Annotated in this window: 248 protein-coding genes, 3 tRNA genes and 1 riboswitch (2 of these 252 cut by a window edge); of the genes, 92 read left to right on the forward strand and 159 right to left on the reverse strand. The window is 33.3% G+C overall.

All coding sequences use genetic code 11. The features are described from left to right. Positions 1-797, forward strand: partial view of a UbiA family prenyltransferase gene (locus AAGU07_RS03630; RefSeq protein ID WP_342457849.1) — the 3' portion only. Its footprint begins 1 nt before the window's first position; only the last 797 of its 798 coding nucleotides appear in the window; the start codon is cut by the window's left edge — 2 of its three bases fall inside, at positions 1-2; it ends in the stop codon at positions 795-797. A gap of 75 nt (positions 798-872) precedes the next feature. Here the strand turns inward: AAGU07_RS03630 and AAGU07_RS03635 are convergent, their stop codons facing one another. The 3 genes from AAGU07_RS03635 to AAGU07_RS03645 form a co-directional block, all read right to left on the reverse strand. Further along, positions 873-2,057, reverse strand: coding sequence for an NAD(P)/FAD-dependent oxidoreductase (locus tag AAGU07_RS03635; RefSeq protein ID WP_342457850.1), 1,185 nt, complete (start codon positions 2,055-2,057; stop codon positions 873-875). 9 nt (positions 2,058-2,066) lie between these two features. Then, a complete protein-coding gene (locus tag AAGU07_RS03640; protein WP_048081289.1) occupies positions 2,067-2,237 on the reverse strand; it encodes a 4Fe-4S binding protein in 171 nt (56 codons plus the stop codon). Positions 2,238-2,778: 541 nt separating this feature from the next. Beyond that, positions 2,779-2,946: a TIGR04165 family Cys-rich peptide gene (locus tag AAGU07_RS03645; protein ID WP_048081290.1), complete on the reverse strand. Its 168-nt coding sequence runs from the start codon at positions 2,944-2,946 to the stop codon at positions 2,779-2,781. Between the two features lie 370 nt (positions 2,947-3,316). Between AAGU07_RS03645 and AAGU07_RS03650 the strand changes: the two genes are divergently transcribed. After that, on the forward strand, positions 3,317-3,490 hold the full coding sequence (locus AAGU07_RS03650; protein ID WP_095651970.1) for a TIGR04165 family Cys-rich peptide: 174 nt from the start codon (positions 3,317-3,319) through the stop codon (positions 3,488-3,490). A 143-nt stretch (positions 3,491-3,633) separates the two neighbouring features. Here the strand turns inward: AAGU07_RS03650 and AAGU07_RS03655 are convergent, their stop codons facing one another. Beyond that, positions 3,634-4,791 (reverse strand): TIGR04083 family peptide-modifying radical SAM enzyme, encoded by a 1,158-nt coding sequence (locus AAGU07_RS03655; protein ID WP_342457851.1) that lies wholly within the window; start codon positions 4,789-4,791, stop codon positions 3,634-3,636. 370 nt (positions 4,792-5,161) lie between these two features. Between AAGU07_RS03655 and AAGU07_RS03660 the strand changes: the two genes are divergently transcribed. The 5 genes from AAGU07_RS03660 to AAGU07_RS03680 all read left to right on the forward strand — a co-directional run bounded on the left by AAGU07_RS03660 (position 5,162) and on the right by AAGU07_RS03680 (position 7,613). Further along, complete coding sequence (locus AAGU07_RS03660; RefSeq protein WP_342457852.1) at positions 5,162-5,755, forward strand: LemA family protein; 594 nt, start codon at positions 5,162-5,164, stop codon at positions 5,753-5,755. Positions 5,756-6,007: 252 nt separating this feature from the next. Continuing rightward, positions 6,008-6,136: an LEA domain-containing protein gene (locus AAGU07_RS03665; RefSeq protein WP_095651969.1), complete on the forward strand. Its 129-nt coding sequence runs from the start codon at positions 6,008-6,010 to the stop codon at positions 6,134-6,136. A 150-nt stretch (positions 6,137-6,286) separates the two neighbouring features. Continuing rightward, the gene (locus AAGU07_RS03670; RefSeq protein ID WP_342457853.1) at positions 6,287-6,610 is read left to right on the forward strand and encodes a hypothetical protein; all 324 of its coding nucleotides are present in this window, start codon (positions 6,287-6,289) and stop codon (positions 6,608-6,610) included. Positions 6,611-6,954: 344 nt separating this feature from the next. Then, on the forward strand, positions 6,955-7,296 hold the full coding sequence (locus AAGU07_RS03675; RefSeq protein ID WP_342457854.1) for a hypothetical protein: 342 nt from the start codon (positions 6,955-6,957) through the stop codon (positions 7,294-7,296). A gap of 245 nt (positions 7,297-7,541) precedes the next feature. Then, positions 7,542-7,613: transfer RNA gene (locus AAGU07_RS03680), tRNA-Thr, on the forward strand. Between the two features lie 163 nt (positions 7,614-7,776). Here AAGU07_RS03680 and AAGU07_RS03685 read toward each other — a convergent pair. Further along, positions 7,777-7,995: a hypothetical protein gene (locus AAGU07_RS03685; protein ID WP_342457855.1), complete on the reverse strand. Its 219-nt coding sequence runs from the start codon at positions 7,993-7,995 to the stop codon at positions 7,777-7,779. Positions 7,996-8,831: 836 nt separating this feature from the next. Between AAGU07_RS03685 and AAGU07_RS03690 the strand changes: the two genes are divergently transcribed. Together AAGU07_RS03690 and AAGU07_RS03695 are read left to right on the forward strand one after the other, a co-directional pair. Further along, positions 8,832-9,185, forward strand: a complete 354-nt coding sequence (locus AAGU07_RS03690; RefSeq protein WP_342457856.1) for a hypothetical protein — start codon at positions 8,832-8,834, stop codon at positions 9,183-9,185. A gap of 450 nt (positions 9,186-9,635) precedes the next feature. Next, positions 9,636-9,881, forward strand: coding sequence for a hypothetical protein (locus AAGU07_RS03695; RefSeq protein ID WP_342457857.1), 246 nt, complete (start codon positions 9,636-9,638; stop codon positions 9,879-9,881). A gap of 201 nt (positions 9,882-10,082) precedes the next feature. Here AAGU07_RS03695 and AAGU07_RS03700 read toward each other — a convergent pair whose 3' ends face one another. Next, positions 10,083-10,364: a hypothetical protein gene (locus AAGU07_RS03700; RefSeq protein ID WP_342457858.1), complete on the reverse strand. Its 282-nt coding sequence runs from the start codon at positions 10,362-10,364 to the stop codon at positions 10,083-10,085. Positions 10,365-10,885: 521 nt separating this feature from the next. Further along, positions 10,886-12,400, reverse strand: coding sequence for an ATP-binding protein (locus tag AAGU07_RS03705; RefSeq protein WP_342457859.1), 1,515 nt, complete (start codon positions 12,398-12,400; stop codon positions 10,886-10,888). A 375-nt stretch (positions 12,401-12,775) separates the two neighbouring features. Between AAGU07_RS03705 and AAGU07_RS03710 the strand changes: the two genes are divergently transcribed. From AAGU07_RS03710 to AAGU07_RS03725, 4 genes are all read left to right on the forward strand, one after another. After that, positions 12,776-13,081: a hypothetical protein gene (locus tag AAGU07_RS03710; RefSeq protein WP_342457860.1), complete on the forward strand. Its 306-nt coding sequence runs from the start codon at positions 12,776-12,778 to the stop codon at positions 13,079-13,081. Between the two features lie 559 nt (positions 13,082-13,640). After that, positions 13,641-13,835, forward strand: a complete 195-nt coding sequence (locus tag AAGU07_RS03715; RefSeq protein ID WP_342457861.1) for a hypothetical protein — start codon at positions 13,641-13,643, stop codon at positions 13,833-13,835. A 709-nt stretch (positions 13,836-14,544) separates the two neighbouring features. Beyond that, a complete protein-coding gene (albA, locus tag AAGU07_RS03720) occupies positions 14,545-14,817 on the forward strand; it encodes a DNA-binding protein Alba (protein WP_342457862.1) in 273 nt (90 codons plus the stop codon). Positions 14,818-15,421: 604 nt separating this feature from the next. After that, positions 15,422-15,637, forward strand: a complete 216-nt coding sequence (locus AAGU07_RS03725; RefSeq protein WP_069584056.1) for a hypothetical protein — start codon at positions 15,422-15,424, stop codon at positions 15,635-15,637. Positions 15,638-15,955: 318 nt separating this feature from the next. Here AAGU07_RS03725 and AAGU07_RS03730 read toward each other — a convergent pair whose 3' ends face one another. Next, on the reverse strand, positions 15,956-16,231 hold the full coding sequence (locus AAGU07_RS03730) for a hypothetical protein (RefSeq protein WP_069584057.1): 276 nt from the start codon (positions 16,229-16,231) through the stop codon (positions 15,956-15,958). A gap of 373 nt (positions 16,232-16,604) precedes the next feature. On the opposite strand from AAGU07_RS03730, the gene nudC reads away from it, so the two are divergent. The 4 genes from nudC (at position 16,605) to AAGU07_RS03750 (ending at position 21,220) form a co-directional block, all read left to right on the forward strand. Beyond that, on the forward strand, positions 16,605-17,441 hold the full coding sequence (gene nudC, locus AAGU07_RS03735; protein ID WP_342457863.1) for an NAD(+) diphosphatase: 837 nt from the start codon (positions 16,605-16,607) through the stop codon (positions 17,439-17,441). Between the two features lie 152 nt (positions 17,442-17,593). Further along, on the forward strand, positions 17,594-18,397 hold the full coding sequence (locus AAGU07_RS03740; protein ID WP_342457864.1) for a helix-turn-helix domain-containing protein: 804 nt from the start codon (positions 17,594-17,596) through the stop codon (positions 18,395-18,397). Between the two features lie 292 nt (positions 18,398-18,689). Next, on the forward strand, positions 18,690-20,594 hold the full coding sequence (locus AAGU07_RS03745; protein ID WP_342457865.1) for a YhgE/Pip domain-containing protein: 1,905 nt from the start codon (positions 18,690-18,692) through the stop codon (positions 20,592-20,594). A gap of 413 nt (positions 20,595-21,007) precedes the next feature. After that, positions 21,008-21,220: a hypothetical protein gene (locus AAGU07_RS03750; RefSeq protein WP_342457866.1), complete on the forward strand. Its 213-nt coding sequence runs from the start codon at positions 21,008-21,010 to the stop codon at positions 21,218-21,220. A gap of 218 nt (positions 21,221-21,438) precedes the next feature. Here the strand turns inward: AAGU07_RS03750 and AAGU07_RS03755 are convergent, their stop codons facing one another. Further along, the gene (locus AAGU07_RS03755) at positions 21,439-21,600 is read right to left on the reverse strand and encodes a hypothetical protein (protein WP_342457867.1); all 162 of its coding nucleotides are present in this window, start codon (positions 21,598-21,600) and stop codon (positions 21,439-21,441) included. A 324-nt stretch (positions 21,601-21,924) separates the two neighbouring features. On the opposite strand from AAGU07_RS03755, the gene AAGU07_RS03760 reads away from it, so the two are divergent. Continuing rightward, positions 21,925-22,833 (forward strand): cation diffusion facilitator family transporter, encoded by a 909-nt coding sequence (locus AAGU07_RS03760; RefSeq protein WP_342457868.1) that lies wholly within the window; start codon positions 21,925-21,927, stop codon positions 22,831-22,833. A 27-nt stretch (positions 22,834-22,860) separates the two neighbouring features. On the opposite strand, the gene AAGU07_RS03765 is transcribed toward AAGU07_RS03760, so the two are convergent. Next, positions 22,861-23,622 (reverse strand): alpha/beta hydrolase, encoded by a 762-nt coding sequence (locus AAGU07_RS03765; RefSeq protein ID WP_342457869.1) that lies wholly within the window; start codon positions 23,620-23,622, stop codon positions 22,861-22,863. 467 nt (positions 23,623-24,089) lie between these two features. Here AAGU07_RS03765 and AAGU07_RS03770 point away from each other — a divergent pair, with 467 nt between their 5' ends. Both AAGU07_RS03770 and AAGU07_RS03775 read left to right on the forward strand, forming a co-directional pair. Next, on the forward strand, positions 24,090-24,860 hold the full coding sequence (locus tag AAGU07_RS03770) for a ParA family protein (RefSeq protein WP_342457870.1): 771 nt from the start codon (positions 24,090-24,092) through the stop codon (positions 24,858-24,860). Further along, complete coding sequence (locus AAGU07_RS03775; RefSeq protein WP_342457871.1) at positions 24,853-25,161, forward strand: hypothetical protein; 309 nt, start codon at positions 24,853-24,855, stop codon at positions 25,159-25,161. The genes AAGU07_RS03770 and AAGU07_RS03775 overlap by 8 nt, the downstream gene beginning before the upstream one ends. A 329-nt stretch (positions 25,162-25,490) precedes the next feature. Here AAGU07_RS03775 and AAGU07_RS03780 read toward each other — a convergent pair whose 3' ends face one another. From AAGU07_RS03780 to AAGU07_RS03820, 9 genes are all read right to left on the reverse strand, one after another. After that, positions 25,491-27,200 carry an MFS transporter gene (locus AAGU07_RS03780; protein WP_342457872.1) on the reverse strand — a complete coding sequence of 570 codons (1,710 nt, stop codon included), beginning with the start codon at positions 27,198-27,200 and terminating at the stop codon, positions 25,491-25,493. Positions 27,201-27,257: 57 nt separating this feature from the next. Next, complete coding sequence (locus AAGU07_RS03785) at positions 27,258-27,767, reverse strand: PadR family transcriptional regulator (RefSeq protein WP_342457873.1); 510 nt, start codon at positions 27,765-27,767, stop codon at positions 27,258-27,260. A 609-nt stretch (positions 27,768-28,376) separates the two neighbouring features. Then, entirely contained in the window at positions 28,377-29,678 is a 1,302-nt protein-coding gene (locus tag AAGU07_RS03790) for an ATP-binding protein (protein ID WP_342457874.1), read from the reverse strand. 592 nt (positions 29,679-30,270) lie between these two features. After that, the gene (locus tag AAGU07_RS03795) at positions 30,271-31,017 is read right to left on the reverse strand and encodes a hypothetical protein (RefSeq protein ID WP_342457875.1); all 747 of its coding nucleotides are present in this window, start codon (positions 31,015-31,017) and stop codon (positions 30,271-30,273) included. A gap of 507 nt (positions 31,018-31,524) precedes the next feature. After that, positions 31,525-32,001, reverse strand: coding sequence for a MarR family transcriptional regulator (locus tag AAGU07_RS03800; protein WP_342457876.1), 477 nt, complete (start codon positions 31,999-32,001; stop codon positions 31,525-31,527). A gap of 83 nt (positions 32,002-32,084) precedes the next feature. Beyond that, positions 32,085-33,506, reverse strand: coding sequence for an MATE family efflux transporter (locus AAGU07_RS03805; protein WP_342457877.1), 1,422 nt, complete (start codon positions 33,504-33,506; stop codon positions 32,085-32,087). Positions 33,507-33,847: 341 nt separating this feature from the next. After that, positions 33,848-34,006, reverse strand: coding sequence for a hypothetical protein (locus AAGU07_RS03810; protein ID WP_342457878.1), 159 nt, complete (start codon positions 34,004-34,006; stop codon positions 33,848-33,850). A gap of 23 nt (positions 34,007-34,029) precedes the next feature. Further along, positions 34,030-34,956: a prenyltransferase gene (locus AAGU07_RS03815; RefSeq protein WP_342457879.1), complete on the reverse strand. Its 927-nt coding sequence runs from the start codon at positions 34,954-34,956 to the stop codon at positions 34,030-34,032. A gap of 148 nt (positions 34,957-35,104) precedes the next feature. After that, a complete protein-coding gene (locus AAGU07_RS03820) occupies positions 35,105-35,278 on the reverse strand; it encodes a hypothetical protein (RefSeq protein WP_176720264.1) in 174 nt (57 codons plus the stop codon). Positions 35,279-35,946: 668 nt separating this feature from the next. Here AAGU07_RS03820 and AAGU07_RS03825 point away from each other — a divergent pair. After that, positions 35,947-36,126 (forward strand): MarR family transcriptional regulator, encoded by a 180-nt coding sequence (locus AAGU07_RS03825; protein ID WP_342457880.1) that lies wholly within the window; start codon positions 35,947-35,949, stop codon positions 36,124-36,126. Positions 36,127-36,345: 219 nt separating this feature from the next. Here the strand turns inward: AAGU07_RS03825 and AAGU07_RS03830 are convergent, their stop codons facing one another. The 3 genes from AAGU07_RS03830 to AAGU07_RS03840 form a co-directional block, all read right to left on the reverse strand. After that, positions 36,346-37,080, reverse strand: a complete 735-nt coding sequence (locus tag AAGU07_RS03830) for a ZIP family metal transporter (protein ID WP_342457881.1) — start codon at positions 37,078-37,080, stop codon at positions 36,346-36,348. A gap of 34 nt (positions 37,081-37,114) precedes the next feature. Further along, positions 37,115-37,354, reverse strand: coding sequence for a hypothetical protein (locus AAGU07_RS03835; protein WP_342457882.1), 240 nt, complete (start codon positions 37,352-37,354; stop codon positions 37,115-37,117). Positions 37,355-37,563: 209 nt separating this feature from the next. Continuing rightward, the gene (locus tag AAGU07_RS03840; RefSeq protein ID WP_342457883.1) at positions 37,564-37,740 is read right to left on the reverse strand and encodes a hypothetical protein; all 177 of its coding nucleotides are present in this window, start codon (positions 37,738-37,740) and stop codon (positions 37,564-37,566) included. A gap of 1,371 nt (positions 37,741-39,111) precedes the next feature. Here AAGU07_RS03840 and AAGU07_RS03845 point away from each other — a divergent pair. The 6 genes from AAGU07_RS03845 to AAGU07_RS03870 all read left to right on the forward strand — a co-directional run bounded on the left by AAGU07_RS03845 (position 39,112) and on the right by AAGU07_RS03870 (position 45,449). Continuing rightward, positions 39,112-40,170, forward strand: a complete 1,059-nt coding sequence (locus AAGU07_RS03845; protein ID WP_342457884.1) for a type II CAAX endopeptidase family protein — start codon at positions 39,112-39,114, stop codon at positions 40,168-40,170. Between the two features lie 849 nt (positions 40,171-41,019). Then, a complete protein-coding gene (locus tag AAGU07_RS03850) occupies positions 41,020-42,189 on the forward strand; it encodes a C45 family peptidase (protein WP_342457885.1) in 1,170 nt (389 codons plus the stop codon). Between the two features lie 244 nt (positions 42,190-42,433). Further along, complete coding sequence (locus AAGU07_RS03855; RefSeq protein WP_342457886.1) at positions 42,434-42,658, forward strand: TRAM domain-containing protein; 225 nt, start codon at positions 42,434-42,436, stop codon at positions 42,656-42,658. A gap of 220 nt (positions 42,659-42,878) precedes the next feature. Then, on the forward strand, positions 42,879-43,175 hold the full coding sequence (locus AAGU07_RS03860; protein ID WP_342457887.1) for a DUF3892 domain-containing protein: 297 nt from the start codon (positions 42,879-42,881) through the stop codon (positions 43,173-43,175). Positions 43,176-43,503: 328 nt separating this feature from the next. Beyond that, entirely contained in the window at positions 43,504-44,385 is an 882-nt protein-coding gene (locus AAGU07_RS03865) for a CBS domain-containing protein (RefSeq protein WP_342457888.1), read from the forward strand. A gap of 158 nt (positions 44,386-44,543) precedes the next feature. Then, the gene (locus tag AAGU07_RS03870) at positions 44,544-45,449 is read left to right on the forward strand and encodes a deoxyhypusine synthase (protein WP_342459336.1); all 906 of its coding nucleotides are present in this window, start codon (positions 44,544-44,546) and stop codon (positions 45,447-45,449) included. Between the two features lie 166 nt (positions 45,450-45,615). On the opposite strand, the gene AAGU07_RS03875 is transcribed toward AAGU07_RS03870, so the two are convergent. Then, positions 45,616-45,810: a YHS domain-containing protein gene (locus tag AAGU07_RS03875; protein ID WP_342457889.1), complete on the reverse strand. Its 195-nt coding sequence runs from the start codon at positions 45,808-45,810 to the stop codon at positions 45,616-45,618. A 738-nt stretch (positions 45,811-46,548) separates the two neighbouring features. On the opposite strand from AAGU07_RS03875, the gene AAGU07_RS03880 reads away from it, so the two are divergent. Next, complete coding sequence (locus AAGU07_RS03880; RefSeq protein ID WP_342457890.1) at positions 46,549-47,154, forward strand: hypothetical protein; 606 nt, start codon at positions 46,549-46,551, stop codon at positions 47,152-47,154. Positions 47,155-47,307: 153 nt separating this feature from the next. Here AAGU07_RS03880 and pyrF read toward each other — a convergent pair whose 3' ends face one another. The 3 genes from pyrF to AAGU07_RS03895 all read right to left on the reverse strand — a co-directional run bounded on the left by pyrF (position 47,308) and on the right by AAGU07_RS03895 (position 50,438). Beyond that, positions 47,308-47,958, reverse strand: coding sequence for an orotidine-5'-phosphate decarboxylase (gene pyrF / locus AAGU07_RS03885; RefSeq protein ID WP_342457891.1), 651 nt, complete (start codon positions 47,956-47,958; stop codon positions 47,308-47,310). A 417-nt stretch (positions 47,959-48,375) separates the two neighbouring features. Beyond that, on the reverse strand, positions 48,376-49,599 hold the full coding sequence (locus AAGU07_RS03890; protein ID WP_342457893.1) for a preprotein translocase subunit SecD: 1,224 nt from the start codon (positions 49,597-49,599) through the stop codon (positions 48,376-48,378). Further along, positions 49,599-50,438, reverse strand: coding sequence for a protein translocase subunit SecF (locus AAGU07_RS03895; RefSeq protein ID WP_342457894.1), 840 nt, complete (start codon positions 50,436-50,438; stop codon positions 49,599-49,601). Before AAGU07_RS03895 ends, AAGU07_RS03890 begins: the two co-directional genes overlap by 1 nt. Positions 50,439-50,951: 513 nt before the next feature. Between AAGU07_RS03895 and AAGU07_RS03900 the strand changes: the two genes are divergently transcribed. After that, entirely contained in the window at positions 50,952-51,410 is a 459-nt protein-coding gene (locus AAGU07_RS03900; RefSeq protein WP_342457895.1) for a hypothetical protein, read from the forward strand. Positions 51,411-51,502: 92 nt separating this feature from the next. On the opposite strand, the gene AAGU07_RS03905 is transcribed toward AAGU07_RS03900, so the two are convergent. The 3 genes from AAGU07_RS03905 to AAGU07_RS03915 form a co-directional block, all read right to left on the reverse strand. After that, positions 51,503-52,156: a stage II sporulation protein M gene (locus AAGU07_RS03905; RefSeq protein WP_342457896.1), complete on the reverse strand. Its 654-nt coding sequence runs from the start codon at positions 52,154-52,156 to the stop codon at positions 51,503-51,505. Positions 52,157-52,415: 259 nt separating this feature from the next. Next, a complete protein-coding gene (locus AAGU07_RS03910; protein ID WP_342457897.1) occupies positions 52,416-52,622 on the reverse strand; it encodes a histone family protein in 207 nt (68 codons plus the stop codon). A gap of 311 nt (positions 52,623-52,933) precedes the next feature. Beyond that, the gene (locus AAGU07_RS03915; RefSeq protein WP_342457898.1) at positions 52,934-53,110 is read right to left on the reverse strand and encodes a hypothetical protein; all 177 of its coding nucleotides are present in this window, start codon (positions 53,108-53,110) and stop codon (positions 52,934-52,936) included. A gap of 596 nt (positions 53,111-53,706) precedes the next feature. Between AAGU07_RS03915 and AAGU07_RS03920 the strand changes: the two genes are divergently transcribed. The 10 genes from AAGU07_RS03920 (at position 53,707) to AAGU07_RS03965 (ending at position 68,023) form a co-directional block, all read left to right on the forward strand. Beyond that, complete coding sequence (locus AAGU07_RS03920) at positions 53,707-54,102, forward strand: HEAT repeat domain-containing protein (RefSeq protein ID WP_048082347.1); 396 nt, start codon at positions 53,707-53,709, stop codon at positions 54,100-54,102. Between the two features lie 328 nt (positions 54,103-54,430). Continuing rightward, complete coding sequence (locus AAGU07_RS03925) at positions 54,431-54,856, forward strand: hypothetical protein (protein WP_069582695.1); 426 nt, start codon at positions 54,431-54,433, stop codon at positions 54,854-54,856. A gap of 355 nt (positions 54,857-55,211) precedes the next feature. Continuing rightward, positions 55,212-55,655: a universal stress protein gene (locus tag AAGU07_RS03930; protein ID WP_048082345.1), complete on the forward strand. Its 444-nt coding sequence runs from the start codon at positions 55,212-55,214 to the stop codon at positions 55,653-55,655. A gap of 792 nt (positions 55,656-56,447) precedes the next feature. Beyond that, on the forward strand, positions 56,448-60,434 hold the full coding sequence (locus tag AAGU07_RS03935) for a hypothetical protein (RefSeq protein WP_342457899.1): 3,987 nt from the start codon (positions 56,448-56,450) through the stop codon (positions 60,432-60,434). 622 nt (positions 60,435-61,056) lie between these two features. Next, positions 61,057-61,755, forward strand: coding sequence for a cobalt ECF transporter S component CbiM (gene cbiM / locus AAGU07_RS03940; protein ID WP_342457900.1), 699 nt, complete (start codon positions 61,057-61,059; stop codon positions 61,753-61,755). Next, positions 61,755-62,108 carry an energy-coupling factor ABC transporter substrate-binding protein gene (locus AAGU07_RS03945; protein WP_342457901.1) on the forward strand — a complete coding sequence of 118 codons (354 nt, stop codon included), beginning with the start codon at positions 61,755-61,757 and terminating at the stop codon, positions 62,106-62,108. The genes cbiM and AAGU07_RS03945 overlap by 1 nt, the downstream gene beginning before the upstream one ends. 18 nt (positions 62,109-62,126) lie before the next feature. Continuing rightward, a complete protein-coding gene (cbiQ, locus tag AAGU07_RS03950) occupies positions 62,127-62,906 on the forward strand; it encodes a cobalt ECF transporter T component CbiQ (RefSeq protein WP_342457902.1) in 780 nt (259 codons plus the stop codon). Positions 62,907-62,957: 51 nt separating this feature from the next. Then, positions 62,958-63,797, forward strand: a complete 840-nt coding sequence (locus tag AAGU07_RS03955; RefSeq protein WP_342457903.1) for an ATP-binding cassette domain-containing protein — start codon at positions 62,958-62,960, stop codon at positions 63,795-63,797. A gap of 16 nt (positions 63,798-63,813) precedes the next feature. Further along, entirely contained in the window at positions 63,814-64,272 is a 459-nt protein-coding gene (ribC, locus tag AAGU07_RS03960; RefSeq protein ID WP_342457904.1) for a riboflavin synthase, read from the forward strand. Positions 64,273-64,591: 319 nt separating this feature from the next. Further along, positions 64,592-68,023: a PAS domain S-box protein gene (locus AAGU07_RS03965; protein ID WP_342457905.1), complete on the forward strand. Its 3,432-nt coding sequence runs from the start codon at positions 64,592-64,594 to the stop codon at positions 68,021-68,023. A 299-nt stretch (positions 68,024-68,322) separates the two neighbouring features. Here the strand turns inward: AAGU07_RS03965 and AAGU07_RS03970 are convergent, their stop codons facing one another. Next, complete coding sequence (locus AAGU07_RS03970) at positions 68,323-68,508, reverse strand: hypothetical protein (protein ID WP_342457906.1); 186 nt, start codon at positions 68,506-68,508, stop codon at positions 68,323-68,325. Positions 68,509-68,972: 464 nt separating this feature from the next. Between AAGU07_RS03970 and AAGU07_RS03975 the strand changes: the two genes are divergently transcribed. The 22 genes from AAGU07_RS03975 (at position 68,973) to AAGU07_RS04080 (ending at position 86,372) form a co-directional block, all read left to right on the forward strand. After that, positions 68,973-69,320 (forward strand): carboxymuconolactone decarboxylase family protein, encoded by a 348-nt coding sequence (locus AAGU07_RS03975; RefSeq protein WP_069583258.1) that lies wholly within the window; start codon positions 68,973-68,975, stop codon positions 69,318-69,320. 143 nt (positions 69,321-69,463) lie between these two features. Continuing rightward, positions 69,464-71,086: a histidine kinase N-terminal 7TM domain-containing protein gene (locus tag AAGU07_RS03980; RefSeq protein ID WP_342457907.1), complete on the forward strand. Its 1,623-nt coding sequence runs from the start codon at positions 69,464-69,466 to the stop codon at positions 71,084-71,086. A gap of 447 nt (positions 71,087-71,533) precedes the next feature. Then, entirely contained in the window at positions 71,534-71,743 is a 210-nt protein-coding gene (locus AAGU07_RS03985; protein WP_342457908.1) for a hypothetical protein, read from the forward strand. A 498-nt stretch (positions 71,744-72,241) separates the two neighbouring features. Then, positions 72,242-72,475, forward strand: a complete 234-nt coding sequence (locus tag AAGU07_RS03990) for a hypothetical protein (protein WP_342457909.1) — start codon at positions 72,242-72,244, stop codon at positions 72,473-72,475. Positions 72,476-72,829: 354 nt separating this feature from the next. Then, positions 72,830-73,375: a 50S ribosomal protein L15e gene (locus tag AAGU07_RS03995; RefSeq protein ID WP_342459337.1), complete on the forward strand. Its 546-nt coding sequence runs from the start codon at positions 72,830-72,832 to the stop codon at positions 73,373-73,375. A gap of 42 nt (positions 73,376-73,417) precedes the next feature. Then, the gene (locus AAGU07_RS04000) at positions 73,418-73,840 is read left to right on the forward strand and encodes an RNA-binding protein (protein ID WP_342457910.1); all 423 of its coding nucleotides are present in this window, start codon (positions 73,418-73,420) and stop codon (positions 73,838-73,840) included. A 2-nt stretch (positions 73,841-73,842) separates the two neighbouring features. Further along, a complete protein-coding gene (locus AAGU07_RS04005) occupies positions 73,843-74,520 on the forward strand; it encodes an RNase P subunit p30 family protein (RefSeq protein ID WP_342457911.1) in 678 nt (225 codons plus the stop codon). Between the two features lies 1 nt (position 74,521). Continuing rightward, positions 74,522-74,893, forward strand: coding sequence for an Rpp14/Pop5 family protein (locus AAGU07_RS04010; protein WP_069583265.1), 372 nt, complete (start codon positions 74,522-74,524; stop codon positions 74,891-74,893). Positions 74,894-75,101: 208 nt separating this feature from the next. Then, positions 75,102-75,875 carry an archaeal proteasome endopeptidase complex subunit alpha gene (gene psmA / locus AAGU07_RS04015; protein ID WP_342457912.1) on the forward strand — a complete coding sequence of 258 codons (774 nt, stop codon included), beginning with the start codon at positions 75,102-75,104 and terminating at the stop codon, positions 75,873-75,875. Positions 75,876-75,877: 2 nt separating this feature from the next. Continuing rightward, positions 75,878-76,573, forward strand: a complete 696-nt coding sequence (locus AAGU07_RS04020; RefSeq protein WP_342457913.1) for a ribosome assembly factor SBDS — start codon at positions 75,878-75,880, stop codon at positions 76,571-76,573. 150 nt (positions 76,574-76,723) lie between these two features. Next, a complete protein-coding gene (rrp4, locus tag AAGU07_RS04025) occupies positions 76,724-77,440 on the forward strand; it encodes an exosome complex RNA-binding protein Rrp4 (RefSeq protein WP_342457914.1) in 717 nt (238 codons plus the stop codon). 6 nt (positions 77,441-77,446) lie between these two features. Then, complete coding sequence (gene rrp41 / locus AAGU07_RS04030; protein ID WP_342457915.1) at positions 77,447-78,166, forward strand: exosome complex exonuclease Rrp41; 720 nt, start codon at positions 77,447-77,449, stop codon at positions 78,164-78,166. After that, entirely contained in the window at positions 78,159-78,950 is a 792-nt protein-coding gene (gene rrp42, locus AAGU07_RS04035) for an exosome complex protein Rrp42 (protein WP_342457916.1), read from the forward strand. Before rrp41 ends, rrp42 begins: the two co-directional genes overlap by 8 nt. A gap of 29 nt (positions 78,951-78,979) precedes the next feature. Next, positions 78,980-79,252 carry a 50S ribosomal protein L37Ae gene (rpl37A, locus tag AAGU07_RS04040; protein WP_342457917.1) on the forward strand — a complete coding sequence of 91 codons (273 nt, stop codon included), beginning with the start codon at positions 78,980-78,982 and terminating at the stop codon, positions 79,250-79,252. Between the two features lie 263 nt (positions 79,253-79,515). Next, complete coding sequence (locus AAGU07_RS04045) at positions 79,516-79,647, forward strand: DNA-directed RNA polymerase subunit P (RefSeq protein ID WP_048079940.1); 132 nt, start codon at positions 79,516-79,518, stop codon at positions 79,645-79,647. A gap of 116 nt (positions 79,648-79,763) precedes the next feature. Further along, positions 79,764-80,144, forward strand: coding sequence for a ribosomal biogenesis protein (locus tag AAGU07_RS04050; RefSeq protein ID WP_342457918.1), 381 nt, complete (start codon positions 79,764-79,766; stop codon positions 80,142-80,144). Then, positions 80,141-80,404, forward strand: a complete 264-nt coding sequence (locus tag AAGU07_RS04055; protein WP_342457919.1) for a KEOPS complex subunit Pcc1 — start codon at positions 80,141-80,143, stop codon at positions 80,402-80,404. Before AAGU07_RS04050 ends, AAGU07_RS04055 begins: the two co-directional genes overlap by 4 nt. A 33-nt stretch (positions 80,405-80,437) precedes the next feature. Beyond that, entirely contained in the window at positions 80,438-80,788 is a 351-nt protein-coding gene (locus tag AAGU07_RS04060) for a prefoldin subunit beta (RefSeq protein ID WP_069583274.1), read from the forward strand. A gap of 310 nt (positions 80,789-81,098) precedes the next feature. After that, positions 81,099-83,144: an Ig-like domain-containing protein gene (locus AAGU07_RS04065; RefSeq protein ID WP_342457920.1), complete on the forward strand. Its 2,046-nt coding sequence runs from the start codon at positions 81,099-81,101 to the stop codon at positions 83,142-83,144. Between the two features lie 576 nt (positions 83,145-83,720). Beyond that, positions 83,721-83,993, forward strand: coding sequence for a DUF3194 domain-containing protein (locus AAGU07_RS04070; RefSeq protein WP_245837587.1), 273 nt, complete (start codon positions 83,721-83,723; stop codon positions 83,991-83,993). Positions 83,994-84,769: 776 nt separating this feature from the next. Further along, a complete protein-coding gene (locus AAGU07_RS04075) occupies positions 84,770-85,447 on the forward strand; it encodes a HisA/HisF family protein (RefSeq protein WP_342457921.1) in 678 nt (225 codons plus the stop codon). Positions 85,448-85,466: 19 nt separating this feature from the next. Continuing rightward, positions 85,467-86,372: a PfkB family carbohydrate kinase gene (locus AAGU07_RS04080; RefSeq protein ID WP_342457922.1), complete on the forward strand. Its 906-nt coding sequence runs from the start codon at positions 85,467-85,469 to the stop codon at positions 86,370-86,372. 53 nt (positions 86,373-86,425) lie between these two features. On the opposite strand, the gene AAGU07_RS04085 is transcribed toward AAGU07_RS04080, so the two are convergent. Next, positions 86,426-86,620 (reverse strand): hypothetical protein, encoded by a 195-nt coding sequence (locus tag AAGU07_RS04085; protein WP_342457923.1) that lies wholly within the window; start codon positions 86,618-86,620, stop codon positions 86,426-86,428. Between the two features lie 165 nt (positions 86,621-86,785). Next, the gene (locus tag AAGU07_RS04090) at positions 86,786-87,751 is read right to left on the reverse strand and encodes a sortase (RefSeq protein ID WP_342457924.1); all 966 of its coding nucleotides are present in this window, start codon (positions 87,749-87,751) and stop codon (positions 86,786-86,788) included. A gap of 288 nt (positions 87,752-88,039) precedes the next feature. Here AAGU07_RS04090 and AAGU07_RS04095 point away from each other — a divergent pair, with 288 nt between their 5' ends. The 3 genes from AAGU07_RS04095 (at position 88,040) to AAGU07_RS04105 (ending at position 91,737) form a co-directional block, all read left to right on the forward strand. Continuing rightward, positions 88,040-88,813, forward strand: coding sequence for an exodeoxyribonuclease III (locus tag AAGU07_RS04095; protein ID WP_342457925.1), 774 nt, complete (start codon positions 88,040-88,042; stop codon positions 88,811-88,813). Positions 88,814-89,098: 285 nt separating this feature from the next. Continuing rightward, positions 89,099-91,375: a DEAD/DEAH box helicase gene (locus tag AAGU07_RS04100; protein ID WP_342457926.1), complete on the forward strand. Its 2,277-nt coding sequence runs from the start codon at positions 89,099-89,101 to the stop codon at positions 91,373-91,375. Positions 91,376-91,479: 104 nt separating this feature from the next. Next, positions 91,480-91,737 (forward strand): SWIM zinc finger family protein, encoded by a 258-nt coding sequence (locus tag AAGU07_RS04105; protein WP_342457927.1) that lies wholly within the window; start codon positions 91,480-91,482, stop codon positions 91,735-91,737. On the opposite strand, the gene AAGU07_RS04110 is transcribed toward AAGU07_RS04105, so the two are convergent. Genes AAGU07_RS04110 through kaiC form a run of 4 tightly spaced genes read right to left on the reverse strand, consistent with a single transcriptional unit; the run spans position 91,734 to position 95,358 of the window. After that, complete coding sequence (locus AAGU07_RS04110) at positions 91,734-92,960, reverse strand: ATP-binding protein (RefSeq protein ID WP_342457928.1); 1,227 nt, start codon at positions 92,958-92,960, stop codon at positions 91,734-91,736. The two genes, AAGU07_RS04105 and AAGU07_RS04110, sit on opposite strands and share 4 nt — an antisense overlap. 18 nt (positions 92,961-92,978) lie before the next feature. Continuing rightward, on the reverse strand, positions 92,979-93,326 hold the full coding sequence (locus tag AAGU07_RS04115; RefSeq protein ID WP_342457929.1) for a circadian clock KaiB family protein: 348 nt from the start codon (positions 93,324-93,326) through the stop codon (positions 92,979-92,981). Between the two features lie 15 nt (positions 93,327-93,341). Next, positions 93,342-93,650, reverse strand: coding sequence for a circadian clock KaiB family protein (locus AAGU07_RS04120; RefSeq protein ID WP_069585250.1), 309 nt, complete (start codon positions 93,648-93,650; stop codon positions 93,342-93,344). A gap of 1 nt (position 93,651) precedes the next feature. Then, on the reverse strand, positions 93,652-95,358 hold the full coding sequence (kaiC, locus tag AAGU07_RS04125) for a circadian clock protein KaiC (RefSeq protein WP_342457930.1): 1,707 nt from the start codon (positions 95,356-95,358) through the stop codon (positions 93,652-93,654). A gap of 934 nt (positions 95,359-96,292) precedes the next feature. Between kaiC and AAGU07_RS04130 the strand changes: the two genes are divergently transcribed. The 4 genes from AAGU07_RS04130 to AAGU07_RS04145 all read left to right on the forward strand — a co-directional run bounded on the left by AAGU07_RS04130 (position 96,293) and on the right by AAGU07_RS04145 (position 100,944). After that, a complete protein-coding gene (locus AAGU07_RS04130) occupies positions 96,293-96,844 on the forward strand; it encodes a hypothetical protein (protein WP_342457931.1) in 552 nt (183 codons plus the stop codon). 307 nt (positions 96,845-97,151) lie between these two features. Further along, positions 97,152-97,445 (forward strand): metalloregulator ArsR/SmtB family transcription factor, encoded by a 294-nt coding sequence (locus AAGU07_RS04135; protein ID WP_342457932.1) that lies wholly within the window; start codon positions 97,152-97,154, stop codon positions 97,443-97,445. 127 nt (positions 97,446-97,572) lie between these two features. Further along, positions 97,573-99,951, forward strand: a complete 2,379-nt coding sequence (gene lon / locus AAGU07_RS04140; RefSeq protein ID WP_342457933.1) for an endopeptidase La — start codon at positions 97,573-97,575, stop codon at positions 99,949-99,951. 813 nt (positions 99,952-100,764) lie between these two features. Then, positions 100,765-100,944, forward strand: coding sequence for a hypothetical protein (locus tag AAGU07_RS04145; protein ID WP_069585245.1), 180 nt, complete (start codon positions 100,765-100,767; stop codon positions 100,942-100,944). A 298-nt stretch (positions 100,945-101,242) separates the two neighbouring features. Here AAGU07_RS04145 and AAGU07_RS04150 read toward each other — a convergent pair whose 3' ends face one another. Together AAGU07_RS04150 and AAGU07_RS04155 are read right to left on the reverse strand one after the other, a co-directional pair. Beyond that, a complete protein-coding gene (locus tag AAGU07_RS04150) occupies positions 101,243-102,073 on the reverse strand; it encodes a methanogenesis marker 8 protein (protein ID WP_342457934.1) in 831 nt (276 codons plus the stop codon). Between the two features lie 525 nt (positions 102,074-102,598). Then, positions 102,599-103,621: an adenylosuccinate synthetase gene (locus tag AAGU07_RS04155; RefSeq protein ID WP_342457935.1), complete on the reverse strand. Its 1,023-nt coding sequence runs from the start codon at positions 103,619-103,621 to the stop codon at positions 102,599-102,601. Between the two features lie 715 nt (positions 103,622-104,336). Here AAGU07_RS04155 and AAGU07_RS04160 point away from each other — a divergent pair. After that, the gene (locus AAGU07_RS04160) at positions 104,337-104,660 is read left to right on the forward strand and encodes a hypothetical protein (RefSeq protein ID WP_342457936.1); all 324 of its coding nucleotides are present in this window, start codon (positions 104,337-104,339) and stop codon (positions 104,658-104,660) included. Between the two features lie 32 nt (positions 104,661-104,692). On the opposite strand, the gene AAGU07_RS04165 is transcribed toward AAGU07_RS04160, so the two are convergent. Beyond that, a complete protein-coding gene (locus AAGU07_RS04165; protein ID WP_342457937.1) occupies positions 104,693-106,042 on the reverse strand; it encodes a M20/M25/M40 family metallo-hydrolase in 1,350 nt (449 codons plus the stop codon). Between the two features lie 243 nt (positions 106,043-106,285). Between AAGU07_RS04165 and AAGU07_RS04170 the strand changes: the two genes are divergently transcribed. Continuing rightward, the gene (locus tag AAGU07_RS04170; RefSeq protein ID WP_342457938.1) at positions 106,286-107,518 is read left to right on the forward strand and encodes a tetratricopeptide repeat protein; all 1,233 of its coding nucleotides are present in this window, start codon (positions 106,286-106,288) and stop codon (positions 107,516-107,518) included. A 595-nt stretch (positions 107,519-108,113) separates the two neighbouring features. Here AAGU07_RS04170 and AAGU07_RS04175 read toward each other — a convergent pair. The 55 genes from AAGU07_RS04175 to AAGU07_RS04445 form a co-directional block, all read right to left on the reverse strand. Continuing rightward, on the reverse strand, positions 108,114-109,349 hold the full coding sequence (locus AAGU07_RS04175; protein WP_342457939.1) for an LL-diaminopimelate aminotransferase: 1,236 nt from the start codon (positions 109,347-109,349) through the stop codon (positions 108,114-108,116). A 758-nt stretch (positions 109,350-110,107) separates the two neighbouring features. Continuing rightward, positions 110,108-111,922 carry a glutamate--tRNA ligase gene (locus AAGU07_RS04180; protein ID WP_342457940.1) on the reverse strand — a complete coding sequence of 605 codons (1,815 nt, stop codon included), beginning with the start codon at positions 111,920-111,922 and terminating at the stop codon, positions 110,108-110,110. Positions 111,923-112,077: 155 nt separating this feature from the next. Next, on the reverse strand, positions 112,078-113,064 hold the full coding sequence (gene idsA / locus AAGU07_RS04185) for a short chain isoprenyl diphosphate synthase IdsA (protein WP_342457941.1): 987 nt from the start codon (positions 113,062-113,064) through the stop codon (positions 112,078-112,080). After that, a complete protein-coding gene (locus AAGU07_RS04190; protein ID WP_342457942.1) occupies positions 113,064-114,413 on the reverse strand; it encodes an RNase J family beta-CASP ribonuclease in 1,350 nt (449 codons plus the stop codon). The genes idsA and AAGU07_RS04190 overlap by 1 nt, the downstream gene beginning before the upstream one ends. 191 nt (positions 114,414-114,604) lie before the next feature. Beyond that, complete coding sequence (gene fni / locus AAGU07_RS04195; RefSeq protein WP_342457943.1) at positions 114,605-115,657, reverse strand: type 2 isopentenyl-diphosphate Delta-isomerase; 1,053 nt, start codon at positions 115,655-115,657, stop codon at positions 114,605-114,607. Positions 115,658-115,828: 171 nt separating this feature from the next. Next, positions 115,829-116,623, reverse strand: a complete 795-nt coding sequence (locus tag AAGU07_RS04200; protein WP_342457944.1) for an isopentenyl phosphate kinase — start codon at positions 116,621-116,623, stop codon at positions 115,829-115,831. 19 nt (positions 116,624-116,642) lie between these two features. Then, a complete protein-coding gene (gene mvk, locus AAGU07_RS04205; RefSeq protein WP_342457945.1) occupies positions 116,643-117,611 on the reverse strand; it encodes a mevalonate kinase in 969 nt (322 codons plus the stop codon). Between the two features lie 106 nt (positions 117,612-117,717). Beyond that, positions 117,718-118,557, reverse strand: a complete 840-nt coding sequence (gene amrB, locus AAGU07_RS04210) for an AmmeMemoRadiSam system protein B (protein WP_342457946.1) — start codon at positions 118,555-118,557, stop codon at positions 117,718-117,720. A gap of 251 nt (positions 118,558-118,808) precedes the next feature. Next, positions 118,809-119,405 carry a 30S ribosomal protein S2 gene (gene rpsB / locus AAGU07_RS04215; RefSeq protein WP_342457947.1) on the reverse strand — a complete coding sequence of 199 codons (597 nt, stop codon included), beginning with the start codon at positions 119,403-119,405 and terminating at the stop codon, positions 118,809-118,811. Between the two features lie 111 nt (positions 119,406-119,516). Beyond that, positions 119,517-119,711 carry a 4Fe-4S dicluster domain-containing protein gene (locus AAGU07_RS04220; RefSeq protein WP_048079975.1) on the reverse strand — a complete coding sequence of 65 codons (195 nt, stop codon included), beginning with the start codon at positions 119,709-119,711 and terminating at the stop codon, positions 119,517-119,519. A gap of 16 nt (positions 119,712-119,727) precedes the next feature. After that, positions 119,728-120,966: a phosphopyruvate hydratase gene (gene eno, locus AAGU07_RS04225; protein WP_342457948.1), complete on the reverse strand. Its 1,239-nt coding sequence runs from the start codon at positions 120,964-120,966 to the stop codon at positions 119,728-119,730. Positions 120,967-121,190: 224 nt separating this feature from the next. Then, entirely contained in the window at positions 121,191-121,364 is a 174-nt protein-coding gene (locus AAGU07_RS04230) for a DNA-directed RNA polymerase subunit K (RefSeq protein WP_095652103.1), read from the reverse strand. 178 nt (positions 121,365-121,542) lie between these two features. After that, positions 121,543-121,681 (reverse strand) — tRNA-Pro (locus AAGU07_RS04235). Further along, positions 121,682-121,849: a DNA-directed RNA polymerase subunit N gene (locus AAGU07_RS04240; RefSeq protein WP_048079978.1), complete on the reverse strand. Its 168-nt coding sequence runs from the start codon at positions 121,847-121,849 to the stop codon at positions 121,682-121,684. It lies immediately after the preceding tRNA gene. Positions 121,850-122,242: 393 nt separating this feature from the next. Then, positions 122,243-122,644 carry a 30S ribosomal protein S9 gene (locus AAGU07_RS04245; RefSeq protein ID WP_069582867.1) on the reverse strand — a complete coding sequence of 134 codons (402 nt, stop codon included), beginning with the start codon at positions 122,642-122,644 and terminating at the stop codon, positions 122,243-122,245. An 8-nt stretch (positions 122,645-122,652) separates the two neighbouring features. Then, positions 122,653-123,081 (reverse strand): 50S ribosomal protein L13, encoded by a 429-nt coding sequence (locus AAGU07_RS04250; protein ID WP_342457949.1) that lies wholly within the window; start codon positions 123,079-123,081, stop codon positions 122,653-122,655. Between the two features lie 15 nt (positions 123,082-123,096). Then, positions 123,097-123,456 (reverse strand): 50S ribosomal protein L18e, encoded by a 360-nt coding sequence (locus AAGU07_RS04255; protein WP_342457950.1) that lies wholly within the window; start codon positions 123,454-123,456, stop codon positions 123,097-123,099. Beyond that, positions 123,457-124,251: a DNA-directed RNA polymerase subunit D gene (locus tag AAGU07_RS04260; protein ID WP_342459338.1), complete on the reverse strand. Its 795-nt coding sequence runs from the start codon at positions 124,249-124,251 to the stop codon at positions 123,457-123,459. A gap of 1 nt (position 124,252) precedes the next feature. Continuing rightward, entirely contained in the window at positions 124,253-124,645 is a 393-nt protein-coding gene (locus AAGU07_RS04265) for a 30S ribosomal protein S11 (protein WP_069582871.1), read from the reverse strand. A gap of 17 nt (positions 124,646-124,662) precedes the next feature. Then, positions 124,663-125,193: a 30S ribosomal protein S4 gene (locus tag AAGU07_RS04270; RefSeq protein ID WP_342457951.1), complete on the reverse strand. Its 531-nt coding sequence runs from the start codon at positions 125,191-125,193 to the stop codon at positions 124,663-124,665. A 24-nt stretch (positions 125,194-125,217) separates the two neighbouring features. After that, on the reverse strand, positions 125,218-125,673 hold the full coding sequence (locus AAGU07_RS04275; protein ID WP_069582873.1) for a 30S ribosomal protein S13: 456 nt from the start codon (positions 125,671-125,673) through the stop codon (positions 125,218-125,220). 257 nt (positions 125,674-125,930) lie between these two features. After that, positions 125,931-126,015: transfer RNA gene (locus tag AAGU07_RS04280), tRNA-Ser, on the reverse strand. A 195-nt stretch (positions 126,016-126,210) separates the two neighbouring features. After that, positions 126,211-127,173, reverse strand: a complete 963-nt coding sequence (locus tag AAGU07_RS04285; RefSeq protein ID WP_342457952.1) for an RNA-guided pseudouridylation complex pseudouridine synthase subunit Cbf5 — start codon at positions 127,171-127,173, stop codon at positions 126,211-126,213. A 33-nt stretch (positions 127,174-127,206) separates the two neighbouring features. Beyond that, positions 127,207-127,434: a 50S ribosomal protein L14e gene (locus tag AAGU07_RS04290; RefSeq protein ID WP_048079987.1), complete on the reverse strand. Its 228-nt coding sequence runs from the start codon at positions 127,432-127,434 to the stop codon at positions 127,207-127,209. Further along, positions 127,422-127,952: a (d)CMP kinase gene (gene cmk, locus AAGU07_RS04295; protein WP_342457953.1), complete on the reverse strand. Its 531-nt coding sequence runs from the start codon at positions 127,950-127,952 to the stop codon at positions 127,422-127,424. Before cmk ends, AAGU07_RS04290 begins: the two co-directional genes overlap by 13 nt. After that, positions 127,949-128,218: a 50S ribosomal protein L34e gene (locus AAGU07_RS04300; protein WP_048079989.1), complete on the reverse strand. Its 270-nt coding sequence runs from the start codon at positions 128,216-128,218 to the stop codon at positions 127,949-127,951. The genes cmk and AAGU07_RS04300 overlap by 4 nt, the downstream gene beginning before the upstream one ends. Positions 128,219-128,295: 77 nt before the next feature. After that, entirely contained in the window at positions 128,296-128,859 is a 564-nt protein-coding gene (locus AAGU07_RS04305; protein ID WP_342457954.1) for an EMC3/TMCO1 family protein, read from the reverse strand. Positions 128,860-128,894: 35 nt separating this feature from the next. Beyond that, positions 128,895-129,452: an adenylate kinase gene (locus AAGU07_RS04310; RefSeq protein ID WP_342457955.1), complete on the reverse strand. Its 558-nt coding sequence runs from the start codon at positions 129,450-129,452 to the stop codon at positions 128,895-128,897. A gap of 12 nt (positions 129,453-129,464) precedes the next feature. Beyond that, positions 129,465-130,808, reverse strand: coding sequence for a preprotein translocase subunit SecY (gene secY, locus AAGU07_RS04315; RefSeq protein ID WP_342457956.1), 1,344 nt, complete (start codon positions 130,806-130,808; stop codon positions 129,465-129,467). A 28-nt stretch (positions 130,809-130,836) separates the two neighbouring features. Beyond that, on the reverse strand, positions 130,837-131,274 hold the full coding sequence (locus AAGU07_RS04320; RefSeq protein ID WP_342457957.1) for an uL15 family ribosomal protein: 438 nt from the start codon (positions 131,272-131,274) through the stop codon (positions 130,837-130,839). A 21-nt stretch (positions 131,275-131,295) separates the two neighbouring features. Beyond that, entirely contained in the window at positions 131,296-131,754 is a 459-nt protein-coding gene (gene rpmD, locus AAGU07_RS04325) for a 50S ribosomal protein L30 (RefSeq protein ID WP_342457958.1), read from the reverse strand. Positions 131,755-131,765: 11 nt separating this feature from the next. Continuing rightward, entirely contained in the window at positions 131,766-132,407 is a 642-nt protein-coding gene (rpsE, locus tag AAGU07_RS04330) for a 30S ribosomal protein S5 (protein WP_342457959.1), read from the reverse strand. Next, the gene (locus tag AAGU07_RS04335) at positions 132,404-132,988 is read right to left on the reverse strand and encodes a 50S ribosomal protein L18 (RefSeq protein WP_342457960.1); all 585 of its coding nucleotides are present in this window, start codon (positions 132,986-132,988) and stop codon (positions 132,404-132,406) included. Before AAGU07_RS04335 ends, rpsE begins: the two co-directional genes overlap by 4 nt. A gap of 16 nt (positions 132,989-133,004) precedes the next feature. Beyond that, positions 133,005-133,451: a 50S ribosomal protein L19e gene (locus AAGU07_RS04340; protein ID WP_069582882.1), complete on the reverse strand. Its 447-nt coding sequence runs from the start codon at positions 133,449-133,451 to the stop codon at positions 133,005-133,007. 162 nt (positions 133,452-133,613) lie between these two features. Further along, positions 133,614-133,949 (reverse strand): 50S ribosomal protein L32e, encoded by a 336-nt coding sequence (locus tag AAGU07_RS04345; RefSeq protein WP_342457961.1) that lies wholly within the window; start codon positions 133,947-133,949, stop codon positions 133,614-133,616. Between the two features lie 12 nt (positions 133,950-133,961). Then, positions 133,962-134,495 carry a 50S ribosomal protein L6 gene (locus AAGU07_RS04350; protein WP_342457962.1) on the reverse strand — a complete coding sequence of 178 codons (534 nt, stop codon included), beginning with the start codon at positions 134,493-134,495 and terminating at the stop codon, positions 133,962-133,964. Between the two features lie 14 nt (positions 134,496-134,509). Next, a complete protein-coding gene (locus AAGU07_RS04355; RefSeq protein ID WP_083240879.1) occupies positions 134,510-134,902 on the reverse strand; it encodes a 30S ribosomal protein S8 in 393 nt (130 codons plus the stop codon). Between the two features lie 9 nt (positions 134,903-134,911). Then, positions 134,912-135,064, reverse strand: a complete 153-nt coding sequence (locus AAGU07_RS04360) for a 30S ribosomal protein S14 (protein WP_176720184.1) — start codon at positions 135,062-135,064, stop codon at positions 134,912-134,914. Further along, the gene (locus tag AAGU07_RS04365; protein WP_342457963.1) at positions 135,057-135,575 is read right to left on the reverse strand and encodes a 50S ribosomal protein L5; all 519 of its coding nucleotides are present in this window, start codon (positions 135,573-135,575) and stop codon (positions 135,057-135,059) included. The genes AAGU07_RS04360 and AAGU07_RS04365 overlap by 8 nt, the downstream gene beginning before the upstream one ends. Next, positions 135,576-136,304 carry a 30S ribosomal protein S4e gene (locus AAGU07_RS04370; RefSeq protein ID WP_342457964.1) on the reverse strand — a complete coding sequence of 243 codons (729 nt, stop codon included), beginning with the start codon at positions 136,302-136,304 and terminating at the stop codon, positions 135,576-135,578. 1 nt (position 136,305) lies between these two features. Then, entirely contained in the window at positions 136,306-136,659 is a 354-nt protein-coding gene (gene rplX, locus AAGU07_RS04375; protein ID WP_069582888.1) for a 50S ribosomal protein L24, read from the reverse strand. A gap of 18 nt (positions 136,660-136,677) precedes the next feature. Continuing rightward, complete coding sequence (locus AAGU07_RS04380) at positions 136,678-137,076, reverse strand: 50S ribosomal protein L14 (RefSeq protein ID WP_069582889.1); 399 nt, start codon at positions 137,074-137,076, stop codon at positions 136,678-136,680. A 1-nt stretch (position 137,077) separates the two neighbouring features. Further along, positions 137,078-137,398 (reverse strand): 30S ribosomal protein S17, encoded by a 321-nt coding sequence (locus AAGU07_RS04385; protein WP_048080003.1) that lies wholly within the window; start codon positions 137,396-137,398, stop codon positions 137,078-137,080. Between the two features lie 4 nt (positions 137,399-137,402). Continuing rightward, positions 137,403-137,684 carry a ribonuclease P protein component 1 gene (locus tag AAGU07_RS04390; RefSeq protein ID WP_069582891.1) on the reverse strand — a complete coding sequence of 94 codons (282 nt, stop codon included), beginning with the start codon at positions 137,682-137,684 and terminating at the stop codon, positions 137,403-137,405. Between the two features lie 239 nt (positions 137,685-137,923). Beyond that, a complete protein-coding gene (gene yciH, locus AAGU07_RS04395) occupies positions 137,924-138,229 on the reverse strand; it encodes a stress response translation initiation inhibitor YciH (RefSeq protein WP_048080005.1) in 306 nt (101 codons plus the stop codon). A 5-nt stretch (positions 138,230-138,234) separates the two neighbouring features. Beyond that, positions 138,235-138,441 carry a 50S ribosomal protein L29 gene (gene rpmC / locus AAGU07_RS04400; RefSeq protein WP_069582892.1) on the reverse strand — a complete coding sequence of 69 codons (207 nt, stop codon included), beginning with the start codon at positions 138,439-138,441 and terminating at the stop codon, positions 138,235-138,237. Positions 138,442-138,479: 38 nt separating this feature from the next. Further along, positions 138,480-139,340: a 30S ribosomal protein S3 gene (locus AAGU07_RS04405; RefSeq protein ID WP_342457965.1), complete on the reverse strand. Its 861-nt coding sequence runs from the start codon at positions 139,338-139,340 to the stop codon at positions 138,480-138,482. 5 nt (positions 139,341-139,345) lie between these two features. Next, positions 139,346-139,807, reverse strand: a complete 462-nt coding sequence (gene rplV, locus AAGU07_RS04410) for a 50S ribosomal protein L22 (RefSeq protein WP_342457966.1) — start codon at positions 139,805-139,807, stop codon at positions 139,346-139,348. A 12-nt stretch (positions 139,808-139,819) separates the two neighbouring features. After that, complete coding sequence (gene rpsS, locus AAGU07_RS04415) at positions 139,820-140,230, reverse strand: 30S ribosomal protein S19 (protein WP_048080009.1); 411 nt, start codon at positions 140,228-140,230, stop codon at positions 139,820-139,822. Positions 140,231-140,332: 102 nt separating this feature from the next. After that, positions 140,333-141,058, reverse strand: coding sequence for a 50S ribosomal protein L2 (locus tag AAGU07_RS04420; protein ID WP_342457967.1), 726 nt, complete (start codon positions 141,056-141,058; stop codon positions 140,333-140,335). 64 nt (positions 141,059-141,122) lie between these two features. Next, the gene (locus AAGU07_RS04425) at positions 141,123-141,383 is read right to left on the reverse strand and encodes a 50S ribosomal protein L23 (protein WP_069582896.1); all 261 of its coding nucleotides are present in this window, start codon (positions 141,381-141,383) and stop codon (positions 141,123-141,125) included. A gap of 18 nt (positions 141,384-141,401) precedes the next feature. Next, positions 141,402-142,184: a 50S ribosomal protein L4 gene (gene rpl4p / locus AAGU07_RS04430; RefSeq protein WP_069582897.1), complete on the reverse strand. Its 783-nt coding sequence runs from the start codon at positions 142,182-142,184 to the stop codon at positions 141,402-141,404. 42 nt (positions 142,185-142,226) lie between these two features. Beyond that, positions 142,227-143,237, reverse strand: a complete 1,011-nt coding sequence (gene rpl3p, locus AAGU07_RS04435; protein WP_342457968.1) for a 50S ribosomal protein L3 — start codon at positions 143,235-143,237, stop codon at positions 142,227-142,229. A 30-nt stretch (positions 143,238-143,267) separates the two neighbouring features. Beyond that, positions 143,268-144,095 (reverse strand): putative RNA uridine N3 methyltransferase, encoded by an 828-nt coding sequence (locus AAGU07_RS04440; RefSeq protein WP_069582899.1) that lies wholly within the window; start codon positions 144,093-144,095, stop codon positions 143,268-143,270. 222 nt (positions 144,096-144,317) lie between these two features. Then, the gene (locus AAGU07_RS04445) at positions 144,318-144,956 is read right to left on the reverse strand and encodes an METTL5 family protein (RefSeq protein ID WP_342457969.1); all 639 of its coding nucleotides are present in this window, start codon (positions 144,954-144,956) and stop codon (positions 144,318-144,320) included. 230 nt (positions 144,957-145,186) lie between these two features. Here AAGU07_RS04445 and AAGU07_RS04450 point away from each other — a divergent pair, with 230 nt between their 5' ends. The 3 genes from AAGU07_RS04450 (at position 145,187) to AAGU07_RS04460 (ending at position 148,785) form a co-directional block, all read left to right on the forward strand. Continuing rightward, entirely contained in the window at positions 145,187-146,677 is a 1,491-nt protein-coding gene (locus AAGU07_RS04450) for an acetyl-CoA carboxylase biotin carboxylase subunit (RefSeq protein ID WP_342457970.1), read from the forward strand. A 64-nt stretch (positions 146,678-146,741) separates the two neighbouring features. Then, on the forward strand, positions 146,742-147,365 hold the full coding sequence (locus AAGU07_RS04455; protein WP_342457971.1) for a type 1 glutamine amidotransferase family protein: 624 nt from the start codon (positions 146,742-146,744) through the stop codon (positions 147,363-147,365). A 442-nt stretch (positions 147,366-147,807) separates the two neighbouring features. Beyond that, complete coding sequence (locus AAGU07_RS04460) at positions 147,808-148,785, forward strand: biotin--[acetyl-CoA-carboxylase] ligase (protein WP_342457972.1); 978 nt, start codon at positions 147,808-147,810, stop codon at positions 148,783-148,785. Positions 148,786-148,865: 80 nt separating this feature from the next. On the opposite strand, the gene AAGU07_RS04465 is transcribed toward AAGU07_RS04460, so the two are convergent. From AAGU07_RS04465 to AAGU07_RS04485, 5 genes are all read right to left on the reverse strand, one after another. Then, a complete protein-coding gene (locus AAGU07_RS04465) occupies positions 148,866-151,691 on the reverse strand; it encodes a PAS domain S-box protein (protein ID WP_342459339.1) in 2,826 nt (941 codons plus the stop codon). Positions 151,692-151,917: 226 nt separating this feature from the next. Then, positions 151,918-152,934: an RNA 3'-terminal phosphate cyclase gene (gene rtcA, locus AAGU07_RS04470; protein ID WP_342457973.1), complete on the reverse strand. Its 1,017-nt coding sequence runs from the start codon at positions 152,932-152,934 to the stop codon at positions 151,918-151,920. 161 nt (positions 152,935-153,095) lie between these two features. Beyond that, positions 153,096-154,265 carry a TIGR03576 family pyridoxal phosphate-dependent enzyme gene (locus AAGU07_RS04475; protein ID WP_342457974.1) on the reverse strand — a complete coding sequence of 390 codons (1,170 nt, stop codon included), beginning with the start codon at positions 154,263-154,265 and terminating at the stop codon, positions 153,096-153,098. Next, entirely contained in the window at positions 154,255-154,779 is a 525-nt protein-coding gene (locus tag AAGU07_RS04480) for a TIGR00288 family NYN domain-containing protein (RefSeq protein WP_069582905.1), read from the reverse strand. Before AAGU07_RS04480 ends, AAGU07_RS04475 begins: the two co-directional genes overlap by 11 nt. A 1,390-nt stretch (positions 154,780-156,169) precedes the next feature. Then, entirely contained in the window at positions 156,170-156,478 is a 309-nt protein-coding gene (locus AAGU07_RS04485) for a hypothetical protein (RefSeq protein ID WP_342457975.1), read from the reverse strand. Positions 156,479-156,967: 489 nt separating this feature from the next. Here AAGU07_RS04485 and AAGU07_RS04490 point away from each other — a divergent pair, with 489 nt between their 5' ends. After that, positions 156,968-157,768, forward strand: a complete 801-nt coding sequence (locus tag AAGU07_RS04490) for a sulfite exporter TauE/SafE family protein (RefSeq protein WP_342457976.1) — start codon at positions 156,968-156,970, stop codon at positions 157,766-157,768. A 286-nt stretch (positions 157,769-158,054) separates the two neighbouring features. Here the strand turns inward: AAGU07_RS04490 and AAGU07_RS04495 are convergent, their stop codons facing one another. From AAGU07_RS04495 to pgsA, 7 genes are all read right to left on the reverse strand, one after another. Beyond that, positions 158,055-158,180 (reverse strand): hypothetical protein, encoded by a 126-nt coding sequence (locus AAGU07_RS04495; protein WP_342457977.1) that lies wholly within the window; start codon positions 158,178-158,180, stop codon positions 158,055-158,057. 257 nt (positions 158,181-158,437) lie between these two features. After that, positions 158,438-159,637, reverse strand: a complete 1,200-nt coding sequence (locus tag AAGU07_RS04500; RefSeq protein ID WP_342457978.1) for a cation:proton antiporter — start codon at positions 159,635-159,637, stop codon at positions 158,438-158,440. A 151-nt stretch (positions 159,638-159,788) separates the two neighbouring features. After that, positions 159,789-159,852, reverse strand: a riboswitch (Fluoride riboswitch). A 219-nt stretch (positions 159,853-160,071) separates the two neighbouring features. Continuing rightward, the gene (locus AAGU07_RS04505) at positions 160,072-160,416 is read right to left on the reverse strand and encodes a hypothetical protein (protein WP_342457979.1); all 345 of its coding nucleotides are present in this window, start codon (positions 160,414-160,416) and stop codon (positions 160,072-160,074) included. Between the two features lie 551 nt (positions 160,417-160,967). Next, positions 160,968-161,618 (reverse strand): DUF434 domain-containing protein, encoded by a 651-nt coding sequence (locus AAGU07_RS04510; protein ID WP_342457980.1) that lies wholly within the window; start codon positions 161,616-161,618, stop codon positions 160,968-160,970. Positions 161,619-161,657: 39 nt separating this feature from the next. Continuing rightward, the gene (locus AAGU07_RS04515) at positions 161,658-162,314 is read right to left on the reverse strand and encodes a TIGR00153 family protein (RefSeq protein WP_342457981.1); all 657 of its coding nucleotides are present in this window, start codon (positions 162,312-162,314) and stop codon (positions 161,658-161,660) included. A gap of 44 nt (positions 162,315-162,358) precedes the next feature. Beyond that, positions 162,359-162,604: a DUF357 domain-containing protein gene (locus AAGU07_RS04520; RefSeq protein WP_069582912.1), complete on the reverse strand. Its 246-nt coding sequence runs from the start codon at positions 162,602-162,604 to the stop codon at positions 162,359-162,361. 20 nt (positions 162,605-162,624) lie between these two features. Continuing rightward, a complete protein-coding gene (pgsA, locus tag AAGU07_RS04525; protein ID WP_342457982.1) occupies positions 162,625-163,203 on the reverse strand; it encodes an archaetidylinositol phosphate synthase in 579 nt (192 codons plus the stop codon). 248 nt (positions 163,204-163,451) lie between these two features. On the opposite strand from pgsA, the gene AAGU07_RS04530 reads away from it, so the two are divergent. Then, positions 163,452-164,057: an L-threonylcarbamoyladenylate synthase gene (locus tag AAGU07_RS04530; RefSeq protein WP_342457983.1), complete on the forward strand. Its 606-nt coding sequence runs from the start codon at positions 163,452-163,454 to the stop codon at positions 164,055-164,057. Positions 164,058-164,272: 215 nt separating this feature from the next. Here the strand turns inward: AAGU07_RS04530 and AAGU07_RS04535 are convergent, their stop codons facing one another. Together AAGU07_RS04535 and AAGU07_RS04540 are read right to left on the reverse strand one after the other, a co-directional pair. Beyond that, positions 164,273-165,709, reverse strand: a complete 1,437-nt coding sequence (locus tag AAGU07_RS04535; RefSeq protein WP_342457984.1) for a radical SAM protein — start codon at positions 165,707-165,709, stop codon at positions 164,273-164,275. Further along, positions 165,702-167,228 carry a radical SAM protein gene (locus tag AAGU07_RS04540; protein WP_342457985.1) on the reverse strand — a complete coding sequence of 509 codons (1,527 nt, stop codon included), beginning with the start codon at positions 167,226-167,228 and terminating at the stop codon, positions 165,702-165,704. The genes AAGU07_RS04535 and AAGU07_RS04540 overlap by 8 nt, the downstream gene beginning before the upstream one ends. Before the next feature lie 401 nt (positions 167,229-167,629). On the opposite strand from AAGU07_RS04540, the gene radB reads away from it, so the two are divergent. The 4 genes from radB (at position 167,630) to AAGU07_RS04560 (ending at position 171,057) form a co-directional block, all read left to right on the forward strand. After that, positions 167,630-168,325: a DNA repair and recombination protein RadB gene (gene radB / locus AAGU07_RS04545; protein WP_342457986.1), complete on the forward strand. Its 696-nt coding sequence runs from the start codon at positions 167,630-167,632 to the stop codon at positions 168,323-168,325. A gap of 10 nt (positions 168,326-168,335) precedes the next feature. After that, the gene (locus AAGU07_RS04550) at positions 168,336-168,911 is read left to right on the forward strand and encodes a flavin reductase family protein (protein WP_342457987.1); all 576 of its coding nucleotides are present in this window, start codon (positions 168,336-168,338) and stop codon (positions 168,909-168,911) included. Positions 168,912-169,125: 214 nt separating this feature from the next. Next, complete coding sequence (locus AAGU07_RS04555) at positions 169,126-170,283, forward strand: pyridoxal phosphate-dependent aminotransferase (protein WP_342457988.1); 1,158 nt, start codon at positions 169,126-169,128, stop codon at positions 170,281-170,283. Positions 170,284-170,610: 327 nt separating this feature from the next. Further along, complete coding sequence (locus AAGU07_RS04560; protein WP_342457989.1) at positions 170,611-171,057, forward strand: hypothetical protein; 447 nt, start codon at positions 170,611-170,613, stop codon at positions 171,055-171,057. Between the two features lie 83 nt (positions 171,058-171,140). On the opposite strand, the gene AAGU07_RS04565 is transcribed toward AAGU07_RS04560, so the two are convergent. The 3 genes from AAGU07_RS04565 to AAGU07_RS04575 all read right to left on the reverse strand — a co-directional run bounded on the left by AAGU07_RS04565 (position 171,141) and on the right by AAGU07_RS04575 (position 173,869). Continuing rightward, positions 171,141-171,308 carry a hypothetical protein gene (locus AAGU07_RS04565; RefSeq protein ID WP_342457990.1) on the reverse strand — a complete coding sequence of 56 codons (168 nt, stop codon included), beginning with the start codon at positions 171,306-171,308 and terminating at the stop codon, positions 171,141-171,143. A 167-nt stretch (positions 171,309-171,475) separates the two neighbouring features. Next, complete coding sequence (locus AAGU07_RS04570; RefSeq protein ID WP_342457991.1) at positions 171,476-173,251, reverse strand: ribosome biogenesis/translation initiation ATPase RLI; 1,776 nt, start codon at positions 173,249-173,251, stop codon at positions 171,476-171,478. A gap of 402 nt (positions 173,252-173,653) precedes the next feature. Continuing rightward, complete coding sequence (locus tag AAGU07_RS04575) at positions 173,654-173,869, reverse strand: histone family protein (protein ID WP_069582921.1); 216 nt, start codon at positions 173,867-173,869, stop codon at positions 173,654-173,656. 930 nt (positions 173,870-174,799) lie between these two features. Between AAGU07_RS04575 and AAGU07_RS04580 the strand changes: the two genes are divergently transcribed. From AAGU07_RS04580 to AAGU07_RS04590, 3 genes are all read left to right on the forward strand, one after another. Further along, positions 174,800-175,261: a YbhB/YbcL family Raf kinase inhibitor-like protein gene (locus AAGU07_RS04580; RefSeq protein ID WP_342457992.1), complete on the forward strand. Its 462-nt coding sequence runs from the start codon at positions 174,800-174,802 to the stop codon at positions 175,259-175,261. Positions 175,262-175,411: 150 nt separating this feature from the next. Then, positions 175,412-175,837, forward strand: coding sequence for an NfeD family protein (locus AAGU07_RS04585; protein ID WP_342457993.1), 426 nt, complete (start codon positions 175,412-175,414; stop codon positions 175,835-175,837). Between the two features lie 159 nt (positions 175,838-175,996). Further along, complete coding sequence (locus tag AAGU07_RS04590) at positions 175,997-176,950, forward strand: SPFH domain-containing protein (RefSeq protein WP_069582922.1); 954 nt, start codon at positions 175,997-175,999, stop codon at positions 176,948-176,950. 32 nt (positions 176,951-176,982) lie between these two features. Here the strand turns inward: AAGU07_RS04590 and AAGU07_RS04595 are convergent, their stop codons facing one another. Then, positions 176,983-177,609 (reverse strand): DapH/DapD/GlmU-related protein, encoded by a 627-nt coding sequence (locus AAGU07_RS04595; RefSeq protein WP_342457994.1) that lies wholly within the window; start codon positions 177,607-177,609, stop codon positions 176,983-176,985. Positions 177,610-178,230: 621 nt separating this feature from the next. On the opposite strand from AAGU07_RS04595, the gene AAGU07_RS04600 reads away from it, so the two are divergent. Continuing rightward, entirely contained in the window at positions 178,231-179,250 is a 1,020-nt protein-coding gene (locus AAGU07_RS04600; protein WP_342457995.1) for an ATPase, read from the forward strand. A 48-nt stretch (positions 179,251-179,298) separates the two neighbouring features. On the opposite strand, the gene AAGU07_RS04605 is transcribed toward AAGU07_RS04600, so the two are convergent. From AAGU07_RS04605 to AAGU07_RS04755, 31 genes are all read right to left on the reverse strand, one after another. Beyond that, on the reverse strand, positions 179,299-179,439 hold the full coding sequence (locus tag AAGU07_RS04605; RefSeq protein WP_157197516.1) for a DUF3096 domain-containing protein: 141 nt from the start codon (positions 179,437-179,439) through the stop codon (positions 179,299-179,301). 194 nt (positions 179,440-179,633) lie between these two features. Further along, positions 179,634-183,065: a PAS domain S-box protein gene (locus AAGU07_RS04610; RefSeq protein ID WP_342457996.1), complete on the reverse strand. Its 3,432-nt coding sequence runs from the start codon at positions 183,063-183,065 to the stop codon at positions 179,634-179,636. Positions 183,066-183,531: 466 nt separating this feature from the next. Further along, the gene (locus tag AAGU07_RS04615; RefSeq protein ID WP_342457997.1) at positions 183,532-185,394 is read right to left on the reverse strand and encodes a PAS domain S-box protein; all 1,863 of its coding nucleotides are present in this window, start codon (positions 185,392-185,394) and stop codon (positions 183,532-183,534) included. A 23-nt stretch (positions 185,395-185,417) separates the two neighbouring features. Next, entirely contained in the window at positions 185,418-185,891 is a 474-nt protein-coding gene (locus AAGU07_RS04620) for a response regulator (RefSeq protein ID WP_342457998.1), read from the reverse strand. 48 nt (positions 185,892-185,939) lie between these two features. Continuing rightward, the gene (locus AAGU07_RS04625) at positions 185,940-190,649 is read right to left on the reverse strand and encodes a PAS domain S-box protein (RefSeq protein ID WP_342457999.1); all 4,710 of its coding nucleotides are present in this window, start codon (positions 190,647-190,649) and stop codon (positions 185,940-185,942) included. 460 nt (positions 190,650-191,109) lie between these two features. Continuing rightward, complete coding sequence (gene argH / locus AAGU07_RS04630) at positions 191,110-192,513, reverse strand: argininosuccinate lyase (protein WP_342458000.1); 1,404 nt, start codon at positions 192,511-192,513, stop codon at positions 191,110-191,112. Positions 192,514-192,862: 349 nt separating this feature from the next. Further along, positions 192,863-193,018, reverse strand: coding sequence for a 30S ribosomal protein S27ae (locus tag AAGU07_RS04635; protein ID WP_069582929.1), 156 nt, complete (start codon positions 193,016-193,018; stop codon positions 192,863-192,865). Between the two features lie 3 nt (positions 193,019-193,021). Then, entirely contained in the window at positions 193,022-193,330 is a 309-nt protein-coding gene (locus AAGU07_RS04640) for a 30S ribosomal protein S24e (protein ID WP_069582930.1), read from the reverse strand. A 134-nt stretch (positions 193,331-193,464) separates the two neighbouring features. Next, on the reverse strand, positions 193,465-193,992 hold the full coding sequence (locus AAGU07_RS04645) for a DUF359 domain-containing protein (RefSeq protein WP_342458001.1): 528 nt from the start codon (positions 193,990-193,992) through the stop codon (positions 193,465-193,467). Positions 193,993-194,017: 25 nt separating this feature from the next. After that, positions 194,018-194,200: a transcription elongation factor subunit Spt4 gene (spt4, locus tag AAGU07_RS04650; protein ID WP_342458002.1), complete on the reverse strand. Its 183-nt coding sequence runs from the start codon at positions 194,198-194,200 to the stop codon at positions 194,018-194,020. Continuing rightward, positions 194,200-194,745: a DNA-directed RNA polymerase gene (locus AAGU07_RS04655; protein ID WP_176720190.1), complete on the reverse strand. Its 546-nt coding sequence runs from the start codon at positions 194,743-194,745 to the stop codon at positions 194,200-194,202. The genes spt4 and AAGU07_RS04655 overlap by 1 nt, the downstream gene beginning before the upstream one ends. A gap of 36 nt (positions 194,746-194,781) precedes the next feature. Beyond that, the gene (locus AAGU07_RS04660; protein ID WP_048080050.1) at positions 194,782-195,306 is read right to left on the reverse strand and encodes an inorganic diphosphatase; all 525 of its coding nucleotides are present in this window, start codon (positions 195,304-195,306) and stop codon (positions 194,782-194,784) included. A gap of 78 nt (positions 195,307-195,384) precedes the next feature. Beyond that, positions 195,385-195,744: a PIN domain-containing protein gene (locus AAGU07_RS04665; RefSeq protein ID WP_069582934.1), complete on the reverse strand. Its 360-nt coding sequence runs from the start codon at positions 195,742-195,744 to the stop codon at positions 195,385-195,387. Positions 195,745-195,774: 30 nt separating this feature from the next. Further along, complete coding sequence (gene eif2g, locus AAGU07_RS04670) at positions 195,775-197,001, reverse strand: translation initiation factor IF-2 subunit gamma (protein ID WP_342458003.1); 1,227 nt, start codon at positions 196,999-197,001, stop codon at positions 195,775-195,777. Positions 197,002-197,035: 34 nt separating this feature from the next. Next, positions 197,036-197,419 (reverse strand): 30S ribosomal protein S6e, encoded by a 384-nt coding sequence (locus AAGU07_RS04675; protein ID WP_069582936.1) that lies wholly within the window; start codon positions 197,417-197,419, stop codon positions 197,036-197,038. A 53-nt stretch (positions 197,420-197,472) separates the two neighbouring features. Beyond that, positions 197,473-199,248 (reverse strand): translation initiation factor IF-2, encoded by a 1,776-nt coding sequence (gene infB, locus AAGU07_RS04680; RefSeq protein ID WP_342458004.1) that lies wholly within the window; start codon positions 199,246-199,248, stop codon positions 197,473-197,475. Positions 199,249-199,282: 34 nt separating this feature from the next. Next, positions 199,283-199,735, reverse strand: a complete 453-nt coding sequence (gene ndk, locus AAGU07_RS04685; RefSeq protein WP_069582938.1) for a nucleoside-diphosphate kinase — start codon at positions 199,733-199,735, stop codon at positions 199,283-199,285. Continuing rightward, positions 199,732-199,893, reverse strand: coding sequence for a 50S ribosomal protein L24e (locus tag AAGU07_RS04690; protein WP_342458005.1), 162 nt, complete (start codon positions 199,891-199,893; stop codon positions 199,732-199,734). Before AAGU07_RS04690 ends, ndk begins: the two co-directional genes overlap by 4 nt. A 17-nt stretch (positions 199,894-199,910) precedes the next feature. Continuing rightward, positions 199,911-200,117 carry a 30S ribosomal protein S28e gene (locus tag AAGU07_RS04695; protein ID WP_048080057.1) on the reverse strand — a complete coding sequence of 69 codons (207 nt, stop codon included), beginning with the start codon at positions 200,115-200,117 and terminating at the stop codon, positions 199,911-199,913. 177 nt (positions 200,118-200,294) lie between these two features. After that, positions 200,295-200,666: a 50S ribosomal protein L7Ae gene (gene rpl7ae / locus AAGU07_RS04700; RefSeq protein ID WP_342458006.1), complete on the reverse strand. Its 372-nt coding sequence runs from the start codon at positions 200,664-200,666 to the stop codon at positions 200,295-200,297. A gap of 605 nt (positions 200,667-201,271) precedes the next feature. Beyond that, a complete protein-coding gene (locus AAGU07_RS04705; RefSeq protein ID WP_342458007.1) occupies positions 201,272-201,952 on the reverse strand; it encodes a YfcE family phosphodiesterase in 681 nt (226 codons plus the stop codon). A 67-nt stretch (positions 201,953-202,019) separates the two neighbouring features. Further along, a complete protein-coding gene (gene hfoB / locus AAGU07_RS04710; protein WP_048080060.1) occupies positions 202,020-202,226 on the reverse strand; it encodes a histone HfoB in 207 nt (68 codons plus the stop codon). A gap of 293 nt (positions 202,227-202,519) precedes the next feature. Next, positions 202,520-203,716, reverse strand: a complete 1,197-nt coding sequence (gene thrC, locus AAGU07_RS04715) for a threonine synthase (RefSeq protein ID WP_069582939.1) — start codon at positions 203,714-203,716, stop codon at positions 202,520-202,522. A 219-nt stretch (positions 203,717-203,935) separates the two neighbouring features. Continuing rightward, entirely contained in the window at positions 203,936-204,667 is a 732-nt protein-coding gene (locus tag AAGU07_RS04720) for an ABC transporter permease subunit (RefSeq protein ID WP_342458008.1), read from the reverse strand. Then, complete coding sequence (locus tag AAGU07_RS04725; protein ID WP_342458009.1) at positions 204,668-205,585, reverse strand: ABC transporter ATP-binding protein; 918 nt, start codon at positions 205,583-205,585, stop codon at positions 204,668-204,670. 229 nt (positions 205,586-205,814) lie between these two features. After that, positions 205,815-206,465, reverse strand: a complete 651-nt coding sequence (locus AAGU07_RS04730; protein ID WP_342458010.1) for a stage II sporulation protein M — start codon at positions 206,463-206,465, stop codon at positions 205,815-205,817. Further along, a complete protein-coding gene (locus AAGU07_RS04735) occupies positions 206,459-207,565 on the reverse strand; it encodes a tryptophan--tRNA ligase (protein WP_342458011.1) in 1,107 nt (368 codons plus the stop codon). The genes AAGU07_RS04730 and AAGU07_RS04735 overlap by 7 nt, the downstream gene beginning before the upstream one ends. 360 nt (positions 207,566-207,925) lie before the next feature. Continuing rightward, positions 207,926-208,429 (reverse strand): tRNA-intron lyase, encoded by a 504-nt coding sequence (gene endA / locus AAGU07_RS04740; protein ID WP_342458012.1) that lies wholly within the window; start codon positions 208,427-208,429, stop codon positions 207,926-207,928. A gap of 30 nt (positions 208,430-208,459) precedes the next feature. Beyond that, positions 208,460-209,044: a 6-phospho-3-hexuloisomerase gene (gene hxlB / locus AAGU07_RS04745; RefSeq protein ID WP_069582945.1), complete on the reverse strand. Its 585-nt coding sequence runs from the start codon at positions 209,042-209,044 to the stop codon at positions 208,460-208,462. A gap of 242 nt (positions 209,045-209,286) precedes the next feature. Beyond that, positions 209,287-209,958, reverse strand: coding sequence for an NADPH-dependent F420 reductase (npdG, locus tag AAGU07_RS04750; protein WP_342458013.1), 672 nt, complete (start codon positions 209,956-209,958; stop codon positions 209,287-209,289). Between the two features lie 315 nt (positions 209,959-210,273). Next, complete coding sequence (locus AAGU07_RS04755; protein ID WP_342458014.1) at positions 210,274-210,495, reverse strand: hypothetical protein; 222 nt, start codon at positions 210,493-210,495, stop codon at positions 210,274-210,276. Between the two features lie 134 nt (positions 210,496-210,629). Between AAGU07_RS04755 and AAGU07_RS04760 the strand changes: the two genes are divergently transcribed. Continuing rightward, the gene (locus AAGU07_RS04760; protein ID WP_342458015.1) at positions 210,630-211,031 is read left to right on the forward strand and encodes a hypothetical protein; all 402 of its coding nucleotides are present in this window, start codon (positions 210,630-210,632) and stop codon (positions 211,029-211,031) included. A gap of 106 nt (positions 211,032-211,137) precedes the next feature. On the opposite strand, the gene AAGU07_RS04765 is transcribed toward AAGU07_RS04760, so the two are convergent. From AAGU07_RS04765 to AAGU07_RS04785, 5 genes are all read right to left on the reverse strand, one after another. Continuing rightward, positions 211,138-211,890 (reverse strand): sugar phosphate isomerase/epimerase, encoded by a 753-nt coding sequence (locus AAGU07_RS04765; RefSeq protein ID WP_342458016.1) that lies wholly within the window; start codon positions 211,888-211,890, stop codon positions 211,138-211,140. 73 nt (positions 211,891-211,963) lie between these two features. After that, positions 211,964-213,787 (reverse strand): PINc/VapC family ATPase, encoded by a 1,824-nt coding sequence (locus tag AAGU07_RS04770; protein WP_342458017.1) that lies wholly within the window; start codon positions 213,785-213,787, stop codon positions 211,964-211,966. A 42-nt stretch (positions 213,788-213,829) separates the two neighbouring features. Then, positions 213,830-214,228 carry a phosphoribosyl-AMP cyclohydrolase gene (gene hisI / locus AAGU07_RS04775; RefSeq protein ID WP_342458018.1) on the reverse strand — a complete coding sequence of 133 codons (399 nt, stop codon included), beginning with the start codon at positions 214,226-214,228 and terminating at the stop codon, positions 213,830-213,832. Then, positions 214,229-215,524: a histidine--tRNA ligase gene (gene hisS, locus AAGU07_RS04780; RefSeq protein WP_342458019.1), complete on the reverse strand. Its 1,296-nt coding sequence runs from the start codon at positions 215,522-215,524 to the stop codon at positions 214,229-214,231. Between the two features lie 157 nt (positions 215,525-215,681). Beyond that, a complete protein-coding gene (locus AAGU07_RS04785) occupies positions 215,682-216,344 on the reverse strand; it encodes an RNA ligase partner protein (protein ID WP_048080076.1) in 663 nt (220 codons plus the stop codon). A 257-nt stretch (positions 216,345-216,601) separates the two neighbouring features. Here AAGU07_RS04785 and aroE point away from each other — a divergent pair, with 257 nt between their 5' ends. Together aroE and AAGU07_RS04795 are read left to right on the forward strand one after the other, a co-directional pair. Beyond that, positions 216,602-217,450 carry a shikimate dehydrogenase gene (gene aroE / locus AAGU07_RS04790; protein WP_342458020.1) on the forward strand — a complete coding sequence of 283 codons (849 nt, stop codon included), beginning with the start codon at positions 216,602-216,604 and terminating at the stop codon, positions 217,448-217,450. Between the two features lie 74 nt (positions 217,451-217,524). After that, positions 217,525-218,370 carry a TatD family hydrolase gene (locus AAGU07_RS04795; RefSeq protein WP_342458021.1) on the forward strand — a complete coding sequence of 282 codons (846 nt, stop codon included), beginning with the start codon at positions 217,525-217,527 and terminating at the stop codon, positions 218,368-218,370. 108 nt (positions 218,371-218,478) lie between these two features. Here the strand turns inward: AAGU07_RS04795 and AAGU07_RS04800 are convergent, their stop codons facing one another. The 5 genes from AAGU07_RS04800 to AAGU07_RS04820 form a co-directional block, all read right to left on the reverse strand. After that, on the reverse strand, positions 218,479-219,054 hold the full coding sequence (locus AAGU07_RS04800) for a TIGR00267 family protein (protein WP_342458022.1): 576 nt from the start codon (positions 219,052-219,054) through the stop codon (positions 218,479-218,481). Between the two features lie 67 nt (positions 219,055-219,121). Continuing rightward, positions 219,122-219,457, reverse strand: coding sequence for a DUF86 domain-containing protein (locus AAGU07_RS04805; RefSeq protein WP_342458023.1), 336 nt, complete (start codon positions 219,455-219,457; stop codon positions 219,122-219,124). A 185-nt stretch (positions 219,458-219,642) separates the two neighbouring features. Next, the gene (gene hmgA, locus AAGU07_RS04810; protein ID WP_342459340.1) at positions 219,643-220,851 is read right to left on the reverse strand and encodes a hydroxymethylglutaryl-CoA reductase (NADPH); all 1,209 of its coding nucleotides are present in this window, start codon (positions 220,849-220,851) and stop codon (positions 219,643-219,645) included. A 120-nt stretch (positions 220,852-220,971) separates the two neighbouring features. Continuing rightward, complete coding sequence (gene sucD / locus AAGU07_RS04815; protein ID WP_342458024.1) at positions 220,972-221,838, reverse strand: succinate--CoA ligase subunit alpha; 867 nt, start codon at positions 221,836-221,838, stop codon at positions 220,972-220,974. Positions 221,839-221,842: 4 nt separating this feature from the next. Further along, positions 221,843-222,571 (reverse strand): hypothetical protein, encoded by a 729-nt coding sequence (locus AAGU07_RS04820; protein WP_342458025.1) that lies wholly within the window; start codon positions 222,569-222,571, stop codon positions 221,843-221,845. A 454-nt stretch (positions 222,572-223,025) separates the two neighbouring features. On the opposite strand from AAGU07_RS04820, the gene aroD reads away from it, so the two are divergent. From aroD to AAGU07_RS04835, 3 genes are all read left to right on the forward strand, one after another. Further along, positions 223,026-223,697, forward strand: coding sequence for a type I 3-dehydroquinate dehydratase (aroD, locus tag AAGU07_RS04825; protein WP_342458026.1), 672 nt, complete (start codon positions 223,026-223,028; stop codon positions 223,695-223,697). Then, a complete protein-coding gene (locus tag AAGU07_RS04830) occupies positions 223,694-224,317 on the forward strand; it encodes a S24/S26 family peptidase (protein WP_342458027.1) in 624 nt (207 codons plus the stop codon). The genes aroD and AAGU07_RS04830 overlap by 4 nt, the downstream gene beginning before the upstream one ends. Positions 224,318-224,403: 86 nt before the next feature. Then, positions 224,404-224,601 (forward strand): YwbE family protein, encoded by a 198-nt coding sequence (locus tag AAGU07_RS04835; RefSeq protein ID WP_342458028.1) that lies wholly within the window; start codon positions 224,404-224,406, stop codon positions 224,599-224,601. A 327-nt stretch (positions 224,602-224,928) separates the two neighbouring features. Here AAGU07_RS04835 and AAGU07_RS04840 read toward each other — a convergent pair whose 3' ends face one another. Continuing rightward, on the reverse strand, positions 224,929-225,915 hold the full coding sequence (locus tag AAGU07_RS04840) for a tocopherol cyclase family protein (RefSeq protein ID WP_342458029.1): 987 nt from the start codon (positions 225,913-225,915) through the stop codon (positions 224,929-224,931). A gap of 29 nt (positions 225,916-225,944) precedes the next feature. After that, complete coding sequence (locus AAGU07_RS04845; RefSeq protein ID WP_342458030.1) at positions 225,945-226,907, reverse strand: M48 family metalloprotease; 963 nt, start codon at positions 226,905-226,907, stop codon at positions 225,945-225,947. A 151-nt stretch (positions 226,908-227,058) separates the two neighbouring features. On the opposite strand from AAGU07_RS04845, the gene AAGU07_RS04850 reads away from it, so the two are divergent. Then, positions 227,059-227,295 carry a hypothetical protein gene (locus AAGU07_RS04850; RefSeq protein WP_342458031.1) on the forward strand — a complete coding sequence of 79 codons (237 nt, stop codon included), beginning with the start codon at positions 227,059-227,061 and terminating at the stop codon, positions 227,293-227,295. Positions 227,296-227,393: 98 nt separating this feature from the next. Here the strand turns inward: AAGU07_RS04850 and AAGU07_RS04855 are convergent, their stop codons facing one another. Next, positions 227,394-227,546, reverse strand: coding sequence for a hypothetical protein (locus AAGU07_RS04855; protein WP_342458032.1), 153 nt, complete (start codon positions 227,544-227,546; stop codon positions 227,394-227,396). A gap of 112 nt (positions 227,547-227,658) precedes the next feature. Here AAGU07_RS04855 and AAGU07_RS04860 point away from each other — a divergent pair, with 112 nt between their 5' ends. Then, a complete protein-coding gene (locus AAGU07_RS04860; protein ID WP_342458033.1) occupies positions 227,659-227,919 on the forward strand; it encodes a hypothetical protein in 261 nt (86 codons plus the stop codon). Positions 227,920-228,039: 120 nt separating this feature from the next. Here the strand turns inward: AAGU07_RS04860 and AAGU07_RS04865 are convergent, their stop codons facing one another. Both AAGU07_RS04865 and AAGU07_RS04870 read right to left on the reverse strand, forming a co-directional pair. Then, positions 228,040-228,378, reverse strand: coding sequence for a DUF3147 domain-containing protein (locus tag AAGU07_RS04865; RefSeq protein ID WP_342458034.1), 339 nt, complete (start codon positions 228,376-228,378; stop codon positions 228,040-228,042). Between the two features lie 142 nt (positions 228,379-228,520). Next, positions 228,521-229,135: a DedA family protein gene (locus AAGU07_RS04870; protein WP_342458035.1), complete on the reverse strand. Its 615-nt coding sequence runs from the start codon at positions 229,133-229,135 to the stop codon at positions 228,521-228,523. Positions 229,136-229,334: 199 nt separating this feature from the next. Between AAGU07_RS04870 and AAGU07_RS04875 the strand changes: the two genes are divergently transcribed. After that, positions 229,335-230,165, forward strand: a complete 831-nt coding sequence (locus AAGU07_RS04875; protein ID WP_342459341.1) for a DUF368 domain-containing protein — start codon at positions 229,335-229,337, stop codon at positions 230,163-230,165. 62 nt (positions 230,166-230,227) lie between these two features. On the opposite strand, the gene AAGU07_RS04880 is transcribed toward AAGU07_RS04875, so the two are convergent. Next, a protein-coding gene (locus AAGU07_RS04880; RefSeq protein ID WP_342458036.1) for a hypothetical protein crosses the window boundary here: on the reverse strand, positions 230,228-230,686 show its 3' portion. Its footprint extends 465 nt past the window's final position; only the last 459 of its 924 coding nucleotides appear in the window; its start codon lies beyond the right edge, outside the window; its stop codon occupies positions 230,228-230,230.

Raw genomic sequence — 230,686 nt, forward strand, 5'->3', positions numbered from 1 at the left:
TGATAAAGACCCTTATTAAATCTACAAGACTGTCATGGGCATCTAAAAACTTCAATGCATACCTGCTTGCCCTTACATATGCTTATTTTTCAGGAATAATAATTACAAACCCTTTTGAAATACTGGAAGGTCTTTTACTTGTTTCAGTGTTCTGGGGCGCATTGTACAGTTTAAATGACCTGACTGATCTTGAAGTAGATAAAAAAGATTACACTAAAAGAAACAGGGCTTTTATTGAAAATAAGATTGATGAAAAGTGGATACTGATTTTCTCCAGTTTTCTGATAGTTGCAGTATTTATAATCTCACTGACTACTTTAGATCCTCTATTTACCATAATTTTAGGGCTAATGCTCTTAAATCAGTTGATCTATACATTACCTCCTGTAAGACTTAAAGACACCATATTTGCACCTTTTACAAGTACTGCCACAAACAGCGTCTTAAGGATAGCTTCATGCTGTGTGCTGCTGGGCAACGTGCTTTTAGTTCCAGTAAGCGTATATTTTTTCATGTACATGGCAGGAATGGCCACTTATGTTATGTATAAATCAAAGCAAATTTCTGCAAGTATTGTAGGAGCCATAGCTGGAATAAGTTTAATTTATATACTTTATACAGGAGAAATGAACATTATCCAGTTTGTAGTCGCAATTTTACCATCGTTTTTAGCTGCAATACCATTATACCTTTCTGTTTATATAGACAAAGATGAAATGACTCAGATTGCTGACATTTTATATCATCAAGTCGCGATGGTATTCTTTTTAATAGTTATTTTAATTATTCTGTTTTAAAAAATTAAAAAAAAGGCACTTGAATATATTTTCAAGTAAAATAAAAAAGAGGATCAAAAATTTGATCAAAATTATTTAGAATAGTTTTCCGAGCTTTAATAAAGCTTTAGGTGAGACTTTAACAAGTACCTTAAGAAGTTCAGTTGTACTTATCTTCTCAAATTCAGTTTCCCTGAACACTTCGGCTATTGAGTCTAATTCTTCATTTGAAAGGCTTTCAAGATAACTTCTTGCCTTCATGTACTTATTAAATGAATCCCCAATTTCTTCTTTGCATCGTTTTTCATATTCTGCAAGCCTTTTTTCAGAGAAATCATCGTCTTTAACTGCCGCAGCAGCTATTTGACCGGCAATACGTCCGCCCTGCATACCGCTTATTATTCCTCCACCAGTTAAAGGATTTACCATTCCACCTGCATCTCCTACAACCATAACGTTATCAGTGGCTATTTTTTTCAAGATTCCACCTACAGGATCTCCACCTATATTAAGTTCCACTGCTGTAGCATTTTTAGTTGTAGGGCAGTTTTTTACAAAGTCAATGAGGTGTTCGTAGGCACTTTTTTCTGTTAGTGTAGATATAACTGCAAGACCAACGTTTGCAATGTCTTTTCCCTTTGGAAATACCCATGCATATCCTCCAGGGGCAACATCTCCAAAGTAAAATTCTAATGCGGTATCACTTTCCAGTTCTACACCCACCATTTCAAACTGGGCACCAGATTCCATATCTTTAGGCTTGACTGCAGTTTTAAGACCGCCCCATCTTCCAACTCTCGATTCTGGACCGTCTGCACCTATAACTATCTTTGCCTTAATATCGAACTCTTCACCCATGCGTTCTGCTTTTACAATTACATGGCCGTCTTTCCTTTCTAAGCCTTTAGCAAGAGTCTTGATCATTATGTCAGCGCCTGCTCTTGCAGCGTCCATAGCCATATGTTTATCAAATACCTTTCTTTCTACCACATAACCCATTTCTGGAAGTTTTACTGTATCTTCAGTAAGCCAGACATCGGTTCCATTTGGAGATACAAGACGTACACCATTGATTTCTGAAGTTATCCACCTGCTGCTTGGCTCTACGCCTAATTCAATTAAACCATCCTTGGATACACCTTCGGCACATCTTTTAGGAGCGCCTATTTCAGATTTTTTTTCAATCATTAACACATCTGCACCGTTTAAAGCAGCGTGTTTGGCGGCAGATGAACCTGCAGGACCTGCCCCAATTACTAGAACATCAGTTTCAATTAACATTAATTCACCTTATTCTTCTTTTATTAAAGCACGCACTGGGCATGCTTGTACGCATATTTCACAATCTTTACATGAACTTTCATCAAACGTTATGGTTGCCTCGCCTACTTCAATCAGGCATCTTGGGCATACGCCTGCGCATTCACCACAATACATACACCATTCTTTAACTATCTTCATTTTATCCCTTTTCTGATTTTTTTACTCTCGGATTTAACTCTTATTCAGTTTATTATAACTCCTTTATTAATCTTCACATAATAAAAAGTTACATCCACTTTAAAATTAGTATAAAGTGAATTGGAAGATCAAGTATAAAAACTTGATTATAACAATTTTTTATGGTTCAAATTTAGACATGCATTTCAAGTGTAAAATTTCATGTACTTTCTAGAAGATGTAGCAGAATCCTGCAAGCTAAGTGCAAGTATGTTAAATGTGTATAAATGAAATTACACTCAGATAACTTAAGCACATGTTAATGTGTATGTATAACACGTATACACATATCACACACATCACAAATATTGCAAATAAATTAATAGGTATCTAAAAAATATTTAAAGATTAATATAAAAGCTAAAAATTTATTTTTAAGGTTTTTTAAACTACAATATGTATTAAATAATAATATAAATATATTTTGTGCATTTTAAGTTATTTAAAAAAATAATTCAGTTTTTTATCAAAAAATAGAATATTTAGTAAATATATGATTTACTTACTCTTCTTCCTCATCTTTCTTTGATTTAAATACATATCCACATTTAGTACAAATCACTGCCCCTGTTGTTGCATGAGCATGATGTTCAGTTTCTATATTTCTTTTAACTGTTTTATCTACACCGCCGCATTTAGGGCATTTTTTAGCCAAGTCACCTATTTTCATTTTAGCATACCTCTTATAAACATTACAATTACTATTTTAACATTTTTTTTATCAAATAACTATTTCTTCTTCTAATTTAATTAAACTTATGATAAATCTGAAAACAACATAATAAGATTGGTTTATCTTTAAACGACCCACATGCAAATAAGAATTTAAATAAATAAATTAGTAAATAAAACCTCTGGATTAAACTTACAACTTTAAATTGTATTATAATGTTTTTTTTGACTTTTTAACACTTGGTTTAACTTAGAGTTCAGCTTGCAGCAATGTTTATATACTTTGATCTGCATATTATAATACATTCGGAGAAGACCGAACTAATATAAACATCTCTAAAATTTGAATAATTTTAGGAGGCTAAGACATGAAAACAGAAGAATTAAGCAAAAAATGTCCTAAATGCGGTTGTAAAGATAAACATATCATACAAAATGATTCAACAGGGATGCTTGTAGGTGTTGAATACAAACACTCCGGATCCAAAGTCCCAAAGGGATCTAAATTCCGGTGCACTGAATGTGGATACGTATTTGAGTAATTAGCGAGGTTTAGGGTTGATCTTATGACTCCTTAATTGCCCTAAAACTCACATATTTCTTCTTATTTTAAATTACAAAATTATAACCTATTAATATAGACTAATTAAACTAGAAAAACCATATCTCATAATTAAATCATTGGTTAAATACGCTTAAGCATTATGGACATTATCCTCGGCTTTTGTACTTTTTCCTCGGGCTTCCCTGCCCCAAATGCCATCATACCCTGTGATGACAAAAACTCTTTATTTACACGATCTGTAATTTCCTTAAATATTATTTTATATGCCTCACAGTGAGGGTCCACACCATCAATTTCCGCCTTATTAGTTTCTTCATTAATTTTTAAAGCATTATAAGGACATCCTCCTCTACAAAACTTCATATATGAACATCTTTTGCACTCTTTATCTACATATTCCTTAAATTCATCAAGAAGCTTTGCAGGTGCAGATTTAGAGAGATCCTCAACTGTTGGGTGGTCACGGACATTACCCATCACGTACTCAGGCATTCCTACAAATCTATAGCAAGGATATATGCTCCCATCCGGCCCTACTGCAAATGTATCCCCCATACAGTCCACATAAGTACAGACAGTCCCCCTACGAGTAAGTACACATTTACAGAGATGGTCTATGTTCATAATTTCAATTTCACCCATATTTTCTAAATATTTGTCTAAAAGATAGATCAAAAGCTCCCCATACTTTTGCGGATCAATGGCCCACTTAGTAGGGTCTTCACTGCGCAGTGAAGGTAAAGCAGGGTGTAATTTAAGTGTCAAACCTTTTTCAAGGAAAAAATTAAAGATATCCTCTTTATAATCTATAGAATAAGAAGTAAATGTAGAAATAAAACTGACTTTTAAACCATGTGCCTTTGCAATTTCATAGCCCATCATGGTCCTTTCATAATAACCTTTCCCCCTCTGAAAGTCATTAAGTTCCTTAGGCCCGTCTAAACTTGAACCTATTGGAATATTATACTCGCTGAAAAGTTCAGCAAGTTCATCTGTCATATTCCATAGATTAGTCTGAAGGGCAAATGCAGGTTTCAGATCATTCAAACCGTTTCTAAGCATTGGCAACGCTTTTTTATAAAAATCCAGACCCGCAAGTAGAGGTTCTCCCCCATGAAATGTAAATGTAACTGGTTCGTTGCGGAATGTCTTAAGCCAGTTAACGATTTCTTCAACAGTTTCAATGCTCATTACAGGAGATCCCTCCTGCGAACTCCAGCAGTAGTTGCACTCAGAAGGACAGCCCAAAGTAGGAATTATCATTACATGAAAAGCCATTTTAACACCATTTTTAGTTATTAAAAATTCATATGTTAATAACTTAATTTTTCTATTTATATATTATCCTATTTTTCAATTTTTAAATTGAAATAAATATAAATTATTAATTAGGTTATACCCTGTTTAAAATATAACAATATTAAACTGCTAAAAATATAAAATTAGATTTAAATAGATAGTTAATGAAATTAAAACTCGGTTAAAAATTACTTTTAATCCCCTTTACTTCTTAAAATATGCTGTGCGGCTGCCATATTTTTAAGATCAATTTATAGTACCCACGATAATTTGAAAAAGCTTATATATCTAATCATAAGAAAATAGTTTGTAATTAATAAATTATATTATTTTAAAACGGTGGTTTGAGATGTGGAATGAAATAGGCTTCCTGATAGTCGTTTTAATTATTGGAGGATTAGCCGGAGCTGTTATAGTTATGTATAACAGTTTAATTAAGCTTAGAAACGGTGCAGATAATGCATGGTCACAAATTAATGTTCAATTAGAACGAAGAGCAGATTTAGTATCTAACCTGGTTGAAACAGTGAAAGGATATGCTAAACATGAAAAAACTACACTTAAAGGAGTTACTGAAGCACGAGCAGGACTATCAAATGCGGAAACTGTAAAAGAAAATGAAAAAGCAAATACTCATCTAACTAAAACTTTAAAAAGCCTATTTGCAGTTGCAGAAGCTTATCCTGATTTAAAAGCTGACGAAAGTTTCGAAGATCTAATGAAACAGCTGTCTGAAACCGAAAACCAGATTGCATATTACCGCCAGTTGTACAATGATGTGGTATGGCAGTATAACAATAAATGTCAGATGTTTCCAAGCAATATCATCGCTAGCTTCTTTGGATTTGAAGAAGAAAGATATTTTGAAATTAATGAGAACGAAAAAGTAGTCCCACATATTAATTTCTCAAGTGATGACACATTAGAAGCAGAAAACATTTAAAGCAAGTAAAAACCTAATTAAATCCTTTAAATTAACTTTTTTTGTATATATGCAATTATTATCCAAATAGTGATTTATTAAAACTATTTTTTTAATTATTTTCCATTATTTTAGCTAAATTGCAGCTAATATAACTATAAAATTACATTTAGTCTTTTATACTCTAATTGGAGTAATACAGCAACCCAGTAATTATTTAATAAAAAATAAAATATATGTATGATTACGATCAAAAACAGTAGTGGTGGTCTTATGGTTGACACCCATGATATTAAAGGCAAAGGTAAAGAGTTAAAAGGAAAAATAAAGGGTAAAACTGCAGAAGAAAAAGGAAAACTTAAAGGCAAATCCGCTGAATTAAAGGGTAAGCTGAAAAAGTAAAAAAAATAATTCTACTGCATATTCCCTGGTATAATCTGTATCCTACAAATGAACATTCAAACCCAAACTAAATCATCTTCTGAATTAATGTACGGCCCATTTTGGTTAATATTTGTAATCTGATTGAATTAAGGATTAATTGGTGATATTATGATTAAAACATTAAATCAAGAAAAAATAGGGCAGCCTCGAAAAGGTTTCGTTAGTTTTAAACTAGAATTTACAGATGATAAGCTGTCTAAAGAAAATATAGAGGATATAGATAAAAAATTACTGGAATATAAATCACATGTAACTCACTTTAAAGAAGGCAGTGCTTATGAATATGAGATAGATCCAGAAGACAAAATCATTAATGTAATAATACATTATCCCCTTAAAAAATGGCCTGTTGAGGAACAAAGAGATATTAAACTAATTAACGATTTTGCAGACGATTTTCAAGAATTTTATGAAAGTAAAGTTGATCACTAGCTTATTTTTAACAACTTTAGTGTATACTCTTAAAAATTAAATAAACTATAACTACGCTCATGTCTAAATGGTTGCGCCGACATTATTTGAATTTTTATGAGTTACATGGTTAAGTAAATTACACTTTTCCAAATATAATTTCATATAATTAATTGATATTATAATTTAACATAAAGCATGAAGTGCGCGCATGATCATGAGCGAAAAGCTAAATTAATAGAAACCCATTAATTAAATGCTGCAGATAAATAAACTATAAAAACTAAATTTGTAAAATATAAACCATTTCATTAATTAATTTCAATAAACGCTGCTTTAAACCAATCAACTAAAAAAGTGGTATTATGAAGAATAAACATTCTAAAAATAAAGAAGAAAATCCATTAAAAGAGCTTGATAAAATTAAAGTACACTCATTTAAGGAATTGGAACATGAATATTTTAATGATATGAAATTTGAAGATTTTCAAAAGGAAAGGTTAAAAGAATTTGATAAAAAAGAATTAAAAGATTTCAAAGAATTTGTAGAAGATTCAAAGATGGATTCATCTTTAGAAAATCTAAAATTAGAATTGAATTCTGATGACACAATAAAAAATATCCTAAAAGAATTAAAAGACATTGGAATAAATGGGAAACGTCAGCTAAAAATTATAACAATGCTCAAAAAAGAAATTCAGAAATAAAAAAAGATACTATTTTAATTATTCTTTATGCTTATTAATTGAAGATGTATTCCATTATCATTTCTAAACGTTTTTCGTGTTTTATCAATAATAAAAGTTATATACCTGTTATAACAATGTTACATTGAAGATATTTTAAAATGTGTCTTCAAACCCGGGAATTTGCTGCTTTTTAAAGCACTGCCCTGAACTAATTACAATCAACCAAGTTAGTTTATGGCGCTTTTTTATAAAAGATTTCGTTAGCCTGTGTAGCTCAAAGGCCAGAGCAGTTGCCTCGTAAGTAACAGATAGGGGTTCGAGTCCCTTCACAGGCTTAAATACAGTTATTTTTAAAAATGTTATTCAAATATAACAATAATTAATATTTTTATGTTTCAAATCATCCAGTTAATAAGCTAACCCGCTAAAAATATGACGTGAGTTATAAACCCGTGCATTAACTTATAAAATTTTTACCTTAAATTAAATTTTTTAAATTTAAATCCAATCAAACTCCGTGTTTGGATTCACCTTGGTTTTTAATACAGTCCAAGATTTAATAGTGGTTTCTTCCTTGATAAATTTGGATATATCCTCAACTTCATCGTAATTATATAATATAATGTCATATCTATCGTAACTGACAGTTATATCTGCAATACTTTTGAATTTTTCCTGCAGCAGCTTAATATTTTCTTTCACTTCTTCAGAACTCATAATTATGGTATATTTTTAGGGACTAATAAATTTGTGTTTTCTATATATTTAGCTCACAATGAAAATTAATCTAACATTATTAAATAACCAAATAATACTATCCTAAACCCAATTTGTATCATTAACTATTCGTTCTTTAGATCCGGCGTAAATTGAATCAAATTTTACAGTTTTAATTATTAATTCAACATAAAATCAAATTGACCTTCTTAAATTTTAATAAAATAATGCACCATCCCCAAATTTACTTAATCTCGCTTCAACAATATAAATTTATGAACAGCTGCATATCCCCATTTATTTACTTATTTTCTTTTTGCTTTTTATGTTGGATATAAGTTCGCCAAAAAATAATTGGGGCCATATTTTATCTGATAAGAACATAGTTATATCTTAAAAAATGTATGTGGCCCTTTTAAATGCATTTATGAGTAAATGAGCTTACATTTTGATTTAAAATTTTTTTTAATCACTAAAAAATATTTTTATAAGCTAAACTAAATTGAGTACCTGAAAATAGATATTAATTATATATATAAAAAATTAATAAAAGTAAAATGAGTTTTTAAAACACTCATGTCTATGTGCATGAATTTATATTTTAGTTAAATTATAATTGAATATAATAATTAAAAACATGTATTTATCAACGATACACGTGAAATTACATTAATTCACACCTTCAGGACATGAATGTTTAAAAATTTTTTAGTAGGACTACATTGAGATCAAAGATGGAATTCTTAATTTTAAATATAGAATAACACCTCGATTTCAAAATTTAAACTAGTTTAAATAATATTACAAGTTTGTACTTGCTATTTGAGGTAAATAACATGTTGGAGTTTAGAGAATTCAAAATATTAGATAGTGGTAGTAACTTAATTACTCCAATTAAATTCAGCTTTACAGATAACGAATTAAAAGAAGAATCTCTGGAATGTATGTATGAAAAACTAAATGAATATGAAATGTATTTAGAATATGATTGTAAAGGTGAATTTAATATTGAAAATAAAAAAGAAATTATTATTGAAATGATTATAACATTTCCAAGTAGAAAAGTTCCTGAAGATAAAAAGGAACTAGAAGAATTTATCAACAGACATATAATGGATTTCAGTGAGTATTATTATAAAATAAATAAATTAGAGAACTTAATTAATGATAATTTAATAGCACCTACCTAATTTTTGTCAGATAATTATAAATAATGTTCTGTAAATTAATTTGATAGTTATTTATTATTTGGATACTATTTTTAACTGTCCATTTACTGCATATCTCCATTTAGTTGTAAAAGCAATAGAAATGAGAGATATAAAATAACATTTTTAAAGCTTAATATTAACTTTTAGATTCCTCATTTCAATTTAAACTAATTGATCCTCTAAAATTTTTGATGTTATCCCCCGAACTTATAGATTATTTTAACAAAAATTTAATGCTTTTTTAATTCAGGTGACTTTGTATGTACTGGATTAACAGGAAAAAAATATAAGACATTAAAACCAATATTAATAATCATATTCTATAACTTATTATAACTTCGATATATTCAGCTATTATTAACATGATAGTCCCCTCTAACGATGATCTTATTCTTATTATTTTTATCAAAATTAATGGAGGTTGATGATGTGAGTAAAAAATCAGTTAATTGGTGGAATATTATAAACAAAATCAGCCACGATAAATCCACATGGGATTATCTAGAACCTGCAGAAATAGTAGAAATCCTGCAGAGAGTAACTGAAGCAAAAGAAAAGATAGTCGGGCTAGACAGATACATTCGTATCCATTTAGGCCCTGCATTGCAAAAATTACAATTTTTAACGGATCCATGGTATGTCTATAATTTTCAAAGTTATAGGTACAATATATAAAAACATTTCTAATCCACCATTTTTTATTTTATGGCATCAAAATTATTTAAACATAATTAATTCCTTTAATTATCATCCAATTTATTATAATAATCAATATCATTAACCAGAACTTAAAAAACTTGATGATATTAGTTTTTAATAGAATAATGAAGGCCAATAAAAATAGTTACTGACCTTTATCAGTTTATCGAGTTATTTTTATTTTAACATTTCTTTGATCGCTTTCATTATCTCAAGTTTCTTTTCTATCATAGAACTCTTCATATCTAATTTAGCAGCCATAAGTTTCTTTTTATGTTCCATCATCTCACGTTTTTGCCCTATCATATCAATTTTAAGATCCAATTTCATGGCTAAAAGTTTCCTTTTGTCATCATCTGAGAGCATTTCCATTATTTCTTTAGTCATCATCTTTTTTTTCATCATTTGTTCCATCATCATCATTTCTTTCATTTTTCCCATCATCATTTCCTCTTTCACATTATCACCTCATATCTTATATGTAATAATTTTATGCTTATTTGTATTAAAAAGTATCCAATTACAGATATACCTCATTTTAACACAGTTAAGTAAAGCAAAAAATACGGCCAAATTAAAATCAAAATCAGATCAAATACCACATTTACTTTTTAGAACTTAAAATGACCCATAAAAATCGAATCTAAAATGAAAATACATCTCAGCAATATTATTATATAGTTTTACAAGATCATGAGATGCAAGAGTTTGTGGATCACTCACCATCATATATCACTAAAAAAAATGAGATGAAGAACTGTTTCTTATGGTTTTTTTAGTGAGATGTTACTTATGACACCATTAACCATCCCCTTAACTGATTAACTGCACTTCATGTCTTTTTCATGGCTGTTTGCACATCAAATGTGATAGCTATCTTATTTTAGCAGTTATGTAGCAATCATCGTAACTACAATCTATTTTGATTTAGTTATTTTATTAGGTTATGTATGGCTAAGGATGTCCCACTTAACTTGAATTTAGTTAACCCTAAAATCAGAAGGAATAGTAAAATAAAACGTTGATCCGTTCTTAAATTCTGATTCAACCCATATTTGTCCCCCATGACGTTCAACTATTTTTTTACAAACTGCAAGTCCAATTCCAGTCCCAGAATATTCATCTCGAGTATGCAATCTCTGGAATACTTCAAATATACGATCTCTAAACTGCGGTTCTATGCCTATTCCATTATCAGCAACTGAAAATATATAGTTAGTACTTACTTTTTTGCAAGAAATATGGATTTTCATTTCTCCTTGGTTTTTACGAAATTTAATTGCGTTACTTATAAGGTTCTGGAAAAGCTGGATCATTTGTTTATCATCTACTATTACGGTAGGAAGTGGATCTATTGTAATTACTGCATTACTTTCATCAATAGCTATTTTCAAACTATTTAATGTTTGATTTAAAATTTCTTCGAAATCAGAGAGTTTAAATTCGTTATTTCTTGTATTAATCCTCGAATAATCCAATAATGCTTTAATCATTATTTGCATCCGATTTGCACCATCTACGATATAATTTATAAATTCATCTGCATCTTCGTCTAACTTATGATTATACCGCCGCTTTAAAAGTTGTGTAAAACTAGCTATTGTTCTAAGTGGCTCCTGAAGGTCATGGGAAGTGACATAGGCAAACTGTTTCAGTTCGTCATTGGAGCGTTTCAGTTCATTTATAAGAATATTCAATTCAGCTGTTCTTTTCTGAACCGTTAGTTCCAGTTTATCATGTGCTTCCTTTAATGATTCTTCAGCCCTTTTACGCTCTGTAATATCGCTGTTAATTTCCATAAAACCAATTGGGGCATTATTTTCGTCCTTCTGTAATGCCCACCTACTGGAAACTATAATCTTTTCACCACTGCGCTTTGTATGAATTAATTCACCTTCCCAGTAACCTTTAGAAAGAAAACGTTCACATGTTTCATTTAATGAATCTGGAAATTCAGTTTTAAGTAAGTCATGAGTAACTTCCCCCAAAACTTCTTCTTCATGCCAGCCATACCTTTCTTCAGCACCTCTATTCCAAAAAGTAATTTTATCTTCCATATCATGGACAATTATGGCATCATGAGTGAGATTAAGCAAATCAGCCTGTTTTTTTAATTTTTTTTCTAATTTGTATTTATAAAAAGCATTTTCTATGTTACATTTTAGTTCATAAATACCGGCTGGTTTTACAATAAACCCATAGGGTTCAGTTAATTTAGCCCTTTCAAATGTTTTTTTATCAGAATAAGCGGTTAAATATACTACCGGAACATCAAAACGTTTTTTAATTAATTTTGTAGTTTCTATACCATCCAGTTCCCCTTTAAGTACAATGTCCATTAAAATTAGATCTGGTTTTAACTTTTTTATCTTGTTGATAACATCTTTTCCAGTATCTTCAATTGAAAGTACTTCAAATCCTAACTTTTCTAGTGATATCTTAATGTCTAAAGCTGTGATTACTTCATCTTCAACGATTAAAACTTTTATACACATTTAAAGTCCTTCATTTAATTTAATATAATTTCAAAATTATTAAAATATGTAATTATTTGTATTATACTATGATTAGAGTTACATCTATATAAATTAAAGGTTTAATTAGAGCAGATAGTAAAATAGAATTTAAAAATCAAAAAATAGTTATCGTACATTTAATATGCCCCCATTCCTTAAAATTAAATAATTAAAAGCAGATTAGTGTAAAATTTAGTCAATTAAATCAAAAACATTATTTAAATAGGTATTAACAAGATACATCCTTTCTAAGTACTTATCTTTCTTTTAAAATAAATTCAGAAATTAATGAACCAAAAGTACAAAATTTTTAATATTATTATTTATAAAAATAGTATTATGTCGGATCAAAAAATGAATGATAAACAGATAGTTAAAAAATCAGAAAGCATAGAGGAAGGCTATCTAGACATAATAGAAAACACATTGAAAACATTTAAAGAACAAAAGAAAGCAGATATTCATTACTTAGATAATATTGAATATATATTAGAAAATTACAAAAAAGAACTGGAATATATGGACAAGAAGAATAAAGAAATGCACAATAAAATCGTAAAATTAATTGAACATAAAAAAGTTCTGGATGATGAAGTTAAAGAAGACTTAAAAAAAACTGACAAACATATTCAACTAATTAAAATCCAAAAAGAATTGTAACTAAATTCAAAGTTAAATAACTAATTTTATTTCATAAAATTATATTAATATCAGTTTATACTGGTTATTGTATAAAATTAAGCTCAATATCACCTTTATTTATTATAACATTCTTTAAATGATTCTTATTTTGTCAACTTTATATATATCAACTAATTCATCAAAGTTTTCATTCAAATCAACAATTAATATGTTATTAAGGTTTAAAAAATCAGTATTTAGCTGTAATCCATTACGAGATATAATTTTTGAACCCCCTCTTTATCAAAATAAAACAAAAAACCAACTATTTTTCTTTAAATACGTTTTAGATCTTTGTCAGAATTTTGAAATGTAATAAAATTAATTTGAAAGGTCAAATACTTTAATTAAAATAATAACAAATAGCCAGAGAATGTAATACTATTATAAATGTATAGAAAAGCTTATTAATGATTTAGATACAATATGTTAGTATATTACTGATTTATAACTATCTGTACTAATTACGCCGCTTCAAATGTACCGGCATTATATTAATAATTCTGTTTATTTTAATCAAAATTTCGAGGTGATAGATATGAAAAAAACCGTAGTAAATTGGTGGAATATCATAGTTAAATTAAAAAATGACAGCTCTTTATGGGACTATCTAGAGCCTGCAGAGATAATGGAACTTGTACAAAGAATGAAAGAAGCAAAGGACATGATAGCAGGGTTAGAAAAATATATTAATATAGATTTAAGGCCTGCATTGCAGAAATTGAATTTTTAATATTCAATTAGCCTAATTTCTATATAATTTGCTTTTTGTATTAACCCCATTATTTTTCATTATAATTTAAAAGATTATTTTTAAAGTTTATTTATGATTTAGAAGTTGAATAATTATATTTTAAGATAAAAAGACTAATTAACTATTTTCAAGTAAATCTACAAATTAGAAGAACATAAAAACGTGAAAATATAAATTTAATTATTATTTCAAGATATATTCTCCCTACTAAAAAACATTTTAAAAGATTTAGAATTAAAGATTAATCTTAACATTATGTATACCATCATCGATTACTTTTTAACCTGTTATTAATCCCACAATATGAATCTTAAATACATAAATGTATATAATATTAAATCCAAATAAGGTAATACTGGAAGTTTTTTTTCTTGGAGGTTGAAGAAAATCTCTTGAGATTTTAGAAAATACATAGTATTTTCTAACCGGAGGAAACTAAGTTTCCCCGGCCCCGAAAACGGAGTTTTCGAGGGCTCCCAAAAAATTCTATGAATTTTTTGAGGATTTTCTGAACCGGGAAAAACTTGTTTCCTCGGCCGCAAAACTGTCAAAATCAAAGATTTTGACGCCATGAAAATTTTCAATTCTCGCAAATGAAATTTGCGAGTTTGAAAATCAAAGATTTTCAATTTTCACAGGCTTTGTTTTGCAGGCCCCAAAAATATCTTCATTTTTGGAGGTTAAAAAGATGTCAGAAGAAAATATTGTATACATTGGAAATAAACCTGTAATGAACTATGTTCTAGCTGTAGTAACTCAAATGAATGGTGGCGTTCCATCAGTTATGTTAAAGGCCAGAGGAAGAGCCATAAGTAGGGCAGTTGATGTTGCTGAAATTGTAAGGAACAGATTTATAACCGAAGCGGAAGTAGGAGCTATAGATATCAGCACAGAAGAAGTATCAAACATGGAAGGATCAAACAGTAACGTTTCAGCCATTGAAATACAACTCAGCAAATAAAATCTAAAAATTCTTATAAAACCTCTCTTTAAAGAGAAATCTTTTTCTCTTTAAAACTTAATTAATTTTTTAAATTTTTCATTAATAAAAATTCTGACTTTTAAATCTATTTTTTTAAAATAGAAATTAAATTAATAAAAAAAGTTCATTCAACTATTTTAAAATTAAATCTAGAATATATAGTCATTTAATAGTTAAACACTCATGTTCCAAGTTGTGCAGAATATATTTCATGTGGAATACTTCAGTATTCCACATATTTTTAAGATAATTCCACATACAAGTTATAATTTAACATAAAGTATATTCATGCACATGATCACAGATATGAACATAGCTAAAATAACATGATTATGTATTCTAAATACACATGAACTTATTAATTTTTGGAGTCGCAAAGTTTATATTTGATTAGAAACATCTTCATTATATCTTTATATTGCGATTATATCTATTTAGAATCAGATTTTACCATTTAAATCAGGATTCATATTTCTTTTTTAATAAAAGTTAACTAAAATGGAGGTTTTCATCCATTTAGGTTAATTAATCTCCATTTATACTGTTAAATTGTATCTAATATTAAAAATTGGAATGACCACAAATGAAATTCAGGAAAAACACAGAAAACAAAAAAGAATCAGAGGATTTATTAAAAAAAGCGAGCAGATGCAACCCTAAAGGGCTAAAAGAACTACTTAAACAAATTGAAGCGGAAATTGTTGTGTGTAAAGGGAAAAATCATGACCTTTTAATAGCAAAGACCATAATTACCAGCAGGTTAGCTTCAATGAGAGATAGTGGTAAAATACCATTATAATCTCTCCTTATTTTATAATTCTAAAATTAATAGATTATCTAATTAGTTATAAGGCCAGTTGCCAAGTAATTTCAATGCAAGCCTACTTTTTATCAGATATTTAATTAACAAAACTGATATTTAACAAGCTGATATTAATATTCAACAAAATTAAGGATTATTGGACTTGAACATGTTACGCTCATTCATGACATGTGTAAACTGTACTGATTCGTTTAATAAATTAAACAACTATAAAAAAAGATATACAGAATAATATTCAAGTCATGAGCGTAAATAGGTCCTAGCCCGTAAAAAGTTAATTATTCAAGTTAACATTTATTTTGCTGCAGTCAGTGGAATTTTCCAGATATAACCAATTCTTTTTGCGGTTTCAGATCTCTTTCCTTTCTTTTTATTCTCGTTTATGTAGTCTTCACTACCTTCCCATTTTTCCACATTTTCATCAAGATATTTGGCTATTTCTTCACTGTATTTTCTTGTTCCAATGGTATAATAATCAGCTTCATTACGAATATAACTAATTCCGTCGCCTTTTTCTTCCATAAAATTTGATATTTCAATTAATTTTTCATAAAACTCTGCATCTACCATTTAATTTTTCTCTCCTTTTTATAATTTAATTATACAGTCTTACGCCTTGAACTTCATTTCTCCATTTTTATTTAAAATTTTCCAATGGAGATAAGGTAAAATAAGCAATGTTACTTATGTCTTATCTACATATATGTTTCTTTTTATTGCAATTAAATAGAAAAATTTAAATTGTAAATTTGAGATTTGAAGATTATTTATATTATTTTTTCTCCTATTTAAAAATAGGGGGTAAACATTTTGAAATAATGAAAAATTGTTTACCTATATTTTGAGACTTTAAAGTCTGCCAAAATTTACAGTATTATTAATTAAACAAATTGCACATCATATGCGAATAATTATTTATCAAAATGTTAAATTACTATTAATTATGTCAAGAGAAAGCATTTATAATCGATACATTCCTGCAGTTATTCCAGATCCCGAAAATGATAATTGCGCATACTGGTTCGTGTTTAACCAGAATAAAATGTTGATAACCCATAACAAGATTAAGATCCCCTGCACAAAAAATATAGAAGAAGTTGATATTTTTCCAATTAGAACCCATTATCTTGGAACATTGGATGGGCATCCCTGTTACTCTGCAGAAGTCAATTCTGATACAGATGAGCTGAAAAAAATGGATTTTAGAGAGCTTCGTTCATTATACGGCGTTTTAGATGAAGATGTATTCCTTCTAGCTGGAAAAGCTTTTCAGATTGTAAATTGGGATCAGACGCACCAGTACTGCGGTAGATGCGGCTTTCAAACTGAGGCATTGGAAGGTGAAAATGCAAAAATCTGTCCAGAATGCGGATTCATAAGTTACACCCGCATCTCTCCAGCCATAATAACCGCAGTATTGAAGGATGATAAAATTCTCCTGGCTCGTGGCAGTAATTTCCCCAAAAACTGGTACAGTATTATTGCAGGATTTGTAGAACCTGGGGAAACCCTTGAAGAATGTGTAAAAAGAGAAGTTACAGAAGAGGTAGGTATAAAGGTTAAAAACATAAGATATTTTGGAAGTCAACCATGGCCATTTCCCCATTCATTGATGATTGGATTTATATCAGAGTATGAAAGCGGTGAAATATGCGTTGATAACTATGAAATAACAGATGCAAAATGGTTCGGTATTGATAATCTTCCAGAGCTGCCTTCAAAGATGAGCATATCCCGAGAAATTATAGACTGGTACATAGAATCAATGAAAGAAAAATAGCTTTAAATTATTTATAATCAAGTTTGAATTATATTAACAGCTCGAATTTGTAAAATACAGATCTATATTATTTTTTGACAACCGCAATTCTTATCCTTATGACTGATCTATATTAGTTTAGTTAAAAACTACTAACTTTAGGATCTATTAATATGAATGAAATATCAACCAACCTTATCGAATCATTGAAAACCATGGGATTAGCCGAATACGAGGCTAAAGTGTACTCTACTTTGGTATTATTTGAACGTGCAGAAGTTAAACGTATATATGAATATTTAAACGTGCCTAAACCAAGCGTATATCAAAGTTTAAAAGGGTTGATGGACAAGGGCCTGGTAATGATGGTTAGTTCCAAACCTGCAATTTACAGGGCCACCCCACCTAAAATAGCCCTTAAACATCTGATAGAAGTCCATAAAAATGCAGAAAAAAGTGCCCTAGAAGAATTAGAGCATCTTGAAAAAAGTAATTTAGAGGCGGAAGATTCTGAAATCATATGGACTCTCTTCGGCGGAAATAATGTTGAACACAGCATGGAAGAGTTAATAAGTAAAGCCAAAAAGTCAATAAAGGTTCTTCTCCCTACAGAATATATAGATTTCCTTTCTTTTGTAAATAACAAAGACTTAAAAATTGAATTATTAATATTTGGGAAGGACACGTCCATTGCAAGTCGTTACAACTTAAAAAACTTAACTGTGCATGATGGGCAGGAAATAGATGTTTTAGACTTCGGGGATCTTTCTAAATATTTAGATAACCTCCCTTTACCTCCAGAACAGTATGCTAAATCAATATTTATATTCATTGATAATAATGAATTTATGTTTGTACCCCCATATCCTGGAAAGACCAAGTCTGGCGTTACATCAAAAAACCCATATCTTATAGGCCTTGTAAATATAATAGCTGGTGCAGTATGGGAGCACACTCCAGAAGTGCCATTAAAATAAGCCAAAGAAGATACTTTAATTTATTTTATACTGAAAATTATGATAATTTCCAGTATATACATTATAAAACCATTAACTATTCTTTTAAAGATTTTTTTTAGTATATACGATATTTACAGAAATTTGTAAAGATCATCTAATAAGTAGTTTTTAACATAACTACTATCAAAAAGTTTATATACTTAATGGCCATTTATATATTTCTTTACGTAGTTGTCATGTGCATAACTACCACACTTGATTATTCACATAATTATTCAATATAACTATTTAAAAATAAGGACGGAGATTAATGATAAAAGGGATAACAGAAATCTTTAAAAATGATATTAAAGCCATTATACGCAACCCAGTAGTCATATTTGTATTACTCGTAATTATCTGTATACCTGCACTTTATGCATTACTTAATATGCAAGCAACATGGGATCCCTACAGCGAAACTCAGAATATTAAAGTCGCAGTAGTTAATAATGATTCAGGTTATAATACTAATGGTACGCACTATAATGTTGGAAACACATTAGTTGATGAATTAAAAAATAATAAAAATTTCAGCTGGCAGTTTGTTGACAAAGATACTGCCCTAAATGGCGTTAAAAATGGAACATATTATGCTGCATTAATAATTCCAAATAATTTCAGTGAAGATTTACTTTCCATTGAAACAACAACCCCCCAACAGGCTAAAATACAATACCTAGTTAATGATAAATTAAATCCAGTCGCCCCAAGGCTTACAAATGCAGGGGCTGATGAAGTACAAACTAAAATTAACAATGAGATAGTTAAAACTGTGGACGGAATTATTTTTGGTAAGCTCAGTGATGTAGGGGACATAGCTAAGGAAAACAAAGCAGAATTCCTTAAACTAAGATCATTTGTAAATGAACTGAACGGAAAAATAAGTGCTATAAACTCAGATATATCAGAAGCAAATTCAGACATGAGTACTATACAAGAAATATGGCCCAAAGTTAGCGCAGCACTACCAGAGATACAGAACTATTCCAATGCTATAAGGAAAAATTATGATTCATTATATAATCAAATTGAATCCAATCCTCAAGCAGCTTTAAGTAAAGTTCAAAACATGGAAACACAGTTAAACACAACTATAACTGGCCTTAAATACGTTGACGCTATTTTAACCAGCTTATACAATGCAACAGGGGACGCTCAGTTAAAACCAATCATCACACAAATTGAAACTGATATTGGCTATGGAAATCAAGCATTAGCTGTATTACAAAAAGTAGAAACTGCTATAAAAGAAGGTAAAAATCCAAAAGGAGAATTAGCACAATTAAAAACTTTAATCGACGAAATGGACGATGGAGTAAATACATTAGTAGCTAACAAAGCAAGCATAAATCAAAAAATTAACAGCGCAGCGGCCAAGTTAAGTTTAGTCAACTCAAAATGGCCTACAGTTAAAAGTGCCATACCCATAGCTGCAGCCAAACTAAACTCAATAAATGTGGCAGATATAGACCAATTAATAGCATTCTCAGATACCAACCAGGGTGATGTTAAAAATTACTTCGAAAGCCCAGTAGAATTAGATAAAGAAAGCATGTATCCTGTGGATAACTATGGATCTGCTCTAGCCCCATTTTATATACCAATATCACTGTGGATAGGATGTATCATAGCCGTTGCAATGATAAGCATGCGGGTAAAAACAGGCAGAATATATAATGCCGCCAGTGTTTATCTTGGAAGAATGGGAATCTTCATAATAATAGCCATACTGCAGGCATTACTAGTTGCAATTGGGTCATTATACCTGCATGTGCAGATTTCATCAGCGCTGCTGTTTGTTTTGACCACACTGTATATTGGTATATGTGCCATGATAATAGTCTATTCAATGACATCTGCTTTTGGAAACGCTGGAAAAGCACTAGCCATCATAATACTTGTGCTGCAAATTACAGCAACAGCGGGAATTTTCCCACTGGAGATACTGCCTCCATTTTTCCAGATGATACATCCATATTTACCCCTTACATATGGAGTTGGAGCTCTAAGGGAAGTAGTTGCAGGAGTTATATGGAGCACATACTGGTACAATATCATTTACCTGACAGTATTCCCAATTTTAGCCTTTGTTCTAACATTGTTGATCAAAGAAAAAGTAGATAAACGCGCCCAGTGGACAGAAGAAAAATTAAAGGAAAGTGGTTTATTCTAAGCTAAAATATAGCCAAATAAATCCATTTCTTTTTAATAAATAGCCCATTAGGGCTAACATTTTATATTTTTTAATTTTTCTAATTTCATATAATGCCATTTAAAATAGGTTTTTAATAGATACATAAATTAAATAGTCTAAACATGTTCAAAATGCAGTTTTAATAATTTACTTATGATTTTAAATCAGCAGCAGATTATTTTATAAGTAATGAACCTCTAAAATTAACTCTTATTAACAACCACATATGGCATCCCTTTCCACATTTGCAATTCAACATAAATGGCCCTAAAAGTTGATTTCCAATAAATATATATTACATAAAGACAATACTTTATTACTTAGTTTCGTATTTTATAAGAAAATATCATTTGAAATTGAATTATCCAATTAAATTAACGGAGGTTTATTACATGCCACTTCCAGAAACTGAATATCAAAAGTTAATTAATATTTTAAATAAATATAAAACACAATATTCTTTAACCTTCGAGGAAGATCTTAATGATATAATCGAAAGCATAGAACTAGATGCAAAAATAAGCCATAAGGATTTAAATAAGGCTAAAATAAAAGTTTTAAATACATTCAAGGGACCAGAAATTGGCGTTACATTCGAAGATTAAAATCAATGTTTCTTTTGTTTTAATATTGACATTTTAAATTATTCGTTAAATTTTATGATTTGAATTATTTTTCAAGGATTTTAAAAATCATGTTTAAATCTATTTTCCACGTAAATACGAACAGTTACAACAATATGCAAGATGGTTTAAATAAGATACAATAAAACATTTAAAAATCCATTACATCCCCCTGCTATTTCCATAAAAAGTACACGCATTTAAACAGCTTCAAAATTAGAATCGCCACAAAATGGACATTTAGTTTTATCTTCTAATTCCAAATTTTCGCTGGTTAATACCTTTATTCTGCTTGCTTTAGGAATAGCATAATTATTTCCACAGTTTTTACATTTTACAGTCTCACTATTTATATAAATCATGATTTTAACCCCCAAAATATTATTTTGAAACACGTATACAAATGTATTGTTATATATTATATTTTTATTATTACTTACATTTGGCAATCTAAAACAGTTTAGTATTAGGTATTTAGTTTAAAAATTAAAGATTTCATGCAGTTATTTTACTGTATAATCCTTGATTAATATTAATAATGTTAGTAAATTCCATAAAACGCATATCTATGCTTAATTAGTTTATACCATTTGAATTAGTAACATAACTGGTGCATTTAAATTCATTAAATCTAAAATAGCATAAACAATTAAAATAAAAATAAGATCACATTTGGAGGGTGCAAATTGCAGAATGCATCAGAGCGAGAAAAAGTAGGTAAACAAGCAGCTTATGTCGCCATATTTGGAAATATATTCCTTACAATATTTAATATAATCGTTGGGATATTTTCGGGAAGTACCGCGCTTGTAGCTGAAGGTTTTCACACATTATCTGATGTTTTAACTTCAGTTATAGCATTTATAGGTTTTAAAATAGGTATGAAACCAGCGGATGAAGAACACCAGTATGGTCATGGTAGAGCAGAGCCTATTGTAGGACTTATTATTGTCGTGTTTCTATTAATCGTGGCTTATGAGATAATATATGGAGCTTATGCCAAAATTATTCTTGGAGAAATAGTTGCACCTCCAGGTTTGATAGCTGCCCTAATGGCTGCAATTGGAATAGGTATAAACTATACAATGAGTACCTATCTTACACAATCTGGAGAAAGAATTAATAGTCCTGCGCTTATAGCTGATGGGAAACATCAAAGAGTGGATATATTCTCATGCGTAACTGTTCTAATTGGGGTCGTAATATCTCAATTTGGAATACCCATCATAGATACTATTGTTTCAGTATTTATAGCCATAATAATACTTAATACAGCTTTGCATCTAGCACTGGACAATTTTAACACGTTAATGGGTAAAATACCCTCAAAAGAGCTGATTGAAGATATTAAAAGTGCAGCATTAACATCGGAGTGTGTTAAAGGCGTCCATGATGTAAAAGTGAATAATATGGGGCCTTATGCATCTGCTGAACTGCATATTGAATTAAATAAAGATTTAAAACTTGAAAAATCTCATAAAATAGCCCATGAGGTTGAACAAAATATAATTAACAATGTTGAATCTATTAAAATGGTCAGTGTTCACACCTGCCCTACTGAGGTAATATGTAAGCAAAATTTAGAAAAAAAATGAACTATTATTCTTATTTTTTGTAACCCCTTAAAAATCTTTATCATTTAGCCATGCACGTACTGTTTTATTAAAAAGCTCTGGTGATTGTAAATTCCATAAATGATATAAACCTGGAGCTTTGAAGATTTGAGAATTGGCAAGACATTTATTCAAGTCCTCAGCAGATTCATGCACTATTTCCCATTCTGTTTCACCCATAGCTATTAAAACCGAGTTTTCTACTTTACATAATCCTTTAGGAATTCTAAATGCTGCATTTTCATTTAACATACGTTTAGTAAGGCCGTAAGTGTTAAACTCCATTATGTCTTTTCTATAATTTTCCAAATATTCGAGGGGTATCTTTCCATTTTCCAGAAATTTCTTTAATATAAAATCAGATTTCAAAAAAGGACGAAATATGATGCTCAAAGGCATCATTGTTAAAGCAAACCTTCCATAATAAGGTCGTACTACTGTTCCACTTGCCATTGCGTGATCTACAACTTCCGGTGCCATACCTAAAATCTGTATCACTAACTGACCGCCGAGGGATATTCCAATTATATGCGCTTTTCCATTATGCGCCCTATCCTTGATAAGTTCTATAATTTGTTCTGCAGCTGTTTCAATTGTAAAATGAGCTACATGCTTACTTTTTCCATGTTCAGGAAGATCAGGGACTAAACAATGATAATCTGTAAATCCATCCCGTTGTTTATCCCACATCCAGCCAGATAGCCCGCCACCAGTTATAAAAACTATTGACTCTTCATTTTCTTTGCCTGTCTCTTTAACAAATAGATCCATGAAATCCTCCCTAAATATTTGGTGATTATATCCTTCAGTACCTAATTATCACTAGATATCATATATATCATACTAGCCCAATATAATCTTTTTACAATAATAAATAGTATTTTATATCAAAATAAAATCTAAAAAATAGTTTTTTTAATCCCAAAAATTGGATAATAAACTTACTAAGTATATTAAAATACAAAATAAAATCTTTAATCCACTAAATACATTATTAAATACTAATTTGAATATAAATTGGTATTTAATGCCTATTTTTGTACAGAATTATACTTTTGATTAATAATAATATCTGTAACTTGTAGAAATCTTTTTATATTTAAATACTCAAACTATGAGTAACTTAGTAAGGTATAACTTAGTAACTTAACCAGGTTATACCTTAACAACCACATAAGTTAGTAACTTAATCAGTTATACATTAATAACACATTAACTTAATAAAAAGGAGAAAATGCATGGCAGAAATTATAGCAGTCCTTAATCAGAAAGGAGGAAGTGGAAAAACAACCACTGCCGTAAATTTAGCTACAGCACTGGCAAAAAAGGGTAAAAAAATAGCACTAGTAGACTTTGACCCCCAAGGTAATGCAACGACCTATCTGGGGTTGATGAAAAGGGAAATGAAAAATACTATGCGAGACGTACTTCACGAGAAAATCGACGCTAAAGATGCAGTACGGATTACTGAATATGAAGGGCTGGAATTAATTCCATCAAACATAAAACTCTCAGGTATTGAAGGGTATCTCAATGCTCAAACTTCCCCCATTTCAGTATTAAAAAGTAAACTGAAAAATATCAAGGAGGACTATGACTACATCTTCATAGACGCGCCCCCCACATTAAACATTATAGCCACAAATGTGCTTACGGCAGCAGACAGCGTAATTATACCAATCCAAGCCGACCCATTTGCGCTAGAGGGAATGGTAGACCTGCTTGAAGTTATTGATATTATAGCAGAAGACCTCAACAGTCCTACAAAAATTAAAGGAGTTCTTATAACTAAATTTAGAGCCAATACAAAATTAGGTAAAGAGGTTAAAGCCGAAGTGCAGAAATATTTTAAAAACGAACTATTTAAAACCACCATTCCAGATAACATTAAGGTATCTGAAGCTCCAGGATACAATAAACCAGTGATCATCTATGATCCAGATTGTGCAGGTAGTAAAGCCTACATTGAACTGGCAGATGAATTTCTAGCGAGGGAGAACAATGAATAAAGGAGGGTTAGGTTCAGACATGGGATCCATGTTAGAGCGAAGAGAAAAGAAAAAATCTCAAAAATCAGAATTTGCATCTGAAAAAATTAATGCAATACTACTTGAGGAACTTCACGATAAAATTAAAAATCAGCCCAGAATCTCATTCTGGGACCCGGAATCTAAAATTGTCCTGAATTATCTTAAAGAAACTAAACCCAAGTTCAGTATCAGTAAGGAAATTTCCAAGGTTTTACAGGAATACCTGGAAAAAGAATATCCTGAAATTTGGAGGGAAGTAAAAGAATTAAGAAATGAATAAGTGAATAACTTATTCATTTTTTACTTTTAACACATCCCTACACCATTGAAAATAATATGGAAAATTTACCTGTTTTACCTCTTTTATGCCCTTTTTTAATAAAAGGAACTGCTAAATAAACTATTTCTATAAAATCAATGTTTTATTTACTTATTAAATTTATAAGTTATACAGTTATTAAGTTATGCAGATAAGTAAAACCCATTTCAATATAAATTTATCAAACATATTTATCTAAACTTTCTATTTATTCTATTTCAACTCTACAAATCTAATTAGTGTTTCAAGGATTTAACTCGTTAAATTAAAACTAAAAAGAAAAAAAATAGTTAACTTTGAGTTTTTAAGTCTATTTCTTCTTCATTACCTAACTTCCCATTTGGTTTTTCCTGTTGGTGTATATATTTTTCACCCCTAAGTGCCGATAGTACGGCAGCTATAATTGTTAACAGTGCACCTATATAAAATGATATTTGTAGTGCCGGCATGAATGCTTTTGCAAAGATGGTTGGGAACCATGTAGTGCCCGTTAAAGTGCTTAAAGTAGATGGAGGTATATTAGATACGATTGGTGCGGGTAAACTTGTTAGTATTGTACCAACTGGATTATAACCCAGTAAACTAGAAAATAATGCACCTGTTGCTGGAATATTGCTTAGTAATGGTACTAAGTTAACAGCACCTATACTGGTTAATGAACTTGTTATTTCTCCAGGGAATCTTTGAGTTATTCCCACTATAACTATGGTAAAGAATACAGCCATACTAGCTGTAAAAGCAGTATTCATAAAGGTATAAATCATCCCCGAGGCCACTCCCCTTTCTTCTGCAGGAACAGAATTCATTATAGAAGCATTGTTAGGTGAACCAAATGTTCCAAAACCTATTCCCATCATTAACAGTACTAAACCAAATTCTATGTAACTGAAATTATAAGGTAATACAGCTAATAATAGGAAAGCTACTGTGGAAATTGCCATTCCAGTAGTGGCTATTAACCTGGATCCATATTTATCAGACAGCATACCTGATAATGGTCCCATAATACTCATTCCCCCTACTAATGGCAGCATGTAAATACCCGCCCAAAATGGAGTGGAATCGTAACTGTAACCATGTAAAGGCAGCCAGATGCCTTGCAGCATTATTACGAGCAGGAACATCACACCACCCCTGCTTAATGAACCTAAAAAACCCGCCAGATTTCCATATGTAAACATTCTAATTTTAAATAAGTCCAGTCTGAACATAGGTGATTCAACCCTATTTTCAATGAATGGGAATAAGATCAATGCAGCTACCCCCAGTATCATGGATGTTATCACCCATGGATTACTCCAACCCATAGGATCGTTACCGTAGGGCATTAGTCCATAAGTAACACCAATGAGTAGTAGTGTTACACCCAGAACAAATGTGAGGTTTCCCCAGTAATCAATTTTGGTTTTAATGGATTTAATAGATAATTCTTTTAATTTATAGTATGATAAGAAGGTTCCAATAATTCCGAAGGGTATGCTAACTAAGAACACGTACCTCCAATCGAATACCGCTAGTAAACCTCCCAGAACCAATCCTATGAACTGTCCTGACATAGCTGCAACGGTATTTATACCTAATGCTTTTCCTAATTCATTTGATGGGAATGCATCAGCTATTATGGCTGCACTATTTGCCATAAACAAAGCAGCTCCTACAGCCTGTATTAATCTAAATACAATGATCTCTACTGCACCGGCATCTCCTGTTGATGGTGTCAAAAATAGTAGTACAGAGGCGACGCTGAATATCAGGAACCCCCACCTGAACATTTTCACACGGCCGTGAATATCTGAGAGCCTGCCGAAAGAAAGAAGTAAAGTAGCCGTCAATAACGTGTAACCCATTATAATCCACAGTAGATACTGAAATGAATCCAGTGGATTAATCTGTATACCATTAAATATAGCTGGAAGAGCAATGAGTATAATACTCATGTTTATACTTCCAATCAGGCTTGCTATAATAACCGTTAACATTGCAGTCCATTTATACTCCAAAAACATCAACTCCGATAAAAATATCTTTTCACAAAAATATTTAAAAAGTCCAAATATTTATTTAAGGGAATCTTCTAATTCCGTTAACCTTTCAATTAAAATTCTAATATTTTCTTTCTTAGATTGTAATTTTTCTTTTTTAAAATCAGATAATAAGGCAATGTAACTATCTATTTCATTTAAAGCTGTATCTATCGCAATTTCACCGCGTTCTAAAGGTTTATCAATGGAATACCATAAACTTCCCATTAGTTTACGGATGGTTTCAAACCCAGTTTCAGTCAGCTCATACTTACCCTCATCCCCCTTCAATACAAGACCTTCTGCTTCTAATTTTTTAAGTAACGGATAAATTGCACCTGATGAAGGTCTTAATGCTTTATCCAAACGTTTATCATAATTATTATGCGTCATTTCTCGTATCATTTCATGATGTTTCTCAATGGAATCCATAATTTCCACGCCATTTTTAGGGGACTTCGATAAAACGTGCAACGTCAGAACTCTTAAACCGCCCAGTTTTTCCAGCTCATATAACTTCCCAGAAATATCTTCTAACCTTATCATAATAAAAATTCATGTCGATCATTCTATATATATCTTTTTATCGATATGTAAAAAAGGTATTATAAATGCTTATTTTTCTAAATAAATGATTTAAATGAGAATTAGTTTATATCTATATCTAATGTTAGATACAAATATGACATAAAATGGAGACATGTTAAGACATCATTTGAAAAAATAAATCGATTTTCAGTGAAATTATGGAATATTAAATGAAAATTAATCATTCACTTTTCTAGTTCCCTTATTTTAACTTTTTATTTATCCTATTTCAACCAACCATAGATTTAATAGTTTTTTATTGATTTAAGTGCATTTATTCCAAAATTCACTCTCCTAAACATTAAAAAACAATTTAAAATTAAATACACTGAACTTTTCCGCAGTACTTGTTTGGCACCTGCTGTTTAATTTCAAAATAATTATACTTGAACCCATTCCAGATACTTGTTTGCACCTGAAATTAATTCCAAAATTCTTACAAGGGGCTATAGTACTGCCATTTTTCATACAATCAATTCAATTTACTGTACTGAAATAGGCCTCAATATGCTTTAAAAAATAGTCATTACCTTTCTAAACAAATTTAATCTCATAGCTAAAAAAATTCTATTCTTTAATAGGTATCGTGAAGTAAAAAGTAGAGCCTTCTCCAAATTCTGATTCAACCCAAATTCGGCCATTATGGCGTTCAATAATCCTTTTAACTATTGACAGTCCAATTCCGGTTCCATGATATTCTTCTCTTGTATGTAATTGCTGAAATATTGTAAATATACGTTCAAAATATTGTTCTTCTATCCCAATACCATTATCTTTTATACTAAAAACATATTCATTCGCATTTTCATCTTTATATGCCGATATACTGATTTTAAGTGGTTCTTCACATTTTCTGAATTTGATAGCATTTGAAATAAGGTTTTGAAATACTCTTTGCAACTGTCCCCCATTTCCCACGACAATTGGAAGTTTATCATGTGTTATTTCAGTTTTAGACTTTTTAATTGAATCATGGAGGTATTCCATAGTTTGATTTAGTATTTCATTGAGATCTATAAGTTTAAATTTTTCTTTATTAGTTGTAACGCGTGAAAATTCAAGTAAATCCTGAATTTGTTGCTTCATTCGGATTGTAGCATCTACAATATACTCTATGAATTCATCAGCGTCACTATCTAATTTACCTTTATAACGCCTTTCTAATAATTGAGTGAAGCTGGCTACAGTTCTAAGAGGCTCTTGCAAGTCATGAGAAGACACATAAGCAAATTGTTGTAATTCATCATTAGACTCTTTTAATTCTTTTACAGCATTTTTAAGTTCAACTGTTCTTTCTGAAACTTGTTTTTCAAGATTTTCATGTGCTAGTTTCAATTCCTCTTCAGCTTTTTTACGTTTAGTGATATCTGTTACAGTTATGCGATACTTTTCATTAAACTTGTTGTATATTGGCATAATTTCCATATACCCATAAAAAAAATTTTTATTTCCTTTTAACTGGAGTTCTAAACTCTGAGTTTTACCAGTATTGATTGCAGTGGTAAGCAAATTAAAATAATCGTTTCTAGATTCATTTTGAATAAATCTGACAAAACCCCTCCCAATTATCCTCTTTTTTTCTAATTTAAGCAATTCAGCTCCTTTAATATTGATATTTTTTATATTACCATCTTTATCCAGTGAAAAATAACCTACAGGAGCATAATCGTAAAGTTCATGATATTGATTATAAAGATTTGAAGTTTCTTCCTGAGATTTCCTTAGTTCTTCATTTTGCATTTGAAGTTCTATTTGATGAACTTGGAGTTCATGCACTAACTCAGAAATATTTACTGGAATATTGCCCTTTTCCTCAGCCTTCCGCAGCTCTTCCTCCGCACGTTGACGTAATTTCTTTGTTTTGCCCATAATTTTCGCTCCAAATCCTTAATCAATAATTGGATGATAATTTATAAAACAAGTTAAAAGTTTCGTATTAAATATATGAGTTCCATTGAATTATACTTTATTGATTTTTTTTTAAAATGGGCATTCTGGGGTGTAGCTCCTTATCCAAGGCGGATTTTGATAGAGTAATAATCGCAAAATTCTCTCAAAATCCTCAAAAATCTCTGATTTTTGGGACTGTCAAACGTGGAGCGTTTGAGCATTGGAAATCAAAGCCTACAAAAATCTTTGATTTTTGTGGCGTCAAATCAAAGATTTGACAGATTTCCAAAGGTTAGAAAATACCACGTATTTTCTAAAATTCTTCGAATTTTGGTGCCGCAAAAATTAAAAATTTTTGCAGGGTTTTATTTTGCAAATATCCAGTCCTTAGACGGAGTCTTTTCCTGGGAGGTGGCGGGGTATTTAACGAATAGGGCAGATATACTATTAATCTTACTCTCTTGTCCCCGTTTGTGGTTTCTTTATAGATTTATTAATTGATATCGTTAAAAGAACTCGTTTGATTTGATTTCATAAAAAAGAAGCCATTAAAAAAGAATTTAATTTGCGGTCACATTAACTTACTAGTATCAATATTCAACAATTTCAAATAAGTTTTATAAGCCTTCACCACATCTTCTTTCAACATTTTATTTCTATTTTGATGTACAACGTTACAAGCAGCAAGGAAAGTTAAAGCAAAATTTTCAGTGGTGCCAAAAGTGCTTGAAGTTGAACCCCACCTTACAGTTGCAATATTTCCACGTATTCTATCTATTTTTCCAAAGAGTTTTTTGCCCTGTTTATCCCATTTAACGTCTTTAAGCTTATTATAGAATTCTTCATCTGGTACTTTGAAATTTACTGGTTTGTCAAAATCATCTAAAAGTGATATTAAACGTTCTAAAATAGCATGCTCTTTTACAGTGGAGTTACGGTTTAATTTTTTTTGAGCATGTGCATAATGTATACCCCCAATTAATGCAAATAATGCTTGAAAATGAGTTATAATGATCACACCTGTTAAAGATGCAACATAAAGAGGAGGATCCTTAAGAATTTCAGAAGCCAATTTAACTTGCTTTAATCTCATAAGATCATCCACAGTATCAATATACGAAGTCATTTCTTCAGGATTCTTATGACCAGCTCCATATAACTCATCATAAACTTCAGAATCCATCAAAGAAAGAACATCATCAAGAACTTCTTTCAAACCCTCAACATCAGAAAAATCTTTTAATAGTTTCTCTGCATTTTTCTTATTCTTTTGCTTCTCTTCATCAATATCATAGTCAATATAATCATGTAAAGCCATTTTTATCCCCATCTTCATTAAAGGATATCTACATTTCTTCATAATTTAATCTAATCTTTTATAGTTAAAAGATAGTATTATTATTTGCTGTTACAATCAATAGAATTCATTTGTGGTCTCTTTTATTGAATTCATTTGATTGGTGCCTTTTATTGGATTCATCTATGGCACCTCCAATAGAACTACCGTCCTTCTTGTCAGGGTTGAAATACTGCAAAGCTCTCCTAAGGAACTAATCACTTCTATTTCTCTAAAAGCCTAATCTCCCGCTAGGGATTACTATTCTATGGCAACATTCTAGATCCAGCTAAGGATTCTATAAAAGGTCACTCATCTTTGCTACCTGCGTATATACACTTTTTAAATTGTTTTACTTACTCTCTAAAACACCATACAAGAAAATAAGATGAGTAAGTTATTCACTGAATAAGTTATACAGTTACTAACTGAATAACTTCACATAAATATTAAAATACAAAAATAATCCTTAAATAAAAATATAAAATGTTAACGCTTTCCTTTTTTGAATTCATACATTAATTCCATGGATTCAACAGCTAAAACCTGTAACATTTCTTTTAATTTGTTTTTTTCATCAAGTGATAAAGATTGAACTCTCTCTTCCCATTTCTTATCTATTTCTGAAATAGCATCTACAGCAGCCCTTCCTTTTTCTGTAACTGTAATTATCTTCCTTCTGCGGTTGTTTTCATCAACTTTACGTTGGACCATACCTGCATCTTCCAATTTTCTCAATGCCCGGGCTATTGTACTTTCATTCATGTGAAATCTACTTGCTAACTCCTCCTGAATTATGCCGTCTTCACGGGCTAAACCCATTAAAAATTGAAACTGCCCTCCAATCCCCAACTTTTCTATTTCACTAAATAAAAAAGCCATATGAGACCTGCTGATAGTGGTTATTAAAGATCCTAAGGGCATATCCATAATTTCTTCCTTTGATAAATGTCCTCTTTCTTTCATTTTTCTCCCGATTTTTATATTTAAGTAACCTTATTTTTAATTTTAATGTTTTCTTGTATTTAAAAAGAGGAGAAAAAACTCAGTTAATTTATCCTTTCTCCTTTTTTAAATTCTCTCACAGTTACCTCCCCAATTTCTTCCTTCTTTAACCCTCTTAAAAAGAGCCTAAAGTATAGATAGCTGATAGCAGACCCTAAAATAACACCAATTACTATTCCCCAGTAAATCCCGACTGCACCTAAATGAAGCACAATTCCCAGGACATATGCAGCAATTAGTGATAAGACCAAATCTCTTATAACAACTAAAAGCAGTGAGGTAGTTCCTTTACCCGCTGCCTGGAACACAGCGGTGGATGCAAGCCCAAATGGAATTGCCATAAAGAATATACAGAAAATTCTAAGGAACTCTGCTATCATTGGTATCATATCCCCACTGTTTGCAGAATAAGCAAACAACCAGGCGATATTTGGGGCGAAAATGTAGGTTACTACCGCCAAAACCAGAGATATAATCACCCCTAATTTTATGGCATAATGACAGCTTATCTCTAAATTTTTATAGTTCTTTGCACCATAAGCAACTCCGGCAACGGTTAATACAGCAGTTTCTATTCCAAGTGCAGGTATTATCCCCATGGACACGATTCTCCATCCAGCAGTATAAACAGCCACTGCAGTTGTTCCAGCTGCAATAACTAACATTGCATTGATACCTACTGTCAGCACAGACATTATAAACTGTTCTACACTTGCAGGTAACGTTATTGCGAGTATACCTTTAATGATCCCTGCATCAAAATGGAAATCTTTAAATTTAAATGCTAGATAAGTATCCCTTTTTATAAGTATCCAGTAAAATATGGCAACTGCTGCTACAGATGATGATAATACAGTAGCTACTGCTGCCCCGCTAATTCCCATGTTCAGTGTGTAAATAAATATGGGAGCTATAACCATGTTTAGTATACTGCTTATTGCAATTGCATAGGTAGCTCTCTTCATGTCTCCTTCTGCACGCAGAATACTGGACCCAACTGAATTAAATAGTATTGCAAAAGACCCAGCAAATATAATTTGCCCGTATTGTGTTGCAAGGGTTAACACACTTGCCGCACCAATTGCAAGTAGTATATCCTTTAAAAGAAGAATCAAAACAACAGGAAGCACCACAGAAAGTACAGCAGTTATTAAAATTGCATGCATACCTGCATTATCTGCATTATCTTTATCGTTTGCCCCTATACACCGGGCTATAAGGGAAGTAGCACCTGCCCCTAAGCCCTGTGCAAGCCCTACAATTACCATAAATATTGGAGAAATAAACCCCAAAGCAGCAAGTGCATCAGCACCAAGTCCTGCTACCCATATACTGTCAACTATCTGGTAACTAACTATAAGGATCATGATCAACATCATGGGGAAAGATAATTTCCTTATGGCTCGCTTAGGATCTCCTGTTATCAAGTTAATCCTGCTATTTGCATTTTTAGTTTCATCTATCATTTTTTTATCCCCTAATCTTTGATTAAGATTTTCTTTAACCTTTTTCTATTTTGTTAAAATTACAAGTTCAATACCCTTGCACATATCAATAGTTGCATACTGCAAGTGTTAGGAAATATAACACTCATTACATATATACTTGCACCATGCAAGAGTTGTGGTCAAAATCAAAATGCCTTAAAAAACACCAAATATTATCAAAAAACCAGAATAAAAGTCAAATTAAAGTAAAAAAAAATCATTTATAAACTAAACATGCATAAAAAAGTAAATAACTTGTATTCTACATGCAAAACTACACCCTAAATGCAAAATACAAATTAAATCACAAATAAAATCATTTATCCCATAAACCAGCCTAAAACTCTAAATATCATAAATGCACTTTTAACCAACCTATTCAATATAGCTATTCCAATTACAATACGTCCAAATATTCCAAACTTTGAAAGAAGCCAAAAGCTCACAAATTTCCATATTATATCTATTAACCAGCCCATATTAATTTCCTCCATTCATATTTTTACGATAAGATTAAAAACACGAAATAGCTGTTAATTAAAATTCCAATTAAAAATATTGATTTAATATTGAATGTAGCATATTTAGTAGCTGATTCTCTATCTAAAGGCATCTTCAGCAGCTCCAATATCCCCAAACTTAAGGGAATTAATGAAATAAAAGTAATCACTTTAAAATTTAGGACCTGCGGATAAAGACCCGTAACTGATATTAAAGCAAAAGATAGTGTCATCATAAACGCAGAAATTCCAATAAACTTAAAACCAAATTTACGGCCATTTGCTACAACCAGAGTTATTTTACCACCCAGTTTATCCCCTTCCATATCTGGAATATTGGCACTGTTAGTTAAAAATAGTCTTGAAAAAGCAAGAGGTATAGTGAAAATCAGCATAGGAATAGTTAATGTTCCCATTAAAGTAAAAAATCCTGCAGAAGGCAGTAAAATTCCATAAAGAGCATTTGAAACTTCACCAAGCCTGTTGTAAGCTAATTTTAAAGGAGGTGCAGTGTAAAACCATGCTAAAAAATTACCAAATACTGCCAGTAAGAAAAATTCAACAGGGTATGAAAAAATAACAATAAAAACAGCTGCAAGAACTACTGAAAGCAAATTAAGTGCAATAGCTAATCCCTTTGAAAATCGCTTTAATTCAGGGTTTTCAAGTAATACACCACTACCTGCAGAAACAGTACTAGGTCCTGAAAGGCTGTCTGTTTTAAAGTCATAATAATCATTACTGTAGTGAACAGCAAGATGACATAAAAGCAAAATTGAATAACCCATTATAAATTTAGTTAAACTAAATTCAGCATTGAAAATAACCGATAACAGGGCACCCATAATAAAAAGCAAAAATCCATCAAACAGGAACATTGGCCTTCCTAATTTAACAATTTTTATCAGGGTATCCCATTTAACATTCATAATATTATTAAATAAATTATTACATAAATATTTTTTAATACTGTTTAAGATATCTAAAAAAGTCAATATCTTTGGGCATTTACCCATTCCAAATATGTTACATGTTTAATAGTTAAAGTTTATTGAAATTTTTACTTCAAAATAGTATCTACAGAATATTTTTAGATTCAGGAAAACCTGATTTCTCCTCGATAATTTCTCCAAGTTCATCAACTAATTGTTCTAAATCTTCATCATCATCAGAAGTCCATTCCATCCCCGCATAATCATACAATGCTTTAAAATGTTTTCGTAAAATTTTAATAGCTTTTTCCTTACCCATAATAAGCCTCCCCCATCTAAATTATTATTTAATTTGATTTAATATAAATAAATATCTTTTCACAATTAAATTTAAATTTAAATTTTTAACTAAGAGTATACAGCATAAATTTTATAAAATATACATAATAAACATTCTATTTATAAATTCACATCACTAATACTGCATAATATGTAAATTAAATTTGATTCATGATTATATGTAATGGAATATAATCTTAAATGTTTTTATTTTGTTGTTAATGTGATTAAAATCACACAATAGACCATCTACTTTAAATAATTTAAAATTAATAATGGATATTGCGTATTTTACCAATTTGTATCTATACGCCCTCAAAGGTGTTAGACCACTAAAAAAACAAACACCTACCACTTAGGGACACTCGCTTACACTCCTATACTGAGTGTCCCTAAGCCAATGTTAAATTAATTTTAACAAATAAGGATAATTGATAAAAAATAAATTCTTGTATCTTAAATCTAAGGCACCATCTAAAATGTACACTACTCCCAGAAATATTCAATTTAAAATATTTCGTAAAATGAGTATATCCTAATTAAACACCCTATTTGGTGGAGCACTATTTTAAAACTTTTATTAAATATTTTGAACTATTTCCACAACAAATATATGGTTTAAAAGGGTAATCTAACTAAGGTGATACCATGGATAATAAAGAAAAAGTAATCAAAGCTTTTAAAGACTCAGAAGAACCATTAAACGCCACCAAAGTCAGCCAGATTTCTGGCGTCGATAAAAAAGAAGTTGACAAAATAATGAAAGAACTAAAAAAAGATGAAACTATTTATTCCCCTAAAAGGTGCTACTGGACATTAAAAGAATAAATAGTCGTATTTTTTATTTTTACTCAATTTTATTTATAAAAACATTTTAAAAGGAATATTTGCATACAGCAAGATTAAATGAATTAGTAACTTATTCAATTGCTCACTTCATAAGTTATGCAGTTATTAATTACATAACACATTTTAGCAGTGCTGTTAAGCAGTGCTCACAAGATATACTCTAAAAATAAAGTAAGCTGATTAAGAGCAAAATATTTTTTAAATTCTCAAATAGCTTGAAATAAACGCAAAAAAAGCAAAACCTCCAATAAAAGCTAATGCTGCAAGCCTTGCTTCCCCATTTCTGTGAGATTCAGGTATAATCTCTTCAGCAGTTACTGTTAATAAAATACCTGCAGCAAAAGCCAGTATGATATATTCTACAATAGGAGGCTGCCCTTTAACAAGGAAATACCCTGCAGATGCACCTAACAAAACAGGTAAACTTGCAAAAAGGTTTAAAATTATTCTTAAATTCTTTTTAATGCCCCTCTCTTTGAATGAAGCAATAGTAGCAAAACCTTCAGGTATATCTGCAGAAACTACACCTAATGCGACTAAAAAACCAATTTGTAAATCTATTAAAGACCCGGCACCGATTAAAAGACCATCAGTAAATGAATCTATTGCAACGCCAAAAAAGATTGCCCAAGCAGTTGTTGAGTGATTTAGATTACCTAATCTGCCCTGTACGAAGTTAATCAGTTGATCGATAGTAATAAAAAAAATACCACCTACAATAAATGCTAATATAGTTATCCATGGTGTGTTCGATTTTAAAATTTCAGGCATTAATTCTATACTAATTACAGCAAGTATAATCCCTGCCGCTACGTGCAAAGCTAAACTTAAATTTTTTCTGTCTATTTTTAAAAATTCTGCAGCAATACCGCCAGAAAAAGTTCCTATGGCAGGCAGTAACGAGAATAATATGACTAACAAGAATTCATTCATGTTTACACTTTAAAGTTATATTAAACCAATTATTTTATTTTTTATATTTTTTATAAATAATAAAACATATTACAGCTATCAATATTCCAATAATCACTATTTCTTCAGATATACCAATTTCAGATTTTATAATCCCGTATAAACTTCCAAACTGCCATGCCATGACTCCTAAAATAAATGATTTTACTAATGTCCCTCTGAAAGTAATGAGGATATACATTTTAACATCATACTTTATAAAACCGCAAAATGCGCTGATAACAACACTTGGCACTGTCGAAGAGCTCTCGCTGTAAAAATTGATAATGCCATTAAATTATTTTAAAAATACTTCTGTTTTTTCTATTTCCTTCCAGAAAGTCCAAGGTATTTGCCCCAACAGTCAGTAAAGGGTTTGCCAATATAATAAACAATTCCATAAATAAGTAAAGATCCAATGGTAACCCCTGCCGCTGCATGTATAGCTATAATAAGTAAAAGTATCTAGAATGCATGAAGTGAAATGGGGATATTTTCCATTATAAAAAAGCTCGAACCTATTATAACAGCTGTTGATGGTATTGGAGCAATAATCTCTTGAAGGACACTTCCAAAAAAGATGGCCCCTAAAATATATGTGATTATAAATCCTTCTAAAAAAGTTACTAACTCTGTAAACATAGATTGAAACCTCGTTTAAACAATATTTTCTATGATTAAACAAAAATTGTTTTTTTTTGTAACAAGCAATTTTAAAAAATAGAGTTAATCAGATTTTGCACATGTTTAATATGTAATTTGACTTACAAATACATTTTAATAGGTATAATTTCAGATTTTTAAATTTATGGCCTAATCCTAAGTTGAGATCTTCTAATTAATTAAATAAATCAGGTAAATAATATAATAAAAGTGATTAAGTTAACCAGTTATTCACTTTATAAGTTATACACTTACTAAGTTACGTTTAATGTAATGCAGAATATGTCAGAAGGTTAGATGCCATAATCTACATTTGTCTCACCTGAAAGGAAAATTGTCAAATCATGAAATTTTTGTTATCACCAATAAATTCATTTAAAAAAAATATCAAAATTTAGCCGCCAAACTGCATGAATTATCCATTATTTAATTATAAATACAGTTTTATATTTTAAGGCAAAAAACTTGAAAATACATCCCTCCACTGAATTTCACCCTAACCGCATTAAGAGTGCAACTTATAAGTTATAATGAAATGTTTATATACTAAAACGTTTACATTATAAGTTAAGTGGAATTAATCGCTCCACTTAAGGAGATGTAATCAAAATTGCTTTTTCATCTCCTTTCATCCCCTTCCACAAACTTGTTATCTATTAAAATTGATCTTCAACTTATTTTACAATTAAAAAATTACAACAAAAAATAAAATACTCCCTTTTTAACTAATAGAACTTATTCAGTTATTCAATTATTAAGTTACACAGTTATTAATTATTTAACTCATTAATGAAGAATACTTTAATATTTATCTATTTAAAAAAAAGTAAAATAATTAAAGACATACAATACGTCTCTATTTTTAAAAAAAAGTTAAAATTTGCTTAAATTACAGCAGATTAACTGTATACTGGTCGAAATTTCAGCAGGTCTTTAAAAAAACAAAAAACATTATAGAAGCATGAGGAAATGTTGATTTTGAAGTCATTTTAGTAGAACCTAAAGACAAATTAATATATATACTGTTAAATAAGAAAGTAAATGCTGCTTTAAAAGGATCTTTTAGCTCTACAAAAATTTTTAGTGTTTTAAAAAAAAAGTAGTCCCTAAAATTTACAGAACTTCTTTTTTAAAATTAAATAACCCTCAATTTCTTTTAGCCCCTGTTGGAATTAGCGAAGTAAATAACATGGAGGATAAACTAAAAATTATAGAATTATGGACGTTTAATTTTCAAAAATAATTATATTAATGTAAATAATTAAACATCAAATTCTTTTTATTAAAATAATAAATTCCAAGATCATAAACTATAAATTTACCATAACTGATGAATAAACAGGAGATAATATGACTGCAGACACTTTAAAAAGAAGACAGCTTAAAAAAGAATTATTTGCATTTTTGATCATTACTTTTACAGCTACTTATATACTTAATTTTGTTATGTATGCAATTTCAGGACCTATATCAGCAGTACCTCCTGTATTATGGACTGTTACCATAGCCATCAACATGTTCATACCTGCTGCAGCTGCCATCATGTGCATGCTTTACTTCCAAAAGGCACTTACAAGGGAAACAAAAATTATTTTCACCTTCTTCTTGATATATGCCATGGTATTTACCATTGAATCATATGCACACCCAATTCAAGCAGGTTCTCTGGCAGATATGCCAATATTTGCCATGATTATCAGTATTTTAGGGTTTTTAACCTTGGTGATATTGAACTTAAAGAAAAAATGGAGAGACGGGTTAACTTCTTCAAAGTTATCCTTTGGAAAAAATCTAAGGTACTACATCATCCTACCAGTTATACTTTTTTTGATGCTAACCCTTAGTTATGTTCTTAATTATTATACTGGATTGGGAGTTCCTACCAAAGAATTCAGCCCAGTCAGCTATTTCATCTATTCTATAGTTACAGGAATACTGTATATATTCATATTATGGCCCAGTTTCTTTGGGGAAGAATATGGATGGAGGGTGTATCTCCAGGACAGGTTATTTCCACTTTTAGGCGGGTATAAAGGAGTATTAGTACTTGGTATTATATGGGGATTATGGCATGCTCCACTTATTGCCTTCGGATTCAATTATCCCGGACAACCAATTCTTGGAAATATCTTAATGATCCTTCTCACCATCGTGCTGGCCGTTATTTTCAGCTACGCTGTTTTAAAGACAGGAAGCGTCTGGATAGCTGTGCTGCTGCATTTAGTCACAGATGCAATAGAACTCCCAGCTAACTATTACCTCGGAATATCCAAAGATCCCATACTATCATTTGGAATAGGAATATTTGGCATAGCGCTTTTAGCAGTATTTGCTATAGTCCTTTTAAGATCCAGTGTCTGGAAATTAGGTGAAGAAGCACCTGTAAGTACAGAAAAAAATAGCGCATGAACCCTACAAACTACTAATTTTTTTATTTTTAGTCTGCAAAGCTTGAAAAACAGTAAAAAAGCTGAGAAGTTAAACATTTTATCCCATTCTACAGGTTCCAGTATCACTGACACTTTACCCCCTGTATTCAAATGCAGCCATGGTACCTGCATTGGGAACTGTCTGTTTTTCAATCATCATTTTCCACCATCATTTTCAATTTTTTGGGCGTATTAATCCAGAAAATTAAAAACGATCGTATTTTTAACCACATTACCCCCCCCCCCTTAATATTGTTACACCATTTTATACAGGTTCATCTTCTTCCCCAGTTGTTACAAGCCATTAATCAAGTGGCACTTCCCATTCATCAGTTTTACATCCAAGAATTTTTTATAAAATTCTATTGTTTTTCAATCAGCAATTTCCAATCTTGCCCCTAAAAATCATAGATTTTAAGGGATTTATTAGAGTAATTCAATGTAATTAATTCAATATGGGCTGAATTAAACCACCACATAATTGGTGCAAACTTAAACCTGCCCATCTATATTTCATTAACTTATAGCACGATCTACAGAAAAATAAGTCAAATTTTTTGATTGTGGGCCTGTGAAGGAACTAATTATAAATATTTTAAAAAATGTAATAAGTAATATTTTAAATAAAAAATATAATAACTCAAATAAAGAATAATATATCCAAATTTAGTTATTTAAACTATTCAAAATGACCGGATTCACATATATAAAATGTTATACCCCCTAAAAGATATTTTGAATATTTAAACAAAATAAAATGAAAAAGAGATGAAAAAATGTCCAATAAAAAAGCAGTTAAATTGAATTACAGATGGGATGGTGATGAATAATGATAAAGACTGCTAAACCAGAAGAAGAGCTAAATCTAATAGCTGAAGAAGGTAATGGAAAATTGTATGAATGCAAAGGGTTTTTAGTCCCTGTTCTTTCCGGTTCCAGCAGGGAAATGGGTACCCAGTACGGAAACATGATGGTAGAATCAATGCAAAAGGCCTACGATGTGCTGGTGAAGCCTGCATTCAAATCAGGAGTTCTTACAGATGAAGATGCCACGGTGTGGACTGAAAGAGCAGTTTCAACATTTTCAAATCATAACAGGGAGTTTTATAAAGGTTTAGAAAAAAGTACGGGATGGTCACAGGTTAAAATAGGCATACTAGATCAGTTAATGGAATTTGGAGCTTATCAAGCTGCTTTACATATTTTTTCAGGGTGCACATCCATTTTCGCCTGGAAAAACTTCTCCAAGGACGGGCACATGTATATCGGACGAAATATGGATTGGAGTATGCAGTACAACGAGTTCCCCCAGGTTTTAACTGTAATCAATCCTGATGACGGTCGCTACCGCTATGCAAGCATTGGATGGCCAGGAATATACTGTGCCCTTACTGCACTTAATGAACACGGTGTTTACCTGGACGTCCACGATGGTACCAGCATGGGAGGGATCGTAATTTATAAGGATCGCCCGCCGATTACAGGCATACTAAGTGACATAATTTCAGATACTGCATCAGTAGAAGGGCTTATTAGACGTTTAAACGGTACCAACTGCAGTGCATCCTTAATTTTGAATCTTGCAGATGAATCAAGTGCAGCATCCATGGAATGTTCCTCTTTGGGCGGTAACAGGGTTCGACTTTCAGACAATAATTCTATGGTGGCTGTAAATTCATTTTTAAACCCCGACTGGGGAATTCACAGGCGAGACACACTAAGCCACTCACTGGAACGTTTATCCAACATGACCCGCAGGTTGGACGAAAATAAAGGCAGTATTGACGTGGAAAAGACATGTGAACTCATGGACCTGCAACTTTTCGAGGCAGACGGTACCCTCGGTAAGGGATGTACCAAGCCCACCAAAATAGACATCGACCAGACCACCCACCAGGTAGTGACCGATGTCTCAAAGAGAAAGATCTGGCTCAAAGTACCAAACCCCGACTATTTTGTAGACTGGACGCCCTTTGACCTGAAAACACTCTGGAGATAACGCAATTAAATAATTTAGATAAAAAATGCCATTACCAAATGCAATTTATAGGTGTTACTCGTATATTTAAAGAGTAGTAACTGCTCATTATGCAAATAGTATGGAAAAAAGCTAAAACAAAACTGTTTAAGCAAAATGATTAGATTAATTTATTCCTTTTATTTTTTAAAATACATCATTTTATATAGTATCAAAAATAGAAAGTTATTCAAGCCTTTTTAGGCTATATTAAGGACGTGAAAAATTGTTTAAAAATAATTACGGAAGAGATAATAGAGGAAATTCTTCTCCTATAAACGAAGGCGAAGAATACGATGTTAAAATAGAAGATATGGGAAGAGATGGAGACGGAATCGCTAAAATAGAAGGTTTCATAGTTTTTGTAAATGGAGCTAAAAAAGGCGATGAAGTTAAAATTAAAATCAATTCTGTAAGAAGAAACTTTGCTTTTGCAGATGTAGTAGAATAGCTTAATTTAGGTTTTAAGTTAATTTTTAATGCTCTTAATCTATATTAATGCTTCAAATTGTACTACAATTATAGTGAACGTTTTTTTTATTAAGATGTCACGTCTTATCATTAAAACTACGGATCATGAGCTTTTAAAATTTAATTTTCATTTAAATTTATCTATTTTTTAATTTTTTTAAACTCCATTACATATTTTATTGAATTAAAAGAGGAATAATATGGCAGATTATGGTATTACTGGAGTTAAATATGATAGTATCGGCAAACACATTGAATGGGTTAAAGTCGGTGAATTCACAGGTAGTTCCTTTGGAATACGAGAAAACTGGCTGCGGACTAAAGTGATTTCAGAATTTGAGAAAGGAAAAACTTTCATAACAGTTTTAAAACACGGCGATAGATTAAAAAAAGGATCAGATATAAGTATAGTTACTGTAAATGGAAAAAAATATATCCGCACAGACAATAACGATAAAAATTCTGACAATTTAAAAGATATTCCTGAATTTTTATAATAATACAAAAATAAATTATTAGTTTTTAATTTCTAAATCTGGTTTTAAATATTCCAAAAATTAAAGAGAAACCTTTATATACTTAAAATCTTACATTAGAATAATGCATGATTGTATAAAGAGCACACGAATTTCTATACCTTTTTTACAGTCTCTTTATCATTTAACCTTTTGTAAAAATACTTTACAAACTGGAATTCAGTAAAAGGCTAATTTTTAAAGATATGTATTAACTTTACCAAAAAAATAAAAAGACTTATATATACATAAACATGATAGATTTATAATTATAATTATAAATAATAACAAATTAAAAAAGAGTGGTTTGATGCTTACATCTGTTCAAAAAGAAATATTGCAAAGCTTGATAAACCTTTACCGGAAATCAAAAGGCAAATCCATTAAAGGAGAAGAAATTGCCGAGCTTATGAGCCGTAACCCCGGGACTATACGGAACCAGATGCAGTCCCTTAGAAGTTTAGGACTTGTTAAAGGTGTCCCCGGACCCCGTGGAGGTTACAAGCCGACCATAGAAGCATATCACACTTTAAATATCAGCGCGATTGATAAAGAAGCTTTGGTGCCCATATTCAAAAAAGGAAAAAGAGTGGGAGACTTAAGCGTTGCCAAAATAGAATTTACAAGTATCCCTCATCCAGGAGAATGTGAAGCCGCCATAAAAGTGGTGGGAAACATTAAACAACTTGACCTTGGAGACAGGATAAAAGTGGGCCCAACACCCGTGAACAAGCTCATAGTAAACGGCATGGTGGTGGGAAGAGACGACGTGGATAACCTTCTGCTCCTTGATACCACAAATATAAGGAGTATCCCCAAAAAATCAGTGATCGAAGTTGCAAGCCACAACCTCATAACATTGAAGCCTTCCATGAATGTAAAAGACGCTGCAACAGTTTTATCTGAAAACAAAATAGAAGGTGCCCCTATAATTGAAGATGAAGAAGTAGTGGGGATTTTAACCTTAAGTGATATATCAAAGGCAATTGCAGAGGGAAAAGAAAACCTCAAAATCACAGAACTCATGTCAAAAAATATCATAACTGTTGAAAAAGACCTTATGATTGCAGACGCCATTGAAGTTATGAATAAAAACAAAATAGGCAGGCTTATTGTGGTGGATAACGATAATCTTCCGCTTGGTATCGTAACAAGAACCGATCTTCTGGATAAAATAGCAGGTATAAAATAATTCAAAACTTTTTTTTAATTTAACTGTATATTTTAAATTTAATTAATTTTATTAAGCCACCCATAAACTATATGGAAAATAAATTTAAATAATTATTTTTAATTTTAATTATTTTTAATTTGATTGATTAGGGATGTGAAAACTTGAAAATTCAACACATGGAAGTCAAAGAAAACATGAGCGTTCTTGATTTAATAGAAGAAATGGGAAAATCAGGAGTTTTAGGCGCGGGCAGAGTATCTAAAGCTACACAATTATTTGCAGATTCAATTAAAGATGAAGACACATCAATTTTTTTAAGTGTTGCAGGCCCTCTGGTACCAGGGGGACTTCGAAAAATAATTTTTGATCTTATAAATGACGGCTTTGTAGATGTTTTAATAACAAGCGGGGCTAATATAACCCATGATCTGGTTGAATCCTTCGGCGGGGGACACTACAGAGGTATCAGTGCCGATGATGAAGAGTTGCAGAAGCATGGAATGGGAAGAATTGGGGATGTTTACACTAAATCACATGATTTTGAAGTATTTGAGGAAAAGATCAGCGAAATTCTAAGTAAAATTGCAGAAAAAAAGAAAATCATTTCAATTAGAGAGTTCCTGTTTGAAATTGGAAACATGATTGAAGATGAAAATTCAATACTTAAAATAGCGGCCGAAAAAGGCGTTCCAATTTATGCACCTGGTATAATCGACAGCATGCTTGGCCTTCAGCTCTGGATGTTTACCCAGGATAAAGAACTTCACCTTGATGCTGTTGGAGACATGCATGAGCTTTCAGATATTGTATTTGATGCTAAAAAGGTAACAACTGTGCTCCTTGGGGGAGGTTTACCTAAACACTATGCCCTTGCATCCAACCTCCTTAAAGGAGGAGTAGATGCAGCTATTCAGGTAACTATGGATAGGAGTGAAACTGGGAGTTTAAGTGGAGCACCTTTAGAAGAAGCAAAATCCTGGGCAAAGGCAAAGGCTGGTTCTAACCTTGTAACTGTAATTGGGGATGTGACTATAATCTTTCCAATGATGGTTGCAGGTGCAAGGGAAATTATAGCACGCTGACCATATAAAACAATTACAGTGAAATAGTTATTCATTAAAATGAGTTTATTACTTACAATTGTGGATATAAACAAATTTTTAAATGGAATCCACTAATTAGCTAAAAAATTAATTAAAATAGACGTAAATTACGCCTATTTTTTGATACGAGTTAATCTAACTGAGATTAACTTTCAACATACCTTTCTGGATGTTCCAGAAAGAGCTTTTTACTGCAAAGTGAACAGAAATAATATGTTTTACCATCATATCCTGCCACGTGTTTAGCAGTACTTGGATCAACTTCTTTTTTAAATACGGGATCTACAAACACACTCATTATGGTGTCTGCTGTCATTTCTTTTTCAAGATCTAAACCCATTTTTACACCACCTATTAAAAATTTAAAATTTTGGATGCTACGAAGCTATTGAAAATCTTTGATTTTCAATGTTTGCAAAACTGAAAGTTAGAAAAACGAAACGTGCAAAAACATTAAGTTTTTGTGCATTCGAAATCTTTGATTTCGAAAGTTTTTCTACACCAAAAATCTTTGGTTTTTACATGTCCGAAAATTCGTAGAATTTTCACATGGAAACTTCCAATTTTAACGGCTTATAATTAAGTAATGTAAAAACAAAAAAATAGTTTTCGGTTTTATTGTATGATCCATCCTCTCAAGAAGTATTTACAGGTATTACTGAATTTTTGGAAAATAAATGTACATTTTTTCTACAAGCATCTTCAAGTCTGCATTACATGTTTTAAAGCTTTTTTATGCATTTTTGGTAAGATGGACATAAGTGTACTCATAATACCGGTTTTTCTTTACCGTCCTATGACCACCCCCCTTTTATTATATGATACCTGTTATGTTTTTCTTAATATAATAATTTTTTGTAAATAATTATTAAATTACATATCTACAAAAACTTAAATTACTTTAAACTCAAAGATAATATTTGATAGTTTGTTGAATTACCACAGAAAATTTTACATTTTAATTAAAATAATTCAAAATACCAACTTAATGTTTTTTTAATCTATTATTAAGTTTATAAAAACTTTTAAATGTATAATAAAAAATTTTCTACCTTTAATTATTTAACCAGTGATTTTTATGTTAGAGATACCCCTTTACGCTTTATCTGGATTTTTTATGAAAATATCAGATGATATGCATGATAAAAAAAATAACATGGTCCTTGGAATACTTGCAGGGATTTTATGCGGATTAATGTTAGGATACTTAGTTACAATTAGTGTAGACGCTGCATATATCTTCTTTGGAGTTTTCATTGGCACTTTCCTTTCAAAAAAAGTGAACTGTATTAACCACATAGTTACAGCACTTATATTTGTTGTAATTGTTTTTTTATTAGGTTTTCCTGCAATTGGAATAGGCACATTAGCCATATGCACAATTGCAGCTTATATAGATGAAATAGGCAACGATAACAAAAGAATTTATGAAAAAAGCAAGATACTAAAAATATTTTTTGAGTACAGATTTGCCCTTAAAACAGCGATTTTAGTACTTGCAGTACTTGGAGTTATTCAGAGCTTTTATCCCGGCTTTAAAATCTATGGAATTTACTTCTTAGGAATTCAGACCTTTTTATATTTCCTGCTGTTTGAGATATCCTATGAATTTGCTGGTTTAAAATTCGATGCTATTTACGATAAAGTTTACAGCGTGATCGGGAACCTTAATAAGAGCAGTTAAATTAAAAAAATAAGATAATTATCAATGTTTCGAATTATATCTTTCACACTTTAGGGTCTTCTGATAGGCAGATAAACCATTTACAATTATCTATAAAACATATAACATGTTTAAAAATTCAAAATAAACATAAAACAAAAAAAAATAAGATAATTAAGATTTAATGCTCCGAATTATATCCTCTACAGCTTTTTTAGGATCTTCTGATAAGTAGATAGATCTTCCAACAATAAGGGCATCTGCAAATTTTAATGTATCTTTAGGGTCTCCTCCCTGAGTCCCAACTCCAGGAGATATTAAAAATGAATCCTTTTCTATAACAGACCTGATCTTTTCAAGGCGGTCCAGTTTAGTTGAAGGCCCTACAAAATTAGTGATTCCCAGATCCACACCCATTTTTGCGATGTCTTCTGCATGCTGCTGCAGGAACATGGAAGCGCCAGGATGGGACATTTCAGTTAAAAGAAACACGTCTTTACCATACTTTTCTGCAGAGTTCATGCATGCAAGTGCGCTGTCATCACCAACAAATCCATGGACAATTATCGCATCTGTTCCCGCCTCAAATGTAACATCTGCTATTTTTCGATTAGTTGCAGGTATATCTGCAACTTTAAAATCCGCGATTATGCTGCAGTTAAATTCTTCTTTAATGGCTGTTATAGACTGAAGTCCCTCACTTAAAACCAGAGGATAACCTATTTTAATTGTATTTAAGTAGTCTGAAACACTTTCAACAATCCTAAGTGCTTCTGTCATATTTAAAACATCAAGAGCTAAAATTATATCATTTTCAACTTCCATAATTTTAGTATATGAGACTAGTTTAAATGATTTTCCAATTAGCCAAATACATTTAAATTAGTTTCTCATCTGCATTTACATCCCACACTGCGTAAGTTGATCACTTATTAAGTGAATAACTTGTTAATCCTTAATTCAAAATTTAAAAATTAACACAATTGTGGTTTAAAATTTTAATAAAAAAGTTCATTTAAACAGGTAATATATCCCGGACACTGAAAGGAGACATCAGTGTCCAGGAAAGTTCAGTGGTCTAATTAATAATAAGTTTGTACTTATTAATAAATTTTACCTTTTAATACATGACGTGTTAAATAATATCTCCTTTTGTCAATTTTTCCAACTGATGCATAATGCAAAATCACTTAATAGAGGATAACCCAAAACAGATGCATTCAAGAAGAGATTCCTGACTGTTTACTGGATAAATCTCTCTATGAATTTTGCATATACAGGCCTTGTGATAAAAATTCCTATAAGTACTCCTATAATGGTAGTGAATGCAAAACCTGCCAGGATTCCGATTCCAGCATAGCCTCTGCTGAATCCTATATATGCCAGTGGAAGCATGGCAGCGATGAGGGTAGCAGCAGATGTAAAGACTATGAAAAATGCCCCTTTAATCCTCATTCTCATAGTGGCACTTCTTCTTTTGGATTCTTTGCTTTCTTTTGATCCTTTTTTCTTTAAAACTTCATCAGTGATGATTAACTGGTCATCTACCCCCGTACCTATAGCTGCAATAATACCTGCAATAGCCGGTAAATCTATATTCCACCTTATTATAGACGCTACTCCAAGAATTAAAAGTAATTCCACAAGACTTGTGAGTATTATTGGGATTACAAGCAAAGGAATTCTGTAACGTAAAAATATGATAATAGACACCACTATAACTGCAAGTAAACCTGCAACCAACGCTCCTGTTCTAAACTGGTCTCCCAGTTCAGCTGAAACACTGCTAACTCCAGCAACACTAACCTTTACTGGTAAAGCCCCAGATTGAAGCACTGCTTGTATGTTCCTGGCTTCATTTTCAGCAGCTTCTCTGGTTTCTGCCGTTCCTGAGACTTCAACCTCTGTTGTAGGCGTCCCTGTTGCAAGGCCTTCGCTTAAAACGGGGGATGAAACCAATTGATTATCAAGATACATTTCCACGGGTTGTCCAGCCTTACCTTGTGCAACCTGTGCAAAACGATTAGCACCTGCAGTCGATACAGTAAATGGTACACTCCACTGAGTTCCAGTAACCTGGTATGGGCGGACATTTGTTATATCTGTCCCTGTAAGTGCAGTCTGGTTATCTATTCTGGCCTCAAATGCACCAGGAGTCCCAACTATATTTGTAACTTCTTCCGGCCTTACTCCCGCTATTTCAACAATTACATCCTGATCTCCACTAGCCCTCACATTAACGTCCCTCACGCCAAATATGTTAAGCCGCCTGTCAAGGACTGTTACGACAGTATTCATCGTATCCGAGTCAACAGGATGTTCTAAATGAATTTGTATGACTGATCCACCTTCTAAATCCAGCCCCTGCTGTATACCTAATACTGAAATTGAAATAATACTGCCTATAGCCAGCACAATGAGTAATATAACCCTATAATCTTTTAAAAAGTCTGTAATTTCGCTCATTAACGTCCACGCTCCAGGTACCATCTCAGTATTCCAAGGTTCATTAACCAGGTTACAAGCACATCTGCAGCAAGACCTATTATAAGAACTGCTGCAATATCTGCCAGTACCTCTGCAGATGGAATTAATAAAACAACAACAATATAAAGAGTTGCCATTGCACTAATGGAAGTAACTGCCATTGTTAAACCTGTTTTCATAGCATCAACCGCTCTTTCTGTAACAGTTCCTTCCCTACGCCTCAATACACGCGTGGTAAGCAAAATATCTGTATCCACACTGTACCCAATGAGTAAAAGTAAAGCACCTACTGATGCCAGTGAAAGAGGTATTCCAAACAGGGACATTCCACCAGCTGCTATAATAATATCAGACAATGCAGCAAGAATAACTGCTATAGAAGGTACGAAGTTTCTAAATACTACAAATACAGTCACTGCCATGAATATAAATGCAAAAAGTATTGCCCAAAAAATTTGATTCAACGCCTCAGCACTTAAAACGGGCCCAACAGATCTAAAACCCAGTATAGATGCTGTTCCATTTAATGTATTCCTTAAAATACCCGGATTTACTTCCCCACCAATTTCAACTGTAGACTGATTAGAACCAACTAATTGAACACTCACATCATTTGTTCCCAACCCGCTACTTATTATAGTCTCTAGTTGAGTTTGGCTTACTGGTTCTTGAAGCTGAAGATCAGCTATTGTACCTCCCCTTAGTTCCACACCATAATTTAAACCATTCACTGCCAAAATTACCACTGCTATTAAGGTAATAATTACAGGAATCGCTATTAATGGCTTGTAAGATTCCATAAGTTTTTCAATTTTCATTAAAGCACCATAAATAAGTTTTACAATATTAAACAACAGATCTAACTATACTTAACAGATGTTAAATCCCCAAAATTATTACTTATTTTAATTTTTATATTAATTATTTTATATATTTTGCATCGAAAAAGTTCGTGCATAAGTTGATTTCTCTAATACTAACCATCATAAGTTTACATAAAAAAGTAAAATACAACCTATTTTTTTATACTCAAAAACAATTAAATCCAACACAATAAAAGTAAAATTAACACCAGATAATATACCGCAAACAGCAGCAAATAATGCATAAATTAAGGAGTGAATTTAAAAAATAGCTTTTAAAATATGATTTTTAAATTATTGACCTAAAATAGTAACAGATTACCTAATAAAATACCTTAAAATTTACTAAAAACTTATAAAAGCTTTCAAATATGATTTTTTGCACATGAACGATATGTAAAATTATATAAATCATAATTAACAGTTATTAACATAATTTGATACAAAAAATTGATAAGGGGATATAAAATGAGAAAAAATATTTTGTTGATAACCGCAATACTTTCAATGTTTGTTTTTGGGCTTCAACTGGCAGAACCAGCTTCTGCAGCCAGCATAAAACAAGTAGATCATGGTTCATATAAAATTAATGGGCCAAATAATTATTATTTTATCTATTCATGGAAAACATACCAGTACAAAACAAGTTATGTAAAAATAAATGTTTATGTAAAGTTCAAAGGGCAGAAAACACGGACTATGACCACTACCCTTAGAAAGGAAAGTAAATACATATTACAAGTTCGTGAGTTTTACAACAAAAAATGGGCAATTACATATTATACTCCCGAAAAAAGAACTGCTGCACAATACTACTGGAGAGTAGTCAGGCCATCAATGCTGGGGCAAAACGTAATAATTGGCGGCAGCGGATCGGGTTCTGGAAGTAGCAGTGGAACTGTAACTTCTAATGCAATAAAACATTAAGTTAACTGATTTATTGCTTTTTAGATATTTAGCACTAAAAAATCTTTTTAACATATTTTTATAGGTATGCATCAATTAAATAAAAAAAGTATTTAATGGAAATTTAACCCTGTGATGTAATTTCCTATTGGTCCAGTAAAGTTAGCTTCAATAACTGCCGCAACTGCAAATAAAATTACTGCAATTAAAAGTAAAGCTATGGAATCCTTAAATTTCAGATAATCGTTATTTACATATGTTTTTCCTCTCAAGCTGTTTATTAAATCAGCGATTATAGTTGTGAGCCTGAAACCTGCAGCACTAGCTATAATAAGTGCCGGAATTTCAAATATGCCGTGAGGTACTATATAACTCATAAAAACTAGAGGGCTAACAGTGTTATGATTAATAGCGCCGCCGCCCATAAAATATCCTAAAAAAGCCCCTAAAATGAACCCGTTAAGAGACAATAATCCTGCAGTAACTATTCCAATAATTCCACCGGCATAAATCATAAAGGCAGTTCTAACATTGTGTATGAAAATGGAAGCAGTGGATATATCAACTGCACTGTTAATTGTATTAGAAAGTAGTGTAAGGAAATACCCAACACCATCAGGTAAAAAGTAGCCTGCAAGTACACCAATAAAAAAAGATGCACAGAATATAATAACTGAAACAGTTAAAATCTTCTTATTTCGCTTAAAAACACCCCTAAAAATATTATATTTACTTAAAGACTTATTATTAAAAATTGATATGGACATTTAATGTTTCTCCTTCTTTATTTACATCATAAATTATGAATATTATTTCATAAATATTACATACCATCATTAATGTAGATAAACACATACTTATAAATTTTACTAAATGTAGAGGAAAAGTGAGTTATTTTTTGGCAAATATGCGGTAAAAATATGTAAAATTAAAAAAGAATAAAAAACTTAGACTAAAAAAATATAAAAAAGCCTTTAACACGTTTTATGTTAGAGGCAAAAAAGATTCTCTTAAGCTAATAAAAAGTTATAAACTTTTAATAGCTAATTCAATATCTGCTGCTTTGACTGTTTTTCTTCCAGCGTGCTTTGCAAGTTTAACAGCTGCTAAAGCTATTTCTTCGCCTTTTTCTTCTAACACTTTTGTTAAAGATTCTGTTGCATCTTCACTAACTCTCTGTGCACCAGCATTTTTTATTATTCTACTTACTGGAGCAAATGGTAATTCTGTCATAAATGACCGCCTCCGTTATTTTACCAATATACTGTGTATAAATAACCTTATATAAATTTATGGTTTTATTATCTAATAATTTTAAAAATTATGTGCTTTTTACTCACTTAAAATAAATTAATTCAATTTTTTGGCATCAATTAATAAAGTATTAATTATTAACACAACTTGAAAATTTTAGGACAGGAATATAATTAATTTTACTTAGAGAAATTCAAATTCTTCACAATACTTTCTAACTCAACCTAAATCATATTGTGGAGCCTTGTTTAAACATACACCGTCTTCCAGTTTTATATATTTATCCTTGTTTAAGCAATAACTATCCCTATAACTAATAGAAATCCAGTTTCTTGACTCATTTCTGCAATGATCATTTCAAACAGGTGCCCCTCGTTTTTTAAATTAGATATTTCATACCATTTTTTAAATAGTATTGAGTTTATCTGCAGGTTACCAGCGAAATGGTCAAAAACAGGAAACTTCATATAATCTCTCAAGTATACTTTAGAAAAAGTAAGCGTTTTTACATACTGCGGATATCTATTTTAAAATTAGCACCATAAGCTTTCATGAGAAGTTAATTTATAGATAGAATATATTATTTTTGAGATAGGACTTAATTCCAGAACCCATGAGTATAAACTGAATTACATCTTAAATTTTAATCTAAAATTTAATATTAATAAGGATATTTAAAGCCCATGTTTAGTCTTTAACCAACTGTATAATAATTAAACGTTATAAAGACAATTACATAATAAATTAAATTAATTAAAGGTTTATATTGAATAAATAACTTCTTTTTTATTTTTATCTGTTTTACTATTTATTTTACTTTTTGAAAAATACTTTTTCTACATCCATTAGGTTCTTCGCATTCTTTATATTCGCACTCATAATATCTTGATAAAACTCCAAATTTATTCTATTTTTAGTATGTTTAAATGAGATATTTGTTTATAGTCTGAATCAATGGTAAGTGGTCACTCTATCAAAGAAGTTGAGAATGATAAAAAAGAATGAAAAATGAATAAGTTATTTAAAGTTCTTGCAACAAAATTATAATTTAAGGAGGAATTACATGGTTGAATCAGAAAGAAGAGATTTAGATTATCTGGTAAAAGAACTAGAAAATGGAGAGAGGAGTAGAAGGGAAGATGCTGCTGAACTTCTTGCAGAATTAGCAGACCCCAGAGCCGTAGATCCCCTAATTAAAGCATTAAAAGATGAAGATTCTCATGTTAGAGAAGCTGCAGCTCTTTCATTAGCTGTTTATGAAGATACTAAAACTATTGAACCATTGATTGAATTACTGAACGATAGAAAAGCTAGTGTTAGATATGCTGCAGCAATAGGTCTTTCGGGAGTAGGGGATAATCGAGCAATAGAACCGCTTGAAAAAGCGTTAGAAGACGAAAGTCAGGTTGTAAGGAAAGTTGCCCAGCTGGCTTTAAATTCAGTAAAAGAACGACAATAATCTGCCATATATAATATATCAACAAAAATAAAAGGCTTTAGTAATGAACACCACCATATAATCGTTATAGGATAAATAAAGTTCAATTAAAAAATTTAATTGGAAGTACAGGAATTAGGAAAAACTAAATCTTTTAACTATAAAATATAAAAAAAATAATTAAAAATCGAGATAATATCGTTAGAACGAGAACTTATGATCATTCCTAATTTCATTTAAATTCTTTTAATCATCTCAAAACAGTTCACTTTTAGATATTTACCCTAAATAGAATAATGCAATTATCATGTTCAACTTCCATAATATTTTAATTTTAGGAGAGTTAGAAATGATTGACAAAAAAGAACTTGTAGATATGATAGAAAAAGTAAAATTGGAGCGGATGCAAACAAATAAAGATGTTTGGGAGAAACATATCTATTTAGATAATAATAAAGTACTGATAATTGGTTATGAAGAAGAAGAGGTAACTGATAAGCAAGATCCTGAAGAAGAAACTGTTAAAAACTATTATTGGTTTTGGGAGCTTAGAGATTCACAGACATGGGATGTTCTATTTGAAAATCATGACAAAAGTTTTAGTTTTTGTGAATCTGAAATAGGAACCTACAGTGATCAAGAACGTGTAGAAGACATAGTTGGCGATATTGATGAAGCAGAAGTATGTGGTTGGAGTGAAAAAGACTTGATTAAAGATATTTCTGAAGATATCGCAGATAAAGTAATTGAATGGTTAACACCTATCAAAAGATAAGTAAAATAAAAATAATCGGAATTTCATGGATTTCGAGTAATATGGGCTTTTTTTGTAAGTTCAAATAATTTCAATGAAGAATTTTATAATTGGAATAGTAAAAATTAGCATTGTTTTAATTACATAACTTCATACTGTTTTTAATTCAGTATATGTAAAAATAGGGTTAATTATGTCATGATTTCTGGAGTTTTGAAAAATGGCGGTAAGTAGATATTATTGCAACTGCTCCTTAGTCCATTTCTTATTAAATTAAGAATTGAAATGAATGTTGCCACAATACTAATAGTATTATGTTCATAAATATTAATATAAACTAAAATTATAAAATTAATAAAGATTAAAGGTGAACTGAATGTATAAAAAAATATTATTGCCAACAGATGGTTCGCAACCCGCTCATAAAGCTGCAGAACAGGCTATATGGATTGCAATTATGAGTAATGCAGAACTTATAGTATTACATGTAATTGATACATCTATATTTACTGGATTACCATCAAAAGAATCCATATCAAAAGTTAAAGAACTGTTAAAAAATGAGGAAAAGAACTACTTTAACGCAGTTCAGGATATTTTATTAAAATATAAAGAAAAATATAACATTGAAATAAAATTAGTTTTCATGAGCAAAGAAGGCCATCCTGCCCATACAATTCGTAAAATTGTTGATAAAGAAAATATAGATCTAGTTGTTATGGGCACTTCAGGAAAACATGGAATGGACAGGTTTTTACTTGGAAGCGTAGCAGAAAGAGTAGTAAGAACCGCATCCTGCCCCGTACTAGTAGTACGCTAAAATTCCAATTAAAAAAGTATTTTAAAATTATTACTAATTTTTATAGTTTTAAACTTTTGATTTTAAAGCCATAAATTTATATGAATATATGCCATTTAAAAGGTATTATACAAAAGAATAAGGTTTATTAATGCCTTTACGTTTCATTTTCCAAAAATAGAATAAAATAAAACAATTTAATCATAAAATAAACTTTTCTTTTGAATTATGAGCAAATGATAGTGATAATTTTTTGGATATTTCAAAAAATGTTGTCTATTTTGTCAAGGAATACTAAGTAGTTATAAAAATTGTTATATGCAACAATGTATGGTTATTATTACTATAAATAAGATTTACATACTTTAAAACTGTTTAATTTCTATCAAAATGTTTAATTTTAATTTATTTTTTACAGCATTTAATAATTATTTTATAAGTTACATTAAAATTGTTAGTATATTCGTTTTGAATAAAATAATCAAAAATTTTATTAATTAAAAAGTTATTAATATAATACTAGATATGAAATATTTTATTACGCAATATTTTGCTGTAAACAGCATAAAAATAACTAATAGGCTATATTTTCATGAATAATTTTTTAATTATTTATTTATTACAAATATTTTTGAAATTATAGCTATTTGACGCGATTTAACGATTATTTTGAATTTATAACATATTAAATATCTTAAAAAAAATATAAAGGAGGTGAAAAAGATTAGAAAACAAACGATTACAAAGAAAGACAATTTTAAACATATTAATGAATATAATAAAGCTAAAATGAGTATAAAGGAGGTGAAAAAGATGAAAAAACAAACAATTACAAAAAAAGACAATTTTAAATCCATTAATGGGCACAATAAAGCTAAGGTCATGGTTCCATTACTGCTTTTAAGCCTGGTTTTAGTATTTTCGTTCGCTGTCAGTGATGTTGCAGCTGCTCAGGGAACATCTAATAACACAGCAGTTACCTCAAACAATTTAACTGAGGTTAATTCAAGTTTAGAGGATTCAAATACGGCAGTTCAATCCACGTCGGATATTAATACCTCAAATTCTAATAAATCATCTAATTCTTCAAATTCTAATAACTTATCTAATTCTTCAAATTCTGGAATTAATCAAACTTCAAAAGATCCACAGATCTATAATGGAGGAGTGCCGGTTGCTCGTGGAGGAAATCCTCCAGGATATGTTTATCCCACAATCGCAGCAGCTATTACTGATGCTCAAAGCGGTGACACCATAATGCTTGAGGACGGGGCAACCTTTCAAGAACATGGTCTTGTTGTTAACAAAAATCTGAATTTTGACGTATTTAACAACGGCCATGCCACTATAGACGGTCAAAATTTAGGAACCGTATTTATAATCGGCAACGGCACAACAGTCAACATGCAAAATCTAATAATCATTAACGGGAATGGAATGAATGGTGGAGCTATCTACAATAACGGGACATTAACCGTAAACAACAGCACATTTGCTAACAACACTGCAACACAGAATGGTGGAGCCATCTACAATGATGGAACATTGAATTATGTCTCAACCACACGTACAAGTGAAACCGTAACAAATAATGGTGGAAATTTAACCGTAAACAACAGCACATTCACAAACAACAGTGCACAAAATGGTGGGGCCATCTACAACGCTGGAACCATAAACATAAGCACTAGTACCACACTCACTGATTACACCATAACACAGAATGGTGGAGTATTAAACGTAAACAACAGCACATTCCTAAACAACACCGCAACACAGAATGGTGGGGCTATCGCAAACGATGCAACATTTAACGTAGTAGGTTTTAGCACACTCACACGTGCAGTCGTAACACAGAATGGTGGAACAGCAACAATATCTGGCAGCACATTTATAGGTAACAGGGCAAATAATGGTGGAGCCATTAGTAACCTTGCAACCTTAAATACAGCTCAAAGCACACTTACTGGAACTGCCACAACAGGTACAACCGCACTTAATAGCGGAACAGTAACAGTAACTAACAGCGTCATAATAGGCAACACCGCAACACAGAATGGTGGAGCCATCTACAACGGCGCAAGAACATCTGTATCTGCCAGTACATTCACAGACTACACCATAAATAATGACGCAACAATAACCGCAAGGTTTAATACTATAGCAGGCAACTCTGCATTGGCTGGTGGAGCTATCTACAACGATGCAACATCAACTGTAACTACCAGCACACTCACACGTACCACATTAAATAATGATGCTACAGCAACAACAACCGATAATGTACTTGTGGGCAACAACGCAACAACAGGTAGAGATATCGTCAATAATGTAGAAACAACCCAAAACGGCAACGTAATAACCGTAAGTTTCATAAATAATACCGGAACAGTAGATGCTAGGCGTAATTGGTGGGGAGTTGGTACTGGACCATCACCAGGAGATGCTGTACAAATTGGTATAGGTACATTAGATACATCAGGCTTCTTGAATTATACTATGGGTATAACCATTACAGCCAGTAACAGTGCACCTAACGTAGGTCAACCGTTCACTTACACCATAACTGTAACTAACAACGGGCCTGATACAGCTACAGATGTTCAGGTAGCTGATGGTATACCTGCTGGTTTAACCTTTAACGGTTACGCAGCAAGCCAAGGTACTTATAACAATGCTACTGAAATATGGAACGTTGGACCCCTTGCTAGTGGTGCTAGTGCAGTATTACAACTGACTGTTACACCTACCGCTTCTTTAGCCGGTATGAACGTGACTAAAAATGCAACGTTAATAAACACAAACCAAACTACTAATGTAACCGTATCTATACCTGCAGCTGTATCTAATGTGACAATAACTAAAACCGCAAGTAACAGCTTGCCTAATGTGGGCCAGCAGTTCAGTTACACCGTAACTGCAACCAACAACGGCCCAGGTACTGCTAACAATGTTCAGGTAACTGATGTAATACCTGCTGGTTTAACCTTTAACAGTTACACCGCAAGTCAAGGTACTTACAACAGTGCTACTGGAATATGGACTGTCGGAACACTCGCCAGCGGTGCTAGCGCAGTACTACAACTGTTCGTCACACCTACAGCAGCTGCAAGCGGAACAACCATAGTTAACACTGCATCAACATCAGGACAAAATGCCAGTGCAACTGTAGTTGTACCTACAACTCCTGTGTCTAATGTGACACTAACCAAAACCGCAAGCAACCTTACACCTGCTGTAGGTCAACAGTTCAGTTACACCGTAACTGCAACCAACAACGGCCCAGGTACTGCTAACAATGTTCAAGTGACTGATGTAATACCTGCTGGTCTAACCTTTAACAGTTACACCGCAAGCCAAGGTACTTACAACAGCGCCACAGGAATATGGACTGTCGGAACACTCGCCAGCGGTGCTAGCGCAGTACTACAACTGTTTGTCACACCTACAGCAGCTGCAGCCGGTACAAGTATAGTTAACACTGCAACATCACCAGGACAAATAGCTACCGCAACTGTAGTTGTTCCGGTAACTCCTGTGTCTAATGTGACTTTGACAAAGACTGCAAGTAACCTTGCACCTGCTGTGGGTCAGCAGTTCAGTTACACCGTAACTGCAACCAACAACGGCCCAGGTACTGCTAACAATGTTCAGGTAACTGATGTAATACCTGCTGGTTTAACCTTTAACAGTTACACCGCAAGCCAAGGTACTTACAACAGCGCCACAGGAATATGGACTGTCGGAACACTCGCCAGCGGTGCTAGCGCAGTACTACAACTGTTCGTTACACCTACAGCAGCTGCAGCCGGTACAAGTATAGTTAACACTGCAACATCACCAGGACAAATAGCTACCGCAACAGTTGTTGTTCCGGTAACTCCTGTGTCTAATGTGACACTAAACAAAACCGCAAGCAACCTTACACCTACTGTGGGTCAGCAGTTCAGTTACACTGTAACTGCAACTAACAACGGTCCAGGTACTGCTAACAATGTTCAGGTAACTGATGTAATACCTGCTGGTTTAACCTTTAACAGTTACACTGCAAGCCAGGGTACTTACAACAGCGCCACAGGAATATGGACTGTCGGAACACTCGCCAGCGGTGCTAGCGCAGTACTACAACTGTTTGTTACCCCTACAGCTTCTGTAGCAGGAACAACTGTAATTAACACTGCAACATCACCAGGACAAATAGTCAACGCACCAGTAGTTGTATCTACAACTCCTGTGTCTAATGTGACACTAACCAAAACCGCAAGCAACCTTACACCTACCGTAGGTCAGCAGTTCAGTTATACCATAACTGTAAAGAATAATGGTTCAGGTACTGCCAACAATGTTCAGGTAACTGATGTAATACCTGCTGGTTTAACCTTTAACAGTTACACTGCAAGCCAGGGTACTTACAACAGCGCTACTGGAATATGGACTGTCGGAACACTCGCCAGCGGTGCTAGTGCGACATTACAACTGTTTGTTACCCCTACAGCTTCTGTAGCTGGTAAAAACATAGTTAACACTGCAACAATACCCGGTCAAAATGCTAGTGTAACTGTACATGTACGTCCAAATAAGGTAGTGATAATCCACATAACCAAGGTAATAATATCAAAAGTAGTAAATGTTCACGCAGCATCAATGTACAATCGAAATCATGGAATATCATCAAATTCAAATAATAACGCCCAAAACCAAAAAGTTCCAATGCAGTCTGCTGGTGTTCCTATAATGCCTTTACTGTTAAGTGTACTGCTGGTGATAACCGGTTTTGCAAATAACACAAGAAAAAAATAAAATAGGAAATAGTAAATGTGACAAAATCTATTTCCATCCTTTTTTTATCTTTTTTTATTATATTGATTTATATCTCATTCTTTTGTTACTACGACCAAATATGTCATCAAACATCATGTAATGTTTCTTGGAGCTGATTCTAATTATCTACTTACATATTGAGCACATTCAACTAGAGTAAATTTATTGTAATGCTTAGGTAAAACCAATATTTTTTGTAATAATTTATACTTGTTATTCAAATAATATGCACTATAATTCCATTTTCCCAACTTAAGGAGTCACAAAGATTTGAGTATACTCAACAATTTTTAACTAGTACAATTGCATATCTTCAAACAGTTAATATCTACATATCTACTTTATTCCAGTTTTGGAACTACTTTCATTTGTTATATATTTTAATTTGGATTAGAGAGATCCTTACAAATTCAATTTTATTTTAATTTTTATCAATTATTATGGAAATACTTAAATAGTTTTCTTTACACTATAAAATTTAAGAAAAAGTGACTCTATTTACCCTTTATATATTATAATACTAATCTTGTTCAGAATATATCGATATTCATGTTAAAGGGGAGTTTTTGAGGCATTTGCAAAAAGTAAAGGAGACTTTAACATGCACATAATGGAAGGGTTTTTACCGTGGCAGTGGTGCCTGTTCTGGTACATCATCGCGTTACCAGTGGTTGCTTACGGTGTAATTCAGATTAAGAAGGTTACAGAGGAACACCCAGAGTCCAAGCCGCTGCTTGCAATTACAGGAGCATTTATATTTATATTATCATCTTTAAAGCTGCCTTCAGTTACTGGAAGTACTTCCCACCCTACAGGAAATGGTTTAGGTGCTGTACTTTTCGGGCCAGCAGCAGTAAGCGTTTTGGGTGCAATTGTACTTATATTTCAAGCACTGCTTCTTGCACACGGAGGAATAACCACTTTAGGAGCTAATATCGTTTCCATGGGTATTGTAGGTCCATTTGCAGCGTGGTTGGTTTACAAAGGTGTTCAAAAAGTTGGCTGGTCTCCATCTGTAGGGATATTTTTAGCTGCAGTTATCGGCGACTGGTTGACCTATGTAACCACTGCAGTACAACTTTCGCTGGCATTTCCAGTGCCCACATTCGAGTCAGCGTTTGTAAAATTCATAATAATATACGCCTACACTCAGGTACCGCTTGCAATAGCTGAAGGGCTTTTAACTGTAGTTATATTTGACTACATCCTAAAACTTAGACCTGACATACTAAGGACCCTAAAAGTTATAGGGCCCGCTAAAACAGAAGAAACTGTAGAAAGATCACCAGAGGTGGCCTGATGGTAGATAAAAAACCTGTTGCCCTACTGCTTTTAGCCGTTGTAATTGTAGCCGTTCCATTTGCACTTTACAACGGCAAAGGAGAAGATCAAGGTTATTTTACAGGTTCTGATGATCAAGGAAGCCAGGCTATAGAAGCCACAGGTTATCAGCCGTGGTTTAGTTCCATATGGGAACCGCCGAGTGGCGAGATAGAAAGTCTCCTGTTTGCAGTACAGGCTGCTATTGGTGCGCTTATAATAGGATACGTTTTAGGGTACTACAAAGGCAGGGCAAAAACAAGAAAAGAAGAACTGGACAAGCAACTTGCAGCAAATGAGCAGGATAAAGTTGAATTAAATAAAAATAAATGATAAATTCTTGGTGAGAATATGTTTGAACACACTTTAGATGATTATGCTCATTCCAACAACATTAAAAATGTGAATGAATATTTTAAAGTATTGTTTGCAATTTTAACCATGTTAGTGAGCCTTATATCCACTTCACCAGTTATACCCCTTACCATATTTGTTCTGGTAACTTTTTTAATTATATTTAAGGCTAAAATCCCTGCCAAATTTTATTTGAAGTTCATTACAGTCCCATTTTCATTTGCGTTTATAACATTTGTTTTTATGGCTATATTCTTTGGAACAGGTGCGGCAATTCTAAACTTAGGAATATTTAACCTTGCGGTAACTGCAGATGGTTTTAACCTGGGGTTCCTTACCATGGCAAGGATCATGGGTGGTTTTTCCTGTCTGGCATTTCTGGCACTTACAACTCCCATGAATGAAATTTTTTCGATACTGGAAGATATTAAAATTCCACAGATCGTGGTGGAAATTGCCATGCTTATGTATCGGTATATCTTTGTGTTTTTAGATGAAGCAATTAACATGTACCACTCCCAGGAAACCAGACTGGGATATTCCGGCCTCAAAAAGACTTATAAATCTATGGGAATGCTTGCAAGCAATCTCTTTATAAGGACATGGTTGCGCGGTGAACAAATTTATATAACAATGGAGTCAAGATGTTATGGAGGATCTATTAAAACCTTCAAAAGCCGGAAAGATATAGGAACTAAAAATATTCTTTTACTATTATCCTTTGAATCCTTCCTTTTGCTTGGAACTTATTTAACATGGGGTTTAAAAATTATATAAACCTGACAGCTTTTATTAATTAAATACAGAATTTCCATTTTAGGTGAAATGATGAATATAATTGAAACAAAAGATATCGCATACAGCTATCCAGATGGCACAAAGGCCCTTGAAAAAGTCAATTTTAAAGCGGAAGAGGGTAAAATCATTGCACTACTTGGACCAAATGGTGCAGGGAAATCAACATTATTTTTACATTTTAACGGGATTTTAAGACCCACCTCAGGAAAGGTGCTCTTAAAGGGTGAAGAAATAAAATATGATAAGAAAGCTTTGATGCATGTAAGACAGAACGTGGGGATAGTATTTCAAAATCCTGATGATCAGCTGTTTGCCCCAACGGTAGTGGAAGATGTAGCTTTCGGACCCATGAATCTTGGTTTATCCAAGGAAGAAGTGGAAAAACGGGTTGATGAATCATTAAAACGTGTGGGAATGGAAGAATTTAAAAAGAAAGCACCCCATCACTTGAGCGGAGGCCAAAAAAAGAGGGTTGCAATTGCAGGGATACTTGCCATGAATCCCAGAATAATGGTGCTTGACGAGCCAACATCCGGCCTTGATCCCAAGGGGGCCTCCCAAATACTTAAAATATTATACGAATTAAACAAAGAGGGGATGACAATAATTATATCAACTCATGATGTTGATTTAGTACCGCTCTATGCATACAGCGTATATATAATAAGTAAAGGAAAAATTATAAAAGAAGGAAATCCCCAAGAAGTATTTGGAGATGTTAAAACCATAAGGGAGGCTAATTTAAGACTTCCAAGAATTGCACATCTTATGGAAATACTGGAAAAGGAAGATAAATTACCCTTTGATAAACCATATCCCCTTACTATAGGCGAAGCAAGAAAAAAATTAAAGGATCATTTTGAGGATTAAGTAATGTGGTGATAAAATGAAAGTAGGAATTTGCGATACCACTTTTGCACGGGTTGATATGGGTGCTCATGCAATAGACGAAATTAAACAACACGTCGGGAATATAACATTCATAAGACGTACAGTACCTGGAATTAAAGATTTACCAGTTGCATCAAAAAAATTAATAGAAGAAGAAGGCTGTGAAATTGTGATGGCTCTTGGAATGCCCGGTCCTGAAGAAAAAGATAAAGTTTGTGCCCATGAAGCGTCGACTGGCCTTATACAAGCCCAGCTCATGACAAATACACATATACTTGAAGTTTTTGTGCATGAAGATGAAGGAGAAAGTCCAAAGGACTTGAAACAGCTCGCTGAAAACAGGGCACGTGAACATGCACAGAATCTAGTTAAAATGATGTTTAAAAGAGATGCAATGCAAAAAGAGGCAGGAATGGGTATGAGAGAAGGCCGCCCAGATGTTGGGCCTGTTTAAATTTGTTTTTGATCAACTTTTAAAATTAAAGATTTTTGAGCATGTGAAAATCGGAGATTTTTCGGGCCACGAATCTACGATTCGCCGGTTGACTGCAGATATTGTACCTATTTATTGTTTTATATTGACTCAACTAGGGCCTGTTTAAGGTCCAAATTACCATTAAAATTTTAAAAATACTGTTTATTTTATTAATTTCTTTAATCAAATAGTTTAGTCAATTTAAAGTATTGATAATTCGTTTTATAAAAATAGTAATAACTTCTTAAGATAATGACATAACTAAGTTTTTATATGTTAAAATCTAAAAGCTGACTAAATGAAAAACGCTAAAATTCTCGTCATTGGAGATGAAAATAGCGCAAAGATAAGTATAAAGTCTAAGCTCGAAGATTTAAGTTATACAGTTCTTGCTATTGAATCACATGGTATAAAATCTGTGAAAAATTCCGGAGAACTGAAACCTGATTTAATTTTAATTGATATTAATCAAAGTGGAAATTACATAGAGACCTCCAAAATAAGGAAGTACTTTAATAATCCCATAATATATTTAGCAGATTATTCTGACAGCCAGTTACTCGAGAAAGCAGAATTAAATCCGCCTGTTTATATTATAAGAAAACAATTTAGCGACATTGAACTTAAAAGCACCATAGAAACTGCTCTTTACAACGATTTAAAATTAAAAGAGGGTACCAAAAATTTAAATGCTTTTTTAAATGCTGTCAATGAACCAGCATTTCTAATAGATTTGAAAGGGAATATACTTTTTACAAATGAATACACTAAAAAAACTTTAGGTAAAGTTGTTGACTCCAATATTTACGAACTTTTACCGCACCATATAGCTGCATACAGAAAAAAGTACGTTGAAAATGCCATTAAGGCTAAAAAAGTTACTTATTTTGAAGATGAACGCTACGGTAAAAGTTATGAATACCGAATTTATCCAATTTTAGATGAAAAAGATGAAGTATCAAAATTATCAGTTATAGGACTGGATGTTACTGAGCGTAAACTAGTTGAGAATACATTAAAAGAAAGTGAAGAAAAGTATCGTTCAATTTTTGAAAATAGTACAGATGCCATATTCCTTACACGCCCGGACGGCACTATTTTAGATGTTAATCCTGCTGCAGAAGAAATGTATGGATACACCAAGGATGAACTACGTAAATTAGGCAGATCAAGTATTGTTGATAAAGAGGATCCCCGATTACATGCATCCATAAATGAAAGGAGCATTACTGGTAAATTTAAAAGTGAATTTAACTCCCTAAAAAAGGATGGAACAAAATTTCTCACAGATGTTACTGGCAAATTATTTACCGATAGTAACGGGAATAACAAAGGAATTATAATAGCAAGGGATATTACTGAACGTAAAAAGATAGAGAATGAATTAAAAGAGAATCAACGTACTTTTGAAACTTTAGTAAGTAATTTACCGGGAGTTGCCTACAGGTGCATGAATGATCCTAACTGGACAATGGAATTTGTAAGTGAGGGTTGTTTAGAATTAACAGGATATCAGCCAGAAGACATCATTATGAATAAAAACGTTTCTTATGAAGATTTAATACATATCGATGACCGGCAACTTGTCTGGAGTACAATTCAAAAAGCTTTAAAAGAAAACAAACCATTTAAACTTATTTACAGGATAATCACTGCAGATTTAAAGGAAAAATACGTCTGGGAACAGGGTAGAGGTATCTATTCTGGTGAAGGAAAATTAATTGCTTTGGAAGGATTTATAACAGATATTACTAAACGCAAGAAAGCAGAAAAAGCGCTCCAGAAGTCAGAATTATATTACAGAACTATTTTTGAAAATACTGGGACTGCAACATTAATAGCTGGAGAAGACACTGTTATTTCCCTTGCAAATACGGAATGTGAAAAACTTTCAGGATACTCAAAAGAAGAAATAGAAGGTAAAAAAAGCTGGATAGATTTTGTTGTAGAAGAAGATATGCAACGGTTATTAAACTACCATAATATAAGGGAAAATGACCCTATCCTGGCTCCAAAAAACTATGAACTTAAGTTACAAAATAAGCAGGGTGCCATCAGGGATGTCCATGTAACTATTGAATTAATCCCATATACAAGAAATCGAGTAATTTCTCTTTTAGATATTACAGATAAGAAAAGATCAAGAAAAGCACTTAGAGAAAATGAGAAGAAATACCGTCAGTTAGTGGAAAATGCCCATGAAGGTATCTGGTCAGTTGATGCCGAAGGCAATACCCTCTTTGTAAATCCACGAATGGCAGATATGCTGGGCTATACTGTAGATGAAATGTTAAAGATGCATTTATTATCTTTTATGGATAAAAAAAATGAAAAAATTGTTAAATCACATGTGAAAAACTACAATGACATTGCTGAAGGACTATACGAATTTAAATTTATTAAAAAAGACGGGAAAAAAATCCATGTAAATATAGATGTCACACAAGTCCATGATGACCACGGCAATTATATAGAATCCTTAGCATTAATATCAGACATCACCGAACGCAGGAAAGCTGAAGAAAAACTTAGATTAGCAAGTAAATATAACCGTAGCCTAATTGAAGCAAGTTTAGACCCTCTTGTGACTATTGGTTCTGATGGAAAAATAACTGACGTAAATAACTCTACAGAACTTATAACCGGTTACGCTCGAGAACAGCTCATAGGGACTGATTTTTCAGACTACTTTACCGAACCTGAAAAAGCCAGAAAGGGATATCAACAAGTTTTTCAGGAAGGATTAGTGCGTGATTACCCATTAAAAATTAAAAATAATGCAGGTTTTACAACGCCGGTTTTATATAATGCTTCCGTTTATAAAGACGAATTAGGGAACGTTATAGGCGTATTTGCCGCTGCACGTGATATTACCCAGCTTAAAAAAGCCGAAGAAAATATAAAAGCGTCACTTGAAGAAAAAGAGATACTGCTTAGAGAAATTCACCACAGGGTTAAAAATAACCTGCAGATAATAAGCTCCCTTTTAAGTCTTCAAACAGGTTACACTAAGGACTATGAAACACGGAATGTCCTTGAAGAGAGTCAAAATCGCGTTAAATCTATGGCAATAGTCCATGAAAAACTTTACAGTTCAGAAAACCTTGTAAAAATAGATTTCAAAGATTATATTAAAGATCTAACAGATAGCCTGTTTTTAACCTATAAGATCAGCCCATATATGATAAAATTAAATAAAAATATTGATAATATTTTTTTAAATGTAAATACTGCAATTCCATGCGGCCTCATAATAAATGAACTGGTAACAAACAGCCTAAAACATGCATTTCCGGTGGCCTCTGGCCACGGACCCGCAAATCATAGATTTGCAGATCCTGCGAACGTAGTTCGCAGGTTTGAAGATAAAAACCGGGAAAAATGTAGTTTTCTCGGCCCCAAAATCGGAGATTTTGAGGGATTTTCAATTCCGGCTGGCTACGTTCGCGGACCAACAGATGAAAAATCTGCAGATCCCCAGACTGCAGGCCCTAATTCTAATGAAATACAGATTGAACTTAACCAATTAAAAAATAATTTAGTATTAGTAGTCTCAGATAACGGTGTGGGCTTACCTGAAAATATAGATTTCACAAATACGGAATCATTAGGGCTACGTTTAGTAAATAACCTGGTTAGACAGGTCGATGGTACTATTGAACTAGACAAATCAGAAGGTACTAAATTTAAAATTACTTTTAAAGAATTGAAATATAAAAAAAGAATTTAAATCATTTTTTTTAGTGGAAAGAAATATTACAGGTTTAATTTATAAAAAGATGGAAATTAAAACAATAACTATACAAAAAAGAGAAAAAACTACTAGTTTTAAGAGTATGTGCCAGGACAATAAATGAAGGCATCATAGTATCACAGCACTCAATAAATCAAAATATAACTAAAAGGAGATAGATTAATATCCAATAATATTGACCTAAATTAATAATGTATGGTTTTACATACAATTTTTACGGTTTAGAATATCAATACAGATTTATATACAATTTTAGAAATTTTGATATTTTTATATTAAAAAATAAGCTCAATTTTATCATCTTTTATAATTTCATTATTTTTAAAATATTTAATTATACAAATTAATATGCTCAGTTCTGCTACACTTTGGACATATCCATATTTTCCAATCAGAGCGTAACTTTTTATATAATTTCCCCCTGCCGGATTTGCCACAATAGCTACATTTTCTAGTTTCATACTTCAAGATTTCACCCACAACATGTTATTAAATATACTTAGTTTTTTATTATTTTAATATGTATCATGTCATTTATATTAATTATTATTTAAAAATAGATCAATAATTACAAAAATATAAGTCAGTGGAACTAATGAATACCGTTTCTTTCTATCCTTTTTGAGAAATTAATGAGTTAAATAATTTCATTTCGATGATTATATACTTAATTTAACTTATTTTATTTTCAATAATTTCATGTAATAAAAACAGCATGTTGATATATGAGAAAAAACAAAAAAAAGAGTAGAATCTCAATAAATCAAATAATACTTTGATTGAGATTTATATATCGAAAACAGGTTAAAATTTTCTGCTTCAACGCGAAAATTAAGGCCACATTAACATATATCACTTTAAGTGAGTTAAAAAGCAATTGTATCTAAAAAATAAAGGATTAAATTAAATTATGGAGATGAAAAAAATGAAAGAAGAAGTATTTTTCAGCAAAGGAATGCCTCATATTAAAAAAGATTATCCAGACCTTTATGAAGCAATTGTACATTTAAATAATGCCGCATATACAGGTAAAACCATAGATTATAAAACTCAAAAGTTAATAGCCATAGCAGTAAATGCAGCAGCTTCTGATGATAGGGCAATAAGAAAACAAATGGTAAGCGGAATGAAAGAACTCGGAATTACAAAAGATGAGATAATGGACGCTTTAAGGGTTGTTCTTTTAACTGCAGGAAAACCAGCGTTTACCAAATCGGTTGCAATACTGTATAAATTACTTGAAGACCCTGAAATGGTAAAATGTATTAAATGATTTTTTTTAAACAAATTTATTTTTAATAATCCTCTATTTATTTTTAATAAGATATTGATGCAGATTAACACCAATAAACTTATTTTAGAAAGTACTAAAGAAAAATCATGAACTTTCAGTATTCCCCCTATGGCGTCATACTAATGGTAAGCGCATTCATAATTTTATCTTTAGGTATTTACAGTTACAGAAAACGTTCATCTACATTACATACTTACTTCATTTTTTTCATGATATCCATATTTTTATGGTGCCTTGGGGCAGGAATGGAATTTTTCAGCATTGCAATATGGGCAAAGGTATTCTGGGTTAAAGTTACTTACTTTGGAGTAGCTACAGTTGCACCTCTCTGGTTTATATTTGTATTAAACTATGCTAATTATGAGAAATATTTAAAACCTACCTACATCAGGCTTCTTTTCTTGATACCATCTATCATTATAATTATGGCATTTACAAATGAATGGCACGGATTGCTGTGGCCAAATATAATCCCAACTTCCAGCCAGCCAGGAGCTGTTTTAATTTACGAACACGGCCCTGTTTTTTTCATCAACATGATATACAGTTTCTCCCTGACTATAATAGGACTAATTATTTTAATTAAAACATTAATAAAGTCTTCTAGAAAGTATCGCCAACAGATTTCCATTTTAATAATGGTTGGGTTAATACCATTAATTTTCAGCAGCCTTTATGCATTTCACGTTCTCCCCATTGTAGGGCTAGATTTCTCCCCATTTGCACTTGTCATAGCTGGAATGCTGCTTGCTTTAAGTATTTTCAGGTTCCATTTCCTGGATATTCTTCCAGTAGCCCATAAAATACTATTTAAAAATATGGTCAACGGTGTTCTGGTTTTTGATGATAATGAAAAGTTAATGGAAGTAAATTCTGCTGCCAGTCTAATAGGCATAAGCCCTGAAGATATTAACAGGAATGCAGATGAAGTTTTCGGCAAATTTGAAGAACTTAAATCAGTTTACATGGCACGTAAGTCCGAATCAGAGGTATTTTTAGGAGAACCATTAAATCAATGGATTCAAGCTCAGATTACCCCCATATATGACGATGAAGATATATTTCAGGGACATTTGCTAATAATTCAGGACATAAATAAACGCAAAAAACTTGAAGATGAATTAAAAAAATCACTGGAAGAAAAAGATCTGATGATGAAGGAAATTCATCACAGAGTCAAGAACAACTTCATGATTATACAGAGCCTCCTTCAACTACAATCACGGCATATAAACGATAAAGATGTTTTAGAGATTTTTAAAGAGAGCCAAAATCGAATTAAATCAATGGTATTTGTCCATCAGCGTTTGTACCAGCATGATAACCTTAAAAAGATTAATTTCGGAGATTATCCCGAAACTTTAGCTTCGGATATTTTCAAAAGCTATGTGAGCAATCCCGATCAAATAACATTAGACATAGACACTGAAGATGTCACCATAGATATAGATACAGCTATTCCCCTCGGATTAATTCTTAATGAGCTAATTTCAAATAGCTTAAAATATGCATTTCCTAAAGGTAGAAATGGGATATTAACAGTTAAATCTTATTTAAAAGGTAGTAAATACAGTTTAATAGTAAGTGATAATGGAATAGGGTTTCCAGAAGATTTAGACTACGAAAATTCAGATTCTTTAGGTTTAAAATTAATATACAGTTTATCTGATCAAATAGGAGCAGATGTTAAACTAGATACAGCAAATGGAACTAAATTTGAAATTACATTTGAAGTCAAAAACTAAATTTATTTTAGGCTATTTTATATTCAATTAGATTTTGGATCAGTGCTTTTTTTATCATTTCATAAAGAGTAAAATGAATATTTATCATTTTGAACTGTTAAAATCAAATCCATTATTTTCAAATAGCATTAGATTTAACGAACACTAACTATATAATTGTCACTAATAATGCAAAAATAATTTCAAAAAATAAATTTCCCTTTGAAATAATATATAAAAATAATTTTATAAATTTTACTTATAACAAATATAATTTGCTAAAAAGCATGAAATAAACCAAATATAATATTATTTTTTATTAATCAATTTATATAATAATTAATTAATTAATAACGTATTTAATAATTATTTTATACTAAAATAAGCTCTAATTTTTTATATAATTTACAAAGGTTTAAATACAGTCCCATTAGACTATATACAATACGCATGAAGGAGGTAAAAAGAATGGTAAACCCAATAATCGCTGCAATATTGTCTTTCATAATCCCTGGATTAGGGCAGATAATAGCTGGAGAAACTAAAAAAGGAATAATATTTTTCGTTATTGCAATTGTAATAGGAATATTAAGCGCAGTAAGCCTATTTATTAGCATTATATATTTCATATACGCAATATATGTCGCTTACGACGCATATCAGCTTGCAAAAGCTTAAATATTAAGTTATATTCTTAAATAATGATATCTTTAATTAATCGATACATCTATTTTCATTTTTTTTACAATTTAAAATAAGATATACATCTATCTTTAAACAAATAGAAAATAAATATTCACTCTTTGAAATAGTGGAATCACATTAAAATCCAATTATTCTTTAAATATTATTTTAAGGTAATGGAATATAAATACATGGTGTCAGACATATCCAAATAAATTCTTCTAAAATAACTTGCTTAAAAAACATTGTTTATTCAATATAGGCCTGGAATTAACTAATAAAATACAGATTATCCCCCTATTATTAAGTGAAAAAATATTTAATAGATTGATACTTTATTTTTCGCCGATTTAAGCCCTAATATATTTTTTTATTAAGTACTAATGTACCTATTTTATATTACCTGCCAAAATAAGCCTAATTTTGATAATTTTTAGAAAGATTTAAATAATAAATTATATAATATAATTAATACAGTAAGGAGGTAATCAAATGGTAAATGCAATACTTGCCGCATTAATGTCTTTAATAATCCCCGGAACAGGCCAGATAGTATCCGGTGAAGTTAAAAAAGGAATAATATTTTTAGCCATAGAAATTATATTATACATACTATTCCTCACAGTAAGCCCCTCTATTGTTATCATATCATTCCTGTTTGCCATATATGCTGCTTATGACGCATATAATGGAGCAAAATCAGATCCACATACATCTGCAGTATAATAAATCCCTTTTCATTTTATTTCTAAAAAAAACTCATTAATTACAAAATTAAATAAATAGACGGCATTATAATCATTTTTGAATCTAATTTATCAAGCACAACATTTTTATACAACCCAATGATCATCATTTGAAATAACAACTTAATAGTTAATTTTTCTACTTTTTAACGATAAATTTATATCTTGAAAATAAATAAAATCATCCATACATGATCGCTTTTAATTTTCGTTTAAAGCACAACCTTTTTATACTAACTTATTCTAATAATTGATCATCACCAATGGTGAAAACAACTTTTTTTGGGAAATAATCCCATGGATGTGGCGCAAGCTGAACAAAAGAGGTGTTTTAATGTATAAATATATAAGAGACGCATGGAAAAATCCAAGCGATTCCTTCGTCAAGGAGCTTATGCAACAAAGAGCTCCACAGTGGAGAAGGGAAAGCGTAATTCAGAGAATAGACAGACCTACAAGGCTCGACAGAGCAAGGTCTTTAGGATATAAAGCTAAAAAAGGATATGTTGTTGTAAGGACCCGAGTTAGGAGAGGTGGGAGCAGAAAAACAAGATTCACCGCCGGTAGAAAACCTAAAAGACAAGGTGTCAACAAGATAACCCCTGCAAAATCCATTAAAAGAATAGCAGAAGAAAGAGTAGCCAAAAAATACCCTAACTTAGAAGTTTTAAACTCATACTGGGTATGGGAAGACGGTAAATTCAAATTTTTTGAAGTCATACTAGTTGATCCAAACAGTCCATCAATTAAAGCGGATAAAAACATAAACTGGATCTGTGAAAACCAGCACACAAGCCGTGCGCTTCGTGGACTCACAAGTGAAGGTAAAAAAACCCGTGGACTTCGAAGAAAAGGTAAAGGCGCTGAAAAGGCAAGATAAGCCTTAAATTATTTTTTTTAGCAAAATAAAGGAAAAATATCCATGATCCATAACATTTCATATCGTGTATTTGTTTATGGAACAGAAAATGAGGAAAAGGTGAAAGGAGCAGTTCAAACTCTCTTTCCCAATTCTCATCCTCAAACTGATACTACAGAAGGCTATTTTAAGAATCCTGTTTTAATATTACATGATAAAATCTCCAAAAACCGTGAAATTAAAAATTTTATCCATATATTAGAAGAAATTGACGAATCCAGTAAAAAACAACTTCGCAGTGAACTGGAAAATAAAATGGATGAGCGGGGAAATTTGTTCTTAAGATTTGATAAACAGAGAGCATATCTGGGAGATTTAAAGATAATAAAACATGGAGATGCAATACACGTTAAAATAAATATAGCTGCCTATCCTGCAAAAAAAGAAAACGCAATGGAAGTTGCAAGGGATATTCTTGGTGTATAATTATGTTTTTTGATTTTCATGTTCACAATACCCATTTAGCTCGCGAAGCCAAACGGCTAGGATACAGCGGAATCGCACTTGTACAATCTTCCAAAAATTATAATAAAACCGCCAATATCAACCCTCAAGATGATTTTAAAGTCTTCAGTGGTGTTGAAATATATGCAAAAAATCCAGAAGATTTAAGAAAGAAAGTTCAAAAATTTAGAGAACTCAACGAAGTTTTAATAGTAAACGGCGGAGATATAAAGATAAATAGGGCTGCATGTGAAGATCCACGGGTAGATATACTGGCACATCCCTACAAAAATAGAAGAGACAGTGGAATAAACCACGTGCTTGCAAAGAAAGCCTCAGAAAACAATGTTGCAATTGAACTCAACATTAATCAGGTGATTAAAACACGCCTATCACTAAGAGCAAAAATTCTAAGTCAATTCAGGCAAATTTTAAAGCTCCAGCGAAAATTTAAATTTCCACTAATAATTACAAGTAATGCTTATTCCATATATGATCTTAGGACTCCTGAAGATATAACTGCCTTTGCAGGCTGCATGGAAATGACCCATGACGAAATTATAAGTTCATTATCTAAAAATCCTGCAGATATAATAGAACGAAGCATGATAAGGAAAAATGTTATAGTACAAGGGGCTAGAACTATAGAACAGGATGATTAAGATGAAGCTTAAAATACTGCCCCCTACACTCAGGAATGATAAAAGATACATCTCATTTGAAGCTGTATCAGAAGTACCTTTGGATAAAGAAGACGTTATCTCACTGGTATGGGAATCTTCATTGAATTTCCACGGCGAATGTAAGACAAGTAAATTTGATCTGTGGGTTATGAGGATCTGGCCCCTTAAATCATCTGATGATAAAAATATAATTAAAGGGATCCTCCAGTGTAATAGAGAAGAAGTAAGTTCAGTAAGAGCGGCGATCTTGCTTGTAAATAAATTTAAAGGCAAACGAGTAGTCTTTCATACCATCGGTATTTCCGGAACAATCAAAGCCGGAATAAAAAAGTTTATTAAACTAGAAAAATAACATAAATAAATAGTTTTTAATTTAAATCTGAATTCGTTTAAATTCGCTATTATTGCCCTTTTGAGTTATATCTAAAACTGAGTTTAAATGAGTAGTTTTAATTAATTTAATAAATAAATACATATACGTAAAGTATTAAATCTAATATAAATTATATTTAGAAATTAAATTCATTTAGTAGATCGAAAAATAATAGAGAGGTATATATATGCAACCGATGCCAGGAGCAGGATATGATAGGGCTATAACTGTATTTAGCCCAGATGGAAGACTTTTTCAGGTTGAATATGCGAGAGAAGCTGTTAAAAGAGGTACAACTTCATTAGGTGTTAAATCAGGTGAAGGTATCGTACTGGTTGTTGATAAAAGACCTACCAGCAAACTCGTTGAACCAAAATCAATTGAAAAGATATTCCAGATTGATGAACATATTGGTGCAGCGACCTCCGGACTTGTAGCTGATGCAAGGGCCTTAATTGAGAGAGCAAGAATAGAATCTCAGGTTAACAAAATAACCTATAACGAACCAATTAGAGTAGATAGTTTAGCTAAAAAAATATGCGATATGAAACAGATGTATACCCAGCACGGGGGAGTAAGGCCTTTTGGTTCAGCTTTGATAATTGGAGGAGTAACCGAAACTGAATGCAGATTATTCGAAACTGACCCTAGTGGTGCGCTAATTGAATACAAAGCAACTGCAATAGGCGCTGGAAGACAAATAGCAATGGATGAATTCGAGAAGAAATACAAAGAAGGCATGAAATTAAATGAAGCTATTGATCTAGCATTAGATGCTGTTTATGAAGCCACTGAAGGTAAAACAAGCGCTGAAAGTGTAGAAATTGCAGTTATAGATTTCGAAACTAAACGGTTCAGAAAATTATCAGAAGAAGAAATAGAAGAATATGTTGAAGAACTTCTCTTAAGAAAGCCTAAGGAGGAAGAGGAAGAAGGAGAAGAAGAAGAAGAAGAGGAGTAAAAATGGTCACTCTTGAAGATTCAGTTATAGCCCGTCTGGAATACTACGGAGAACGTTTTGAAATCTTAGTAGATCCAGATCTTGCTTCCGAGTTTAAAAGAGGCAAAGACATACCACTAGAGGAAATACTCGCTGTTGAAGAAATATTCAAAGATGTTAAGAAGGGAGATAAAGCATCTGAAGAAGCTATGAATAAAGCTTTTAATAGTACAGATCCTCTAGAAGCTGCAGCCTTAATACTTAAAAAAGGCCAGGTACAGTTAACTGCCCAGCAGCGAAAAGAAATGTTAGAAGAGAAAAGAAAGAAAATTATTGCAAAAATAACAAGAGAAGCCATAAATCCACAGACAAAACTTCCTCATCCTGCAAGAAGAATTGAAAAAGCCATGGAAGAGGCTAAAGTTCACATTGATCCATTTAAAAGTGTTGATGAACAGGTAAATATTGTTCTTAAAGCCATTCGTGTTAAAATACCAATAAGATTTGAACATGTAAATATAGCAATTAGAATTCCTGGAGATTACGCAGGAAAAGTATATTCCATAATTTCAGATTTTGGAAAAACAAGAAAAGAGGAATGGCAAAAAGACGGATCATGGATCGCTGTGGTTGAAGTACCTGGTGGCCTACAGGAGAGCTTTGACAGGAAGTTAAGCGAACTTACAGGCGGACAGGTGGAAACCAAAATAGTAAAATAATAACTTCGTTGTAGTGAAGAGCTTAATTTATTTAAACTTATAATTGAATATAATTTTTATCTTCAATCTGTTTCATAATGCCATGGGATAGAGTTTAAACACGATACTTCACTATAATTTTATGGCTTTCCACTTTAAAGGAGGCAGAACGTGATATTTGTAGAAGATAAAGCTTTAGTGGTTCCAGGTGATGTTCTTGCAGATGAAGAATATCATACAGGAAGAGGAACGTTTAAAGAAGGTAACAATATATGTTCATCTCTTGTTGGTTTAGTTGCTATAAGGGATAAAAAGATAAGTGTTATTCCCCTACAGAGCAAATATATTCCAAAAAGAGGCGACGTTGTAATTGGTGAAGTTACCGATATAAGATTTTCAATGTGGAATTTAGACATAAACTCCCCATATTCAGGATTTTTACCTGCTTCAGACGTTTTTGGAAAAGAGAAGAGAGATTTAAACAAGGCATTTAATGTCGGCGATGTTTTATTTTTAAGAGTTGTTGATGTTGATGAAGTTAAAAAGGTAAAACTGGGTTTAAAAGGTAGAGGACTTGGCAAATTTAGAGGTGGAATTTTAATCTACATAACCCCAACAAAAGTACCACGGCTCATTGGTAAGAAAGGATCTATGATCAACATGATAAAAGATGAAACAAAATGTGATATCATCGTAGGTCAAAATGGTGTGGTATGGGTTAAAGGCGAACCGCAGATGGAAAGAGTCGCCGAAAAAGTTATAAATATGATAGAAGATCAGGCCCACACCTCTGGACTTACAGATAGAGTAAGAAACATGCTTTCTGAACTTCTTGGTAAAGAAATAGAAGAAGTAGAAGAAGTCCCTGAGCCAGATGTAAATGAATAAACAGGGGTGATTATTATCTTAACAAACAATAATGACAATTTAAGGGCAGATGGAAGAGTATTCGATGAATTAAGGCCATTAAAAATAGAAGCAGGTGTTTTAGAAAAAGCAGATGGATCTGCATATCTTGAGATAGGCGGCAATAAAATTCTTGCTGCTGTTTATGGTCCAAGGGAATTACATGTAAGACGTATAATGAGGCCGGACATGGCAGTCATAAGGTGTAGGTATAATATGGCACCATTTTCGGTTGGAGAAAGAAAGAGGCCAGGACCGGACAGGAGATCTGTTGAGATATCTAAAATAACTGCAGACGCTTTAAGACCTGCCATATTTTTAGAAAAATTCCCAAGATCAACAATTGATGTATTTATAGAAATCCTCGAAGCTGAAGGTGGTACAAGATGTGCAGGAATAACTGCCGCTTCAGTAGCTCTAGCAGATGCAGGAATACCAATGAAAGATTTAGTTGCTTCCTGTGCAGCTGGAAAGGCTAATGGTAATGTAATACTGGATCTCTCAGAAGATGAGGATAAAGAAGGTGAAGCTGATTTACCTATTGCTATTATGCCAAGATCTGGTGAGATAAGCCTTCTCCAGATGGATGGACATATGACACCGGATGAATTTGGTAAAGCAGTAGATCTTGCAATTGAAGGATGTAAACAAATCAGTGAAGCGCAGAAGAATGCCATTAAAGATAGGTATGGTGAAGAAAATGGTTAATATAGTTCCTGAAATTACAAGAAAAAGTATAGTAGAACTTATCGAAAATAAGGAACGTGCAGACGGCAGATCAATAGATGAATACAGGGACATATCTGTTGAAGTTGGAGTAATTGAAAAAGCTGAAGGATCTGCAAGGGTCAAAATAGGTAACACTCAATTAATAGTAGGGATAAAACCTCAACTTGGCGATCCTTTTTCTGATACACCAAATGTAGGCGTATTAATGACTAATTCTGAATTGTTACCAATGGCATCACCATCATTTGAACCAGGCCCACCTGATGAAAGATCTGTAGAACTTGCAAGAGTTACAGACCGCTGTTTAAGAGAAGGTAAAATTTTAGACCTTGAAAAATTGTGCATAATCGAAGGTGAAAAAGTATGGATGATATTTGTAGATATCCATGTTTTAGATTATGATGGTAATTTAATGGACGCTGCAGTTTTAGGAAGTGTTGCTGCACTTACAAGTGCAAAGATACCAAATGCAACCGTTGAAGATGATAAAATTGTCTTAGATGAAGAAAATCCTGTTGCATTACCTATAAAAGAAAAACCTTTAATGTGTACATTTGCAAAGATAAATGGTGAACTGATTAATGATCCCTCACTTGAGGAAGAAAATGTCATGGATGCCAGAATCTCAATTGGAGTAAGAGAAGACGGCAGTATTTGCGCAATGCAGAAAGGTGGAGAAAATCCACTAACAAAAGAAGAAGTAATCGGCGCAGTCAGCAGAACTATAGAAAAAACAAAAGAACTTAGAGAACATTTACACTAAATTACTTAAAAACTTACAAGGTGATTAAGATGGCAAGAACAAAAAAAGTAGGAGTAACTGGAAGATTTGGCGCAAGATATGGAAGAAAAGCCAAAAGAACAGTTAAAGGTATAGAAGAAAAAATGAAAAAGGACCACACATGTCCTAAATGTGATAGAATTGGTGTTAAAAGAATTAGCGCAGGCATATGGAAATGTAAAAAATGCGGAGCTGTATTTACAGGCGGCGCATACGTTCCACAAACTCCAATGGCTAAAACAGCTACAAGAAACATCAAAAGGATAGTTGGAGAAGGAAGTTAATCTCTTCCTGAACTCAATATTTTTTTAAAAAATTTTTTTGGATTTAGTAAAAATCTACGATTTTTACAAGCCAAATATTAAAAAGATTTTTTGGAGTTGAGAAAATTCGCAGAATTTTCGAACTCAAATTATAGAAAATAATTTGAAGTTATCAAAATTTTCTATTTTGGTACGACAAAATTTTTGATAAAAAATTTTGGGGTTAGTAAAAATCTACGATTTTTACAAGCCAAAAAATAAGAAATTTTTTGGGGGTTTATACTTTGTACAAATGTGCAAAATGCGGAACTTTAGTTGATCTTAAAGGGTATACTGAAGCAAAATGTCCAAAATGCAGGTACAGAATTCTTTTTAAGGAAATTCCACCAGTTAAAAAAGATGTAACTGCAAGATAAATTTATAAAGGTATTAAATGCTGATAACAACATCACGGAAACCATCAAGTAGGACTAGGTCATTTTGTCAGGACCTGAGTCATGTTTTAAACGCAAAATATGTAAATAGGGGCAAAATGAGCTTCCGAGATGTCTTACTTAAATCAGCGGCACTCGGATTTCATGAAACAGCAGTAGTTTCTCAAATAAAAGGAAATCCCAGTAAAATTGAAATATATAATGAAAACTGTGAATTGCTGTTATTTTTAAAGATAACAGTATCCCTTTTAAATTTAAAAGGTAAAATAAACTCGGATGCACTAAACATTAGATGTGAAATAGAAGAGCTTAAAAATCCCATCAGCGATATCCTGAAGATTCCTGATAAAAATTCGAACAAGAATTTAATCTGGGTCAAAAAAGGAGAAGGGGAAAATAAAGCTATAATAGAATTTTATGATAAAGAAGGTTCAGTTAGAGACCCTCGAATTTACGTTAAAAACTGGAGATTTAAATGAATATTCCAGAACATGTTAAAGCCGAATTTAAAATTAAATTTAATAGTTTAGATGAAGCAAATTTGGTTTTAAAATCAATTGAACCTGAAATTCAAACTGCGCCATCTGAAAAGACTTCAGTTGAAATAAATTTAGATGGAAAAACTTTAAAATTAATAATTGATGCTGAAGATACTCCATCTCTTCGAGCATCTGTTAATTCATATTTTAGATGGATAACACTATCTCATGAAGTTAATTCGTTAAATGAGACAGGATAGATAGTAACTATAATAAAAATAGAGGTGATTTGAATGGAACTTCCTCAAAATGTACAACATCAATTAGCCCAATTCCAGCAGGTACAGCAGCAAGCTCAGGCAATTTCAATGCAAAAACAAAGTGTCGATCTACAGTTAAAAGAAACTAAAAAAGCTGTCGAAGAGTTAAACAAAGTAGAAGAAAATGCTGATGTTTACAAAACCGCAGGAACATTACTTATCAAAGTTAAAAAAGAAGATATGACTAAAGAACTTGAAGATAAAATAGAAACCTTAGAGCTTCGTGAAAAAACTGTCCAGAGACAGGAAGAAAGAATCATGAAAAGGCTTCAGGAAATGCAGTCTTCTATTCAAGAAGCTATGAAAGGAAGCGGAATACAATAAAAAGGTCAGTTAATTAAAAAAAATTAACTGCCCAAATACTAATTTTTGGATTATTTATAATTTACTAATTTACCTTGTGCATATATTCAAAAGCACGTTTATGCACTATTTTTCTTTTTTAATTTAAATTACTACACTATAATTTCTTAGTTTATAACCTTTTAATGAAGCTTTTTGGATTTATTTATTAAATTATCCTTGTTTTTTTTTATTAAGTTTTAATAAATTTTATATATAATAATTAATTATTAATTATTATTTAAATATTCTATTACTTATTAAAAAATAAAATCAAGTATAAAAGGAGGTTATGAAAATATTAAATCGAAATAAAATACCCTTAGTTCTTTTATTAATCAATCTTTTTGTTATTGTAGTTACTATATCCTGCGTTAGTGCAGATTCAACTGTTTATGTTAATGCAACAGTAGGATCTGACTTTAATCCAGGTACAAGTGATTTACCTTATCTTACAATAGATAAAGGGGTAAGCAGCGTTGATGAAAATGGAACAGTGCAAATTGCAGACGGAATTTACAGTGGTGAGGAAAATACAAATCTCACAATCAGTAAAAACATGACTATTATTGGTCAAAGTCAGGGTAAAACTATCATAAATGGAACAGGCACTAACTGGATATTTAATGTTAGTAATGATGTTAATTTTACTATCCAAAATTTGACAATAATCAACGGAACAGCTTACAACGGTGGTGCAATTGACAACCAGGGTACTTTAAATGCAGAAAATTGTACCTTCGACAGCAATAATGCTGTTAATTACGGCGGTGCTATATACAATACCGGCACTATCAATTTAACTGATTGTATTTTCACAGGTAATGCTGCATATGAGGGCAGTGCTATATATAATGACCATGGCAGTAGTGCTTTGAGCAGCTGTATTATAACAGGTAACACGGCTGATGCTGCAGGTGCTGTCTACAGCTACAGAAGCAGTACTAATATAACTTCCAGTACATTTAACAACAATACTGCAACTTATGGTGGTGCTATCTACAATACTGAGGGTTCATGTACCTTACAGTTTAATCGTATTGTCGGGAACACTGCAGATTATGGTAACGATATTTACTGTGGTAGCGGCAGTAAATTAAATGCAGAGTATAACTGGTGGGGTTCTAACGATGATCCATCTGTAAAAGTTATTGGTGCTAAAGTTTCAAAATGGTTAGTTTTAACTGTAAATTCAATTTCAACCCTTATTAAAGGTAATGAAGTGTCAAATATAATTGCAGACTTATTACATGATAATACAGGTATTTACCAGGATCCTGCAAGCGGCCATATTCCAGATGGAATAAATATAGTATTTGACACGACTTTAGGAACTATAGACAATTCAGTATCCATAGTTAATGGAGCGGCACAATCAACTTTAAAAGCTGGATCAACAAGTGGTGTTGCCACTGTTTCAGCTGCAGCAGATAGTCAAATATCCTATACATTAGTTAATGTAGATGCAACCTCACCAACTGTAACAACCATTGATCCTTCAAATAACACCAAAACAAATATTATTCCTCAAGTAATTACAGTTACTTTCAGTGAACCAATACAGGCAGGCAGTGCTTATGATGGTATATCAGTTACAGGCCCATCCGGAACTTTTCCAATAACTAAAAATATCATTGGAAGTACTTTAACCTTAACTTTAGATTCAAGCTGTATTGATGGAAACTATAGCGTAAACATTCCAATAAATGCAGTAAAAGATTTAGCAGGTAATAGTTTAACATCTGTTTTTACTTCAACTTTTAATCTAGATACAATGGCACCCACAGCAAATGCTAGTGTTAAAACTGGATCATACAACGTTACTAAAACAATTACTTTAAATATGAGTGAATATGGAACTATTTATTACACTACAAATGGAACCACACCAACCACTGCAAGCAAAATCTACACAGCACCGCTTATAATAAAATCTACAACCACTTTAAAGTTCATGGCCATTGATAAAGCTGGAAATAAATCTCCAGTTTATACTGAAAAGTACACTATTGATAAAACAGCCCCTAAAGTGACTTTAACCACTCCTAAAAACGGTGCTGCAGGTGTTTCAAGAACATCTACCATTACTATCAAATTCAGCGAAAACATTAAATCTAGTGTTAACTGGTCAAAAATATACATTAAAAACATGAATACCGGACAAATAGTTTTTATAGGTAAATCAATAAGCGGTAACACACTTTCTATCAAAATGACCTATAAAAGATACCCGTCTAAATGGTACCAGGTTTACATTCCAGCTAAAGCAGTAAAAGACAGTGCAGGTAACAATTTAGCTGCAGGCTATATATTTAAGTTTAAAACTGGGATATACTAAAAAATTTTTCTCCTTTCTTTTTTAATTCTTTGATAATAAATTTTAAAATAGAAATCACTGTATTATGTAAATTAAAATAAAATTGATTTTTAAACTTGTTTTAGTAATTTAATTTCAAATAAATGTGCAAAAGCATATTTATACTTTGTTTAACACATTTGAATATATAGCAAAATTTAGTACTGTTAAATTAAACCCTGCAAAAATTTAAATGCGGTTGTGAATCTTCAAAATTTATAATTTCGCAGGTCGCAAATCGAGAGCTGGAGAAAAATGCATAGCATGCAAAAAATCTTTGATTTTCGCGGTGTCAAAATTGAAAATATAGGAAATGCGTAGCATTTCCTATCTCCCAAAAATCGAAAATTCGATTTTTGATGATTTTGACAACATTTTTCTATGTTTGCGAATTTTCAATTCGCAACCGTAAAAATCGCAGATTTTTACATGCCGGAGGAAATGCAATTTCCTCGGCCACAAAAACATAGTTTTTGCCGGCCCAAAAAATCGTAGATTTTTTAGGGATTTGCAGGCTTCGATTTTCGAGTGTAAAAACAATAAAAAGTGTAGATTAAAATGGGTAAATTGAAAAAATTAACTGATGAAGACCTCGATAAAATCTCAGAAATTGCTGTATCATCAGCTCAAGATTTCGTCTTATCTAAAGTCTCTAAAAAAGAAATTAATGATATAGATATCGATGTAGAGATTAACTATGAAGACGTACTTGATATAAATATTACCGTTAACCTTTTATTTGATGAACTTTCTGCTGCAGATACAAAAGTTGCAGATGAAGCGGCCGATCATGCTCTTTTAGAGATTGAAAAGTTTTTAGATAAAATATAATTTAATTTTCTATTCTTTTAGTTTTTCAAATTAAATGTCCAGATCTTGTTTTAAAAAACATAGAAATTATTAAATACCAAAAAAACTAATTTTATAATAGTAATAAAAAAAGTAAAAATAGTATTAAAATTAATAAATTAGCTTAATGTTTACCAAGCCCCTCCTTAAAACTCCATCAAGTTTAGGGATCTAAATACCATTAGATCCCTAAACGGAGTTGTTAAAAATTATAGGGCATCTAAATAAAAAATATTTTCGCTCAAATGTATAGATGCCCCCCTTAATTTTTTTTAAAACAAATTTTAATTTTACATTATATCTTTATTTAAATAAGTAGCCATCATAATACTAATTCTATTTTCAAAATTAACTAAAGTAACATAAACAAATAATGCTTGCATGACTCCATGACAGAACAAATTCAAATAAAAGTTAATGGATCGTATAAAGTCCACTGCACATAAACAATTCTTAACTTAAATAATTAGAATATACAAGTTTATAGATTTATTTAACATTAAACATTTAAAAAATCTAATTTTAACTAAAGTCAATAGATTAAATAAATTCTTAACTTAAATAATTAGAATGTACAAGATATAGAAATATAGATTTATTTTATAACACTAAACAGTTAAAAAAAAACCTAATTCTAAATATGGATTAAATAAAATCTTAGACCTATAGTTATAATATACAACTTTATATAAAAATACAGATTTAACATTAAACAAGTAAACCTAATTCTAAATAAAAATCAATGGATTGAATATTATATGATAATACCAGTTTTAGATCTTAAAAATGGAATCGCAGTATCTGGAAAGTCAGGTAAAAGAGAAACATACAAACCACTTAAAACAGTGTTCCATGAATCAGCTTCCCCTGAGGAAATTGCAAAATCTTTAAGGGATGCAGGTGCAGTTAGAATATATATAGCCGATTTAGACTCAATAGAAAACAGAGAATCTAACTTCGATGTTATCCGAAAAGTAAACAAGTATATTCCTGTGATGCTTGACTGCGGCGCAAAAAATGTTTCTGATGTTGGAAAAGCGCTTGAAGTAGCTGACAAAGTGATTATTGCAACAGAAACCCTGGAAAATATGGATGAATTAAACAGTATTTTTGATAGATTTGACAAAAATAGATTAATCATAAGTATAGACATAAAAGACGAAAAAATATTCAGTAAGTACTTAAATATAGACATAAACTATTTTATAAGAAAAATGGTAGAATTAAATCCTCAAGAAGTTATATTACTGGACATCTCTCAAGTTGGAACAGAAAAAGGTGTAAATGAAGAGCTTATAAAAAAGTTTCTAAAACTCCATTTAATTATAGGTGGAGGAATAACTTCCACAGATATCAATAAACTTGAAAAACTGGGAATAAACAAATTTTTAGTTGGTTCTGCATTACATAATGGGAAACTGGCCCTTAAAATTTAAAATTATTCAGGTAAATAAAATGTCAACTATAACCTTGATAGGCCCCATAACAAATGATACCATCGTAAAAGATAGTTCAACATATAAATCTATAGGCGGAGCAGTCTACTACCAGTCCAGTGTTTTGGAACGTCTGAAAATAAATACAAAAGCCATAATAACACTTTCTAAAAAAGATGAAGAATTACTAAACGCTTTTCGGGAGAACATAGAACTTTTCCCCATATTTACTGGTGAAACAATAAAGTTTCAAAATATTTATCCAGATAATAACCCTAATCACAGAATACAAAAAGCCCACATACCATCAAACCCTATAAAAGTTAACGATATCGCATCTTTAGACTTTGGAAACAGCAAAGCCATACTTTTAGGTCCATTATGCCCCTATGATATTCCACTTGAGACATTCAAATATTTATCCGAATTAAAAATTCCAATATATTTAGGTGCACAGGGATATTTAAGGCATTTAAAAGGCGAAAAAATTGTTTTAAGGCCATGGAATGACTTTCAAAAGTTCCTTAAATTTGTAAATATTCTATTTATAGATGAAAATGAAGCAAAAACAATTTTAGGTACTCAAATTTCCCTGGATCATGTTGCAAAAACATTAACTTCATTTGGACCAGAAGAAGTTATTATAACACAGGGAAGTAGTGGATCAACGATTTATTCTAAAAAATTAGATAAAATATACAGGATTCCTGCATTTTCCCCCCAAAAAATAGAAGACCCTACAGGTCTTGGGGATACATACATGGCAGCATATGCTGCACAAAAAATTGAAACAGAAGATCCAAGAATATGCGGGACGTTTGCTTCTGCAGCATCAGTTATAAAGCTTGAAAATAAAGGGGCGTTCAACGGAAATAAAAAATTAATCCACAAAAGATGTACAAACCACTCTGAAAATGTCCATTAATTAATCCTCTTAAAAATATGAGCAACGCTAATAAATAAAAAAAATAAGGGCCTTTAAAATCCTAAAATGAAAGGTAAGATTACAAAAGGCAGGATACCCGCAACAAAGAAAAGGCCTACTCCTAAAAATGTATATTCCTTTTTTTTGTCCATTATACCTGAAGCAATGAGCAGTACCGCGAAAAATCCTATTACTGGCGGAAGTATATGCGAGAATATTAGATATGCGCTAGCAAGTGCATTTGTCACTTTAGATCACCTTTAAATTAATTAATTTGAAATAGTTATTTAGTTTCCCTCTTTATTTAATTACATTGATTTTCTAATTTAAAGTTTTTCAGCTTAGCCTACAAAGGCTCCGTTGAATAAATTCAACTTAAACTAAAGGCTCCACTGAAATAAAGAAATTCCAGCTTAGCCTAAAGGCTCCACTGAAACAAGTTTACTGTGGACGATATATGCGGCTCTGGAATATCCTGTAGGCCAACAGGTTATCAACCATAATTCAGGCGTACTTGTTGACTGATAATCGATTGAAACACCTTTAACTCCCCATCTTATATCGTTACCATTAGATGTAACTTCATAGGTGTATTTCTTTTGAGTTAAATAATCTTTAATTATTAAAGGATCTCCAACTTTTAACTGAGTTATTCCGCTGAATGGGGCAGAATGTGTTGTATGATGACCCATGAGAGCAGTTTGTCCGTTTGTTCCAGGATAGTAACTGGTTGGTACAAAGTAAACTCCAGGATCATTTACAGAGTGGGATGTTAGCTCCCAGTCTCCACCTATAGTAGGCATTATAAGTTCAGCCCATCCTATAACTTTATTTTTATTAGTTACATTGTCATTTATTTTAATACTGTTAATTATAGTATTTAATTCATTTCCAGCGGCACTGACATCTAATCCAGAACTACCAGTACTACCCGGACCCGTGTAAATTATACCATAAATTGCATTATTTTTCTGGAACCATACCTCTTTTCGTAGTTTTGATACATTGCCGTCTTGTAATTTGTAATCACTTTCATAGCCAGTGGTTCCATTTATGGTAACATTTTTAGTGGATACAAGCTGGAAATTTTCATCAACCGTTCCAATACCATTCGACTGGACCTGATTAGCTAAATTATACCCCTCAGGTATACGTTCTTTAACAACTGTGATATTTAATCCAGAACTATCTGAAAATGACGTTATATTGGATCCCGTTCCATTAACTTCAGTCAGGGCCCCAGGATAATCAAAAGAGATCTCCCCATTGTCAAAATGTTTTGCCTGTGTTCCCAGACCACTGCTACCTAAATTCAACGCGAAAATAATAATTACCACAATGGCCAGTAAAATTATTAAATAAGTGTTCAAACGTTTCAATTTATTAATCTCTCCCTAGTCTTAATGTTATATAATGCAGTTAGTTTTAATTTTCATTACTTATTAAAGTTATTATAAGTAATAACTAATTCCAACCTTTTAAAATAAATTCATAATCATTAAAAATGATGTATCAACTTAGTTTCCTATATATTATTTATAAAATATAATTAAAATAATTTACATCTTGAAATAAAAATAAGCAACCCCCAAGCTTATGCAATATACTAGTTAAGCAAAAATTATTAAAAATACCTTTACATTTCAAAATCAACACAGGATGAAAGCATGAAAACTAAAATTTTATCATGGAATGTAAACGGCCTAAGGGCCGTGCATAAAAAAGGATTCATTGAATGGCTTCAATCTGAAAGTCCAGATATATTATGCGTTCAAGAAACAAAAGCTGCAAGAGAACAACTCCCTAGAGCCTTAAAAAGCATTGAAGGATATCATGCTTATTTCTGCGAGGCAGAAAAGAAAGGTTACAGCGGCGTGGCCATATACAGCAAAATGAAGCCAAAAACTGTAGAATACGGTTTTGGAATTCCTAAATTTGACAGCGAAGGCAGGATACTTGTTGCAGATTACGGCGATTTTGTCCTCCTCAACATATATTTCCCAAACGGCAAAATGTCCGATGAAAGGCTTGCCTACAAATTAGAATTCTATGATGCCCTCCTCGATTATGCCAATAAATTAAAAAAAGATGGTAAACACATGGTAATCTGCGGGGACCTGAATACTGCACATAAAGAAATAGATATTGCAAGGCCAAAAGCAAATGAAAAAAATTCGGGCTTTTTACCCATAGAACGTGCCTGGATTGATAAATTTCTAAGCCAGGGTTATATTGATACCCTTAGAATGTTCAATGAAAAACCAGATCAGTATACCTGGTGGAGTTATAGAGGCAGTGCCAGAAGCAGGAATGTAGGATGGAGACTGGATTATTTCTTTGTAAATGAAGAGTTTAAAGACAAAGTAAAATGTTCCTATATCCTTCCTGAAGTAATGGGTTCTGACCACTGCCCTGTTGGTTTGGATATTGAATTGGAATAACATCCTATTTTTATTTTAAATGAATTTTAAAAAATTCATAGGCCCTTTCACTACAATCTACAGGATAACTAAAAAATTCAGTTTTAATCTATTATATAACTTAGTAACAGACATTATAATAAGAAAAAATATAAATCTTAGTTTTAATTATAAAGATGAAAAGAAGCTTAAAACTTGAATTTAAAATAATGACATGTTTTATAATAATTTCGCGCGGATTATAAATAAAATATGGAGTTTTTATTTGATTCTTATTTTGACTCAAAATAACTAGGGAAACAACCAATGATAGAAAAGGTACTAAACTCATTGAAATCAAAAAAGTGGTATAAAAACAGGCTGGAACACACACGTGTCCTAAAACCACAAGAAGCAGTTTATGGAGATACCAAAGCTGTTTTACCACAATTTATAAAGAATTACCTGCACAAAAATAATATAAAACTTTATAAACACCAGTGCAGCGCCATAGACCTGCTTCGAGGCGGGAAAAATGTAATTATAACCACTCCCACAGCGTCTGGTAAAACCCTTGCCTTCAATATACCTATTTTCGAAAAATTAAGTCAGAATAAGGATGCCACAGCACTTTATATTTATCCAGCAAAGGCCCTTGCAAATGACCAGCTCAAATCAATGAAAGAGCTCGAAAAATACTGCGGAATGAACTTAAATCCAGAAGTATATGATGGGGACACTACGCCTACTAAAAAAAGGAAAATCAGAAAGGATTCCAGAATAATTATAACCAATCCCTACGAACTGCACAATGTTTTACCATGGCACCACCAGTGGGAAAACTTCTTCAGCAACCTTAAATTCGTTGTAATAGACGAAGCTCACCAGTACCGAGGTGTTTTCGGGTCCAATGTTGCATTCTTATTGAGGAGGTTTCAAAGGATCTGCAACTATTACGGGTCTGATCCCCAATTTATTTTATCCACAGCCACTTTAGCAAATCCTGTTGAATTCAGCGAAAAACTAACCGGCCTTAAATTTAATTTAATATCTGAAGATAGTTCCCCTAAAGGAAAAAAACATTTCATATTCTATAATCCATATTATGACGGTGTGGGAAAGACCACAACACACGTAGAATCCCAGGGCCTGTTCCAGTTATTTGTATTGAACAAACTCCAAACTCTCTGTTTTACTACTTCCAGGAAAATGGCAGAACTAATTGCAAGGCGTTCTAAAAAGGAAATTGCAGAAATTGACGAATCACTTGCAAATAAAATTTCTGCATACAGGGCGGGTTACCTGGCAGAAGATAGACGTAAAATAGAAGATAACCTTAAAAATGGTAAATTAAGAGGCGTAACTGCTACAAATGCCCTTGAATTAGGTATAAATATTGGTTCACTTGATAGTGTCATTATATCAGGTTATCCTGGCACTTTAATGTCAGTATGGCAGCAGGCAGGTAGATCAGGTAGGGGTACTTCTGATTCCATTGTAACTTTCGTTGCCTTTCAAAATCCTTTAGACCAGTACTTTATGAAGCATCCCGATGTTTTCTTTGATAAGCCCCACGAGCATGCTATAATTGACCTGTCCAATTTCCAGATTATAAAAGGGCATTTGATGTGCGCTGCAAAGGAAATGCCTGTAAAACCAAACATGATGAAAATCGACTTTGAGACAGATGTAGAGGAACATTTAAAATCGTTAAAAAGTTCTAAATTAATTGAAAAGACAAATAAAGGATGGGTTTACAGCGGATCAGAATATCCTCCATTTAAAGTTAACCTTGGAAATACTTCAGATGAAATATTTAAGGTATACTACAAAGGAGAAGTCCTAGAAACAATGGATAAAAGACAGGCATACACTGAAGCACACCACGGGGCAGTCCTGATTAACCAGGGCGAAACTTATATTGTAAGAGAATTTAATCTGGCTAAAAACATCATAAAAGTAGTTAAAAAAGATGTAAACAGTCATACAAGCGTTCAAAAGGATATTGACATCAAAATATTTAAAGAAATTGAAAAAAGGACTATTGGGAATCTTAATGTATCCTTTGGGGAACTTAAAGTAAGTGAATATTACCCAAAATACAAGGTAATAGAAAGGAGTAAAATTGTCAGCGTACGGAACCTGCAACTGCCCCCAATTCAGTTTAAAACAAAAGGTATGTGGTTTACTTTACCTGAAAGTATAGCAGAAGGTCTTAGATGTGCTATAGACCGGAAAGAAATTTTTGAAGGAGGCATACATGGTCTTGAACATGCAATGATAGCTATTATTCCGTTTCACGTTATGTGTGATAGATTTGATATAGGTGGAGTTTCTACACCAAGCCACCCAGATACGAAAATGGCAACAATTTTTATTTATGATGGATTTGAAGGTGGTATTGGATTAACTGAGAAAGCATTTCATTTAATTGAAGAAATAACCCGCATGACTTACGAACTTGTAAGGGATTGTACCTGTGAAGAGGGATGCCCTGCATGTATATACTCACCAAAATGCGGTAACGATAATAAACCACTTGATAAAGAGGGGACTCTTTTTATACTTGAACAGATGTTTGATTTAATGGAAATGGAAAGATAAATTTTGTTGAAATATTTTTATTAAAGTAAATATTAATATAAATATAGAATTATCTAAAAATCAAGTTAATACAAAAATAAAATTAAATCATAGAGGATTAACCAATGGGAAACAGGATGAATGAAGGTTTTAAATTATACATGGAAGGTAATGTTGAAATTGAATTATTTGATGATGATTTAATGATCTTCAGCGTGCATGGCTCTAAAAATGATACATATCAAGTCAGCATGAATGAAAACATGTGGCTTTGTGACTGTGATGATTATCAATACCGAAGTGAAAAAGAGCCAGGTAGTTTTGTCTGTAAACATTTATGGGCAGCATTCTTTAAGGTTGCTGAACTGAAAAATGAAGATTAATTAATTTTTGGATCAATAGGTAATGTAAAGTAAAAAGTAGAGCCTACACCCAGTTCAGACTCCACCCATATACAGCCACCGTGGCGCTCGACTATCTTTTTAGCAACTGAGAGTCCAATTCCAGTTCCCTGATACTCGTCTCTTGTATGCAGTCTCTGGAATAAATTAAAAATACGTTCAGCATATTGAGAATCCATTCCAATTCCATTGTCCTGGATGCTGAATACATATTGATTTTTCTGAGGGTCTTTTCTTGCTGAGATATGGATTTTAGGTTGTTCATTTTCTTTTTTAAATTTAATTGCATTGGATATTAAGTTTTGGAATATTTTAACAAGCTGATTTTTATCAGCAGTTAGTTTAGGAAGGTCATTATGTGTAATTATCGCATTATTATTTTCAACAGTACCTCTTAAATTAAATAACGCTTCATCAAGTACTTCTGCAGTATCTATTTCTTTAAATTCTTCCTGATTCGTAGATACCCTGGAATATTCCAGTAAATCAATGATCATGCGCTGCATTCTTTTAGCAGCTTCCACGATGTAATTCATAAATTCATCGGCATCGCTATCAAACTTACCTTTATAGCGCCGCTCTAAAAGCTGAGTAAAGCTTGCAATAGTCCTGAGTGGTTCCTGAAGGTCATGAGAGGACACGTAAGCAAACTGCTGGAGTTCTTTATTAGAACGCTCTAAATCTTTCAATAAATCATGAAGTTCCTGTTCTGCTTTTTTTTGCTCAGTTAGATCAGTTACAATCACATAATATCCGTCTATCTTCTTTAAGAAGCTGATATTAATTTGGAATGTTACCAAAGTTCCGTCAGCAGATTCTATAGAAATTTCTTCTTTACAGCTGCTGTCCAAACCACTTTCAATAGGAATTTTACATTCTTTAAGCTGATTTAAGGATATAAAATCAGTTATTGGCTTTCCAATCATGTTTTCTAGTGGTATATCAAACATTGATGCCAATTTACTGTTGCAGTAGTAAATAGAAAGGTCCATAGTTAACAGAGCTACTCCCTCATTCATATCTTCAATAAGGATCCTGTAAGCATAGTCTGAGCCTTCTAATGTGAAAACCTGAGTGCCTTTAGAACCATTTACAACAACAGCATCAACCTGGCCATTTTGAATTGCATTTAAGGTCTCTTCAGCTTCAGCAAGCCTTAAACGTAATTTTTCAAGTTCTTTAGAGCATTCATCACTTTTATTCATGTTATCTCCGTGATATTATTATTCATTATTCTTTGATTTTAGTTCCAATCCAAGTAAAAGTTTTTCCTTGTTAGATAGATCGCCCACAAATCTTCGAATAGGTGGAGGTAACTCCTTAATTAGAGTTGGAGCTGCTACTATCTGTCCTTCTTTAGCAAATATCGGCTGCTGGTAAATATCAATAATTTCAAGTTCATACTGATCTTTTAAATTCTCTTCTAAAATTTCCATTAAATTTTCAATAGCTCTTCTAGACTTAGGATTAATACCTGCCACAAAAAGACGTAAGATGTATTTATCACCTTTTTTTTCTGCAGTAAGTGCATTTTCAAACTCATCCAATTTATCAATGACTTTTTTACTCATTATATTACTCCCAATCTACATTTTACATGTTGGACGTATATCCAACCCTACAATGACTTTTTCTTCATTTGCAAGTGTACCTATAATCTTTTTAACAGGTTCCGGAAGTTTCCTGACCAGTGTTGGAATGGCAAGAATCTGATCACCCTTAGCAAGCTCCGGATTTTCGAGTAAGTCTATTATTTCAATACGATATTTACCTTTCAAATGTGTTTCGCAAATTTTTTTTAAATTTGCGAATGCTTCTATTGATTTGGGCGTCTGGCCAGCGACATACAATCTTAATTCCCAAAATTCAGGACATTCTTCCCTATCCAAATCCATTTTAATTCCCCTTATCAGCTTTTCTCATTCGGGCCATGCCATTTCGATCATTTTCCAGAGTTTTTTCTTTTAGTTTTTCCTGTTCAATTATTCTTTTAAATTCTTCTTCTTGAGCTTCAAATTTAGACTTGATTTCAGCTATCTGAATTTCCATTAAGCTGCGTTTACGTTCAATTTCCCTTTGTTTTCTTTCAATTTCTTGTTTACGCACTAATTTCTGTGTTTTTTCTATTGCCATTTGTGAAAGTCGTGCCGAACCAGTTAACATCCCTGCAGGTCCCAGATAAACATCTTCTAATACAATTCCATCGTCAGTTAATAAAAATTCCCTCATCTGGTTTGAATGAGCCATACCGCGAGATTTTATAATATCCAGTGTACGATTTCGCTCACCATTAACTTCTTTTGCTCTTAAATCAATCCAGGTGTCCATTAAAGATGAAACACCCACATCAGCTTCAACATATCCTATCATTGAGAGACTTGTAGACAGTGAAGTTATTTTATTGTCCTTTAAAAAGTCAATTAAACGTATAAGCATAGATTTAACGTCATTTGGACTTCCTACTGTGATTAAATTAGATATAGGATCAATAACAGCAACATCTGGCATAAATTCATTTACCAGTTTATATATAGTTACAAGATGTATTTCAAGCCCATAGAGTGTCGGGCGTGTTGCATGAAATTTTAGAAGCCCTTTATCAACCCAGTGTCCAAGATCAATACCAATTGATTTCATATTACGGATAATTTGTTCTGGAGATTCTTCAAAAGCCAAATAAATACATTTTTCTCCCCTTTTACATGCTGCATCTGCAAATTGCGCTGCAAGACTACTTTTACCAGTTCCTGCATTTCCAGTAACAAGAATACTACTACCTTTATAATAGCCCTTCCCATCAAGCATAGTATCAAGTCTTCCAATACCTGTTGAAACATATTCATTAGATACATGGTGATCTAATCCAACAGAAGTAATTGGAAGCACGGTAATTCCAGTTTTGCCAATTAAGAATGGATATTCATTTGTGCCGTGTGCAGAACCTCTGTATTTAACTATTCTCAGATTTCTAGTTGTAATTTTATTTATAACTGGATTATTGAGTAGTATAACACAATCTGCAACGTATTCCTCTAATCCATAGCGAGTAAGTGTTTTTTCACCACTTTCCCCAGTTATGATGGCTGTAACTCCTTTGTTTTTAAGCCACTGGAATAATCGGCGGAGTTCTGCACGGAGTAACGCTTCAGCACTGAATCCTGAAAAAAGAGCTTCTACTGTATCTAAAACAATTCTTTTAGCCCCTATAGAATCAATAGCATATCCTAATCTTATAAACAATCCTTCTAGATCATATTCTCCTGTTTCTTCAATTTCACTGCGCTCTATATGGACATAATCAAATGAAATTTTATTTTGATCGATAAGGTCATCTAAATCAGGGTTCATTGAAATAAAATTCTTTTTAAGATCTTCAATAGGCTCTTCAAAGGATACAAAAACTCCAGGTTCCCCCATTTCTGCCCCATGAACAATAAATTCCATTGCAAAAATGGTTTTACCACAACCTGCAGCACCACAAACTAAAGTGGGACGTCCCTGAGGTAATCCCCCTTCAGTAATATCATCTAAACCTTCAATGCCCGTAAAAGTTTTTTCAAGTATAGATCCATTACTATCTAACAGATTTTCCGCATTTGACATTCCATTTTACCTCTATTTTTTCTATAACTACTAATAAGATGAATTTTTGAAATAGTGTTATTAACCTAAAGAATAATTATCTATGACTTATCGCTCATGTCTATGACACGCGCATGAATTATACTCTAATAAATTAAATTTTAATTAATTATATGTGAATATCTTTAAAACATGTAATCTACTTTGATATCCGCGTTAAATATTTGCACAACATGGAAAAATCCCTCAAAAATTCATAGAATTTTTGGGGCATAGAAAACCGTAGGTTTTCTAATGTTTCTATTTTTCCTGTTGAAAAAAACTTGTTTTTTTTCAAACATGTAAAAATCTACGATTTTTACTGTCACAAATCGTTGATTTTGTGAACATGCAAATACTTTGTGTTTGCTGTGTAAAATCTGTGATTTTACAACCTCCGACATGAGCGATTAAAATTAATAATTAATTTATTTTTTTGTATAATATAAATATTTATTCATAAATAAATAGAAAAATGTATAAATAAGGCCCTAAAATTTATTAATCTAAATTTTGGATGAGTAAACTAAATTTGTATCTTCTAGCTCTATTTTTAATTCCAATAAGTCAGATATAACCGTTAATATATAGCTAAACAATTAAACATTTCCTGAGAAAGCTCATTGAAGTCAACTTGTAAATTTAAATTCACATATTCACTATTTTAAAGTAACTGATAACTTTTTATCAGGTTTAATAATGTCTATTTTTTAAATAGTAATAATTATATATGTAATATTAATAAAATAATATAATAATGCCTTGAATTATCAAAATTTTAGATAAATCTGGAGTTATTCATTGACCTTAAAATTATACCATTACTGGATTAATCAAAGGTTAATAGGTAAGAGAAATCAGTGAATGTTTGATTAACTCTGAAAGTAGTTCCAGAATTTGTTTATAGACTAAAGGGGTGAATAAAATCAGAAAATTAGGTAGAAATGGTAAAATCGCTATTGCAAGTTTATGCATCATAGTACTTGTTATGGCAATAGGAATCTATGGAATAACTAACAATAGTCCGAGCACAACCCAATCTGTTGCCACAGATACACAACCCCAGACCAATGGCACTTCTTCAGCCAAAGCCACATCCGACTACACTACCAAAGTTGACAGTATAAGTAAAAATGCAAATAATGCTTTAAATGATTCATATACCATACTTGAGAAATATGCAAATGGAGCAATAGATCAAGATGATGCTGTTTCACGACTTCAAAAAGATAAGGCTAGCTTGAATAATGCACTTACAGAAATTCAAAGTTTAACTCCGCCGCAAAACCTGCAAAATTTCCATAATTTGTTAATATCAGGATTTCGAGATCTTAATCAAGCATTAACACTTGAAATCAACGGGTTGCAAAATAACAATGCAAATGATCTGCAAAGCGCCGCAGACTTAACAGATAGTGCAATTTCAAAGTTTAAACAAGCAAAACAAGAAACTAACCAAACGGATTAGTCTTCCATCTTTTTATATTTAATCTTTTTAATTTTAATTTTTAAATAATCTACAAAACTAGCCTTACTGACCTTTTAACAGAATATCCAGAACACAATTACTTATTTCTATTAAATTTTTGAAAATATCAATGAATTTTTTTAGAAAGGTTTAAATCAAACATCTTCTAATTTACTAATATACAAATTTTTTTCTAACAAAAAGTATCTAAAACCGAAACCTTTATAAGTATATAAGTATATACTTATAGAATATGTTGAGGATAAATTCTGAACACACCTCCGATTTATCAGAGGAACTGGAAGAATTGTTCAAAGCACTCGGAAATGTTAACCGACTGATGTTAATCTATAAATTAGCATCCGGCGAAATGGAGAAGGTTAGTGTTACTGAAATGGCAAAGATAACGGGTTTAACCCAACCAGCTGCTTCACAACATCTTAAGATACTAAAAACTGCGAAGATCCTCAACGCAACAAAACAGGGAAACTATATATATTACACCTTCAACAGGAGTGCCCTGATAAATCACAAAGAAAAAATTGATTTTTTATTTGGTTGCCTGTTTTTAAAGTGCAACAAATCAGGAAAGCGCGAATAACATTTATCCATTATCAAATTTGCGCAGTAGATATTAAATTAACATAATTACAAAATCAAGGAAAGTAAAACAATAATTAAAGCTTAATTGGCCTTAAAAAAGGAACTACCTACCCTTGAGTGATATCATGACCGAAATGAACATCAACAAAGAATTGTCTGTACTGGTTATACCAAACACAGTTTATTTAAATAGGACTGATATAACCTTAAAAATTAGTAAAAAAATTGGTAGCGAAATCTACAAGCGAGTTGCAGCAGATGACTTCTATGGAATTGCACTTGCTGTCCGTGAAGGAAGTACTGAAGGACTGTACAGCGAAGAAGACTTCTACCAAGTAGGTACATTAATTAAAATTCAAAATGCCAAAGCAATGAAAGATTTCTATCAACTTAAAATGGAAATCGTTGAAAGAGTAGAAGTAGATGAACTAATTCCTGAAGGGACAAATTACAGGGCAACCTACAGGTTAATTCCAGATATAATGGACTTAGATCCAGAAGATGAAGAAGATATACTCAAACACATCAAATATCTGGTTTCTGAAATAAGTGAAAACTTCAAAGGCTCAAAAACATACGTTGAGCAGGTAAATAAATTAGATGACATAACCAAAATCATAGCCTATGTTTTCCCTTACATGAGAATATCTCTTGAAGAAAAACAGGCCTTACTTGAAATACGATCACTAAAAGAAAAGAGCTTAAAGTTCTTAGACATTTTAATCGAACAAAAAGAAGCAGTTAAGTTCCAGATGGAAATGGCTGCAAAGTTCAATGAAGAAATGAGCAAAAGAAACAGAGAAAACATGCTCAAAGAGCAGCTTAGAGCCATACAAGAAGAACTTGACGATGTAGAAGGCGGAAGCGGTAAAAAAGATTACATGCAGTTAATCGAAGAAGCGGACATGCCCGAGGATGTCAAAGAAGTAGCTCTTGAAGAACTGGCTAAACTTGAAAGACAAGGCCCTCACAGCTCAGAAGAAAACGTCATAAGAAACTACCTTGACCTGCTTGTCGCCCTTCCATGGGGTAAAAGCAAGATCAAAGATATTGACATAGAATCTGCAAGGAAACTCTTAAACGAACAGCACTACGGACTTGAAAAAGTTAAAGACAGGATCATTCAACACCTCACAGTAATGAAATTAAAACAAAACAAACAGGGATCCATTTTATTACTTGCAGGACCTCCAGGAACTGGTAAAACCAGTTTAGGTAAAAGTATTGCCGAAGCTTTAGGGCGTAAATATGTTAGAATCAGCCTTGGTGGTGTTAAAGACGAATCTGAAATCAGAGGTCACAGAAGAACCTATCTCGGAGCTTTACCCGGCAGAATTATCCAGGGAATGAAACGCGCAGGCGAAAGAAACCCTGTATTCATCTTAGATGAAGTGGATAAAATAAGAGCCGGAATAAACGGTGACCCCGAAAGCGCATTACTGGAAGTATTAGATCCAGAACAAAATGACACTTTCTCAGACCACTACTTAGAAGTGCCTTACGATCTATCCGATGTATTCTTCATTGCAACAGCAAACTCACTCAGAGATATTCCAGGACCGCTCAGGGACCGTATGGAAATCATAGAAGTTGGCAGCTACACCAGCCACGAGAAATTCCACATTGCTAAAAATCATTTGATTGGAGAGGTACTGGAAGATCACGGTTTAGATGACACCCAACTTCAAATCGAGGACGAAGCTTTAAAAACAATCATTGAAAAATACACCAGAGAAGCTGGTGTAAGGGGACTTAAACGTCAATTATCTGCAGTTGCAAGGGTGACATCAGAGAAAGTTGTACTTGGTACAGTTGATTTACCTTACGTTGTTAAATCTGACATGTTATACGACATATTAGGACATGAACTTATCGCACAGCAACAAGCAGGTAAAAACAACCCGCCAGGAGTTGTAACAGGTCTCGCATGGACTCCAGTAGGCGGTGACATCCTGTTCATCGAAGGTGCTTTCATGCCAGGTAATGGAAAATTAACTCTTACCGGTCAATTAGGTGATGTAATGAAAGAATCAGCTAAGATATCTCAAAGCCTGATTCGTTCAAGACTTGCATTCCACTTAGAAGGTATTGAGTTTGACAAAAAAGACTTACACATACACGTTCCATCAGGAGCAATTCCAAAAGATGGACCATCTGCAGGTGTAGCATTACTAACCACCATTGCATCACTGGTAACAGGCCGTAAAGTTGACCCTAAACTGGCCATGACCGGTGAAATTTCACTTAGAGGTGCAGTACTTCCAGTAGGTGGAATTAAAGAGAAGGTACTTGCAGCCCATCGTGCTGGAATAAACAGAATTATCCTACCAAAGGACAATGAAAAAGATTTAGATGATATTCCACAGGATGTTAAAGATGATATAAAATTCATCTTCGCTGAAACAGTGGAAGATGTCATAAGTGAAACCATTGGTATTGAACTTCCAAAACCAGTGATGTACAGCATGACATCAAACCAGATAACAGGTGGAGCTGGAGCTTAAGCTCCTTTCCCCTTTAATTTGACCAAAAATCCCTATCCTGCCCTAAACTTATCTTATTTACCTCCAGTTTGACACCAAAACACAAAGTGTTGGATTTAATTGGCAGGATAGGGATCCTCCTTTATATACTCACTTTTATTTTTTTTATTTCCCTATTCAACCAGCTAACGCATACATAACTCACCTCCATAAGTTGGATAGGGAATCACTCAAAAAATCTGTCAAAAATCTATGAGTTTTGACGCATGCAAAAACTTAGTTTTTGCAAGCTTAGATTTTTTGGTGCCCCAAACACAAATCAAAATTCAAAGAATTTTGATTGTGTTTGAGGGTATTTTTTTCTATAAAATTTCAATTTATAAAAAGTTGTAAAATTCTTGATTAATTCCATGACAAATTTTTCTCGTATTATTTTTTATTTCCAAACAATTTATTTAATATTTAAAGTCTAGACAGTATGAAATATTTATTTTCGTTAATTGCCCATAAATGGTTAGCTGCATGTATATGTGCTGCTTTATTTATGCTAATTTTAAAGAATTTTGAATTTTTGAATATAATGACTTTTTAATTTTTATTCTAAATTTTCAGGTGTGATATTTTAAGTTTTTTATAGTTCACCATTATAAATTGTTATTTCTTGCAAAGATTGAACTTTAGATTAGTTAAACCTTTGAATTTTATTTTTATATTTGATAAAAGTCACCCAAAATAGAAAATAATATTAGTTATGATATAATTAATACTATTAGGAGTATCCATTTGAAAAATATCGTTAATATGAGATGCTCCTAAATTCTGGAGGATATCTTAATGGTCAATAAAGGAGAATGGATTATAAAGTGCGATAATTGTCAAAAAGAATATGATATTGCAAAAGATGCTCCTGCACGATTAGAAGAAGTATATGGAGAAAAAAGATTAGTGCTGGAGTTTAGACCGGAATGTCCCTATTGTAACACATATAACTCACGCATAGCAGTAAAGAGATAATTCAAATTTATGCACATTTAATACAAAACTTCACTAATTTCACCAAAAATAAAAATCTTAAAAATTTACGAATTTTCTAAAATTATGCACTTAAAAAGAGAAACTCCTTTGAATTTAATAACGCTCATGTCTAAATGGTTGTGCCGATATTACTTTGAATTTATTATGAGTTACATGGTTAATTAAATTACGCTCTTCCCAATATAATTTCATATAATTAATTGATATTATAATTTAACATAAAAAACATGAAGTGTGCACCGGATCATGAACATGAGCAAAAAAATAAAATAAATAATTAAATTAAAGGATCAGGCAACTTAGCATCAGGTTTATCCTTTAATCCACCTATTTTTTCAATTCTTATTTTTAAAAAGTGTTCTCCATCTTTTGAAGCCCCATAGATTGGTATAGATGCACCTGCAGTGAAAATTTTTCTCCCTTCACCAACTTCTCTTATATATTTTGAAGCACAGCCAGTTATAACATCTGCATAATCGAACATCTCTTCAGCTTCTTCCTTAGACATTTCAGTTACATGGGCAGCGAATATGTAAATATTAACCCCTTCATGTTCTTTTTCAATCTCTCTAAGTTTTTTTGCATCTTCAGAGAATACAACAGAAACTGCTATTTTTTTGTGGCCCATTTCAATAGCCTTTAGTACACCTTTAATCTGGTTAATTTCAGCAGTTTCAGGATTAAGGACATTTTCACGTCCCACTGTAACTATGATTTTTTCAATTGGGGATGTGCTTAAAAATGCTGATATCCTGCCAGCCATGCCCTGCACAAACTCAGGATCCTCAACGATGGTGGTTCCGCATCCTTCACTTACAATAACAGCACAGTCAATTATACCTTCATCAAGAAGAGTTCCCAGTGTTTCAGATACTCCAAATGATAAAAAATCTTTCATACGTAATTTTCTCTCGGAAGTACACATTCCAAAATCAAGGATTCTAAATTCTATGTTTTCTTTTACGGCCTCAGGTGTAATCTCTTTGATTCCTCTGTATTTATCAAAAAGGGGACAGTAACTGATTTTTGGTTCTCCAACTTCCACTACTTTTCCATCTCTTACTACAACCCTTGTTTTTCCAAGCGCTTCTATTACATGTTCATCCATTGTTACCCCTCATGTTTAACTAGCTAATTTGTACTTTTATAAAGGCACAATATAATATTTTTTATATTTTCATAACTGGAAATTTCTTTTATAAAACCTGTTGAAAATTCTTATATAATTCTACTTCGTTATAGGCTCATATAACGAAGCACGCGAAAATTTATTTTTGCGCGTCAAAAATCCTTGTGATTTTTGACAGTAGATTTCAGATATAATTATAAAAAATATACTAATTTAACTACCTAACAAAAAGTTAAAACTTTAAAAATTAACGCTTTTTCCATTGCCCAGACTATATGTCACAAGTTATTTTTAGCAATTTCTTCTAAATAGACAATTAATTATCTTATTTATTAATTTTCCATTAGATATAACAGAAAATTAAACTAAAAAAATAAGAAAAATAGAGATTTATAAAATAAAACTAAATTATAAAAGTTCATCTCTTAAATGGTATCTCAGATATAAAATTAAACTAAAAAAACAGAAAAAATAAGAAAAATAGAGATTTATAAAAAATAAGGCTTATAAAAGTTCATCTCTTAAATCTATTGTATCTTCGAGATCAGGTCCTGTTGAAATTATAGTTACAGGGACACCTGTTTCGCCTTCGATTTCTTCTATAAACTTTTTAACTTCTCCAGGAAGTTTAGAATAATCTGTTACATTTTCACAGTTAGGGAAAAGTTTATCTACACAGGTTAATGCGATTTGAGTTGCACCGTTTATCATACATGATTCCCTTGCAAGTTCCATGTCAAATAAACCTACCCTTCTTCTACGGCCGGTTACGGTACCATATTCTTCAATGCCCATTTCTTCAGCTTTTTCCTGTGTTATTTCAGTTGCAAAAGGTCCTTCACCAACTCTTGTTATATAAGATTTAAAAACAGCTATTACTTCATCAATTCTGGTTGGTCCCACACCCACATCAGCTGCAAATGTGCTTGCTGTTGTGTCTTTGCTTGTTACGTATGGATATGTACCATAATAAAGAGAGAGGCCGAATCCCTGAGATCCTTCAATAAAAACCTCTTTATCATCGTCTAATGCGTCATTTACTTCTTGAGGAACATTTGTTAGGTAATCTTCAAGTTCTTCATATTGTTCTGCAAGTTTTATAGTCCTCATAACTCTGTCTGAGTTTGCAGGTCCGCATCCAGTTCCAGTACTCCCTATTTTATTTTTAAGATAATCAGAAGCCTGATCCTGTTCTTTATGTTTGTTTTCTATAATTGCGCATCTATAATCAACAAAAGTCCTGTCCCGAACATTATATTTATTTAAATAGTCCATTTCATGCATGAAAACTTCAGGATCCACCAGTACTCCTGCTCCAATGAGCATTCTTGCACCAGTATGTACAAATCCGGAAGGAGTTAATCTTAATCCATATTTTTCGCCGTGAATTTCAACAGAGTGGCCTGCGTTTGGACCTACACCTGCTCTTGCTATAATGTCTGGTTTATCATTGTCACAAAGATAAGTGATACATTTACCTTTACCTTCATCTCCCCAGGCGCCACCAACTAATATACTACATGTCATATTTTAATTCTCCATAATTATTCGCCTCTTATACTATGGGAAGACCTTGATAAAAATCTTTCCCCTAAGAGTTTGAAGTTTTATATTAATTTATTTAAAAATCATGAAAACATTTAAAACTAAATTTATCTTTTAAATTACATGCTATTTTTTATAATGCACCCTTAAAATCGTTGAATTAATTTTTTATAGTTTCTCCATTGGTTTAATTCTAATTTTGTTAAACCATCTTTTTTTACAATACCTTAAAAAAATATTAAAATTCACTTTTTAATATCCAGGTATCACCGTAGTTAATTTGTCATTTATTATATAAAGATTAATTGCAAATTTTCATGCATAGCTAATGCTCAATTTACAGGTACTTGAAACCACATTTACAATTAATCTAAATCATTCAATAAAAATTATATAATATTTTAAAATATTTCATTTAAATATATCACACTTGAAAATAAAGAGATTCGAATAAACACATTTACACGTAATTCAATAAAATACAAGCATTAAATCAATTAAATATTTTTTATAACATTCATTAAAATATATCACATCTAAAAATAAAGCATTACTTTCCATCATGCTCAAATTCAAAGGTAAATACCTTCTTTACTAAAATTGAATAGAATACGCACCTTTAAATCAACTAATAAACTATCCATAATATTTCAGTAAACTATATCACAATCAAAAATAAAGTATTACTAGTGATATCATGCTCAGGTTTGAAGGTATAAAAGAATATGATACAGCTGAAAGTATCCAGACTGCACGTAATTGTGCCATAATATTTTCAGATGATGAATTACCTAAAAACATATGTAAAGACATCGAAGAGACACTGAATAGATATGAGTTCAGTAAAAAAGAAAAAGTAGAGATTGAAGTTAGATACATAAAGAATGTTGCTGAAATTATTGTGTCCGTTCACTGCCCTTTAAGACGTTTGGTTGGTAAAAGCGATGAACAGATCCTGCGCGGCCTTAAAAATTACAGGTCCCGTTTTGAAGATTACTATAACAATATAAAACCTTACTAACTCTTTTTTTTTAAATTTCTTATTTTATGTCATTAATGTTTAGATAATTCAGCAATTATATTTACAATGTTTTTAACAGCAAGTCTAAAGTCTTCTATCCTTATATTTTCATTTGGAGAATGCACCAGAGAGCCCCAGTATTCTGCACCAGTAGAGACAGTTGGGATACCTAATTTATTTATGAAATTATAGATAGGGCTGCTTCCAACAGAAATTGGATAAATTAAAGGTTCCATGCCGTATGTTTTTCTAGTTGCATCCCTGATTATATCCACTGCAAAGGAAGAAGGTGCTGTTTTAGCGGATTCATACCCATAATGATACTTAACCTCAACATCACTGAATCCATGTTTTTCTATATGTTCATGGAGATTTTCAAGAAGCTTTTCAGGTGTCTGCCCTGGGAAAAGTCTAAAGTCTACTTTAGCAAAGGCTTCACTTGGAACTATAGTTTTGGTTCCCTCTCCAATGTAACCTGATTTTATACCATCGATGTTGCATGTTGGTTTTAAATATAAGGATTTTAGCGCATCAAATCCTTCAAATTTCCCTGCAAATTCAGTTAGTCCATATTCTTTCTTTGTCTCATCGTCGTTAAATGGAATTTCTTTTAAAAGTTCTTCATCTTCTTTAGTTATTTTAATATCATCATAGAATCCTTCAACCAGGATTTTACCCTTTTCATCTCTAAGACTGCTTAAAAACTCCACTAATCTCCAGACAGGATTAGGCACTAAACCCGCCCTGCCTGAATGCACGTCCCTATCAGCTTTCTTAACAAAAAATTCAAAAAATGCAAGCCCTTTGTAACCGAGCTTTACAGATGGTCTCCCGTTTTCGTGCTTATCACCAGATTCCCAGACGCCGATATCAGCTTCAAAGAGGCCTTTATATTTATCAATATATTTTGGAAGTGAAACACCTCCAATTTCCTCTTCACCCTCAAAAACAAATTTAACAGCTACTGGAAGATCACCCCTTGTCTTTAAAATGGATTCCACAGCCTTGACTCTAGCTATAATATTTCCTTTGTTATCTGCAACTCCCCTTGCAAATATTTTACCGTCCCGTATCTCCGGCTCAAAAGGCGGGCTCGTCCACAGCTCCAGAGGATCTGCCGGCTGCACGTCGTAGTGGTTGTAAAAAATAATTGTTTTATTGTAATTTTCAGGTTTGTACTCCCCATAGATTAGAGGATTTGCCCCTTCCATCTCCAGTATTTGGACATTCAATCCCGATTCTTCAAGAATTTCTTTAATCTTTGTTACACATTCTTTTATACCTTCATCTTGCGTAGATATAGACGGAATGGAACATATCGATTTAAGGTCTTCAATAAACGTGTCAAGATTTTCATCCACATAGTCTAACGCTTTTTGCATTAAATCACCAACAGTTGGAATATATGATCCTGATTTTTAATAAAATTTAGTTATGGATATACCGTTAAAAATTTGATTGATTTTTGTACTTGTATCGTTCATAGGTTTTTCACTCCAAATTTTTTAGTAAAAATTAAATAATTACTTAATAAAATCTAAAATCATAAACTTCAAAAATATTAATTGTATTAGGGTTAATTGCAGCCGTTTCAGGATGATAAAAATGTTGAATAGGTGTTAAAAATGGATATTTTTGGTGATAAAACAGAATATGAAAAATATTTTGACAAAGCAGGTAGCTACTTAGAAAAAGGGAATCTTGAAAAAGCCATTGAATATCTTGATAAAGCTCTGGAAATAAATCCAAATTATATTGATGCTTTGGTTAACCAAGGATTTGCACTTCAAAATTTAGGTATTTTTAATGAAGCATTAGATTGTTATGATAAAATATTAGCAATAAATCCTAATCAGGCAGTAGCTCTGCTAAATAAAGGCATTATATTACTTGATAAACTTAAAGACTATGAAAAAGCAATAAATTGTTATGATATTCTTTTAAATATGGATAAAAGAGTTTTTAAGGATGTAATTAAGGAATATAATATTAATTATCCTCATATATATGCTAATATCTATAATGATAAAGGTTTAGCCTTATTTAATCTTAAAAGATATAAAGATGCCATTTATTACTATAATGAATCGTTGAAAATTGATCCTGAAAATTTAAAAGCCTTACACGGTAAAAAACTTGCAGAAGATGAATTAAATGATATAAAAAACAATTCACATCCTAATTATAATACTCAAATTAATGATGGGATGGATTTTTGCCCTAAATGTGGAACTAAAAGTGTAACGGGTGCTGAATTTTGTTATAATTGCGGGGCAAAGTTAATTCAGGATAATGCAGTTGGAGATATTAACACATCTATTAATGGTAGTGGAAATGAAAATTTTAATTATCAAAATATAGAAAAATCAGTAGTTAGGATGAATGAGCCCAAAAAGTTTAAACATCCCTTAATATCTATTCTTGATGCAATTAATAATATATTTCTTGTTCTTTTATTTGTAAGTACTGTAATTTTGATTTTATCTTACATTATACCTCTATCCGAGATCATTCGGTATAGTTCTGGAATTTTCGTAATTATATTTTTAGCAATTGCCGTGAGTTCATCAACAATTTCAAACATGCTTAAAAGACGTCTTAGGCAAAAAATTATACAAACTGGCATTCCAGCTCAGGCACGCGTCCTTAAAGTGACTAACTTAGAATACAGTCATCATCAAGGAATACGAACTGCAAAACTCACCCTTGAAGTAGATCCAGAAACAGATGCCCCTTACCAGGTAAAGTCTACTGTAAATGTAGGTGTAAGTGATGCATCACTTATTTTCCGCCCAGGTAGTACAGTCAAAGTTTTCATTGATCCTGGAGATGCCAGTCAGGTTGAAGTTGAGTATTAAATGGATTTGCAAACTCTTTAAAAATGATTAGTATTGGTTCGCAAATCCTTATCCAGAAGCCTTCAATTTTTCCTGATTTTCTATAAATTCTGGGTTCTCAAACGTAGAAAAGGGTTTATCTTATTCATAATCCCCAGATACCTTCGTTTTTGCTTCCTGGTGCTTTTATTCATACTTCATAAGCATAAACAAGCGTTGATCATCTTCATTATCAATTTCATCTACGATCTTGTAGTTCAGGAATCGTTTTGCGTACCAGTATTCGAAGCCGATTCCATAGCTTCCTTCATCATCTGCGGAAAATCCACCGCGTCAACGGCAGCCTTTACCATCACTTCCCTCTCACCAGATTCCATCTCTTTTCTTGTTTCACTCGAAAAATTAAATTTAATAAACTCCTATTAAAAATTACATCTTTTATACGCCGCCGGCTACCGCTGGCGGCTTAAGTAGTAAACTAACACAATTAATAAATAAAATCTCTAAACATCTAAAGCTAAAAAAATATAATTTATTTTGATATTTAAAAATAAGGGAAAAATCGTATTCGGTTAAAAATTAAGAAAATAAGAAAAAATTTAGGTATTCAGGTCAATTAGAAGGATAATTTAGATATCCTGCTCATTGCTTCCTTGGTATTCTCAAGCGTGTTAAACGCAGTTAATCTGAAGTAACCTTCACCACTCGGACCAAAACCTACACCAGGTGTACCTACAACATAAGCTTTATCTAACAGGGTGTCAAAGAATTCCCAGGAATCCATGCCGTTTGGTGTTTTGACCCATATATAAGGTGAGTTAACTCCACCGTAAATTTTAAGGCCAATTTTTGTTAAGCTTTCTCTGATAATTTCGGCATTTTTCATGTAATAATCAATTGATTCCTGAATCTCTTTCTGTCCTTCTGGAGAATAAACAGCTTTAGCAGCAACTTGTATAGGATAAGAGACGCCGTTGAATTTGGTTGTCTGCCTCCTGTTCCACAGAGGGTTTAAAGCTTGAGGATTTCCTTCCCCATCATACCCCATAAGTTCTTTAGGTACTACAGTGTAAGCACATCTGGTACCGGTGAATCCTGCATTTTTAGAGAAGCTTCTAAATTCAATAGCTACTTCTTTTGCCCCGTCTATTTCGTAGATACTGTGAGGGATGTTGTCTTCACGTATGTAAGCTTCATAAGCCGCGTCGAAGAGAATTATAGCATCGTTTTCTTTGGCATAATTTACCCACTTAGCTAACTGTTCTTTTGTAAGAGCGGTACCTGTTGGGTTGTTTGGGAAACATAAATAGATTAAGTCTACATCTTCTTCGGGGAGTGCAGGTACAAGGTCATTTTCTTCAGTGCATGGAAGGTAAACAAGTCCCTCATATTTTCCGTCTTCTCCCATAGGGCCTCCACGTCCTGCCATGATATTAGTTTCCACATAAACCGGGTAAACTGGGTCTGTTACTGCTATTACATTATCAAGCCCAAATATTTCCTGGATGTTTCCAGTATCACATTTTGCCCCGTCGCTGATGAATACTTCATCATTGTCTAATTGGATTCCCCTTGGAGCGTAATCATTTTTGATGATTTCTTCAATTAGAAAATCGTATCCCTGTTCTGGTCCATAGCCTCTAAATGTGTCGGCCTGGCCCATTTCATCAACTGCATTTTTGAATTCTTTTACTACAGCCTTTGGTAACGGCCTTGTGACGTCACCAATACCCATACGGATAACATCAGCGTCAGGGTGTTCTTTTTGATATTTATCAACACGGTGAGCAATTTCTGCAAATATATAACTGCTTTTAAGTAATAGGTAGTTTTCATTAATTTTGACTGTCATTTTAAGTCCTCTAAAATCTGTGATTTTAGGGTTTCGAAAAATTCTATGAATTTTTCTTCAACCTCTAAAAATATTTTCAATATTTTTGTGGTCACAAAATCAAAAGAGTTTTGTGACCTCTCATTTAAGTCATGATTATATATTGGTTAATTTATTTATTCATTTATGTGCAAAGTAAAACTTTACTTACCAACAACTGTTTCATCAACTTACAAAGCTACAAAATCTTTTAAAGCTGTGAAATGAAGTTAAGCACTGCCAAAAAACTTAGTTTTTGACGTCAGGAAACCTTGAAATTCTGTAAATTCAAGAGTTTTCTGGCTTCAAAATCCCATCTTGTGAAGGTTTCATTCAGATGAGTCATTACAACTATTTATGTGCAAAGTAAAACTTTACTTACCATCCACTATTTCATCTAACCTTGCAAATCCAACCCTATCAAAGAAACCTTTTTAAAAAAAGCCAGCGAAAATCATAGCTTGCAAAACTGAAGGTTTTGCGCATTCGAAAGCTTTGCTTTCGATGCACCAAACACTACGTGTTTGAGTGCTCCAAAAAACCAGAGGTTTTTTGAGAGATTTTCGGGGCCCGCAAAATCGAAGATATTGAAAAATGCTAGCATGCAAAAAAAACTTTGTTTTTTGTTGCGGTTACAAAATCTTCGATTTTGTAAACATTTTTCAATCTCCCCAAAATCTGTGATTTTTGAGGATTTTGCAGGGGTTTCATCCAAAAATTAGGGAGTAATTGTAAATATTTTACTTATGTGCAAAGTAAAATCTCAACTTACCATCCACTATTTCATCTAATCTTGCAAATCCAAACCGTTCAAACTGCACAATATCATTAACTTTCAGGTCCTTGCACGAAGGTTCTGCAAGACCAGGTGTGACACTTGCATCAGGCATTACAACTTCTACTTTCCGGTTATATTCTGCAGGGATCCAGTGAATAAACTGAGCGCCAACTTTCTTAGCATCTTCAAAGTTTGAATTATACACGACCCCTATATAATCTTTCTCTGCATCCGCATAGTCTAATCTGAAAATAATTATATTCAGTGCGTCCATAAGCCTTATAGCTTTATAAAACAGTTTATCAGCAAGTTCATATTCCAGCTCTTTTGCAAATTCGATAATATCTGAATCAATTTCAGTGTTTTCTGAAATCTGGTCGTTAATTATCTTGATTTCTTTAAATCCTTCGTATAAATCTTCTTTTACAAGATAAACTTCCCCGTTAAATGGAATTTCACGGTACCCTCGATCTAAAAAGTCAGGGTGTAACGGCCTCTTAATTATCTCTTTGTTTTCTTGAGGGAAATCATCTATTATAACTTCTTCAGGGTTCCAGACAAAGAAATACCTGTTTGCAGCTTCTTCTAAAATCGCACGGTTTAATCCGTATATTTTCTTCCAGCTTACAACTGAATCGGCCATTTTAACACCTATTTCATTCATAAGCTCCTGAATGGATTCTTTCATTATTCCACGCTTTGCAATAGCCCTTATTGTTCCGAGTCTTGGGTCATCCCAGCCAGAATAAATACCTTCATCTATACCTGCCCTTGCTTTAGAAGTACTTAAAGCAATGTCTTCCATTTTAAGTCTTCCGTAGTGTATGAAAACTGGTATGTCCCAGCCGAAGTAGTTGTATAAATACTTCTGTTTTTCAGAATTTGCAAGGTGATCTTTTCCACGTAAGACATGTGTAATTCCACACAGGTGATCATCTACAGCCACAGAGAAATTCATCATTGGGTAAATCTTATATTTTCTACCAATACGAGGGTGTTCAGCATCTACAATCCTCATTATAGCATAATCCCTTATTGCAGGGTTTTTATGTTCTATGTCAGTTTTAACTCGAAGTACTGCTTCTCCTTCATCAAGGTTTTCCATATTTTTCCAGCGTTTGAGATTCTCTTCCACACTTAAATCTCTGCATGGGCATGCTAATGATTGATCTTTTAGTTTTTTGAATTCTCCGGCTTCACAGTCGCACATGTAAGCTGCACCCATTTCAATGAGCTTTTCAGCATATTCATAATAAATAGGGAGCCTATCGCTTTGAATGATTTTTTCGTCAATTTTAACACCCATCCACTCAAGATCTTCGTCTATCATTTCATAGGCATCTGGATCGACTCTACGTGGATCTGTATCTTCAATACGGAGGATCAGTTTACCGCCGTACTTCTTCACATATTCATTGTTTAAAACAGCAGCCCTTGCATGTCCTATATGGAGGGGACCACTTGGGTTAGGTGCAAACCTTAAGACAACTTCACCTTTAACATCTGGAAGGTCTGAAAGTCCTTTTTGTTCCACTTTCTTTTCTTTTTCTATTAATCCGCCCCTTTTCTCAAGTTCTGCAGCTTGAGTTTCGGGATCCATAGAATTTACTTTTCCAACAACCTGGCCTGCAAGTTTAGAAACTTCCTTAGACTGGCTTCTAAACTCTGCATGGGAACTCATAATACTTCCAATTACAGCACCCATCTGGGCTGTCCCCTTATGTTTAACTGCGTTCATAAGGGCATATTTATATAAAAGGTCTTCTAAATCGCTCATAAAATCACCCACAGAAATAAATAATAATAAAAACCCTCAAGCAGTTTTTGCTGGGGGTATTCGAAAACAGAGTTTTCGAAAGTCTTAAAATTTGATTTTAGGACTTGGAAAATGTACTTTCCAATGCGCCTAAAAAGGATATAAATAAAATGGTTTTAGTGAGTTCTCTCAATTACAAAATCAGCAAATAGTTCAAGGGCTGTTTTTGCATCAGAATCATCTAAAACATTCAAAAGCTCTTTTGCAGTTTTAACATCTTCAAGAGCTATATTTCTAGTATATTCTATTGCCCCATATTTTTCAAACAGTGCAATTGCATCGTCCACTAAACTTTCATCATTCTGGTTTAGTATATAAATTAACCTTTCTTTATCTTCATCTGATGCCTTTGAAAGTGTGTTGACAACCATAAGGGTCATTTTACCCTTAACTATGTCGCTGCCTACAGGTTTTCCAATTTCTTCTGCATCACTTACCACATCAAGGTAATCGTCCTGAATCTGGAATGCCATTCCAATTAAACGTCCGTATTCTGCAAGGGCATCGATCTGTTCATCGGTTCCCCCACCGATTAAAGCCCCTGCTTTAGTTGCAGCTGATATAAGGGCAGCTGTTTTTTTATAGATCATGTTCAGATATTCATCTTCTTTAACGTCTAATTTTCCTTCAAAACCAATATCCAGTGCTTGTCCTTCACATAATTTAACACAGGCATCTACAGCGGCACTCATTGCACGCATAATCCTTTGAGGCTGGACATGTTCTATATTTGTCTCAAGTATAGATTCAAAAGCCTTTGAGAATATGGTGTCCCCAGCCAGAATTGCCATGGGTTCTCCCCATATGGCATGGACTGATGGCTTTCCCCGTCTCATATCATCTTTGTCCATTATATCATCGTGTATAAGGGAGAAAGTGTGGATCAATTCCACTGCCGCTGCTGTCTTAAAAGCGTCTTCCTTTCTGCCGCCCACTGCTTCACAGCACAATACAACAAGTGCTGGGCGCATTTTCTTGCCCCCAGCCTTAGTTAAATGAGCTGATGCCTCACCGAGGGATGAAGGATCAATAGTCTTCAATGATTCTCCAATTTCTACATCAACGTTCTCAGAATATTCTTTAAGTACCTGCGTTACTTTCATTAAACTCCTCCGTTAAATACCTGTGCCTGGCCATTCCTTAATATATGAATATTGTTTCCTAGTTTATAACCTTCTTCCTCTGCAAGTTCGGTGTAAGATGCAAGCATTTCAAGACTTCCGTGTGACGGAATGATATGCATTGGGTTAAGCATCCTTATAAAGTCCCTGTGGTCCTCCCTTCCTGCATGTCCAGATACGTGGGCATTAGTAAATATTCTGGCGCCACTTGATTTAAGTCTTCGCTCCAGTAAATTCCTGTTTGCAACGTTCATAGGGTTTGGAATTATAGGTGCAGATATTACAACATTATCTCCATTTCTAACGTTGAAATGTGTTTTACCAGCAGCGATACGTGGTAAAAGTGCATCTGGCTCTCCTTGATGCCCTGTTGTAACTAAAAGATACTCTGATCTCTTTTCTTCTGCCCTTGCAAGGGCCTTGTTTACTGCTTTTGGACTCCCGTATATGCTCGCAGTTGCAGGAAGTTTTAAAATTCCCATAGTTTCAGCTAAACTACAGAACCGCTCCATGGATCTTCCAAGAAGCAGCATCTGCCTGTCGCTTTCCTTTGCTATATTACATATAGCCTGGATACGTTCTATATGGGATGAAAATGTTGTAACAAGCATTCCATTTTTCTCATCCATAGGGCCTAGCATTATATCTTTAAGCATGATCCTTGCAATCTTTTCAGAATGAGTTTTAGCTTCCCCTCCTTCTGAAGCCCTCGTGGTATCGACTATAACTGCAAGAACACCTTTCCTTCCCAGTTCTTTTAATCTGTTGTAGTTTGGTGGTGGAGAAAGCAGCTGGTAATTATCAAATTTAAAATCATTTGAATAAATTATAATACCTTCAGATGTATGTAAAGCTGCCATTGCAGTTTGCGGAATACTGTGAGTCATCTGAATAAACTCTAGTGTGATATCTGGAGATATCTGACATTTCTCTCCAGGGTTTAAAACCTGGAGTGGGTTTGTAACTGTAAATTTCTTTTCTGCTTTAATGGTTCTTTCTATAAGAGCCAGAGTATAAGGTGTTGCTATTATAGGAGCTTCATACCTGTGGGCAAGCTTTGCAACCGCCCCTATATGATCTAAATGTCCGTGTGTAAATACGATAGCTCTTACCTTTCCATCAACTTCTTTCATTAAAGTATCGTCTGGAATAACACCTCTCTCAATCAAATCGAGACTGTGCATTCTCGCTATATCTGTATCTTCATGAATATGAATTCTATCAAGGTGAATTCCCATATCAAATATGACAACATCATCTCCAACTTTAACAGCGGACATGTTTTTTCCGACTTCTTCATATCCACCAATTGCTATTACTTCAACGCTCATTTTTGACCTCCATGCGTCTTTTTACGTATAAAACAAACCTTTTATTGATTAAGCTACACTTAGGTGCTTTATCAAATCTCTAAAGTTTGCAATAATATTGATTATATGTACTTGATAACCAGTTACCTCAATTTTTAAATGAATATCTATACTTTAAATTTGTAAATTTCATTAAACTGGTTACAATCCAATTAAATTCTACGGGCATATTTTTTAGTATTAATGCCCCTTTCAGTAAGCCATTCGCGTGTTTTACCACGTATTAACAGATCACAGTTTCTAAGTTCTTTTACGTTGTTTGCACCAACCAGAAACATTGCAATCTTGAGTGATTCTTTAAATTCTTCAACTTTTTTAACCACAGATTCATAACCTGTATAAGCTTCCTTAAGAAGAGGTAAAGCAATTCCAACACATTCAGCACCTAATGCTAATGCTTTAGCAGCGTCAAGGCCGCTCCTTATACCACCAGAGGATATTACAGGGACATTTACCGATTCACAAACTTCAACTGTACTTGCAGCAGTTGGAATCCCCCAATCCCAGTATAAATTTCCAATATAATCTTCTTCAGCTCTGTATGTTTCAACTGCAGCCCAGCTTGTGCCTCCAGAACCTGCAACATCTATTGCATTAACACCTGCTTTTTCTAGAGTTACTGCTTCTGATTTTGAAATTCCTGCACCTGTTTCTTTGGCAATAATAGGCATATCAATTATATCTGCAATTTTTTCAATGGATTCAACATATCCTCTTGCATCAATATCCCCTTCCGGCTGAATTGCTTCCTGTAGAGTATTTAAATGAATTGCAAGGGCATCTGCTTCTATCATTCCAGCTGCAGCTTCTGCATACTCTATCTGTGGCGCACCTATGTTGCCTATTATGAATGCAGATGGTGCATTTTCTCTTACCACGCTGTAAGTTGGGATAAGCTCTTTATTTTCTACAGCAGCACGCTGACTTCCAACGCCCATCCCTATATTAAGTTCATCTGCGGCTTTTGCAAGTTCTCTATTTATTTTAGTTGCTGCAGGGTGTCCACCCGTTATAGCTGATATTATTAAAGGAATATCTAATTTTTTTCCAAAAAAGTCTATTGATACATCAATTCCTTCTTTATCCACTTCAGGAAGAGCTTTATGGATGAGTTCTATATCTTCAAACCCAGTACTTTTACCCCGATATTCAACATCACGCTGATTACATATTAATAAATGTTCTAGTTTCCGTTCTGAAGTCATGGTATAGTTCCTTCTTTTTTAATTACGTCCATTAATTCCTAAATTATTATGAGTATGTGATTTAAAGCTCTTTTCATGAACTGAATGATTAAATTTATTTCTTAGAGTTCCAATCTCTATGATTAATATTTCTCCAAATAAATAACTTCATAATTCAATTAAATAATTAATTTATTTCTTTTTAATTATGGTTCCAATTCCTTTTTCATGATTTAGAGCTCTTTTAACAAAGTTTTCTTTACCTGCATTTATAATCTCAGATTCAACTCCAAGTTGTGCAAGTTCTATAAGTTCTGTAAGTTTCCCGTTCATTCCACCAGTAACGTCCACGTTTAATGAACCTTCTGCAACAAGGTCATCACATGACGTAACGGTATTCAATAATTTTGCATCTTCGTATTTTTTTGGGTTTTTGGTGTAGATACCATCTACATCAGAACCTAAAATAACACGTGTTGGTTTCAAATTTTCCCCCAGATAGTTTATTATCTGATCACCAGATAAAACACATATTTTTATAGATTTATCCAGATCCGGCACCACGTCGCCGTAGATAACCGGGACAAATCCCAATTCTAAATATTTATTAATTAAATCCAAATTACAAGAATGGATTCGTTTATTTTTAGTTATAATGAATGATGATGGTTGTAATGAGACTGCTAAAACTCCTTTTTTTCTTAAACTATCACAAACAAAAGTATTCAATTTTTTAACCCAGCTCTGCGTAATGCAAAATCCAAGTTTTTTTCTGGCAAAATCCTCTTCGTCAGTTATGGGGCTGCCTATTTCATATTTTTTGGCAGATGGATGTCCAAAGGAGCCAGCACCATGCACAATTATAAGTTTATCAAATGATGACTCCGCAATTTCGTCTGAAATTCTATTTAAATTATCGTGATCAATAAGGGGTTCTTCTGCCTCTTTTTTTGTGATCACACTTCCCCCAAGTTTAAGAATAATCAATTAGCATCTACCTCTCTAATTAATGTAATGTGGTGATTTTAACTCCTTCTTTTGAAATATCTGCATTTAAAGCAGTTTCTGTTTCATTGATTGCAGATATAACATTACCAGTTCCGCCAGGGCAGTATGCTATTATGCTGCCGCCGCCGCCGGCACCAGTTATTTTAGATCCACATGCTCCTGCATTTCTTGCAGTATAAACCATGCTTGAGAGTTCTTTCGTGTTAACACCAAGGGCATCTAAAAGCCCATGATTTATATTCATAAGTTCTCCAATCCTTTTTTTATCATTTTCAAGGATTGCTTGTTTTGCTTCTTCTGTTATAAGTTCAATTGAATCAATTACTGGATTAATAATATCAGGATATACATCTCTTCTTACTCTAACTGCTTCAACAACTTTTCCCGTATTTCCCCGGGTATCTGTATATCCTATAACAACCGGAATATCATAATCAATATCCAACTGCACAATGTCTTCAGCATTTGTTTCTAAATAAATCAATCCACCATAAGTACTTATGGTAGTATCTAAAGGACTTGCAAATGATTTCTGAACAGTGAGTTCAACTTCATGTGCATATTTGGCTATCTCTTCTTTTTTTAAATCTAGTTTATTATATGCAGAAACTGCTGCAATTGTGGCGACAGTTACCGCTGCTGAAGACCCAAGTCCCCCACCAATGGGAATATTTACATCTATACTTATATCTATTCCAGAACCATCATGGACTTTTTTAATGGATTCCAGTATGTACTTTAGGATGCCTTTTTTTGGAGAATCAGATATAATAGCTCCGCTATTAAAATCAATGCACCCTTTTATTCCCAAATCTTTAATATTTACATTTATATTACTGGTGCTGCTTTCTAAGACCTCTACACATGACCTTTTACTTATGGCCATTGCAATGGCAGGTTTGCCATATACAACTGCATGTTCCCCAAATAGGATTGCTTTTCCAGGTGCAGATGCCTTGACTTGCATTTAATTCACCGTGATAATCTTGATAATCTTAATTTAATGATTTAAGCGTCAATAGTGACTAAGTAGACATTATTGGCAGATTTATATTACTTATTTAATTTTATATTTACCAGAACATAGCAGATGCATAACCAACTACTGCACTGTAATCTCCAGTTAGATCTCCACTCGTTGCGTATTTTAATACTTCCGCATTTTGGGCTCCTAACCCTTTTGAAGCAATAATAGTCGATGCTACAGGACCATAACCACACATCGTAACGTTAAGGTCTAACACTCTTTTCATCATTAGTTTTTCATCCATCGATTCTATTGCATCCAGAACCTGTTTGTCATTTTTAGCTGCAATATTTTGCGGCTTGTAATGGGTCATATCTGAACTTGCGATTATTCCAACAGAGGTTCCAAGTGCTTCTGCTGTTTTTTTTATGGAATTACCTATATCATAGGATGTTTCAAGATCCTGAATCCACATGGTTACTGGGACAATTTTAAAATCGTCACTGAAATACTGTAAAAATGGTAGATGCACTTCACAGCTGTGCTCCTGGATATGAGAAGACACGTCAGAATCAATGATTCCGGCATCATTAATCATTTCCTTTGCAAATTCCGTATCTATTTCTACATTTCCAAGGGGAGTTTCCCATTCTCCTTCCAGCATTGTTGATATGCCTGATCCAAGTCCAGTATGGTTAGGACACAGAATCACGAATGTTTCTGGAAATCCATCTTCTACGATCTTATAGTAAGAATGTGCTGCAATTGGCCCGGAATACAGGTAACCTGCATGAGGCGCCATTACTCCCTTTATTTCCCTTTTATTACCCATAGTTGGGATTTTTCCGGGACCCAATTCATGTTTAAAGCACCATTCTATTCTGTTTTTTAAAGACTCAGGATTACTTTCATAAAAAACGCCTGCAACTGCAGGTTTTCTTATCATAAAATCACTGCCTCTTTTGTTTTTAAACTCAATTTTGGTTAATATTTACCACTTCAATCGAGTTAATTTTTACTCAAGTCAGCTTACACATCTTAAAAGCGCCGAAAAGTTTTGACTCATAAGATTTGTAAGCTGCCAAATCGGGGATTATATCAAATTATATTCCTCGATTTAAATTCGAAATATTCTCGAAAAGACATAGATTTTAGCTGAACGCTGTAAATCTATGATTTTAAGCTATAGTTTAAAGATTAAATTTTTAACTCGAAATCAGCTGGCTGCATTTCAAGTTCTTCATCTTCGCCTAATGCTCCTTTTGCTCTTAACATCTGTCTAGCAAGTAACCAGTAGACAAGTGCAATAGCTTTTCTACCTTTGTTGTTTACAGGCAGCACTATATCCACATTTCCAAGTAAGTTTTCTGTATCACAGAGCGCGACAACAGGTATTCCTATTTGTTTTGCTTCAATAATTGCCTGTGAATCTGATCTTGGGTCTGTTACTACAAGCACTTTAGGTTCTATAAATTTAGCGTAATTTGGATTGGTTAATGTTCCTGGTATGAACCTTCCAGGTATTGTTTTTGCTCCAGTGAGCTTTCCAAATTTCTTAACAGGAGCCTGACCATACTGCCTTGTGGACACAACTAATATGTCATCAGCGTCATATTTTGCAAGGAATTTTGCTGCTGATAGTATTCTATCGTTGGTTTTCCTTACATCCAAAACATACAGACCATCTGCTCTTACTCTATATATGTATCGTTCCATGTCTTTAGTTTTTTGCTGAGTTCCAATGTGTAAACCTGCTGCTAAATACTTGTCTAGTGGAATTAAAAGTTCTGACAAATTAATCACCTCAATATTTCAAATAATTTAAAAATTTGTGTTTTTTTATATTTTTTAAAATTTAGTAGTTTTTTAGTCCGTTTTAACGGCTTTTCCTAATAAGACGAATGATTATTCATCATCCTCAACTTCTACTGCCTCATTAGGACATACATCCATGCAGACTTCACATAAGCTGCATTCTTCCTTATTTACAATAACTATTTTGTCCCCTTCAATTATAAGGACTTCCATTGGGCATACGTCGACGCATTCTGCGCAGTCTGCACCGTCGCATTTATCGTGATCGATAGTTATCTTAACCATATGTATCACCTTGTGTTTAAATATCCGCCATTTTTGGATTGATCATCTCTTCTTCAATTCTGATAAGTTCGTTAAGTTTTGCGATTCTTTCCCCACCTAGGGCTCCTGTTTTGATTATTGGACTTGCAAATCCAACAGCTAAATGAGCTATTGTTTCATCTGTTGTTTCACCAGATCTATGTGATACAACTGGTACATAACCATTAGCCTTTGCAAGTTTAACTGTTGCATAGGTGTCGCTTAATGTTCCTATCTGGTTTGGTTTTATGATGATCGAATTTGCAGCACCTACATCAATCCCTTCCTGAAGAATTTCTGCATTGGTTACAAACAGGTCATCTCCACAGATAAGACATTTGTCCCCTGATTTTCGAGTAAGTTCTGCAAATGCTTCAAAATCGCCTTCCTGTATAGGATCTTCAACATAGAACATGTTGTAAGTATCAATGATTTCTTTAACAAAGTCTATCTGTTCACCAATATCTCTGCTTACGCCTTCTCTTTCGTAAACATATTTAGAGCCGTCCCACATTTCACTTGCGGCCATGTCAAGGCAAGGCCTTATTTCAATTCCAAGTTCATCGCCTACTTCTTCGCAAGCTTTTGCTTGGATTGAGAGGGCTTCTTCATTGGTAAGGTTAGGTGCCCATCCGCCTTCGTCTCCTTTTCCACCAGTGAAAGTGCTGTCTTTGGCTTTTATTAATGAACCAATTTTTTTATGAACGCTTGAGTTTGCAAACACTGCTTCAGTTATATTTTCTGCTCCTACTGGAAGGACTAAAAATTCCTGAATATCAGGTGCATTTTTACCGGCGTGTGCTCCACCATTTATCATATTTCCTAAAGGATATGGAATTTCATTTTTGGTAATTCCTCCCAGGAATTTGTAAAGCGGCAGGTTATAGGATGCAGCGGCAGCCTTTGCAGTTGCCATTGAAACAGCAACTATGGTGTTACCACCTAAAGAAGATAGGTTATCGGTACCATCTATTTCTTTTAAAACCATATCTATATCATTTAAATCTTCGGCATCCATTCCAATAAGCTCAGATGAGATAACGTCTTCAACTTCACTTATTATTTTATCAACACCGCCTTCGGGAAATGCTGTAACTTCGCGTATACCGGTACTAGCACCGCTAGGCGCTGCAGCTCTTCCAAAACCATTCCATGTTAAAACATCTACTTCTACCGTTGGGTTTCCCCTGCTATCTAAAATTTTTCGTACACGGACGTCTTCAATAATACTATCCACAAAAACACCTCTTCATAGATGATAAGTTATCAGTACCACCTATTTCATTTAAAACCATATTTATCATTTGAATCCTACAAAAATTGCAAATTTTTGCAGGCCCGAAAATATTTGATTTTCGCGATTTCAGCGCCTATTCCAAGTTGTGATAAAATTATGCATTCATTTCATTTATCATTTTAGCAATGCAACTCTTAGTATGCTGTAATTTCATAAAATAGTGGTTATTTTCTAATACCGAGAGGAATTACGCCTTTTTTAAGTTCTAAACTTGCAATATCTATTGGATCAAGTGACCCTTCAACTTCTATTAATGGTTTTGCCCCCATTGATAACTGGAGGGCTCTTGCACCAACAATTCTTGCTTTTTCAAACCTTGTAAGTTCTTCAGATGACATAACATCTTCTCCTGATTCAATACTGAACCTTTTAATTTTATAAGAGAATTTCTATTAACTTATCATATGCTATTATAATTTTTACCATCACTCAATTTTAAAATCTCGAAAAATCATGGCGTAAAAAATCTATGATTTTTTAAGGTTCTGTAGGTTTTTAGAAATTCGCTTAAGTTAATGGGGCTGCCGAGATTTGAACTCGGGTCGCCAGCATTCCGGTGTGACCATCCCCGATCCAGTTGAAAAAATATTATTTCAAGAATTGTTGATATTTAGTTCAATGGCTGGGAGGATGGACCAAGCTACCCTACAGCCCCTCACCATACTTCAACGTGAGCTATTAACATTCTTCTACAACAATACTTAGAAATTCCAAGATCATCAAGAACTTCTTTTGGGTTTTCTCCGTCTTCTACCCTTTTTTTGTATTCATCAAAAAAAGCAGAGACAACTTTACCACAGCTTATACATCGTATAGGAATCATGTTTTACCATCTTTTTAGTTTTTAATAAATTCCTTGTATCTGCAAAATTACAGAAATTATGTTAATATAAACATTTTTTTTTCTGTATATTACAAATCATAGTTTAATATTATAGTTTTTAAATAAATCCTTTTTTATAAAAAAATAGGAAATATTTAAAATATTTTAGAAAATACAAGTATTTTCTAACTCCCCAAAAATCGAAGTTAGAGAAAAATGTTATCAAAATCTCCGATTTTGATACAGCAAAAACAGAGTTTTCGCATGCTACGCATTTTTCTATACGTCAAAAATCGTTGATTTTTGACAGATTTTTGAGGATTTTTAAATCTTCTTGCATTTAATATGTAAAATATAAAGGTTTTTTTCGGGGCAAGAAGATTAAATAATAGATTACCTGTAACTTTTCTGCCTTCTAGCTCTGGCTCCTCTTCCACCGTACTTTTTAGGTTCGGATCTTCTAGGGTCACCAACAAGCATAGTTCGGTCATACTGAGTGAATTTTTCTTTTAAATCCATGTCGCTTGTCCACTGTATAAGTCCTTTTGCTATGACCATACGTGCAGCTTCAGCCTGTCCCATTACTCCTCCACCGACAACTTTAACATCGATATCGAGGGTGTTGACAATGTCTCCAGCAAGTACTAATGGCTCTGTAATTTTGAGTCTTGCAAGTTCTGGATCGTAAAGTTCAACTGGGCGTTTGTTTATTCGGATTCTTCCTTTTCCTTCTCGGAATTTACCCCTTGCTATTGCAGTTTTTCTTTTTCCGCTTGTGTGAATTACTTTTTTCATATTAACACCTATACTTCAAACTTTGCTCCAAGTAACTTTGAGAGGGTTCCAAGTTCGATACTTTTTTTAATATTTTTAGGCATTGCTTCTTCTAATTTAAAGATTTCAGCATCTGCAAATTCTTTTGGGATTCCTACAAAGACTTTAAGACCTTTGAATGCTTCTCTTCCGCTTGTTTTCCTGTAAGGTATCATTCCTCTTACAGTTCTTCTAAATATATCATCAGGTCTTCTTGGGTATTTTGGTCCCATTTTCCTTGGATTTGATATACTTGCTCTGTCAACTCTTTGTTTGTACCTTGCATATGCCCATTCTTTTGTGCCTGAAATTAAAATTTTTTCGGCATTTAAAACTACTACACTCTCACCATTTAGAAGCATCTTGCTTACTGTACTTGCAAGTCTTCCCATAATGAGTCCTTCGCCATCTATAATCATAAAAATACACCTTTTTTACTCGATTATCCTTATTTTATTTCCCTTTGGATTTTCATCGAGAATTTCTGAGATTCCTAAACATTTACCGCCAGCAGCATCTATTTTTTCTTCAGCTTTTTTTGAGAAGCTAATTGCTACCACGTTAACTTTATGGTCCAGTTCACCACTTCCAAGGATTTTTCCAGGGACTATGATGGTTTCATCTGGAGATGAATGTCTGTTTATTTTAGATATGTTAACTTCTGCATACCTTCGGGTTGATCTCTCAAGCCTTTTTGCGATATCTTTCCATATACTGACATCTTCCTGGTATGACTTCTCTTTAAGGTTCCCTATAATTTCTGTGATTTTCGGATTTGTCTTTGTAAGTTTCATTTAACTTCCTCCTTTAGAAAATGCCACAATTTTTTCTGATTTATCCTTCAGGATATCACATGCATTTACTAAAACTTCTTCAGGAGATAATGACCCGTCTGTTTCAATTTTAAATATGAATTTACCTTCCTGTGATTCAACATGAATTGATTCCTGCTCACATCCCCTCACACAGGTTTTGCACATTGAGCAGTTCTCGATATCTGTGATAATGATTTTTCCTTCAGCCTCATCATAGTCCAGTACATTTCTTGGACATTGTTCCACACATTTCCCACATGCTTCACAGGCATCATCGATTGTAATTAAAGGATAGTACTTGTATGCACATGTTGTTGTAGGCTGCCATTTGGCGTGTTCCAGTCCAATTCCAAGTTTTGCTATAGCTTCAAGTTCTACTTCTTCCCCTTCTCTTAATTTTAGAAGTGGAATTGTATCATATACTGGTTTTACAGCTTCGTGAGTTGAACTAAGGTCTCTAGAGTATACAACTTTAGGACCTACTTCTTTTAAAATTAGAGATACACTGCAACTTGGACAGCCATTTTCGCAGTCGCATTCAGATGCCAGTTCAAATGCTTCTATATCTGTTTCAAGTGGTACTAACCCTAATCTATGAGCTAAAACCTCATCAAATAAAGCGGCATCATTTTTAACTATTGCAACTGTTTCTATGGCAAGTGTTGGAACTTCGACAGTACATATTCTCCTTATTGCATTTATAAAGGAAATATCTACACCATCGACGATAAATGTGAGTTCATTATCATTTTTTTCTCGAACATTTATCTCCATGTTAGACCCTTCTTCCCCGTTTACCTCCAGGTCTTCCTGTACCGTCATGAGGAATTGGGGTAACATCTTCTATTTTTCCTATTCTGATACCAGCTCTTGCAAGAGCTCTTATTGTAGCTTGTGCACCTGGTCCTGGAGTTCTTGGTCCGTTTCCACCAGGGGCTCTTACTTTTATGTGTAATCCAATTATTCCTTTTTCTTTAACGTCGTCTGCTGCTCTTGTTGCTGCTTCCATTGCTGCAAATGGAGATGACTCCTGTCTATCTGCCCTTACAACTTTTCCACCAGACCATTGAGTAATGGTTTCGGCTCCGGTTAAATCAGTTATAGTGATTATAGTATTGTTAAAGGATGAATAAATGTTAGCTACACCCCATTTTTCTTTTTCTGCCATTTTATCACCTTTTTTAGTTATGATTCATCAGTACCTGTTTTTTCAGTTCTTGCTTTGTACTGTTTTTCTACGGGTGAAGCTGGGTAAAATCCTATAAGGTCTTCTTCCCCTCTTTTTATCATGTAGCTTGGTGAATCAACTTTCTTCCCATCTAAAGCTATATGTCCATGTATAACAAACTGTCTTGCTCCTTTTGCAGTGGTAGCAAGTCCTTTTTTATGTACCATGGTTTGTAATCTTCTTCTTAAAATATCTTCTACGGTTAAATCCAGTACATCTTCCAGATTTGCATTTTCTGCTAAAATACCAGAGCGTACAAGGTGATTAATAAGATCCTGTCTTTCCTTAATTGTCTGTTCAGTTAACATACCTAAGAGGTGTCTTGCATCTCTCCTGTATCTTTTAACCATAGTTTCAGCTTTCCATATTTCTTTTTTATTTTTTAAACCGTATTTTTGGGTAAGCTTATTTTCTTCTTTAATCCTATCAGCGTTCCATGGATGAGGTGGTGTATCATATTTTTTTCTTGCTCTTCTTGGATGTCCCATACTATTATCTCCTTTAAATTATAATTAGGCCCTTCCTCTCCTTCTTCTAACACCAACAGATGATCCTTTTCTGAAGGTAGATTTGGTTCTCTGTCCTCTAACTGGAAGTCCGACTTCGTGTCTTCTTCCTTTGTAGCTTCTTGTTTTCTTCATTCTGTTTAAATCTTCCCTTAATGTCATCATAAGGTCAGATTCAATTAAATGACCAGTTTCGCCTGTTTCATAATCGTTTCGTCTGTTTAACATCCAGTCAGGAACGTTATGTGATGACGGGTTCTTGAGAACTTCTTCAATTTCCAGTACTTTTTCATCAGGTAAGTATCCAATTTTTTGACTTAAGTCAAGATCCATAACAATACCTACTGCTCTGGATAGTGCTTTGCCTACTCCTTTGACATCAGCAAGAGCATTTTCAATGGTTTTATTACCATCTACATCCTTTCTGGCAATACGGACCAAGTGTTTGAATTCTTCTTCCATTATTTGACCTCTAAACTTTTTTATAAGACCAGAATGCCTTACTTCTTTGTTTTCCAGTATAATTTAATTAATTTAAATAGTTGTGCAAATTAGAGCAAGATTTTGTATCCAGTATAAGTTTGGACGGGTGAATACAAAGATAAAAAAACTTGCTTTTAACGTCCTCAAACACCGAATGTTTGGGACACAAAATTTTATTTAAATTTTGAGTGCTCTCGAAAATCTTTTCGAGGCATTAAAAACCACAGGTTTTTAAACGCCGGGACTGGGATTTGAACCCAGGCGGAGCAAAGCTCCACAAGATTTCCAGTCTTGCGCCTTACCAAGCTAGACTATCCCGGCATATGATTAATTTGTTGTATACATTAATTAGTTTGCAATATAATTACGTGTCCAATTGCTAGACATAAAGTGTATGTTCTTAAACCTTTAAAAGCTTAATGGTTGTATCGGTTGCATAATCCAGTTCAACTTTGAATTTATTTAAAGAATAGTCTTTACTTGATAGCTGAAAACTTGAATATTCATATAAAACTTCTACTTCCACATCTTTGGATATGTTCCAGGTTCCATAAAAACTTTTTTTACATCTATCACTATACCTTTATTTGCTTTATATATTTCCTTAGATGTTTTTAAACTTTCACCTGCTGCAACAAGTTCACCTTTAAGTGTCATAATTGCTACAGTATCATTTTCTTTAATTTTATCATCAAGGCTTATTATTCCACCTGCTGCAAGGTCTGCACCATGACAAAGCGCATCAATTGCAGAATCCCTTATGATAATTTTAGGGAGATGTTTTACTGCTAACTCCATAGGAAGTATGCAGTCCCTAAGGAAAGATTCATCTCCTTCTTCCTTCCAGATATGATATGCATCAGTTAAATCTTGAAGGGTAGTTAATGTTTCATCCTCTGTAAATGGTCCAGATTTGGTCCTTCGAAGTTCTGCCATATGAGCACCTATTCCAAGTGCTTCACCTACATCATGGCAGTACTTTCGTATATAAGTTCCACCTTCACATCCTATTTTAAAAAGGACATCCTGGCCATCTATCTCAAGGATATTAACATAATAAATATTTCGAACTCTCATTTCGCGCTTTACAGCAGATTTGAGTGGTGGTGTCTGGAAAATTTTTCCCTGAAACTCCTTCAATATTTCTCTTATTTCAGTTTCTGAAATTTCCTCATGCAGGTGCATAAGACATACATATTCTTTATCCGCACCCAGCAGCATTTGAATAGCCCTTGTAGCATAATCTATGCCTATAGGTAAAACTCCAGTAACTTTGGGGTCTAAGGTTCCCCCATGACCTGTTTTTTCCACTCCAAGAATTCTTTTAACCCATGAATCGATTTCATGGGATGTTGGGCCTGAAGGTTTATCAAGGTTTACAATTCCTCGTTTTATATGATCTTCTATGGGTCTTTCATCAGGGAAAGTCCCGTAGTCTAGATCAGTTTCACCTTCGGCTTTTATAAGTAAATCTGCCATTAAATAACCTTAAAGTTCCGCGTTTATACACGATTAAGCTGCTGCTTCGAGTTCTTTTTTAATTTCTTCTACATTGTCAGATTTTACTTCAATGGTCTGATCAACTGGTTCTAAATGTTTTATGTTACATCTTCTGTTTTTGATGTTTGTTCCAACAACTTCAACGAATTTATCATCTATAACTTCAACTATAACACATTTTTCGCCTGCTTCTCTTCCTGCAATCTTAACACATACTCTTCCTACTTCTATTGCTGGCATGAAATCACCTCTACTACTTTTAATATGATATCAGCGATGCTTAGAGCATTAAAATTTCCGGTATTTATGATGAGGTCATAAATTTCCATGTCATTAATGTCAATACCATGAATCTCATGATATCGTTTTGCTTCGCTATTACTTCTTGAAATTATTTCTTCCTTGACAACTTCATATGGTTTATTTTCCCGCTTGCATATCCGTTTTGTACGGTCATCTATAGGCGCTATAAACCCTACTTTAAGGTCAGCTTCTACAAAATGTGCAGATAGTCTTCCCTCAACAATCAGATTTTTGCTTTTATTTGCTAGTTCTGCTTGTCGTTTGTCAATTAAGATATCAATATCATCATTCTCTTCAGCGAACTTACCAAATTCTAGAAGATCCATATTTTTTTCAGCAGCCATCTGGCGAAAAATATCACCGGCTGAGACATATGGAATATCCAGTTTTTTTGACAGTATTTTAGAAGCTGTAGTGGTACCACTCCCAGCTAATCCGCTGATAGTTATAATCATTCTTTCCTTGCCTCTCTCTTAAACACTTTTCGTGCACATTCAGGGCAAAGATTTCCTCCATAAGGCCTGTTTGGCCTTTTTTTAGATTTTGAAAGTTTGTTTATTTCATATGGTCTACCCCTTGGGACTCCATGAAGAAACTTACCACATTCTGCACAGATGTGCTTGCTTGGTTTTTTCTTCTTGTAACGTAAGACCGTTTTTCCTCCAGGGGTTTTTTTGAATATTCTTCTGTATGATCTAGATCTGTATCTTAATTGTGGCATATACATCTCTCCTAATTTTGTGTTAGCAAAACGCAATTAAGCAATTTGCATGATCTTGAATTCACTGGATGAATGTGTTACATTCCTCCAGCACTTTTAAGTCCCATCAATTTCCTGAATACGAATGAAAATCCGAATGCAGCCAGTATATACCATCCCAGCCATTCGATAACCATTCCACTTAATCCTGGCGATAGGTGATAGAACATATGCCAGATAGGGACTAAAAGTATATAGTAAGCAAAGGATGGTAACTGAATTACTATATTATTTAACTGTGATTGAGCCATCCACCAGAACACAATGAGTATTGGGACAAATGTCACTATCATTGGTCTAAATGACATAAGCATCATTTCTTTTTGAAGGCTCATGAACTCCATCTGCTTTTTTTGAACTTTTGCCAATGCTTTTGGATCGTTTGTTTTCCTCGCTTCCACCATCTCTTGATTGAACTCTTTCATCTCATCTTGAAGATACATGAGTCTGTCCTGATCCACAAGAAGCTTGTTTGCAAGTGTGGTCACAAACGAAATTATGGCTCCTATTGCAAATACAGCCAAAAATTTATTGGGACCAAAATAATATATTATGGGGTCAAATAAAGAGTTTAACCCTGCCATAATCCATTCTAATACCATTTTGTGTTCCTCTTATTTTAAAATATTTAATTAAACTATTTTAAAGTATTTATCATATTTTCTACAGGTTCTTCAAGCCTGTTGTCATGATTTTCAATAATTTTTACTGTAGCACCAGTAAGTGCTGAGTAAGCCATGGACATTGAACGGTTCATTTCTTGATGGAGCTGTATATCACTTAGTTTTTCCATATCTCTTGTTCTCGTTGTGTCGTTGAGTCTCCTCATCAAAATTTCATCGCTATCTGCTTCAATTAATATAAAAATATCTGGCTGAAGTTCGTCTAATACCCATTTTGGAAGTCCAGGTAAAAAACCAGCAGGTGTTTTTATAGTACAGTGAGTATCGACAATAATATTATTATCCTCTGACATCTCTCTTATACTTTTTGCAGCATTTTTCTGAATTTCTTTCTGTACATCAGGGGACAATTTTCTTAAGGCATCTCTATCTTCCACAAGACCCTCTTTTTGTGCAATTTCGAGCATTACATCCCCATAATTGACATGTACATAATCTAAAGATTCAAGTGACTTAGTTAAAACTGTAGTGCTTCCTGATCCTGGAATTCCTGCAATTACGCCGACTTTCATATCCGTCCCTCTTTAATCTCCTAAGAATTTCCTGAGCATTGGATGCATATCCATCAACTGTTCCTGCGCTATTTCTTCATACAGCCTGTATACTATACCCACTGTCAAAAGAATACCTGTACCTCCACCGAGTGCACTTGTTAAATCCGCACCAAATGCTAAAAGCCCGACAAATAATCCTCCAAGAACAGTTATACCTGGAATATATCGCTTAAGTATCCTTTCAAAATGAGCTCTACTGCTCCTTTGTCCAGGAATTTGCATTCCCATTTGATGAAGCTGTTTTGCAACCTGTTTTGGTCCTATTCCACTTAACTCAACCCAGAGCCACGCAAATATAACACATGATCCCAGGAATACAATAGCATAAATAAGCACTTTTAATGGATCTGTGAGTAATATACTTAGACTAGTTGGAGTTGTGAGGTAATATGCAATTCCATTTATAGCCTGACCATTTGAAACCTGTCCCAAAATTGGGAACCCTATTTTTTGGAACACAGAAGCAAACAACTGCACGTTCAAAAGTAGTGCACTTGTTAATATAACAGGCATGTTACTTGCATATATGAACCTCAGAGGATATTTTCCTCTTGCACCTTTCACCCCTCCATATGACAACGGTATTTCAATACGCATACTTTCCGCGTATACTACAATTAAAAATACTATGATTGTAGCAAGTATCGGAATAAGCAGAGTGAAATCAGGGTTTCCAGTGGTCAATAAATATATGAATTGTGGAATTTTTCCAGCAGGTACTCCTGGTGAAGTTGCAGATGGAAGGAAGTTAAATGCACTTACCAGTATTTGCTGGGATACCCCTGCAACAATGAAAAGCCCTACTCCACTTCCAAATCCCCATTTTGACACGACTTCATCCATATAAATTATAGCAATTCCACCAAGGGTGATCTGTGCTACAAGAAGTGCAGTAAAAGATGGATCTGATGGTGGGACAGCACCGGCTAAAACAAGCACAGCTGCCTCAAACAGTGTGAATATGATAGCAAGGAGTTTTTGAGTTCCTTGAAATAAAGCTTTATCCTCATGCCTTGAAAGATCTAAATTTAGTATCTTTCCCCCAACCAAAAGCTGGAGTATAATCGACGCTGAAACTATTGGTCCTATACCAAGTGTAAGAATTGAACCAAAACTACCCGCCATTACAGCTCTTAATGCTCCAAATTGATCAACAGCCGCGGAACTAAGCCCAAAAAGGCTGATGTTAGTGAGGGCAAAATACAGTATAAGAATTATACCTGTCCATTTAATTTTATCTCTAAAAGACAGCCTTTGTATAGGCGATCTGACCTGAGGAATTATTGAAAAAATTGGTTGTAGCTTTTCAAGCAAGAAATTCACTCCTTAGTTTAATACTCGTTTAAAGAATTACTACTTCCCCACCAGCTTCTTCTATCTTTTGAATCGCTAAACTGGAAAATTTAGGTGATTTTATAATTAAAGGCTTGCTTATTTTACCTTTTCCTAAAACTTTGTTGTAGCCAAGGTCGGTGATGTCTATTTCAATAGCACCGTTTTTATTAGTTGCTAAGCCCTGTTTTACAAATTCTTCTGATTTTTCATCTAAGTAGTCTAAGTTTACTGGAGCGAATTTGAAGATACTTCTTTGAGGTCTTTTAAATCCATATTTTCCAAAGTGTTTAGGATCGAATTTAACAGTCCATGTCCATTTACTTTTGTGAAGACCAGAGTTTCCTCTTCCACCTCTGTGACCGGCTCCTCTTCGTTTTTTAGAAGATCCACCACCCACAGTTCGTGAGCCCCTCATTTTCCTTATTTTTCGTGTCCTTCTTATCATAATATAATCCTCCCTAATAGGTTAGATCATCTTTTTGATGAGATCCCCTATTTTTTCCCCTCTGTAACCTAAAGTTCCAGATTCTACAAATGTCTTTTTAAGATCTTTATATCCTTTCCTTGGAGGGTGAAGTCTAAATAATGGTTTTATCCCACTGTCTTCCAATTTAGCACCAGATTCTATTACTGCTTTTGAAAGGTCTTCTATTGAGGAAAAGTCAGTGTTTTCCTTAACATACTCTTCAGTGAGTTTAACATTACCTGGTAATTTTCCTCTTTTTGATATAAGACTTGTTACTGAGTCTGCGTCAACTTCTCCCCAGGTTATGTAATCTTTAGCTTTTTGAAGCATTCCCTGATAACTAGGGGTGTCTTCAATTAAAACTGCGTGATTAATTCTGGTAAGCTTTAGCATTTTAAGTGTGTCTTCAATGTCTTTTCTGATTCCTGTCCTGCCTCTTACTCTTATTGCTGCAATCATGTTATCACCAATTATACTGCGACTCCAAGACTTTTAAGGTCGGATTTCCTTGCTTTAACTCTACTTAATTGTTTTAAAGCATCGAAAACAGCGTTTGCGAAGTTTATGGTTGTTTGAGTTTGTCCCATTGTCTGAGACCATACATCGTATATTCCTGCAAGTCCTAGGATAGTTTTTCCAACATCTCCTACTGCAAGACCTACTCCACCAGGTGCTGGGATTAAAGTTACTCTTACACTACCACTTTTTCCAGATACTTTAAATGGAACTGTGTGTTCTCTTCCACAAACACATCCCCAGTCACCACAGCCTCTTCTTACTTTGATTATATTATATTTAGCATTGTCAACAGCTTTTCTTATTGCAGGACCTACTTCTTTAGCTTTACCTTGCCCTAGACCTACATATCCTTTCTTATTTCCAACTGCGACAATAACCCTGAAATTAACTTTTCTTCCAGATTTGTGCATCCTCTGAACGAGATTTACATCCATTACTTCTTCTTCTAAATCTGGTAGGAGAGTGTTAACAATTTCAAGCTCCATGATTGGAAGGCCTTTTTCCAAAATTTCATCTATATCAGTTATTGTGCCTTCCTTGACCATACGTCCCAGATTGGTTTTTGGTTCCCATTCTTCTTTATTATAGTTCATCCTGATACCTCATCATTTATTTTTTGTTTAATCTTTCCAAAATGGTCAGGGAGGTCTTTTGGGGATAATCCATTTTTAATGTATCCTGAGAATCTCTTGTTGAGTTCATCATCAGTTAAAGATTCAGCGTACTGTGCCACATGTTCCCCAGCTATCCTCTCATCTGAAGGTAAAATTGCACTACCGTGAGGAATGTCAAGTCCAGCATCTACTGCACCTTTAAGTACTGCAAATATGTTTGTACCTTTGGTAGGTGACCTTAAACCGATGTCTAAAACAGCTTTATCTATGCCTTCATTTAACGCTTTTTTCCCACATAAAAATCCAGTTAGATATGCCGCAGAAGTGTTTTTAGTAGATCCGAGCCATCCCATTTTTTTAATTTCATTGGAATGTGCTGAAATTACAGTTTCATCCCCTTCTGGAGCAACTTTAACTATCTGTGATATTACATGATTGTTAGTGATCCTTACAACCATTCGTAATTTATCTAATTCTATGAGTTTTAATCTTGCTCCATAATTAGTTTTACCTTCTTTCCTTCTTTTAAAAGCCACTTTGTATCTTGATCCTTGTGCCAATTAAATTCCTCCTTATTTACCTAAGCAGACCATGATCCCTTGCATAGGTTTTCATGTAGGATTTGCTTCTGAAAGCGCCACCTTTTGCCATTTTATAGAGCTTTCTGTAGGTAGTTTTATTAATTTCCCTATTATTTCTCATATCTTTTAGATCAGTTCTTAAAGCACGTATAGTAGTCATCCAAGCTTCTTTCTTTGGATTTTTAGCTCCTTTAGCTCCTTTTGTACTACCATGGCCTTTTCTTCTTCCTTTTTTCTTTTGTGCAGCTATCTTTTTTGACCTATAGCTGCTTATGCCTTTTTGTGGTTTTGCCATTATAGCTTTATTATTTATTAGTTGTTTTACACTTTCTCGAGTTATGGCTCTTGATACTTCTTCTGTCCTTTCAGGATCTATCCATACCCTGTTTTCCCCGACTTTGAGTATATCTGCAGCCAATCTTTTTTGAGTAGTAAGATTCATGAAGAAACCTCCATTTCAACCGTTCAAATTCATGGTAGAACTTGATTCCAAACACTGAGTGTCCCCGGTTGATCAAAACTCTTTACGAGTTCAATAAATTTAATTTGCAAATGCAAAAACGTCAGTAAATAATACTGACTTTAAGTACTTTGCATTAAGTACTTAAATTCCCTTATTTAGAATCTTGATTCCTAATTCTTTTGCCCGTGCAAGCATTACTTCTTTTTTCCTTTTTCCAATGGTAGAACTAATTCTACCTGCTTGTGTAGCTGGGTCCAGGTTTTCAAGTTCTTTCATATTGCAGACAAGCACATCCATATATCCTGAAGGATGAAGTCCTCTTGTCGCTTTTGGAGATCCGTAACCTATTGCAGGCATTGCAGGTTTTCCTTTTTCGTATCTTCGGGTTTTACTGGTTTTTCCTTTAGGTTTCCTCCATTTATCTCCGAGTTTTTTGTATCTAAACCATTCCTGCCTTTTGAAATCTGGTTTTTTCATTTTGTCACCGCCTTATTCCCGACTTACAAAGTATATTCCATCCTGGAATACCCTTGGATCTCTTCCCTTTATTTTGGTAGCCTGTTCAAGGTTAGCCATAGTCTGTCCAACATCTTCCTTGTTGATACCTGTGACTATTACTTCTTCACCTTTTACCTGAACTTTAGCACTTCCAACAATTTTTGCTGTCCTAGGATACCTTTCACCAAGGAAGTTTTCTATGGTAACTTTGTCCTTGCCAGCTTTTACAGTCATAGGGAAGTGAGCATAAACTATTTTCATGTTATAAGTAAATCCGTCTGTTAATCCTGTTATCATGTTGCTGATATGGGACCTTATAGTTCCAAGCATTGCTTTATCCTTTTTTTTAGGAAAATGAGCTTCTAATACTACGTTACCATTGTCCTTTTTAACTACAACATTAGGATAGTTAAATTTCCTTGAGAGCTGTCCTTTTGATCCTTTTACAGTCACTCCATCTTCTACAGTGACATCTATACCCTCAGGAATAGGAATTTCTTCTCTAAGGACTACTGCTTCAACCATTTTATCACCTAAATTTAGTAAACATATACTAAGAGCCTGCCACCAATTCCCTTGTCTTTGGCCTCTTTGTGAGTCATGATTCCTTCAGGTGTTGTGAGGATCATAATTCCAAAGTTTTTAGATGGCAAGTACCTCTTTTCAAATTTTTCAAATTCGTCCTTTTTAACGGCGTGTCTTGGCTTTATTACACCGCACTTGTTTATATTTCCTTCAAGTTCAACTATGAACTGTCCAGCTTTGTTATCATCGACAAACTCAAATTCGCCGATATACCCTTCTTTTTGCATTGTTCTTAAAACACGCCCTATCATTTTAGATGCTGGTGAAATTTTACATCTTTTATTTCCCTGCATTTCATTGTTTCTCATGTTAGTAAGCGCGTTTGCTAGAGGATCCATAAGCACAATTAACACCTCTTAATTATATTTTTTAAACCCAATTTTAGGGGCGATTTCTCTGAAGCACTGTCTGCATAACATGAGCCCGTATCTTCTAACGAGTGCAGAATGATCATTGCATCTGCTACACTTTCTTGATGCTTTTCCGTATTTTCTTGGCAAATTAATCACCTTTAGTTAATATTTTAACCTGAAAATTTTCTTCCATAAATTTGATAGAGTCTTCTTTAGTGACTTTATGTTTATCTGGAACTTTTCTCCTCTGTATTTTCCTTCGGTTTATCCTGTAACCTGGTTTTTCGAAGGTTATGGAAACATCCATTCCAAATATACCAATATCTGGATCGTAACGCATTCCAGGAATATCTATGTGTTCGTGTATTCCAAATGAAAGATTGCCTTGAGCATCAAATTGAGTTACTCTTATCCTTCTTTCAATACCTTCCAGTACCATTTTAATAGCTTTATCAGCTTTTTCACCACGTAATGTAACTTTACATGCGATAGGCTGCCCTTTTCTGATACCAAATTCAGGGTTTGTAACTTTAGAATAAGTACGTACAGGTTGTTGGCCTGTTATGCTTGATAATAATTTTTCAGCCCTTGCAAGCCTTTCTCCACTTTCACCGACACCTATGTTAACAGTTGCTTTGGCTATTTTCACTTCTTCCATAGGGTTCATCTATTTACCTCCAGGAAGTGCAATTGCTGGTTCTTCTTTACCGATTACAAAAACGTAATCTTTTAAGGTAAGGAAAGTTTTTTTATCTTCAGTTTCCATTTCAACAGTGTTAGGCATTGAAGATTTAGTTATGTTAATTTCTTTTATTCTACCAATTTCACCAGTGTGTTTACCACCAGTTATAAGACCTATATTACCTTTTACAAAGTCAATGCTATCTGTTATTTCCTGTTCTGGAACTTTAAGAATTACTACATCCCCAACTTTGTATCCATTGTCTACAATATGATTTCTTCCATCATGGAGATTGAGTTGAGTTTTTCCTCCAGTTATGGTAGTTTTTTCTGTAATTTTGCAGAGTTTAAAATCTTTATTTTCTGCAGCAATGGAGTGGAGTGTTAACCTTCCTTTTTCATCAGGTAAAACCCTGTAAACTTTTTCAGATTTTGGAATTTCAATTACATCCATAAATCCAACAGGGAACTTGTAATCTTTTCTTGCTCTCCCATCTACAAGAATTTCACCGTTATTTATAATTCTTTTTGCTTCCCTTGCGTTATCAGCAACGCCGAGGATATCACGAACTATAAGGAGTAAAGGTAATGATCCTTCTATAGCATGTGGACCTGCATTTGGTTTAGTGGTCCATTTATTTTCTTTTGGATGAATTGGCCAGTGTTTTGGTGCTTTGAAACGTTTAAGATGTTTTCTTGATCCCATTATTGCCATTTTATCCCTTCCTTTCTACTATTTCATTTCTTTCGTCATCATCAAGATCCAGTTCAACTATTCTCAAGTTGGATGGATGTACTGAATGATAAACTTGATTCCCGTCTGGTTTCTGCACAGAAGCTCCTTCTATAAGGACCCTATAATTTTTAATATCGACTTTTTCAACTTTTCCTTCGTGATCTTTAAAGTCACCGCGCATTACCTGTACAGTATCACCTTTTCTTACAGGGATTGATCTTTTTCCGTACTGTTCCCTGAGTTCGTCACTTAATGTTACACTCATTAAATTATGACGTACGTGTAAAGGTGCTTTATGGAGGAATTTCCTCTGTTTTCTTGGTTGTTTTGACATTATAATCACCTAAAAATTTTAAACTATTGTACTTGCAGCGCTTCCGATACCCGGCCATCTTTCAGCTGCTTCTTTTGCAACTGGACCTCTTATTTCAGAACCCTTTAAAACACCTTCAGGGCTAATTATAACTGCTGCATTATCTTCAAACTTAACCCTTAGGCCATCTGCCCTTTTATATTCTTTTTTCTGTCTTACGACTACTGCAGTCATGACTTCTTTTCTCATGTCTACAGTTCCTTTTTTAACAGAAACTATGATCATATCACCAACACCAGCAATTGCAAGTCTTCGTCTTACACCTTTGTATCCTTTAACAGATACTATTTCAACTTCTCTTGCACCGGTGTTGTCAACGCATTGAAGTCTGGCACCGATAGGTAAAACTCTTGTAACATTTGAGCTGATAGCTTTCATTTTACTTATCTCCCTTGACTTCTATAACCACAAAATTTTTTGTTTTACTTAGTGGTCTGCATTCTGCAATTTTTACTGAATCGCCTACGTTAACGTTCATGCAGTCTGGTAGGTGTGCTTGTATTTTTGATTTCCTTTTTTCATATCTTTCATATTTTCGGATAAATTTGTAGAAACTTCTTTCTACTGTAATTGTCCTTTCTGCCTTGTTACTTGTAACTATACCTTCTAATATTTGGCCTCTTACAGGAAGAGTGCCGTGAAACGGACAGTTAGGATCTTCACATTTTTCTTTAGGTTCTGTAACGTCGATACCTATCATGTTATCACCAAAATTTCCTGAATTTCTTTTTTATTCTATCTTCAGGGCGAGCAATGATAATCTTACCCTCTACTTCAACAATACTGCCATCAGGCAAATAAAAATGAAAAGTTGCAACTCCCTTGGGAATTATTTTTTCAGTGCTATCCGTTTCAATTCGGATAGTACTCTTAGTTTCGTCAACAACTTTTCCTTTGATTCCAATAAATTCTTCATGAGTGCTGCCTGCAATCTTAACAGGAAGCCCAATTAACTCATGACGAAATATGTTTTTAGGAGTTATCATTTTTTAATAGTATTTGAAAGTCTCATTACTTCGTGCGATCCAGATACTTTGGACCCTGAGATTCACTTGATATTACTGAATTTTACTGATCTGAGTTTTAAAATTTCAAAACCCTCAAATCAGAATATAATTTGGAGCAAAGCTCTGTATTTCATCCTTGAAAATCAAAGATTTTTGTTTTCAGGACAAGTGAACAAGCCTATAAACACATTGCTTGTGCTCCATTTTCGTCTGCAAAATTACCTTATCTCTATGGTATCTGAAGAAAAACCCATATTAGCCAGAACCTGTTTGACCTTCTGTTTATGATCCCCTTGAAGCTCAATCTGGCCTTTTTTAGCTGTTCCTCCACAGGCACATTTTGCCTTAAGTTCTTTTGTCAGTTCCCTAATATCAATATCGTGCTCATCTATACCTTCTACGATGGTCATAAGCTTTCCGAATCGCCTTCTTACTGTGTATACTTTAACTTTCTGAATCTCTCGAGCTATTTCCTCACAGACACAAAGTTCTTCTGGAAGACCACATATTTCACAGACTTTCATCTATTTTACTTCTCCCTCTGTTTTTCGTTCATTATGGTAAGGACACGTGCAATTGTTCTTTTAAGTTCTTTAATTTTTCCAGGGTTATCATAAACTCCGGCTGCAGAACTTTTTGAAACATTTTTTGCATATTCTGCTTTGAGTTCATCCAGTTTTTTCTGGGCTTCCTCAATATCCATTTCACGTATTTCTTTGCTCCTTAATATTACCATGTCATTCCATCCCTTTTATATTTATTGTATCCGTCATTCTATTCTGTTTTCTCTGGTTCTTCTTGTGCTTCTTTTGTATCTTCTTCGTCTTCACTTGTTTCTTCTGGTTCTTCTTGTGCTTCTGGTTCTTCTGATTTTTCTGATTCTTCGGAGGTAGTGTCTTCGATTTCGCTTGTTTCTTCAGCTGCTTCTTCTTCGACTTCTTCAGAAATCGCACTAGGTTTTTCTTCTACTTCTTCAGGGGACTCTTCAACTTCTTCTGTTTCTACAGTTTCAATAACTGCTTCAACTTCTGGTTCTTCAGTTTCAACCTTTATGATATCCACTTTATCAGGTAAAACCATTCCCGGTGGCATAATTCTAACATATATTCCCAGAACACCAGGTTTTAGTTGAACTGTTGCAAATCCGGATCTGACAAATCTTGTGGATGGTTCTCCACATTTTTTAAGGTATCCGTCGTTGAATTTTGCAGTTGCAGATCTTGCACCCCTTATTTTACCAGAAATTGTAACTTCTACACCCTGTGCTCCAGCACCCATAATTCTTCTAAGTGCTGTGTATGCAACTCTCCTAAAGTGCATTCCACGCTGTAGCATTGCTGCAATTTTATGAGCCATTATTTTTGGGTTAAGTTCAGGAACGTCAACTTCTTTAACTTCTACTTGAGGATTTTCAAGTCCATAGTTTGATTTTAAAGTTTGAGTTATGTTACGGACGGTTTTTCCACCTCTTCCTATAACCATACCTGGGCGTTCTGCATAAACAACAACCATTGTACCTAGAGGAGTTAGTTGGACTTCCATTCCACCATATCCAGCTCTTTCAAGCTCACTTTCAAGGTATTCATCAATCCTTGTCCTTTTAAGACCTTCTGTAACGAAATCTTTTTCAATCATGTAATCTATGCCTCCCCTAGAACGATTTGTACGTGTGTAGTTGGTGTGTTAAATGGGCTAGCCCTTCCGAAAGCTCTTGGGGTCCATCCTCGTATTACGTATCCCCTGTGGCTGGATATATGCATTATCTTGAGATTTTCTGTATCAAGGCCTTTATATTCAGCGTTTGCTTCAGCATTTTTGAGTATGTCAAGGATCTGTTTTGCAGCTTTAACTGGGTATCTACCAGTTGGCCATCCTCCAATTCCTCTTCTGTGACCTACTTTTTTGTTATGCCTTTTAAATGGAACCGCAGTTTTCATTTCAATTACGTCTTCAAGGTAAGCTTCAGCTTTTTCTACCTTCATTCCTCTTATCTTGTTACATATCTCAACAGCATGTTTTGGAGAGATCTTAAGAGATCTTCCAAGAGCTTTTGCTGTTTTAGACTTATCGTCGTCTGTAAAAGCGTAGTTAATCTTTGCCATTGTATTCTCTCCTTATTTAAGAGGTACGAACATAGATGACCTTGTAGCACCCATTCCCGGATCTCCGTGTTCTACTCGTTTTCTTGTTGGTGCAAATTCTCCGAAGTAACATCCAATCATTTCTGGCTGAATTGTAACTTCAGTAAATTCTTTCCCGTTGTAAATTCCAAAGGTTACTCCAACCATTTCTGGAAGGACAATCATATCCCTACAATGGGTTTTAATTATTTGAGGTCTTCCGCCCTTGTTTTCATCTTTTTTTAATTTTCTAATTTTTTCGAGTACTTTTTTCTGCCTTGGTAAAAATCCTCTTTTTAAGGATCTTCTCTGTCTTGATGGGAACAGATCTATAACGTTATCCAATGGCATTTGCTGTAACTCTTCTAAAGTATAACCGCGATATACAAATTCTTTTCTAGCCAATTAGTCTCCTCCTTATAACTTATTTTACACTCAAAAATCTGATGATTTTCGGTGCCCCAAACACTTCGTGTTTTAGGGTTCCCTTTTTTCAATATCTTAAGTTTATCTTCTTCGCCCTGTTCTTTTAGCAGCAATTGAACCAACTTTTCTTCCTGCTGGCGCATGTCTTGAAACTGTAGTTGGCCTTCCTGGATGTTGTCTGTTTCCACCACCGTGTGGGTGATCTACAGCATTCATTGCTACTCCTCTAACACTAACATTCTTTTTACCTTTAGCATTTAAAGCATAGAATCTGTTTCCAGCTTTGAGGAATGGTTTTTCCTTTCTTCCTCCTCCAGCAACGACTCCGATTGTTGCTCTGCAGGCAGGGTTGAATGCTTTCAATTCTCCAGATGGCAATTCAACGATTGCCTTTCCTACATCATGGGTTATTAAAGAAGCGTAAGTACCAGATGATTTAACGAATTTTCCGCCATCTCCTGGATTTTTTTCAAGATTATATAATGGTGTACCTTCTGGAATTTGTGCAAGTGGTAATGCATTTCCAGCCTTTATTGGTGCTGAAACTCCAAATTCTATATCATCATTTATTTGTACACTTTCCGGCGCTAAAACAAGTAACTTTTCGCCATTTTCAAACTTTACTAATGCCACTGGTGCACTTCTTCCAGGGTCATGAATAATATCAGCAATTTTTCCTTTTAAACTGCCTTCTTTCTCTATACTGTCATATGATCGGTATTCGATTTTTCCTTTAAATCGATGCGATGCACTTCTGTGAGTAGGGGTTCCTCGTCCTCTCCTCTGTAATATCAAACGTTTTCCCATTTTTTATTCCTCCATACATGACCTATAAAAGGTCTTTGCGGATATCAAATTAAATTAAAGAATATTAAAATACTCCCATTTTAACTGCTATATCCTCTGCGCTATGTTCCGCTGCCAATTTAATATAGGCTATTTTTACACCCTTAGATGTAACCTGTGTGTTTACTCTTTCCACTTTAACAGCGTAAAGGTCTTCAAATGCATTTTTGATCTCAGACTTTCTAGCAGTCCTTAATACTGCAAAGGTTAGTTCATTTTTTTGATCAATTGCATTCATACTTTTTTCTGTTAAATGAGGTTTTATTATTATTGAATAAGGATCCATGTTTACACGTCCTTTAACTTATTGGAAAAGTTCACCTATCTTTTCAATTGCAGATCTAGTGAATATTGTAAATCTTCCAGGATGTGTACCTGGTGCTAAAAGTTCGGTGTTTAAATTTTCAACAGATACAATGTCAACGCCAGGGTGGTTTCTTGCACCTAAACTTATTCCTTTATCTTCCCCAACAACTATTAGTGGTCCTTTTGGTACTTTGTATTTCCTACCCCTCATTTTACCTTTTCCGGCTCTAATTGTTTTACCGGTTTTGGCTCTGACAATGTCATCCATTATTCCAAGTTTTTTAAATATTTCTCTTGTTTCTTTAGTGCTTTTAATTTTAGCTAATTCATCATCAATTACAAACGGAACCTGAGGCACATTTTCAATTTTGTGTCCTCTGTTTTCTACCAATTCTTTGTTTGTAGTTGCGGCAATTGCTGATCTTATTGCTAATCTTCTTTCTTTCCTGTTTATTTTCTCATGGTAAACCTTTATAGGCCTTGGTGGGTGTGCTTTTCTACCACCTACAGCTTGAGGTACAAATGCTGCTTTAGAACCTGCAGGGTGTCTGCTTCCTTTTACACGAGGCACCATTGCTGCACCACGACCAGAACCGTAAGATTCTGCAGTTGTTCTTTTTCCAGCCATAGGATCTGTACCCCATGGTTGAATCCTTGCTGTTTGTGAAGAAATGACTGCTCTTTTAATGATGTCTGGTCTAAATTCTTCGTTGAAAATATCAGGTAGCTTGATTTCGTCTATGACTTCGCCTTCCAGTGAATAAACCTTGATCTTTTTCATTTAATATCCCTCTTTAATTTTCCAAATATGATATGATTAATTTCAGACTCCCTGTTTTGAAGCAGTTGATATGTATGATATTTCAGGTGCATCATTATGTTTTCCATGAGGCCTGAATGCTTTTCTAAGTATTACAAGTCTTTTTGATGGGCCTGGAAGTGATCCTTTCACTAGAACATAATTGTTTTTCACGAGACCATATTTAACAAATCCACCTTCAGGATTTACGGCATCTGCTTCAGATGCATCTGCAATCTTAAGAATCTGTTTATTATACTCAGTCCTTTTATGATATCCCATTTGACCTGCTTGTGGAACTGTCCACATAGTCCTTTCTGGTGACCATGGACCTAATGAACCTACGTGTCTTCCTTTACTACTTCTTGCAGCTTTTCCGTACTGAATTCGGATACCCCATCTTTTAACAGGTCCCTGGAATCCTTTACCTTTAGTAATTGCTATGGAGTCAACATGTTCCCCATCAGAAAAAACGTCAGCTGCATTTATTTCAGTTCCAAGAACACTTGTAGCATACTCCAGTTTTTCAGCAACTGTTGCTCCACCAAGTCCGCATTCTATTATTTCAGGTTTTTTCTTAGGAACGCTTGTAGCTTTAGGATTAGTATGTATCAAAACACGTATATCAAAAACTTTATCAATATTTTCATTTAATTTGTTTAAATTAGAATCAGTATCATATTCTTCAGGTAATGGTATTTTACGCCTGAGATCTTCACTTAAATCACTTGCCATAATATCAATCATGGTTTTAAGCCCATAAGTTGTCTTTTCATATGCTCTTATACCCATTACAACAACAGGTGGCACTTCCAATACCGTCACCGGTGTGGATATTTCCATTCCTTCTGTTGGTGAATTTTTCCTGTTGTCATTCATCATTACGTGGGTCATTCCCACTTTATATCCTGCAAATCCGAGCAACCCAGTTTCTTCAACATTAGGCCAGGATTTAATCCTTGGTGATTGTTTAGATGCTCTTTTTCTAGGACTAAATGCAACTGATCCTGATCTTGGTTGGTGATGTCTAGTCATTTTAATTTACCTCCTTACTTAACAATTCATTCAATTTTCCGAGTTCTCTGCATTTAAAAGTAGATTAAATGCAGATAAAGTTGTTAAAACCGCCTCTTCAGTCCTTATAGTAGCAGTTCCTTGAGATGGAACTGTATTTACTTCAAGATCTATTATGTTTTTTCGGCCCTGAATAAGTTCATGCAAGCCTGAATAAGGACCACCAAACAAAATAGCCAAATGTTTGGCATCTTTTATCTTGTGCTTTACTTCATCTAAAATAGAAGTGATGGGCTCTGCATATCTAGAAGTTCCAATAACAAAATCGGGCTTTACTTCTAATATGCTTTCATACAAGTCCTTATAAGTAGATAAAACCTCATAACCCCAGTAAGAATCGGGTTTGTCTGGTTCTATTAATATATGTTCTTTCGAAAGTTTAACTATACGAAAGCTAAATATTTTATTTATGCTGAGTTTTTCACGACAAAGTGCGAGTCTATCCGCACCAATATCGACCATTGTACCTCTTCTTGTCCTTTTTACGGTGAACCCTTGCCTATAATCGCCCACTTGAGGTTCATCTGTAGGATGGTGAGGAGTTCTAAGCGGTGGAAGAATTCCCACGTTTTTTAATTCCCTTGTGATTGGAAATACCTTTTTTCGAAGGTATTGAGGCGTATTCATATAAGTGAGAACATCACTAATAAACTTTACCTCTTTACTATCAGAAATATCGTTGTAAACAACAATCTTATCAGCCTTAAATATTGCCGCAGATCTACCAATCAGCCCTACTTTGTAAGTCTTTATCCTCAAATCTTTACTCTCAGCAGTTATTGAGGCAGGTATAAAAATGGATAAATGTCTTAGTGTCATTTACCACTATCTGTTTTCTATCTGTTATATATATAGTGTACAACCTTTTTAGATTTAGCTTAAGTTATATATAAATACTAAGATACAATGTTATTACTCACAAAATTATTTAATAATAATTTATGATTTAAGGCTATTTAATAGTTTGGATATCAAATAACATCACTAATTATGGCGTTTTTTATATATAAATATTGTGGGAAGTTAAACCCTCTATTTTATCTATTCCTTCTTTTGAATCCGCAGCACAATCACATCTATATCGATCTTTTCTTTTTCATGAAAATGATAAGTGCGAGGTATGGGAAAACTATAAGAGAATTTATGTGTTATGCAACCACCCAATTTATTAAAAAATCTTTCTACAAATGGTTCTGTTTCAAGTACATGAAATGAATATACAACAGGAGCAATTTCCATAGATTTAGTCATGAAAATTCTATCTGCTTCCTTTCTTTTTGCTTTTTGTGCTCCAAATGGAGGGTTCTGAATTACAGTATCTGCACTTCCCGTAAAGTCGCGGATATCTTTTGAAATAAATTGTATATTATCTTCAACGCCCATCTTAGATGCTTGTATACCTGCAATTTCTACTGCTTCATGATCAATATCCACACCAGTAACTTCACTTGCCCCAAGTAAAACAGACCCAATAGCAAATATACCCGTACCACAGCCCAAATCAATTACTTTTTTATTTTTTATATCTCCCAAAGAGTATGCATTCCACAAAATATCAGAGGCAATGTTTGAAGGCGTCGTATACTGTTCCAAATGGACTTTTGGAGATTTATGGGGAGGAATTTGTTGAAGCATCATTTCAAGGTGTCTTTTTTTGGTAATTGTTATTTTTTTACTCATTTTAGCATCCATATAATACTTATCTTAAACTTAATTAGAAATAAATATAGATCAAATATAAATTAATAAGTGATCATGAATCATAGCTATAAATAACTAAATTAATCTACGATATCCAAGTTAATCTTAAACTTTTAGAGATATCATGTTTAAAATTATTGATAATCATGACGAAAACGTCATACAATCTTGTAGAGAAACTAATGTAAATAGTATTGCTAGGTGATATCATGTTTAATAAAATACTGATTGCTAATCGTGGTGAAATTGCAATAAGAGTAATGAGAGCATGTAAAGAGCTCGGTGTAAAAAGCGTCGCTGTATACTCTGATGCAGATTCAAATTCTCTTTTTGCAAAATATGCTAATGAAGCTTATAATATAGGAAATCCAAGCCCATCACAGAGTTATCTGAACATCGAAAAGATAATCGATGTTGCAGAAAAAAGTGGTGCTGAGGCAATTCATCCAGGTTACGGATTTTTAGCCGAAAATCCAAATTTAGGATTTGAATGTGAAAAGCATGGTATCAAATTAATAGGACCTAACGGATCTATTATAAAGGCCATGGGAAGTAAAATTGAGTCTAAAAAGTTAATGGAAAAAGCAGGAGTACCTGTTGTTCCAGGTACTGCCAAAGGGGTAACTGACATTGATGAAGCAGTTGACATAGCAGAATCAATTGGATACCCTGTCATTGTAAAAGCATCTGCGGGAGGTGGAGGAATTGGAATGCGTACAGTTTACGAAGAAGATGAACTTGTACGTGCAATTGAGTCCACACAGTCAGTTGCAGCCTCCGCATTTGGAGACTCAACCATCTACATTGAAAAATACATAGAAGAGCCAAGACATATTGAATTCCAGATACTTGCAGATGAACACGGAAACACCATTCACGCTGCAGACAGGGAATGTTCAATTCAAAGAAGACATCAAAAATTGATTGAAGAAGCACCTTCCCCAATTATGACTGAAGAACTCAGGGAAGAAATGGGAAGTGCCGCTGTTAAAGCTGCTTCTTATATAGGTTACACCAATGCAGGAACTGTTGAATTTTTATATTCAAATGGTGAATTTTACTTCCTTGAAATGAACACCCGTATACAGGTTGAACACCCTATAACTGAAATAATAACCGGAATAGATCTAGTAAAAGAACAGCTTAAAATAGCATCAGGTGAAGAACTCTGCTGCAGGCAGGAAGATATTACAGTAAGAGGACATGCCATAGAATGCAGGATAAATGCGGAAGATCCGCTGAATGACTTTGCTCCAAATCCTGGTAAAATAACTGGATACCGTTCTCCAGGAGGAATAGGAGTCAGAGTTGACAGCGGAGTTTACATGAATTATACGATACCTTCCTTTTACGATTCCATGATATCCAAACTTATAGTTTATGGAATGACAAGGGATGAATGTATAGCACGTATGAGAAGAGCCCTGAATGAATATATCATATTAGGAGTTAAAACAACTATTCCATTCCATAAATCAATGATGCTGAGTGAAAGTTTCATAAAAGCTAAACTGCATACCCACTTCGTTGATGAATACCGCGGCGAAATCATGGGGCACATGGCGCAGGTAATGAAAGCAGATGAAAAGATTGCAGCAAGGCTGAAATCTACATTCTTACCATCTCCTAAAATTGCTGCAGTGTCTGCTGCCGTAAATAGTTACGTGACAAACTTAAATAATTCCAAAAAGGAATTATAATTATTTTTTTTAGTTATACTATTATTTAAAATAAATCCGGTGTTAAAATGCTTAAGGAGATTTTATGAAAGTATATTTATATTTATTAAACACATTAGCAGATTGGGAAATCAGTTATTTAACAGCTGAACTGAACAGTGGCAGGTATCTGGATAATACAAAACCTTCGGTCGAGCTTATAACAATTGGGAATACCACAGAGCCGATAAAAACAATGGGAGGTATTACAATTACTCCAGATGAGAGTATTGATAATATCCGGTTTAAGGAAGATGATTTACTTATTTTACCTGGAGCAGACACATGGATGGAAGAGGAAAATAAAAAAATAATAGATATTGCTTCTGATGTTATAAATAAAAAAGTAATTATTGCAGCAATTTGCGGAGCCACAGTCGCCCTAGCAAATAAAGGAATATTAGACAATAGAAAACATACAAGTAATGATATAGAATTTTTTAAAATGTTTTGTCCTGAATACACTGGAGAGAATTTTTATTTAAATCAACCAGCAGTTACAGATGACAATCTAATAACAGCTAGCGGTATTGCCCCATTAGAGTTTTCATACGAAGTATTAAAAAGAACAAATTTAATGAAAACTGAAACTCTGGAAGCATGGTATCAATTATATAAAACTAAGGACTCAAAATTCTTCTATGCCCTTATGGAATCCATTGGAAAATGAAATTTATAACTTTTCTTCCATTTTTTAAATTTTTCAAGCTATTATCATCTTTTTGTCTTATGTCACTGATTTTAAATGAAGACCTAAGTTATAGTAAAAAAATGGTTTTATATGCACATACAAAAACTATAGCAACTTATGGCTAAAAATAGTATTTTTTATGAAAAGGTATACCATTTGATTTTCTAAGATTATTTCCCTTTCAAACTTTATTTTCATCCTATTGGGGCTTGAAAAGTCCTTTGTCTTAAAAGGATAATTAATTTATATAATCATGGGCAAGTAATATATGGATAGAAATATATCAATTGGATGTCAATTTTCATCTAATATTTTATAAAAATTAAGTGTACCTTTGCAGTACAATTTTGTACATTTTGATGAGCTAAAAGGTGACATTATAGAATCCTAACTATAAATATTAAATAAAATCGGTGTTAAAATGAAAGATAAAGTGTTAGAAGCTCTTTATGAAAAAAAAGGTAAATATATCCATATTGATGATCTAACTTCCAAACTTGAAATTCCAGAAGCAGAAGCACGTGAACATATAAACTCACTTAAAAATGAGGGATACACTATTGAAACATCTTCTAATAAAGAATTTAAGCTTAAAGAAGATCTAACCTTATTATTACCTCATAAACTCAAAGATGAACTCAACACCAATTACATTGGAAAAGAGATTCATTATTTTAGAGAAGTGGATTCTACAAATGAAGTTGCAAAAAAATTGGCCAGAGAAGGTGCACCAGAAGGAACAATTGTAATAGCAGAAAGTCAAAGGAGAGGAAAAGGCAGACGTGGAAAAAAATGGATATCTCCATTAGGCGGCGCATGGTTATCTATTATATTAAGGCCTAATACATTGCCTATTAATGCACCTCAATTAACATTTATAGCAGGTGTTGCAGCTGCAGAAACTATAAAAGACGAATATGGACTTGATGCAGGTATAAAATGGCCAAATGATGTTTTAATAGACGATAAAAAAGTTTGTGGAGTATTAACTGAAATAAGCACTGAAATAAACACAATTGACTACATCATTACAGGAATTGGAATCGATGCCAATATTGATATAAATTTACTCCCTCCAGAACTCCAAGATACAACGACATCTCTTAAAAGCGAACTGAATCATGATATATCCCGTATGATACTGGTACAAAAGTTCCTCGGAAATTTCGAAGCAATGTATGATGAATTCAACAAGGGTAACTTCCATGAAATTTTAAAAAAATGGCGTCAGCTTTCAAAAACAATTGGAAGGCAAGTAGAAATTAGAAAAGGAACCGAATTTATCCGCGGAGAAGCTGTAGGTGTAAACAGTAAAGGGGCTTTGATTTTAGAACTGGAAGATGGAACACTTAAAAAAATTATTTCTGGTGAGTGCAGGCACATATCTAGAAATTTATAGTGAGATGTTATGGAAAAGATATATTTCCTTTGATTTAAGTTCTGCTTTATTTTTTCAATCAATTCAATTTTTTGCAAAAATCAAAGATCTTTTGAGTGGGTAAATGGTAAAGTGAAATAAAAAGTCGAACCCCTGCCCAGTTCCGATTCAACCCAAATTCGCCCATCGTATTGCTCTATTATTCTTTTAACAACTGATAAACCTATTCCAGTTCCTTCATATTTGCCCATTGCATGTAATCGTTTAAAAACTTCAAAAATTTTATCTTTATATTCTTTTTCTATCCCTATCCCATTATCTGCAACAGAAAACATATATTCATTATTTCCTTTATCTATCTGGCATGAAATATGGATTTTTGTAGGTTCACCAGGCTTTCTAAACTTAATAGCATTGCTAATTAAATTCTGGAAAACCCTGACCATCTGATCTGAATCTGCCATAACATCCGGAAGAGGATCATGAGTAATCTCAGCCCTGTTTTTAGTAATTAAAGCATGTAAATTAGACAGAGCTTGTCCAAGTTCCACATTCATATTTACCTCTTTAAATTCAACTTTTTGAGTTCCAACACGGGAATACTCAAGTAACCCCTGAATCATTTCTTTCATGCGAACAGCAGCGTCCACTATAAATTCAATGAACTCATCAGCATCACTGTCAAGTTGGCCCCTGTATCTTCTCTCAAGAAGCTGTGTAAAACTTGCAATTGTTCTAAGCGGCTCCTGTAAATCATGGGATGTGATGTATGCAAACTGCTGAAGCTCATAATTAGAACGCTCCAACTCATCTATTATCTCTTTTAATTTCTCTTCTGCTTTTTTACGTTCTGTAATATCATGAGCAATCACATTAAAAGCAAATATTTCATCATCCTTTTTTAATGCTTTTAAATAGGTTTCAACATAGCGAACTTTGCCACTTCTGTCAATAAATCGTGATTCATACGGCTTTAAACTCTTTCCTTCCAAAATCTGAGAAACTTTTTTTATATGCAACGGCATTTCTTCATCAAGCAATAAGTTCAGTTCTGTAAAATGTTTACCAGCCAAATTTTCCTTAGATAATCCTGCAACTTCCTGTGCCGCCAAGTTTACATCCATTAAATTACCATCTGTCCCTACAAGGATTGTAGAATCTGGCGAAGAATTGAAAAGAGTCCTGTACTTTAGTTCACTCTCCCTCAGCTCTTTTTCTGCCATTTTGAGTTCTGTAATATCTTGATTTGCACCATAAGTTTTGATAGTTCGACCTTCAGCATCCTTAATAATTCCATAACGGACTATAATAAAGCGTTTTTCACCATCAGCCATCATAATTGTATGTTCAACCTGTCCAAAAAAGTCAGGATCATCTGTTTCTAAAGCTTTAGTTAATTCTTCTCTTACCATATACGATTCTTCAGGAGGAAGGAATTTTTGGGCATATTCCTCAGATGACATTTGTAATCCTCCTTCATGGTCAGCAGTGGTACCATACAACTTATAAAACCTATCATCAAAAGTAAACAAGTCTGAACTGACATTATATTCCCAGTACGCTAATTTAGCCATATCCATAGCTAACTTTAACTTCCTTTCGTTCTGGCGTAATTCATTTTCAGCCTGTTTACGCTCAGTTATATCTCTGATACTTGCCACTATGTATTGTTCTCCAGAAATATCAGTGTATAACGTTTTTTTAGTGAGTAAAATGTGTATATTGCCTTCAGAATCTGTGAATTCTTCTTCATTAACATTTTCCACTCCAGTTTTAAACACTTCTTCATCTTTCTCCCAGAAAATATCCGCTTCATGAGAGGGGAAGAAATCATAATCTGATTTTCCCAGAATTTCTTCTCGTGAATAGCCCATGAGTTTGCAGTAAGCATCATTTAAAAGAATCCAGCGATGCTGGTTATCCTTAACAAAAACAGGATCAGCAATTGAGTTTATAATTTTATCAAGATAATTCCTTGATTTAATAAGATCTTCTTCAACATGTTTGCGTTCTTGAATCTCTTTTCGCAGAGCATAATTAGATTCATTAAGCTCTCTAGTTCGCTTTTGTACTTTTAATTCTAAATTATTATGGGCTTCCCTTAGTTCTTTTAAAATCAAATTCTTAGATTTTGAGACCTCAAACATCAAATGTTTAAAGGCATCTTCAGCACCTTTACGCTTGGTAATATCTGTCCCAATACTTAAAACACCTGTAACCTCGCCATCATCATTATAAATACCTTTATTTGTCCATGCGACCCAAACTCTTCTCTTATCATGAGTTATATTCTCATTTTCCATATTAATATGAGATTCAGGATCACTTACAATCCTGTTAATGAGTTCTCTGAGATTTCTTCCAGAAGATTCAGTTTCAGGGACTATTGTACCAATAACATTTTTTCCCATAATTTTTTCTTTATTAAAACCAAAGAATTTCTCAGCAAATTCATTAAAAAAAGTAATTTGTCCTTTTTTATCCATTTTAAGGATAATACTGTTGGAATTTTCAACCAGTTCACGATATTTCTTTTCATTTTCCATTAATCTTTCTTCAATTTTTTTACGTTTAGTAATATCCTGAATCTGGACTAAATACCCTGAATCAACAACAGAAATAGTAAAATCTAAGTATGCAGTCCCTGATCTAGTAGGCTCATAATATCCTGCCGCCTTCATATCTTCAAAATTCATTTGGGACTGAAATTTAATTACCCCTTCACCAATCAGCTTTTCCTTCCTAGAAACAACATCAAGATTGTTAAATAGGTTTACACTTACATCCTCGGATTCTGGAATTCCAGCTATATCCTTAGCTGATTGATTTGCAGCGATTAATTTACCTTCGTTATCATAAAATAAAATACCTATTGGAGATTTCAAGAAAATTTCCCTGAATTTAATATCAGTTTCTTTAAATATAATTCCTCCGAACTATATTCATTTCCAATCCTCGTTAATTACTCTAATTTTTTAAGATAAATAACTTATGATTTATGCAATAAAACTCCTGCACAATTTTGTTCTTATTCATGTTTTATCAAATTATTTATCTAATTTAACAGTTCAAATGATTGATTTTTAAAATATACGTTAAAATAGATGATTTACACTTCATATAACGATATACTTAAGACTAATCGCTGCAACTTCAACTTATTTTAATAATTGCAGGTTCACCTACTTCCCCATCAACATCAAATTTCTTGCCCATTATTTTTTCTGTTACGAATATATTAGTAACAGCATGTAAAGTCAACTCTGCAGTTTTTACCTTTGATTTACCAGCTAGAGCCATATAAGGAATAATCTGATCTCCATTATATTTATCAACTGCAGCTCCACGAGATATATGATATAAAAGTTCTTCTGCTGCTTTTTCGCCAACTTTTTCCGCTCTTACTCCTCTTTCACCAATGGAACTTCCACCAACTCTAGTATTTCCCCCTGTCCAGAGAACGATGCCTGATCCTGGCCCTAATGTATTATCAGAATGTTCAATTTTAATTTCTGCGTCAAATCCATTCGCTTTAAGGACTTTTTCTGCACTTTCAGCCTGTCTTACTGCAACGTGTTCCGGCAGTTTTACAGCATGAGATATTCCCCTTATTTCATCTACCTCTAACTCACTGATATTAATTGGATTTAATTTTTTTACAGGGTTTATTTTAACATTAATGATACCTCCGCCACGAGGATAATGGCCCCTGCGGATTATATCTAATTCTGCATTATATCCCATTGATCTTAAAACAGGAAGGGTAACATGTTGAAGATAATTTACAGGTGGGGACCACCTCACATCGGTACCCCCTCTTATTTTAATGTTTACAGGGGCATCTGCAAATACGGCAGGTACCATAAATGCCTGAAGAACTAAAGTAACGCTTCCAGCAGTTTTAATGTCAATATTATAAGTTCCGCCCTTTACATTTTCAGGATAAAAAAACAGTTCTTTTGACTCTATTTCAAGTCCTTCAACATTTGCATTAGATAAACCTGCAACAGCCTTTACGGCATTTAAATGTTGAGGCATTAAACCAGATTTGGGCCGATTTGCACGAATATTAGTTATGTGAATAGGGTTCATGGTTAAAGCAGATAATGCAGTAGATATACGTAAAAGAGCTCCCCCACCTTCTCCATGAGATCCATCTATTTCAATCATGTTTTTTCAAAAACTCCTGTAAAATCTATAGAATTTTAGAATATCTTGATCCACTACAAAATTGGAGTGTTTATAAATATTAATGAGCCCAAGAATTTATTTTTAATTATGTTACTACAAAAAAAATAATGCATACATTAATATGCTAATTCATGCATCTATTAAGCATCGTACTCATATAAAACTAATTCACATGCTTCCTTATAGTTTACAATTTCATTTAGATGTGAAAAAGTCTCAATAAATGCCTTAACGATATACTCTTTATCAACACGTTCAGCATCTTCTGCTGCAAGATCTATCCTTATAGTTGGTGACGCTCCAGGCATTCCAACTGCAGGAATTGTAACTATATGATAGTTTCTAAGTAGAAGCGCTGAAAAAACACATGCAACATCTGCTGGACTAAATTCAGTTTCAACACCCTTCCGCTTTAATTCATTTATCAAATCATCAGCTGAAAGCATTACACCTGTTGGTGTTTCTTTAATACTACCAATTCCTTTTTTTATAGCTTCATAGACCAGATGTTTTTTTCGAAAGGCATCAATCATTCTTTCTCCATTGAAGCTTTCAATTGCCTTTATTATTCCTACCATCGTTGCAGATTGAGCTTCAAGGCCAAATTGATGTGCCTTAGACTTTATTAAATCTACAATTTCGCCTTTTCCAGCCATGAGCCCTGCCCTTGGACCATCCATTAACTTATCCGTACTGGTTATAACCAGATCGGCACCCATATCCATCGCTTTAGGCTGATTGTACAGTACAGTTCTTAACCTTGCTCCAGATGCGTCATCTACAAACACAGGGATATTTTTTGATCCTGATATATCTATTATTTTCAAAAATTCATCTTCTTTTATGATATCATGGTCCATTGTAGAACCAGTTATAATAACTAAAGACGTGTTATCATTAATTTCGAATTCATCAAGATTATCAAATTCCCTGTAAGAAGCACCTACAAGCGCGGTACTTCGAGGAATGGAGGGGTGAGATGGAAATTTTGGTAAATAATGAATAACTTCATCACCACTTGATACAAGAGCTAGAATAGTTGCTAGAATTCCTGATGTTGTTCTATTAAATGCAAGTATCTTTTCTCCACCCAGATGCTCTTTTCCAAGATTTTGTAATTCACTTTCAAATATAGCAGGGCCTGCATATGTTTCAAGGAGATCTAAATCTTCCTGACTCAATTTAAATCCTCCAGCAAGGCCTGTTAAATCGTAAAGTGCATTTCTTCCGTTTTGCTTCAAAATGGAACTGATAATTCTAAATGAGTTTTCTCTCTTTTTAACTTCATCAACAGGAGATTTAATAAGCATTTTCTTCCCTTGTGTCCTGATCAGATCTGCCTTTAGTTTCAGCTTTTAAGACAATAGCATGGTCTGCAGAGTTCTGCAGTGCAGCACTGAATCCAGGCTCTACACCAATCACAATTGTTTCTTTCCCATTTTCCTTTGCTTTGTTTATAATTGGTAAAAAATCAGCGTCACGAGTCATGAGAGCAACAACATCAATATTAGGATTATAAATCAATTCCATACCTTCAACAGCCATATAAACATCAGTATCGCCCGCAACGACAACTGGAGTAAATCCCTGATTTACAATAGCTTCTATAAGTTTATCTGAAGCGTATTGGTTTAAAAGGACTTTACCCACCCTCATATCACCAAAATCAGCCACAATTTTTCTTACAATATCCAGATTAAGGCTAAATTCTTTCCTTAGCATATTCGGTCCATCAACAAGAAGACCTATAGTCTTTCCACCTGCTTCCCTTTTTTTTAAAGGAATGTAATCCTTTAAAGAAGTCAGTTTTTCAAAGCTACGCATGGTTATCCTCCGACTTATTTTAAATATTTCATTAACCCATATATTAAATAGAGTAAAAAACAATGCTTAATTGCTTTTAAATTAATTTATTATTGTTTTTTTACAGTACAGGCTGTTTTTAATCGGTTTTATAGAAAATATTTTTAAATTTCCACATTCTAAATAATATTAACCGTCTAAATATTATGTTCATTTTTCTATATTACTTTACTTATCCAGTTATATAACATGCCTGTAAATTTTATTAGATAAGCTTTTTTTACAACAGTTCATGATTTAAATTTAATTTTTTATATAGTTTTAGATTTATTTCGCTTAAAATTAGTCCAAATTTCCCCCAGACGTAATCGGAACCCATGAGTTATATGTGTTGTGTCACCCATACCATTCAATTTCCAACACAAAAATCCCACACATTATATTTTTAACCTGTAAGTTGTATTTTCCAGTAGCTGCAAACTCATTATTAAATTTTATTTCCGTATATATATATCACCATAATTGTTTTATTTTGACAAATAATGATAAATAACCCATACTTAAGTAAAATTTTAAGTAAAAACAAGTTAAAAAATTTAGATAACTTGTTAGAATCAGATACCCCCATTTATTATTTTTTTTATTTTATAAGTAATAATATTTTAAAGTATAATTCAAACATATTATAAAATCAAATAACCCCTACAATTAATTTTTTGAAGTAGTAACTATTCATTAATAGCTTATTTAATGTTATCTCCTCATTGAGGCAATAATATAAAATAATAGGTGATTAATATAGTACAACTGGCGAAATGAGTATAAAAATTAGTATGGCCCGCAAAATCGAAAACTTTGCCGCGTTAAAAATTGAAAATTTTTAAAGCGCTAAAGGAGTTCATTAAATGGTTCTTTAATGATTTCATCAAAAGGACTCATTTTATTAGATTTTATCAAAAATGCCAATATAGAATTTATTAAATTAATATTATTAATTACATTCCATGATTTTTTCGTCTGGCCAACCACAAAATTATAGCCAAAATAACGATTAAAACTATTATTCTCAGCAATATATGCCATAAAGATACAGCAGTGGTTGTGGTTGTTACAGTCGACACCATCGATATTTTCCCTAATAACTTTTAGCTTATGATTTTATTTAAATGATTTTGTACATTCTAAAAATTCACTAAAAGAACTCATTTTGATTTTATAAAAAGAAGCCGTAAAAAAAGAATTTAATTTAATGACGGGTAAACTCATTTGATTGGTGCCTTTTATTCAACAGCAGTAACCAATAAAATCACCATTTTTTTTCCATGGCAATACTTGGCTGTCATTAGCTACAAGGCCGCTGCGTTAAAGCATTTTACTGTATTAAAAATTAATTAATATAAAAAGATTTAGTTTATTGAATCATAAATCCCTTTACCATTTCTTCAACAGCTTTAATTTCTTCTCCCGTCGGAACTCCATTATTAAATGGATATTCATTTTCAGGGAAATATTCAAGTATTTTTAAGCCTTTTTCATCGTCTGATTCAACTACAAATCGTTTAATGTTTCCTAAAGGTATATTAGCTATCATAGGTAAAATTTTATCCTTTTTTTCTTCTTCCATTCCCATGATATTAAGTTTAATAAAGTGTTTTTGATGTTCAACCGAATATCCAAATTCCAGTACTTTAACTTCCAGCATAAAATCACCATAGAACATTTAATCACCATATAACTTAATTTTTACGATATGTACAAATCCTTATTTTCATTACTCTTTCGATATAACTCAGTTGATAGGTACATCTAATAGATTCACCTGCCTAGAAACACCTTCATTTTGTTCATGATTACAACACTCCCATAAATCTATCCTAAGCATTAAAATCCCAAAGTTTTCCTAAAATTTAAACACCATACTAACTTACTCTTCAAATCCAAATTCTAGATCCGGTGTGACTATCCCTGCAAAGTCGCTCATCTTTCAGTCTCAAACTTTAAGCTTGCTATTTTTATTTTAGAAAAATATATTTTGTAATGCTTTAATATAACTAATGTAAATTGTGTTATACAAAAATTTAACATTTAATTGATGTTTTTATAGCAATATATCTATTAATAGGTTGATTAATTTCTAAAAAGGAAAACGTATATATTGCATATCGTATAAATCCAAGAAAGTAAATCAATTTCCACATAGGTTAATAAAATGAAAGATAAAAAAACGTCTCTTTTAGCATTTGCTATAGGTGGGCCTATCGGCTGTTTAGGTGGATTAATAGGTTTAGGCGGGGCTGAATTTAGACTCCCTTTCCTACTGAAAACATTTAGTAAACCTGCTAAAAAAGCAGTAGCATTAAACATGTTAATAAGTTTAATCACAGTTGTATCGGCCATATATTTTAGAATGAATAATTTTGATATCTCCGTTATTGTTCCTCAAGTACTGTTAATGATTGCAATCATCGTAGGCTCTACTACAGGTGCTTACTTTGGAATAGGAATGTTAACTAAAATATCTGATACTTTGTTTAAAAAAGTACTGTTAATATTGCTTTTAATCATGGGATTGCTCCTTATTAGTGAAAGTTTCATTACCTTCGGTTCAATGGGCATAATGTTTGGCAATCTATATATAGAGCTAATTGTAGCTGTATTCTGTGGGATACTTATCGGAATCATCAGTAGCCTCTTAGGGGTTGCCGGCGGAGAAGTTATAATCCCCATATTAATTTTACTCTTTGGAATAGATGTTAAATTAGCAGGGACGATGAGTTTAATCATCAGTTTACCTACCATGCTTGTTGGAATCACAAGACATGCCAAAAATAAAATGTACACTGAAAAGTCTGAACTCAGCTCGTTAGTCTTGCCAATGGGTATAGCCTCTATAATTGGTGCTTCAATAGGTGCATTCTTAGTCATATACGCCCCTTCACAGTTATTAAAAATCATATTAGGCGCGTTACTGATATTTACATCTATTAAAATACTCACTGAAAAAGATTAATATCATTATTACTATTTTTTCTTTTTTATCTTCTATTGTACTCCATTACTATTTTAAAGTCTTTAAATGTGCAAAAATTAATGTATCTATTTTTATAATACTTTAAAGCATTAATAAATTATTTTGAAGTTTCTAATTGTGCATGTAATTACCCACAGTTCAGAAAAACAAAAATAAATATATAACTAGCAGATAACCATGTTCCTGTTGTCCATACACCTAATTTCAACCCCATCTTAAATTCTTTTAAAGTATTACATAGATTACATAATATTTTCAACCCATTTTATTGTCCCTTACACAGCTCTTCATCAAATAATTTAAAGATTTTTACACCATAATACGTATTTTTGGTGTCAGGAATACCTCTATAAATGGCAAATCCTCCTTTTTCATGTTCTAGCTTATGCACGAATTTTAAAACACTGTTTAAAATTTTTATCACCTACAATTCAAATTTTAAAACATCGTCTAAAATTTTCCTATCGTCAAATTTTAAAACACTGTTTAAAATTTTTATCACCTACAATTCAAATTTTAAAACATCGTCTAAAATTTTCCTATCGTCAAATTTTAAAACACTGTTTAAAATTTTTATCACCTACAATTCAAATTTTAAAACACCACTTAAAATTTTGTTTTTTCAATAGTCATCTAAACCATTTAATCCTAATTTTCAGGTTTAAGTACTTTTTCACCGTATAAGCTAACTCCAAATGCCCCTAAAGGTGCCGTAAATATTATTGCAATTACAGCTATAGCTAAAATTAACTGTCCAGAAGCTACCCCCATAGCAAGAGGAATACCACCTATAGCTGCCTGTACAGTGGCTTTAGGTATATAAGCTATTATACAAAAGATTTTTTCCTGCATATTAAGGTTTGAACCAATTAATGATAAATATACGCCTGCACTTCTTGCCATTAAGCCTATTGTGATTATGATTATGCCTACGAGTGCAAATGAAGCTGCAAGGTATATGTTTACCTGAGCACCTACAAGGACAAAGAGCAATATTTCCGCAAATATCCAGATCTTATCAAATTTGTCTGAAATTTGAGCTCCAAGTTCCGGCATTCTCTCTAATATCACAAATCCTATAACCATTACACCAACTAATGCTGCTACTGGAATGATACTACTTAATGCATCACCAAGGTTCTTTAATAGGATTGCAGATGCTAGAATTATAAGTGTTTTTTCTGTATTGTGTATATTAAAGTGTTTGAATAAGTACACTAAAAGTACTGCGACAATTAGTCCAAACAAGATTCCTAATGCAAACTGTATTGGAATACTGGCTACAGCAAGTAAATAATTTACCTGCTGGCCTCCATATAATCCCAAAAATATTGAAAATATTGTTATAGAAACTACATCATCCACGGAAGCTCCAGTTAGTATAATGAGTGGTATTCCCTTTTTGGTTCCCATTCTTCTTTTTATAAATGATAACATTTGAGGCACAATAACAGCTGGAGATACTGCTGCAATAACAAAACCTAACATTCCTGCTTCAATAAATGGTAATCCCAGAAGATAATGAGCAGCAAACATTACTGTAAGTCCTTCTATTACGTCTGGAATGAAGCTCATTTTAACTGCAGAACTTCCAACTTTTCGCAAAGTTTCCATATGGATTCCAAAACCTGCCCTCAATAAGATTATGATAAGTGCAATTGCCCTTAAATCTCCAGATATATTCAAAATTGCAGGATCAATTAAATTTAATACGTAAGGCCCAATTATAATACCTAAAACTAACATTCCTAATAATCCTGGCAATTTAATCTTCTTAAATAATTTACTTGCTAATAAACCAAGTAATAAAATAATGGCTATGCTGAAGATAACATGCTGAAATTCCATTTAAAACACATCCCCCTCAATTTTATGGAGTGTGCTTTTCAATAAAATAATATTTAAATAAAATTTAGATTCATTAAAATAATCATATTTAAAAATAAGACTGTCTAATGGGATTTTTACACTTAACATTTCGCTTCTTCCTCTTTTATAATTTTTTATAGGAGTCATCAGCTCATTTTTAAGCGGTTAAGGCGAACCCCATCGCCATACAAAATATATCCCTTTTTTATATAAATACTTTAAAAGTGGATATTCAAAATAATAAATAATTTAAATAGTTGGGGATGATTGGGTCTTAAATGATCCCAGCCATAGTGCCTTTTACGTTTTTAAAATAGGATATTAACTGAAAATGAATTGAAAATTCATCTTCGCGTTTACTTTAAAAAAATAGAAATTTTAACATAATATATGGTTTAATTCAAATTTAAAATTTATTCTATTTCCAGAGAGAAAGAATCCTGGAATAAATCTTTAACTACCTGTAAATCCTGTTCATTTAATCTTGTTATTGCCCCATCACTGGTATTTCGGAAGTAATAATCAGCGTCTACTATTTGCCCGCTGTTATCTATGTACAGGTAAAGCCCATCTACAAAATCTTCAGGATTGTCTGATGGAAGGAATATTTCAAGCCTTATAAGTATTTCAGACCCCTGAATACTTTCATGTAATTCTTCTCGTTTAGCATCATCTTGAAGAGCTTCTTTAAACCATGCCATTCTCGATTTAAGCTCCTGCCCTACTTTTTCAGTATACAATTCATCGTCGGGTTCCATAATAACACCTTGTTTTTATATTAATAATTATATCTGTTTTTTTATTATATACTATTTGTTCTTTTCTAAATTATCCGAACTATTTAAGAGTTAAATTCTATTGTATTTTAAATGTTGCAGGTTAAAGAGTTTTTTTAAATTTTTGCAATCTAATTTAGATAATATTCTTATTTAACTCCAATAGGGTTTCTATTAACCTATCAAAACTTACAGTTTTGATGTTTGCAAATCTTTCAAAAACCTCGGTTTTTGGAGCCCTCGAACACGGAGTATTCGGGGCCACGAAACTATCGAAAATCTACGATTTTCGATGCATCAAAACGAAGTTTTGATAGCGTTTGGGGCCACGAAACTTACAGTTTCGTTGGCGCAACAAACTAAGTTTTTGCATGCTTTGTGTTTGAGGGTTCTATTGCAAATTGATATATAATTTCAAATATATTAGGATATATTATAACTATTAACCGATTTCTATGACAAATAAATCCCTGAAATGTCGTATTTATATAGTGAATATAATCAAATTATATTTTTACTATCAATAGCTATTTTTAGAAATTCTCTAAAATATAGCGGGGTATATCCACAACCTGGTCTACTTTATCTATTATCACACTGTCACCTGTTGCAACTATTGCATTTTTAAGCTTTGATAGCTTTATAATTTCAGTATCAACAGTTTTAGATAGACAAACATTTCCCTGAATGTTATGTTCTTCCATAATTTTTTTTGTAAGACCCGCGAGCTTACCGCTGAAACTTACAGGACTATCAAAGAAAAAACAGGTGTATGATGGAGCATATGAACTTATTAAATCTAAAATTTTGTTAAGTGCCATCTCTGAGGCATTATTAAATTTATATTTTCCAAAAACAGCGTTTAAATCCCTTATAATCATATCATCACATAAAATGATGGAATCATAATCTTCATTGTACAGGCTTTCAACTGTAATAAGAACGTTGTAGCCGTCTATTAAAAGAAGCTCGTCCTTTATTTTAGAGATATCAATGATTTTTTTCTGCCGCTTCTTCGATATTAAATCCGAAAAAATAGACCTCGCAAGGTAATTTCTCTCATCTTTATTTAACACATATTTATTTGCAACAAATTGTAGAGCACCTTTCTTTCTATAACCTCGGTTAAGAAGAAATCTCAGATCAAATGCTGCTTTCTTAAGCTTATTTTTTTCAATCTGCATAATCGTTAAAAAAATAGTAATTTGAATATATTAATTTATTCAGCCTTTTCTTTTTGCTACTATTATAGGCACCCTGTCAGATGCATCTTCTGCACGGTCTGCGATATTACCTATTTTTTCTGCGATATTTTTAAGTTCCATAAACTTTAAAATGCTAATTTCTTCAGATCTATAGGATTCATAAAGTCTGCTGATTATCCTTCTTTCTACAATATCTCCTTCATCTTCTTTTTTTTCTATATCATGTGTTTTAGAAAGAGCAGCACCTAAATCAACATCAAGCATTTCTATACAATCTCTAAGTAATGCAACTGCATCACACGATGCTTTAACAAGTTCTATGAAATCTTCTTTAAATGATTCAGGAAAGGTTATTTTCCCTAGAGATATGGAATATGCCGTTGATTCAACGGCATCAGCAACAGAATCCACTTGTTCTGCAAGATTTATTCTGTCTTCTCTATCAAATGGTAGAAATGCTCCTTTGAAAAATTCAATTTCCATTTTTCTCCTGATTTCATCTGCTTCCTTTTCAATCCGGCTTATTTCATTAACATCGTCGTCCATAGGATCAAAATCATGTTCATAATAATGTTCCATAACATCTACAAGCTTATAAACGCATTGATAAACCAGTTCAACATGTAATTTTGAAAGTTTCTCAACTTCAGTTTCTTTGCCAAAAAATCTTTTCATTTTTATCCCTTTATAATTTAATCACAGTTTTAATTGGATAATTATCAGATTAAATCATGAAGAAGTCGAATTGCATCCAGTAATCCGTGTGCATATGTTGCGCATCCAAAGGAAGTTATGTAATCCTGTTTTTCCAGATAATATTTTGTATCTTCAAAGTAGCTTATGGCTCTTTCAATTATCTCATTTTCATTATCATCTATTTTTATGGATTCTATTTCTTTTATATTTTTTGTAAATAATTCAATATCTTTTTCAATACGCTGGATGGTGTGTTTTTCATCGTACATGCTATCTATCCCATATTATCCTATTTATCCTTCTTTAACTGTTTCCATGCATGGTATACTCTTTGTAAAACGGTGAAATATCCAAGTACCATTATTAAAATTACAGCAAGTGCCATGAAATAGTTTGAACCTATTATCACACTTAAAAATGCGCCGGCCACCAGAATAACAAGGCGTTCTGCCCTTTCGGCTATACCAACACTGCCGCTGATTCCTTCTACCTCTATCCTGGCCCTTACATAACTCACACTTAAAGACGCATGCAGCGCTAAAATTCCAATGAGCCAGTTTACAGAACCTCCGTATATTATACCAATCAAAATAAATGCATCTGCAAACCTGTCAGCAGTTGAATCAAGGATACCTCCAAAAGGTGTTTCAGCAGCATGGTTCCTTGCAACTGCCCCGTCAATTACATCGGCCAGGCCGCTTACAAGTATAAAAATTCCACCCATCAGTAAATCGCCACGTGCAAACATATATGCAGATAAAAGACTTATTAAAAGTCCAATTATAGTGAGGATATTTGGATTTATTTTGATCCGTTTTGCAATGGGGTCTATGAATAATTTAAGCTGTGGTCGTAATCTATTAAGCATACTGGATAATTATTTAATTCCTAAAGATAAAACTTTGGATAATCAATATAGCTACAAAATTACATGAATTCCAAATTATATAAAAGATGCAATATATAGTGAATAATCACATATTTTTGACTAATATTCGTAATAAATTTGTTTATATGCTTTAAATTTAATTTCAACTCAAAAATAAGGGTTTAAAAAGTTATGTTACTACTACAAATTAAATTATTTCAATTTTATTTAAATAAACGGATGATTAAATGAAAATACTCAAAATTAATGCAGATAATCCAGAAAAAGAGAAAATTAAAGAGGCAGTTAGTGTTTTAAAAAGAGGAGGCACTATAGTTTACCCAACAGATACAGTTTACGGCATTGGGGCAAATATATTTGACGCAGAAGCCACCCAAAAAGTATATCAAATTAAGAAAAGGTCATATTCAAAACCAATATCTGCATGTGTTTCTAAAATTCAAGATATACATAAAATAGCACATATGGATAAAAATACTGAAAAAATGGTTCAAAAAATCCTTCCAGGCCCATTTACAGTGATTTTAAAGAAAAAAGAGAATGTACCTTCCATACTTACTTCAGGTAGAGCAAAAATTGGGATAAGAATTCCCGACAGTAAAGTTTGTATGGAACTTTCAAGCCAATTTCCAATAACAACGACGAGTGCTAATATTTCCGGTGAAAAGATTCCAGAATCATTAGATGGTATTTTAAAGCAGCTTGATGATAACATCGATTTAATTCTTGATGCAGGATTATGCAAACATGGAATTCATTCCACTGTAATTGACATGACTGCCTCACCTAAAATTGTGAGAAAAGGTGCAATTGTACCTGATTTTGATTGTTAGTTGATTAAACCCAAAAATTGTGCTCCTATAATTAAATATTCTTTTAAATCTTCATAAGCATTTAAACTAGCCATTGTCCACAAAAATAAGCCCAAAAAAATACATGCAGTTAATTTGGTTTTTGAACTTGAGTTTAACATGTGCTCATTTATGATTTTTGCAATATTTATTATTACTGAATCAAGAGTTCAATACTTAAATAGAACAATGAGAAGTTATGAATATTCCTCTTGAAGAGAATTATACCAGCCCTCAGGTGTTCCCCCATTCAGTTTGGGTATTACATAACTTTTAAATAGAGTTCCAATCAAAACTTTGAACATGCCCCTGTGTTTAAACAGGTATTTTGGCCTTGTATAAAATTTGAGATATGCTTTGTTCAGTTTTCTTTCAACTAACTTTTTAGTCAGCCCTAATTTTTCATAATTTACAACAGAATCCAGAACAGTATATTTGCTCCAATCTTCCGTATCAAGGAGTCCTTTTTGTTTTAATTCATAATATATAGGAGTTCCTGGAAATGGAGTGAGTATTGAAAATTGACTGTAATCAGGATCAAGCTTTATTGAAAAATCAATAGTCTGGTCCATCTCTTGAGCTGTTTCACCCGGATAACCCAACATAAATGACCCTAAAACATTAATATCAACATTTTTAGCTGCTTTAATAGCATCTTCAGCTTGCTTCAGCGTGATGCCTTTCCCCATAAGATCTAAAACACGCTGAGAACCTGATTCAATTCCACAGTACAATGTACTCATACCTGCACTTTTTAAAGACTCTAAAAGCTCCTGATTCACAGTATCTACCCTTGAAGAAGTTACAAAGCTTATATCAAGGCCCCTATTTTTGATCTCATCAGCTACTGCCTGGGCCCTTCGCTTATTTAACATGAATATATCATCTAAAAACGCTATGTCATTTACACCATATTTATAAACGAGCTCTTCCAGTTCATCCACAACATTTTCAGGGCTGCGGCTCCTGAATTTTTTACCCATGATAAGTGATGAAGAACAGTAGTTACAATTAAAAACACATCCTCGACTTGTTATCATCCCCCCAGCTTGACTTTGAGACGTTTTATACTCTTTAAAAGGTATAAGATGCCTTGCTGGGAACGGCAAGTCATCTAAATTCTTTATTAAAGGTCTTGGAGGTGTTGAATTAATTTTACCATTATCCCGGTAAACTATTCCTTTAACGTTTGCAAAGTTCTTAAGTTCGTTCTTCCTGTACTCTTCAGCAGTTTCAGTTAGTGTTTCTTCACCTTCACCTACAACAACAACATCCAATGCATCTTCGGCTTCTAAAGTTCCTTCAGGCGTAAAAGTAGGGTGAGAGCCACCTATTACAGTTAAAGTGTTAGGAAGAAGTTCTTTAATGGCTTTAACATATTTTAAAGCATTTTTTATCGTAGCTGTGGTAGCAGTAACCCCCACAACCAATGGATCAATTTTTGAGGCTAAACTTGCCATTTTCAAGGATCCCACTTGATAAAGGTCATCATCAAATATCTTAACAGACATTGAACCTTTTTCAAGTGCTGCCGCCAGATACATGAGGTTCAAAGGAGGAACTCTAAGACCCAATCCATTAGTTACGTGGCCTTTATCCATGGGATTTATAAGTAAAACTTCGACACTATTCATGTTTTTTGGTCTCCATTTTTAATATCAAATTTTCATGATGACTTTCGTGAGTTTCAATGGATATTCTGTCTTTAAGAGTTTTCCACTCTTTCTGATTATTTATACATCCAGGATCCGGTGCTAAAATGTCATCAAAGTAATTATATGCTCTTGCCCTGCAGCCCCCGCAGATATGCCTGGAATTACATTCCCCACATTGCCCTTCAAGTATTTCTTTATCTCTGAGTTGATGCAGAACGTTATTATTCATCCATATATCTTCAAAATTGTTATCCATTAAATTGCCGAGCTTAACTTCTTCTTTATGAGGGAAAAATACACAGGGGTAAATATCCCCATTGGGTTCGATGCTCATATAAAATCGTCCGGCACCACAGCCCCCTATAAATTCTGCAAGCTGCATCAGCGCAGGATTTGTATATTCAGGGTTATAAAAGTGGGTTGGTATCATGGCTGAATCTTTTGAAACCATTGACTCCGCCACAGGAGCATATTGAGGTGCTGTTGATAAAATTTGCATTTCACCCTTCTTATTTTCGACATAAGCTGCCTCAAGAAGTTCAGATCTATCCTTTGGAGAGAGGTCCATATCTACAATTTCAGTTCCATTTCCAGTGGGTATAAAATTGTACAGCATAAACCAGTTTACATCCAAATCCCTTACAAAATCGATCATTTCAGGAATTTCATCAATATTATATTCAGTTACAGTTGTCGCCACCTCAACAAAGATGCCTGCATCCACAAAATTCTCCACAGCTGAAACTGCCCTTTCCCATGCACCATTAACTCTTCTAAATGAATCATGAGTCTTTGAACTTGTTCCATCCAGACTTATCTGGATAAATTCCAGTCCTGCATCAATAAATTTCTGTGATTTCCCTTTATCGGCTAGAGTATAACCATTGGTAGCCATAGCTGCACACATTCCATTATTTTCAGTGTGCTTTATAAAATCAAGAATATGATGATGAATTGTTGGTTCGCCGCCAGAAAAAGCAATAGAAGTCACTCCCGATTTTGCCATGCGGTCTAAACCATTAATAACATCTTTAGAAGGGAGCTCATTTTTACCCCGCTTACCCGCACTTTCATAACAGTGCACACACTGCATATTACACGCTTTTGTAATATTCCAAACTATTTGAAATGGTGCTCCTGGAACAAAAGGTCTTTTAACGCCGAATAAAGCAATTCCTTTAAGTACACTGGTAAGTCCCCTTATCCAGTATTCACTTTCCATAGCTTCTTTAAGTTCCTTTTCAGAAGTACCAAAACCAGTAGCACCCTTTTTAACAATATAACCTATAAGTTTAGACATCAACTTACATTTATAGCAAGCATTTTCTTCTTTTTCTAAATAAAGCTTTAAAGCGCTTTCCAATCTTATGGCTTCATCTTTTTCACAGTAAGTTAAAGTTCTCTGGAGTAAATATTTGGCTAGTGGATTATCGGTAATCCTTTTAAAGGTCCCAATCATATCCCCGACATTTAATTCATTTTCTTCAGATGGGTTCATAGCAAACGTATCCCCCTTCACATCATTCAAAATTAAAAACAATAATACCCAACTAAATGCATTAAATAATCCAAATTTAAAGTTTAATATATTAATACATTAGGTTACGATTATTTATATAATTTTTTATATGTCACCAAATACACACCGCCAAATTGTATAAACATGTCTTATAACTGCATAACTAATTAAATTCAAAGAATAGAGAATACCAAACTAATTTTAATGCGCTTTAATTCGTTAAAGCTTGTATTAAATTTAAAATATATCCACCAAAATTATTTTTATTATGATATGCAAACAGTTAATGATGGAAATCAACTTATTTACAAATTAAAATCTCTTTAATTTACGTGATTTAAACTTAATTTTGACCATCAAACTATCATGAGGTATTAACAGTGAATACATTATCTGACCTAACAAAAAACGGTAATATAGCACTAGAATGCTCAATAGACTCCATAATTGGAGGAGGAATTGAAAAAGGAACCATTACCCAATTTTATGGCCCTCCCGGATCTGGAAAAACCAACATAGCATTGAAAATGCTGGTCCAATGTGCAAAAAATGGAAAAAAAGCAGTATTTATTGATACAGAAGGTGGACTTTCCATTGAAAGGATGAAACAGATTTCTAGAGATCAATTTGATGATATAGCAGGGAATATAATAATTCTTGAACCTACAACCTTTGAGGAACAATATGAAGCAATAAAAAAGATAGAACACAGTCTAAAATCCGGAGAAAAGGATATAGATCTAATAATTTTAGATTCTGCAGTTGCTCTATACAGGTTAAAAGATGGAGGGCAAACTGAGATCAATAGAGATCTTAGCAAACAAATGGGACTCCTCTCAATGATTGCAAGGAAATATGATATTGCAGTAGTTGTAACAAATCATATATATTCCATTTTTGATGAAGAAGGAGCAATAGAACCCATAGGTGGAACCATCCTAAAATACTGGAGTAAAATTATAATTGAACTTGTAAAAGATGAAAATGGAGAACGATTTGCCATATTAAAAAGACATAGAAGTAAACCAGACGGACTTAAGGTTAAATTTGAAATTGTTAATAGTGGGTTAAGATAAGGATGATATTATGGCAAAAGTTAAAACTGGAATTTTACCTTTTCCAGTACCTATTTGTATTGCAGGCACGATGATAAATGGTAAGGCCAATTACGCGACTTATGGATCATTTGGACTTCTATCACCACGGCCTGAGATGTATATCTATATTGGCTCCCAAGGATCACGCTATACAAATACTGGCATAAAAGAGAATAGATACTTCAGCGTGAACATACCTTCAGAGAAGCAGATGCAAAAAACTGATTATGTAGGACTTGTTTCAGGACGTAATACCAATAAATCCACCATATTCAACTCGTTTTTCGGCGCTGTAGACACGGCACCAATGATAGAAGAATGTCCTGTAAACATACTCTGTAAACTTGTTAAAACAGCAGATCTCCCAAATCGAGAGATATTTTTTGGGGAAGTACTGGAATCCTACGTGAATGAAGAATGTATGACCGATGGGATACTCGACTTTGAGAAGATTAATCCTCTACTGTTTACAATGAACGGACCTGGAAACGCGTCGTACTGGAAACTAGGAAAAATTATTGGTGCGGCATACAAAGAAGGAAAAACCATCCTAAAATCACGATAAACGCTGCACTGAGAGCGCCAAGTGATATTTTCTAAATTTAACCCGATAGTTAACTGTACAAATATGTTCTTTATTCCAAATTAAGCTAATATTTATGAATATAGAAAACCTATAATTTTAAATAGGAGTTTTTAAAAACGATAATGTATAATTTAAGAGTTCTTTTGAATTTATAAGTTTACATTTTATCATTTTAAATGTGTTGTGAGAATTTATGATTTCACCGAAAAAATATGCAAGAGCTGCAAAAAGACTGCCGAAAGGCTTTAAAACGGTTAATGAGTTCTTTAACTACGTCTATCATGATGAAGAAATGATATGGATGGGTCAAAATACGAACCATCTCCATGAAGAAAATGATATCATGTATTCAATGCTTGATAGCGTTAAGAATAAAGATTACTGCAAATATCCCCCACCAGAAGGGTTCCCTGAGCTTAAAGATTTAATTCTTAAAGATTTAGATCTAACCAAGGGTCACGATATTTTTGTGTCTGCGGGAGGTACAGAATCACTTTACCTCTGTATGAACGACATACTGGAATCCACAGATAATGTTATAACCAGTGACCCCGGGTATCTTATCATAGATAACTTTGCAAGCAGGTTTGCCGATCATGTGACTTCAATTCCGATATACAACGAGAAATGCGGTTACAAAATGACCCCCGAACTCGTAAGGGAAAATATGGATGAGAATACAAAACTTGTATCTCTTATAGATCCTCTTAACCCGCTTGGAACCTGTTACACCAAAGAAGAGATCAAAGAATTTGCAGATATGGCAATTGACAATGACCTGTATTTGCTCCATGATATAACATACAGAGATTTTGCAAGGGAACATCATCTGGCAGCAAAATATGCTCCAGAACATACTATAACTACTTACAGTTTCTCTAAAATATATGGAATGGCAGGGTTACGTATAGGGGCTTTCATAAGCACTCCTGAAATTGTAACTTCTGCTAAAAGTATAGTTATAAACGACCTTGGAACAAACGTGGTTGCTCAAATGGGTGCTCTCGCGGCACTAAAATCCAAGTCAACATGGCTTGACCGCATTAGAGATACCACAAGGGGAAACCAGAAAATTATCAAACAGGCCGTTGACAATGTTGAAGGTGCCTTTTTACCAGTGTACCCTTCAGATGGAAACATGTTTGTAATTGACCTGTATGAAACAGGCGTTGAGCCAATTGATGTCGCGGAATTCTTACTTGAGAGGAAAATCTTTGCAAGGGAAGGTAACTACACAAGTAAATTATTTGGTCACAGATATCTAAGAGTAAGCTTTTCAATACCTAGAGCTGGCGTTGAAAAATTTGCAGTGGATTTCCAGGATGCAATGGAAGCTTTAAGACCTAAATAATAATTATTTTCTTCTTTTTTTAAAATAAATCTTATTTAACTGCTACTAATTCTAATTTACAACTTGAAAATTAAAAATTATATTACCTAATAAAATCGTTGAGCTGTTTTGTAGCTTTGCAATTACTTATCCTGTTTTTTTTAGTAAATCACATGAACTCCACATATTTACCCAACTTAGACTGCGATTTAGAATATCCTGTTCTATAATACATAACTTATTTGTTATTAATACATATACATCCCAATACGGGTCTAATTTGGGAAAAAATAATTTAAATAACAGTTACATTAATAAAATCACCATAAAATAAAAAAAGGAATTTAAATGAAAAATTTGAAAAAAATAGTACCCGTGTTAATCCTCATATTATTTTTAAGTTTAGTAATAGTATATGGGTTCAGCGGTGCTAAAACAAACTATGCCACATATTCAGGATCTTTAATGTCTTTTCAATATCCCTCTGGATGGAACGTAACCAGTACAGATAATAAAACAGTAGAAGCTAAGAAAGATGATAATAATCACTATGAAGTGGTATATCTTGGAGATTCTGAAAGATATGTTAAATATTATTTATACAGCAGTGATTTAGATTATCAAGGAAATTACAACGAAAGCAGCACCCACACTAATTACTATGTGTTTACAGATTCAGATAATTCAACATTATATTACATATTCACTAAAAATGGGAATTCTTATGAAGTAAAAGGATTAACTGAGCTTATGCTTCCAGATCCAATGCAGCAGGTCATCGCTACTATAAAATAATATTATTTTATTTTTTGTTTTTAAAAAAGCTGAACTTCTGGATTTTTAAATTATTGATTAAAATTAAAAAAATAAGAAATTAATTACGCTTTAGAACCCAATTCTCCTTTTAAAGTTAGTACTAAAGCAGCGGCTATAAGAATCAAAGTAAGATAATCACTCCAAATATACTGCCCTAAACCAAAAATTTGATACAATTCTATCGCTATTACCACTACAAACAAAATCGATGCTATCATATTCCTGTTCATTTTCTCACCCGGCTACTAATGTATATTCATATATAACATTAGCCCAGTTTATATAAATATTGCGAAAAATGGGACTAGATTACTTAAAATTAATTCTATTAACTTAAAAAGAATACACTACTACTTAAACTTGATTAGCAATTAAAATAAAAAGTTAATCTGGAAATTTAACTTTCCAGATAATAATATTCCCCTTTTTCCTTCTGTTCACGGTCAAGATAACTTCCAAATTTGTTAACACGTGGACGTTTGGTTTCTTTGTCCCTTCGGAAGGTTATTCCAACATTGGATAAGAATTTGTTCATTGCTGAGCGAAGGTCCATTGGTGATGTGGCATGACCTTCAATTCCAGGTTCACCATAAAAGACCATTGCCCTGTCAGATATGTAATCTATAAAGACTATATCGTGATCTACAATAATTGATGCTGCATGACGGCTTTCAATTATTTTCTGTATAGCCCTTGCAGCTCTTAACCTCTGTTCAACATCTAAAAATGCGGTTGGTTCGTCGAAAAGGTAAATATCTGCATCTTTTGCAAGTGTGGCTGCAACAGCAAGGCGCTGGAGTTCTCCACCACTTAAATCCTTAACTGTTTTATCCATAATCTCCTCAAGCATAAAAGGCTTTACAATTTCAGTCTTAAATATATTGGTCCCATAAGTAGGAGCTGTAGTCATTAAAAATTCCTGAACAGTTCCATCGAAGTCAGATACTAAATACTGAGGTTTATAAGCTATTGAAACCTTTTTCTTTATCTTTCCTTCATCAGGCTTGGTCACTGCCGCGAGTATTTTTGCAAAGGTTGTCTTACCAATACCGTTTGGACCAAATGCAGTGATAATTTCGTTATGTTGAATTTCCCCTTCTTCAGTTTCAATTGAAAATCCGTCATAAGATTTTTTAAGTGCAGTATATTCTGCAAGGGTCTCACCTTCAATTATTTCAGCTGGAGGCCTTACCTCAAAGATTATTGGCTGTCTCCTGATCCTCACATTTTCCTCTTTTAAAAATCCGCCAATGTACGCATTAATTCCAACCCTAACTCCCCTCATCTGTGCCACCACACCATAAGCTCCAGGATGACCATATAATATATGTACATAATCAGACATTGCATCAAGTGCAGCTAAATCGTGTTCTATGACCATTACAGATTTTCCTTCTTCTGCAAGATCTCTTATAACTTTTACTGCGTTTAACCTCTGTCTAACATCTAACCATGATGTTGGTTCGTCAAAATAATAAAAATCCGCGTCTTTTAAGGCTGCTGCTGCTATTGCTATTCTTTGAAGTTCCCCACCACTGAGCTTGGAAATGTCCCTATCCATTATTTGATCTATTTCCAGAGTTTTTGATACTTCATCCAATTTGTTTCTTTCATCAACATGATTAAGGAGATTTCCAACTTTTCCTTTCACCACTTTCGGCAGCATATCCACCATTTGAGGTTTATGAGAAGTTTTTACGTTTCCTTCAGATAATTTCTTAAAATAAGACTGAAGCTGCGAACCTTTGAAGTAATTTATTATTTCTTCCCATTCAGGTTCTGCTTCATAGTCTCCCAAATTCGGTTTTAATTCTCCAGAAAGTATTTTTATAATTGTTGATTTCCCTATACCGTTTGGACCTAAAATCCCCACCACAGACCCTTCTTTTATGTTGGGAAGTCCAAATAATTCAAACTGGTTCTGACCGTATCTGTGTATCGGTTCTTCCAAAGCTTCAGGAAGATTTATAATATTTACTGCACCTAAATAGCACCTTTTTGTACATATTCCGCATCCTTGGCATAATTCCTCTGAAAATACTGCTTTTTTAGTTTTAGGATCAATAGTTATGGTGTCTTCTTCCATTCTGACCCCTGGACAGTACTCAATACATACATAGTTGCATTTTTTAGGCTGACATCGATCATGATCTAATATTGCAATTCTTGTCAATCTATCACCAAAATTAGTTTATATTAATAATCAGATTTTACCTTAAACGAAGATATCATCCCTAATTTTCAACTGAAACAATAAATTTTCAAATCAACTTTTTAAAATGCCCGAAAATCTGAGATTTTCGAGGGCTTTAAAAAAGGATTGATCAAAAACACATCTCAATTAATCAAGTTTAACCTTAAATCAAATTATCATCTCTATTTTCAACTGAAACAATAAATTTTCTAATTACTATTTTTATAAAGATAATATATAAAAATTTGCCGTGCTGATTAAAGATCAAAATTTAAATTTAACAGCCACACGTATTCATAATTTAGGATCAAACTATAATAAAAAACACCTAAAAAGTATGCAATTCTAAAAATAAAAAAAAGTTAAAGTAAAAAAAGAAAATTACATTTTTACTCTTGTTCTGACAGCTAATTCAATGTCTGATGCTTTAACTGTTTTTCTTCCAGCGTGTTTTGCAAGTTTAACAGCTTCTGAAGCTATTTCTTCACCCATTTCTTCCAATACTTTTGTTAACTCGTCCCTTGCATCATCACTTATTCTTTGAGCACCAGCATTTTTTATGATTCTTCCAACTGGAGCAATTGGTAATTCAGTCATACATATCACCTCATTCTTTTATTAGTACTCCATAGTATTTAAATTTGTCGATTTTATTGAGTTTACATAATTCTTATTTGAATTGTGACTTCAATTAAATCCATAATCAAAGACGTGCGGTAACTCACTTTCAGTTTTTGATGAGGATTGTAAAAAAAATCTAATATCATATTTGAAAATCATGGCTAATTTCAAGGTCAAAATGAACTTCAAAGCAAAGGTTTCATCTTGAAAAAAAAGTGTAAATAAGGTTTTTTAAGTAATAATTTCTAAAAAATATATGCTATTATTAATTTAGAGAGTAGAACTTAATCATTTTAAAAATAGGAATGATAATACCAAATTTAGTACACATTTAGTGTATATGCAGGGTGTATTTAATACTAATTATTTACAAAATAATATTAGATATCAGCTCAATAATTATGATAAGATCCGGAGATATATCCATGAGACTTTTACTTCAAAGCATTGGTTTTGTAAAGGAGAACAAATAAAAAAAAACAGTACACATGTGATAGTGAGAATATTTCTCCACCATTTCATAGAATTACAAATCAGATGACTTAAAAAATTTTGCAATTCTATGCGAAGACATCTATAAACATGATAAGAAATTTATTCACGAGATTATATTCAACATACCTGGAGATACCCTAGAGTTATTAACCGGATTTGCAGATTTAAGAGGATTACCAAAAGGAACAAAGGAAGCAAAAAACAGTTTGGTAAAATAAGTTATAATGGCCCATGTCCACCTGAAGGTGAAGAATACAGATATGTTTTTAGAATTTATGCACTGGACTCACTATTAGATCTAGAAAATGGAGTAGGTAAAGACCAGTTTTTAGATGCTATTCAAGGCCATATACTAAATAAAGGAGAATTAATGGAAGTTTATAAACAATAAACTAATTAGGGGGAAATAATATGGGAATCAATCTTATGAGTGATGTTTTTGAGGAAGGAGATATAATACCAACCATGCACACCTGCGACGATAAAAATATCTCACCCCCGCTTAGATGGGATTCACTGCCTGAACGCACCATGAGTTTTGCTATTTTATGTGAAGACCCAGATGCACCAAGGGGAACCTGGACTCACTGGATCATTTTTAATATACTTCCCAGTGTGATGGAACTTTCGGCAGGAATAAAAAATGAAGAAAAACTTTCAAACGGTATGACGCAGGGAATAAATGACTTTGGATACGCAGGTTATGGCGGCCCATGTCCTCCCGAAGGGGAAAAACATAGATATTTTTTCAGAATTTATGCACTGGATACCACTTTAAATCTAAGCCCAGGAGCTAATAGAAAAGAATTTTTAAGAGCTTTAAACGAAAATGTTCTGGATGAAGGGCAATTAATGGGGATTTATGGGAGATAATTATCTAATTTTTAATTAAATTTTTTTATTTATTTTGAGCATACACTATCTTTGAATAATCCTAAAAATTTAGTATATCTTAAAAAATAGCTATTTTTATATTGTTTGAGATTAAATTCCATATAATAATCATTTAAAAGAGGCATTCTTATGATGAGCTTACAAATATGGATTTTAATAGCAGCTATATGTTTTATTGGAGAATTGATAACCGCCGGATTTTTCATTTTATGGTTTGGAGTTGGAGCATCAGTGGCTGCAGTTCTCAGTTACCTTGGATTTTCTGAAACTACTCAATTTATTGCATTTATTTTAGTATCCATAATTCTTCTTGCCCTATCAAGACCTTTTGCTAAAAAAATTACACAAGGCATGCCCACTAAAAAAGCAGCTTCAGACAGGTTAATAGGTGAAAAAGGAGTAGTAATTGAAGATATATCTTTAAAAAATGGAGGAGTTGTAAGAATTAGTGGAGATACATGGAGAGCAATATCTGATCAGGAAATAAAAGAAGGAACCTCTATTTTAGTTGAAAAAATAGAAGGCGTGAAACTCATTGTGAAACCTGCAGCATAAACCATGCAACTAGTTTAATTTCTTTACAAAAAGATTATTTTATTGTTAGAATTCACCATATCACGAAATCAATACACTGATCAAAAGATTAATAAGTACTAATCCATTATTTTAACATGAATATTGTACACACTTAAAAAAATAGAAAGGAGAGTTAAAATGGATTTATTTTTGGCAATTTTAATTATTCTGGTCTTACTGGTTGTGGCATTTAAAGGTGTCAAAATTTTAAGGCCTTATGAAAAAGGGGTCGTTGAAAGACTTGGTAAATACAACCGAACTGTTGAAAGCGGACTTGTAATAGTCTTTCCATTTGTAGAGACCATTAGAAAAGTTGATTTAAGGGAACAGGTTGTAGATGTTCCTCCACAGGAAGTTATAACCAAAGATAACACAGTTGTTGTCGTGGACTGTGTAATCTTTTATGAAGTTGTAGATCCATTTAATGCAGTTTATAATGTCGTTAATTTTTATCAAGCCATTACTAAACTTGCACAAACAAATTTAAGGAATATAATTGGTGACTTAGAGCTTGACCAAACACTAACTTCTCGCGAGCAGATAAATTCCCAGCTAAGAGAAGTTTTAGATCTCGCAACTGATAAATGGGGTACACGGGTTGTTCGTGTTGAAATTCAAAAAATTGAACCTCCAAAAGATATTGTAGAGGCCATGTCCAAGCAGATGAAAGCTGAAAGGATGAAAAGAGCCGCCATTCTAGAAGCTGAAGGGTATAAACAATCTGAAATTAAAAAAGCAGAAGGGGATAAACAAGCAGCTATTCTTGAAGCTCAAGGTAAAGCTGAAGCTATTAAAGCAGTTGCAGACGCGGATAAATATCAAGAAATTGCAATTGCAGAAGGTGAAGCAAAGGCAATACTTACAGTATACGGAGCAATACATGAAGGAAATCCTACAAACGACCTTTTAGCTATTAAATACATGGAAGCGCTTCAAAAGGTTGCAGATGGAAAAGCAACAAAAATATTCCTGCCTCTTGAAACTTCAGGAGTTTTAGGATCAATAGCAGGTATTTCCGAACTCTTCAAAGAAAAAGATAAAGAAGATAAAGAAATACAGCCTATGAAAGTAAAAGTAAAAACAGATATTTAAAAAGTGCCAGGATAATCTATTATCCTGATTGTTTATTTTATTTTATTTAAAACATTGAACTGCGGTGGAAGAGGTCTTAACCTCGCTGGAGCACCTATTGCAAGATAAAATGGAGGAACATCACGGGTTACAATTGCACCTGCTGCAACCATAGCTCCTTCTCCTACTTCAACGCCAGATAAAAATGTTGAATTCGCTCCAATTGAAGCTCCATGTCTTATAACTGGACCTTTAAGATCATAATCAACCCTTATAGGGTACCTATCATTAGTAAAGCAGGCACATGGCCCGATAAATACGTAATCTTCTATTAAAGAATCTGTGGGGACATAAACATTTGATTGTATACTTACATTACTCCCTATCTTACAGTTTCCTTCCACAACTGTATTGGTTCCCACAAGAACATCATTACCTATGGTGGTTTTTTCTCTAATTAAAACATTATGTCCTGTTTTAAAATTACTGCCAATCTTAACATCGTCATATATAACTGTATTTGAACGGATGACAGAATTTTTGCCAATTACTGGAGATTTACTTCCTCGCCTATAGCTTAACCCAATTGTTGCACTATTTTGAATTCCAAAATTTTCATTTGGAGACCCTAAAAAGATACTTTTTAAGCCCTTCCCACGTAAATCTTTAAATATTGGCATAATTGTTCCTCCTTACTACGAATATAGCGAACTCTCAGTCTGTAAATTTACACCCGTAATCAGTTTATTCACTTAAATATTGTTTGCAGGCTCTTAGTTCAATGTTATACAAAAAATACATGATTTAAACATAAAAACTTAAACGTTTTATGCTTTAAAAAGATAGCTGCATTCTATATTTTGTACAAATAAGACCAGTAAACTAGGATAAAATTATTGAAATGTCAAAATAAATGATATACTGAAAATTTTTGGTTCGAGGACCTGCAATTTCTAGGGAATTAAATATTTATCATAACTATTATATAAATATATAATAAATGATTTTTATTATGCTGTCAAATATCTAATAGTATAATAATTATATAAAAAAGCATCTAAATAAATTTATAATTTATTAAAACAGGTTTTTTAAGCTTATTTTAATAAAAAAGGTTTTATAAAATTTTTCATATTAATCAAAGTTAGTTAAGCAGGATATTTTTTCATTTATAGATTTATACTCATCTTTGATAGATTCATTTTACACATTTATAAAGTATCAGTGTATTAAATAAGTTAAACAAAATTATCTGGACATATTTAAACTTAATCTGATACGTACATTACAGGAGGGCAAGCTTGAAATTTGAAAAAGAGAACATAATAAACCGTATATGCAGGATAAGGGAAGAAATAGGCCATGAGAATGTGAAACCTGCCATTAAAGATATAATATTTGATGAAAATACTGGTATTATGCTAATTATAACTGCAGATAGGCCTGAAAAATCCGTAGTAATAGGAAAAGGTGGATGGGTTGTTGGGAAACTTAAAGAAGAACTGAATATTAACTCCATTCACGTAGAAGCTTATCCAGATATATTACTTAAAGAATATAAAATGAAGTTAACACTTGAGAAGTTAGATGAAATATTAAAAACTGTAAAATTAGCAGATCCTAATCCACTTGAAAATTTGTATCATCTTTTAAACCAGAGAATTGAAAATATAACTGATTTTGATACTGTTTTAAAGGATTGGAATGTTAAAGAGTCTGAAAATAACAGAGCAGTGGTAGCACTGTCTGGAGGAGTAGACAGCAGCTTTTCGCTTATCATATCTAAGTTTATGGGATTTAACCCCATTGCAGTTACTGTTAACCCCGGAAATATAATTCTCCCACGATATTTTCAAAAAAATGTGGAAGCTTTAAGTGCTAAACTTAATGTAAAACATGTATATATCAACGTCGAAATTGATGACATTATTAATGATTCCCTTGAAGGTAGATTCCACCCCTGCGGAAGATGTTCCAAAGTTATTGAAGGGGCTGTTTTAGATTATGCAAAAGAAAATAAAATGGAATTTTTAATCTATGGAGATCTTCTATCAACTGGAAATCAATCCATAGTTTTAGGCGAAGATCTTATAAAAATAAATTTACCTGCAATGCTTTCTGCTACAAAGGGTGAAATAAAAAAATTGGCTTCCAAATATGATGTTTATAGAAAAGGAGGCTACGGCTGCCCACTTATAAATGAAGTACATAAAAAATATCCCCACATGAGAAAATTTTCTATACAAAGAGTGTTAAGGGAAACACGTGCCGGGATATTAGAACCAGGCGAAGCCCTTGAGATGATAATGAAGATCAAATAATTTTAAAAATAAAAAAATAGAATAGATACCGTGTCTAAGGTTTCCAAGTTATTTAATGACTTCTAATATTCCGTAAGCTATGAGGAAAATCCCAACTAGATAACTGAGAAGCGGTGGGAATATCAGTATAAGTATACCAAAGATTATCGCTATTATTCCAAGTATCTGAGGTTTTGCATCGGATTTCATGACTATTATATTTGTTATTAGATCATATATAACTTTTATTAATAAATAGTCAGAACTTTAACCCAAAGAATTTTTACAATAAATGGTTTGTTTCAATCATAAACTCAAAGATGAAAAATTAAAACGTTAAGATATACTTAGGGCTTAATGTAAATTCAAATATTAAAAGAAGGAGTTATATCCAAATAATATTTTTAAGATTTATTCTTGATAGTAAAATAAAACGTCGCCCCATTACCATATTCTGATTCAACCCACATTTTACCGCCGTGATTTTCAATGATTCTTTTAGAGATTGATAATCCAATTCCAGTTCCTTCATATTCTTCTCGAGTATGTAACCTCTGAAAGAGAGTAAAAATACGTTTAAAATACTGCTCTTCAATTCCAATGCCATTATCAGACACGCTGAAAACATGTTCTTTATTTTTTTCATCAAAATAAGTGGAAATATGTATCTGAGGGTCTTCATTTTCTTTTTTAAATTTTATAGCATTTTCAATTAGATTTTGGAATACTCTAAAGAGTTGACTTTCATCTGCAAACACGGTAGGAAGGTTTTCATAGGTAATTTGAGCTTTATTCTCCATAATCAGGAGATTTAAATTATCAAAAATATCAAGAAGCATATCCTCAATTTTTAATGGTTCACATTTTTTTTCTACCCTTGTCAACCGTGAATATTCAAGTAAATCAAGAATCATCTGTTTCATTCGTATTGATGCTTCAACTATATAATCAATGAACTCATCAGCATCGCTGTCAAGTTTATTTTTATAACGCCGCTCTAAAAGTTGAGTGAAGCTTGCAATGGTTCTAAGTGGCTCTTGAAGGTCATGAGAAGTAATGTAGGCAAACTGACGAAGTTCATCATTGGAACGCTTTAATTCTGTTATTAATTTCTTCATTTTTTCTTCAGTGACCAGCTTAGAAATTGTACTTCCTATTTCCCGCCCTATAGAATTAATGATATCTTTTTCTTTTTGAGTGAAATAATGCTCATTTTTGCTTAAAATATTAAAGGATCCTATAATTTTTTCTTTTGAATATATAGGAACTACAGCAAGTGATTTAAAAATTCCTGGTTTTAAATTTTCAATGGGAATTGCATCAAAATTGTTTACAAATAGTGACATGCCTTCTACATAAACCTGATTGAAAGGATATTCATTAATTTTAATAACCTCAACAGCATCTACTGGGCCCTTTGAATCTTCTTTAAAATGTTCCAATTTAGCTATTTCCGTTTTAAAATCAATTAAATATATTCCACCTGCTTCAAAACCCATAAATTCCAAAACAAGACTTAAAATATCTTTTAAAAGTGATTGAAGATTATCAGAACTGTTTGCAGTTATAATTACCCGGTTAAGCGTATCCAATTTTTTAAGGTTTTTCTCAATTTCTTTTTCAGCCATTTTAAGTTCTGTAATATCCTGATTCACGCCGTAAGTTTTAATGGTTCGACCTTCTGCGTCTTTTACAATCTCACAACGGACCAATATAAAACGTTTTTCACCATCAGCCCTTACGATTGAGTGTTCAGATTTTTTAGAAAAATGAGGATTGTCCGTTTCTAAAGTTTCAGCTATGCCTTCTACTACCATATGGGACTCTTCAGGAGGCAAGAACCTTTTGGCATATTCCTTAGAAGACATCTGAGATCCACCCTCACGGTCCACAGTAGTACCATACAACCTATAAAATTGATTATCAAAAGTATATAAATCCAAATCAACATCATATTCCCAATGTACTAACTTAGCCATATCCATAGCAATTTTAAGTCGAGCTTCACTTTCACGCAGGGCATCTATAGCTGTTTTTTTATCAGTAATGTCCAGAAGAGATGCTAAACTTTTTTTAGTCCCAGATATCACATCCATAGTTGTTAAAACATTTTTAATATTACCATACCTGTCAACAAATTTGAATTCATATTTTTTTGGAGGCATATTCTGATTAATTCGTCTGAAATTATGGTATTCTTCCATTTTTTTTAGATACTCAGGAGCTACAAATTCTTTCCAGCTTTTTATACCTTCTATTTCCTCTTTTGAGTATCCACAAATCTTTTCAAACTCTGCATTCACAAGAGATATAATGGTATCTTCTTCAACAATAAATGTCGCCGCTCCAGTATTCTCAAATATGGCTTTATAATAAGATTCTGACTTTTTAATTGCATTTTCAGCCTCTTTAAGCTCAGTAACATCCCTAATAACAGCTACAAGATACTTTTCTCCAGAATCATCCGAGTATAAAGTCTTTTTAGTGACTAAAGTATGCACTTTACCTTCAGAATCTGTAACTTCTTCTTCATTTACATTTTCAATACCTGTTTTAAACACTTCTTCGTCTTTATCCCAGAAGATACTTGCTTCATGTGCAGGTAAAAAGTCATAATCCGATTTTCCTAAAAGTTCTTCCCGAGGGTATCCCATTAATTTACAGAAAGCATCATTTAAAAGTATCCACCGATGCCGTTTATCTTTAACAAAAACAGGGTCAGCAATCGAGTTTATAATTTTATCCAGAAAGTTTCTTGATTTTGTAAGGGCCTTTTCAGTATTTTTACGCTCAATAATTTCCTTTTTTAATTCCTCATTAGATTTTATAAGTTCTCGAGTCCGTTCCTTAACTTTTAACTCTAAGTTAGTCTTTGCGATTTTAAGTTCTTTCAAAAGCAAAGACTTTGCTTTTGATGCCGTAGGAAATGTAATTTCCTCGGCCCCGAATACAAAGTATTCAAGGACCTCAAACACTTTGTGTTTGAAGTTTTCTTCCATCCTTTTTTGTTCTGTAACGTCATGCACTATACCTACAACTATACTTCTATTATTTGCTTTGATAAGAAAATGCCTTACCTGTACAACTTTTTTTGAACCATCTGCATTTTTAATCGTTCCTTCAAATAATTTACCGGATAATTTGTGATTTTTACAATCACCGAATTCAATTATATCCTTTTCAAAGTGATTATACGGGTTATGAGAATTTTTTTCAATGTATAACTCATCAGGCATGTTCCACATCTTTTTTCCAAGAATATACTCTCCTTTAAACCCCGTAATTTTCTCCATTCCATGATTCCACTCAATTATTGATCCATTTTCATCAATAAGAGCTATACCATCATAGGACTGCTCTACAATACCCCTAAACTTCTCTTCACTCTTTTTAAGCTCTTCTTGAATGCTTTCTTTCTTTTCTAATTCAATTTGCAGACTTTTATTGGCTATCTTCAATTTCATTTCCATCTTATGCCTGTAAAGAGCATGATATATAGTTATTCTCAATTCTTCATCGTTAAATGGTTTGATAATATATCCATAATGTTCTGTTAATTTAGCCCTTTCAACCAGTATTTCATCGCTGTGGGCTGTTAAGTATATAACTGGAATATCAAAATCATTTTGTAATTGCTTTGCAATTTCAATTCCATCTATATCTTCATTGAGGTTAATATCCATTAAAATTAAATCAGGTTTATACTCTGCTACCTCTTGAAAGATATTTTTAATAGACAGCACAATTAAAGGGTTTTCATATCCCCAATTTTCTAACAGGTTCTTAATATTTAAAGCTGTAATTCCTTCATCTTCCACAATCAATATTTTTGACATGGAATTACCCCTTTCTACTTACTTTCCATTAAATTAAAATTCATATGGTATATCTCTATTAAATCATTATAGTTATGTTTTTTTATTTAACCGGATTAAAAATATTTATAATACTATTTATAAATTAAATCTTATTAATTTAGGCCATTGTATAAATATTATAACCAAATTTCTTAAATATCTTATAAAAGGGTAAATAATATTTAAATTTAAATTTAAACTCGCTCATTTACACAAATTATAAATTAAAATAGATATATTCCAAATCAATCCCCTATTATAAATTCTAAAAAAGTTAAAAGATATAAAATAAAAAATACAGATAATTATAAAATTAACTAGATATTTTACAGACATTACAATTCATAGAAGACATATAATTAAAAAATAAACAACCTATACTTCTAAGATTATGATATGATTTAATTTTAATCATATTAAGACTTCAAAACCCATGTATTTAAACTTAAGATTTAATAGATTCAGTAATGAATGGTATCGTAAAATAAAAGATAGAACCACTACCTGCTTCTGATTCCACCCACATTCTACCGCCGTGCCTTTCGATAATTCGTTTAGAAATGGATAATCCAATTCCAGTTCCTTCGTATTCAACACTGGTATGCAACCTTTTAAACACTTCAAATATTCTGTTAAAGTACTGAGGTTCTATTCCTATTCCATTATCTGCAACTGAAAAAATATATTCATTTTCGCCTCCAAAGGCAGAAATATGGACTCTAGGATATGCATCGTCCTTTTTAAACTTTATAGCATTGCTAATTAAATTTTGAAAAAGCTGAATAAGCTGACCTTCGTCTGCAACAACTGCAGGAAGCTTATCATGAGTAACTGTAACGTTATTCTCTTTAATTGCAGCATTTAAATTATACAAAACTATCTCAAGAAGTTCTTCAGTATTCGTTGACTTCAATTCTCCCCCCTTTGTACCAACACGAGAATAATAAAGTAAACCCTGGATCATATCCTTCATACGTACGGCAGCCTCAACTATAAAATCAATGAATTCATCGGCATCATCATCCAGTTTATTTCTGTAGCGTCTTTCAATTAATTGAGTATAACTGGCAATGGTTCTAAGCGGCTCCTGAAGGTCATGGGAGGTGATATATGCAAACTGCTGTAATTCATAATTAGAACGTTCAAGTTCTTCTATGATCTCCTTAAGTTTCTCTTCTGCTTGTTTTCTTTCTGTGATATCACGTGCAGCAGCAAAAACACCGATGATATCATCAGACTCATCACGATAGACCGATGAATTATATAAAACCGGAGTTATATGTCCTTTTCTATGTTTGATTTCAAGCGCGTAGTTAAACACTTTTTCATCCTGAAAAACCTGCTGGTAAACTTCTCTAGCCTTTTCAGGTTCAGTAAAATAATCTGAAAAATCAGTGCCAATAAGTTCATCCCTAGAATAACCCGTGATTAACTCGGTAGAATAATTTACATCATTAATCTTTCCATCAGGGCCAATAGTAACCAGAGGATCTAAACTAGCTTCGATCAAACTACGATTATACATATTTGCCAGTTTAAGCTCTTCTTCTGCCCTTTTTCGTTCAGTTATATCTCGACCAATAGTTGAAATAGCAACAAGCTCTCCTGAAGTATCAAAAACTGGGGAAAGTGTTATTGAAACATTAATCAAACTGTTATCTTTTCTCAGCCTTAAAGTCTCATAATGTCGGATTCTTTCTCCATCTTTAATCTTTTCAATTAATCTTTTTGTTTCTCCATTAAAGATATCTGATTCTAAGATAGAAATAGATTTTCCGATTATTTCATCAGCTGCATATCCATAAATCCGTTCTGCTCCATTATTCCAGCTTATAACAGTACCGTCAAAGGATTTAGTTATGATAGCATCGTCAGATGACTCAACAATATTTGCAAATATCTGAATTTTCTCTTCAGCTTTTTTACGTTCAATTGAATATTTAATAGAACGTTCTAACAACGTACTTTCTACCTGTCCCTTAACAAGATAATCTTGAGCGCCCATCTTAACCGCATTAATTCCAGTCTTCCCATCAGTTAATCCAGTTAAAATTATAATAGGAGTTTCATGACATTTTTTATTTACCTCAATAAACGTTTCAATACCATCACTATCTGGAAGGCCAAGATCTAACAATATTACATCAAATGAATGGAATTTAAGGGATTTCAGGCCTTCATTTAATGTTTCAACGTTTTTAAGTTCATATGAAAAATCAGTAGATTCCTCAAGCATAAACTCAATTAAGCCAGTATCTCCAGGATTATCTTCAAAGAGTAGTATTTTAATAGTTTCAGTGTTATCCATAGGTTTAAACCATCCTTCCATGACTAAGCATTGCCCTTTGAAGGTAACTTTACTATATCCAGCCAGAAATTTTCTATAGACTTAATTACTCTTATAAATTGATCAAAATCAACAGGTTTGGTTATATATGAATTAGCATGAAGATTATATGATTTAAGTATATCTTCCTCCGCTTTAGAAGTGGTTAAAATAACTACAGGTATTCTTTTAAGCTTATTATCTTCTTTTATTTCTTTAAGAACTTCACGTCCATCTTTTCCAGGCAAATTCAAATCTAAAAGTATTATATCTGGACTTGAAACATTTGAAAACTTTCCTTTCTTATGTAAAAATAACATAGCTTCTTCCCCATCTTCTGCAATATTAAGATTATTCATAATTTTTGCTTCCTGGAAAACTTCTTCTACCAGTCCGACATCGCCTTCATTATCTTCTACTAAAAGAATTTCTATTTGTTTAACTGTCTGATTTGTCGTTACATCTTGTTTAATTGTCATTTATAACACCTTTTTGTAAATAGAAAAATTTTAAATATATTAAAATTACTAATTTTTGATATTGTCTACAGGTAGAATGAAATAAAAAATAGAACCTTTAGCCGGTTCTGATTCTACCCACATATATCCTCCATGCCGTTCTACTATTTTTTTACAAATTGAAAGCCCAATTCCTGTTCCAGGATAATCTCTTCGTTTATGTAATCTTTTGAAAACTTCAAAGATCCTTTCACCGTGTTTTGGATCAATTCCAATTCCATTGTCAGCAACTGAAAATACCCAGTTGTCATCTTCTTTTCGAGCTGAAATAGTAATTTTTGGTGTTTTTTCACTGTGGAATTTTATAGCATTGCTGATTAAATTCTGGAATACCTGAGCTAACTGAGTAGAATCAACCATTATAGTTGGTAAATGATCATGAGATATAACAGCCCCACTTTCTTTTATAGATATTTCCAAATTAGATAAAACTTGATTTAAAACCAATTCACAGTCGGTGGATTCAAATTCTTTGGCCCTCGTGGTCACTCTAGAGAATTCTAAAAGATCATTTATTAAATTCTGCATACGTGAAGCGCCGTCTACTGCAAAATCAATGTATTTATCAGCTTTATCATCAAGTTCGCCGTAATATCTCCTTTGTAAAAGCTGCAAATAACTTCCAATCATCCTTAAAGGTTCCTGTAAATCGTGGGATGACACATAAGCAAACTGCTCCAGTTCTGCATTTGAACGGGCAAGCTCTTCTATTTTCAGTTTTAACAGTTTTTCAGCTTTTTTACGTTCAGTTATATCACGTGCTGCTGCAAAAACACCGATTACATTTCCAGATTCATCTTCATAGACTGAAGCGTTATATAAAACAGGAGTTATGTGTCCCTTTTTATGCTTGATCTCAAGGGGATAATCAATTATCCACCTATCTTTAAACACCTGCTTGTATCCTTCCCTTGCTTTTTCAGGTTCAGTGAAATAATCTGAAAAATCAGTACCAATAAGTTCATCTCGAGCGCGACCAGTAACTGCCTCTGTAGCGCCATTTACATCGGTAATCTTCCCATCGGGACCAATAGTAACAAATGGGTCTAAACTGGTTTCAATTAGATTACGGTTATATTTACCTGCAGATTCAAGCTCTTCTTCCATTTTTTTACGATCAGTAATATCTGTATCAGTCATCAAAACAGAATTCGGATCTCCATTTTCATCCCGTTCCAATACCCACCTGCTTGATACAGTGATTTTGGTGCCGTCATGTTTGGTACGTACTAATTCACCGTTCCATTGATTTTTAGTGGATATATGTTTATCTATATCCTCTAAAGGTTCAGGAAATTCAGTTTGAAGCAGTTCATAAACGATATTATCCAAAGCTTCTCTTTGAGTCCAACCATACATCTTTTCAGCACCGTTATTCCAGTATAAAATCTTCCCATCCATATCACGAACAATTATAGCATCGTGAGTAATATTAATTAATTCAGCCTGCCTCTTAATCTCGTTTTCTGCCTGTTTAATTTCTGTAATGTCACGTGCAGCAGCAAAAACGCCGATTACGTCCCCATCTTCATTTCGGTAAACTGATGCATTGTATAAAACAGGAGTCACATTCCCCTCTTTATTTTTAATTTCCAATGGATAATCAAATATCCAACCTTCTCGAAATACCTCTTTATATCCATTTCTAGCTTTTTCAGGTTCAGTGAAATAATCTGAAAAATCAGTTCCTATTATCTCATCTCTAGAATATCCAGTTACCCTTTCTGTAGAATAATTTACATCAGTAATTTTACCATCAGGACCAATAGTAACTAAAGGATCAAGATTAGCCTCGATTAAACTACGATTATAATTATTAGCAAATTTCAGAGACTCATAAGCTTTTTCTAGCTCCAATGTACGTTCTTTAACTTGAATTTCCAGATTATCACGTGCCTCCTTCAATTCAGCCTCGGCTTGCTCACGTGATATACGCAATCGGATTACATTTATTCCATAAGCAAGGTTTTCAGCTACTTCTGTCAGCAGTTTAACCTCATCATCTGAAAAGGAATCAAGTTCTGTTGAATAAATAGTCAATGCACCAAAGACTCTCCCATACATCTTCAAAGGTAGAACCAGTGAAGATGCATAACCCCTTTCAATTGCATTTTCACGCCACGGGCCAAATTTTGGATCTGCATACATATTTTTACAGGCACTTGGTTTTCCGGTACGAATGGCAGTTCCTGTTGGACCAATGCCGCGTTCAGTATCTGCCCACGTAATATCTAATGTTTCAAGATACCCTTCTTCAAATCCAGAATATGCTACTGGTCGAACAGTTTTAGCTTCATCTTCATCAGCATAACCTACCCATACCATGGAATGACCACAATCTTCCACAATAATTCGGCATACATCTTCAAGGTACCCCAATTCATCTTTAGCGCGTATCATAGCCTGACTACTATTACCAAGTGCCATATATGCTTTATTAAGCCTGTAAAGTTCTTTTTCCTTTCTTTTACGCTCGTTAATATCACGTGCAACATGAACGCTTCCCTGAAGCCTTCCTTCTGTATCATAGAGCGGTGAAGCACTTACAAGAAAATCACCGCCCAAATTGTCTTCACAGATTTCTTCGGTATGCTCACTTCCATCCCCAAGTAATTGTTTATGCGGGCAAAAAGAAGGTGGTTCGCAAGTTCCATGGATAATCTCATAACAAGTCATGCCAACACACTCTTCAGGCGTTATACCAAATTTATCTGCCATAGCCTTATTTGCACGAACAACTTTATATTCAGTGTCCAATATAGCTATTAAATCAGGTACGGCCTCAAAAGTATGTTCCCACTCTTTCTTAACTTGAATAGCAGCTTCTTCACTTTCTTTTAAAATACGATTTGAAATGAGCCTATTCATGGCAATTGCAATTTGATCCGCAACAGCTTTCATTAAATCCAGTTCCTCATGGGCAAATTTGGTACGTGACCCCGTACCAAATGAAAGTGTACCAATGCTTGAACCATCAATCATTAAAGGATGACATGCATATGCCTGTACACCATACCCTTTTACCAAATCTGTCCTTGTATCTGGTGTTTCAAGGATATTTTCAGAGATTATTCTGCGTGATTCAAGGGCTGCACATCCACAGACAGCTACTCCATAATCTAACCATTCAATTCTCTTTGCTTCTTCTTCAGGGATTCCAGAATAAGCATTTAAATGTAAGCATCCCTTCTCTTCATCCACTAAATAATTGAAAAATACATCGCATTCTAAAAATTCCATGGTTTTATAACACAGGTCATCGATGATATCCTGTGGGTTTTCACTTGTCAACAGCCTGCTGGAAATTTCTGCTAAAAGTTCATTACGCCTTTGATTCCATAAAATCAATTCTTCTGCCTTTTTTTGTTCAGTGATATCTGTATTTGTACCAAACCAGCGCTGGATATTACCCTGTTCATCACGGATTGGTATTACTCTTGTAAGGAACCAATGATATTTACCGTCTTTACCTCTTAAAGGAAATATGTTATCATATGGCTTTCCTTCCTTAATACTTACAGACCATTCTTCAGTTACTGTATCGATGTAATCCGGGTGATGTACCGTCTGCCAACCCCATCCCTGCATTTCCTCCAGGGTTGCACCAGTATAATCGTACCACTGCTGATTATACCAGAATATCCATCCTTCTGCATTTGCCATCCATGCAAGGTTCGGAATATTGTCTGCAAGAGCACGGAAACGTTTTTCACTCTCCAGTAATGATTTATTAATTTGTAGCAGTTCATCTCCCTGCTGCCTGAGCTCTTCATTAGCAGCTTGAAGTTCTTCTGCGGTATCCTGCAGCTCCTCATTGGAAACCTGTAGTTCTTCAGTTGTAGCTTGAAGTTCTTCATTGGCAACTTGAAGCTCCTCGGTAGTAACCTGCAATTCTTCATTTAACACTTCTAACTCTTCAGCAAACTGTTGTGTTCGCTCTAAAAGCTCTTGTTTCTGCTTTTCTACCTTTTTTCTCTCTGTTATATCTTTAGCAATAGTTGAAATAGCGGCCAGTTCTCCAGAAGTGCTGAAAACAGGTGAAAGTGTTACTGAAATATTTATCAGTTCACCATTTTTTTTTAACCGTAGTGTCTCGTAGTGATCAACTTTTTCTCCATTTTTAATTTTATTAATCAATTTTTTTGTTTCTCTGCGAAGTCTAGGTGGTTCCAATATTGAAATGGGTTTCCCCATAACTTCTCTAGCAGAATAACCGTAAATTTGTTCTGCTCCCCTATTCCAGCTTATAATGGTCCCATCAAATGATTTAGTTATAATAGCATCATCTGAGGATTCCACAACGTTTGCTAATCTTTGAATGTTTTCTTTTGCTTTTTTATCCTCATTGATATTACGGGCAATATGAACACTTCCCAGCACATTTCCAGAATCATTTTTTATGGGGGATGCAGTAACAAGAAAATGGCCGCCTAAATTTTCATCAGTTATTTCATGACTGTGCTCATGACAATCCTGCATCATTTTCGCATGAGGACAATCATGAATTGGAGATTTAATACCGTGAACAACTTCAAAACATTTTAATCCAGAACATGGATCCATAGAGGCATTTAATATCTCCACCATTGGTTTATTTGCCCAAATAACGTTGAATTCAGTATCTAAAATAGTTATAAGATCTGGTGACGAATCTAAAACAGATTTCCATCCTTCAATATTTCCTAAAAAAGATTTAATGAATTTTTCTTTAGGGTTCATGTTATATCCTGTCATTTAAGTTTTGTAGATTACATAAATTAACTGCAAATATTTTTTACCAAAATAAGATTAAAACTAGTATTTCCAGTAATCAGTAGATAGTTATTAAAATGCATTATTTATCCATTTTAACTTTTTCTATGACGCTTTATCCTCCAAGTCAGAGACTTTAAAGGTTTTGCTCCCAAATATTTATTTATAGATTTTTTATCTAAATTAAATCCAAGAAGTATAACTTTTTTGTATTCATTATCTCTATAAAATTTATGTATAATTGGAATATCTTTCCATAAATAATTTGTGAAATTAAACTGTGTGTAAATTCAGTTATTGATAAAATTAGTATGTATTTAAGAAAACAAATAATTATTAGAGAAAAAATAATATTTTTCAGCATTATTGCAAAAAAAATAGTATATACTAACTCTAAATTTTCTAAAATCAATTTAAAAAATGAAAATTAAATTTCTTCATTTAAGAAGGTTCTTAAACTGACAATAACTTTCTCAACTGCTTCAGGAGAAGATCCACCTATTACAGTCCTTGATTTTACATTTTCATATGGATCTAGAGCTTTCCTTATTGACTCATCATTTAGATCTAATGATTTACCCATCACTTCATGGGCAACGTTATCTAAAAAGTTTGAATCAATATCATCAAGAGAAACCTTATTCTCAAGAGCTTCTGTAACCATTCGACCAACTATTTTATGGGCTGTTCTAAAAGGCATGTTTTTTTCACGAACCAGTATATCTGCTAACTCAGTTGCAGTTGCAAAATTAGATTTTGCAAGTTCCGCTGCGCGTTCCTTATTAATCTCGACGGTAGTTAACATGCCACGTACCATATCCATCATTTCTTTTGCATTATCAACAGAGTTCCAAAGATGAGGAGTTATTTCCTGCAAATCTCTATTGTAACTGTAAGGTAACGCCTTTAAAATAGTCAAAATAGTCATCAATTCTCCAGTAAGAATTGCACTCTTTCCCCTTGCAATTTCTGCAACATCAGGGTTCTTTTTTTGAGGCATTATGGATGATGTGGATGAATATGCGTATGAAATTTCAACAACTCCAAATTCAAATGTACTCCACAGTATAAGCTCCTCGCAAATTTTACTCATAGTTGAAGCAAGCATTGAAAGAGAAAAGACGGTTTCTGCTATGAAATCTCTTGAACTTACACCATCTATCGAATTTTCCATAATTCTACTAAATCCAAGTAACTCAGTTGTCATTTCCCTATCTATCGGAAAACTGGTAGTAGTCAAGGCTGCAGAACCAAGAGGGTTCATATCCACTCTTTTATATGCATCCATAAGACGTTCATAGTCCCTTCGCAGTGCATTGGCATACGCAAGCAAGTGGTGTGCAAATGTGGTAGGTTGAGCATGCTGCAGGTGAGTATAACCCACAAAAATAGTTTTTTTATGCTCACCAGCCATATTCAGAATTTCTTCAATAAATTTCAGTATATTTAATCCTATTTCTTTAATTTCTTCCTTTAAAACTAATCTAAGATCCGTTGCAACCTGATCATTCCGTGATTTAGCTGTATGCATAAACCCTGCAACTTCCCCAATTTTAGAAGTTACATAGTTTTCCACAGCCATGTGAATATCTTCTACAGAAGGATCAAGGTCAAGAGCCCCAATTCCTTCGTTTCTAAGTTCATTTAGAGCTTTTAATATCTTATCTGCAATTTCAGAAGGTATTATTCCCTGTTTTGCAAGCATTGTTGTATGCGCAGTGTTGAGTTTAATATCAGCTTCGAAAATTCGTTTGTCAAATTCTAAAGAAGAAGTAAAAGATGCAGCTTCATCGCTCATCTTTCCCTTAAGTCGTCCAGATCTTAAATTCAAGAAATGTCACCCTGTTTAATAAATTAAACCCTCGAAAACTGTTAAAATTTTCAATTTTGATGCCGTAGGAAATGTAATTTCCTCGGCCCCGAACATTTCATGTTCGAGGGCAGCAAAAAACCATATGTTTTTTGCATGCTTCGTTTTCGGGGCATGCGAAATCATAGATTTCGCTGTTCAGGAAGCTGTGCTTCCTTCAACGTTAAAAATATAAATTTTTAACAGCCTGCAAAATCTATCGAAATTTTCATAAAAATTTCGATGCATCGAAATCAGAGATTTCGAATGTTTTTATTTTGCGGCATGTAAAAATAAACCCATATTTTTGGGTTTTGAGTGTAGTTTAATATTATTCTTTGTTTTTCCACTGTGTGTAACCGCATTTTCCACATGCGTATCTGTCTCCATGGTCTGCCATGAAAACACCGTGTGAGCATCTTACACACTCAGGGTTTTTTCTAATGAGTTTGTTATCTTTAACTTCGTAAAGGTCACATTTTTTCATTATTTATTCCTCCTCTGCTTCTTCGCCTTCTTGAGGTTCCTGATTTTTAGCTAAAACATGTTTAGTTTCAATTTTGTTTAAATCTTCTTCAGTGCCGTATATCTTTGCATATCCGTCAGCCTTACCTTCTCCAAACTTAGGTAAAACTTTATCAACCACTAAAAGGTTTTTATCTGCATCGAGTAGTGCGACAAGTTTATTTTTAATATCTAAAGTTTTTGGAGTAGCTTCTCCAGCGTATGTGCAGTCAAAGTGTATTTCAGTTCTGTTTAAAAGTGGATTTTCAATTTTTTCTTTAATTTCGATTTCCATTATTTAACCTCCAAAAATATATAATTTTTTTGGGGTTTCAGAAAATACCGTCAAATCTCTCAAAACCATAGGTTTTCGGCAGCACAAATCTTCAATTTGCCGTAGCAAAAACGAAGTTCTTTATATTGCCAAACTTACAGTTTTGACGTATTTTCTTCAACCTCCTTTTTTTCAAAGTGATCCAGCATTTTTTTTGCCATATCCCTTATTTTATCAGCTTCAACAACCACAAGACCTTCTCCAGGTTGCCCATATAAAATTACAGCATTTTCAGGGGCCATTAAAACACAGGGAATCACAGCTAAATCTTCCTCACCATTTACAACTATTAGAACATTAGATTCTTCAGCGGCGGCAAGATGATTAGCTTTTTTGATGGTTTCCCAGAGTTCATCTGTTATTGTCCCTGGAGGGTTATCAACCTTTAAAGTGATTGCATTATACTCAATTTGGTGTTTAGAGATTTCTCTCTCAATTTTATTATCTATAATACCAATTTTGGGTATTATATCTGCATTTAAAATATTATTTGTGGTAGCATCTCCAATTGAGATTATGAAATGATTTTCAAGAAAATCTCGATCTACCTCGCACAAATCAGGGTAAAGTTTACCAAATGGTTTTTTAAAAATTCCCCTACTTTCTTCTTTAAGTACTAACACATTTTAACCTGAATCTTTTATAAAACTATCTGACTCTTAAGGCATATTCACCAGGAAGATTTATGCTGAGTTCCTTTGCAATACCTGAATTTTCTGGATCAAGTACTATCAGAAAACCGCTCCAGTTTTTTGAAGATGGTATATTGCATATAGCACATCTTTCCTCTTCCATCAGCCTATGACATCTTGTACAAGCTTTTGTAACCATTATTTCTTCTTCCTTTTCTCTTTTTCAATCCATTCAGGTCTTCCAAGGCCAGGTTGTCTCATTGTAAGACCGATCTTGGTTTCTTTGGAGGATTTTCCTTTAAGACTTAAAGCTACAATCCTTGCACGGACTTTATCTCCTTCTTCAAGAGTCTTTTTGGATTCTTTTCCAAGTAATGCTCCTCTCTTTGAATCGTAATTTATATAGTCATCAGTAACCTGTGATACGTGTACCAGACCATCCATTGGTCCCATTCTGACAAAGGCTCCGAATTCAGTTATTTCAATAACTTCTCCTTCTACAATTTCCTGTAGCTCTGGCTTGAAAAATAGTGCTGTAAAAGTGACATTATAATATGCTGCACCGTCGCCCATTATAACTCGGCCGATACCTATTTCTTCAATCTCTTTTACTGTAACCATTAAACCAAGCTTTTTGTCAATCATCCCAACATAATTTTCATTTAGAAGTTCAAATGCTATTTCTTCCAGTGGTTCATCAAATAATGTTGGTGGAACTCTTACAGTATCCTCAATTTTTGATATTAAATACAATTAAACTCCCCTTGTACGGTTATTTATTTAATCCATATTTTTATATAATTCTATAGAATGTTTTACAGCTTCAAATGCTTCTTCAGCATGTTCCCATCCTAATACTTCTGTAACTTTTCCTTCAAGAGTTTTATACTCCTTGAAAAAATGTGCAATTTCATCTAAAAGATGACTAGGAATATCATCGATATCATTAATATCTTTATACCTTGGATCATTAACAGGTACTCCTAATATTTTATCATCTTTATCATCACCATCGATCATCCTCATGACTCCAATGGGTCGTGTTTCAATTACACATCCTGGAAAAGTTGGCTGATCCATAAGTACCATAACATCCATTGGATCACCATCATCGTAAAGTGTTTTTGGAATTATTCCGTACTCTGCAGGGTAATGAAATGGAGAGTATAAAACTCTATCCAGTGCAAAGGCTTCCATATCTTTATCATATTCGTATTTATTTCTTGATCCCTTTGGTATTTCAATTACAGCATATATTACTTCTGGAACTGATGGTCCTGGTTCTAAATCCTTCCAAAGATTCATATATTAATCCTCCAAACATTTTCCAAAAAAATTATTATTATAAATGAGTTTAAACATTTTAATATAAAAATATTTAATTTATAAACCTAAATATCCTTCAACTGCCAGATATTTCTTCTGACGTAGATATACAACAGTCAATTCTTTATTTCGTGCCCTTTTCTGAAGTCCACGATCATTTGTACACAACACTTTGGATATTCGAAGTAACGCGTCGTCAACTCGTTCTTTATATTTTAAATCAACATCAATTACATTGATATTAGATGACTCTATTAGTTTAAGGGCAACTGATGCTGCAATTCTGTCTTTTCCCTTTGATCTCTTCTTTATAGTTTCAAGTTCGCGGGTAACAAATGACGGAACCATAAATGTGTAATTTGGTAGAATTCGCTCAAGTTCTGCTAAAATATCAACATGAAATTGAGCGGGTATCATAAAAAATTTGCGTCGAGTACTGCCTCACGTTTATTTGATGATACCATATCCAATTAACCTCCATCTTGCACCAACACGTCGGCTTAAAGCGACTCTCTGGCCAGATTCTGCACAAACAGGTAATTTAAGTTTTACATCCACTTCGTTTTTTCTGGCACTTGTTACGACACCAATTGTTGTTGTTGTTCCAATGTTAATCATGAGTGGTTCTGAAGATTTTATAGGTTCCACTACTCTTTCTTCTTTTGTACCTACTACCCTTTCAAGAAGATGAGTTGCCATTGCGAAATCATGCAGTATTGGTGGAAGTGTCTCTGGTTCTCCTGCAACTGATCCAGATAAAGAATCTGCTTTAGTTAATGCTGGATCTAGTTTAGTACCAACAGCTATAAGGCCCCCGGGCCCTACTTCGTCTACAGCTTTACCTGCTGCAACTAAACCTGTGATTTCAGAGTGTAAGCTCATCCATGAGGTTTTTCCTTTCTTTTTAACCTGAATCCCTGGCTTAATTTCCAGTTTATCCCCTACTTTAAGTTTTCCTTGAGCTAAGGAACCGCCTATAACTCCACCATCTATTTTTGCAGGAATACAACCAGGTTTGTTGATATCAAAAGATCTTGCAACATACATTTTGGCGGGTTTATCGAGTAATCTTTCAGGAGTTTGAATTCTTTCCTGAATAGTTTCAATTAAAATATCTACATTGGCGCCCTGTTGAGCTGATATAGGTATTATAGGTGCATCTTCTGCACAGGTACCCTTTACAAATTCCTTTATTTCATCATAACTTTCTATAGCTCTTTCTTTAGAGACTATATCAATTTTATTTTGGACTACTATGACGTCTTTGACCCCTATAACATCTAAAGCCATAAGGTGTTCTTTTGTTTGCGGTTGAGGACATGGTTCGTTGGCAGCTATTACTAACACTGCTCCATCCATTATCGCTGCACCAGATAACATTGTTGCCATGAGTGTTTCGTGTCCAGGAGAATCTACAAATGACACTTTCCTCAATACTTCAGTTTCTTTACCACAATGTTCACATACAAGGGCTGTGGTATAACATTGAGGTTCTGGACAGTCGGTACACTGTCTAAAGGTTATGTCAGCATAACCTAATCTTATTGAAATTCCTCTTTTTGTTTCTTCACTGTGAGTATCGGTCCATATACCTGATAAGGCCTTTGTAAGTGTAGTTTTACCGTGGTCAACGTGTCCTACGAGCCCTATATTTACTTCAGATTGTACTTTCACAATTACACCTAAATCCTATCTTTCAAGATTAATCTTATTCAGCTTCTTCAGCGCCTAAAAGTTCATCTATACTTTTACTGCCTTTTTCTGTGACAATTGTATTAATTTGAACTATATTATCAGATATTGTGTTTCCACGGAGCGTTTTTCTTCTTCTCTGTCCAGCTCTTTTTGGTTCAAATCCAAGGCCGCCTGATAAGAGACTTCTTATTTTTCTCTGTCCGTCAACATCTTTTCTCATAGGGAAGCCATTTTTATCGCTTCCACCGGTTATTTTAAGTTTGTAACCATCTAAACCGACTAAAGAAGCATCTATTTCTTCGCCAATTTTTAAGCCGTTTAATTTTTTTGATTGTGCTGCATCAACTTCTACTTGATGACTCTTTGCGCCTTCTGAAATGACTAATTTAAATGCCAAATTAATCTCCTCCAATTTTTAATTCTATTAGTCCACTACGAATATTTAAAGTATTACATTCCCCAATGAGGATTGTCCTTCCTTTTTATATCCAGTATTTCATTTAATATTTCAAATTCATCCTCAGTAAGTTTGTTTTTAAGCTCAGACACAAGGATCTTATAGTGATTTTCAGGTATATCCACATAAAGGACATCCCCTTCATCAAAGTCCTTACCAAAAATTGCATCTTTTATGCTCATAGCAACTTTTTGCCCTTTGGATGCTGATTTTAAATTTTTTCCTTTATCCTGCATGCCTTCTACTTTTCCAACTCGTGCCCCATCTCCTCTAATTAAGCCATGATCCTGCTTAACTGTACCCGATAAGACTTCAATACCCGCTATTGCAGGTTTACTATTCCTGAATATTAATTTAGGAATTATTCTAATTTTAGCTGGTTTTATTATAGCATCAAGCCATGCTTTTTTCTTTCTTTCTTCTGCAGCTTTTATCCATTCATCATAATCTTCTATCAATTGATAAATGATATTTGAGGAAAATAGCTTAATTTCAGAAGCTTTTATTTCTTCAGCTGCAGAAGGTAAAACTTTAACATTGAAAGCAATGATAACTCCATAAAGAGGATCTTCATTTTTAACAATTGAAGCATCTACTACGTCTCTTCTAGAAATATCTCCAATATCTGCAGCTCTTATTGGAATTTTCATGTCTTTAAGCAGATTCACAAGTGCTTCAAGTGAACCAAGTGTATCTGCCTTTACAACAATTCCAAGATCATCAGTATCTATCTTTATGTCTTCAATTTCTTTTAAAATTTCTTCTTTAACATGCTCAAAATCGCCCCTTGCAACACGCAGAGGTGATCCTGCCACTGCATTTTCAATGTTCGGAGCCACAATTTTAATACCCGCAGCTGCAACAACTTCCTCGATCTTTTTAAACCGCTTTTTAGCTTCTCTTATCTCTTCAAGAGGATTTGGTTTTAAAAGAGATCTTATACGAGTAGTTATAACATCATTTAATGTCATGATGGCAATGGTATCATCTTTTTTCAGTATACCGTCGTAGATTACAGCATCTATGGTTACTCCGAGGCCAACTTCCTCTTTCACCTCAAGAATAGTTCCTTTTGCAGGAGCATCTTCTTCTATTTTGAGCTGTTCTTTTAGATACTGTTGAGCAAGTCCCATGAGCATAGCTAAAAGTTCAGGTACTCCTTCACCTGTTTTTGCACTTATAGGAACAATACTTATTTGTTTTGCAAAGTTGCTGATCCTATCAAATCTTTCAGATTCAAAGCCTTCTTCATGTAAAATTCCAACTAGTTCATAGACACGGGTATCTAATTTTTCCTGTACACTTTGAGGTTGTTTAGGAAAAGTTTCTAAAAAAGGAGCCCTCTCATGTGTTTGCCATCCATATATTTTATCCATTTTATTTGCTGCAACAATAAATGGGGTTTTATACATCTTAAGAATATTTAAAGCTTCATAAGTTTGTGGTTTAAATCCTTCATTTAAATCCACAATCAGTATGGCCACATCAGCAAGCGCCCCTCCTCTTTTACGAAGAGTTGTAAATGCCTCGTGTCCAGGAGTATCCACAAAGAAAAGCCCTGGAAGAGTCTCTTTGATGCCCAATTTTTTGAGAAATTCACCACCAATGTTTTCAACAACTTCTATTGGTACCTCTGTTGCTCCTATATGCTGAGTTATTCCCCCAGCTTCCTTTTGAGCAATTATACTACCTCTTATAAAATCTAAGAGTGTGGTTTTTCCGTGATCCACGTGTCCAAGCACTGAAACTATTGGTGATCTAATTTTCAATTTTGACCTTCCTAAAATTAAAGATAATAAAAATTTATTCGTATATCAAACTTTCATCAGGTAGAGCATATTCATTGATTTCAGAATCATTGAAAAATAATGCAATTTCCCTTTTTGCAGATGCTGGGGAGTCTGAAGCATGAATTATGTTTCTACCAGTATCAAGGGCATAATCCCCTCTTATAGTTCCAAGATCTGCTTCTTTTGGATTTGTAGCTCCAACCATTTTCCTGATAAGGCTTATACAATCATCGCCTTCAATTACCATTGCAAGAACTGGTGCTGATGTAATATAACTTACAAGATCATTAAAGAATGGTTTTTCTTTGTGTTCTCCATAGTGTTCTTTTGCAAGTTCTTCAGAAATATTCATCATTTTTACAGCTACAAGTTTAAGACCGCGTTCTTCGAACCTGGTTAAAACTGTTCCCATGAGCCTTCTAAGTACCGCATCAGGTTTAAGCATTACAAAACTTCTTTCCATCATTGTTTAACCCACTTAACCTTTCTTGGGACTCTTCCTAATTTAATCCTATTTTTTTCACATTTGCTGCTGCAGAAAAAAAACACAGTTCCGTCTTTTCTGACGTACATTTTTCCAGTACCTTGCTGTATTTCCTCTCCACAGAATGAACATGTTGCCATATCAAACACCTTCCAAATTATGGAGTACGGATCTCTTTAGCTTCTCTTATTGTATCGAGTAACATTAAGATGTCGCCTTCCCTTATAGGCCCCATAATATTTCTTGTTAATATTCTTCCTTTGTCTCTTCCTTCAAGTATCCTACATTTTACCTGCATGACCTCTCCAGTCATACCAGTTCTTTTAAGAACCTCAATTACTTCAGCAGGAGTTGCTTCTGCCATATAATCACCCTGAAATTATTAAAGTGAGAAAGGCTGTTGCCTTTTAAAAAGCTGTTACCTTTCTTAAAAAATCTATGATTTTTTGTGTTCAGAAAATGCTACGCATTTTCTTCAACCTCAAAAACTTTGTTTTTGGGTTCGGAAAACTACGTTTTCCTCAACTTAAAAAAAGTTAAATTATTTTTTGAGTTCTTCGACTTTTTCAACAACTTCGTTGACTAAATCTTCAGCTTCACCTGCATCGGTTATGACTGCAGATGCAGTACCAACATTTAAACCTGCTGCTTCTCCTAATTCATCCTTAGTTGGGATGTATACGTAAGGAGTTTCTTTTTCTTCAGCAAGGACAGGTAAGTGTGCTGCTATTTCTGGAGGATCGATATCCTCTGCTATAATTACTAATAACGCACTGCCTCTTTCTATGGCCTTGGTTACTTCGTTTGTTCCTTTTCCGACTTTACCGGTGTCTCTTGCAATTTCTAAAGCTTCAGCAGCTTTATCAGCTATTTCTTGTGGTACATCAAATTTCACATATATTGCTTTTGCCATGTAATTTACCTCCTTTTTCATCTGGTTTTTATACCATCCATCGGCATGATCTTAATTTCAACTTTTGTATATATAAAAGTTTTTGCCAAATAGGATTTCAAAGCTTTGATATTATGCTTAAAATAGTAAAATTTTAAAGCACTCAAAAACCTGTGGTTTTTGATACCTCAAAATCTTTGATTTTTTATGTTTAAAATCGTAAGACTTTAAAGCTTGCAAAATTTCTAATTTTGCATGTTTACGAAATGAAGTTTCGTAACCGCAAAACGAAGCAGGCAAAAAACCTACGGTTTTTTGTTGCGCCAAAATTATAAATTTTGACAGTTTTGCATGCCCCCGAAAAAATTTAAAAATTTTTTCGACAGCTTATAAAATGTAGTTTCAATCTAAAATAGTTTTAATTAAAAAACATTAGAAGAACTAGTATATAATAGATATAAGATCATCACTTATATACTTTGTTGTACTCCTATATAACAAAATAACCAGATAGAATATTAGTTTTAGAAGAAAATAAACCATTAAATCAAGTTAAATTCAATAACCAATATTATCAAAAAATATCTTCAAGTTTAAATTAGAATACTAGTTTTTCAAAACCAAAATCATATCCCATTATACAAACGCTCTCCAAGAGAAGATGGTAATTTTTCATCCCCAATAGCCGCAGCAACTTTATCTATATCATATTTAATTCTATAAATCTTAACTTCTTTAGCAGGTACATCTAAAAAAGCAAATGATGCTCTACTATCACCATCTCGCGGTTGGCCAACACTTCCAGGATTAAAAACAAGTTTATTTCCAAATTTTTTTATAAAAGGCACATGAGTATGACCCATTATCAAAATATCTACATTTTCAGATTCAAGAAAAGATTTTAACGTAGAATCAGGAGTAGATGGAAAAATATATTCACTTATTGGATCTCTGGGACTGCCATGAACCATTATAATATTTAGATTATCTATTTTAATCTGGATTTTACGTTTTAAATTACGTAAGAATTCAATATTTTTATCTTTTATAACTTTCCTTGTCCAATCCATTGCCTCTTTTGCATAAGGATTAAATCCACTTACATCTCCAGTTACACATGCAAGATCATGGTTTCCAGTTACAGAAATAGCTTTTAGTTGCCTAAGTTTTTCAATACATTCATTAGGTTGGGCGTAATATCCAACAATATCTCCACAGCACATGATCCTGTCAGAATCTATCTTTTCAAGTACCGTTTCGAGAGCATCTAAATTGCTATGTATGTCAGAAATAACAGGTAAAATCATAGAGAAATTAATAAAAAATAACGGCTAATATAATATAAAAAACAAATAAAGAAAATGGTTAAAAGGATTATAACCTTTTAACAGCTAATTCGACATCTGATGCTTTGACGGTTTTCCTTCCAGCGTGTTTTGCGAGTTTAACAGCTTCTGAAGCTATTACTTCTCCTTTTTCTTCTAAAGCTTTAGCTAAAGCTTCCCTTGCGTCGTCACTAACTCTTTCCGCACCAGCGTTTTTTATTATTCTTCCAATTGGAGCAATTGGTAATTCAGCCATAAACAATCACCTCATTTTTATTTGTTATTATAAAGTGTTCGAATACTCCTATATATATTTATCGTTTTTTTCTATGATTATTTGAAAATCCATATGGTTTTTGGCCAGTTGAAGTCGATCCATATGATAACTGGTCACCACAATTTAAACCATATGATTTTTTGACCTACTTAACCAAATTATATGATACTTGCTCATGGAAACATAAACACTATGATTTTGAGTGTACCAAAAAAGAATCCGCGAAAAAGATAAGTTAAATTTAGTTAAAAAAAAAGCTGTGGGGAAATTAATTATCCCTGGCTTAAAATACGAGAAAGCTCATTAATATCCGCGTCAATTTCAACAGGTTTTACACATGCATCTATAGCAGTATTAGGGTCTTTTAATAGATGTCCAGTTACAATACACACTACCTGCTCATTTTTATCCACTTCGCCATTTTCTACAAGCTTTTTAAGGCCTGCAATGGACGCTGCAGATGCCGGCTCTACCCCAATTCCCTCGGTTCTTGCAAGTAATTTCTGAGCGCTTAAAATCTCTTCATCAGTTACAGTTTCTGCAAAACCATTAGATTCATTTATTGCTCGAATAGCTTTTAAAGCACTTACAGGTGCACCTATACGTATTGCAGTTGCAATAGTTTCAGGATTTTCAAAAGGAACAATATCTTTTTTATTTTCACGTATTGCCCTGACGATTGGCGCTGCACCTTCAGCCTGAATTCCAGTCATCATTGGCAGGTCTTCCATAAATCCTGCCCTGTGGAATTCATTAATCCCTTTCCATATGGCGGAGATGTTACCCGCATTTCCAACCGGCAAAATAATCCTATCTGGCGATTTCCATCCAAGATCATCCACAATTTCAAATCCAATTGATTTTTGCCCTTCTAATCTAAATGGATTTACTGAATTTAAAAGATACAATTTACCTTCAAGTGCGAGTGCGGTTACAGTTTCCAGGGCTTCATCAAAGTTACCTCTAATCGATAGAACTTCAGCACCGTGGAACATGGCCTGAGCAAGTTTTCCAAGAGCCACTTTTCCAGAAGGTAAGAGCACTACACATCTTAATCCAGCTCTTGCTGCATAAGCTGCAAGAGATGCAGATGTATTCCCAGTAGATGCACATCCAACAGTGCTTACTCCAAGTTCCATGGCTTTTGTTATTCCAACACTCATTCCCCTATCTTTAAAACTTCCAGTTGGATTTGAGCCTTCTACTTTAACGTAAAGTTCTACGCCAAGTTCTTCACCAAGCTTATCACATTTACAAAATGGAGTTCCCCCTTCTTCAAGGGTTACAATTCTAGCTGGATCTACAGGCATGAATTCCTTATATTTCCACATAGTAGATTTTCTACAATTAAAAACATCTTTCGAAACGTCAGGTTCACATGTGACTTCCAATATTGAGCCGCATTCTTTACAGGTGTATATTATTTCACCTAAATCGTATTCTGCTCCGCAAGTTATACATTTTATCATAAATAGCCTCCAATGGGTTTGACCATTTTAGTCTGATTAAAGTAATAAAAACAACATATTACACAATCTATAATTGAGTATAAAATTTCTAATTCTTAAATATTCCCATGGTATAAATAAACAATGAAAAAATGCATAATTAATTAGTACTTTTTTTAATTTCACTGTTTTCTAAACTTAATTAAAATTTTCTCCATTAATCTAATCTCTTTTATGTATTCACTTCCATTTTGTGAGTATCTCGTCCCTGCTGAAAGTGGCCTTACTTATGTAAAATAAAGCTGCATCAATAATGAAGAGGGTTACTGATATTAAAAATAGTGTGGTAATGCTAAGTGATATGGTATTTGCTACAATTAAGAAGTACACACCCATAAATGGTATAAACAAAAGAAATGCAAGTTGATTTGCAGTTCTCACATCATTAACCCTTGAAGATATAATAACATTTAGTTGAATGCTTAAAATAGATGAAAGAGGAACTGCCAAGAGCAGAATAAACACCATACTCCAATTAGGGAAGAAAAGATAACCAATAATATTATACGTGAATGCATCTATAAGCACCATGAAAATAATAGAACTGACATATATCACACAAATACATGGAAGGAATGAAGCTATGGTCTTTCCAAACAAAAGTTCAGCGTCAGTTGTGGGCGTTGCCAGAAGCGGTTCTAAACTTTTCTCAATTTTTTCGCCTAAAATACTGTACGATGCAAGGGTACTTGGAATGATATAAGCTAGTATAACATAGAAATATGAAAATGCATTCATCAATATTATAATTTCATCTGTCGGAGCATCAGGCCTAATCATAAACTGGATAACCAGAGGTAAGCCAATTGACATTAAGAGAGGAACAACTATCAAAGAGTATATAATACGTTTCTTTCTACGGAATATGCTGAAGTCCTTGGTTGCTATGACCCATGATTTCCAGAGCTGCATTTAATCTCCCCTCACAAATTTCAGGTAAGCATCTTCCAGAGTTGGACTTAGCTTGGTAACATATTGAACCTGACCGCCAGCGCCCACCACTGCATCTACAACGATCGGATTCTCTTTTTCAGGATTAACTAGATCAATAATTAGCTTATTATTATCTGTTATGATATTTTTTAGCGGTAATTTATCTAATGCTCTTAGAATTTTATCAGTTATCTGTTCTAATTGAATTACTGTTTTATTTCCCCAAACTGATTCTTCTAATTTTTCAGGAGTATCTATTACCATCAGTTTAGTGTTGAATATTCCAATTTTGTCACATGTTCGCTGCGCTTCATCAAGATTATGGGTATTTATGAAGATAGTTTTCTTCTCCTTTTTCAGCTCAAGTATGAAATCCCTGACCGTCTTTGATGACTCAGGGTCTAAATTTGCCGTTGGCTCGTCCAGGAATAATATCTCAGGATCATGGATAAGGGCACGTGCTATAGCCAGTTTTTGTTTCATTCCTTTAGAAAATGTCCCAACTGCCGCTTCTCTTTTATCCCAAAGTCCTAACATCTTAAGAAAATGTTTAATGTTTTCTTTTCTTTGATTCTCTGTGCATTCGTATAATTTCCCATAAAAATCAAGGTTCTTATAAGCAGTTAAGTCATCATACAAACTCACATTTTCAGGAAGCAGACCAATAATCTTCCTGATCTTCAAGGAATCCGCATCATCATTTATATCATAACCTGCTATCCTGGCATCCCCACTGGTTTTTGATATAAGGCAGCTGAGCATCCTCATTGTAGTAGTTTTTCCCGCACCATTTGGCCCTAGGAAACCAAAAATCTCTCCTTGATCAACATGCAAGGTAAGATTATCTACCGCAGTAAACGTGCCAAACTTCTTTGTAAGATTTTCCGCATCGATCAAAGTGCATCATCTCAATTTTATTTTTAAATGGATTTTTAACCATCAAAAATAAGAATATATGAATTTTTATGCAACTTATATTATGTAACCAATTTGAAGTCTTCTTTTGATATATTTTTCTATTTTAGTCTTATATTCAGATAGTCCTTTAGAAAAGATCATTGAGTAACAGTTCAGCAGATCCTAAACTCCATAAAAAAGTTAAGATATAAAATTAGTCCAATATGCATTAAATTATGCCTTTAACATAAGATGCCCATGCAATGGTAAAATTAGCCTCAATGATTGCTGCAATAAAGATTAGTACTGCTGCAATTATAAATAGGACCAGAGATTCTTTAAATTCATCATAATTTATGTTTAATATCTGCCCTATTTGGTCTCCTACTGGCATGTACTTTTTCATATGGGTCAGATCACTTATAATATGAATAACACAGCTTGCAAGCCTGAAACCAGCTGCACCTGCTATGATAATACCTGCAATCTCAAACACGCCGTGAGGGAGAGTATAAAGTATGAAGTCACCAATAACAAACTTTGAAGCGACATATCCAATAAAAAGTCCATTAAATACTAAATAAACCAGTGAAACTACACCAAATATAATTCCCCCAGCATAGATAAAAAATGCAATTTTAATATTATTTGCAAATATAGAAAGCGTGGTAAGTTTTATCTGACCGTTATTTACGCCTTCTTTAAGAGATTTCAAAGTACCTGACAAGAGATGATCCATTACTCCTGATAAAAAATAGCCTGCAAACATAGACGCGAAAAATATGAATGCTGATGCTATCAAGAACATTTCGTTTCGTTTATATAAACCAGTAAAAAATCCATGATGTCTCTCTTCTTTTGAAAATCTTTTTTCTAACATTTGGGTTCCCTATCCAGTATTTTTTGAGCTTTTTCCTTCGCTTCTTCCCTTTTACACGAGAATTCTTCAAAGAAATTTTTCATCATGCTTGCTGCATTCTTCTTACACTCACCACACATAATGCTGCCGTTTTTACATGATTCACGTAGCTCTTCAAGTTTTTTCTCGGATGGCTCCAGGTGATATACTAACAATTCAAAAATAGTACAGTCCTCTGGAACTCCACCTAACTTACGCTGTTCCTCTAAACTTTCTCTACCACCAGATTTAGCTGATTTAACCTTTTTTTCTACTTCTTTAGGTGAATCGCTTAAAAATATGGCTGATTTAGGTTTACTGCTTGACATCTTATCTCCAGTAAGTCCTGTCATAAACCTGTGATAAGTCGAGGAAGGGGATATAAAGTTAAATTTACCTTTAAATCGTTCTGCAATGTCTCTTGTAAGTCTTATATGAGGATCCTGATCTGGCCCTACAGGTACTACAGTTGGCTTTGGACCGCCACATTCTTCAGTTTGAGGGAGAAGAATGTCTGCAACCTGAATCAGTGGCGCATACATATGAGCAATATTGGTGCTCCCTGAAAAGCCATAAATAGCCCTCATTTCATTAAAATTAACCTTTTTTGACAAAATATATGCAAGATCTCCAAGATTACGATTTTCTGACTGGAGATATACGTTTACATTTTCTTTTTCAAGATCCAAACCTAGAGCTATATAATTTGTGATATACTCATAAATTGCAAGTTCTCGTGAGGCTTCAAAATCAATTCCCCTCGCAGAATAAGCCTCCATATCTGCTATAGGGATGTAAATATCTGCCCCTTTTTCTTGATACCATATAAGTTGATCCACGATCATCTTATGGCCTATATGCATTTTTCCACTAGGCATCATCCCACTTACAACAGCAAAATCCTTTCCTTCCCTCATTGCTTTAAGTATCCTTCCATAATCTCTCTGTCCAAAAATTATGTTCCTCTGCATTAATGAATGAGGATTATTTATCTCTTCTTTTAAATTCCCAAAGGGTTTAATTCCAAACTGTTTTGTAAGTTTTTCATAATCGATGACTGCTGAACTCCATGGATCTATCAATTGATCACCTAATTAAATTGAATATTAGTATTTAATAATTTATTTTCATTTTATACATGAATAATAAAATTTGCATAGTCATATAATATTATAACTCCTTTTATAAAAACATCACTGGAAATAGTTATGGCTTCTATTCTACAATTTCAAGCACTCTAATTAAATTAAATATCATCCAGCTATACTTTTATAATAATGAATATGGTTATAATTCACTTTATAAAAATCACTGGGAAATTGGTTTATGTTTGTCCATTCTACAATTCAACGTATCTCTAAACATGTAATTTTATAACTATACACTTATCACAAATAAATAAAAGTTGTGGTTATCATTTTAAAAAAATATCACAAGAAAACTTATGGTCTTGTCCATTCCACATTATAATAAGTAATATCGTTTTCTTCGTCAACCACAGCAAATAAAAGCTTTTTATTAACTCCATGAGCTACTCTTACATAACTTGAAAAATCAGATATCCGTATTTCATAATCTTCTGATGCTACTTTTACAAGAAAATCTGAGTGACCATCTCCAGGAGATTTCCCTCGCTCATAAAGCCTAAACTCAGAGCCGTATTTAAAACCTGTCTTTACAACGTAGCCCCTGTTTCGAAGATCCCTGAAAACTATATATTTTGAGAATAGATCTTCTTTACGGATTATTTGAAACATTTCATCAAGTGGTACTTCTTTACCGTCCCTTAAAATGATTATTCTTTCATTTTCAGCCAGGTAAAGTGCCTCAATTAGTGAAAGCTGCAATCCTTCTTCACTCATGTTTCCATAATGACTTTTCTCGTGAAGTTTTGTCCCTTTTTTGTCTTTAATTATGACTACATCTTCGGATAGCTCTGCATCCATTTTTTTCACCTGATAAGTCCATTAAGAAGATTATTCAATTGTAGCATGTCTTCTCTTTAGATCAATTTCTTTTTTACCGAGACGAGCCATAAACTCAGCTATAAGCCCATCAAGAAATAGATGAGTACTGTCTTCAAAAAGAGTTCCCATAGGAGTTAAATCATCATACTGCCCCTTTAAAACATTTGAGGTATAATGTTTCCATGGTTCCTTAGTTTTACTGTCTATGTTTATTATAATATCCAGACTTTCAGTTAAGGTAGATTCCATATTTCCAGTTATCCCAATAACTTTAGCATTGGCTTCTTTTGCTGCTTTCCCCGCAAGTGTAACTGTTTTAGTTTCTCCAGAACCAGATATGGCTATTAAAGAATCCACATCCCTAATTGCAGGAGTTGTAACATCCCCAACCACATAAACTGTAAATCCAAGGTGCATCAACCTCATTGCAAACATTTTTCCCACTAATTCGGACCTTCCAGTACCTACAATAAATACACTGTCTGAATTTACAATTGTATCTATCATCTTAGAAACTTGTTCTTCATCGATTCTTTCTATAACTTTGAGTGCGTGTGTTGTTATTTCTTTAGCTGTTTTTTTTACGTATTCCATCTTTATTCCCTGTTTAATTTTAGTTATTACTATTAAATCCAAGTATTTTACCTGCCAACCTGCAAGCATCTATTTGTTGGTTGATCAGGAATACCTGAATTAAAGTCCAGTTATTTAAAACCTGCCAACTGCAAAAATCTATAATTTTTCAAGCCGTCAAAAAATCGAAGATTGTGACGCATTAAAATCAAAGATTTTGCGCCAAAATCGGAGATTTCAAGCGGTTGATCAAAAACACCGGACTAAAGCCCAGTTATCCGTAACCCGGCTAATTTAATTTTATTTCTAATATTAAGATTTATAAGCAATGGAGTTATCTTTTCAACAATTCTTGCATTTTCAAGAGGACCGCAGTCTAAAGATCTTACATTTGGAATCTTTTCTGCAAGTGCCATTACTTCTTTCCTAGCTTTTTCATCATCACTAGATATAAGGCAGTCACAGTCCACATCATCTTTAATGTTTAATAAACTTGCAGCACTTATATTGTTAAAAGCAGAAACTACCTTTGCATCTGTGTCTTCAAGTAATTCAGCAGTTCTCTCAGCTGCAGAACCCTGCCATACATCAACATATCGTGTTGGCCTGCCTCCTAAACAGCCGTCCAGTGGAACTGTTGCATCAATGACTATTTTATCTCCGATATATTCCTTTATGCTTCTAAGGGTTACTATTTGAGCTTGTAAAGGCACAGTTAACAATATAATGTCACCTTCTTTTGCTGCATCCACATTAGTTGAACCGCGGATATTTGAAACTTCTCCGTCTTCCAACATTTCTTTTACTATATCTACAGCATTTTCTGCCTTTTTTGCATCTCTTGACCCGATTATAATGTCTTCGCCTGCTTTTACAAACCTTAACGCTAAACCAAGCCCTTGATCTCCTGTTCCACCTATTATTGCAATTTTCATAAAAAAATCTCCCATTTACCTAAATTTACACCTAAAAAAGGGATATTTGTTTTTATGTTTATATTTTATAAAACCTTTTTCTAAATAATCGATTTTTAGATACAATTACTTAAAAAATATAATACTTCGATTTAACTTATTTAAATGCAGAAATCAATGTCAACTGGAGATATAAAACTATTCTATTATAGCTGAAATTAAATCAAATAATATCAAGAAGTAACTTAAATTTATTTTAAGATCAAAGATTAATATCAATAAATCTAGATAAATAACTATCTAAGCTATTTCATAAATGTGAATGATTCACTGCATTTATTTTTTTATAAAATCCCCTAATAACTTATTTATTTCAATTTCTTCTTCCAGTGATTCTTCTTTATATTCATTGATACGTACCCATATGGAGTTCTTTTGAACAGCAAAATAATGTCCTTTGTCCAGCAATATTTTAGCAAATTCATTAGTGTTTTCCTGGTTTTTAAAATGTATGTACCCTGTATAGATAATTGTTAACAGTTCATTCTCTACTTTCATAACATTTTATTATATTTGTAATATTTAGTTATAGTATTTTAAGAAAAACTTATCATTACTTTTCAAATGCTCTACCACAACCCCTGATACTATCCTTAACCTTATAATAGATTGCATTAAAGGAGGTCCACAACATGCGATTTAGCGTTATTAAATATGAAGAGGAAAAAACAGCTTACTACAACCCCAAAGCCTTTTATAGGGATGAAAACATGATTATATTCCCTTTTGAAGAATTTGACAACTTCTATAATGAAATGGTACAGAATTTAAATGTTGTTAAAAATATTTTAAACGAGGCTCTAAGTTCCGACTCACCCCATCCTCCAATAAGAGATTTAGAACGAGTAGAAGACTGGATCAACCTCATATCAGAAGACGTGGACCTCTTACTTAAATTTAAAATGCAAAGTACACTTGGATCCTTCAGGAGCAGGAATTCAGCCAGAACTAAACTTTCATTCAAAAGCCCCCAGATAGAAAGTACCCTTCCAACATGCCCTAAAGAAGAGATTCAGTGTCTAATGGGATTATAGGACGAGATTGAACTTGCAACTTATTTAAAATATCTGCAAGTTCATGATCCAAATCCATTTAACTTTGAATAATTTAAAATTCAAAGAATTTAAAAAGAGACTTTGATTAATCTACTAATTTTTCAATATAATCAAGACTTTCTAAAATTTCATCCTTGTTTGTAACTTCTACAACAAGTACACCCTCAAAGTTCTTCTTATTCAGACCTTCAAAAAGTGATTTAAAATCAATGTCTTTGCTTCCAACTGCATTATGGTTATCAAATGATCCATCATTGTCGCTCAGGTGGAAGTGCCCAATATTATTATATTTTAAAATTTCACCAATAGATATACCTGTATTATATGCATGCCCAACATCGACAGTCATGAGTGCCCCAATCTCCTGAACTAACTCATTAAGTTCTCCAAGGTTTTTGCAAGTCATTCCTTCCATATCGGGCATATTTTCAACACACAGCTTTATTCCACGTTCTTCAGCAAATTTTGAACATTCTTTAAGTGAAGTTAAACTGCTTTCTTTGATTTTTTCTGGAAACTTTCGTGCTAAAAATGCCATATGGCCCGGGTGCACAACAACTACTTCAGAATCTATTTTAGAAGCTAAATCAATCGAATTTTTTACCTCTTCAACTGAAGCCTTTCGTATAGACTCATTTAAAGAAGCAATGTTGATATCAGAAAGAGGAGCATGTATACTTGTTTTTATATTATAAGAATTCACAAGATCATGATCTATCTTGTTATAAGGATATTCCATCATTAATTCACAATATTTGACATTTATACTTGCCAAATAGTCCAGTATCTCTTTAAGGGACATTGGAAACAGTGCAAGTGTTGATACTCCAATTTTCATGATTATCACCAAAAATAAGTTGGAATTAAATAATATTTAATTCCACGCTCTAATATTTATAGAATTCAAAGTTTTATTCGTTTCTAACCCTGGCCTCTATAGGGATATTTCTTTTAAGTGCATCCATTATAATGCCCGCAAGTTCTATATCCTTTTTAATTTTAATGGTACCTTTTTTACCGACTGTTGCAGTAAATAAGTATTCATCTTTCACCAAAATATCAAAAGGAGTGCCTATATTATCTTTACCAAAGTTCAGTACCACATAATTTCCAGAAAGCTGGACATCTACATTAAACATTTCTTCATTTCCACTTGCTCTAAATGGTTCAACACCTATGCTTATTCCTATTCTTCTTTCAACTTCGTCAATTGTCTTTCCTTTTTTACCTATAAGCTTTGGAATATATTTTTCATCCATCCAGACAGTGGCACGTTTGTCCGATTTCATGTCAACTTCAACACGGGCTCCAGGAACTGTTTTCTTAATCTCTTTTATTATTTCACGTTCTGCAATCTTTTGAACTGGAGTTTTCTCATAAGTGGTTACTCCCACTTCCATAACAATGGTTTGCTCACCATAGGTGTATATCTCATGTGTAAGGTCTCCGGTATCAAAATTACGGATTTCTATAACTGGTCTTGAGAGATCTGCCTCCAGCATTCCAGATGGAACTTTTACAGTAAGTGCAACATCATAAACTGCTTCCACATTTCCATTATTTATAAAAATAGTTGTGTCTACAATTGATGGGATTATTCCAAGTTCTACCCTTCCAAGTATCCTTTGAATTGCATCTATAGGTTTTGTAGCATGTACAACACCAATCATGCCCACCCCTGCAAGCCTCATGTCTGCAAATATCCTGAAATCCCTTGTTTTCCTTAATTCATCATATATAGTATAATCAGGACGCACAAGCAGTAGTATATCTGCTGTTTTCTCCATACTTCGTTCTAAAGGTGCGTATTGAGTTATTTCCGCGCTGACCTGTAAATCACGTGGTGATTCCATAGTTTTGACAATGGAGTTGAGGTTTTTACTGTAAAATTCTGCAATTGCCTGGGCAAAAGTAGTTTTACCTGCGCCTGGCGGACCTGCAATTAATATTCCTTTAGCTCTTTCCCTTAACCTCTCAATAAGCTTATCTGGAAGTCTGTAGTCATTTAGAGATACCTTTGCAACTGGTCTTACTACTGTTATCTCAAATCCATCAGAAAACGGGGGCCTTGCAATTGATATCCGGTATTCTCTAAACTGAACAACAGTTGCACCTTCCCTTTCTATCTCAATAAAACTCTTGAAGTCGCTTTTTGTCCTTTCCATAATTTCTTTAGCCATACTCTCAATTTCATGGTATGCTAAAGGCCTTGATCCTAACCTAACAAGTTTTATGTTTCCAGGTGTCCCCTTCTTTGCCATAGGGACCACGTCTTCTTTTAGATGGACTGACATGGTTTCATCATCAAAGAACTTGGCTATTTCAAGTTCGGTGTACCCCACCATTTCCTGTTTCAGGTACATAACATCGAGTCCTTGAGCTTTTGCAACTTCCATCTGGACCCTATCACTAGTAATTAGTGTAGATTCTGTTTTTTGAGCCGTATCTCTTATCATAGCATCTATTTCTCCTCCTTTTGCCATAGATATTTGCTCAAGGGTGGGTCTTTTCCCTATATAAATTAGGTCTATGATACCATCATTGTAGAGTTCTTGAAGATTCTTTAATTCTTCCAAACCATTGAACCCCGTTTCTCTTCCCCTATTAGCCTGGTTTTCCAATTCAGATACAACTGCTTCAGGAATTACTACTTCACATCCCTTAAATTCGTCTTCCTGGACAATTTTAGTAATTCGTCCATCCACAATAACGCTAGTATCTGGAACTATTTTCATTTTATTTTCTCTCCATAAATTTTTAAACTAAGATATGTAATCTTAACTTTTATCATAAACTTCATCTGGATTAAATACTTTATTTCCTACAATTTCCAGTTTATCATCTATTACTTTCCTGAAAAAGCAGGATTCATACCCTTCATGGCAGGCCCCGCCTTTTTGGCTAACTTTAATAAGAACCGCATCTTCATCACAATCAACACGTATCTCTTCAACGTGCTGGAAATTGCCTGAACTTTCTCCTTTAAGCCAGAGCTTCTGGCGTGAAGTACTCCAGTAATGTGCTTTTTTTGTTTCTATTGTCTTTTTAAGGGCTTCTTGATTCATGTAAGCCACCATAAGAACTTCAGAAGTTTTATAATCCTGTGCTATTGCTATGACTAAGTTCTGATCGCCTACTTTGTGTCTAAAATTAAAATTGCATTTTTCAGTATTCATTTAATATATCTCCAGTTCATCGCGTAATTTTATGGCTAAGTTATCAAGACCAACTAACTCTTGATTTCCAGATTCCATATTTTTTAATGTAACTTTTCCGCCTTCAATATCCCTTGCACCAACTAAAACCGCGTATTTTACTCCTAAATGGTCTGCATAAGATAACAATTTTTTGACTTTTTTCCTTGCAAGGTCAACATCCGCTGAAATTCCATTTTTCCTTAAGTCTTGAACGATTTTAAACGACTCTTTCCTCATATTGCCTGACAATGGTGCAACGAATACATCTACATGTCCTTCCACTGGAATCTCTGCATTCTGTTTTTTAAGAGCTTCCATAACCCTATCAAATCCAAATGCAAATCCTGTAGATTCTACTGGCTCACCACCAAATATCTCTATTAAATTATAGGTTCCCCCACCACTTATTTGTTTTTGTGCACCTAGACCATGTACATAAATTTCAAATACCATTCCCGAATAATAATCCAGTCCACGAGCTATTCCAAGATTGACGATGTAATTGGTGAATCCAAATGTCTCAAGGTGATTTAAAAGATCTTCAAGATCATCCAATGCTTTAAAAGCACCCTCACACTTTTTTATAATACTTCGTACTTCACCTATCACTTCATTGTGTCCTTTTATCTCAATTAGCTTCAAAAGGATTTCTTTAAGAGACAAAGAGATATCCATACTATTTAATAAATTTTCGAGTTCTTCAACATCTCCTTTATCAACTAAACCCATTATCTGTCCCTGTTCATCTCCAGGGATTTTTGCATCATTTAACAGGCTTCTAATGATTCCCAAATTTCCAATGTGGAATTCATAATCAGTTAAACCAATTTCATTAAGACAGTGAGCAGCCATTGCTATAACTTCAGCTTCTGCTTCTGGAGATTTGCCCCCGATAAGCTCGCATCCAAACTGCCAGAACTGCCTGAACCTACCTGCCTGCGGGCGTTCATACCTGAAACAGCTGCCAAAATAGTACATTTTAATTGGTTTTGGACTTCTTTGAAGTTCATTAAGATAAAGTCTAGATACCGGTGCGGTTAATTCCGGCCTAAGAGCTAGATCTCTCTCACCTTTATCTTTAAAGTGGTATATCTCTTCTTTAATTGCCTCTCCTGATTTCATGGTAAAAAGAGATAGATCTTCAAATATCGGCGTTTTAATTTCACCGTAACCATAATTTTCGAATACTCGTCTGAATGTATTTTCAACGTATTTTCTCTGTTTCATTTCATCTGAAAGAAAATCACGTGTTCCTCTAGGTCTTGATATTTCCATTATAATCCTCCAAATCAAAATAAATAGATCGCATATTGTTAAATCTAAAAAAATGATATTTTTTGATACTCTTTAAGTATCTATAAAAGTCATTTAAAATAATTTTGCAAAATTTAAAAAGTTACAGAAAAGTTGATCTAATTTTGAACACAATATCTCATTCATAGTACTTCAAATACTCCCTCATCATTTTAGGGAATGATTTTGCGCTTAAAAATCTCAGCCCAAGCCTTTCAGCCCAGACTTTTATACCTTCATCGGCTGCCACAACTCCTGCCCCTAACTCCTTAGCAAGAAGCAGACAATCAAGATCAGGGGCACTGTCAAGAGTACCTTTTCTTAATGCAGCCCTGTATTTTTTTCTAAAGTCTTTTATAGCATTTCCAAGAACTTCAAATTCAATGTCTGATTTTTCCTGCCCTCGTCCTAATCTAACCATAGATTCTACGGCAGTTTCCCATATGGCATTTTCTGATATTTTCATACCTTTGTTCATCCTTTCCCTCATGTCATGAACATACTCATAGAATATTTCAGAAGGTATTTTAGTATCATATCTATTTGGGCTTTTTTTTACAATCCATGTCTCTGTTTTTACCAGTATATCTTCAGGGCATTCGTACCTAGTCATATAATTTATAAATTCTTTATAAGTAATAGGAGGCATGTGACAGCTCATGTTAAGTTTTATCCTTGATTTAGCAATTAAATCTATTAAAATATCCACAGTAGTGGCCAGGTCTCCTTCTCCAATTTCATCTCTAAGCTGTGTATCTGTAAATGCAGTTGTATCCAACACAAACCTCTGTTTTGCAGGCATTATACTCCCTCAATATCTGAAAAAACTATATCTTTCCAAATCATGTTTTATTTAAACCCAATAAATATTTAATTAACTATCCTTGAGTTACTGTATCCAAATCATAGGTTTTAATAGATTATGAGTGATTAATCAGGAACATTTCATACTTTCCAGATTAAATTTCTTTTTTACAATATTATCTAATCTCGATTACATTAATTTTTATTTAATCAATGATATAAAATATTCTAAGAACTAATGTAATGATGATAGAAATGATAACCGGTAAAACAAATGTCGTAGGGGTAATAGGCGATCCCGTGGAGCACAGCTTATCTCCACCAATGCATAATGCTGCTTTTAAACATTTAAAGATGGATTACGTTTATGTGCCGTATCATGTGAAAAAAGGCATGCTCAGTGATGCAATAGCAGGTTCGAAATCACTGAATATAAAAGGGTTGAACGTTACAATTCCGCATAAAACTAATGTAATCAAATATCTCGATGAACTTGATAAGTCTGCAGAGCTCATTGGAGCAGTTAACACCATTAAATTCGATGGAAACCATGCAAAAGGATACAATACAGATGGAATAGGTGCCGTAAAAGCTATTGAAGAAGTGAACAGCGTAAAAAATAAAAAAGTTATCATATTAGGGGCAGGCGGCGCAGCCCGTGCAATCTCATTCCAGATAATTATGGACGGGGCAGAGTCCATTGTAATTGCAAATAGAACAGCTGCAAATGCAGAGCAGCTCCAGAGAGATCTGGTTGAAAAACTGAATGCAAATGTTAAGAGTATAGATCTTGGTGAAAAACTCGAAATTGAACTTTCAAATGCCGATATTTTGATAAACACAACTCCAATTGGAATGTATCCAAATGTAGATCAGGAACCGCTGGTTAAGGCTGAATTGATGCATGAAAATTTAGTTGTTAAAGACTGTGTTTATAACCCATTACAAACAGGACTAATCAAAGAAGCTGAAAAATGTAATGCTAAAGTAGTATCCGGGCTTAAAATGCTTATTTATCAAGGTATGGAAGCATTCAGAATATGGACTGGTGTGACTCCACCTTTAGAAATTTTTGAACGCTCCTTAAAAGGCCAGTTTGAATAACTTATTAACCCATATTTTTATTTAAATGATTTAAAATCAATTTAATGATAATTAACGGAGCAGAGGTAATAATCATGGAAAACATCACTATAACAGACAACCATATCCATGTGGATCCACATAATGGTGAAGGTCCCATTGAGGTTGCAAAAAAATTCCAGAGGGCTGGCGGAAATGTGATGATCATCCCCAACAAACCAACATGGACAGTCGGAAAATTGTGCAGCTTTGAGGAAGCAATGGAACTTGTTATCAAATGTGTGGATAAAATAAATACAGATACCGATGTGAAGGCATTTGCAGTGGTTGGTGCCCACCCTGCAGAACTCTCAAAACGTGTGGAAAATGGTATGGAACTTGAAATGGCAGAAAAAATGATGATGGGCACGCTGGAAGATGCGCAAAAACTTGTACTTGAAGGAAAAGCTATTGGAATTGGCGAAGTCGGCAGGCCGCATTACGAGGTTCCCCCTGAAGAGCTTGAAGCCCACAACAGGATCATTTCATACGCCATGGAACTTGCATCAGATGCAGACTGTGCTGTACAGCTCCACACAGAAGATACGGGACCGAAACAATTTTTAGAATTTGCTAGAATGGCAGATAAAGCAGGTTTAGATAGACATAAAGTTATGAAACATTTTTCAGGACCTATGGTTAGTGTTGATGAAAATCACGGCTTGACACCTTCTCTTATTGCAACAAGAACCGTTGTAACTGAAGGGCTTAAAAAAGGAACTAATTTTTTAATGGAAACCGATTATATGGACATGCTCTCGAGACCTGGCGCAGTTTTAGGTCCAAAAACAGTTCCAAGGCGAACAAAAGAGCTCTTAAGAAATGGGACTTTAACTGAAGAAGACGCCCATAAAATCCATGTGGAAAATGTAGAAAAAGTTTATGGAATTGATTTAGAATAAACGCACGATAATCAATTCTAAATCTAATCTTCTTATTCTAATTACTGAATTATGAATAATTTTTGATTTGACTATTTTTAGGTTACAGCTTGTTAAATAAGCTTAAGTTCAGCCTTCACCAATCAGAATAGATATTGTACCGATTACAATCCCAATTATTAAAACTTCAATACCTGCCTTTAAAATGTTTTCTCGAGATACTTTTCCAAGGTATACACCCAATATAAATAATGCCGTAAAACAGAGGACCAATGTAGTTAAAGTAGCTGTTAACCTGGCTGGAATTAGAAGGAAAGGAAGTATGGGGACAAATGAACCTATAAAACTTGAAAACCCATGGGTAAACATGCTCAAATAAACTCTTCGTTTAGCCTGCTTGTGTATAATGGTCTCATCAAGATCACCTTCATTCAGCATCATTTTTTCTTCGAGTTCACGCAGTGTCCTTGCTTCTTCTGCCCGTTCACCTATAAAAGAACCAAACGCATTTGAGAGAGCTAATGCAATCCCCGTACTTAATCCAGTAAGACATACTGCATAATTAGAAAGGGGGTTCCCACTGGCTGCTCCCACACTACTTGCAGCTAATGTTACTGCCATAACTGCAAGAATTCCGTCTAAAGTACCTAAAGCGACATATCGGCTCATTTTAAAATATTCTTCAATTAATTCTCGTATGTTCATTTCTTATTTTTCTCCAATATACGATCTGTTTAGAATGTTCATAAAATCAGATGTTTATACTTTTATATTAATAAGTTATTTTAACTTCATTTATTTTTAAAATTTCTGTTTTGAGGACGGGAATTTCACTTTTTACAGTTTCCCAAACCACATCAAGATCACAGTCTTCATTTTCAAGGACATCTCTAACATTTGCAATAGTTTCCCATGGGATCTCAGAATATTTATCTTTAAAATCCTGTGGCATGTTTTTAACCGACTCTCCGATGATTTTAATTCTCCTGATTACTGCTTCTTGAACAAAATTAGTATTTAAAAAGTCTTCTTTAGTTATGTCCTTTGTATAATCTTCGATGAGCTCGATAGATTGTAAAATATGGTCTAGAAATATATTTGAAGTCATATGAGTTCAACACAAAAAGTTATTTTAGGGTATTAGTAATTTGATCATATTTATTTTTTTTCTTAATATGTATTCTTGTAATTTATTCCCAGGTAAATCTAATTTTATAATGACATCCCGATGCAATATAGGATCAAAAATTAAGAAAAAAAGAAATAATTAAATAAATAATTCATAATTTAAAATTAAGCTCTTCCTAACTCTTTATGAGCTCTTGCAAGATGTCCTGCAGCCAAAGCAGCCATCAGTGAAAGCTCACCTGCAAGTACAGTCCCTGCAATGATTTCGGCAAACTTATGGACCTTTTCATTTCCATAGACACCCATAATTTCGAGGCATTCACGGGCTGTGCCAATACTTGTACCCCCACCAACGGTTGCAATCGGAACGTCTGGAAGTGTAACTGAGAAGTAAAGGTCCCCATTTTCCTCTCTGGATGCAGTTGTTATTCCAAGGCTTCCCTCAACTATGTGGGCTTCGTCCTGTCCTGTGGCTAAAAATATAGCGCCGATCATGTTTGCATACTGGGCGTTAAATCCCATACTTCCAGAAATTGCAGATCCAATCAGGTTTTTAGATGTGTTAACTTCAACAATGGCTTCAGATGTTGATTTAAGCTTTTTCTCAACTATTTCCTTTGGAACGATGATCTCTGCAACAAGGCTTTTACCTCTTCCCTCTACCATGTTTATAGAAGATGGTTTTTTATCCACACATACATTTCCACTTGATGCGATTACATGGGCTCCTGTTTTATGCGATAAAAGGCTTAAAGCCGCTTCAGTAGCTATTGTAACCATATTCATACCCATACTGTCCCCTGTTGTAAATACAAATCTAGGGTAAACATACCTGCCTACTACAAGTATCGGGTCAATTTTTATAAGCATTCCATGTCTTGTGGTTACTTCTGCCGCTTTTTTGAGCTCTTTAAAGTTATTTTCAATCCATGCTTTAATTTCAAGCGCATCAGTTACAGATTTGGCTTTTATAACTGGTGCCCTTGTCATTTTATCACTGATTATTTTGGTTGTAACCCCGCCTGCTTCGGTTATAGTAGAACATCCCCTGTTTATAGATGCTATAAGAGCTCCTTCAGATGTTGCAAGGGGTACGTAAAATTCTCCCTGGGCATAATCTCCATTAATCTTAAGAGGGCCTGCAATCCCAACAGGTATCTGAACTGCACCTATTGGCTGTTCAATGTTCTTTTTAGATGCACTTTCCATATCGATTGAATAATTTGATAAATGTTCAATTTTAGAATTGCTTACTTCTTCTACGAATTTACGCCTGATTGCCACTGCTTGATCAACATTATCAGTGTATTTTTCAATTTCACGAAGTTTAATTTCCCCAGTTTTAAGTTTATCTATAATTTCTCTTTCATTTATCATAATTATCACCAATAGGTTTTATTTAAAATTTAAAAATTAAAAATCATTTTAAACTCCATTAAATGAAGATATCTGTATTTTATATAAAATAAGTTTAAATTATGATTAAAATAAGAATTATTTTAATGCATTTTTTATAACTTTTACAATTTCAGAAGGCGCTGAAGCTACAGTTACACCCGCCTCTTCAAGTGCGGCTATTTTACTTTTTGCAGTTCCGCTTTCCCCTTCAATAATTGCACCTGCATGCCCCATTCTTTTACCTGGAGGTGCAGTAACTCCTGCAATATAAGCCACGACTGGTTTTGAAATATTTTTACTTATGAACTTCGCCGCGTTTTCTTCAGCATTTCCTCCAATTTCACCAATCATCACCATCGCGTCGGTGTCGTCGTCGTCTTCAAACCTTTGAAGCACATCTGCAAAGTCCATACCAACAACAGGGTCTCCCCCTATACCTAAACATGTGCTTTGGCCCATTCCTGCATTGGTTATCTGATTTGCAACTTCATAGGTTAATGTACCACTTCTTGAAACTATTCCAATGTTTCCTTTATTAAAAATATGTGTAGGCATTATTCCAAGCTTTCCAACACCAGGAGTTATGACTCCCGGAGTATTAGGACCTATTACAATGGTATCATTCCTTTTTGCATATTCTACAATTTCCATTGTGTCATGCACAGGAATATGTTCAGTAATTATAGTTACAATATCCAGCTGTGAAATAGCTTCAAATGCCGCGTCCTTGGCAAATGGTGCCGGAATAAAAATAATTGATGCATTTATATCTGGATTTTCTTCTTTAGCCTCTTCTACTGAATTATAAATATTTACAGGCCCTAATTTTTGGCCTCCCTTTCCAGGAGAGGTACCTGCCACAATATTTGTATTGTAAGCAATCATCTGTTCAGTGTGGAAAGACCCCTGCTTTCCTGTAGCCCCCTGCACAATACAGCGGGTATTTTCATCAAGAATTATCATAAGTTCACTCTCCCGAGATTCTCATTCTTTCAAAAAGGGGTACTGCCAAATCCATAACATTTCCATTCATAAAAGCAGTAACTGACATTATAACGCCCCTTGGTATCACATAAGAAGGTGTTCCTCTTTTAACAAGATTCACGTGCTGGTTACCGACAGCTGCACCTACCATAGCACCTGCTACAGTTCCAACACTCTCTATATTTTCTATTGTTGCAACAACTACAGGATCATCTGTTTGATCTGAAGTGTAACCTACACCTGGTATTTTCAGTGTTCCTGTAACTCCTCCACCGCCGATATCTGTGACATCATCCATACCTTTTGCTGCCTTTATAACAGAATCTGCAACCTTACCTACGATTTCTTCGCCACCATATGTATCAAATGCAATAATTACAGCATCGGGATATCTATCTTCTCTTATTTTTGCCTCAGCATAAGAAATGCCTTCCCCTGCACCTTCAGGAGTTTTTGATATCCCACCTATATCTCCAAGGCTTTCTGCATTTTTACGCAGTATGTCTATTATTTTAGAATTAACAGATTCTAATTTATCATCCTCAACAAATGCACTTATAACCACATCGTCCCCTGTAATATTAGTTAAAGCCGCTTTATACGCTCCAACATCCAGTAATTGTGAAATATCATTTTCTATATTCTGGATAAGAGAACAGCTGCAGGAGACATCATTTATTGAGATATCTGCACCAATAGCAGTTAGTTTCAAGTAATCACCCTTAATTAAATTTAATGTAATTTTGTATAAGCTATATTTCAATGAACTGCTTTTTATACTTTTATAGGCTATCATCCTCTTAGAGTATTAAATAAACGCCCATATCTATAATATATTATAAAAATTTACTGTGCTTGTGCCTGTAAATTTAAGTGGAATCTTCTTGAAAAAGTCAGTTTAATTTAAATAAATCATATTACTCAAAAATAGACTTATTAAATACATAAAAAATAAAATAAAACTTTATTAGCCCAATTTTATCTTTTCAAAGAAAGTAAAATTTGTATGTATCCTACAAAATATCAAAATAAACCTTTTTATATGTAAATTCGTAACTTATTTTAAACAAAAATATGAAAAATAGATGAAAACTACTTAAAGTAGAGTAAGACTAATATGATATCTATAAATTCATATGAATATATAAAACGACCAGGTAGTACCAATGTTTCAAAAAACAATGATTTGTGTCCCCATAATTGAAAAAAGTCCAGAACTTGCCCTTCAATCTGCAGAAAAAGCTATTGATCTAGGTGCAGATATACTGGAACTTAGAATAGATGTACTTGAGGATCCAGATCCTGACAGGGTTCAACAGCTTATCCAAGATATGGACTACCCAACCATTGCAACAAACAGAGTACAAAGTGAAGGCGGATTTTTTAAAGGATCTGAAGAGGAAAGAACCTCACTCCTAATAAAGGCTGCAAAATATGCAGATATAATAGATATAGAACTGCAAACAGATGAAGAAATGCGGGACGAAGTTGTAAAAGCAGCAAAATACACCATAATATCTTATCACGACTTCCAAAAGACCCCTTCATTTGAAGAACTTTTGAATGTGGTTAATGCAGAAAAAGAAATAGGGAACATAGCAAAATTTGCTGTAATGCCCAAAGAATATAAAGACACTTTAACTGTTCTTAACGTGCTTTCGGAAGTTCCAAATACCATAGGAATTGCTATGGGCAATCTCGGTAAATATACGAGAATAGTGGCGCCTATCTTTGGGTCTCCAATTACCTTTGCATCAATTGATAAAGGATCAGCACCAGGACAGCTTGATATTAATACTACAAAAGATATTTTAAGGAAATTGATGGTGATAGATTGAAAGTAAGGTCATGGTTTGTTATAGGAATAATTATATTAGGAGTTATGGCTACTTCAGCCTGTATTGCTCCTTCAAATAATATTGGAATAACTATTGATACGAATGGTACAAATGTAACCGTTAAATCAACCACATTTTTAAGTAATCCACCATCACAGATGATGTCTGAGATGGAGCAACAGGCTTTAACTGACATAGAAAGCTCTAACAGTACAGTTGAAAGCGTGAAAAGTGATATGCAATCTGTAGCTAAAAAATATAATTATACAGTTAATGTTACCATAAAATCCCAGTTTGGAACTGATCAGCTCCCCATGCCTGCTCAAGTGAGTGGAACTTCTATGGTTCCAACTTTACAGGATGGACAAAGCATAGTCGTCCTTAAAACAAAAGATTTTAAAGTCAACGATATTGTAGTAGCCGTCCATCCAGATTATGGTTTAATAGTAAAAAGAGTGGGCCAGATTAGTGGAGATCAGGTTTACTTAATAAGTGACAATAAAAATATAGAAACCACTACTGTAAAACTGAGTAACGGAGCAGTTGAAACCATTACAAAAACTCCATATAAAGGATGGCTTCCAAAAAAGAACGTTATTGGAGTCGTAAAAGAATATTAAATGGATTTCAAATCCATCTTTTTATTTTTCATCTGTATGTTATTTTTAATTTAGCTTTAAACTGAATTTTTTATGAGGTTAATTAAATGAATGGACAAAATAGAAGGGATATATCTCCAGGTATGGAGGTTTATATAGTTTTAAAAAAAGATCAACGCTCAGGGAAAAAGACTAGAGGTATAGTTAAAGATATACTCACAAATTCATCATTTCATCCACATGGCATAAAGGTGAGGCTGCAGGACGGCCAGGTTGGAAGAGTACAGGAAATTATCAAAAAATAGAAGGATTATTTTTTAGTGAATGACCTAACTTTTTAAACTTATAAACTTTCAATTTTCGATGCCATCAAAATTCAAAGAATTTTGGGGCATGAAAAACAGAGTTTTTCACGGTTACGGAGCTATCAAAAATTCTCCGAATTTTTGGAGCGCAAATCATAGATTTGCATGCTATACTCTATAAATATCGCAATCAAAGATTGTGAATGCATTGAAATTAAAAATTTCAACAGGTTTCATTCAACGTGCCAAAATCTATGATTTTTGACAGCTGGAGAAAAAATGCAAAACACATAAACCAATTATTTTATTAAATATTGTCAAAAATATTTAGTCATTCACAAATCCACTTAACAGCTCATTTATATTGCCTACAAACTCCAAGCCTGCATTTCTACCAGTTCCAGAGAATATAATATCTCTTTCTTTTTTTATGTAGAATTTAACATGAATCTTAGAATTTAAAGACTCGTTTACCCTTGATGTCATTTCTCCAAGGGATGGTGCTGGAAGATCAACTCCTTCCGTTCTTTTGGCATTTATTTCCAATATTTCTTCTTTATTTTCCAGTTTAATTTCAATTATATCATCATTAACTATTAATTTAGAAACTTTAGTCCCGTTATATTTTGTAAACCTGTGAATTTTACCATTATACAGTAATCCAAATATGTATCCTGTAAAATAATTTCTAAGCCATGGAATTTTAGCTACAGAACCAAATAAAGATATTCCATCATTTTCAAAGTGATTTGTCTGCATCCATATCCATGAAGAAGGCATAGAAGTTCCCCAATCTTTTTCAATGTACCCTTTACCTCCATTAAAAGATATTTTATTATCATTTATATCTACATATCCTTGAATACAGTGATCAAAACTTAAAACTCCATGATAACACTCCATTTTAGGTACAAATGCATACCAACCCATAACTCCTGGAGATAATAGTCTAACCGGCCATGGAATTATATTACTAAAATTAAGGTCGGCCTTGATTTTATTTTCTCCATCATCAATATCCAGATGAATATTTTTAAGGCTGAAAATGTTTTTATGGATTTTTATTTCAAATTGGGATTTATCTGCCCAGAACTCACTTTTTTTATAAGTAAAATAGTACATTTTATGGTTTTTTGCATCTAAAAACATTACAAAAGCATGGGATTTTTTAGGATCCCTTGAAAGGGAAATTCCAGGTATTATCGAATATGCAGTTTTTTCTTCTTTGTCTATTGACTTGAAATACCATCCTTCAAAATAATCCCTTTTTTTACCTCTTCCCTGAAATATTTCCGGTTTCCACAGATTGGCCATATAACACCACTTAAAAAGTAAAAAATAATTTAACTTAATTCGGATAATCTCTTAATCCTTTTTACCATGTTTGGATGTGTTGAAAATATTTCCATTATTTTATCAGCTGTTTTTACCCTTGTTTTGGTGTATTTAATCTGTGCAAGTTCGCTTTCACTTATGGTACCATCTTTGTCCAGGTCCATTGACCTTAGGTCATCTATCTCGTTCCTTGCATCTGAAATGTCATTTGCAAAAAATGCTTTTACACCTTCCACCTGTTTCAAGTCCTCTTTGCTGATCATTGCAGATCCATAAACTAACTTGTAAAGAGCACTTGCAAGGTAATTTGGCTGGTTTCCCAGTTCAACACTTCCTGCATCGGCATAATACTCTCGAACACGAGATACAAATAATACTATAAGATTTCCAAGGAAATACGCAATTAAAGCCCCAATTCCAATTATGGCAGTGCCGTTGTCCCTACCTCCATCTGAAAATAATGTGCTGATGTATATCCAGTAACAGATAAGGGGCACAACACTGATTAAAGTCATGACCACCATATCCCTGTGATTTATATGGGACATTTCATGGCCTAAAACTGCTTTTAATTCATTTTCATTTAATAATTTGAGAATTCCACTTGTGACACATATGCGGCCATCTTTTTTGCTTTTTCCAAATGCAAATGCGTTTGGTATGTTAGTTTCAGAAATTCCAATTCGAGGTTTAGGGATATTTGCCCTAGCTGCTAAATCTTCTACCATTTGATGAAGTTTTGGGGCTTCTGCTTCTGATACGTATCTCACACCCATGGTAATCTCTACCATCTTTGGACCGATCATGTACTGAATAAAAGTCCAGAGCAATACAAAAATTCCAAAGGTTAAAGGCCTCCCATATCCAAAGTAAGTGCCTATTAAAGCTATTATCACGTAAACCAGTGCAAAAAGCAGCGCTGTTGCAAGAATTAATCTGAGATTCAATTTCCATGTATTTGGGACTTTCATTTTAAACACCAGATGTTTTAATCTTAATAATTATCAATTTAAATTTAATCACTGACTTATAAATAATTTTGTAATTAATGCATTTATAATCCAAATTCAACATTTAACATCAATCAAAAATAAAAAATGATAAAAACAGCGGAGTGAAATAGTGCGAAATTTTAAAAAGTTTCAATATTCGGTAGTTGCTGGTTTCATTTTAGTAATCAGTTATATTGCTATTTCAGTAATTCTAAGTAATAACCAATATCTTCAACAGACTATAACCGACATATCATCCATTTTAATAAATTTCACAGCAGCACTCTGCTTATTTTATGCTTCTTATAAATCAAAAATATATGGAAAGCAGATTCAGTATGCATGGCTGCTGCTTGCACTGGTTTAGCTTTTTTATGCTGCAGGAGATGCCACATGGACATATATCTAGTTATTTTTATATGAAGCCCCTTTTCCATCTTTAGCTGATGATTTATATCTCCGGTATTATGTGTTATTTGCAACAGGGCCCATACTACTTTCAAGACCTCTTATAAACACTGAAAGAATATATAAGACCATTCTTGATATTTGAATTATTTTAACATCAGCAGTGTTAATTTTCTGGACAACTTTAGCTTTACCAATTACAACAAACAATTTTTTACCGTTATCTTTAACATTATACTATATAATTCGAGATTTCGTCCTTTTCTTCCTGGTACTCAATTTAATCTTGAGACAGCCCACTAAAAAGGTGATATATCCCTTTTTGTTACTTATTGGAGGGATTTCTGCGTATATCATTACAGATACCATCTTTAGTTACTTCTTTTTAAATGGCAGTTATGCTTCAGGCAGTTTAATTGATACTGGTTGGATAATTGCCTTTATTTTAATTGGACTTGCGGGAATATTATATGGAAACAGAGCTAACATAGAACATCCTGAAATTATACACAATATACGCCCTAAACATGTCATATCTTCATTCATACCCATAATATGGGAGGTAAAGCAATATTCATGCTGATTTGGGGATACTATAATTTACCTTCTTCTAATTTTGATATTATTCAGTTAAAATTTGTAATTTTTATGATCCTTGTTTTAATTAGATACCTGCTATCTATTTTAGAAAAGAAAAGATTTTTTAAGACCTTAAAACAATAAATAGCGCAATTGCAAGGTAAATAGCTACTCCAAGGCCAATAGAAACCCAAAAACCATATTTTGGAAGCAAATAAAGGACACAAATTAAATATAAAATCCATACAGGAGTAAGAATAAGAAGTCCCGTTGTATATGAAGACACTGCATCCAAACCAGCCGCATAATATATTGTAAACAAAGTAAAAACCGTTGCAAATGGAAACATTGCAAAAAATGCCGCCAGTAAACCCTGTTTTTCACTTCCAAAGTAAGTGGCAATTGTGACAATGGATCCTCCCAAAATAAAATAGACAGCATATTTTATAATTTCTCCAATCATAAACTGACCTAAAAGTTCTGTTTATTAATTTTATATGATTGAAGTATTAATTAAATATAGTTACATATTATTTATCTTAAAAATATCTTCCCTATATTGAATTATGCTCTAAAAAATACTCTACTAAAAAAGAAATAACTCATTAAATTTGATTTCTGGCCTTATACTTGTATACAAGATAGATTATTCCAGCTATAACTCCCATTACAACGATTACATCCATTATATGAAAATAACTTTTAATTGTATCCCACTTCGGGCCAAGCATAACTCCCATATAACCAAGTGCAAAAGCCCAAGGTAATGAACCAGCAAAAGTGTAAATTGAAAATTTTTTAATGTCCATTTCAGCTATTCCTGCAGGTAAAGAGATAAATGTACGTATACCTGGCAAAAATCTGCTTATAAAGACCGCCTCAGGACCATATTTTTCAAACCAGTGATCAGCTCGGTCAAGTGATTTGTAGCTTATGAAAACATACTTACCATATTTCTCCAGTAAAGGCCTTCCACCTTTTAAACCTATAAAATATGCGATTATGGATCCAGCTAAATTACCTAAAGCACCTACAACAGTTATTCCCCACAGAGTCATATCACCCTTAAATACTTCAAACCCTGCAAAAGGCATTATAATTTCACTTGGAATGGGAATGCATATACTCTCAAGAGTCATTGCTGCAAATACGCCACCATATCCAGAATAATGTATAAGATCGATGGTTGTCTGACTGATAAATTCGACTATACCAATCATAGGTTTAAAGAGTTGGTTGATTTGACATATAAAACTAGTTACGTCTTTTAAAAAGACAATAATATTATATAAAATAGATCACTATTATTCTATAAAATGTTCCAAATCTTATTTTAAGAATATAAAATTATTAGGTGTAAAAATGAAACTTATTAAACTCAATATTGAAACTTTTCTTATATTCCTACGAGGACTGTTCATGGGGTCCGCAGATATAATCCCCGGTGTTTCAGGGGGGACAATTGCATTAATTACAGGTATTTATGAAAGATTGGTACACGCAATAAGTCGTATTAATTTTAAATTTGTATTATATCTATTTAAAGGAGATTTTAAAAGATTTAAGCAAAGTTTAGTCGAAGAAATAGATTTTGCATTATTTATTCCGCTACTTTTAGGTATTGGTATAGCAGTTCTTACAATGTCAAAGGTCATATCATTCCTTTTAGTTACTTATCCAGCAGCTACATTTGCATTTTTCTTTGGTTTAATACTCGCATCTGCAATTTTTGTTTATAAACATGTGGATGAACTTAATCTAAAAAATATAGTCTTTTTAATTATTGGTTTTGTTTTTGCAATTATTTTTGTGGGATTAAATCCAATTCAAGCCAATCACTCACTGCCTATCATTTTTATCTCAGGAGCTATAGCCATATGTGCAATGATATTGCCCGGGATCTCTGGTGCATTCATGCTTCTCCTCTTAAACCAGTATGAATACATGATAAATGTCTTAAATCACATGCAGTTCGTTGAAATAATCACTTTTTGTCTTGGGGCTCTAATTGGAATTCTCTCCTTTTCAAGGTTTTTAAATTACCTGTTAAACAACCACAAGTCAGTTACCATGGCATTCCTGGTTGGTTTAATGATCGGTACTCTCAGACTTCCTTATGAGAAAATAGCCTTTAGCACAGAATCCCCTATTGTTATCGTGGTCGTTGCAGTTATTGGATTTATTTTAGTGTTCTTATTAGAAAGACAGTTTGAACATAAACCTCTTCCAGGTGCAACTAAACATAAATAAACGTTAATTTTTTTATGATCAAAAATTTGACAGCCTTCAAAAATCGTAGATTTTTGGGGGATTTACTCAAATTTTTTAAATTCCCGGGGATTAAATCCATATTTTAAAAGAGTATTGCTGTCTTCACTGCTAAGATTCTTTTCTTTAACTGGAGGTATCGGGCTTCCAGTTTTTGCAAAAACCACGCCGCTCTTTTTATTTGCCGCCAAAAATTTTCCTGCATTTCCATTTACAATTATAGACCCTTTAATCATATCTATAGCTGTAAAATCATCACAGTTACCATTTATAATTACAGTTCCTCCATTTAAGAGAGCTGCAGTGTTTTTTCCAGTATTTCCATTGATCCTTACAGTACCTTTTCTCATTAATATTCCTGTACTCAAGTCAACATTTCCATTTACAATTATCTCTTTATCCCCATCTAACCTTGAGCCTACAGTATCTCTGATCATTCCATCATCTATTATAATCCTTCTACCCTCTAACTGGTTTCCCTCAAGTTTATCTCCTTCCAAGCC

It is taken from the genome of Methanobacterium sp., from assembly GCF_038562635.1.
Taxonomy (GTDB): Archaea; Methanobacteriota; Methanobacteria; order Methanobacteriales; family Methanobacteriaceae; genus Methanobacterium_D.

Excerpts from the sequence above, each read along its gene's own strand:
- AAGU07_RS03635 (WP_342457850.1), bottom strand. The coding sequence starts at position 2,057 with ATGTTAATTGAAACTGATGTTCTAGTAATTGGGGCAGGTCCTGCAGGT.
- AAGU07_RS03640 (WP_048081289.1), bottom strand. The coding sequence starts at position 2,237 with ATGAAGATAGTTAAAGAATGGTGTATGTATTGTGGTGAATGCGCAGGC.
- AAGU07_RS03645 (WP_048081290.1), bottom strand. The coding sequence starts at position 2,946 with ATGAAAATAGGTGACTTGGCTAAAAAATGCCCTAAATGCGGCGGTGTA.
- AAGU07_RS03650 (WP_095651970.1), top strand. The coding sequence starts at position 3,317 with ATGAAAACAGAAGAATTAAGCAAAAAATGTCCTAAATGCGGTTGTAAA.
- AAGU07_RS03655 (WP_342457851.1), bottom strand. The coding sequence starts at position 4,791 with ATGGCTTTTCATGTAATGATAATTCCTACTTTGGGCTGTCCTTCTGAG.
- AAGU07_RS03660 (WP_342457852.1), top strand. The coding sequence starts at position 5,162 with ATGTGGAATGAAATAGGCTTCCTGATAGTCGTTTTAATTATTGGAGGA.
- AAGU07_RS03665 (WP_095651969.1), top strand. The coding sequence starts at position 6,008 with ATGGTTGACACCCATGATATTAAAGGCAAAGGTAAAGAGTTAAAAGGA.
- AAGU07_RS03670 (WP_342457853.1), top strand. The coding sequence starts at position 6,287 with ATGATTAAAACATTAAATCAAGAAAAAATAGGGCAGCCTCGAAAAGGT.
- AAGU07_RS03675 (WP_342457854.1), top strand. The coding sequence starts at position 6,955 with ATGAAGAATAAACATTCTAAAAATAAAGAAGAAAATCCATTAAAAGAG.
- AAGU07_RS03685 (WP_342457855.1), bottom strand. The coding sequence starts at position 7,995 with ATGAGTTCTGAAGAAGTGAAAGAAAATATTAAGCTGCTGCAGGAAAAA.
- AAGU07_RS03690 (WP_342457856.1), top strand. The coding sequence starts at position 8,832 with ATGTTGGAGTTTAGAGAATTCAAAATATTAGATAGTGGTAGTAACTTA.
- AAGU07_RS03705 (WP_342457859.1), bottom strand. The coding sequence starts at position 12,400 with ATGTGTATAAAAGTTTTAATCGTTGAAGATGAAGTAATCACAGCTTTA.
- AAGU07_RS03710 (WP_342457860.1), top strand. The coding sequence starts at position 12,776 with ATGAATGATAAACAGATAGTTAAAAAATCAGAAAGCATAGAGGAAGGC.
- AAGU07_RS03715 (WP_342457861.1), top strand. The coding sequence starts at position 13,641 with ATGAAAAAAACCGTAGTAAATTGGTGGAATATCATAGTTAAATTAAAA.
- albA (WP_342457862.1), top strand. The coding sequence starts at position 14,545 with ATGTCAGAAGAAAATATTGTATACATTGGAAATAAACCTGTAATGAAC.
- AAGU07_RS03725 (WP_069584056.1), top strand. The coding sequence starts at position 15,422 with ATGAAATTCAGGAAAAACACAGAAAACAAAAAAGAATCAGAGGATTTA.
- AAGU07_RS03730 (WP_069584057.1), bottom strand. The coding sequence starts at position 16,231 with ATGGTAGATGCAGAGTTTTATGAAAAATTAATTGAAATATCAAATTTT.
- nudC (WP_342457863.1), top strand. The coding sequence starts at position 16,605 with ATGTCAAGAGAAAGCATTTATAATCGATACATTCCTGCAGTTATTCCA.
- AAGU07_RS03740 (WP_342457864.1), top strand. The coding sequence starts at position 17,594 with ATGAATGAAATATCAACCAACCTTATCGAATCATTGAAAACCATGGGA.
- AAGU07_RS03745 (WP_342457865.1), top strand. The coding sequence starts at position 18,690 with ATGATAAAAGGGATAACAGAAATCTTTAAAAATGATATTAAAGCCATT.
- AAGU07_RS03750 (WP_342457866.1), top strand. The coding sequence starts at position 21,008 with ATGCCACTTCCAGAAACTGAATATCAAAAGTTAATTAATATTTTAAAT.
- AAGU07_RS03755 (WP_342457867.1), bottom strand. The coding sequence starts at position 21,600 with ATGATTTATATAAATAGTGAGACTGTAAAATGTAAAAACTGTGGAAAT.
- AAGU07_RS03765 (WP_342457869.1), bottom strand. The coding sequence starts at position 23,622 with ATGGATCTATTTGTTAAAGAGACAGGCAAAGAAAATGAAGAGTCAATA.
- AAGU07_RS03770 (WP_342457870.1), top strand. The coding sequence starts at position 24,090 with ATGGCAGAAATTATAGCAGTCCTTAATCAGAAAGGAGGAAGTGGAAAA.
- AAGU07_RS03775 (WP_342457871.1), top strand. The coding sequence starts at position 24,853 with ATGAATAAAGGAGGGTTAGGTTCAGACATGGGATCCATGTTAGAGCGA.
- AAGU07_RS03785 (WP_342457873.1), bottom strand. The coding sequence starts at position 27,767 with ATGATAAGGTTAGAAGATATTTCTGGGAAGTTATATGAGCTGGAAAAA.
- AAGU07_RS03790 (WP_342457874.1), bottom strand. The coding sequence starts at position 29,678 with ATGGGCAAAACAAAGAAATTACGTCAACGTGCGGAGGAAGAGCTGCGG.
- AAGU07_RS03795 (WP_342457875.1), bottom strand. The coding sequence starts at position 31,017 with ATGGCTTTACATGATTATATTGACTATGATATTGATGAAGAGAAGCAA.
- AAGU07_RS03800 (WP_342457876.1), bottom strand. The coding sequence starts at position 32,001 with ATGAAAGAAAGAGGACATTTATCAAAGGAAGAAATTATGGATATGCCC.
- AAGU07_RS03805 (WP_342457877.1), bottom strand. The coding sequence starts at position 33,506 with ATGATAGATGAAACTAAAAATGCAAATAGCAGGATTAACTTGATAACA.
- AAGU07_RS03810 (WP_342457878.1), bottom strand. The coding sequence starts at position 34,006 with ATGGGCTGGTTAATAGATATAATATGGAAATTTGTGAGCTTTTGGCTT.
- AAGU07_RS03815 (WP_342457879.1), bottom strand. The coding sequence starts at position 34,956 with ATGAATGTTAAATGGGATACCCTGATAAAAATTGTTAAATTAGGAAGG.
- AAGU07_RS03820 (WP_176720264.1), bottom strand. The coding sequence starts at position 35,278 with ATGGGTAAGGAAAAAGCTATTAAAATTTTACGAAAACATTTTAAAGCA.
- AAGU07_RS03825 (WP_342457880.1), top strand. The coding sequence starts at position 35,947 with ATGGATAATAAAGAAAAAGTAATCAAAGCTTTTAAAGACTCAGAAGAA.
- AAGU07_RS03830 (WP_342457881.1), bottom strand. The coding sequence starts at position 37,080 with ATGAATGAATTCTTGTTAGTCATATTATTCTCGTTACTGCCTGCCATA.
- AAGU07_RS03840 (WP_342457883.1), bottom strand. The coding sequence starts at position 37,740 with ATGTTTACAGAGTTAGTAACTTTTTTAGAAGGATTTATAATCACATAT.
- AAGU07_RS03845 (WP_342457884.1), top strand. The coding sequence starts at position 39,112 with ATGACTGCAGACACTTTAAAAAGAAGACAGCTTAAAAAAGAATTATTT.
- AAGU07_RS03850 (WP_342457885.1), top strand. The coding sequence starts at position 41,020 with ATGATAAAGACTGCTAAACCAGAAGAAGAGCTAAATCTAATAGCTGAA.
- AAGU07_RS03860 (WP_342457887.1), top strand. The coding sequence starts at position 42,879 with ATGGCAGATTATGGTATTACTGGAGTTAAATATGATAGTATCGGCAAA.
- AAGU07_RS03865 (WP_342457888.1), top strand. The coding sequence starts at position 43,504 with ATGCTTACATCTGTTCAAAAAGAAATATTGCAAAGCTTGATAAACCTT.
- AAGU07_RS03870 (WP_342459336.1), top strand. The coding sequence starts at position 44,544 with ATGGAAGTCAAAGAAAACATGAGCGTTCTTGATTTAATAGAAGAAATG.
- AAGU07_RS03875 (WP_342457889.1), bottom strand. The coding sequence starts at position 45,810 with ATGGGTTTAGATCTTGAAAAAGAAATGACAGCAGACACCATAATGAGT.
- AAGU07_RS03880 (WP_342457890.1), top strand. The coding sequence starts at position 46,549 with ATGTTAGAGATACCCCTTTACGCTTTATCTGGATTTTTTATGAAAATA.
- pyrF (WP_342457891.1), bottom strand. The coding sequence starts at position 47,958 with ATGGAAGTTGAAAATGATATAATTTTAGCTCTTGATGTTTTAAATATG.
- AAGU07_RS03890 (WP_342457893.1), bottom strand. The coding sequence starts at position 49,599 with ATGAGCGAAATTACAGACTTTTTAAAAGATTATAGGGTTATATTACTC.
- AAGU07_RS03895 (WP_342457894.1), bottom strand. The coding sequence starts at position 50,438 with ATGAAAATTGAAAAACTTATGGAATCTTACAAGCCATTAATAGCGATT.
- AAGU07_RS03900 (WP_342457895.1), top strand. The coding sequence starts at position 50,952 with ATGAGAAAAAATATTTTGTTGATAACCGCAATACTTTCAATGTTTGTT.
- AAGU07_RS03905 (WP_342457896.1), bottom strand. The coding sequence starts at position 52,156 with ATGTCCATATCAATTTTTAATAATAAGTCTTTAAGTAAATATAATATT.
- AAGU07_RS03910 (WP_342457897.1), bottom strand. The coding sequence starts at position 52,622 with ATGACAGAATTACCATTTGCTCCAGTAAGTAGAATAATAAAAAATGCT.
- AAGU07_RS03915 (WP_342457898.1), bottom strand. The coding sequence starts at position 53,110 with ATGAAGTTTCCTGTTTTTGACCATTTCGCTGGTAACCTGCAGATAAAC.
- AAGU07_RS03920 (WP_048082347.1), top strand. The coding sequence starts at position 53,707 with ATGGTTGAATCAGAAAGAAGAGATTTAGATTATCTGGTAAAAGAACTA.
- AAGU07_RS03925 (WP_069582695.1), top strand. The coding sequence starts at position 54,431 with ATGATTGACAAAAAAGAACTTGTAGATATGATAGAAAAAGTAAAATTG.
- AAGU07_RS03930 (WP_048082345.1), top strand. The coding sequence starts at position 55,212 with ATGTATAAAAAAATATTATTGCCAACAGATGGTTCGCAACCCGCTCAT.
- AAGU07_RS03935 (WP_342457899.1), top strand. The coding sequence starts at position 56,448 with ATGAAAAAACAAACAATTACAAAAAAAGACAATTTTAAATCCATTAAT.
- cbiM (WP_342457900.1), top strand. The coding sequence starts at position 61,057 with ATGCACATAATGGAAGGGTTTTTACCGTGGCAGTGGTGCCTGTTCTGG.
- AAGU07_RS03945 (WP_342457901.1), top strand. The coding sequence starts at position 61,755 with ATGGTAGATAAAAAACCTGTTGCCCTACTGCTTTTAGCCGTTGTAATT.
- cbiQ (WP_342457902.1), top strand. The coding sequence starts at position 62,127 with ATGTTTGAACACACTTTAGATGATTATGCTCATTCCAACAACATTAAA.
- AAGU07_RS03955 (WP_342457903.1), top strand. The coding sequence starts at position 62,958 with ATGAATATAATTGAAACAAAAGATATCGCATACAGCTATCCAGATGGC.
- ribC (WP_342457904.1), top strand. The coding sequence starts at position 63,814 with ATGAAAGTAGGAATTTGCGATACCACTTTTGCACGGGTTGATATGGGT.
- AAGU07_RS03965 (WP_342457905.1), top strand. The coding sequence starts at position 64,592 with ATGAAAAACGCTAAAATTCTCGTCATTGGAGATGAAAATAGCGCAAAG.
- AAGU07_RS03970 (WP_342457906.1), bottom strand. The coding sequence starts at position 68,508 with ATGAAACTAGAAAATGTAGCTATTGTGGCAAATCCGGCAGGGGGAAAT.
- AAGU07_RS03975 (WP_069583258.1), top strand. The coding sequence starts at position 68,973 with ATGAAAGAAGAAGTATTTTTCAGCAAAGGAATGCCTCATATTAAAAAA.
- AAGU07_RS03980 (WP_342457907.1), top strand. The coding sequence starts at position 69,464 with ATGGTAAGCGCATTCATAATTTTATCTTTAGGTATTTACAGTTACAGA.
- AAGU07_RS03985 (WP_342457908.1), top strand. The coding sequence starts at position 71,534 with ATGGTAAACCCAATAATCGCTGCAATATTGTCTTTCATAATCCCTGGA.
- AAGU07_RS03990 (WP_342457909.1), top strand. The coding sequence starts at position 72,242 with ATGGTAAATGCAATACTTGCCGCATTAATGTCTTTAATAATCCCCGGA.
- AAGU07_RS03995 (WP_342459337.1), top strand. The coding sequence starts at position 72,830 with ATGTATAAATATATAAGAGACGCATGGAAAAATCCAAGCGATTCCTTC.
- AAGU07_RS04000 (WP_342457910.1), top strand. The coding sequence starts at position 73,418 with ATGATCCATAACATTTCATATCGTGTATTTGTTTATGGAACAGAAAAT.
- AAGU07_RS04005 (WP_342457911.1), top strand. The coding sequence starts at position 73,843 with ATGTTTTTTGATTTTCATGTTCACAATACCCATTTAGCTCGCGAAGCC.
- AAGU07_RS04010 (WP_069583265.1), top strand. The coding sequence starts at position 74,522 with ATGAAGCTTAAAATACTGCCCCCTACACTCAGGAATGATAAAAGATAC.
- psmA (WP_342457912.1), top strand. The coding sequence starts at position 75,102 with ATGCAACCGATGCCAGGAGCAGGATATGATAGGGCTATAACTGTATTT.
- AAGU07_RS04020 (WP_342457913.1), top strand. The coding sequence starts at position 75,878 with ATGGTCACTCTTGAAGATTCAGTTATAGCCCGTCTGGAATACTACGGA.
- rrp42 (WP_342457916.1), top strand. The coding sequence starts at position 78,159 with ATGGTTAATATAGTTCCTGAAATTACAAGAAAAAGTATAGTAGAACTT.
- rpl37A (WP_342457917.1), top strand. The coding sequence starts at position 78,980 with ATGGCAAGAACAAAAAAAGTAGGAGTAACTGGAAGATTTGGCGCAAGA.
- AAGU07_RS04050 (WP_342457918.1), top strand. The coding sequence starts at position 79,764 with ATGAGCTTCCGAGATGTCTTACTTAAATCAGCGGCACTCGGATTTCAT.
- AAGU07_RS04055 (WP_342457919.1), top strand. The coding sequence starts at position 80,141 with ATGAATATTCCAGAACATGTTAAAGCCGAATTTAAAATTAAATTTAAT.
- AAGU07_RS04060 (WP_069583274.1), top strand. The coding sequence starts at position 80,438 with ATGGAACTTCCTCAAAATGTACAACATCAATTAGCCCAATTCCAGCAG.
- AAGU07_RS04065 (WP_342457920.1), top strand. The coding sequence starts at position 81,099 with ATGAAAATATTAAATCGAAATAAAATACCCTTAGTTCTTTTATTAATC.
- AAGU07_RS04070 (WP_245837587.1), top strand. The coding sequence starts at position 83,721 with ATGGGTAAATTGAAAAAATTAACTGATGAAGACCTCGATAAAATCTCA.
- AAGU07_RS04075 (WP_342457921.1), top strand. The coding sequence starts at position 84,770 with ATGATAATACCAGTTTTAGATCTTAAAAATGGAATCGCAGTATCTGGA.
- AAGU07_RS04080 (WP_342457922.1), top strand. The coding sequence starts at position 85,467 with ATGTCAACTATAACCTTGATAGGCCCCATAACAAATGATACCATCGTA.
- AAGU07_RS04095 (WP_342457925.1), top strand. The coding sequence starts at position 88,040 with ATGAAAACTAAAATTTTATCATGGAATGTAAACGGCCTAAGGGCCGTG.
- AAGU07_RS04100 (WP_342457926.1), top strand. The coding sequence starts at position 89,099 with ATGATAGAAAAGGTACTAAACTCATTGAAATCAAAAAAGTGGTATAAA.
- AAGU07_RS04105 (WP_342457927.1), top strand. The coding sequence starts at position 91,480 with ATGGGAAACAGGATGAATGAAGGTTTTAAATTATACATGGAAGGTAAT.
- AAGU07_RS04110 (WP_342457928.1), bottom strand. The coding sequence starts at position 92,960 with ATGAATAAAAGTGATGAATGCTCTAAAGAACTTGAAAAATTACGTTTA.
- AAGU07_RS04115 (WP_342457929.1), bottom strand. The coding sequence starts at position 93,326 with ATGAGTAAAAAAGTCATTGATAAATTGGATGAGTTTGAAAATGCACTT.
- AAGU07_RS04120 (WP_069585250.1), bottom strand. The coding sequence starts at position 93,650 with ATGGATTTGGATAGGGAAGAATGTCCTGAATTTTGGGAATTAAGATTG.
- kaiC (WP_342457930.1), bottom strand. The coding sequence starts at position 95,358 with ATGTCAAATGCGGAAAATCTGTTAGATAGTAATGGATCTATACTTGAA.
- lon (WP_342457933.1), top strand. The coding sequence starts at position 97,573 with ATGACCGAAATGAACATCAACAAAGAATTGTCTGTACTGGTTATACCA.
- AAGU07_RS04145 (WP_069585245.1), top strand. The coding sequence starts at position 100,765 with ATGGTCAATAAAGGAGAATGGATTATAAAGTGCGATAATTGTCAAAAA.
- AAGU07_RS04150 (WP_342457934.1), bottom strand. The coding sequence starts at position 102,073 with ATGGATGAACATGTAATAGAAGCGCTTGGAAAAACAAGGGTTGTAGTA.
- AAGU07_RS04155 (WP_342457935.1), bottom strand. The coding sequence starts at position 103,621 with ATGACATGTAGTATATTAGTTGGTGGCGCCTGGGGAGATGAAGGTAAA.
- AAGU07_RS04160 (WP_342457936.1), top strand. The coding sequence starts at position 104,337 with ATGCTCAGGTTTGAAGGTATAAAAGAATATGATACAGCTGAAAGTATC.
- AAGU07_RS04165 (WP_342457937.1), bottom strand. The coding sequence starts at position 106,042 with ATGCAAAAAGCGTTAGACTATGTGGATGAAAATCTTGACACGTTTATT.
- AAGU07_RS04170 (WP_342457938.1), top strand. The coding sequence starts at position 106,286 with ATGGATATTTTTGGTGATAAAACAGAATATGAAAAATATTTTGACAAA.
- AAGU07_RS04175 (WP_342457939.1), bottom strand. The coding sequence starts at position 109,349 with ATGACAGTCAAAATTAATGAAAACTACCTATTACTTAAAAGCAGTTAT.
- AAGU07_RS04180 (WP_342457940.1), bottom strand. The coding sequence starts at position 111,922 with ATGAGCGATTTAGAAGACCTTTTATATAAATATGCCCTTATGAACGCA.
- idsA (WP_342457941.1), bottom strand. The coding sequence starts at position 113,064 with ATGAAAGTAACGCAGGTACTTAAAGAATATTCTGAGAACGTTGATGTA.
- AAGU07_RS04190 (WP_342457942.1), bottom strand. The coding sequence starts at position 114,413 with ATGAGCGTTGAAGTAATAGCAATTGGTGGATATGAAGAAGTCGGAAAA.
- fni (WP_342457943.1), bottom strand. The coding sequence starts at position 115,657 with ATGACTTCAGAACGGAAACTAGAACATTTATTAATATGTAATCAGCGT.
- mvk (WP_342457945.1), bottom strand. The coding sequence starts at position 117,611 with ATGCAAGTCAAGGCATCTGCACCTGGAAAAGCAATCCTATTTGGGGAA.
- amrB (WP_342457946.1), bottom strand. The coding sequence starts at position 118,557 with ATGATAAGAAAACCTGCAGTTGCAGGCGTTTTTTATGAAAGTAATCCT.
- AAGU07_RS04220 (WP_048079975.1), bottom strand. The coding sequence starts at position 119,711 with ATGGTTAAGATAACTATCGATCACGATAAATGCGACGGTGCAGACTGC.
- AAGU07_RS04230 (WP_095652103.1), bottom strand. The coding sequence starts at position 121,364 with ATGTCATCTGAAGAACTTACAAGGTTTGAAAAAGCAAGAATTGTTGGT.
- AAGU07_RS04240 (WP_048079978.1), bottom strand. The coding sequence starts at position 121,849 with ATGATTCCTATACGATGTATAAGCTGTGGTAAAGTTGTCTCTGCTTTT.
- AAGU07_RS04245 (WP_069582867.1), bottom strand. The coding sequence starts at position 122,644 with ATGAAAAAAGTAATTCACACAAGCGGAAAAAGAAAAACTGCAATAGCA.
- AAGU07_RS04250 (WP_342457949.1), bottom strand. The coding sequence starts at position 123,081 with ATGATTATAGATGGCGAAGGACTCATTATGGGAAGACTTGCAAGTACA.
- AAGU07_RS04255 (WP_342457950.1), bottom strand. The coding sequence starts at position 123,456 with ATGAAACTTACAAAGACAAATCCGAAAATCACAGAAATTATAGGGAAC.
- AAGU07_RS04260 (WP_342459338.1), bottom strand. The coding sequence starts at position 124,251 with ATGGAGATAAATGTTCGAGAAAAAAATGATAATGAACTCACATTTATC.
- AAGU07_RS04265 (WP_069582871.1), bottom strand. The coding sequence starts at position 124,645 with ATGGCAGAAAAAGAAAAATGGGGTGTAGCTAACATTTATTCATCCTTT.
- AAGU07_RS04270 (WP_342457951.1), bottom strand. The coding sequence starts at position 125,193 with ATGGGACATCCAAGAAGAGCAAGAAAAAAATATGATACACCACCTCAT.
- AAGU07_RS04275 (WP_069582873.1), bottom strand. The coding sequence starts at position 125,673 with ATGGAAGAAGAATTCAAACACTTGGTCCGTATTGCCAGAAAGGATGTA.
- AAGU07_RS04285 (WP_342457952.1), bottom strand. The coding sequence starts at position 127,173 with ATGGCAGATTTACTTATAAAAGCCGAAGGTGAAACTGATCTAGACTAC.
- AAGU07_RS04290 (WP_048079987.1), bottom strand. The coding sequence starts at position 127,434 with ATGCCAGCAATAGAAGTAGGAAGAGTATGTGTTAAGATTGCAGGAAGA.
- cmk (WP_342457953.1), bottom strand. The coding sequence starts at position 127,952 with ATGATTATAACTATCAGCGGATTAGCTGGGAGTGGTACCACTACAGCT.
- AAGU07_RS04300 (WP_048079989.1), bottom strand. The coding sequence starts at position 128,218 with ATGCCACAATTAAGATACAGATCTAGATCATACAGAAGAATATTCAAA.
- AAGU07_RS04305 (WP_342457954.1), bottom strand. The coding sequence starts at position 128,859 with ATGGTATTAGAATGGATTATGGCAGGGTTAAACTCTTTATTTGACCCC.
- AAGU07_RS04310 (WP_342457955.1), bottom strand. The coding sequence starts at position 129,452 with ATGAAAGTCGGCGTAATTGCAGGAATTCCAGGATCAGGAAGCACTACA.
- AAGU07_RS04320 (WP_342457957.1), bottom strand. The coding sequence starts at position 131,274 with ATGATAAGAAGGACACGAAAAATAAGGAAAATGAGGGGCTCACGAACT.
- rpmD (WP_342457958.1), bottom strand. The coding sequence starts at position 131,754 with ATGATTGCAGCAATAAGAGTAAGAGGCAGGACAGGAATCAGAAAAGAC.
- rpsE (WP_342457959.1), bottom strand. The coding sequence starts at position 132,407 with ATGAACTATAATAAAGAAGAATGGGAACCAAAAACCAATCTGGGACGT.
- AAGU07_RS04340 (WP_069582882.1), bottom strand. The coding sequence starts at position 133,451 with ATGAATCTTACTACTCAAAAAAGATTGGCTGCAGATATACTCAAAGTC.
- AAGU07_RS04345 (WP_342457961.1), bottom strand. The coding sequence starts at position 133,949 with ATGAAAAAACCAGATTTCAAAAGGCAGGAATGGTTTAGATACAAAAAA.
- AAGU07_RS04350 (WP_342457962.1), bottom strand. The coding sequence starts at position 134,495 with ATGGTTGAAGCAGTAGTCCTTAGAGAAGAAATTCCTATTCCTGAGGGT.
- AAGU07_RS04365 (WP_342457963.1), bottom strand. The coding sequence starts at position 135,575 with ATGAACCCTATGGAAGAAGTGAAAATAGCCAAAGCAACTGTTAACATA.
- AAGU07_RS04370 (WP_342457964.1), bottom strand. The coding sequence starts at position 136,304 with ATGGCAATAATGGGATCAAGAAAACATCTTAAACGTTTCAAAGCACCA.
- rplX (WP_069582888.1), bottom strand. The coding sequence starts at position 136,659 with ATGTCAAAACAACCAAGAAAACAGAGGAAATTCCTCCATAAAGCACCT.
- AAGU07_RS04380 (WP_069582889.1), bottom strand. The coding sequence starts at position 137,076 with ATGAAAGCTATCAGCTCAAATGTTACAAGAGTTTTACCTATCGGTGCC.
- AAGU07_RS04385 (WP_048080003.1), bottom strand. The coding sequence starts at position 137,398 with ATGATAGGTATCGACGTTACAGAACCTAAAGAAAAATGTGAAGATCCT.
- AAGU07_RS04390 (WP_069582891.1), bottom strand. The coding sequence starts at position 137,684 with ATGATAACTCCTAAAAACATATTTCGTCATGAGTTAATTGGGCTTCCT.
- yciH (WP_048080005.1), bottom strand. The coding sequence starts at position 138,229 with ATGAAAGTCTGTGAAATATGTGGTCTTCCAGAAGAACTTTGTGTCTGT.
- rpmC (WP_069582892.1), bottom strand. The coding sequence starts at position 138,441 with ATGGTAATATTAAGGAGCAAAGAAATACGTGAAATGGATATTGAGGAA.
- AAGU07_RS04405 (WP_342457965.1), bottom strand. The coding sequence starts at position 139,340 with ATGATTGAAAAAGATTTCGTTACAGAAGGTCTTAAAAGGACAAGGATT.
- rplV (WP_342457966.1), bottom strand. The coding sequence starts at position 139,807 with ATGGCAAAGATTAACTACGCTTTTACAGACGACGATAAGTCTAAAACA.
- AAGU07_RS04420 (WP_342457967.1), bottom strand. The coding sequence starts at position 141,058 with ATGGGAAAACGTTTGATATTACAGAGGAGAGGACGAGGAACCCCTACT.
- AAGU07_RS04425 (WP_069582896.1), bottom strand. The coding sequence starts at position 141,383 with ATGGATCCTTATTCAATAATAATAAAACCTCATTTAACAGAAAAAAGT.
- rpl4p (WP_069582897.1), bottom strand. The coding sequence starts at position 142,184 with ATGAAAAAGATCAAGGTTTATTCACTGGAAGGCGAAGTCATAGACGAA.
- rpl3p (WP_342457968.1), bottom strand. The coding sequence starts at position 143,237 with ATGACTAGACATCACCAACCAAGATCAGGATCAGTTGCATTTAGTCCT.
- AAGU07_RS04440 (WP_069582899.1), bottom strand. The coding sequence starts at position 144,095 with ATGACACTAAGACATTTATCCATTTTTATACCTGCCTCAATAACTGCT.
- AAGU07_RS04445 (WP_342457969.1), bottom strand. The coding sequence starts at position 144,956 with ATGAGTAAAAAAATAACAATTACCAAAAAAAGACACCTTGAAATGATG.
- AAGU07_RS04450 (WP_342457970.1), top strand. The coding sequence starts at position 145,187 with ATGTTTAATAAAATACTGATTGCTAATCGTGGTGAAATTGCAATAAGA.
- AAGU07_RS04455 (WP_342457971.1), top strand. The coding sequence starts at position 146,742 with ATGAAAGTATATTTATATTTATTAAACACATTAGCAGATTGGGAAATC.
- AAGU07_RS04460 (WP_342457972.1), top strand. The coding sequence starts at position 147,808 with ATGAAAGATAAAGTGTTAGAAGCTCTTTATGAAAAAAAAGGTAAATAT.
- rtcA (WP_342457973.1), bottom strand. The coding sequence starts at position 152,934 with ATGATTGAAATAGATGGATCTCATGGAGAAGGTGGGGGAGCTCTTTTA.
- AAGU07_RS04475 (WP_342457974.1), bottom strand. The coding sequence starts at position 154,265 with ATGCTTATTAAATCTCCTGTTGATGAAGTTAAAAAGAGAGAAAACTCA.
- AAGU07_RS04480 (WP_069582905.1), bottom strand. The coding sequence starts at position 154,779 with ATGCGTAGCTTTGAAAAACTGACTTCTTTAAAGGATTACATTCCTTTA.
- AAGU07_RS04485 (WP_342457975.1), bottom strand. The coding sequence starts at position 156,478 with ATGTTCTATGGTGATTTTATGCTGGAAGTTAAAGTACTGGAATTTGGA.
- AAGU07_RS04490 (WP_342457976.1), top strand. The coding sequence starts at position 156,968 with ATGAAAGATAAAAAAACGTCTCTTTTAGCATTTGCTATAGGTGGGCCT.
- AAGU07_RS04500 (WP_342457978.1), bottom strand. The coding sequence starts at position 159,637 with ATGGAATTTCAGCATGTTATCTTCAGCATAGCCATTATTTTATTACTT.
- AAGU07_RS04505 (WP_342457979.1), bottom strand. The coding sequence starts at position 160,416 with ATGGAACCCGACGATGAATTGTATACTGAAAAAGTAGGGCAGGAGCTT.
- AAGU07_RS04510 (WP_342457980.1), bottom strand. The coding sequence starts at position 161,618 with ATGCAGATTGAAAAAAATAAGCTTAAGAAAGCAGCATTTGATCTGAGA.
- AAGU07_RS04515 (WP_342457981.1), bottom strand. The coding sequence starts at position 162,314 with ATGAAAAGATTTTTTGGCAAAGAAACTGAAGTTGAGAAACTTTCAAAA.
- AAGU07_RS04520 (WP_069582912.1), bottom strand. The coding sequence starts at position 162,604 with ATGTACGATGAAAAACACACCATCCAGCGTATTGAAAAAGATATTGAA.
- pgsA (WP_342457982.1), bottom strand. The coding sequence starts at position 163,203 with ATGCTTAATAGATTACGACCACAGCTTAAATTATTCATAGACCCCATT.
- AAGU07_RS04530 (WP_342457983.1), top strand. The coding sequence starts at position 163,452 with ATGAAAATACTCAAAATTAATGCAGATAATCCAGAAAAAGAGAAAATT.
- AAGU07_RS04535 (WP_342457984.1), bottom strand. The coding sequence starts at position 165,709 with ATGAATAGTGTCGAAGTTTTACTTATAAATCCCATGGATAAAGGCCAC.
- AAGU07_RS04540 (WP_342457985.1), bottom strand. The coding sequence starts at position 167,228 with ATGAACCCATCTGAAGAAAATGAATTAAATGTCGGGGATATGATTGGG.
- AAGU07_RS04550 (WP_342457987.1), top strand. The coding sequence starts at position 168,336 with ATGGCAAAAGTTAAAACTGGAATTTTACCTTTTCCAGTACCTATTTGT.
- AAGU07_RS04555 (WP_342457988.1), top strand. The coding sequence starts at position 169,126 with ATGATTTCACCGAAAAAATATGCAAGAGCTGCAAAAAGACTGCCGAAA.
- AAGU07_RS04560 (WP_342457989.1), top strand. The coding sequence starts at position 170,611 with ATGAAAAATTTGAAAAAAATAGTACCCGTGTTAATCCTCATATTATTT.
- AAGU07_RS04565 (WP_342457990.1), bottom strand. The coding sequence starts at position 171,308 with ATGAACAGGAATATGATAGCATCGATTTTGTTTGTAGTGGTAATAGCG.
- AAGU07_RS04575 (WP_069582921.1), bottom strand. The coding sequence starts at position 173,869 with ATGACTGAATTACCAATTGCTCCAGTTGGAAGAATCATAAAAAATGCT.
- AAGU07_RS04580 (WP_342457992.1), top strand. The coding sequence starts at position 174,800 with ATGGGAATCAATCTTATGAGTGATGTTTTTGAGGAAGGAGATATAATA.
- AAGU07_RS04585 (WP_342457993.1), top strand. The coding sequence starts at position 175,412 with ATGATGAGCTTACAAATATGGATTTTAATAGCAGCTATATGTTTTATT.
- AAGU07_RS04590 (WP_069582922.1), top strand. The coding sequence starts at position 175,997 with ATGGATTTATTTTTGGCAATTTTAATTATTCTGGTCTTACTGGTTGTG.
- AAGU07_RS04595 (WP_342457994.1), bottom strand. The coding sequence starts at position 177,609 with ATGCCAATATTTAAAGATTTACGTGGGAAGGGCTTAAAAAGTATCTTT.
- AAGU07_RS04605 (WP_157197516.1), bottom strand. The coding sequence starts at position 179,439 with ATGAAATCCGATGCAAAACCTCAGATACTTGGAATAATAGCGATAATC.
- AAGU07_RS04610 (WP_342457996.1), bottom strand. The coding sequence starts at position 183,065 with ATGTCAAAAATATTGATTGTGGAAGATGAAGGAATTACAGCTTTAAAT.
- AAGU07_RS04615 (WP_342457997.1), bottom strand. The coding sequence starts at position 185,394 with ATGGATAACACTGAAACTATTAAAATACTACTCTTTGAAGATAATCCT.
- AAGU07_RS04620 (WP_342457998.1), bottom strand. The coding sequence starts at position 185,891 with ATGACAATTAAACAAGATGTAACGACAAATCAGACAGTTAAACAAATA.
- AAGU07_RS04625 (WP_342457999.1), bottom strand. The coding sequence starts at position 190,649 with ATGAACCCTAAAGAAAAATTCATTAAATCTTTTTTAGGAAATATTGAA.
- AAGU07_RS04635 (WP_069582929.1), bottom strand. The coding sequence starts at position 193,018 with ATGAAAAAATGTGACCTTTACGAAGTTAAAGATAACAAACTCATTAGA.
- AAGU07_RS04640 (WP_069582930.1), bottom strand. The coding sequence starts at position 193,330 with ATGGAAATCGAAATTAAAGAAAAAATTGAAAATCCACTTTTAAACAGA.
- spt4 (WP_342458002.1), bottom strand. The coding sequence starts at position 194,200 with ATGGTTACAAAAGCTTGTACAAGATGTCATAGGCTGATGGAAGAGGAA.
- AAGU07_RS04660 (WP_048080050.1), bottom strand. The coding sequence starts at position 195,306 with ATGAATCTTTGGAAGGATTTAGAACCAGGACCATCAGTTCCAGAAGTA.
- AAGU07_RS04665 (WP_069582934.1), bottom strand. The coding sequence starts at position 195,744 with ATGATACCCGCTCAATTTCATGTTGATATTTTAGCAGAACTTGAGCGA.
- ndk (WP_069582938.1), bottom strand. The coding sequence starts at position 199,735 with ATGATGGAAAGAAGTTTTGTAATGCTTAAACCTGATGCGGTACTTAGA.
- AAGU07_RS04690 (WP_342458005.1), bottom strand. The coding sequence starts at position 199,893 with ATGGCAACATGTTCATTCTGTGGAGAGGAAATACAGCAAGGTACTGGA.
- AAGU07_RS04695 (WP_048080057.1), bottom strand. The coding sequence starts at position 200,117 with ATGGCAGAAGCAACTCCTGCTGAAGTAATTGAGGTTCTTAAAAGAACT.
- rpl7ae (WP_342458006.1), bottom strand. The coding sequence starts at position 200,666 with ATGGCAAAAGCAATATATGTGAAATTTGATGTACCACAAGAAATAGCT.
- AAGU07_RS04705 (WP_342458007.1), bottom strand. The coding sequence starts at position 201,952 with ATGATTTTACCTGTTATTTCTGACATACATAGCAATTTAGATGCTCTC.
- hfoB (WP_048080060.1), bottom strand. The coding sequence starts at position 202,226 with ATGGCTGAATTACCAATTGCTCCAATTGGAAGAATAATAAAAAACGCT.
- thrC (WP_069582939.1), bottom strand. The coding sequence starts at position 203,716 with ATGATAAAATGTATAACTTGCGGAGCAGAATACGATTTAGGTGAAATA.
- AAGU07_RS04720 (WP_342458008.1), bottom strand. The coding sequence starts at position 204,667 with ATGCAGCTCTGGAAATCATGGGTCATAGCAACCAAGGACTTCAGCATA.
- AAGU07_RS04730 (WP_342458010.1), bottom strand. The coding sequence starts at position 206,465 with ATGTTAGAAAAAAGATTTTCAAAAGAAGAGAGACATCATGGATTTTTT.
- endA (WP_342458012.1), bottom strand. The coding sequence starts at position 208,429 with ATGGATGCAGAGCTATCCGAAGATGTAGTCATAATTAAAGACAAAAAA.
- hxlB (WP_069582945.1), bottom strand. The coding sequence starts at position 209,044 with ATGGAATACGTAAAAAAAACAGCTAAAGAAATAACAACACACGCACTC.
- npdG (WP_342458013.1), bottom strand. The coding sequence starts at position 209,958 with ATGAAAATTGCAATAATAGGTGGAACAGGAGATCAAGGGCTTGGTTTA.
- AAGU07_RS04755 (WP_342458014.1), bottom strand. The coding sequence starts at position 210,495 with ATGAAAGTAGAGAATGAACTGTTAACAATTATCTATACAGGGTACATA.
- AAGU07_RS04760 (WP_342458015.1), top strand. The coding sequence starts at position 210,630 with ATGCGATTTAGCGTTATTAAATATGAAGAGGAAAAAACAGCTTACTAC.
- AAGU07_RS04765 (WP_342458016.1), bottom strand. The coding sequence starts at position 211,890 with ATGAAAATTGGAGTATCAACACTTGCACTGTTTCCAATGTCCCTTAAA.
- AAGU07_RS04770 (WP_342458017.1), bottom strand. The coding sequence starts at position 213,787 with ATGAAAATAGTTCCAGATACTAGCGTTATTGTGGATGGACGAATTACT.
- hisI (WP_342458018.1), bottom strand. The coding sequence starts at position 214,228 with ATGAATACTGAAAAATGCAATTTTAATTTTAGACACAAAGTAGGCGAT.
- hisS (WP_342458019.1), bottom strand. The coding sequence starts at position 215,524 with ATGGAAATATCAAGACCTAGAGGAACACGTGATTTTCTTTCAGATGAA.
- AAGU07_RS04785 (WP_048080076.1), bottom strand. The coding sequence starts at position 216,344 with ATGCCTGCAAAACAGAGGTTTGTGTTGGATACAACTGCATTTACAGAT.
- aroE (WP_342458020.1), top strand. The coding sequence starts at position 216,602 with ATGATAACCGGTAAAACAAATGTCGTAGGGGTAATAGGCGATCCCGTG.
- AAGU07_RS04795 (WP_342458021.1), top strand. The coding sequence starts at position 217,525 with ATGGAAAACATCACTATAACAGACAACCATATCCATGTGGATCCACAT.
- AAGU07_RS04800 (WP_342458022.1), bottom strand. The coding sequence starts at position 219,054 with ATGAACATACGAGAATTAATTGAAGAATATTTTAAAATGAGCCGATAT.
- AAGU07_RS04805 (WP_342458023.1), bottom strand. The coding sequence starts at position 219,457 with ATGACTTCAAATATATTTCTAGACCATATTTTACAATCTATCGAGCTC.
- sucD (WP_342458024.1), bottom strand. The coding sequence starts at position 221,838 with ATGATAATTCTTGATGAAAATACCCGCTGTATTGTGCAGGGGGCTACA.
- aroD (WP_342458026.1), top strand. The coding sequence starts at position 223,026 with ATGTTTCAAAAAACAATGATTTGTGTCCCCATAATTGAAAAAAGTCCA.
- AAGU07_RS04835 (WP_342458028.1), top strand. The coding sequence starts at position 224,404 with ATGAATGGACAAAATAGAAGGGATATATCTCCAGGTATGGAGGTTTAT.
- AAGU07_RS04840 (WP_342458029.1), bottom strand. The coding sequence starts at position 225,915 with ATGGCCAATCTGTGGAAACCGGAAATATTTCAGGGAAGAGGTAAAAAA.
- AAGU07_RS04845 (WP_342458030.1), bottom strand. The coding sequence starts at position 226,907 with ATGAAAGTCCCAAATACATGGAAATTGAATCTCAGATTAATTCTTGCA.
- AAGU07_RS04865 (WP_342458034.1), bottom strand. The coding sequence starts at position 228,378 with ATGATTGGAGAAATTATAAAATATGCTGTCTATTTTATTTTGGGAGGA.
- AAGU07_RS04870 (WP_342458035.1), bottom strand. The coding sequence starts at position 229,135 with ATGATTGGTATAGTCGAATTTATCAGTCAGACAACCATCGATCTTATA.
- AAGU07_RS04875 (WP_342459341.1), top strand. The coding sequence starts at position 229,335 with ATGGGGTCCGCAGATATAATCCCCGGTGTTTCAGGGGGGACAATTGCA.